Here is a 190431-nt window from a genome sequence, read left to right on the forward strand (position 1 = left end):
GTGGTGCTGGCGCTCTGGACCTTTGGCAAGGCCTGTCTCGGCTGGACCAAGGTTGGCCATGGGATTTCGATAAGCCAGATGGCAAATCTGACGCCTGGCCTGATCGTGACACTGATCTATATTTTCTGGGCGGCCAAGGGGCTTGGGTTTTACACCGCCACCCCGATCGCCTTTTTCATCCTGCTGAGCCTTTATGATCCGGCCTCGCATCGCGAGGTGAAAACATGGCTCAAGCGTCTTTTCATAACGGCCTGTTTCCTGGCCGTTATGTACGGTCTCTTCGCAAAACTTCTGAAAGTGTACACACCGCGAGAGATATTCTTCTGACCCGCAACAGCGGCAGAACTCATCATTCCAGGGAGGAACCAAACCAATGAAAAAACTGCTAGCAGGGGCCGCAATCGCCCTATTCGGTCTGACCACCACGGCATCCGCAGACGATCATGCCAACTATCCCGAGCGCCCGGTCATGATGATGGTCAGCTATGGCGCCGGTGGGGCCACCGACTTTCAGGCGCGTATCGTCACCATGACCGCAGGCAACGAGGATGCCCTTGGCATGCCGGTCGCGATCATCAACAAGCCGGGGGCCGGCGGGCGTGTCGGCTGGAACTGGCTGGCGACGCAGGCCGATGCCGATGGCTATACGCTTGGCGCCTATAACGTGCCGCATTTCATCGCTCAATCAATCAAGGGCGGGGTGCAATATTCCACCGACAGCTTTGAGCCGATTGCAAACTGGGGCGCCGATCCGGCGGTCTTTGTGGTCGGGGCCGACAGCGACTTCAACTCGATGCAGGATGTGGTCGCCTTCGCCAAGGAAAACCCCGGAAAGCTGACGTTTTCGGGGGCCGGTCTATTTGTGGGTCACCACATCGCCGCGCTTCAGCTTGAAAAGGCCGCAGACGTCAAGATGGCCTATATCCCCAACAACAAGGGCGGCGCCGGGGCGATGAAGGCCGTCATCGCAGGCGAGGTCATGGGCGGGGTCAACAACCTGTCGGATGCGTTCCGCGCCGAGCAGGCGGGCAATATCAAAATCCTTGGCGTGTTCGACCTTGAGCGCAGTGATTTCCTGCCCGATGTGGCGACACTCAAAGAGCAGGGCTATGACATCGACAATGCCTCGGTCAACTATCGCGGCATCATGGTGCCCAAGGGCACGCCCGAAGGCGTGATCGAGAAACTGGCCGCGACTATCCCTGCGATGTTCGAAAGCGACAGGGTTGCCGGCAAGATGAAAGCAGGCGGATCGCCGATGAAGGTGATGACCCGCGATGAGGTCAAGCAGATGTGGGCCGACCGTGAGGCGACCCTGAAAGAGCTGCTTGCAGGCCTCTAACATACCCGACCCTCACCCCCGGCTCTGGGGTGGGGGTCCCCCGAGTAAGGACAAAAGACCATGAATGCCCCAGACGCAATTGCCCAAGTTGATGCCATCGTTGCCCGCGCCCGCGAGGCCCAAAAGACCTATGAGGCGAACGGCTCGCAGGGCCGTTATGACCGTGCCGCACAGGCCGCCGCCTGGGCCATCATGGAGCCCGCGCGCAATCGCCATCTGGCCGAGCTTTCGGTTGAAACCACCGGCCTTGGCAATGTGGCGGACAAGGTTATCAAGAACCATCGCAAGACGCTTGGCCTGATGCGCGACATCGCGCAGGCCAAAACCTATGGCGTCATCAGCGAGGACGACGAGACAGGCATCACAACAATCGCCCGCCCGATGGGGGTGATTGGCGCCGTGGTGCCCTCGACCAACCCGGCGGCGACGCCGGCCAACAATATCATCAACGCGCTGAAATGCGGCAATGCCATCGTGCTCTCGCCCTCGCCCAAGGGCGTGCCCGCCTGCGAGGTTCTGTTGGGCTATATCCACGCCGAGTTCGACAAGATCGGCGAAGACCGCGACCTGGTCCAGATGGTGCCGGCGCCGGGATCAAAGGACAAGACGCAGCGCCTGTTGGAAATCAGCGACCTGATCGTTGTGACCGGATCGCAAAATAACGTCAAACGCGCTTATACCTCCGGCACGCCAGCGCTTGCGGTCGGGGCCGGAAATGTCACCGTGATCGTCGATGAAACATCCGATCTGCGCGCCGCCGCCGAGAAAATTACCGCCTCGAAAACCTTTGATAACGCGACCTCATGCAGTTCGGAAAATGCGATTGTCGTGGTCGATGCGGTCTTTGACGCTTTCATGGACGAGCTGGCCAAGGTGGGCGGCGCACATGTGCGCGACGAGGCGAAGATCGTGGCCCGGCTCTGGCCTGACGGCCACCTAAACCGCGCGGTGATCGCGCAGGACGTCGACAAGATGCTGGCCGCGCTTGATATGGTGGGCGAGGTGCCAGACGATACCAAATTCCTTGCGGTCGAAACCACCGGCATCGGCCCCGATCATCCGCTCTCTGGGGAAAAGCTGTCGCGGGTGGCGGCATTGTACCGCGCGCGGGATTTTGACGATGCGGTCGCGCTCACCGCGCGGATTCTGGCCCATCAGGGGGCAGGCCATTCTGTCGGGCTTCACTCGACCGATGCGGCGCGCGCGATTGCGCTTGGGGTTACCATTCCCACCTGTCGCGTGATCGTCAATCAGGCGCATTGTTTTGCCACCGGTGGGGCCTTTAACAACGGCATGCCGTTTTCGCTGTCGATGGGCTGTGGAAGCTGGGGCGGCAATTCGATTGATGACAACCTGCATTGGAAACACTTCATGCAGACCACCAAGATCATCCGCGAGATCCCAGCCCGCGAACCAAAGGTCGAGGATATTTTCGCCGCTTATTGGGACATCGCAGGACAATGAAACTGGACCGGAACACGCCGCCAGAGGGCACGGTGCGCGATTGGCTTGAATATCGCGCGGCGACGGATGACATCGCCTTTATCTTCACCGAAGACGGCACGAGCCTGCGCTGGTCCGAGCTGCGCGCCGAGGCGGCACATATTGCCTCAGAGCTGACCGTGGCGGGGCATGCCAAGGGCGAAAGCGTTGCCATTCTGCACCCCAACGGGCGTGCGGCGGTCATCGCCTTTTACGGCGCGCTTTATGGCGGTTTTCGCGCCACGATGATCAACCTTGCCGCGGGGCGCGACGCGATTGCCTATGCGCTTGACCATAGCGACGCATGCACCGCCTTTGTGCATGAAAGCGCCGCCGAGATATTCGCCGCCGCGAAGCCCGAGAGCATGACCCGCTTTGCCGCAGAGGGGGCGCCGGGCGCGGCCAGCGTGCTTCACGATATCACACCGCAGGACCACGCGCTTTTGATGTATACCTCGGGCACCACGGGGCGGCCCAAGGGGGTGGTGCATAGCCATGCGAGCCTGTTGGCGGGCGGTTGGACCACGGCGATTGCCCATGGCTTGCAACCCGAGGATCGTGGCCTGTGCGTCTTGCCGATCTATCACATCAACGGGTTGTGCGTGTCGATCATGGGGGCGCTTGTCTCGGGGGGCTCTATCGCGATGTCACCGAAGTTTTCGGCCGGTCAGTTCTGGACCGATGCCGGGGCATCCGGGGCGACATGGTTTTCGGTCGTGCCGACCATCATCAGCCACCTGTTGCACGCCCCCGGTGATCCCGATCCGATCACCAGACGGCGTTTGCGGTTCGGGCGCTCTGCTTCATCGGCGCTTGCGCCGGATGTGCAGACCGCGTTCGAGACCCGCTTTGACGTGCCGATTATCGAGACCATGGGGCTTACGGAAACGGCGGCGCAGATTCTGTCTAACCCGCTGCCGCCCATGGTGCGCAAGATCGGCTCGCCCGGTGTGGCCTATGGCAATGAGGTGGCCATTTTGGGCGCTGACCTGCGGCCTTGCCCGCCCGAGGTCGAAGGCGAAATCGCCATTCGCGGGCCCAATGTCATGCTTGAATACCTCAAGAACCCCGAGGCGACGCAAGCCGCATTTGCCGGTGACTGGCTGCGCACCGGCGATCTGGGGCGGGTCGATGGCGATGGCTATGTCTTTGTCACCGGTCGCCTCAAGGAGTTGATCATCAAGGGCGGCGAAAACATCGCCCCGCGCGAGATCGACGAGGCGCTTTATACCCATGGCGACGTGATCGAGGCGGCGGCCTTTGCACGGCCCTGCAAGAGTTACGGCGAGAGGGTCGAGGCGGCTGTGCGCCTGCGCGACGGCTCGGCGCTGTCGGGGGCCGAGTTGCGGCAAATCTGCGTTGATCGTGTCGGTAAATTCAAGGCGCCCGATGTGGTGCATATCATTGACGAATTGCCCAAGGGCCCCTCGGGCAAGATTCAGCGCATGAAGCTCGCCGAGGTTCTGGTCACGCTTGAACCCTCAGGCTAACTCCCAAGTCCTCAGCGCCAGAGCCCGGCGTATGAGGCAAACAGCCCCTGAAGCTTGGCCAGGGCGCGATTGGCGGCGCCTGCGCGTGGCGCCTCGCCGTTACTCAGGCGATCAATCACCACCTCAACCGGGCAGGGCGAAGCGGTTTGGGGATCAAAATAGCGCGGATAATCAATCAGAGTGGCATGCACCAATCCCGCAAGCGTCGGGCGCGCGCGACGCCGCGGCGGGGGCGTGCCAAGATCGCGCGTGAGGCCCCAGCCGGCATAGAACGGCGCGCCGGTGGTGGTGACGGGCACGCCGCGCAACAGCGCCTCGAACCCCAGCAGCGAAGTCATGGTCCAGACCTCCTGAACCTCGGCCAGAAGCGCGGCCGGATCGGTGCCACCCACCACCAGATCGGCCAGCGTGCCCATGCGCTCGGGGTCAATCGCGCCGGGGCGCAGGCCCGCCTCGACATCGGGGTGGGGTTTGTAGAGGATCACCGCGCCGGGGTTCTTGTCACGCACCAATTCCAGCAGCGCCAGATTGGTGTTGACCGCCCCCGCCCCAAGCCGGATCGAGGCGTCATCCTCGACCTGACCGGGCACCAGAATGCGATGGCCCGGCGGAAGATCGGGCAGCGCGCCGCCAAGGTTGTACTTGCTCAGACCCGCGCCGGTCAGCCGCCCGATCACGCCTTCGGCGCGCAAGCGCTGATCGGGGCGCAGGTCGGCGCGCAGGGCAATCAGCCGCTCAAGGCGGCTTTCGCAAGCGGGATCGTAATAAATGCCAAGGTCGTCGGCGACCAGCGAGAGCGGCGGCACCAGATCGGCCCCAAGCCCGCGCGAGCGCAGGAACCCGTCCTCGATACGCACGGCCGCCTTGGGGCCGACTTCGGGTCTGGAGGCCCAGACCATCGCCGGGCGATCCGGCAGGGCGCTGGCGGATTTGGGGAATTTCAACCGGCGATACCGCCCAAAAAACCGCTGAAGTGGCGCGCGTTTCCACAGGCGCATGCCATAGGCGGCCCAGCCCTTGTGATCCTCGCGCCAGGCGCGGGTTTCGGCCTCAAGCGTGCTGATTGCGGTGTCAAGATCGCACAGGCAGTCGCGATAGGGGTCGTACCATTTGGGATAGAGCAGCATCGCCCCGGCAAAAAGCTGCGCCCGCGTCAGGGAGCGCGCGCGCCGCTCAAGGCGGAGCGGATGGCGATCATCGCTCAGATCCCAGCCGGCATAGAAGGGCTGACCAAAGACCCTCGGCCGGTGACCTGCAAAAATCGCCTCGAAGCCGAGTTGCGAGGTGACGGTATAGACCGCGATTGCGCCCTCAAGCAGGGCCCAGGGGCTGACCGGATCGCTGAACAGGGTGATGCGGTCGGTTTCGTCGCTGGCGCTGAAATAGCCCTGGCGATGCCCGGCATCGGTTTCGGGATGGGTCTTGATCAGGATACGCGCGCCGGGATTGTCCTCTTGCGCGTAATAGAGCATCTCGCGAAACGTATTGGCGTCGGCGCCGCCAAATGTGACGCTGGCATCACCACGGGTCTGGTCGATCACCAGAACATAGCCCGGATCGGGGCAGGGGTGCCTTGGGTCAAAGGCGTTGTATTTTGACAGATGCGCCTCGGCTAGACGTGCGATGCCTGCGCGCGCGCGGTCCAGAAGCGCGGTGTCATCCAAAGGGTGCGTCTTTAGAATAATTTCAAGATCAGAGGGCTGCGCGCTGTCAAACGCCGCGCCGCGATGGTCGATCACAAGGCCAAGCGGCGGCTCGCCGTCGCGTCCGGGATGCAGCGAGCGCAAAAAGCCATCCTCGACCCGGATCAGCCCCGCGCCGCTGCGCCGGGCCATGGCCTCGCCGCGATGCGCATAGGGGCTGTGGCCCCAGACCGCGATCAGGTCATCGGCGCCGGGTTTGCCAAGCGCCAGGTCATAGCCCGCAAGCGACAGGATGCGGCGGATGCGGCGCTGGCGCAGAAACCCGGCGTTGTAATAGAAAACCCGCCGGGATGTGGTGGTCCCGGCGGGCTCAGATATGTGCGCGGTGTCAGAGCCCACTGCCGCTAAGCGTGTCGCCTGCGGTCGAGAACGAACCAACCGCACCAAGTGTGCCGGTGAGGGCTGCGATGACCTTGGCCCATTGGGCGAAGGGCGCTTCCGTCACATAGAGCGTGTCATCGTCGCGGACTGCAAAATCGCGCGCGACAAACATGCCGTTGGGCTTGGTCAGGTCGAGCACATAAATCATCCGCTGCGCGCCGATGAGATCATCGCGTGCAAGCACCTGATTGGCGATTTCCGCAGGCTCGTTGCGCAGCACGAAAACACCTGTCGGATCGGCGGCGGTGGTGGTCAGGCCGCCAACCTGTGCGATCGCCTCGATGGCGCTCAGGGTCTGGGTTTCAAAGGTCACGCGGGCCTGTGCGCCAGTTGCGCCAAGGGCGGTATAGGCGCGGGTGTCGGCCTCGACCAGAACCCGGTCGCCGCCGCGAAGCGCGATGTCGAATTGCGGATATTTGAACAGGTCCTGAAACCAGACCTTGCTGCGCTTGTCGCCCCGGATCACGGTGATCTGGGCAACTTCGGGTTCGATGGCGATACCGCCGGCCGAGGCAATCATGTTAGAGAGCGTGCGCGTGGGCCGCTCGATCGGATAGACGCCCTGCGCGCCGACCGCCCCGCTCAGCGCCACGGTTGAGCCGTTGCCGGCAAGACGGCGCACCTCGACCTGCGGGTCGGGGGTTTGTTCGTCAAGCTTGGCGGTGATAATACGGCGGATGCCCTCGGGCGAGTTGCCGGCGGCGCGGATGCGTCCCGCGTAGGGCACAAAGACAAAGCCCGAACCGTCGACCTGTACCTCTTCCAGAATGGTCTGGCTGCTGGTCTCGCTGGCCAGAAGCCCGTCATCGACGTTTTCCCAGATGGTCAGGCCAAGCGTGTCACCGGGGCTGATGGTATCTGAGCCAAGCAGGCCTGCATTCTTGAAATCATCGGTAAATCCAAGGGCTGGCTGCACGGCGGTGGCACGGGTCACGCGGTCGTTCACCGTAACGACAAAGGCGTCGCCCTGCCGTTGAACAGAGCCCGCGTAAATTTCACGTTTGTTCGGTCCGACGCGGGGCAGGACGCCACAAGACGCCACGATTGACGCAATGGCCAAAGCGGCGACGGGCTTCGCCCATCGGGAATGTTGGGATTTCACTGCTCGGTCTCCTCGACCTGTTTTTGTTCTGCCTCAGTCTTTTTTTTTCAACCTACAGGAATCGTAAGTTAAAATCCAGTGTTACTGAAACCAGAGGTCAGGGGACAATCCGCAACTGTTGCCGTGGAGCCGCGGTGCCGGATTTGAGCGCGTCGTAGGGATCTTCGGGCGCGAGCATCATATCGACCGCCTGACGCAGCAATTGACGCCTGCCCCGCGCCGAATAAAACCCGCCTGCGATCTGGCTGGTTTCAAGGAGATAGCGGCGGTAATCGGTATAGGCGCGCCGGTCCGGGCGTTCGGCGCCGGCAAAGAAATCACGCAGCGGTTTGGTGCTCACGAACTCGGGTTTGGCATAAACCGCCTGACCGAAGGTGCGCAGCGGGATGCCGCGCCACAGCACCTGTTGTGCGGCGGTGGAATTGACTGTGACGGCGCTGCGGGCTTCATCCAGAAGTTGTGCAAGCTTGCCGCCACGCACATAATGTACCCGGCCCTGCACGCCATGGGCGCGCACAAGGCGGCGCAATTCGCTGCGGATCGGCGCGCGGCCATCCTCAAGCGGGTGCGCCTTGATCACCAGATGATGATGCGGCGGCGCGCCAAGGGCAAAGCCCTCGATCACGGTTTCCAGAAAGTCGGTCATGCTTGAGAACGGCGAATGCGCCTGAAACGACGCGTCATGTTCAAGCTGCAACAGCGCAAGATGATAGGGAAAGCCGCCATGGCGAATGCGCCAGGTGGCAAGGCGGCGTTCGACCGCCAGTACCGGCATCAGCAACAGGCGCTTGATATAGAGGTGAAATTCCTCCCGCACGCTGAGCGCGCGGTGCGGGCGGAAATTGCGATAGCGCCGGTTCTTGAGCAGGACAAACCCGTGATAAAGCGCGCCATAGAAAATATGCTGGCGCATGTCGCCCCAGCTTGCTGGCGGCAGGGCGGTGTCCATATCCGAGTTTTCCAGCGCCGCGCGCATCTGTTGCACGCTCATTTCCATCAGCTTTGAGTTGCCATTGGTGCCATCGCGCTCATAAGTCACCCAATAGGGCCGCATATAGCCCTCTTCAAAGACATGCACCGTCAGACCCGCAACGCGCGCGATCTCGACGGCCTGTGCGTGAATGGGGCGGGTGTCGCCGTAAAGCACGATATCGGTGATCTTCTTGTCGCTCAGGATCCGGCGAAAGGTGTCGGGCCAGTCGTCGGCGCTGCCGGTATAGGGGATATAGGTATTGCGGTCGCGCCAGAAGGCCTGATCGCCGGCGTTGAAGCCCACGCGCCAGACCTGCGCATTGGCCCGGTGCAGCATCTGCCCGAGTCGTCGAAAAAATGGCCCGTGCGGCCCCTGAAGAAACAGGAACGCGCGGTTCTGACCGGTCAGACCTGTCATGGCCCTTGCTGTCCTTTCCAACTCACTATGCCCCTCATAGCGGAGCAATCTGGCAAAAATAAGCCCCCGGATGCGCCGCTTGCTTGCCATGGCCGTGCGCCACCGCTAGGTCGAAAGAATGAGACTAGGGGAGACAGGTTAAATGTTTACTGGCATCGTTACGGATGTGGGCCGCATCCGGCAGGTTGAACAACGCGGCGACCTGCGCGCGCGCATCGCCACCGGCTATGACACGGCCCATGTCGATATCGGGGCCTCGATTGCCTGTGACGGGGTGTGCCTGACGGTGGTGGCGCTTGGCCCCGATTGGTTTGACGTGGATATCTCGGCCGAGACGGTCTCAAAGACCAACCTTTCGGCATGGGCCGAGGGGCGGCGCGTCAACCTTGAACGTGCGCTTAAGGTCGGGGACGAACTTGGCGGTCATATCGTGTCGGGCCATGTCGATGGTCTTGCCGAGGTGGTGGGCCAGCGCGACGAGGGCGACAGCACCCGCGTGACCCTGCGCGCGCCCAAAGACCTGGCGCGGTTCATCGCCTCCAAGGGATCGGTCGCGCTCAACGGGACATCGCTGACGGTGAACGAGGTTTCGGGCTGTGAGTTCGGCATCAACTTCATCCCCCACACCAAAGAGGTGACCACATGGGGCGATGTGGCGCCCGGGGATATGGTCAACCTCGAAATCGACACGCTGGCGCGCTATGTGGCGCGGCTGGCTGAGGCGGGGTAACCGTCTAGTCGTTATCGCTTAGCCCCGCACCGACGCCGGACAGGCGGCTTTGGGCCGTGTCGGGCGCATAGGTGCGATGGGCGAACTCTGTCAGGACTTGCGCGATCTCGGGCGCGATGTCGCCACGGGTCTGATGATCAAGGGGCGCGCCGCCGGTGTTGCGGGCTGCGGTGATGCGCACTGCTGTGGTGCGGTCGCGCTCAAGCGCATCGGGCTTGCCCATGGTGACCCGCGTTTCTGTGCCAAAGGTCACCGAGACGCCCGGCCAGTCGATGCAGAACGCGGTGTCGCTGTTTTGCGCCGCCGCCGCCACATAGGGCAGCAACAAAACCGGAAAGGATGTCTCGCCAAGCTCAAGCGCCTTGCCTTCCGCGATGTCTTTGGCCTGATCGCAAATCGCCGCGCCGCTGATCAGCGGGCAAAGCACCCCGCCGCTGGCCGCCCATGTGCCGGTTTCTTCCAGCGGGCAGAGCGTTGCATAGTCCGCGCCGTCATTCTGGCGCAGCAATCCCGCCAGGGCCTCGGCCCCCGGCAAGCCCGCCGCACAGAGCCAGCGTGTGGCCTTGCCGGCCTCTTCCGCTAGGCCCCAGCTTAGCCCCGCACCGCGCGCCGCCTTGCGCGACAGCCCCTCGATTTCGTTCAGGGACCAGGTCATGCGTGGCCCTCGAGGTAAGGATAGGTCCAGTCATCGGCATTGCCCGTCGCCAGCTCATCGGGGAAAGGGGCGTGCTGAAACATGTTGATGCGCAACCACCGATCCGAGCGTGGATCGAAATGACAGGCCCCGAAGAACGACAGCTTGGCGCGCAGCATGTCGATAGGCAGAACGCTGGCGGCAATCGTGTTGTCGCGGATTTCGGCGTAGGGCAGGCGCGCGGCGATCTGGGCGCGGCGCACCACGTGGCGATGCTCGGGATGCCGGAGCAGGAAACCGGCCACCGGCCCATCGGGAAAGCCGGTCAGATCTGCGTACATCCGCGCGGCGTCGCGGCCCGGACAAAGCGGCTGCTCGTAAGGTTCAATCGGCTCTGCGTAGCGCTCGCCCAGGCGCGGTTCAAGCTTTGCTTCAGAGGTGTACCAGACCCGCGCGGTGGCGTCCCGCTCGGCCCAGTCGATCTCAAGCGCCCAGCCATAGATATCCTGCGTCAGCGCGCGCAGATCCCTGACCTGCATCGCCCCGTCTATCCGCTAGGTGGCCTCCTCGTCGGCGGCCATGCAACAGCTCAGCCGATCCACCAGATCGCCGTAGGGTTCCATCAACAGCGAGGCCAAAAGCTCCTGCCCCTCGACGCTTAACGCGGTTTCCCCCAGAGCCAGAGGCGGTTCCAGGGCAGGTTGCCGGTCAGGTCGGCGCTTTGCAGATATTCGGCAAGCCGATCCATATCGGCGCAGAGGTCTTGCAGTTTTGCAATCTGTATCGGGTGTTCGGACTGCCAGCCGGTGGCGTGCAGGCGCGCGCGGGCGGCGAAATCGCGAAAGCTCTGCGCGGCCTCGGGGCGCGCACCGGGCAGGGCGTGAATGCGCGCCAGGGCCTCTTCGCGCGCCGCGATCCAGTTGTTGAGCAAGGCCGGATGGTTCAAAAGGAAGGGCGCCATGCCAAGCCCGGTTGAATTGCCGATACCAAAGCGCCGACGCAGGTTCGGCGCCAGCGGCACGGCGGTTTCGGGCGCGCGCAGGGCGGCCAAATGCTCGACCAGATCCATCACAAAGGCGCGGGTCAGAAAGGCCGGCAGCATCTCGATCTGAAAGGGGGCCTGAAATTCATCCCTATGGGCGGTCTTTTCGCGATCTGCCGCGCCGAATTTGCCAGAGCCATAAACCGCCGTCGTGCGCATCAGATAGCCGACATCGTCAATGCGGGCCTGATCGGGCTGTTGCCCGCGCGCAAGGCAATCGACCACATAATCCCAGAGCCGGACCGAGCGGTTGGCGCGGCTTAGCGACAGTTCCTGCTCGCTGACGCGCCCGGCCTCCTGGCGGGGCACGTTTTGCGACAGACGATCAAGATCGGCGGGGGTGGGAATGCCGTCAAACAGGGTGAATGTGGCATCCCATTCGGTTGCAATTACCCGATCCGAGCGTTTCTCGGGCGGCAGGTCATTGGCAAAGGCGATCAGGGAATAGGCGCGTTCGGGCCCTTGCGCGGTATAGACGGCATGGCCAACACCGCGCGCGTCGATCTGAAAATGCGGGCGCGAGAAGGTCCAGCTCTCAGCCTTGAGACGGCGCAGCAGGATGCGCATGAACGACAAGCGCGATTGATGGAACGAGCCGAGGCGGGAAAGGCGCATGACCAGATTTGGGTCACGCGGGGGAACGGTGGTCGGGGGCGTCGCCTGCATTGTCATCCTCCGGGTAACGCCTTTGATATAGCGCGGGATTGGGGTTTGTTCAGGCGGTTTCTGGCCCGAAGTTTTCATCATAAAACCGCAGCCAGTTGTCGCCCATGATGCCTGCGACTTCGGTTTCGGAAAAGCCGATTTTGCGCAGGCCGGTCGCGATATTGCCGAAGTCGCGGTTGTCGCGGAACCACGCGGGCTGCGGCGGAAAGCCGGGGGCAGAGGCCGAGCCTTCGCCATAGTCGATTTCCTTGGTCCAGCGCCCGGCTGCGCATCCATTCGACCACGCTATCGGGTTGATCTTGGCAGAGGTCGCTGCCGATGCCGAAATGATCGACGCCATAGGTTTCCGCGGCGCGCGCGATCATCTCGCAAAAGCTGTCGACGGTACAATCGGATTTGTCCTTGAGGTGATGGGGATACATCGAAAATCCCATCATTCCGCCGTTTTGCGTCACCGCGCGGATCACATCATCGCGCTTGTTGCGCAGGGCCGGCTGCCAGCTATGCAGATTGGCATGGGTGATGGTAATCGGCCGGGTCGAGATATCGGCGGCCTCGATGGTCGAGCGGTCGGCGGAATGGCTCATGTCGACCACAAGCCCGACGCGGTTCATCTCTTTGATCACCTGACGGCCCATGCGGGTGATGCCGGGATCCTCGGCCTCGTAACACCCGGTCGCCAAGAGCGACTGGTTGTTATAGCTCAGCTGCATGAAGCGCGCGCCAAGCCGGTGCAGGACCTCGACCAGACCGATATCATCCTCGATCGGGCTCGGGTTCTGAAAGCCAAAGAAAATCGCGGTACGCCCGGTGTCCTTGGCGCGGCGCACATCGTCGCCGGTAAAGCCCTGAAAGATCAGCTCGGGAAAGCGCTCGAACCAGCGGTTCCAGGCCTCGACGTTAAGCACGGTTTCGCGAAAGTTCTCGTGATAGGCGATGGTGACATGCACCGCGTCCACGCCGCCCGCGCGCATCTCGCGGAACACCTTTTCCGACCAGTTGGCATATTGCAGCCCGTCGATCAGCACGCTCATTCCGGCACCCCTGCAGCGATATAGGCGGTCTTGACGGTGGTATAGAATTCCGCCGCCGCGCGGCCCTGTTCGCGCGGCCCATAAGAGCTGTCGCCGCGCCCGCCGAAGGGCACATGATAATCGGTGCCCGCCGTCGGCAGGTTGACGGTGACAACCCCGGTGCGCGCGTTGCGCCGGAAATGCGTGGCGCGCGCAAGGCTTTGCGTGACGATGCCAGAGGTCAGGCCGAAATTTGTGTCGTTGACGACGGCGAGCGCCTCGTCATAGCCATCGACCTTGATCACCGAGGTGAGCGGCGCGAACATTTCCTCGCGGGTAACGCGCGCACCGCCACAGGCAAGCTCGGCGCCCTCGGATTTGCCAAGATCGACATAGGCGAGGTTTTCATTGAGCTGGGTTTCACTGACCACCGGGCCAAGCTGTGTATCGGCCTCGAACGCGTGGCCAACCTTCATCGCCTCGGCCCCCGCGACAAGCTTTTCGACAAAGGCGTCGTGAATGCCCGCATGCACCACAAGGCGCGAGGAGGCGGTGCATTTCTGCCCCGTGCCGCCAAAGGCGCCGCCAAGCGCAAGGCTGACGGCGAGATCAAGATCGGCGTCCTCCATCACCGCAAGGGCGTTCTTGCTGCCCATTTCCATTTGCACCTTGGTGAGGTTCTGGATCGCGGCACTGGCGATGCCCTTGCCCACCGGCACAGAGCCTGTGAAGGAAATCGCGTTCACTTTCGGGCTTTCGACCAGACGCTGGCCGATGCTTCCGCCCGCTCCCATGACAAGGTTAAAGAGGCCCTTGGGAATATCCTGGCGCGAGATGATTTCGGTCAGCGCATAGGCAGAGGCCGGCGTCATATTCGCGGGCTTCCAGATCACAGCATTGCCATAGCAAAGCGCCGGGGCGATCTTCCAACTGGCGGTGGCGGTGGGAAAGTTCCACGGGCTGATCACGGCGACGGTGCCGATCGGCTCGCGGCGCACATCGACCTCGACGCCGGGGCGTACGGAATCGGCGTTTTCGCCAAGCTGGCGCAGGCATTCGGCGGCGTAATAGGTAAAGAACTGACCGGCGCGAAACACCTCGCCCTTGCCCTCTGCCAGCGGCTTGCCCTCTTCGCGGCTCAGCAGGCGGCCAAGTTCTTCGGCGCGGGCCATCATCTCGGTGCCGATCGACATCAACACCGCCTGCTTGCGCTCGATCCCGTAGGCGGCCCATTCGGTCTGGGCGGCGCGGGCGGCGTCAAGCGCGCGCTCAAGCTGATCGGGAGTGGCCTGCGCATAAAGCCCGATCAGATCGCTGATGTCCGACGGGTTGCGGTTTTCGATCTCTGCGTCACCGGCAACCCAGTCCCCTGCGATGTAATTGAGATATGTCTTGGCCATGGTTTGATCCCTTTGCTTGCGTCCCGCATAAAGGGACACAGATCAAACTTCAGAACAAACGAGAAATACTTGAATTTAATTCAGTAAAACTGAATTTCAGGCGCGATTGACCAGAATTTCGGCCTGCCGGATGGTACGGGCCAGCACGCGGGCGGCGGGGGTGAGCATTTTTTCGGGTTGGGTCACCATCCAGACCTCGCGCCGGGCGGTGCTGTCGATCAGCGGCAAAAACGCCAGATCGGAAAACTCCGTCAGCACGGTCAGTTCCGGCAGGACGGTCACGCCGACCCCTGCGCGCACCAGGCTCAGGATCGAGGTGGTGTTGCGCACCATCAGGTTTGAGTTGGCCAGAATGGGCGCGAAATCGGCATCGGTGATATGCTGGCAGAGGCCATTGGCGATGAAATTCGAACCCGCAAGATTGGCCCAGCCAAGGGTTTTCCAATCGCGCGCCAGCGGGTCATCGGCGCGACAGACAAGGCCAAAGGCATCGGTAAAGACAAGGTGGCGCTCTAACCCCGGCATCGGCGGCAAGCTTGCCAGACCGATATCGGCGCGCTCTGCGGCCAACTCGCGCTGAACGCTGGCGGAATCGCTATCGCTCATGTCGATGCGCACACCGGGGTGAGCCGCCATGTAGCGGTGCAGGATCGGTGGCATCACCGCCTGCGCGACCGAGGGGGTGACCGCAAGGCGCACATGGCCAAGCTCGGCGCGTGACAGCCCTTCGATGGCGGCAATGGTGCGGTCAAAATGCGCCAATTCGCGGCTGGCCTCGATCTGAACCAGCTCGCCCAGGGGCGTCAGGCGCGATTTGCGCGCGGTCTCGAACAGCGGTGCGCCGATGTGATCCTCGAATTGTTTGAGCATCATGGAAACGGCCGAAGGCGTGCGCCCAAGGGCGGTGGCGGCCTCGGCCAGGCTTCCGTGATCGGCGACGGTGCGAAAACAGCGCAGCATTTCGATCTTGATCGACAAATTCAGGCCCTCTGAAGTTTTGCCCGCATAGTTTGCGTGGTCTTGAATAAGAGGAGCGGTGCCCTGCTGTCTAGGGGCGCGCGACGCTAGCCCCGGCGCGGGCGGTCGGGCACCCGGTCTTCGATCTTTTTGAACGCAAGCGCGATGATCCCGGCGATGATCATATAGACCAGCGCCAGCAAAAGCAGCGGCTCGTAAACAATGAAGGTGTCAGAGCGCACCCGGCTTGAGACCGAATAAATCTCGATCACGGTGATCGTCGCGACAAGCGGTGTCGCCTTGAGTTGCAGGATGGTTTCCCCGCCAAGCGTCGGCAGAACGTTGCGAATGGCCTGCGGCAGCCAGATCCGGCGGAATATGGTCCGGCGCGGCATGCCAAAGGCGCGCGCGGCCTCAAGCTGGCCCTTGTTGACCGAGGCAAAGGCGCCGCGCATCACCTCGCCCTCATAGCCCGCATAGGACAGGGTGAGGGCCAGCACCGCATAGGGCCAGGCCTGTCGCAGATAGGGCCAAAGCTCAGAGCCGCGAATCCACGGGAATTGCGGAAAAAGCGAGCCAAGTCCGTAGTACAAAAGCCAGATTTGCAGCAAAAGCGGCGTGCCCCGGATCACCGTGCAGAACGCCTTTGCCGGGGCCGACAGATACCAGGGGCCGATCGCCTGTGCCAATCCGAGCGGCACGGCGAGGGCAAAGCCAAGCACGACCGTCACCACCAATATCCAGATCGTGCGCCACAGACCTTCAAGCGCAAGGGGGGCGTATTCCGGTAGCCAGTCCCAGCGAAGCGACAGGGCGCACCAGAGGATCAGCCCGGCAAAGAGCGCCATCAGAAAGATGCGATGCGGTTGCAGGAAGGCACGCCAGCCGGTCATTTCGTGCCCCCCTTGAGCGAGGGCTGGCCGCGCCGCGCCCATTTCTCGATCCGCGCGAAAAGCGCGCCGGAAAATAGGGTCACGATCAGGTAAAGCGCGCCGGCGGCCAAAAAGAAGGTGAAATAGGCGCGCGTGCTGCCGGCCGCCTGTCGGGTTTCAAGGGTCAGCTCGCTAAAGCCGACAATCGCCAAGAGGGCGGTATCCTTGGTGGCGATCAGCCACAGATTGGCCAGCCCCGGCGTGGCAAAACTCATCATCGCCGGGATCGTCACCCGCCGCAGCGTCATCAGCGGTGGCATGCCAAAGGCGCGCGCGGCTTCAAGTTGACCGGGCGGAATCGCCTGAATGGCACCGCGCAAAACCTCAGTCGAATAGGCGCCCTGCACGATGCCAAGCACCCAGATACCGGCGACGACGCCGCTGATTTCAACCCGGCCATAGCCCATGGCAAGCGCGGCCTGATTGATCAGGTCGCTGCCCACGTAATAGAGGATCAGGATCAGCACGAGTTCGGGCACGGCGCGGATCACGGTGGTGTAAATCGCCAGCAGATCACGCAGGATCGGGCCGCCGTAAAGCTTGCCATAAGCCCCGAACAGCCCGATCAAAAGGCCAAAGCCAAAGGCCCCGAGGGCGATCTGCAAAGAATTGGCCAGCCCGCGCAACAGATTGCCACCCCAGCCCGGAGGCGAGAGCGACAAAAGCTGGACGGACTGGCTTAGCCCGAGGGTGTCGAGCAGGCTTTCCAAACCGGCTTAGTAGATGCTGGCTTTGAAATAACGCGCGGTGATCGCATCATGGGTGCCGTCGGCCAGAATGGCGGCGATGCCCTTGTTCAGCGCCGCGCGCAACTCGTCGTCGCCCTTGCGCACACCGGCCCCGACACCAAGGCCAAGGATCGCGGGATCATCGGCAACGCTGCCCTTGATCTCACAGCAACCGCCCGCATCGGTCGAGACAAAATCGGCCATGGCGATGCTGTCGGCCTGAGTCGCGTCAATCCGGCCCGCGACCAGATCCTGATTGGCCTCGTCCTGGGTCTGATAGATGCGGATTTCGGCGGCATCGGCGAAATGCTCCTGGGCATAGGCCTGATGGATGGTCGAGGCCTGAACGCCAAGGATCTTGCCCGCAAGCCCCTCTGGCATGGCGGCCATATCAAGCGCCTTGTCGCCGACAATCACGGCGGGAGTGTTATAGTAAGGATCTGAAAAATCGATAGTTTTCAGGCGTTCCTCGGTGATCGACATCGACGCCATGATCGCGTCGATCTGTTGGCCGGTCAGCGACGGAATGATGCCATCCCAAGCCACCGGCGTGAGGACACAATGCAGCTCAGCCGCCTCGCAGACGGCGCTGATCACCTCGATTTCCCAGCCGACCCATGTGCCGGACGCATCGACTGAGGCAAAGGGCGGATAGGGCTCGGCGGCGATGCCGATCTTGACCTCATGATCATGGGCAAAGGCGGCGGTGGCGGCAACCGCGCCAAGGGTGGCGGCGGCGAGGATGGATTTCAAATTCATGGTCGTTCTCCCGTGTTGGTTATGGTTTTTTGGTCTTGCCCTGCGCGCGTTTCGTTAGCCGACGGTTTGCAGGAATTGTTTGAGGCGGGCCGATTTCGGCGCGCCAAAAAGCTGATCCGGGGGGCCTTGTTCTTCGATCTGGCCCTCGAAAAGATAGACCACATGATTGGCCACTTCGCGGGCGAATTTCATCTCGTGGGTGACAAGCAGCATGGTGCGCCCCTCGGCGGCCAGATCGCGGATCACGGTCAGAACCTCGCCGACCAGTTCAGGGTCAAGCGCGCTGGTGGGTTCGTCAAACAGCATCACGCTTGGGTCAACGGCCAAAGCCCGCGCAATCGCCGCGCGCTGTTGCTGGCCACCCGATAGAAAGGCGGGAAAGGTATCGGCCTTATCCGCCAGCCCGACCCGATCCAAAAGCACGCGGGCCCGCGAAATTGCCTCGGCGCGCGGGGTCTTGAGGACATAGACCGGCACCTCGATCACGTTTTCCAGAAGGGTGCGATGGGTCCAGAGATTGAAGGCCTGAAACACCATGCCAAGCCGGGTGCGAATGCGTTCAATCTGGCGGCGATTGGCGGGGCTTCCGTCGGCGCGCATGGCGATCTCTTCACCCGCCACGACAATGCGGCCCGATGTCGGGGTCTCCAGAAAGTTGATACAGCGCAGCAGGGTTGACTTGCCCGAGCCAGAGCCGCCAATGATCGCCACCACATCGCCCTTGCGCGCGCTGAGCGAGACGCCCTTGAGCACCTCAAGCGTGCCAAAGGATTTATGCAGGTCCTCGACAAGAATTGCCGTTTCCGCCGGGGCGGGGGCGTCGGTCTGTCGGGTTTGGGCTGTCACGGGGGCAACTCTCCGATTGGCGCGTTTTTTGCGCTTGTAGTAAGGCCGATGAAGGTTAATTATGCAAGCGTATAATTAACCGCGTCGCAGGATAGGGATGACCGTGCCGGGAGATCGCCGCAAATTCAGGCGCGAGGGGGCCGACCAACGCAAAGAGGCGCTGGTGCGCGCCACGCTCGAACTGATCGCCGAAGAGGGGGTGCGCGGCGCCACCGTGCGCGCCATCGCCGAGCGCGCCGAGGTCACCCAAGGCCTGATCCGGCATTATTTTTCCACCAAGGAAGATCTGGTTCTGGCGGCCTATACCCGGCACATGGGCGCGATGACCGATCAGACCTTTGCAAGTGCCGTCGGCACCACAGCCAAGGCGCGGCTTGCGGCCTTGCTCGTGGCCTCGGTGACGCCGCCGGTGGTCGATGCGGCCTCGGTCGGGCTTTGGGCGGGGTTTCTCAATCATGTGCGTCAGGATGCGCGCATGCAAGACGTTCACGCGCGCACCTATCACGGCTTTCGCGACCGGCTTGAGGCGCTGATTGCCGAGGTCTTGCGCGATGCCGGGCGGGGGGCGGATGACCGCGAGTGTCGGCGACTGGCGATTGCCTGCAATGCGGTGATCGACGGGCTCTGGCTTGAAGGCGGCGCATTGCCGCAAGCGTTTGAAGCGGGCGAGCTTGCCGAGATTGCGGTGCAATCGGTGGGCGCGATCCTTGGGTTGGATTTGACAGAGGCAGAGGCGCAGCAATGAGATTTTCTTCGATAAAAGAGCGGCTTGCAGGGCTTGGTGGGGCCAAGTGGGAGGTGCATTCGCGCGCCAAAACCTTGGCGGCAGAGGGCCGCGATATCATTCAGCTGACCATCGGCGAGCCGGATGTGGCGACGCCCGAGACCCTGAAAGAGGCGGCCTATGCGGGCATGCGGGCCGGGCGCACCGGCTATTCTGACGGGCGCGGCGAGCCGGGCCTACGCCGCGCCCTTGCTGCGCGCTATAGCGCGACGCGCGGCCGGGAATTTCACCCCGACCAGGTGATGTGTTTTCCCGGCACGCAAACCGCGCTTTACGCGGTGATGCAGATCGTCGCCGAGGCGGGCACAGAGGTGCTTGTCGGCGACCCGATGTATGCGACCTATGAGGGCGTCATTCGCGCCAGCGGGGCCGATATGGTGCCTGTGCCCCTGCGCCCTGAGAACGGCTTTCGGATGGCGGCGGCGGATATAGAGAGCCGCATAACCCCCAGAACCCGCGCGATATTGTTGACGACGCCGCATAATCCGACCGGGGCCATTTTGCGCCCCGAGGATATCGCGGCGATCGGGCGGCTGGCGATCGAGCATGACCTTTGGATCATCTCGGACGAGGTCTATGAAGAGCTGGTGTTTGATGGCGCGCGCTTTGTCTCGCCTCTATCGCAGGCCGATCTGGCAGAGCGCGTCGTCGCGGTCGCGTCGATCTCAAAATCCCACGCCGCGCCGGGCTTCAGAAGCGGCTGGTGTGTGGGGCCGCTTGAGTTTACCGCCGCGCTGCTGTCGCTGTCGGAAACCATGCTGTTCGGCAATCAGCCCTTTATCGCCGATATGACCGAGGCGGCGGTGCGAGATGGCTCTGAGGTGGCGCCGGGGATGCGGGCGCGCTTTGCGGCGCGCGCCGATCTTCTGGCGCGCCGGCTTGAGGGAGAAACCGCGCTTTATGTCCATCGTCCCGAGGCGGGGATGTTCGCAATGATCCGCACCCAGAGCACCGGTATGAACGGTTACGACTATGCGCTTGACCTGCTTGAGAAAACCGGTGTGGCGGTGATGCCCGGCACGTCTTTTGGCGAAACGCTCAAGGATTGGGTGCGCGTTGCGCTGACGGTCGAGGATGCGCCTTTCAACGAGGCGATTGACCGGATTGTCGCCCATGCAAACGCAAAACAAGCGCGGCGCGCGTGAGGCCCTGATGAACAAAGGAATGACCATGACCAACCCGAGTTTTGAATTTCGCCGCGCGATCACTCGCAAGCCTGCGCCAAGCATCGTTGACGGGCTGCGCGCCGAAGACATCGGCAGGCCCGACCTTGACCAGATGCTGCGCGATCACGCCGCCTATGTGGCCGCGCTCAAGGGCACCGGCGCCGAGGTGGTCGAGCTTCCGGCGCTTGAGGCGTTTCCCGATGCGGTGTTTGTCGAGGACACGGCGCTTTGCCTTCCGCAAGGCGCGGTCCTGATGCGCCCCGGCGCGCCAAGCCGTCAGGGCGAGGTGGCGCAGATGGCCCCGGCACTGGCGGCATTTTACGGCGACACCCTGCGCGAGATCAACGCGCCGGGATGCATCGAGGGCGGCGATATCCTTGTGACCGGGCGCGAGGTTCTGGTCGGGCTGTCGGCGCGCACCAACCCGGAGGGCGTGGCGCAACTGGCCAAAATCGTCGGTGACTGGGGTCACACCCTGCGCGTGGTCGACACGCCCGAGGGGGTTTTGCATTTCAAGACCGATTGCGGCCTGCTCGACGGCGAGACAATCTTGGCCACCGGGCGTCTGGCCGCCTCTGGCTGTTTTGACGGCTATAAGGTGTTGCTTGTACCCGAGGGTGAAGAGGCGGCGGCCAATTGCATCCGTTTCAACGGGCTGGTGATCATGGCGGCGGGGTTTGAGCGCACCGCTGAGTTGCTGACAGAGGCCGGGTTTGAGGTGGTTGAGATCAACAATTCGGAATGCGCCAAGCTTGATGGCGGCATGTCCTGCCTGTCGTTGCGGTTTTAAACCGCAATCTGGCGTAAATCCGATTGTAAGCGCCGCCCGGTTTCGCCAATGGTTTCCCCATCGTAACGGGGGGCCACAGAGGGCTATATATAAGGAGTGCCGCAAATGAGCGTACAATGGGCACCAGAGGCAGAGCGCGGCACGCCCTATTGGTGGGCGGCGCTGGATGCGCCGGAACCGGGGCAGGATTTGCCCGATAGCTGCGATCTTCTGGTGATTGGCGCGGGCTATGCCGGATTGTCGGCGGCCCTTGCGGCGCAGGAGTGCGGCGCGCGGGTGGTCGTGGTGGATGCGGGCGAGCCGGGCAAGGGCGCCTCGACACGCAATGGCGGCATGTTTGGCGCGCATCCCCGGCTTGGTTGGTCCGAGTTGGCCCGCAAATTCGGCGCCGAAGTGGCCGATGCGCTATTCGCCGAGGCCAAGCCTGCGCTTGACTGGGCCAAGGCCCTGATCGCGGACAACGGGATTGACTGCGACCTGCAACAGACCGGACGGCTTCAACTGGCCTGGACGCCGGGGCATTTCGCCAATCAACGCAGGCTGGCGCAAACCGTGACCGAAAAATCGCAGGTCGAGGCGCGCATTGTCGAGCGCGCCGATCTTGGGCAGGAGATTGCGACCGGGCAGTATTTCGGCGGGCTTCTGTTTCCCGAACATTGCGCCATTCATCCGGCCAAGTTTCATCAGGGGCTGTTGCGCGCGGTCCGTGCCCGCGACATTCCGGTGGTGAGCCATGCGCCGGTGACACGGCTTGAGCCGGTGGGCGCAGAGCATCTGGCGCATACGCCCAAAGGCAGGATTCGCGCCGCCAAGGTGGTGCTGGCGACCAATGGCTATACGACGCCCGCGTTCCGCTGGCATATGGCGCGGGTGTTTGCGCTGCCGAGTTACCTGATCGCGACCGAGGAATTGCCCGCCAACCTTATCGGTCATATCGCGCCGGGGCGGCGGATGATGGTCGAGACCCGCGCGCGCCACAGCTATTTCCGGATTTCGCCCGATGGCAAGCGGGTGCTGTTTGGCGGGCGCGCCTCGATGAAGGTGCTTGATCTCAAGGCCTCGGGCGAGCGGCTTCATGACACGATGACCGGGGTCTGGCCCGAGTTGCGCGGCACGCGCCTGTCGCATGCCTGGCTTGGGTTCACCGGCTATTCGTTTTCGCACATGCCTTATGTGGGGCATGATCGCGGCGTGCATTATGCCATGGGCTTTTCCGGCTCGGGCACGGTGATGGCGCCGTATCTTGGGGCCAAGGCCGCCTATCAGGCGATGACTGATGCGCGCGGGCAGACCGCCTATAGCGCGACACCGCTTCGGCCAAGCTGGCTCCATCCGCTGCAAAAGCCGCATTTCCTTGCGGCGGCGGACCTGTGGTATCGCCAGGTGGTCGATCGAAAAGAAAACTGGCAGGCGCGAAAGGACAATTGAAATGAGCGTTTTTGACGAAGATCTGTTTGTACAGGGGCTGGAACAGCGCAAGGCGACGCTGGGCGCCGAGTATGTGGAAAAGAACCTGGCGGCGGCGGATGAGTTTACCCGCCCCTTTCAAGAGGCGATGACGGCCTGGTGCTGGGGCTTTGGCTGGGGCGATGAGGTGATTCCCGCCAAGACCCGCTCGATGATGAACCTCGCGATGCTGGGTGCGCTTGGCAAGATGCATGAATGGGAAATCCATTGCCGGGGCGCGATCAACAACGGGGTCACCCCCGAGGAAATTCGCGCGATCATCCATGTGGTCGGGATATACTGTGGTGTACCGCAAGCACTTGAATGCTTTCGCGCAGCCAAGAAGATTCTCGCAGAACAGGCCGGGTGAGTCGCCGCTGTGGCGCGTTGGCCCTACCCCAACATTGGGGGAGCCGGGCCATCGCCATCAAGGGGCGCGGATGCGCCGCAACCGATAGTAGTAAGGGGTAAAAATTCCCCAAGCCTTTGTTTTAAAGGCCTAAGACCGGTATAGAGGGGCATCAGGGTCTGTCTTTCGCCCAGAGTGGTTCAAAGGGTGTGTGATTTAAACGTCACAGCACGGGTAACAAGCGCCACGAGGCAGGGGGTTGCGTTGACAGTTGGGGGGTGTTTGCCGCATTCCATGATCCAAGCCGCGTCCAATGACTGGTGCGGCGGATCTTAAAAACCTGCTATTGAGGAGGGTCACCCTTGAAAAAGCAACTTCTTTGCACCAGCGCAATCGCACTCGGCTGCGCCATTGCTGCACCCGCGTCCGCCCAGGAATGGGATATGGACTGGGGCGGTTTCGTTAACACCCACGTTGGTTACGCTGACGTATCCGGCACAGCCAACGTTGGCCAGGATTTCGACGGCGTCAACATCTTCGTGAACCGCGAAATCCACTTCACTCCCTCGGTTACGCTCGACAACGGCCTGACCTTTGGTGTGAACGTCCAGATGGAAGCTGACAACAGCAGCGCGCCGTCTGCGGACATCGATGAAACCTACATGACCATCAGCAGCGACACCATGGGCCGCATCATTCTCGGCAACGAGAACTCGGCTGGTTACCTGGCGATGGGTTCGGTTTACACACCTGGCGTTGGTTCGCTTGGCATCAACTCGGGTTCGATCTCGGGCTTCATGCCGCTGACCGGTTCGGCCTACACCTTCCGTTCGGCCGCTGCTTCGTCGCTGACAGAAGTTGGTAGCAACAACGACGTGGCGCGCATCACCTACTTCACACCGTCGTTCAACGGTCTGACCGTTGGTGTTTCGTATGCCCCGAACGGTACAGTTAACGCCGCTAACAACGGCGCCTTCGACCGCAATGTCACTGCTCTGACCGACATCTTCGACATCGGCGCAAGCTACAGCCAGTCGTTCAACGGTGTTGACGTTGGTCTTGCTGGTCGTTACGGCACGGGCGATGCAGCAGTTGGCGGCGATCCTGAGACTTGGGCCGTTGGCGGTACTGTTGGCTTCGCAGGTTTCACCGTTGGTGCAACCTATGCTGAAAACGATGCTGGCACTGTTGGCGTAGCAGGCGATCAAGAAGGTTGGAGCCTTGGCGCAACCTATGACATCGCAGGTCCGTGGACAGTTGGTCTTGACACCTACCAAGGCGAATTCAAAAATGTCGCCGGTACCTCCAAGGACGAATATGAAGCCTACAAACTCGGCGCATCGCGCAGCTTGGGTGCTGGCGTAAGCTGGGATGTCTATGCCATCCGTGCAGAAACCACTAACGGCACAGTCGGCGGTGTTGCAGAGCCCAAAAGCAAAGCGACCATCATTGGTACCGCAATTAACCTGAGCTTCTAATCCGGTTAATCTAAAAATAGGCGGCGGGGGGTGACTTTTCCCCCCGCCGTTTTTATTTGTCTGACTGTAGTGATTCCAAACTGACAACGGGCTGGGTGGACCATGAAGAAAAGTATCGTCTGGATGGCGTCCTACCCGAAATCGGGGAACACGTGGACACGTATTTTTCTTGCCAACTACATCGCAAATACATCCAAGCCGATCCCGATCAACAATGCGCATCGCATTGCGATCGGGGATGCGATTGCCAAGACCTATAGCATGGTGGCCGGACGGCCAATTGATACCCAGGACATCGACCTCACCCTGCAAATGCGGCCGCGCGTGTTGCGCGGAATCGTATCAAACAATGCCGATATCAACCTGGTCAAAACCCATAACGCCCGGATCGTGGCGCATGGCATACCTCTTATCCCGGATGAATTGACCCGCTCGGCAATGTACATCATGCGCAATCCGCTTGATATGGTGTTGTCTTACGCGCGACATTACGGGATTTCACAGGCGGATGCCTGTCATGCGGTCAGTCACCCCGACAATGTCAACATGCCGACCGAGTCGATGGTCGTGCAATTCATCGGGTCATGGTCGGATCACGTCCGAAGCTGGACCGGGAAATCGGCCTATCCGGTGCTTGTGCTGCGCTATGAGGATTTGCTTGCGGACCCGCATACGCATTTTGCCAAGGTGGTCGAGCATGTCGGCCTGCCGGTCGAGCCTGAGCGTTTGGACCGCGCCATCAGGTTTGCCAGTTTCAAAGAGCTGTCGGCCCAGGAAAAAACCCAAGGCTTTGTCGAAAAGTCCCAGGAAAGCGATGCCTTTTTTGCAAAGGGTACAAGCGATCAGTGGAAAACCGATCTGACGCCGCGTCTTGTCAAACAGATGAAACGCGCGCATCGCAAGGTCATGACGCAATTTGGATATCTCGAATGACAGATATGCGGCGCATTATCTGGCTGGCATCCTATCCCAAGTCCGGCAACACCTGGACGCGGATTTTCCTGGCCAATTACATCGCAAATCCGTCAGAGCCGCTCTCTTTGAGCGAAATGACGAAATACAGCACCGGTGATGCAATCCTTCGGCATTATCACACCATGGCTGGCCGGATGATCGATCCGCATAATTTCCCCCTGACGTTGTCGCTGCGCGACAAGGTTCTGCGCGGTATCATTTCCAACAAGGCCGATGCCTATCTGGTGAAGACACATAGTAGCCGCAGAGCCGTACAGGGGGTCGAACTTATTCCCCCCCAATATACCCGCTCGGCGGTCTATATCATCCGCAATCCGCTTGATATGGTGTTGTCTTCGGCGCGGCACTACGCGATCTCGGCTGAAAAAGCTGTGGAAAGCATCTCGCAGAAGGGCAAGGTCGTTCCGCCCAGTGAAAAAACGGTTCCGGTTGTTCAGGGCTCCTGGTCGGAACATGTGAAAAGCTGGACCTCGTTTGCGCCCTATCCGGTGCTTGTCCTGCGCTACGAGGATATGCTCTGCAATCCGCAAGAGAATTTTGGCAAGATCCTCACCCATCTGGGAATTCCGATCGACAAGGACAGGCTGGACCGGGCCATTCAATTTTCCAGCTTCAATCAGTTGAAAGAACAGGAAGAAAAGACCGGCTTTGTGGAAAAGGCCGAGCATGCGGAAAGCTTCTTTGCATCGGGCAAAAGCGATCAGTGGAAGACCGAGCTGTCGCCTGAACTGGTCAAGAAAGTGCGCGATTTGCATGGCGACACGATGAAACGACATGGGTATCTGGAATGAGCAATCTGCGCCGCATCATCTGGCTGGCAAGCTATCCCAAATCGGGCAACACATGGATGAGAAGCCTGCTTGCGCATTACTTCATGCCCGCAGGCCAAGCGCCCGACATCAACAATCTGCGACAGTTCACCACCGGCGACACGCGTCAGGACTTTTTTGATGCGGCGGCGGGCGGACAGTTTCGCGGTAAAAACCTTGAGGATTGGGTCAAGATGCGGGCAAAGGCGCTGCGTCTGATTGCGGGGTCGAAGCCGGATTACCATTTTGTCAAAACCCATTGCCAGACGATCCGGATGTTTGATCATGACATCATCCCCCCGGATCTAACGGCGGCGGCGATCTATATCATGCGCAACCCGTTCGATCTTGCCCCGTCCTTTGCCCGCCATCAGGGCGCGGATATCGACACCGCCATCAAGATGATGTGTTATTCCGACACGGTTATGGGCACGCCGAACGGGATTTACGACCTGTTGGGCCGCTGGGATGATCACATCAACGCCTGGAACAACGCCCCCGGTCTGCCGCATTATGTGGTGCGCTATGAGGATCTCTTACATCATCCGGCAAAAACCATGCGCAAGCTTCTGGAAAAGTTCCTGAGCGTCAAGGTTGAGGGGCCGAAACTGGCCCGTGCAATCAAGGCGACAAGCTTTGAGGCGATGAAAAAGCAGGAAGAGACCCTTGGCTTTACAGAGAAACCACAAGGCATGACCGCGTTTTTCGCCAAGGGTCAGGCCGGGGTCTGGCGCGATGATCTGACGCCGCAGCAGGTGGGCCGTATTCGCGAGGCTTTCCTGCCGACGCTGGAAAAATGGTATCCTGAGATGCTTGCGGAAACCGCGGAATTCGCCAAGGCCGGTTAAGGCCAGAGCGCGACACCAAGATTTGTCTTCTCGTGTAGAATGATTATGTACTATGCAAAAGACAAGAAACACCAACCATCGGAGGCCCGCCATGACGCGCCAGATACTGTCCCTTTTGGGTGCAACGATTGCGCTCGCCGCCTGTACGGTTGCTGACCCTACTGTGGTCACCCGATTGGGGGCAAACCCGGTTGTGTCGGGCGGCACCTATAGTAGCGGCGGTGGCGTGAGCATCGCGGTTGATGTGCGCGAAAACGACGGGAAAACAATGCTTTGCGGCGTCTGGGCGCAAAGCCGCGCGCAATCTGTTCTGACCAAGAGGGTTGAGCCGAAGCTGCTTGGGTCTGCCTCTGTATCCTTTGGCGACAGCGTTCTGGCACGTGGACTTTTGTTCATGCCCGAGGTCGACCCGGCCCCGGATTACGCAGGCCAGGAGGCGCGATGCCTGGTGACCGAGCGCGCCTGGCAGGCTGGCGACGAAAGCCGCCGGCCTCAAATCCATATTCCCGCACAGGTGGTGCATGTCGAATCCGACGAAATGGGTGGCTTCGCGGTCACCTTCCGTCAAACCGGGCCGGGGGCTGGCGAGAGCTAGCGCTATTCGGCCTCTGCCCGGCGCTGTCCGCTTCGCCGCGTCTTGATCACCTGCGCAAGGATCGACAGTGCGATTTCTTCCGGGGTCACCGCGTCAATCGCAAGCCCCGCTGGCGCGTTGATCTGTGCCAGCGTGGCAGCGTCCGCGCCCGCCTTGCGCAGGGTCTTTGCCAGAGCGGCAAATTTGCGATGGCTGGCGACAAACCCGATGTAATCCGCGCCGCAGGTCAGGGCGGCGTTCAAGCCGTCAAGATCGCCCTTGCCTTGTGTCGCGACCACCACCATGCGCCGCGCGCCCGCTGGCAGGGGCCCAAGTGCTGTGGCACTGTCATGGGTCGTGATGTCAAAACTGAACGATCCGGCCAGGGCCGCCAACGAGCGCGCCACCGGCGAGGCGCCGATTATCACCAACTCTGGCTGTGGCAATATCGGCTCGATAAAGAGATCCATCGAGCCCTTGCTGGGGCATCCGTTGCGCGCGATTTCTATGCCCTCTTCGGCCTCGATCCCGCCCAACTCTTCCTCGGGGCGCAAAGAGATAAGACGCGGTGTGCCATCGCCAAGCGCCGCCAGGGCGGCGCGTGTCATCGCCCCGCGCACACAGCCCCCGCCAACCCAGCCCTCTGCAATCGTGCCATCCGCCAGGATCAGGGCGCGCGCACCGGGTTTGGCCGAGGTCGCGCCCACCGTGCGCACCACCGTGGCGATTGCATATGCACGCCGCGCCTCGCGCAAGCGGGCAAGGGTCGTTGCAATGGCGGTATCAAGCAATTCCGGGGCCATCAGAGACGCTCCAGTTCCGGTTCGAGCGCGGCCAGATCGGCCAGCGTGCTGGCGGGCGCAAAGAGATCAAGATAGGGCAGGGCGGCGGCCATCCCGCTGGCAACAGGCGCGTAATCCGTCCAGCCTTTCAGCGGGTTAAGCCAGATGATCTTACACCCCCGCTTGCGCAGCCGCGCCAGGGCCGACGCCATTTTCTCGGGCGGATCGGTGTCATAGCCATCCGACAGGATGATCACCACGCTGCGTCCGTTCACAAAGCGGCGCGCCGGGCCGCGGGCGAACTGATCCAGCGCCGCGCCGATCTTTGACCCGCCGCCAAAGCCCTCGGCCAACAGGCTCAGCCGGTTCAGCGCGCGCATCGGATCGGTGTCGCGCAACGCCTCGCTGATGCGCACGAGACGGGTGTGAAACAGATAGGCATCGGTGCTTTCATCCGCGCGTATCAGGCCGGACAGAAAGGCCAGAAATACCCGCGCATAGATCGTCATCGACCCCGAGACATCGCAAAGCGCCACGATCTTTACGGGCCGGTCAGGCCGGGCCTTACGCGGCAGGGCAAGCGGCTCGCCCCCGGTCGACAGGCTCTGGCGAAGAAGGCGGCGAAAATGGATTTGATCGCCCTTGCGCGCGGCGCGCCGACGACGCGAACGACGGTCGCGAAAGGCTGCCGCAAGGCGGCGCGCGGTGGCCTCGGCGGCGGCGATATCCTGCGGGCCGACCAATCGGCGCATGTCCTTGCGCATCAGGTTTTCAACCCGGCTCGCGATAAGCTTGCCGGTGCCATCCCCATCGGCACTGGCGTGATCTGGGCCATCGTCGGGGCTATGTATCCGGCCGCGCGCGCCTGCGGTTTCGCCCTGTGGGTCGCGGGTGTTGGTTGAATTCACGTCGGCCTTGCTCTCGCTTGGCACGGATTTTTCGCGCACCCGGCCGTCAGCGCGCCAATAGCTGTCAAACAGCAGATCAAAGCGCGCGGCCTCCTCGGTAGTGGCGGCGCAAACCGCTTTCAGCGCAAGGCGTGCATCATCGGGGTCGCAGGCGGTGACATGGGTCAGAGCGGCAAGCGCGGTTTGGGTTTCCCCGACCCCAAGGCGCAAGCCGTTGTTGCGCAAATGCGCCATAAACCCTGCCATGCGCGCGGCGGGGCCGGGGTCGCGCGCGGAAAATCGGGTGATCCGGCTCATGCGGCCTGTCCCGCAAGGCGCGCGGCCACCTCGGGCGGGATCGCTTCGCGGTCGCCTTGGGTTTTAAGCAGCGTGCCAAGCGCCGCCTGCAACAGAACCGGATCGTGGCTTAGGTCATTCACGCCAAGCCCGGCCAGGGCGGCGGCAAAATCAAGCATCTCGGCAATGCCCGGGTTTTTCTCAAGATCCTCGCGGCGCAGGGCCTGGACAAAGCCGATGATCTGTGCGGCGAGCCGGGCCTCGATCTTGGGCGCGCGGATTTGCAGAATTGCAAGCTCTGCTGCGGGGTCCGGGTAATCTACATGTGCATAAATGCAGCGCCGCCGCAGCGCATCCGACAAATCGCGCGTGCCATTGGCGGTCAGGATCACGATTGGCCTTGTGATCGCCTTCACGGTGCCCAATTCGGGAATGGTGATCTGAAACTCTGACAGGATTTCAAGAAGATAAGCCTCGAATTCCTCATCCGCGCGGTCAATTTCATCAATGAGAAGCACCGGCGCCACCGGCTGCCGGATGGCCTGCAAAAGCGGGCGCTGCAACAGGTAGTCATCGGAAAATATCCGCGCCTCGACCGCCTTGCCGGTCTCGCCCGCCTCAGAGGCGGCACGAATGGCCAAAAGCTGGCGCGGATAGTTCCATTCATAGATCGCCTGCGCCGCATCAAGCCCCTCATAGCATTGCAGCCGGATCAGCATCGTATCACGCAGCGCGGCCAGCACGCGGGCCACCTCGGTCTTGCCAACCCCGGCGGCCCCCTCAAGCAAAAGTGGGCGACCAAGCGACAAGGCAATATGCACCGCCATCGCCAGATCATCAGCAGCGATATAGCCGTGATCCGCCATGCCCTTCTGCAAGTCCCGCCAATCGTGCATGTTTATTTCACCGTTCCCAAAATACTCCGGGGGACTCCAGGGAAATTCGTCGAATTTTCCTGGATGGGGGCAGCGCCCCCGCCCAACCTAGTCGTGCAGACCAAGATCATTGGCCGCTTTCCAGATCCGCCAGTGATCATGTGGCATGTGCAATTGGCGCAATCCGAACGGGCGTAGCGCGTCATGCACCGCATTTGAAAAGGCCGGAACCCCGCCGACATTGGGGCTTTCGCCCACCCCCTTGGCGCCAATCGGGTGATGCGGGCTCGGGGTTTCGGTGTGATCGGTGGTGTAATGCGGGGTTTCCCAGGTGGTTGGCAAAAAGAAATCCATCAGCGTGGCGGTCTTGCAGTTGCCCATGTCGTCATAGGCCATCTCCTGCGCCATCGCGATGGCATAGGCCTCGGTCAGCCCGCCATGCACCTGTCCTTCGATCACCATCGGGTTGATCCGGGTGCCGCAATCGTCAAGCGCATAGACCTGACGGATATGCGCCTCGCCGGTATCCACATCCACATCCATCACACAGATATAGGCGCCGAATGGATAGGTCATATTGGGCGGATCGTAATAGCTGACCGCCTCAAGCCCCGGCTCGACGCCCGGAATCGCCTGATGATAGGCGGCATAGGCGATCTCGGCCATGGTCTTGAACCGCTCGGGCGCGCCCTTGACGACAAAGCGGTCGACGTCGAATTCGACGTCATTGTCATGCACTTCCAAGAGGTACGCGGCAATCATCTGCGCCTTGGCGCGGATCTTGCGCCCGGCAAGCGCGGTGGCCGCCCCCGCCACCGGGGTCGAGCGGCTGCCATAGGTGCCAAGCCCATAGGGCGCGGTATCGGTGTCGCCCTCTTCAATGGTGATGCTATCGGCGGGGATGCCGATCTCGCTGGCCAGAATCTGGGCAAAGGTGGTCGCATGGCCCTGGCCCTGGCTGATCGTGCCAAGGCGCGCGATGGCGCTTCCGGTGGGGTGAATGCGGATTTCGCAGCTATCGAACATCCCCATGCCGAGGATATCACAGTTCTTGACCGGCCCCGCGCCGACGATCTCGGTGAAAAAGCTAAGCCCGATCCCCATAAGTTTGCGGGTCTCGCCGCGCTTGAACGCCGCAAGCTGTTCCGCCTGTTCGGCGCGCAGCCCGTCATACCCCACCGCCGCAAGCGCCTTGTCCCAGGCGGTGTGATAATCGCCGCTGTCATATTCCCAGCCAAGCGCCGACTGATAGGGGAACTGATCCTCGCGGATAAAGTTGATGCGCCGCAGCTCTGCGGCATCCATGCCAAGCTCGATTGCCAGAACCTCGATCATCCGTTCGATGAAATAGGCGGCCTCGGTCACGCGGAACGAACAGCGATAGGCCACCCCGCCGGGCGCCTTGTTGGTATAGACCCCGTCCACCCCGACATAGGCCACCGGAATGTCGTAAGATCCGGTGCAGATGTGGAAAAATCCCGCCGGAAACTTGGTCGGATCGGCGCAGGCATCAAAGGCGCCGTGATCGGCGGTGACCTTGGCCTCAAGCGCGGTGATCTTGCCGTCTTTGGTGGCCGAAATCCGCCCTTTCATCCAATAGTCGCGCGCGAATGCGGTCGCCATCAGGTTGTCCATCCGGTCCTCGACCCATTTCACCGGCTTGCCGGTGACAATCGAGGCGACGATCGAACAGACATAGCCCGGATAAACCCCGACCTTGTTGCCAAAGCCGCCGCCGATATCGGGGCTGACGACGCGAATGTTATGCTCTTCTATCCCTGACAAAAGCGAGGCGACGGTGCGCACCACATGCGGCGCCTGAAATGTGCCATAGAGCGTCAGCTTGCCGTTTACCTTGTCCATCGAGGCGACACAGCCGCAGGTTTCCAGCGGGCAGGGATGGGTGCGATGGTAATAGATCATTTCCTCGGCCACCACATCGGCGCTGTCGATCACCTGTTCGGTGGCGGCCTTGTCGCCCTCTTCCCAGAGGAAAATATGGTTCGGGTGGCGGCGTTCGCCATGCGCGCCGCTGGTTTCCCCCGCGATATCCTCACGCAGGGTCACATCGCTTTGCAGGGCTTTGAACGGGTCGACAAGCACCTCAAGCTCTTCATATTCGACCTCGACCAACTCGACCGCATCGGCGGCGACATAGCGGTTGCGCGCGACCACATAGGCCACTTCCTGGCCCTGAAACAGCACCTTGCCGTCGGCCAGCACCATCTGCTTGTCGCCCGCCAGCGTCGGCATCCAGTGCAGGCCAAGCGGCTCCAGATCCTTGGCGGTCAGCACGGCGACAACCCCGTCAAGCGCAAGCGCGGCACTGGCATCAATCGACACCACCCGCGCATGGGCATAGGGCGAGCGCACGAAATCGCCGTGCAGCATGTCGGGCATCTTGATGTCATCGACATAATTGCCCTTGCCTTGGGTAAATCGGGCGTCCTCGACCCGCTTGCGTGAACATCCCAGGCCCTTGAGCTTGGCAACGCGGTCGTCGCGATCCGGTGTCAGGTCGTTCATTGCGCGGCCTCCTTGGCGGTGTTGATGTCACTTGCCGCGGCAAGCACGGATTTGACGATGTTCTGATAGCCGGTACAACGACACAGGTTGCCGGCCATGCCAAAGCGCACGTCCTCTTCGGTCGGGTTCGGGTTTTCCTCAAGCAGCCTGACGGCGCGGGTGATCATGCCGGGGGTGCAAAAGCCGCATTGAAGGCCGTGATGCTCGCGAAAGGCCTCTTGCAGCGCGTGCAGGCTATCGGGGCTGCCAAGGCCCTCGATGGTGGTGATCTCGGCGCCATCGGCCTGGGTCGCGAACATCGTGCAGGATTTGACCGATTTGCCGTTCAGCGTCACCGTGCAGGCGCCGCAATGCGAGGTTTCACAGCCGACATGCGGCCCGGTGATGTTGAGCCGCTCGCGCAGCACATAGATCAGCAATTCGCGCGGCTCGGCCAGAATATCGTGGGCCTCGCCGTTCACGGTCAGGGCGATCTGGATTTTCTTGCTCATGGTCTGCGTCCTTCTCAGGCTCGGCCCCAGGCGCGGGTGATGGCGCGGGCGATGATGGTGGCGGCGACGTGACGTTTGAAGGCGACCGGGCCGCGATTGTCCTCGGTTGGGTCAATATCGGCGAGGGCGGCGGCGACGGCTGCTTTCACGGCATCCTTGCCCACGTCCGTGCCGACAAGCACCGCGCCTGCGGCGGCGGACCAGACCGGCACATCGCTGAGGTTGGTCATGGCGATCGAGGCGGCGGCGCATGTGCTGCCCTCGCGGGTCAGCATCACGGCGGCGGCGGCGGTGGCGTAATCGCCGATCTTGCGTTTCTGTTTCTCGTAGGCATAGCCGCCCCTGGGGGCCGTAAAGCTTATGGCGGTCAGGATTTCGTCATCGGCGCGGGCGGTCATATAGGCCGACTCGTAGAACTCACGCGCCATAACGCTGCGCGCACCCTCTGGCCCCTCAAGGTGAAAGCTCGCATCAAGGCATTGCATCAGGCCGGGCATGTCATTGCCGGGATCGCCATTGGCCAGATTGCCGCCGATCGTGCCCATATAGCGCACCTGCGGATCGGCGATCTGAAGCGCGGCCTCGCCGAGGATCGGCGCAACCGCCATCAGCGCGTCACTGGCAATCACCTCGTGTTGCGTGACCATTGCGCCAAGCGTGACGCGGGGGCCCTCGATGGTGATGCCGCGCAGCGCGTCGATCGCCTGAAGGTCGATCAGATGCGGCACCTCGGCCATGCGCAGCTTCATCATCGGAATAAGGCTGTGCCCGCCTGCAATGACGCGCGCGTCATCGCCATGTTCCTGCAAGAGCGCAAGTGCAGAGGATAGATCACCGGGGCGGTGATACTCGAAGGCTGCTGGTATCATGTGGCGTCTCCTCCCAAAGACGGGGCCGGTATGGCGGACCTTGGTGCGACAGTAGGGAGCGGTGCGCGATTGTCTGTTGAACTGTCCTCAGCGCCGCCATGCGTTGCACGAAATGCGATATGGATGCACGAGTTGCGAAATCCGTTTACGGATTCTTAGGGTTCAGCGTCCGCTTGCGGCACGCGTAGGGTGGGTGAAACCCACGCCCGCCCGGCCCCCGCATCCCGCAACAGCGTGGGTTTCACCCACCCTACAGATGCCGCACCGCTATATGGACTAAAGCCCAAGCGCCTCGCGTAGGGCGGGCAGGCGAGAGCGGCTGACCGGGGTGGTGATGGTTTGCGCACCAAGGCTGAAATGGCAAAATCCATTGTCCTTTCGCCGCTCGAAATGGACGATATGGGCCGGATTGATCAGATAGCTGCGATGCGATTTCACGAACGGCCCGGCGGCGAGGCGTCGTTCGGCCTCGGTGATCGACCAGACACAGAAATACCGCTCCGCCCCGGCATAAAGCAGGGTGTAATGCCCCTCGGCGCGCATAAACGCCACATCGCGGGCATCAATGAAATGGGTCTGGCCGTTCTGTTCATAGGGAATGCGCAATACGGGCAATGGCCCTGGGGCATCCCCCTGCGGTGCGGTTCCGGGCTCCGGGTCCGGCTCGGTTTTCGCCGCCGGGGTCAGAAAGGTAACACCTGACAAAAGAAACGCACCGCAGAGCATGAAGCTGCTCAGGAGGACGCCAATGGCGAGGGTTTCATTGCCAATGAGGGGACCGATCTCAAGCAGGCTGTCCACCGCGACAAATCGCGTGCCGGCGATGGCGGCGAAGTGCACGGCAAAGACCGACACCCCGAAACAGACCGTCCCGAGCAGGATATTGCGATGGCGCCGCTGGCCATAGGCCACCCAGAATGCCGCGATGTTGAGGACGCAAGAGGCCAGCACCGCAAGCCCCACCCCCGGCAGCGTATAGACCGCGCGGCAAAGTTCGAGACCAGACATGCCGATATAATGCATCGCCACCACACCAAGCCCGACAATCCCCCCGGCCAGTGTCAGGATCAGCGGCGTGCGACGATAAAAATGCAAAAGCAAAAGCGCCAGCCCGACCATCAGAATGGCCACCAGAATCGAGCCGAGCGTGATCATTGCATCATAGTAAATCGGGATCGGCAGTTGCAGCCCGAGCATCGCCACGAAATGCATCGACCAGATGCCACCGCCAAGCGCCACGGCGGCCAGGCTAACCGAGAGTTTGCGCATGGCCACGGTCTGACCGGCGATGCCCTTGGTCAGCGAAAGCCCGGTGAACCCCGCCACCATCGAGATGCTGAGCGAGGCCGCAACCAGCCAGAGGTTATGCGTATAGTCCAGAAATTCCATTCAGGGCCAATAGGTTGGTTGGATCACGTGGGCGCGGTGGCCAGCGTGGTGTTGGCGTCAAACCCAAAGCCTAGTGAGCAAAGAGAAAGCTGACAAGGGTCTTGGGCGTGACGCTAGTCGCCGCTTTCAAGCCGGTTCAGCCCGGTGACAAGATCGTCGCCCACGCCCGCCGCGTTCATATGCTGGCGCAGGCGCTGGTTATAGCCACCGGGCGTGTTGAGCGCCTCAAGCAGGTCGCCGCAGGGGCTGCTTAAAAGGTTGGTGCCGATGAGCATGCGCAAAAATGCCTCGCCCTGGTCGGGGTCAGAGACACGGGCGGCCAGCCAGTCGGCACTTTGCCCCACCATGTCTGTGACCGGCGACAGAACCGCCTGCGCGCAAAGATAGGCGCCAAGTTCGGCGGCGTCGCGCAGGGCGAAAACCTGGTTTTCGGGCGCGAACAGCGTGGTGACAAGATCGGTATCCCCCATCGCGAGGATCGGCGAGCCGCCGCGTGCAATCCCCGGAAACGGTAGCATGATCGCCGCGGCGTGGGCCGGGGCGACCAATCGCGCAAGCGCGCCCAGGGGCATGTCGGCCATGAAGGAAATGACCTGTTGATCGGTGCGAAAGGTCAGGCGCGACAGGATATCGGGCGCCGCCTCGGCCATCAGGCCGATGAAAAGCGTGTCACTCTGATCAATGACGCCCTGATTGTCGGCGATGCTGACGGTGTCGAATTCAGCGGCAAGGCGGGTGGCCTGCGCCTCGCCCCGTTTCGATACGGTGATCTGATGCCCGGCCCCAATGAGGCCGCGCACGGTGGCCGAGGCAATTGTGCCGGTGCCGATAAATCCAAGCCGCATTTCTAGAGATCCTTCATCAGGCGCAGCGCGTCATAGATTGCCGCATGGGTGTTGCGCGCGCTGACCGCATCGCCGATGCGAAACAGTTGAAACGCGCCATCGGGGTTGGTTCTGATCGCTTGCGGGGTGCCCGTGATCAGGGCGCTTTGGTCAACCTCGCCAAGGTTGCGCGACAGCGGTTTGAGGTCAAAGTAAAGCGCGTCAAGCGGCAGGGTGCCATGGTTGACCACGATCTGATCGACCTCGCGGGTATAGCTGTGGTCGGAATAATTGGTGCCGATGGTGGCCAGCAGGCGATTGCCCGCGCGCGTGACCGACAAGAGGCGGCGCGCGACGGTCATGGTCACGTCTTTATCCTGAAGGCTGCGCATATAGGGGACAAGGTTCATGCCCATCACCTCGGGAGCAAAGCTTCGGTCGGGGGTCATGATTTCAAGGCGGGCACCGGCATCGGCCAGCACCTCGGCGGCCTGCATCGCGACGTGATCGCCAGCGTCGTCGAACAGCAGCACCTCGCGCCCCGGCCTGGCATCGCCCGAGAGGATATCCCAGGCGGTTACGGTAAGATCATTGCCGCCCTGCAAGATATCCTGTTGCGCCATCCCGCCGGTCGCGACAATCACAAGGTCAGGTGAAAGCGACGTGATATCAGAGGCTTCAGCATAGGTATTGAAGTGAAACATCACGTCACGCGCGGCGCATTGCGCCATGCGCCAGTCGATGATGCCGATCATCTCGGAGCGGCGCTTGCTCTGTGCGGTCAGGCGGATCTGCCCACCCGGCTGATCGGCGGCCTCAAACACGGTGACCAGATGACCCCGCTCTGCGGCGACGCGCGCGGCCTCAAGCCCGCCGGGCCCGGCGCCAACCACAACCACGCGGCGCGGCGTTGCGGCGGGGGCGATCACATGCGGCATGCTTAGCTCGCGCCCGGTGGCGGCGTTGTGAATGCAAAGCGCCTCGCCGCCCTGATAGATCCGGTCAAGGCAATAGGTGGCGCCGACGCAGGGGCGGATATCGTCTTCGCGCCCGGCCATGATCTTGGCCACGATATGCGGATCGGTCATATGGGCGCGGGTCATCCCGACCATATCCAATTGGCCGCTGGCCACGGCATGGCGGGCGGTGGCGACATCGGGGATGCGCGCGGCGTGGAATGTCGGAAGGCCGACCTCGGCACGGATGCGGCCCGCGAAATCAAGATGCGGGGCCGACCGCATGCCCTGCACCGGGATCACATCGGTCAGGCTTGCGTCGGTATCGACCCGGCCCCGGATCACGTTGAGGAAATCGACCATGCCGCTGTCACGCAACCGCTTGCCGATCTCGACGCCGTCATTGCTTGTGATGCCGTTGGTGGCCAGATCATCGGCGGTATAGCGCAGCCCGACGATGAAATCGGGGCCGGTGCGCGCGCGGATCGCGCGCAGCACATCAAGGCTGAATGTCATCCGCGCGACCAGATCACCATTGTATTCCCCCTCAAGCGTGTTCTGGCGCGGTGACCAGAAGGCATCCATCAGGTGGCCGTAGGCCTCAAGCTCGATCCCGTCGAGACCGGCGGCCTGCATCCGTTCGGCGGCATCGGCGTAATCGGTGATGATGCGGGCGATGTCCCAATCCTCCATCACCTTGGGAAAGGCGCGATGCGCCGGTTCGCGCAGGGCCGAGGGCGCCAGTGAGGGCAACCAGTCGCCCCGGTTCCAGCCGGTACGCCAGCCAAGATGGGTGAGCTGGATCATCACCGCACAACCATGGTCGTGGCACTCATCGGTCAGCTTTTTCATCCAGGGCACGACCTCGTCGCGGTAGGCCAGGATATTGTTGAAGGCGGGCGGGCTGTCGCGGCTGACCACCGCCGACCCGGCGGTCATGCTCAGCGCCACACCACCGCGGGCGCGTTCCACGTGATAGGCACGATAGCGATCTTTCGGCAGGCCATCTTCGGGATAGGCGGGTTCATGGCTTGTGGTCATGATCCGGTTCTTCAAGGTCAGATCCTTGAGCGTATAAGGCTGGAGCAGCGGGTCCTTTGACATCGAGCGGGGCCTTTCCTTTGGTACGATCCAAGCCATGTGCCGGGCGCGGCGGGTCGCCCTGCGCCCTGCAAAGCCAACAAGAAGAGCGCGCGAAAGTAAAACAAAATCCGCAGCGATCTTTTGACGAGGACTGTGTAAGATCGCTGCTGGCATCTGGACCTTTGGGCAAAGCTGTGGGATGCAATGACAGCTGTCCGGTTTGGCGCAGAGCCGAGCCCTTGGGGGGCAGGATAAAAGCAAGGGCAGGGGAAACCGGCCCATGATCTAGGGAGACGACGATATGAATTTGAAAACACTTGCCATGGCCGGCGCGCTTGGCATGGCGGCTTGTGCCGCCCAGGCAGAGGTCAAGGTTGGCATGATCACCACGCTTTCGGGCGGCGGTGCGGGCCTTGGGATTGACGTGCGCGACGGCTTCATGCTGGCGCTGGAGCAATCGGGGCGCACCGATATCGAGGTCATCATCGAGGACGATCAGCGCAAGCCCGATATCGCGGTGCAACTGGCCGACAAGATGATCCAGTCCGACAAGGTCGATGTGATGACCGGCATCATCTGGTCCAATCTGGCGATGGCGGTGGTGCCCGGTGCCGTGGCGCAGGGCAAGTTTTACCTCTCGCCCAATGCCGGGCCTTCGGCGCTTGCGGGCAAGGGATGTCATCCGAATTACTTTAACGTCGCCTGGCAGAACGATAACCTGCACGAGGCGGCAGGGGCTTATGCTACCGATATCAACTCTACCAATACCTTCGTCCTTGCGCCCAATTATCCGGCAGGACAGGACGCGGTAACAGGGTTCAAACGCACCTTCCGGGGCAATGTGGTCGGCGAAGTCTATACCCAACTGGGGCAGACCGATTATGCCGCCGAAATCGCACGAATCCGCTCCAGTGTTGCCGATACCGTGTTTTTCTTTCTACCCGGCGGCATGGGGATTTCCTTTCTCAAGCAATACGCAGATTCCGGTGTGAAAAAGCCGCTTATCGGCCCCGCCTTCAGCTTTGATCAGGGGATTTTGCAGGCGGTTGGCGATGCCGCGCTTGGGGTCAAGAACACAAGCCAGTGGAACAAGGATATCGACAATCCGACCAACGCCGCCTTTGTTGCAAGCTTTCAGGAAAAATATGGCCGTCTGCCCTCGCTTTACGCAAGCCAAGGGTTTGACACCGCCAACCTCTTGATCAGCGCGGTCGAAAGCGCCGATGTCAACGATCCCGATGCCTTCCGCGCGGCGCTTGAAGCCGCCGATTTCAAGAGCACACGTGGGGATTTTGCCTTTGGCAACAACCACCATCCGATCCAGAACATCTATGTGCGTGAAGTGATCAAGGAAGGTGACGTCTATACCAACAAGATTGTCGGGACAGCCCTTGAAAATCATGCTGACGCCTATGCGCCAGAGTGCAGGATGTAAGACCCTTGGCCGGGCCTTTTCCCGGGCCCGGCCGATGAGCGCGCGCGCATGTCCCTGATCCTATTTATTGAACAGATTCTGAACGGGGTTCAGTTCGGCGTCATGCTGTTTTTGATGGCGGCCGGGCTGACGCTTATCTTTGGCGTCATGGGGCTAATCAATCTGGCGCATGGCTCGCTTTACATGATCGGGGCCTTTGCCGCCGCCTCGGTCGCGGGGCTGACCGGCTCGTTTGGTCTGGCGCTGATCGCCAGCCTTGCGGCGGCGGCGGCGGCCGGGGCGCTGATCGAATTGACGGTGATCCGACGGCTTTATGACCGCGATCATCTCGATCAGGTGCTGGCGACCTTTGCGCTTATCCTGATCTTTTCCGAGGGCACGCGCTGGGCGTTCGGGTCGTTTCCGCTGTTTCTTGAAATCCCGCCCTATCTCTCTGGCCCGGTGACCCTTCCGGGGGGTATTGAGTATCCGCTTTACCGTCTGGCGATCATCGGGGTTGGTTTGCTCGTGGCTGCGGGGTTGTTCGCGCTGATTGCGCGCACGCGCATCGGCATCCAGATCCGTGCCGGGGAAAGCGACCGCGAGATGATCGCGGCGCTTGGTATCAATATCTCGGCGCTTTACACCACCGTTTTTGCGCTTGGTGCGGCGCTTGCCGGGTTGGCCGGCGCGCTTATCGGGGCCATTCAATCGGTCCAGGTCGGCATGGGCGAGCCGGTGCTGATCCTGGCCTTTGTGGTTATTGTGATTGGCGGCATAGGCTCGATCAAGGGCGCTTTGGTGGGGGCGCTTCTTGTCGGGCTGACCGATACGCTGGGGCGGGTCCTGCTTCCGGCGGTGTTTTCGCAGTTCATGGCACCGCAAGCGGCCAGTTCGGTGGGCGCCTCTCTTGCGTCTATGTCGATTTACATCCTGATGGCCGGGGTGCTTGTGATGCGCCCCAGCGGCCTGTTTGGAAAGGCCTGAGATGCGCCGCGAACCCCTCCTGAACGCGACCGTCTTTCTCGGCCTGCTGGCGGTGCCGCTCTGGGCCTGGGCGGTGGACGAGCCGTTTACCATCACGCTGGCGACGCGGGTGGCTATTCTGGCGCTGGCCGGTGTCGGGCTTAACCTTGCGCTTGGGCTTGGCGGGCTGGTCAGCCTTGGGCATGCGGTGTTTTTCGGAATCGGCGGCTATGCGATGGGCATTCTGGCCAGCCACGCCCAGAGTTACAGCGCGCTGATCGAATGGCCGGTTCTGATCGAGGGCACCAAATCGATGCCGGTGATCTGGCTTGTTGCGATGGGTGCCAGCGGTCTTGCGGCGCTTGCCATCGGCGCGCTGAGCCTGCGCACATCGGGTGTTTATTTCATCATGATCACGCTCGCCTTTGGCCAGATGTTTTACTATTTCGCCATAGGCTGGCCTGCCTATGGCGGCGAGGATGGCCTGTCGATTTATGTGCGCAACGGCTTTCCGGGGCTCAACACGCTCGACCCGATCCAGTTTTTCGCGATCTGTTACGTGATCCTCGGGCTTGCGCTCTGGGTGTTTTCACGGCTCGCGTGCTCGGCCTTCGGGCTTGCGCTCGGGGCGGCGCGTCAGAACGCTGAGCGGGTGATGGCGGTGGGCATCGCGCCTTATCGGTTGCGGCTTGTGGCCTTTACCCTTTCGGGGGTGATCACCGGCCTTGCGGGTGCGCTCTTTGCCGATCTCAACCGCTTTGTCAGCCCGGTAATGTTCAGCTGGCAAACCAGCGGCGAGATCATGGTGTTTGTTATCCTTGGCGGCGTTGCGCGTCTGTTCGGTCCGGTCATCGGCGCGGTGGTTTTTATCTTTTTAGAACACATGCTTGGCGGGCTAAGTGAATATTGGCATATCTACCTTGGAGCGGTGCTTTTGGTGGTTGTCCTGTTCGCGCGCGGTGGCATCATTGGCCTGGTTGCAGGCCGTGAGCGGCGCCATGACTAGCCCGCTTCTGGACATACGCGGCCTGAGCAAGGCCTTTGGCGCGGTGCAGGCCTGCGAGGATGTGACCCTCACGCTGGAACGCGGGGAAATTCATGCGCTAATCGGCCCGAATGGTGCGGGAAAATCGACGTTTATCAAACAGGTGGCGGGCAATCTTGATCCTGACAGCGGTCGCATCTGGTTTGACGGGCGCGATGTCACGGCGCTTGATACGGTGGCGCGCGCGCGCGCCGGGCTTGGCCGCACCTTTCAGGTGTCATCGCTGGCGATGGAGATGAGTGTGTTGCAAAACGTGGTGCTTGGCGCGCTTGGCAAACGCGGCCGCGTGCTGCGGTTTTTCCGCGATGTGATGCGCGATGCCGCCTTGTTGGAGGTCGCGCGCGAGGCCCTGAACGAGGTCGGTCTTACCGGGGTCGCGGGCACGCGCGTGGCCGACCTGTCGCATGGTCAGCGCCGCCAGCTTGAGGTGGCGGTCGCCCTCACGCAATCGCCCAAGGCGTTTTTGATGGATGAACCGATGGCGGGGCTTGGCGGTGAAGGCTCGGCCCGCTTGACGCGGTTTCTCGATGGCTTGCGCCACCGCGCGCCGATCCTTCTGGTCGAGCATGACATGGACGCGGTCTTTGCCCTGGCCGACCGGATCAGCGTGCTTGTCTATGGCCGTATCATCGCCACCGGCACGCCGGATGCGATCCGGCGGGATCCACAGGTGCGCGCCGCCTATCTTGGCGATGAGGCCCTGACATGAGCCTGCTTCACCTCTCGAATGTCGCGGCCTTTTACGGCCCCTCGCAGGCGCTTTTCGACGTCAGTCTTGATCTTGAAGAGGGTGAGGTTCTGGCGCTGATGGGGCGCAACGGGATGGGCAAGACGACCACGATCAAGGTGATCTTTCGCCTGTTGAAACATCGCAGTGGCAGGGTGATGTTTGACGGGCGCGACCTTGATCCGCTGCCAAGCCACCGCGCCGCGCGTTTGGGGCTTGGGCTTGTGCCCGAGGGGCGGCGCTGTTTTGCCAATCTTACGGTGCGCGAAAACCTGATGGCCGCCGCGCGCCCCGGTCCCTGGGATATTGCGCGCGTGCATCGCTTCTTTCCCCGGCTGGGCGAGCGGACGGCGCAGAACGCCGCCTCGCTTTCGGGGGGCGAACAGCAGATGCTGGCAATCGGGCGCGCGCTGATGACCAATCCGCGGGTTCTGGTGCTCGACGAGGCGACAGAGGGGCTTGCCCCGGTGGTCCGTCAGGAAATCTGGGCCGCGATTGCGCGTCTCAAATCCGAAACCGGCCTGTCGCTGATCGTGGTCGACAAATCCCTGCGCGAACTGTCGGGCGTTGCCGACCGCGCGGTGATCCTTGAAAAGGGCCGCTCGGTCTGGAGCGGTGGATTTGCCGGGCTGACCCCCGAGGTCAGGGACCGCTATCTCGGGGTCTGAGCGGGGATATCACCCCGATCTGGCCCTGCGCTCAACGCCGGAGCATCGCGCCAATCTTTCCAAGCATCGACGGGCTTTGCCGTGCAACCTCTGATGCCCTTTGAGCCGACTGCTGCTTCAATGGCCCGGCAGCCATTGCAGACAAGATCTCCAAGGCCTTTTGCGATGGTTCAACCCAGCTTTGGTTGTGGGACTCAAGGTCCAGATCATCAAAAGGGTCAACACCTCTTAGAAATGTCTGGGCCAGTCGTGAATTGGATTCAGAGTACCTCTCGACAAGGCGCCGCCGGTCTTGCGGGCTCAGGATTTCTCTGTCGTGATCCGTCGGGGTCGCTCCGATCTCCGAAGAAAAGAAATGCCTCAGCATGCGGACAATATCGTCCGGTCCTTCACCTTCGCGGATGAGATGTTTTTTTAAATGTCGCGCCGCTTCGATCATCCCGGCAGAGGGGCTCACGTTCTGTCGTTCGACATCAAGGCTGCTTTCGGGCATTGGCACGCCCATAAGCTCCAGAAACCTTTCAACAGCATATTTGCCGGGTTGCGACGGGTTCAATGGCACCACGCTCAGGTTTTCGCTGCCCACCTGATTGGCCCAGTTCGATAACGTCCAGTGATAGTCGAGCGTTTTCTTGGATTCCCGTTTTCCAAGCAACTGCCGAAAATCACTTACCCATAGATTACCGTCTTTCACATGTTGCTTGTAATCGCTCTCAATCCAGAGATCCTGACGCTTGAGATAGGCGATGACATGAACATCATATCCTTGGTGTTCAATTTCCTCAAGAATGGGAGCAAAGCCTTTCCCGCGTCCCAATCCAAACAACATTTCACTGCTGAGCAAAACATTGCTGTTGGATCTCAAAAAATAGCGCAGATGGTCCACGGCTTTGTCGGGAGTGCTCGAAAGGGAAAGCTCTGCAAGAAAGGCAGCATTCCCTTGACCTTCGGTGTGATCATCGGGATGTTTTTCATAGACATACCCGTGTTGTGCAAGCCAGTCATCCCTGTCGCCAAGGAACTTCTGAATCGTTGTTGTTGCGCATTTAGGCATTCCAACGTGGATGGTTACAACACTCATGGCACATGTCTTTACTACGGGCTCAATGAGCCATTTTTACACAATTTCCAAATCTTTAAGCATAGCCCTTGGGTTAATGTAAACATCGTCCTTGCAACCATAGGGCGCCACAGGGCAATTGTGCCTTTTGGTTCCATGAACGCAGAATGACGGCTTTGCGGCGCTAAGGAAGAGGCATTGAACCGGGCGGCGGATCAGCCGGGTTGATCGGTCAGAAGATGTGTCTTGATCCGCTGAAAACCATAACCGATATGGACCCGCTGCACATAGCCGACGGCGGCCATGTCACCCGCCTCAAGCGCCGTGCAGAGGTCTGACAGCTCATCAAGTAGTGATTTCGCGACCTCGGCGCCGACAATGGCGCTGACCCGGTGCCAGGTGCTTGCGGCCTGATAATAGGTCTGAAGCCAGAACGAGCGCAGCACCACATTGCCGATCAGATCGGCGATAAGCTTGTTCAGGCGATCGTTGAGCATGACATAGGTGCGCGGGTCGACATTCATGCCCCAGGCCTTGACCTCTTGCAGCAGGGCCTGCGCGAGGGCGATGTGATCCTCGCTGGCCTGTTTGGGCGACAGCGTTCCGATCAGCATCGCAAGTTCAAGGCGCATCTCATAGACCTGCCTGATTTCGGCATCCGAGAGGGCAACGACAACCGTGCCGACCCCGTTGCGGGTCTCAACCAGCCCGAGGTGGCTTATGCGGCTGATGGCATCGCGCACCGGCGTGCGGCTTACGCCGAATTCCTGGGCAATCACGGCCTCCTTGAGTTGATCGCCGGGGCGATAATCCAGAAAGCAGATGCGCTCCAGAATGAGCCTCTGGATGCTTTCCACGATGGTTTCCCCATCGGGGCCCGGTGCCAGATGTTTGTCGATCAAAGACAAGGCTTGGTCCTCATTTTGGCGGGCTCGAAGGCAACCGCCCAGCCAGAGTAACCGACCGGTTGGATCAATCAACACTCAAAAGCCGCGCAGGCCCGGACCGGTCGGCGGAATGGCGACACATTGCAGGCTGCGCGAATTTATCCCTTTTAGGGTGTTTATTTTTTTCTACACTAAACTATTGCGAGAACATAAGGTACTCATGTTCGAGTGGAATGGTTGAAGGAAGGCCGCGAATGTTCAGATCTGCGCCCGCACATTCAGCCCAGCAACAGCAGCTGGATGAAGCGGCGACCCTGCGTATTCTCAATGCCTTTGCGGTTGATCTGATTGCGATTCCAAGCGTTGAAGATCTGTTCTGGTATGTGGCGCAGAATGTCGTCGGGCAGCTGCGGTTTGTCGATTGTGTGATCTATCAGGCGAATCACGACCAGACCGAGCTTACTCAGGTTGCCGCCCTTGGCGATAAAAACCCCTATGGGCGCAATATCATCAATCCGCTTAAAATCCCGTTTGGTCAGGGGATTACCGGGCAAGTCGCGCAAAGCCGCGAGGCCGTCATCGTGGATGACCTTCTGAAGGACCAGAACTATATCCCCGATACGCATCCGGCCCGCTCGGAAATCTGTGTGCCGCTGGTGTCGGGGGGGCGCGTGGTCGGCGTCATCGACAGCGAACACCCGAGCCCCGGCGCGTTTGGCGAGGCCGAATTGGAGGTTCTGACCACGGTTGCCGCGATGGCCAGTGCCAAGATCGAGCTTCTGGCCGAAGCGGAACGCTCGAAACAGCGCTACCAGGATCTGGTGAAATCGCATGCTCAGCTGAGCGAAGAGACCAACAATCGCAAGGCCCTGGAGGCCAAGTTGTTCGAGGCGCGAAAGCTTGAGGCGATCGGTCGGTTGACCGGATGGTTTGCGCATGATTTCAACAATTTGCTAACCGTGATTTCAGGCAACCTCGAACTTCTGGAAGGTGACATCACCCAACCTCTGTCACTCTCATGCCTGAACGATGCGCGGACGGCGGCGGGGCGGGGGGCAAAGCTGATCCGGGACATGCTGGCGTTTTCGCAACGTACCCGGCTGGAGCCGCAGATTTGCGACCTCAACGCGCTTGTCAACGCCACTTGCGAGCGCAGCAAGGACATCCTGACCCAGCCGGTCGAGCTGCGCCTTACGCAGGATCCGTGGATGGTGCATGTCGACCCGAAAGTGGCTGAAAACGCTCTGGTCAATCTTGTCCTGAATGCGCAGGAGGCGATGCCCGATGGTGGCAGGCTGGAAATTTCGACGGAAAATGTGCGGCACGGCTTTTCTGACAATCAAGCCCTCGCGACACGTCTTACCCCCGGACGATACGTGTGCCTAAGCGTCAGGGACGAGGGGGAGGGAATCCCCGAGGAGCGTTTGCAGCAGATTTTTGACCCGTTCTATACAAGCAGGGCCGTTGGCGCGGGCACCGGCCTGGGGCTGTCGATGGTCTTTGGCTTCATGCAGCAATCCGGGGGCGCCGTCGAGGTTCAGTCCAAAGTCGGAGTTGGGTCCACCTTCCGGCTGTATTTTCCGGCGGCCACCAGCAATGAAAACGATTTGTTAACCAAAAATCCTTAACCAAAAGTTACGTCAAACTTTTGGGGGGAGGATGATGACAAAACTACTCAAGACTCAAAACGCCAGCGTGGGAAACCTTCCGCTTATAAATGTTCAGGGCCTTAGGTCCGGCGATGCCCGCCAGATCAGAGAGGTGGCAGAGGCGATAGGGCAGGCGGCCCGTCACATGGGGTTTTTCAGGATCAGCGATCACGGAATTGACCCCGAGCTTATCGAAGCGACATACCAGTCGGCCAGACGGTTCTTTGCTCTGCCCGAGGCCACCAAACGGCGCTATTATATCGGCAAGAGTACAAATCATCGCGGCTATGTGCCGTTTACCGAAAAGGGCGATTATCCCGATGAGGTCAACCGCAGCTACGAGGCCTTCGACCTTGGGCTTGATTTGCCGGAGAATGATCCCGATTATCTTGCGGGCAACCGGGTGTTGGGCCCCAATGTCTGGCCCGAGCTTGCCGGATTCAAGAAAACGGTCGCGCGGTATTATGGCGAGGTCTCGGCGCTTGGGCGGTTGGTCTGTTCGGCGCTTGAATTGCACCTCGGGCTGCCGCGCGGGGCGATGACCGATCAGATGAGCAAGCCGATCTCGCAACTCAGGTTGCTGCATTATGTTCGCCAGAAACAGACGTCGGACCACAGTTCGGTGAATATGGGGGCGCATACCGATTATGAGTGCCTGACCCTTCTGCACACGCGCAACGAAGGGTTGCAGGTCATGACACAGGATGATCGCTGGATAGATGTGCCGGTGGATCCGGCGGTTCTGGTGGTCAATATCGGCGATATGCTGGAGGCCTGGAGCAACGGCTTGCTGCGCTCGACCCCGCATCGGGTGCTGAACCTCAGCCCCGAGCGGTTTTCGCTGCCATATTTTGTGGCCACCAATCACGATACGCTGATCAAGCCCTTCGACCAACTGGTCAGCGCAAAGCGGCGCGCCCGATACGAGCCGTTCCTGGCCGGGGCGCATCTTGAGCGTATGCTGGTGCGCGATTTTCCCTATTTGCGCCATGCCCGCAATGGCGGCATGACCGGACATCAGCCCGGCGCAGCAACGCCGACCCAGAACCCCTTCGAGACCCGACTGAACCGGAGCACAGTTTGACCGATGCCACATCTTGACGCGATCCTTGCCGTTACCCTTGCAGGGCTTGCCCTGAGTGCAACCCCCGGCCCCTCGATGCTTTATGTGCTGTCGCGCAGCGTCGGACAGAGCCGCGCCGCCGGCCTTGCCTCGGCGCTTGGTCTTGGCCTTGGGGGGGTGGTGCTTGCGGTGTCCACGGCCTTGGGGCTGGCGGCGATTTTTGCCAGGTTTGACTGGCTTGTGCTTGGCTTGCGTTATGTCGGCTCGGCCTATCTGGTGTGGTTGGGGGTGGGCATGATCCGCGATGCCCGCATCAGCGCGCGATTTTCCCTTGAGGCCCAGACCGTCAGCCAGAGGTCGTTTTCCTCGATCATCTGGCAAGGCGTCCTGGTCGAATTGCTCAACCCCAAGACCGTCTTGTTCTTTGCACTGTTTTTACCGCCGTTTGTCGATGCGGGGGCCGGGCAAGTGACGCAGAGCAGTGTTCAGCTGCAACTGCTTACCCTGGGGATTCTGGTGCCCCTTACGGCGATCCCGTCGGATATTCTTGTCGCCTTCATGGGCGGCACGATGACCCAGGCCATCAACCGCCAGCAGGTCGCGCGCGAATGCCTTGCCTGGGCTGGTGGGCTGGTTCTTATCGGCATTGCCCTGAACCTGCATTTCGAGTTTCTGTGAGGGTGGCCGGGCCGGTTTCTTGCCCCATAAAGAGCATTTTCCCGGTTCACTGAAAGGTCATTTATGATTTGCATGGCTTGACTTTGGTCAACGCTTTTGAGCGATTTCCGCCCTATCCAACAGGTCATGTCTGGATCATCCTTAATACGCTTTATTGCGGCTCTCATCCTTCTCGTCGCGCCGCTTGTGGCGCGCGCCGAGGAGCCCGCTTTGCTTGCCCGTTTCCTGTCCGAGGTAAGCGCCGATCAACTTGTGCCGCAGGCCGACGGATTTGGCGCACTGCGCGACGATCTGCCGGTGGCACCGGTGCTGAAAGGTGGCGAAACCGTCGCCTGGGCCTTTCTGACATCGGATTTTGCCGGCACGACCGGCTATTCGGGCAAACCCATCCATGTGATCGCCGCGATTGATCCGGACGCGGTGATGACCGGCGCGGTTCTGGTCAAACATTCCGAGCCGATTGTCCTGATCGGCATTCCCGAATCCAAGATGCGCGGCGTGATCGAGGGCTACGCCGGGCTTGACCTCAAGGCCGAGGCGGCCCAATCGGGCACTGCGCATGACCTTGATATCATCTCGGGCGCGACCGTGACGGTCATGGTGATCGACGACAGCCTTGTGCGCGGTGGCCTCAAGGTGGCGCGCGCGCTTGGGCTTGGCGGGCTGGCGCCGGTGGTGCAGGAAGGCCCGGCGCGAACCCTCAAGGAGGGCGCGGGCGAGACGCGCGACTGGCAGGCCCTGACCGGCGACGGTTCGGTGCGCGGGATGACGCTTGACGTTGGACAGATCAACAGCGCCTTTGACGACACCGGCGATGCGCGCGCCGCCGCGCGCCCCGAATCCGGCGCGCCCGAGGATACCTTCATCGACATGCGCGCCGCCCTTGTCAGCGTGCCTACAATCGGTCGGAGCCTGTTGGGCGAGGCCGAATACCGCAATCTGCAAAACTGGCTGGGCGAGGGCGAACACGCCATTCTGGTCGCGGGCCGGGGGCGCTATTCCTTCAAGGGTTCAGGCTATGTGCGGGGCGGGATTTTCGACCGCATCCAGCTAATTCAGGGCGACCGTTCGGTGCGCTTCTTTGATCGCGATCATCGCCGTCTGGGCGAGATCGACGCCAGCGGCGCGCCCAGTTTCAAAGAGCTTGACCTGTTCCGTATCCCCGCCGACAGCGGCTTTGATCCGGCAGAGCCGTGGCGGTTGCAACTTCTGGTGCAGCGCGCGGTGGGCGCGGTCGAGAAAACCTTTATCACCTATGATCTGGGCTATCGGCTGCCCGAGAGCTATCTTGCGCCGCTTGTCCTTGCGCCAACCGCCAATGCATCCGAGGAAGAGGCCGCCGCCAAGACCGCCCTCTGGCAGCGCATCTGGCGCGACAAGACGGTCGAGATCGGCGTGCTGGGTGCGATGCTTGTCGTGCTGACCCTCGCGTTTTTCTTTCAGCTTCAGATCACCCGCCATGCGCGCGCCTATCGCTGGTTCCGCATCGGGTTTCTGAGCATGTCGCTGGTGTTCACCGGCTGGTACGCCAATGCACAGCTTAGTGTGGTGAACCTGATGGCACTGGCCGGATCGCTGCGCAGCGGCTTTACCTGGGATGCCTTTCTGATGGACCCGCTGGTGTTCATTCAGTGGTTTGCCGTGGCTGCGGCATTGCTTTTCTGGGGCCGGGGGGCCTATTGCGGCTGGCTCTGCCCGTTTGGCGCCCTGCAAGAGCTGACCAATCGCGTCGCGCGGTTTTTCAAGGTGCCGCAATGGGAATTGCCCTGGGGCCTGCACGAACGGCTCTGGCCGCTGAAATATATGATCTTTCTGGGGCTGTTCGGGGTTTCGCTGGCCTCGATCCCGATGGCCGAAAGGCTGGCCGAGGTCGAGCCGTTCAAGACCGCGATCATCCTCAAGTTCGTGCGCGACTGGCCGTTTGTCGTCTTCGCTGTCGTCCTGCTGGTGATCGGACTTTTCGTAGAGCGGTTTTATTGCCGCTACCTCTGCCCGCTCGGGGCGGCGCTGGCGATCCCGGCACGGATGCGGATGTTTGACTGGCTCCGGCGGTATCGTGAGTGCGGCAGCCCCTGCCAGACCTGTGCCAATGAATGCCCGGTGCAGGCGATCCACCCGACAGGTGAGATCAACCCGAACGAATGTGTGAACTGCCTGCATTGTCAGGTGCTGTACCAGTCTGAAGACAAATGTCCGGTGATTATCCGGCAATTGAAACGGCGTGCGCGCGACCATGCGAGCGCCGAGGCCAATAAAGGCGCGATGACCCGCGCCCTTGGTTCGCAAGAGGAAGCAAAGGAGACCTCAAATGTCTGATTCACATGACAAGCTCAAACTGACGCGCCGTGGCATGCTGGGGGCCACGGCCACCGGCGCGCTTGCGGCCACAACCGGCGCAGGGGCGGGCCTTTTTGGCGGTGCAACCCCGGCACACGCGGCGAACAAGATCAATCTGGAACCCGGTGAACTTGATGAATATTACGGGTTCTGGTCCTCGGGTCAGTCGGGCGAGCTGCGCATCCTCGGCTTTCCCTCGATGCGAGAGCTGATGCGCGTGCCGGTGTTCAACCGCTGCTCGGCCACCGGCTGGGGCCAGACCAACGAGTCGCTCAAGATTCTGACCGAGGGCCTCATGCCCGAAACCAAAGAGTTTCTGGCCGCGCGCAACATGAAAACATATGACAACGGCGATTTGCACCACCCGCATATGTCCTTCACCGACGGCACCTATGACGGGCGCTATCTGTTCATGAACGACAAGGCCAACACCCGCGTGGCGCGCATCCGCTGTGATGTGATGAAATGCGACAAGATCATCGAGATCCCCAATGCGGGCGATATCCACGGTCTGCGGCCGCAGAAATTTCCGCGCACCGGTTATGTCTTTGCCAATGGCGAACATGAGATCCCGCTGGTCAACAACGGTGATATCCTCGACAAACCCGATGAATATGTGAACATCTTCACCGCCATCGACGGTGACACGATGGAAATCGCCTGGCAGGTGATCGTTTCGGGCAACCTTGATAACTGCGATGCGGATTATCAGGGGAAATACGCGTTTTCGACCAGCTACAACTCGGAAATGGGCGTGACCCTGGCCGAGATGACCGAAAACGAGATGGACCACTGTGTGATCTTCAACATCAAGGAAATCGAGGCCGGTGTGGCCGCAGGCGATTACCAGGAATTGAACGGCGTCAAGGTGCTTGACGGGCGCAAGGGGCAGAACAAGAAATACACCCGTTATGTGCCGATCCCCAACAGCCCGCACGGGTGCAACACCGCACCCGATCAGAAACACGTGGTGATCAACGGCAAACTGTCGCCCACAGTTTCCGTGATCGACGTCACCAAGGTGGATGCCCTGTTTGATCAGGACGCCGATCCGCGCTCGTGCATCGTGGCCGAACCGGAACTTGGTCTCGGGCCGCTGCATACCGCCTTTGACGGCAAGGGCGATGCCTTTACCACGTTGTTTTTGGACAGCCAGATTGTGCGCTGGAACATTGACAAGGCGATCGAGGCTTATGCAGGTGGGAATGTGGACCCAATTGTGTCGAAGGTCGATGTTCATTATCAGCCCGGCCACAACCATACGACCATGGGCGAAACCAAGGAAGCTGACGGCAATTGGCTGATAACGCTTAACAAGTTTTCGAAAGACCGGTTTATCAATGTTGGCCCGCTGAAGCCCGAGAATGAACAAATCATCGACATTTCGAAACCCGAAATGAAGGTCGTTCATGACGGGCCAACCTTTGCCGAACCGCATGATGTGGTTCTGGTTCGCCGTGACATCGTGAACCCCGTCAACGTCTGGAGCCGCGATGACCCGATGTGGGAAGAGGCCCGCCAACAGGCCGCCGCCGATGGTGTCGTGCTTGAGGACGGCGCCGATGAGCCAATCCGGGACGGCAACAAGGTGCGCGTCTACATGTGGTCGCAGGCGCCGATGTTCAGCCTTGAAAAGTTCACGGTCAGACAGGGCGATGAGGTGACGATCTATGTCACCAACCTTGATGATGTGGATGACGTGACCCACGGTCTGACCCTGTCAAACCACGGTGTCGCGATGGAGGTCGGCCCGCAAGCCACCGCCTCGGTCACCTTCACGGCGGATCGTCCGGGCGTTCACTGGTACTATTGCCAGTGGTTCTGTCATGCGCTGCACATGGAAATGCGCGGCCGCATGCTGGTCGAACCCCGGAACGTCTGAACCGATGCGCGCCCTCGCCTCCCTTCTGGTGCTTTGCCTTTCGCTGCCCGGCCTTGCCGTGGCGGGCGCGCGCGATGTGCCGGCCGGGGGCGGGGTCCTGGCGCAGGCCATAGAAATGGCCGGGGCGGGGGATAGCCTCCGCCTTGGCCCCGGCCAGCATCAGGGCGGGTTTGAAATAACGCGCCCCCTGACGATTGACTGCGCGACGGGCGCCGTGATTGATGCGGGCGGGCAGGGCTCGGTCCTGACACTAAGCGCGCCGGATGTGACCGTTCAGGGCTGTACCATCGTAGGCTCGGGCAGCGATCATGAGGCGCTCGATAGCGGTATTCGCCTGCTCAAGGGTGCGGACGACGCGCGCATTCTTGACAACCATCTGAGCGGCAATCTTTACGGCGTCGATATCCACGGCGCCCGCAATGCAAAGGTCGCGGGCAATGTGATCGAGGGCCGACGCGATCACCGGATGAACGCGCGCGGCAATGGTGTCTACCTCTGGGACGCGCGCGGCGCGGAAGTGGTCGGCAACGATATCCGCTGGGGGCGCGACGGCATTTTTGTCAATACCTCGCACTCCAACGCCTTTGTCGGCAACCGCTTTCGCGACCTGCGCTTTGCGGTGCATTTCATGTACGCCAATAAGGCGGAAGTGCGCGGCAATCTCTCGATCGGCAACCACCTTGGGTATGCGGTGATGTTTTCCAAGGGTCTCAAGCTTTTGAACAACGTCTCGCTGGGGGATGCGCAGCATGGTGTCATGCTGAACTACACCAATAGCTCCGAGGTGCGCGGCAACCTTGTCAAAAACGGCAGCGACCGCTGTCTGTTCGTCTATAACGCCCACAAGAACCAGATCACCGGCAACCGGTTCGAGCGGTGCAGCATCGGCGTGCATTTCACCGCCGGCTCCGAGCGCAACGCGATCAGCGGAAATGCCTTTGTCGGCAATCGCACGCAGGTGAAATATGTCGGCTCCAAATGGCTGGACTGGAGCGATGACGGCATCGGCAACTACTGGTCCGATTTCGCCGCCTATGACCTCAACGGTGACGGGCTGGCCGACACGGCCTATCGCCCCAACGACAGCATGGATCATATCCTCTGGACCCAGCCGTCGGCGCGGCTGCTTCTGGGGGCGCCGGCGGTTCAGCTTGTGAAATGGGCGCAATCGGCCTTTCCGGCGCTCTTGCCCGGCGGGGTGATCGACAAGGCCCCGCTGATGCAGCCGGTCGATATCGCGATACCAGATTGGGAGACCCGGCATGACGGATGACACGCGGGCCCTTGCGGTTTCGGCCCTGACCAAGACCTATGGTCAGGCCGAGGTTCTCTGCGGCATCGACCTTAATGTCGCCGCCGGGGAACGGGTTGCCCTGCTGGGCCACAACGGCGCGGGCAAATCCACCCTGATCAAGCTTGTCCTCGGGTTGATCCGGGCCACGGGCGGCACAATCACTGTGGCGGGTCACGCCCCCGGCAGCATGGCCGCGCGCCGCGCCACCGCCTACCTGCCCGAGCAGGTCGCGTTTCACAAATCCCTGACCGGGCGCGAACAACTCACCACCTTTGCGCGACTGGCGGGCGAGCATCCCAAAACCGTATCCCCCCTGCTTGAGCGGGTCGGTCTGGCCGAGGCCGCCGACCGGCGGATCGGCACATGGTCCAAGGGGATGCGGCAAAGGCTTGGGCTTGCGCAGGCGCTTTTGGGCCGTCGCCGCGTGGCCCTGCTGGACGAGCCGACAAGCGGGCTTGACCCGATATCGCGGCACGATCTTTACGCGGTGATCGCGGAGATGGCCGCAGGCGGCACCGCCGTTCTGATCGCCAGTCACGCCCTGACCGAGCTTGAGGCGCGCACCGACCGGATCGCGATCATGCGCAAGGGGCGGCTGGTCGCCGATGATACCTTGCCCGGGCTTAGCCAGCAGGCGGGCCTGCCCACCCGCATCCGCCTGACCGCGCGTGACGGGGCGGCGGACCGGGTTCATGCCCAATTGGGCGGCGCGCGGGTCAATGGCTGCGCGGTCGAGCTCTGCTGTACCGCCGATCAGAAAATGGCCCAGCTCGCCCGCATTTCCGGGCTTGGCGACGCGGTTCGCGATATCGAGATGGCCCCGCCCAGCCTTGAGGATATCTATCGCCACTATTGTGGGGAGGCCCGCCAATGATCCGTCGCATCCTTGCCATCGCCATGGCCGAATTCCGCATCCAGCGGCGCAATCGCTGGCTGGTCTCGGCCACCTCGCTGATGACGCTGTTTGCACTGGCCCTCACCTTTGCCGGATCGGCCCCGACGGGCACGCTCGGGGTGGATCTGCTGACCGTTTCGGTGGCCTCGATGACCACTCTGGCGGTTTACCTCGCGCCATTTCTGGCGCTGATGATCGCATTTGACGCCATCGCGGGCGAGGCCGAGCGTGGCACGCTGGGGCTGGTGCTGACCTATCCGCTTAGCCGGGGTGAGATGCTTCTGGGGAAATTCGCGGCCCATCTTTCGGTGCTGAGCATCGCCATCTCGCTGGGGCTTGCCTCGGCCGGGGTCGCGGCGGCCCTTGCCGGTGGCGCCGGACCCGAGAGCCTGCTGGCGCTTGCCCGCCTTATTGTCACGGCGATCTTGCTGGGGGCGTGTTTTCTGGCGCTTGGCTATGCCGCCTCGGCTCTTTCAAATAGCGTTGCAGGCGCGGCGGGGCTTGCCGTGGGTCTCTGGCTGGTGCTGGTGGTGCTTTACGATCTGGGGCTTTTGGGGGCGCTGGTCTTTGACAACGGTGGAGGGTTCACCAGCCATGTCTTTCCCTGGCTGCTGGCCGCCAACCCGGCGGATGCTTTCCGCCTGTGGAACGTGGCCGACTCGCAGCAGGTGGCGCTGGTCTCGGGCATGGCGGGGGCCGGGGCGGCCTTGCCCGTGTGGGCGGCGCCGCTGTCGCTGTTCCTCTGGCCTTTGCTGGCGCTCGGGCTGGCGCGCGCCGCCTTTGCGAGGGTCGAGCCATGACGCGCCCTATCCTTGTATCCTTTCTGCTTGCCACCACGCTGCTTGCGGCGTGCAAAGAGGAGAGGGCCCAGGCTCCTGATCCGATCACCATGACCTCGGACGCGCTGAGCCATTTTTGCATGATGCAGGTCGACAACCACCCCGGCCCCAAGGCGCAAATACACCTCAAGGGCCTGCCCGATCCGATCTTTTTCGCGCAGATGCGCGATGCGCTCGCCTATGTGAAAGGGCCGGAGCGGGACGCCGATATCCTTGCCTTTTACGTCAGCGACATGGGCGCGGCGCCCGATTGGGAAACGCCCGGCATCGACAACTGGATCGCCGCAGAAACCGCAGCCTTCGTGGTCGGTGCCGATGTCACCGGCGGCATGGGCGCGCCCGAAATCGTGCCGTTTTCCGACCCCGCCCTGGCACAGGATTTCGCCGCCGACAAAGGCGGCGAGGTGATGTCCCTGGAGGAGATCCCGGCGGCAACCGTGCTTGCGCCGGTCGATATCATTTTGAACGAGGAGCCCCCGTCATGACCCCAACCCGCCGTCGTTTCCTGAGTATTTCCGCCGCCGCCCTGGCCTTGCCGGGGGCGGCACTGGCAACTGCGCAAACCGCGCGCTGGACCGGGGGGGCGCTTGGGGCACCGGCCTCGGTGACGCTTGTCGGCATAAGCCCGATTGACGCCCGCCCGGTCTTTGCCCGGCTTGAGGCCGAGCTTGCGCGGCTTGAGCGCATCTTCAGCCTCTACCGCGCCGAGAGCGCCCTCGTGCGGCTTAATCAAACCGGTCGCCTAACAAACCCTCCGCCTGAATTGCTTGAGCTTCTGACGCTTGCGGGTACGATTCACAACGCCACAAACGGTGCCTTTGACCCCACGGTTCAACCGCTTTGGCAGGCGTTGGCCACGGGCGGAGATGTCACTGCTGCAAGCAATAATGTCGGCTGGGAAAGTCTGCATTTCGATGCGAAGGAGGTGCGCTTTGCCCGCCCCGGCATGGCGCTGACCCTCAATGGAATTGCACAGGGCGAGATTACCGACCGCATCGCGGCGCTGCTCGGCGATGAGGGATTTGGCGATATTCTTGTCGATCTCGGCGAAATCGTTGGGCGTGGCCAACGCCCCGATGGCACCCCCTGGCAGGCCGGGATTGCCACGCCGCAGGGCGACATTGTCCACCGCGTCACCCTGCGTGACCGCGCCCTTGCCACATCGGCCCCGAACGGCACCCGTCTGAGCGCGGTTCAGGGCCACATCCTTGGCCCGCAAGGGCAAGCGCCACGCCACAGCCTTGTGAGCCTGTCCGCGCCAAGCGCGGCTTTGGCGGATGGGCTTTCAACCGCGCTTTGCCTGCTTGAGAAACAGGCGGCACAAGCGGCAGTGCGCCGCTTTGCAGGCGCCACAATCGAAACCATTGCCTGACAATCATGTCCAACAAAACAGGAGAACGACCCATGAAAATCAACCTTATGACTGCCGCCGCGGTGGCCTTGACGCTGGCCACCCCAGCCTTTGCCGAAGGCGACGCCGAAGTCGGCGAAAAGGTGTTCAGGAAATGCAAGGCCTGCCATCAGGTGGGCGAGGACGCAAAAAACCGCGTTGGCCCGGTCCTTAACGGCATCGTCGGGCAACCGGCGGGGGCTGTGGAAGACTTCAAATATTCCAAAGTGATGCAAGAACGTGCCGCCGAGGGGCTTGTCTGGACCGATGAGGAGCTGAGCGCCTTTCTGGCCAGCCCGAAGAAATACATGAAGGGCACCAAGATGTCCTTTGCCGGGCTGCGCAAGGATGACGATATCGAGGACGTGATCGCCTATCTGGCAAGCTTCGAATAGGTCGCCGACAACCTGTCATGGCCGCCCCGCACCGTGCCGGGCGGCCATTTTCACTTGCGCCCCTCGGCCTCATCAATCAGACTGCGCACCCATTTCGTGATCCACCAGTTCACCGGCAGACCAAGCGGAACACAGGCGATCAGCGCCGTCACCGGAGAGAGAGCAGGCAGACCGATCGCCTGCCACATCAGACCCAGCAGGAACAGGTTGATCGCCACCGCCAATGCGGTGAACGGATAGAGCAGCAGGTAGAGCTTTGTCAGGTTCGGGCCGGTCTCGGTCATGCCTTGACGCGCGCCTCCGTCTGCGCCCCTGTCAGCGCCCGTGCCACCAGCGCCGCCACACCGGGCGCCGTGCCGATCGGCTCAAGCGCAACACCCTTGAACTCCGCCAGCTCAAGCGCCTCCGGGATATCGTCAAGCACATGGCCGCCCTTGGCGGCAAAGAACGGCATACAGATCGCCTTTTGGCCAAGATCAAACGCCATATCGGCGAGATAAGGCGCCTCTTCGACAAAGCCGACGCGGATGTCGGCAAAGGACATACGCCCCGTGAGGGCGCGCGCAAAGGCCTGCGTGTCGCGCGCCGAATTGCGGCTGCGTCCCGACCCGTGGGCGGCGATGAAAAGTCGGGTCTCAGAAGGCTGCCAGCCTTCGCGCGCCATGACGTCGCGCAACAGTTCTGCGGTCATGTCCGGAAGGCCGGGATCAAGGCCGAGAGGCGGCAATATATCGGCCTGCCTGTCGCGCAACCGCTTGCGAAGCTCGTCGCCGGTGAACCATCCTGCGGTCATGAACAGCGGATAGATAAGCGGATGCGGTCCCGATCCCTGCAATGCGGCCTCAAGCGCGCCGGGCTTGGCCAGGGTCGCGCTTGCAATCTGCCAGTCGGGCAGGGCGCGGCCCACCTCGGCGGCAAATGCCGCCAGTGTGGCCTCGGCCGGCTCTGGATCAGAGGGTTGTCCGTGGCTGACGATGATCGCGCTCTGTTTAATGGCTTGTTCCTTCCGAGAATGTTATCTTGTTGAAAACATTATATTTGCCAGAGGGCTTGCGCATCGGCAGGCGGGTCACCTCTTCCAGGGTTGCGGCGTCATAGACGATGACCGCGCCGTCGTTTTCCCAGACCGAGACAAGGGCATGGCTGCCGTCGCGGGTAAATTCGACATGCGCCAGCGTGGCCCCCGGCACCGGGCGCAGGGTCTTGACGATCTCAAGGCTTTGCTTGTCGATCACATGCATCACGTCCTTGTTCGGTCCAAAAAACACATCCGACCAGAAGTAGGGCGAATCCTCGTGACTTCTAAGAAAAAATCCCGGCCCGTCGGTTTTGATCGTCTGGATCACCTGCCAGGTTTCGGTGTCGATCACCGACAGCATGCCCTCTTTCAGATGCGGCGTTGCCATCACCCGGCGGCCATCCCTTTCCCAGGAAATGCCCGACCCCAGGTGCGGCATGCCGGGCAGGGGCAGTTCGGCAACCTCGCGGCCCACGTTGAGGTTCACAACCACGCCGCGCTCGGTATTGCGCGCCGCCCCGATCAGATGGCGGTAATCATCGGTGAAAAAGAAATCGTCCAACGGTTCCGTGATCTCGATCCGGCGGCGGGCAAACAGGCCCTGCGAGGATGGAAGCGCCTCGATCATGCCCTTTTCGCGGCTGTGCACGAACCCCTCGTAAACCGCTTTGGCCTCGGGGTCGGTCGCCACCTCCCAGATCTCGGGGGTGTCTTTCAGGGCCAGAATAAAGCTCTGACGTTGCGGGGCCTGATAAACCGCCGAGACCCGGCTTGGGGTGCCATCCTTGCCCACGACCGGCATGACGCGCTCAACGCCAAGGTCCTCGGTCGACAAGAGGCTCAGCGTCATCGGCAGGTAATTGGCCACCGCCAGATGCTTGCCATCGGCACTCATCGCGATGTTGCGGCTGTTTAGCCCGGCGCGCACGCGGCCCACCTGATGCAGCGACCAGATGTCGTATTTCTGCACCCAGCCATCGCGCGACATGATGAAAACATAGCGCCCATCGGGGCTGAACTTGGGGCCACCATGCACGACAAAGGGCGTCTCGAACCGGTCCAGAACCTCGAAGGTGTCGCCATCCAGCACGCTGATATGGTGATCGCCGGTTTCCACCACCAGCGTGATGTTCAGCGGATCGGCGTCAAATACCGGTGCATCCGCGGCGCGGTAATCGGGGTCAAACCAGCGGGTTTGGGCAATCTCCTCTGGCCCCCATGCGGGCACCGAAGCAAGCGGCGTTTTCACATAGGCGGCCAGGGCCGCGATCTGTTCGGGGCTCAGCGCCTTGTCAAAGGCCGGCATCTGCGTGGCGGCGCGGCCATGGGCAATCACCTCAGCCACCTTTGGCCCGCGCATTCGCCCCAAGGTCTCGGGGATCAGCGCAGGTCCGCTGCCGCCCAGCCGATCCGCCCCGTGACAGGCGGCGCATTCGCTGCGGTAGGTCTGTGCCGGGTCGGCCGCTGCCGCACCCGCGCCGAGCAACAGCGCACTAGCTAAAACGGTGAATCGGGTCATGCTTCTTGCCTTTGAACGGAGTCACAGTCAGGCGCTCGCCCGCACCGGTCACCCCGATTTCACGATCACTCAGGTAACAGGCCGGATCTTCGGCCCAGGGGTCGCCGGTCAGTTGCAGCGCACGAATGCGGGTATTGCCGCCACAGACCGATTTGAAGGCGCATTGCCCGCATCGCCCCTTGAGCGGGCGGGGCCGAAGGCGCAGTTGCGCCAGCATCGCATCCTCGCCGGTCCACAGCTCGGAAAACGGTGTGGTCTTGACGTTGCCCACGGTATAATCCGACCAATAGGTATCGGGATGCACCCGCCCAAGCGTGTCGATATTGCCCACGCCAAGCCCCGACGAATTGCCGCCCCAGGCCTCAAGGTGATCGCGCAGATGCGCCACGCGGGCCTCGTCGAAATGGCGCTCGGCCCACCGCAGCATATAGACCGCGTCGGCGTCGTTATTGCCGGTCACGATGTCCAGTGGGGCATTTTCGGCCACCCCGACCCAGGCGCGATCAATCAATTCGTCGAGCGCCCTGCGGGTATGGGCATGCACCGCATCCTCGCCCCGGTTCTTGTCGCCACGCCCGGCATAGACCAGATGACTGAGGTAGAATTTATCGACGCCCTCATCGTCGCAAAGCTGCAACAGATCGGGCAATTGCGTGGCGTTGTCGCGCGTCAGGGTAAAGCGCAGCCCCACCTTGATGCCGCGCTTCTTGCACTCGCGCACGCCGCGTAGCGCGTCGTCAAAGGCGCCGTCGACGCCGCGAAACCAGTCATTGGTGCGGCCTATCCCGTCGATGGAAATGCCGACATACTGAAACCCGATTTCGGCCACCCGGTCGGCGGCCTCGCCGTGGATCTTGGTGCCATTGGTGCTAAGGGCCAGAAACCGCACCTTCTTTTTTGCCGCCTCGGCCAGCTCAAAGAAATCGAACCGTCCCATCGGCTCGCCGCCCGACAGGATCAGCGCCGGAATGCCGAAGTCGCCCAGATCATCCAGCACGCCCATCGCCTGCTCATGGCTCAATTCACCGGGGAAATCGACATCCGCCGAAACCGTATAGCAATGGCGGCATTTCAGATTGCAGCGCCGGGTCAGGTTCCAGATCACCACCGGCTTGACCGGCCCGCTGCCGCGCCGTGTGCGCACCGGCGTGGGCGTTACCAGTTGTTGCATATATTCCGAGAGGCGAAACATCTCAGCCCTCCTTTGACCGGAGCCTGAGCCCGGTTTTCTTCAAGATACGTGTCGAATAGAGAATGTCACTGCCGCGACAGGCCGCGCCCAAAAGGGTGGCAACCTCCTGTCGCTTGGCCTCGACCTCGTCGCGGTCGCTGCCGTGGACCATTGCAAACAGGTTATAGGGCCAGTCGGGCAGGGCACGGGGGCGCTCATATGAATGGCTGACAAACTCCAGCGCGCCCACCTGCGGGCCAAGGTCCGCAATCCGCTCATCCTCAATGTCCCAGACCGACATGCCATTGGCCAGCATGCCAAGCGCATAGTGGTTGGGCGCCACGGCAATCCGGCGAATAACACCGCTCTTTTGCATCGCGCGCAGCCGGTCGCAAAGCTCGCTTTCGCCGAGCCCCAACTCTTGCGCCACCGCCGCGTAGGGTTGCGGCACAAGTGGCAGGCCGGCCTGTGTGGCGGCGATGATCTGGCGGTCTGTGGCGTCGATGCTCATGCGGCTACCCTGAATCTGATGAAAAACTCCCGCAGTTTCGGGAAACGGAGCACGCGCTGCCCCGTTTCCCGTTCAAGGGACTTGGCCACCGCCTCGATCTCTTCTTCGGTTTCCGTGGCCAGAACGAACCACATATTGAGGTGGTGACTGCGTTCATAATTATGCGCCACCTCGGGGCGGGCATTGACTTTAGTCAGGACCGCCTCGAAATCTTCCTCGGGCACGGCCATGGCACAGAGACAAAACGCGCCCCCCATTGCCTCGGCGTCAAAGAACGGGCCGAACCGGGTGATGATCCGGTCGGTCTTCATCCGCTCCAGCCGGGCCAGAAGATCGGCCTCGTCCAGGCCCAGCTCTTGCGCGACGACGTGAAACGGATCGGGCGTGATCGGAAACCCCTCTTGCAGATGATTGAGGATCAGGCGGTCGGTGGCGTCCAATGTCATGCAATTGTCCTTTCCTTCGCCACAAGGGCGCCGGTCTGTTTGAAGCAGCGGTTTGAAAACAACGCCAGATGCGGTGCGCCCTGCAACTCGGGCAAGACTGCCGCAGCCGCGGCCAGCCGCGCAAGCGCTTCTTTTCGGCTTTGGGCGTGGATCATCGAATAAAGGCGATAGGGCCAGACGCCCGCAACCGGGGTGCGTTCGTAACACAGCGTCACACCCGGTTGGGCGGCCAGCACCGGACCGGCGCGGGTGATCGTGTCGTGTGGCAGATCCCAGACCACCATCGCATTTGAGCGCCAGCCAAGCGCGCGGTGGCGCACGATCACCCCAAGGCGGGCGATGATCCGCGCCGCGCTCAGCACCCTGATCCGTGCCATCACCTCGGCTTCGTCGCGTCCCAGGGTATTTGCGATCGCTGCATAGGGTCGCGCGTTGAGCGGCAGGCCCCGCATCAGCGCCTGCACGATCTCGCGGTCGCCGGGCTGCAACACGTCGGTATCCGGCGCTTGTCTTGGGGGCGCGCGCCGGTCGTCGCCGTGCAGGCTGAACCCCAGGTCAAGGTTGAAGGGGCGCACCAAGCGCAGATCCAGCACGCGCAGCCCGCTGCGTTGCGCGATCCGGTCCAGAGCGCCGTCCACATGCGCCCGGTCGGGGCCGGTGGCAACAAACCACAGGTTCCAGTCGTTTTCGCGCAGGTAGGAATGGTTTACCCCCGGTTCCGCGCCGATGATCTCGGCGACCTCTTCGATCCGGTCCTCGGGGGCGGCCACGGCGGCGAGGGTGCTGGCCGATATGGTATTGGGCGCACAGGTGGCGCCCAGCCGGGTGACCTGACCGGCCTCGGTGCGGGCGCGCAGCCGCTCGATCACATTCGTCTCGCTGGTGCCAAGGGTCTCCGCGAGCACGCCAAAGGGCCGCTCGGTAATCGGGAAATCCCGCTGCCAGTCGTTCAGCAGTGCGCGGTCAATGGGATCACTCACACCTTCCATCGCTCAGAGCCCCATGCGGTGGGCGCGGGCGGTGAAAAAGATGCCCGAGGGGCTTTCAGTCGCGATTTCACCAAGTTGCTCAAAGGTTTCCGTGTCATAGATGATCACCTTGCCGGCATCGCGCACCGACAGCCAGACCTCGTGGCCGCGCGGCGTAAACTCCATATGCAAGACGCCGGGGCCTGGGGCGAACTGGTGGATCACCTCTTTGCTCACGCTGTCGATCACCTGGATCGTATCGTTGAGCGGATGGGCGAAATTGACCCAGACGTGGCGCCCGTCGGGGCGCGAAATCGCGAAAACCGGCTGGCCGTGGGTCGGAGTTCTGCCGGTTTCCTTCAAGGTGCGCGCATCGACCCAAAGCACCTCGTGCTGGCCCATGGCGGGCAGCACGAAATCCTGACCGGCCAAGGCCCAGCCTTCCAGATGCGGCATCTTGTAGACCGGCAGACCTTCGCGGCCCTCGGCATAACCCGGCAGGATGCTTTGCGGTTCGGGCGGGTCTTGCCAGAGGTCGAGCGCGCTTAGGTGATCCTCACCGAACAGCCCGGCAATATAGGTGCGCCCGTCGCCTGTGACCAGAGCGTCATAGGGGTTGGCGCCCATGCCTTTGACCCTGGTGATCTGCGGGGTTTCGCCCGAGAGATCGGCAATCCAGGTCTCGCCGCTGTCCCAGAGGGAAAAGACGAATTTCGTGCCCGGAATATCCACCAGGCCGACGGTCTTGCTGCCAGTCGGGATGTCGGCGACCATGGCGAGCGTATCGGCGTCAAACACCCGCACGCCGCCCGGCTCGTAATTCGAGACTGCCACGAACCGCCCGTCATCCGAGATCGCGCCGCCAATCGAATTGCCCGCCTGCATGACGCGGTTCACAACGGTTTGCGCCAGGATATCCACCTTGGTCAGCCCACCATCGCGGCCAAAGACATAGGCGAATTGTTCGTCCGGCGAATAGACCAGCGAGGCATGGCTCAGGTCGCCAAGCCCGGTGATGCGCCCGATGCTGGCGCGCTCGGACTGATCCACGACGAGAAGCGATCCGCTGGCGCGTTCCACCACCAGCCCAAGATCGCCGGTGGCTTGTGCACCGGCGGGAAGCGGGGGCGCAAAGAGCGCAAGACCCGCCAGCGTCAGGGCAAACATCCGGGCGCGGAGGCCTCCGGCGGGAGTATTTCGGGAAAGATGAAAGTCAGAGCGCGCCCTGTCTTTGGTTGTGCCAGAGGATAAAGGGGCAGGGATCATTCGGGGTCACCTCTCAGAAGATAATCGGCAATCCAGGCGGCGTCACCTTCGCTCAGCAGAGGGCGCCAGGGCGGCATCGGCGTGCCGGGGATGCCGTCAAGGATAACGGTTGTCAGGTCGTCGCGCTGATAGCTGGCAAGGGCCGCAGGGCGGATATCGGGGCCGAGCCCCCCCTTGAGCGTCATTCCGTGGCACGAGCCGCAATCCTGACGCACCAGCCGTCTGAGGGCTTCTGGATCAGGGTCGGCCAGGGCCGGGGCGGCAGCGAGCGCCAGTATTGTGGCAAGTCTATTCACCAACCATGACCTCTGGCAGAGTAACGGGCAGGGCGTCGCCCCCCTGACAGAGCGAGACCACATGCCCGATCACAAACAGCACCGGCGCGCGCATCGGGCATTGCGCCACGTCGAGCCCGATCCGGTCTAGTCGCGACACAAGCCGCGTCTCGCGCGGGGTGGTGACACTTGACACCGCCAGCACCGGCAGGGAACCCGGCAACCCTTCGCGCATCAGGTTGAGCGCGATTTCGGCAATATTGGCCACGCCCATATAGACCACCAGCGTGGTGTCCTCGCTGGCCAGGCTTTTCCAGTTGAGATCGAGCCGGGCATCGGCGGCGCGGTGGCCGGTCACATAGCGCACTCCGGTGGCCAGCCCACGGTGGGTGAGTGGCACGCCGAAGGTGGCTGCCATGCCCTGGGCCGCGGTGATGCCGGGCGCATAATCCACCTCGATCCCGCGGTCGCTCAGATAGGCGGCCTCTTCGGAGCCGCGGCCGAATATCAGCGGGTCACCGCCCTTGAGGCGGGCCACCGTCAGGCCATTGCCGGCCAACTCGACCAGCATTTCATTGATGCGATCCTGCGGAACTGTGTGGAATTTCGGGGCCTTGCCCACCGGTATCATCTGCGCGGTCGCCGGAGAAAGTTGCAGAATTTCGGGGCTGACCAGCCGGTCATACACAACCGCATCTGCCTCGCTCAGCATACGCACCGCACGCAGCGTCATCAGATCCACGGCACCGGGGCCTGCTCCGATCAGATACACCTTGCCTTTCGCTGTCATGTTGCTGGCTCCTCGGCTGGGCAATCAAATGTTTTGGAAGAAAACCGGGGGCCCGGCAAAAAGGGCCCCCGGCTTGCGCGTCAGTAGACGTCGGCGCGGGTGTTATAGACGTTGAATTTGCCCGTTGGCGTGATCAGGCGCGGGTCCTTGATCACATGCTTGAGCTCAAGCGTCTTGTCGTCGACCACCACGATGGCCGATTCCAGGTCCTTGGCATTCCAGACCGAGAACCAGATCTCATTGCCGGCCTTGTTGAACTCACCCTGCACGACGCGGGGCTGGCCTTCGGCAATCCCGGCCCATTCGACAATCGGCAGAACGGTGAATTCCGGCTCTTCCTGTCCTAGATCGGCCACCTTGAACACCGCAACCGAGCCAGAGGTTTCGGCGTCGGGGTTCAATGTCGCATCGACATAGAGATGCTCGGAGGTCGGGTGGGTTTTGACGAACAGCGATCCGCCACCAAGGCCATAAAGCTGTTGCACCATCTTCCACGCCTGTTCGGGGTGACCCTCGGGGTCGGTCCCGATCAGGGCGACAGTATCATCGCCAAGATGCGAGGTTGCCCAGACCGGCCCGTAGGTCGGGTGATTGATGTTGGCCCCGCGCCCCGGATGCGGTGTTTGGCCGTCGGTTTCGATCACGGCAACAAGTTTGCTTTCCTTGGTGTCGATCACCACGACCTTGCCACGCGCATTCGCCGCAGTCAGGAAGTAGCGCTGAGTGCTGTCAAGACCGCCGTCATGCAGGAACCGCTCGGCATTGATCTCGGTGATCTTCAGAGCTTCGATGTCGGAGTAATCCACCATCATGATCTTGCCGGTTTCTTTGACGTTGACCAGAAACTCGGGCTTGTAGTGCGAGCCCAGGATCGCCGCAACGCGCGGTTCGGGATGATAGGTCTGTTCGTCATAGGTCATGCCACGGGTGGATTTGATCCGCAGCGGTTCAAGCGTGTCACCATCCATGATCACGAATTGCGGCGGCCAATAGGCCCCGGCAATGGCGTATTTGTCCTCATAGCCCTTGAACTTGGAGGTCTCGACAGAGCGCGCCTCGGCACCGATCTTGATCTCGGCAACGGTATCGGGGTCTTCCATCCAGAGGTCGATCATATTGACCTTGGCGTCGCGGCCAATCACGAACAGGTAGCGCCCCGAGGCTGAAATACGGCTGATATGCACGGCGTAGCCGGTCTTGAGGATCTTCTTGATCTCATAGGTCGACCCATCGATCAGGGCAATTTCGCCCGAGTCGCGCAGGGTTACCGAAAACAGGTTGTCGATGTCCCAGTCGTTCATCTTCTCGGTCGGACGGTCCTCGGGGGCGACATGCACCTTCCAGGAGTCCTTCATTTCTAGCATGCCGAATTCTGGCGGCGCGGGCGGCTCAAGCAGGATGTAGCGGGCCATCATATCGACGTCTTCTTCGGAAAGATCGCCAGAAGAGCCCCAGTTGGGCATACCGGCGGGCGAGCCGAAGGTGATAAAGTCCTTCAGGTACTCAAAGCCGTTTGCGCGTGTCACATCCGGTGTCAGCGCCTTGCCGGTCGCACCCTTGCGCAGCACGCCGTGACAGCCGGCGCAGCGTTCGAAATAGATTTTTGTCGATCGTTGGAATTCTTCGTCGGTCATGACCGGATCATCGGGCTTGCGGCCGGGGATCTCGACCTGAATTTCGCCAAGCGTTGTCATCGACGGCACATACATGTCTGCCGGTTTATCGGCGTGATCTTTCGGCTTGTCCTGCGCGATCGCGCCGGAGGCCGCCAGCCCGAGGGCAATGGCGGCGCTTGATAGAAGCGTGACGCGCCATGTGGCATTCTTGGGTTTCATTTGAGTTACTCCAATTCCGCTGGTGAGGCGTTTCAAGAGTGACGTGATGGCGCAGAGGCTGCCTTGACTTTAGTCAACGCTTTGCGGGCGGCTTGGCGCGACAGTCGCTGTCATGATCCGAATTGCCCTTTTCATTGCCTTTCCTCTCTGGTTGGCCCTGGCCTCTTTGGCGCAAGCGCAGGGTGTCTTGCGTCCGGGTGCCGAGGGCGCGATCTCCGGGGCGACGCCGACCCGTGAAATGGCCGCCGGTTTTTTTGACCTCACCGGGCCGCTGGTGCTGCAACATCAGGGCGATCCGGTGCCGGGGTGGGCGGTCTCGGATACCTCCGGCGTTGTGGGCTATATCGCCTCAACCTGGGATTTGACCGGTTCGGTCGGCTATTCGGGGCGCCCATTGGATGTGCTTGTGGCGATCGACACCAAGGGGCGCATCGTCGGCGCCAGATTGATGCGCCATGCCGAGCCGATCCTGACCCTGGGTCTGTCGGATCAGGATATAGCCCGGTTCGTCGGCGGTTTTGCCGGGGTAGACCTGTCCGACCCCAAGGGGCCGGGCGCAGGCCCAGACATGCCCGATATCATTTCTCGTGCCACCGTCTCGACCGGTGTGATTCGCGATTCGATCCTGCGCACCGCGCGCACGCTGGCCATTGCGCGCGGCGTTCTGCCAGGTGGCGGCATCGACCGGACCGGGTTTCAGCCGCAGGACTGGGCGGCGCTGATGGCGCAGGGCGCGATCACCCGCCGCACCGTCACCCTGACCGAGGCCAGCCGGGCGATGGCCGGGGCCAAAGTGCCGGTGCCGACAGGCGATGCGCCGTTCATTGATCTTTACATGGCACTGCTCGATCCTCCGAGCATCGGGCGCAACATTCTGGGGCAACAGCAATTTACCCGCGCCGTGGGCGCACTTGGCCCCGGCGAGACCGCTCTTTTTGTGGCCTCTTCGGGGCTGACCTCGCATCGTGGCACCGCCTGGCGGCGCAGCGGCGTCTTTGACCGGCTGATGGTGGTGCAGGGCGAGACCCGCATCGCGCTGGTCAAATCCGGATACGTCAGGATTGACGATCTGGCCGCCCCAAATGCGCCCGACTTCAAGGAGCGCAGCATTTTCCACCTGCCGGGCGAGGGGTTCGACCCGCTCCAGCCCTTCAGCCTTGAACTGACCTCCTCGCGCCCCTCCGAGACTGGCGAGGTCAGCTTTACCACAGAGCTTGGCTATGCCTTGCCAGCCGCCTATATCATCGCCCCCCCCTCCGAGCCTGCGCCGCTCTGGCAATCGCGCTGGATTGAAAAGCGGTTTCAGGTCGCCAGCGTGATGGTGATGATGGCGCTGCTGACACTGATCCTCTTGTTGCAGGAATGGCTGGTGCGCCGCCCCCGCCTTTGGCTCGGGCTGCGGCTTGGCTATCTTGTCACCACGCTGATCTGGCTGGGTTGGGTGCTGAACGCACAGCTTTCCGTCGTGCAGGTGGTGGCCTTCGTGCAATCGCTGCTCACCGGGTTTCACTGGGAGGTGTTCCTGATCGAGCCGTTGATTTTCACCCTTTGGGCGGGCGTGGCGCTTGGTCTGCTGTTTTGGGGGCGCGGCGTGTTCTGTGGCTGGCTCTGCCCGTTCGGGGCCTTGCAGGAGCTTAGCAATCTGGCCGCGCGCCGCCTGGGCGTGCCGCAAATCACCGTGCCCCACGCGATCCACGAACGGCTCTGGATCATCAAGTACACGCTCTTTCTGGCGATCCTCGCGCTCAGCTTTTATTCGATGGACCTTGCCCTGCGTCTGGCCGAGGCCGAGCCCTTCAAGACCGCCATTTCCATGCGGATGATGCGCGCCTGGCCGTTTGTATTGTTTGTGCTGGCGCTGCTCTTCGCGGGGCTTTTCATCGAGCGGTTCTATTGTCGCTATCTCTGCCCCCTGGGCGCGGCGCTTGCGCTTCCGGCGAAACTCAAGGTCTTTGACTGGTTGCACCGGCGCCCGCAATGTGGCCGTGAATGCCGTCTTTGCGAGACCAAATGCACCGTCGGCGCGATCGACCCACTGGGGCGGATCAACGCCAATGAATGCGTGCTCTGCCTGCGCTGTCAGGTGGTGATGAACGATGCCGCAACCTGTCCGGTGCTGAAACGCCGGGCGCGCAAATAAGAGGCAAACCGATGCTTGCAGCCCTGAAACGTGTCTTTTGCGAACCTCATCGCGTCTTCTTTCTGGCAGCCGGTCTTTATGGCGTCTTTGCCCTGAGCGTGTGGGAGATCTGGCTTGGCCTTGATTTCGTCGCGGCCAACCCGCCCGCCATGCCCTTCGCCGCCGCGCCCTACCTGTGGCACGCGCATGAGATGATCTTTGGCTATGCCAGTGCCGCGCTTGGCGGTTTTTTCCTGACTGCGGTGCCCAACTGGACCGGCAGCAAGGACACCGCGAAATACTTTGTCACCGGTGCTGCCGTGATCTGGCTTGCGGGGCGTCTGGCGATCTGGATGTCGGGGATCCTTTCGCCGACTGTTGTCGCGGTGGTCGATCTGGCGTTTCTGCCACTGCTGGGGATCAAGATCGCGCTGATGCTCGTGCGCCGCCCTAAGCCGCAGAACCTCGCCTTTCTGGCCTTCCTCAGCCTTGTCTGGGCGGGCAACCTGATGGTGCATCTGGAATGGCTGGGCCTGACGGATGACACGCTTTATACCGGCCTGCGCGTCGGCCTTTTGTCGCTGTGCCTGATGATTGCCGTGCTTGGCGGGCGGGTGACGCCGGGGTTTACGCGGAATGCGATGAAGCGGGCTGGGGTGGATGAGAGCACTCTGCCGACATCGCGCAAACCCGTCGACCTTGCGGCGAGCGTGATGATCGCGCTTGTGCCGCTTGCGCTTCTCTTGCGGGTGCCCGATGCGCTGACCGGCGCATTGGCTGTCGCTGGCGGGGCCTTGCACCTGTTGCGCATCGCCTTCTGGCGTCCGTTCTGGACGCTTGGCCAACCGATCCTCTGGGCGCTGCATCTGGGCATGGCGATGCTGGGGCTTGGGCTTGTTCTCTGGGGCAGCAGCCTTTTGGGATGGGGCAGCGAGGTCGCGGGCTTGCACGTTCTGGGCATTGGCGCGGTGGGGGGCATGACCGTTGCGGTCATGAGCCGCGCCATCCTGGGCCACACCGGCCGCGCCCTGATTGCCCCGCGTGCGGTGGCCCTTTCCTATGCTCTGATTGCCGCCGCCGCCGGTCTGCGCTGGAGCGCCTCGGCGCTTTCGGGCGATCTTTATGGTCCGGCGATTCTGGCCACCGGGGCGCTCTGGATCGTCGGCTTTGGCCTGTTCACGGTCGCGCTCTGGCCTGCCTTTACCGGCCCCAGAGTGCCGCGCGATGCGTCGCCGGGCGCCTAGGCTCTGACCCTATGGGACGCCAATACCCCGGCTTCGAGAGGTTGGTTGTATAATAAGCAACGACGGGACTGCGGGACAAAGCGTCATTCTGCTGCAAGAGCATGATCCGTGGCGTCACCCACGCAACAGCTGGCAGGCAGGGCAGATTGCAGACGTTCAAACGTTTCAATCATCAAGATCGGCGTCATCCGGAGTGGTGTTCAGGTATATTCGCCCGATTTTCTTGACGAAAGGGATGCTCAGAAAGACGACGATGCCTGTGGCAATGAGCAGCCTGTCGAACAGGCTGACCGGCATCGGATCATTGTCATCTGCATACAGATAGATGGCAACAGTAATCACGACGAACCAGATGCATAACATTTGCAGTTTGCGCAGAACGTACTGCCTTGAAATTGCCGACACGTAACGCCCTCAATATACCGGTCATTGCGCGACCACTATCCACAGGTCGCCATAATTCGCAAGGCAAATAGAGGGGGTGGCGTCGTCCCTCTCGATGGGTGCTAGGGGCTAAATTTGGGCCGCTCAAGGCGCCTTTCGCCCGCTGCACCGGGCCGCATGATCCGATTGTTCCTGATCGTCGGCCCAAATCACCCAATCCCGTATCTGGCGTTGACTTTGGTCAAGGAGCGCGGGGCGAACACCCTACAAAGTGGCCCAATTCGCATCAACGCGCAAAGGAGACCGCAATGCGCGAAGTCATGACCAAGAGCATGGCCCGGAACATATTTTATGGCGGGTCACTGTTCTTCATCATCATCTTCCTGGGCCTGTCGGTTCATTCGCACTACTATATCGTCAATAAATCGACCAATGCCGAAACGCTGACCGACAGCGTTGTCTTGGGCAAACACGTCTGGGAAAAACACGCCTGCATCAATTGCCACACGATCATGGGAGAGGGGGCATATTTTGCGCCCGAACTGGCGAATGTGACAACCCGCTGGGGTGTTGCCGACGACCCCGAAGGCGCGTTCGAAATGCTGGACGGCTGGATGAAAGCCCAGCCAAGCGGTGTTGAAGGCCGTCGACAGATGCCCTTTTTCGACCTGACCGAAGAGGAAACCCGCGGCCTTGCCGATTTCCTGCGGTGGGTCGATTCGATCGACGCACAGGGCTGGCCCCCGAACGACGCGGGCTGAGAAAGGACCAATCCAATGAAATACCAAACCCAAAAAATCGCACTGGCCTATTTCAGCGTCGCTCTGGCGCTTTTCCTGATCCAGATCCTTGGCGGTGTTCTGGCAGGCGTGATCTATGTTCTGCCCAATTTCCTGTCTGAGGTTCTGCCGTTCAATATCGTGCGCATGCTGCATACCAACTCTTTGGTTGTCTGGCTGCTTCTGGGCTTTTTCGGCGCTGCCTATTTCCTTATTCCGGAAGAATCCGAACAGGAAATCTATTCGACCAAACTGGCCTATCTCCAGTTGATCATCCTTGTGGTGGGCACATTGGGCGTTGTCCTGACCTATGTGTTCAACCTGTTTGAGGGCAACTGGCTTTTGGGCAAGGAGGGGCGCGAGTTTCTCGAACAGCCCAAATGGGTCAAGATGGGCATTGTCGTCGCCGCGCTGATCTTCCTGTTCAACGTGACCATGACCGTGTTGAAGGGCCGCAAGACCGCCATCAGCACCATCCTGCTCGTCGGCCTCTGGGCCCTGGCGCTGCTGTTTCTCTTTGCCTTTTACAACCCCTCGAACCTGGCGCTCGACAAGCAATACTGGTGGTATGTCATTCACCTCTGGGTCGAAGGCGTGTGGGAGCTGATCATGGCCTCGATCCTGGCCTATCTGATGCTCAAACTTACCGGTGTTGACCGCGAAGTGGTTGAAAAATGGCTTTACGTCATTGTCGCGACCGCGCTCTTTTCCGGCATCCTTGGCACCGGCCACCACTATTACTGGATCGGCACGCCGGGCTACTGGCAGTGGATCGGCTCGATCTTCTCGACGCTTGAGATCGTCCCGTTCTTCGCGATGATGTCCTTCGCCTTCGTCATGGTCTGGAAAGGCCACCGGGATCACCCAAACAAGGCCGCTTTGCTGTGGTCACTGGGCTGTGCCACGCTGGCGTTCTTTGGCGCAGGGGTCTGGGGCTTTCTGCACACGCTGCACGGGGTCAACTACTATTCCCACGGCACGCAGATCACCGCCGCGCACGGACACCTGGCATTTTATGGCGCCTATGTCTGCCTCAATCTGGCGATCTTCAGCTATGCAATGCCGATCCTGCGCAACCGTGATCCCTATAATCAGGTGCTCAACATGGCGTCGTTCTGGCTGATGTCGGGGGGCATGGTGTTCATGACCTTCACGCTGACATTCGCAGGCACCATCCAAACCCACATGCAACGGGTAATCGGTGACTACTATATGGACGTGCAGGACCAGATCGCGGTTTTCTACTGGATGCGCCTTGGCTCTGGCGTGGTGGTTTTCCTCGGCTTGCTGCTCTTCCTCTACGCGATCTTCGTACCGCGTAAAGAGGTGATCTCGACCGATGCCACGGTCGCTGCGGAGTGAAGCCGATGGATGGATCCATGACACACCACCGGAAGGGGGCGGCCGCCGCCCCCTTCTACCTGGCCCAGGGCAATGAATGCGCTCTGTTCAAGGCCGCAAGCGAAAACAACCTGCCGGTCCTTCTCAAGGGGCCGACCGGCTGTGGCAAGACGCGCTTTGTGGCCCATATGGCCGCAGAGCTTGATCGCCCGCTTTACACGGTTGCCTGCCATGATGACCTGTCGGCGGCCGATCTTATCGGTCGCTACCTGCTCAAGGGTGGCGAAACCGTCTGGGTCGATGGCCCGCTGACCCGCGCGGTGCGTGAGGGGGCTATCTGTTATCTTGACGAGGTGGTCGAGGCGCGCAAGGACGTCACCGTGGTGTTGCACCCGTTGACCGATGACCGGCGCATTCTGCCGATCGACCGCACCGGAGAAGAGCTTGAGGCGGCGCCCGGTTTCATGCTGGTGGCCTCTTACAATCCGGGCTATCAGAACATCCTCAAAACCCTCAAACCCTCGACCCGGCAGCGTTTTGTCGCGATGGAGTTCGACTTTCCCACACCTGACCTTGAAATCAAGGTCGTCGCTCAGGAAAGTGGCCTGTCGCCGGATCGTGTTGCCCCTCTGGTGCGCCTCGCAGGCAAGCTGCGCGCGCTGAAAGGGCAGGACCTGGAAGAGGGCGTTTCAACCCGTCTTGTCATCTATGCCGCAACCCTCATCGCCCAGGGCATGCCGATTGATCGCGCCATCGAGGCCACGATGATCGAGCCGCTCACCGATGATGCGGATGTAAAACGCGGGCTCCTCGATCTGGTAACGGCTGTCTTTGGGTGAGGCATGGCCATGACCCGGATCGAAATTGAGCCATGGGAACCCGAAGAAACCATCGGGAAACTGTGGCACGCTTTTGCCAGTCGCCTCGATGCACCTCTTGTGCATCACGGAGCCGCGGTTGATCTCTCTGAGGTCAGCGGGCGGCTGGCAGTCTTTTTTCGTGGGCTGGGGGGCGCGCCATCGGTTGAAATCCGGTCGGTTTCGCCCGAGGTTAGCCAACATCGCCTGAAATTCCTGCGCCGTCTCGGCACCGAGGCCGAGCTTATCCCGCGGGCCAGCTTTGATGGCGAGGTGCTGCGCCTGCCCGAGAGCCTTGCGATCTTTCCGGACCGGGCCGCCAACGGGGCGCTTTATCTCTGGCTGGCTGCCGCTGTGGCGCATGCGCCCGCGCATGTTCTTGACGGCGATCCGCTGCGCGCGGACCTTTTGGCGATCCGCGCCGCGCAGAGTATGACACGCGCCGCATTGGAGGCCGCGCCGGGGCTGCGCGCCCTGCAAGAGGGGCTGGGGGCGGCGGCTTTGCAACGACGGCCCCGTCAGACCCTGCCGCGCGACGAACAGGCCATCGAGGCGCTTGTGCGCCACCGCTTGGGCGATCCTGCGCAGCTTGACCCGCGGGCGAAGATGTTCAGCGCCGCACTTGAAGCAGGCGATGTTTCGCAGATCACCGCGCCGCGCGGCTATCGCCCGTTTGCGCCGGTGCCGCTCTGGCCTGATCTACGCGAGCTTATGATGTCGGCCAGCAGCGAGGTTGAAAGCCGCGATACCGAAGGCCCCCCCGAAGAGGGAAGCGAGCGGACCCACCGCGCGCGCCGCCGCAACGCCGATCAGGCAGAGCGCCGCGACAGCCTGATCCTGCATAAATTCGAGGCGATCCTGAGTTGGGCCGAGTTCCTGAACCTGAACCGGCGGGTCGATGACGACGATCCTGACAGCGCCAAGAAGGCCGCTGACGATCAGGATGAAATCGGCCTTGGCCAGATCTCCAAGGCCCCGGCAACCCGGTTAAAGCTTCACCTTGACCTTGCCCCGGAAGATGTTGATCGCGAACGCCTTTCCGACAAGATCATGTATCCCGAATGGGACGTGCGCACCGGTGCGTACCTGCCCGATCATGTGCGTGTTCTGCACAGCGTGGCCCCCTCGGGCGATGGTGTGCCCGCCTTTCGCGACGATCCGCGCGCCATGCGCCGTATCACCCATGTCAAACGCCAGTTCGAGGCGCTGCGCCCCGGTCGTGTCTCGATCCCCGGCCAGCTTGACGGCGATGAGCTTGATATGGAGGCCGTGGTGCGCGCGCAGGTCGATATTCGGGCCAATGGCGCGGGCAGCGAAGGCATCTGGCGCCAGACCCGGCCACAGGCGCGCGATCTGGCGGTCTCGATCCTTCTCGACGTTTCACGCTCGACCGAAAGCGCCGTGGGGGACCGCGCAGTGATCGACATCGAGCGCGAGGCGCTGGCGGCCCTGGCCTGGGGGCTTGATGCCTGCGGCGACGATTTTGCTATCCACGCCTTTTCCTCGCTCAAGCGCGACCGGGTCTATATCCAGACCTGCAAGGGGTTCAGCGAACCGATGAACGGTGCGGTCGAAGACCGGATCGGCGCGCTTCGGCCCGGGTTTTATACCCGGCTGGGCGCGGCCGTGCGGCATTGCTCGACCGAGCTTGCAGGGCAATCCAAAAAGCGCCGTCTGCTATTGGTCATCACCGATGGCAAGCCCAACGACCTTGACCATTACGAGGGTCGCCACGGCATCGAGGATACCGCCATGGCCGTGCGCGAGGCGCGCCGTGCCGGGCAATCGGTGTTTGGCATCACCGTCGACAAACAGGCCAAAAGCTGGTTCGCGCGGATGTTCGGGCGCGGCGGGTTTCACGTGATCCCCAACCCCGAGCGCCTGACTGAGGTCCTGCCGCTGATCTATCGTGAGTTGGTCGGCGGATGAGCGAAACGAGCGTTTTGGACGAACTTCCGGGCGATCTGATGATCTGGGTTCTGATCGTCAGCGAACTTCTGGTCTTTGGCGCGGGGCTGGCGGCCTTTCTGTCGGTGCGGGCCAGTGACCCGGTCGGGTTTGGCGCCGCGCAGGACGCGCTTTACCGGACCGGGGCAGGGATCAACACGGTGGTGCTGGTGAGCAGTGGTGCGCTTGCCGCCTGGGCGCTGCGCCTGCGAGATGGCGCGCAGCGTGGCGCGGCACGTCTGGCCCTTGTGGTGGCGGCGCTTCTTGGGGTGGTATTCCTGGCTATCAAGGGGTTTGAATATGCCGGAAAGGCGGCGGATGGCATTGGCTGGGACACGCATCCGTTTTTCACCTTCTACTACCTGCTGACCGGGTTTCACGCCGCTCATGTGGTGGCCGGGGTCATTGTCCTGCTGCTTGTGGCGTGGAAGGATGCGCCGCGCAATATCGAGGCGGGGGCCGCGTTCTGGCACATGGTCGATCTGGTCTGGGTGATCCTTTTCCCTGTCCTTTATCTGCTCAGGTGATGGCATGATCCGCGACCCGCTTTTGCGTGCATGGGGCACGCTCATTGTCCTCAGCCTTGGCTCGACGCTGATCTCGCTCTGGCATTGGCCGCCGGGATTTTCTGCTGTTGCGGGGATGCTCATTCTGACCTTCGCCTGGCTCAAGGCGCGGGTGATCCTGTCCTATTATCTGGGGCTCAATGCCGCCCCGTTCTGGCGCCGGGGGTTCGGGATATCGCTCGGGATTTTCTGTCTGCTTTTGCTCGGCCTTTATCTTTTGCCGGGGCTATTTTAGGCCGCGCCGGCCTGTCAGATCGCGAATTTCTGCGCCAGGTCTTCGGGCAGGTCGAATTCCCTCAACACCTGTGCGCGCGCCTCTGGCGACATTTTTCTGGCCGTTCGGGTGACGATTGTGTCAAGCTTTTCAGCGCTTTGGGTCGGGGCAAAGGGGGCAAAATACCACTTCAGAAAGGTGAAACAGATCACATCCTCAAGCGCCTGCACCTCGGTGTCGCGCTTGATCCCGTCCTTGCGTATCATTTTCTGTGCTTTTTCAATATCCTGCGTAGAATATCCTGCGTCTTTCATGATCTCGCCCACGCGGGTCGCGTGATGTTTTGCCAATTCGGTGCGCCAGGTCAGATACCCGGCGCGACCCTCGGGAAAGTCCTTCCTTTTCAACACCCAACGCTCAATATGCTGGCCCCGTGCGGCGATTTTCAGCGGCTCGGAGGCGTCTGGGAAAAGCCGCTGCGCTTCCTCGCTCATTCGCTGCCCGTAAAGCTGGGCTGCGGGTTTGCCTTCGCTGACGTCCGGGTCATGCGCATTGGCCGCGTCAATCGCGGCAAGGGCGGTGTTCAGTTTGCTCACAGGGATTTACTCCATGAATCGGCAGGATCTTTTTCGGCGTACTCCTGCAACAGCTTGATGTCCTCGATCTTGGCATGGTGACGCGACACGCATACGCCGGCAACTTTCAACTTGGAAAACGCCCGCGACAGGCTTTCGGGTTTCATCCCCAGACGCCCGGCAATCAGCGCCTTGTCGTAAGGCAAAGTCACCTCGCAAGGTCCGGTCTGGCAATTGCACAGCCGGAGCAGAAAATCCGCAACCCGCTGCGCCCCGGTCTGGGCCTTGATCTGTTCCACCTGGGCGACAAGATCATGAAGGTGCTGAAATGTCGATGCAATGACCGCAAGGCTTAGTTCGGGATTCTGCTCAAGAATCGAGATGAAACTGCGTGCCGCTATCAACATCAGGGTACAATCGCTCACCGCCTCGGCCGACACCGGATAGGGTTGCTGACGAAAGGCCACCGCCTCACCAAAACTGTGACCACGGGTAAACACATTGACGACGGCCTCATTTCCGTTGGGGGACACGCGGTAAAGCTTGACCCAGCCATCCAGCACCACATGGATCACCTGCGCGCGCTCGCCGTGCAGAAAAACCGTTTCGCCGCGTGTGATTTCCCGAAAGGTGGCATCCGACAACAACCTGTCAGCCACCGCATTGGGCAGGCTGCGCAGCAAGAGTGAGTCTCTGGCGATGTTGTGACGTTCCGCTTTATCCATGAATCACCTTTGATGATCTGTTACCGTCATATGTATTATGGATTCTTCGGGAATGCACGGTGCAGCCAGCCGGAGCAGGCAAATTTCCAAGCTGGCGATTTGGCGCACTCGGACTCTGCCTATTTGGAGGAGGGGGTTAATCTGGTGACACGATAAGCGTGACACGCTCGCCGACAAACCAGGTGGTGCCGTACTCGACCGGGTGGCCTTGCAGGTCGATATTCACCGCCACGGATTTCAACAAAGGGTCGCCCTCGCGCAGCCGCAGATGCAGCGCCTGCGTGGCATTGGCGGTCTCGGCGGTCAGGCGGGTTTCGCGGCGGGTGTAATCCTCGACCCCGTTCAGGCGCAGGGCCTCGGTGACCGAGGGTGTTTGGCGCAGGGTATCGGCGATGCCCGGCAGCCGCGTCTTGGGAAAAACGCTTTCGAAATGCGCAATCGGCGCGCCGCCGGATATCGACAGCCCCTCAAAAACGACAACCCGCTCGCCGGGTCGCAGCCCAAGCACCCTGGCCTCGGTTTTACCGGCAAGGCGCGTCTCGATCCTCAGCATCTGCCTTTCGGGCACTCGCCCGGTTGCCGCGATGTTCTGGTGAAACCTGACCCTGCGGCCAATCGGATATTCGGTCGGCGGGGCCTCGACAAACACGCCGGCCCCCCGGCGCGGGCGCAGCATGGCGCGCTCGGTCATGTCGGCGAGGGCGCGGCGCACTGTGTGTCGGTTCACGCCAAAGCGGGCCGCAAGTGCCGCCTCGGTCGGCAGCTTGTCGCCGACCCGGTAAAGCCCCGAGGCGATCTCGCCTTCAAGCGTGGTGGTTATGGATTTCCAGATCGGGGTGCGGGGCATCATCTGTCACCATGAATCACGCTAGGGGTTTCCATTGTGTTTGGGGTAATTTGTCTAATTGTATAGGGTGGTTGGTACATCGGCAAGATATGCCGACTGGCGATCCTGCGTTTGCCACGCGAAACCGATCAGGGGCCGCATTGACCGGCTCGGGGTCGGGGCCCAAAGGCACAGAGGGTTTGCCATCGCGGTTCAATGCTTTTAAGGGTAGCGCCGCGATCAGCACAGTCCGGGCATCCCATATCAAGGCATTTTCCATGCGTATAGGCGTGATCCTCAATCATTTCGAGCCGCACCAGGTGCCGCATGCGGCGCCCTATGGCTTTGCGCTGTCGCGGGTGCGCCCGGAGTGGACGGTGGATATCCTATGCTCCACCCGGTCCGAGATGGCGTTTGCCAAAGAAATCGCCGGGCGGTTTGACGGCCAGACCGCCACTATCCGGGCCTTGAAGGTGCCGTTGATTTTCCGCTTGGCCGATCCGCTTTTGCGTCAGTTCACCTTTGCGCGCAAGGTTGCGGTGTTGCAGGCCAATATTGCGCGCCTGTCGCAATATGATGCGCTGATCATGCCGGAGATGACCTCTCTTGCGCTGCGCCGGTCGGCCAAAATGGCCGGGGTCAAGATGATCTTTACCGGCCATGGTGCGGGCGATCTTTACAGCAATCCCTTTGGCAATTTCGACAAGAGGGTGGAAACCTTTGATCTGGTGCTGTTGCAGGGCCGCCGCTTGGCGCGGGCGATGTGGGCCGAAGGGCGGCTAAAGGACACCAGCCATGCGATAATCGGCTATCCCAAGTATGAGGCCGTGCCGCAAGCGCCGCTGCGCCTGTTTGACGATGACAAGCCGGTCGTGGTCTATAATCCGACGCAAAACCCGCGCGGCTCGTCCTGGCATCGCTGGGGCGAGGCGGTTCTCGACAGGCTGGCGGCGCGCGATGATCTCAACGTGATCTTTGCGCCGCATGCCTTGTTGTTCAAACGCAGCTGGACGCGCGGCGCGCGCCTGCCCAAGCGGTTTCGCAACCACCCAAGGATCAAGGTCGATCTGGGCAGTCGCGCCTCGTCGGATATGACCTATCTGCGGGCGGCCGATCTTTATCTCGGGGATCAATCCAGTCAGGTTTACGAGTTCATCAACCGGCCAAGGCCCTGTGTCTTTCTGAACCCCGATGAGGATAATTGGAAGGGCAACCCGTCGTTCCGGTCCTGGACCTTTGGCCCGGTGGTTGAGGATGTTGCCGATCTGGATGGTGCGATTGATGCGGCCTTGAGTGAGTTTGAACGCTGGCGCCCGGCGCAACAGGCCGCATTGGACGAAGATGCCATCGGACCAGAGGCACCCTTTGCCGATGCACCCGCCTCGGAGCGCGGCGCGCGGGCGATTGCGGCCTATATGGAGCAGGGCAGCCTGTCGAAAGACTGGGCATGAGCCAGCCACATGATATCGGCACCCGCCCGCCCGAGGATGCGGTGGTCGTCATGCTCGCGTCCGACGGCGTGACCGTTCCGGGGGCGCAGGCGGTGATTGAGGCCTTCTGCGATAGCCCCAAACGCCTGTCGGTGGTGCTGGTCTCGCCCCCCGCAGAGGCAGGGGCGCTGGCCCAACGGTTCCCGCGCGCCTTTGTGCACAAGGCAAGGCCGGGCCTGACACTGGCACAGCTGCGGGCGCGGGCGATGCTGAGCATCGAGGCCGCAGCGCCCGCACACAGGCCCGCCCTGATAAAACGGGCGATCCGGCGCGGCCTTCCGGTTTTCGGGCTTGCAAGTGAGGGCTTGCAGAGTGGTAGCACCGATCACCCGCTGACGGCGCTGTCGCAATCGGCCCGTGACGGCCTGCCCGAGCACGGCGATGTGGCGATGATTGCGGATCACCTGATTTCGGCAATGGGGTTTGAGCGCGGCGATGGCCCGGTGCTTGGGGCCCTCTCTCGCGGGGCGCAAAGGCTGATGCGTGGCCGCGCACGCACCTTGTTTTCCCCGCTGGTCCGCCGGATCGCAAGCCGCGATGCGCTTTGCGCGCAATTGAACCAGCCGCAGGTGATCATGTGTCTTGGTAATGGTCCGACCTCAGCCGACCCCCGGCTTGAAACGCTCGCGCATGACGCGCTGTTCCGGGTCAATCATCAGTGGATGCAAGACGGTTACATGACCCGCGCCGATGTGCTTTTTGCCGGGGTCAAACGCTCCATGCGCGCGGCGGGGCCAACGCTGGTCGGGGTGGCGTCGCGGCGCAAGGAAGAGGCCTTGCTTGGCGCGCGCCTGCTTACCCCCTGGCGCGGACGGTTGTCCTATGTCGTGGTCGAGGACATTGCCGATCTGGGTAGCTCTTTGCAGGGTCACCCGCGCCCGACCACCGGTGCGGTGATGCTGGCCGCTGCCATTGCGCTTGCACCGCGCCGGTTGATCGTGGCGGGCATGGATATGTTCGCCGACAAGGCCGGGGCCTATCCGGGGCGCACAACCGCAGTGAACGCCTATACCGCCGCCCATGACCGGCAAACCGATGAGGGGTTTATCCGCGCCCATCTGGCGCGTTATGAGGGTGAAATCATGACTCTCAGCCCTGCCTTTTCAGAGCTTGCGCATAGTGTCGCAGACAGCCGGTTTACGCTTGTGGACCCACCGCAGGCTTGACTCTGTACGCAACGTCGAAGATGTGAAGATCGACCCCGCATCCGACGAGGTAACGAAAGGTCATTCAAGATGAAGAACCCGTACAAAACCCATTGGTATCACCGCCAGATGGCCTATTGGCTGGATAAGGATCCGGGTCGCGATTCCGGTGACATGCAGGAGATGGAGGTAATCCGCCTTGATCCCCAGCCCGGTACGACGCCGTCGGACAAGCCAGCGGTACGGATTTTTCTCGGCACCGAGCCGGGGCAGTATCGTGCCACGCGGATTTTCGTCTGGTCGGTGATGCAGGTGCGTGACCCAGGCCGCGCCTATGAAATTCATCTGATGTCGAATGTGGCGGGCATTGCGCGCGTGGGCTGGAAAACCGGCTTTACCAATTACCGCTATGCAATCCCGCATTGGGCGGGCAACACCGGCCGCGCGATCTATAACGATGTTGACCAGATTTATCTACAAGACCCGGCGGGTCTGTTTGACATGGATATGCAGGGCAAGGGCGTGCTGGCGATTTCCGTCAAGGAAAACTCGGTCATGCTGATTGATTGCGAAAAGATGGCCAAACTCTGGACGCTTGAGGATGTGGCCGCAGGCAAGAAGCACGATCATTTCAAGGGCGCAATGAACGAGGCCGGCCTGTTTGGCGAAATGCCCGGCACCTGGAATTCGCGCGATGGCGAACATCCGGTCGAGCAAACCAACTGCCTGCATTACACCACCCTGCATTCGCAACCCTGGAAACCCTTTCCCGGTTATCTTCGCTATCGCGAGGGGCCGCTTTATGGCCTTTGGCACGACCTTGAGAAATCCGCCGATGAGGCCGGATATCTGATGTTCACAAAAGAGCATCCCAGCGGCGAATTCGCCCGCTTGAGCGCGCAATATCGCAAGATGAACGACACGCCGGAGGTTGGCGTCCGGGTCGAGGACCATGTCGCGGCGCTGGCCAAACTGGCCAAGGCGACCGGGGCCACAGACATCCTTGGGCTCGTGGCAGGTGAGGGCACCGACATTGCGCCCATTCCCGGTGCGCGCATCCACTGGCATGATCCCTTGCGCTCGTCGATTGCCGACATCGGCGAGACCACCTATGACGGGGTGATCGCGGCCGGTATGCTTGAACGCTTGTCGCCCTCCGATGTGCCTTGGGTCCTTGAAGACATGTTCGCCCGCGCCAGCGGCTTTGTGATGGTGGTCGCAGCCTGCGACCCGGCGAGTACAAGCCTTCCGGATGGGCGCGATGTGAACCGAACCCAGCAACCGCCCTATTGGTGGCATGTGCAGATGTCGCTGGCCTCGCGCCGTTACCCTGATGTACGCTGGTCCCTGATTTGCGAGGAAAACCGCAAGGGACAGCGCAAGCAGCGGGTGTTCACCGCGGCTTCGGCCTCGCCGCTGGACTAGACGTACCGCCGTAATGATGCATCCGGGGCCTTTGTGAGCAACAAAGACATTCACCGCCGTTTCCTGCACAATGCCGGCTTGATTGTTGGCAGCAGGGTGGTTTTTGGCCTGCTCAATCTTGGCACCAACGTGATCATCCTGCGGGCCTATGGTGCTGCCGATCTTGGTATGGTGATGCTTTTGATCGCCTATGTCCGGGTGTTCGCCGAGGTGGCGAAATTTGAATCCTGGCAGGCGGTTCTGCGCTTTGGGGTGATTGCGCAGGAACGCGGCGAGGAAAACAACCTGCGCCGGTTGATAGGCCTCGCCCTCAGCATTGATGTCATCACCATGTTTCTGGCCATTGTCGCCGCGGTCCTGCTGATCCCGCAGGCGGCGGACTGGTTTGGCTGGAATGCGCAGGTCACCGAGTTTGCGCCGTGGTTCATGATCCTGATCATTTTCCTGACCAATGCCACCCCGAACGGGGTGATGCGGCTATTTGAACGGGTCGAGATATTGGCGCTGCAACACGGGCTGAACGCGGTCATCCGGCTGGTGGCTGTGCTGATTGCAATGATGCTGGGCGGGACGGTCGTGCATCTTGCGATGGCCTGGTTTGCGGGGTTCGTGATCAGCGGCGCGATGACCATGGCGGTTTGCGCCTATGAGCTTATCAAGCGCGACCTGCGGCCAAAGTTTTCGCTAAATCTGCGCAAGACCGGCGCGCTATTTCCCGGTATCTGGCATTTTCTGGTGATGTCGAACCTGATCGGCATCGGGCCGCTTGCGGTGAACCATCTGACGACGCTGTTTGTCGGGGCGCAGCTTGGGGCGGCTCAGGCGGCAGTGCTTCAGCTTGCCCGCCAGCTTTCCACAGGTATTTCCGGCCCGACGCGGCTTTTGGGTCCGCTACTTTTGCCGGATTTCTCGCGCCTGTCAGGGCGCGGGGACTGGGCCGGGTTGCGCACTCTGGTGGTGCAGCAGATCAAGGTCGCGGCGATCTTCGTCGTCGTTGGCGGTGGCATCCTGTTTGCGGTGCTGCCGATTGTTGTGGAACTGGCATTTGGCGCGGACCTGCTTGCGCATATCTGGTTGTTCCGCCTGCTGATTATGGCGGCTCTGATCAACATTCTGGGCTTTGCGCTACATCATGCGATGTTTTCGGCCAACAAGGGCGGCACCGCCCTGTTGATTCAGATCGCGGCAATGACGGTCTATACCATCATCATGCTTGGCGGGCTTTGGGTGATCGGGCTCAATGCCGTGGGTTTTGGGATGATCGGCTTTGCGCTTACTTCACGTGGGCTGAGCGTCTGGATCGGGCGCGGTCTGTTGAAAAAGCGGATTAAACGTTCAAAGCTCAGGGAAGATGCGCCTTGATCTGGCCATCGGCCAAACCGGCTTGGCTTTGATTTGCAACAGGCTGGCCTTGCCAGCCAATCGTTGTTAGGACGAGCGGCATCAGGCAGATCGGAAAGGCTCTTCCCTGACATGGATATAGATTTCAAGGCAATCTTGGCGCGTTATGCCTCACGCTGGCGGTCGACACGCCATATCGAGGCGCACCTGCGCTTTCCCGGCATGGATTTCCACGAGGCGCTGATCCGGGTGACCTACAAGCGCATTTTCGGGGCATGGCCCGATCTTGAAAACCCGCGCACCATCAGTGAGAAAATGTGCTGGCTCAAGATTAACGACCGGCGGCCGATAAATGCCGTCGTCACCGACAAGTACAGGCTGCGCGGCTATGCAGAGCAGCATGGGCTTGGCCATCTCATGAACGGGTTGCACGCAGTCTGGGACAGCGCCGCTGATGTAGATTTTCGCGCGCTGCCCGATGCCTATGCTCTCAAGGTCACTAACGGCAGCGCCTGGAACGTGATCAAGGCCCCCGGTCAGGTGATCGACGAGGCGGCCGTGCGCAAGCGGCTTGATCTCTGGATGAACACGAACATGGCCGATAACAAGGGCGAGTGGTACTATGCCGCCTCACCAGCGCGGATCATCGCAGAGCATTATCTGGACAATGGCGGCGGCGATATCCCGGATTACAAGCTGTTCGTGTTCAACGGCGACGTGCGCATCATCCAATATTGCGAGGGCCGCTATATCAATTTCCGCAGCATTTTTATGGATGCTGACTGGCAACCGATGCCTTGTACCTATGCCAATTTTACCCCTTATGGGCCCCCCCCTCCAAGGCCTGCGGAACTCGACGAGATGATCGAGCTTGCACAAACCCTGTCGCAGGGGTTTTCGCTGGTGCGGGTGGATTTCTACATCCATGAGGGTCGGCTTTTGTTGGGTGAATTGACGCTCAATCCGGTTGGCGGTTACACCCATTTCACCCCCGATGAGTGGAACCATAAGATCGGTGATTGGCTGGAGCTGCCGGACAAGGCGACACTCGTTTAGCGGAACGCCCCGGCGCGATAGAGCCGCCAGGCAAGTTTTGGTGCGTGCAGGACCGGGTGGCGGCGCTCAGATTCGCTGACCTCCAGCTTCACGCCGGAATGGCTGGCCACCTTTTCAAGAATGTAATCCAGCCCCGCATCGAATGTCGTCGCGGCCTTGAGTACGCGCAGCGCGCCAAGCGGTTTGCCGATCACCCGGCGCAGCGCCCATTTCCCCGCGCAGGCCATGCGGCGCAGCCCCCCGGCATCCGGCAGGTCCGGTGCGCCGTCCTTGTCCTGCGGCAACAGGATCGCCGACAGGCGAGCATAGCGCTCGGGGAAGCGCGCAACGATCTCTATCGCGCGCGGGGCGGGGTTTTCGGGGCGCAACTCGGTGCGATAGCTTTCGCATAAGCCGCGCACCCAGACGTCACCGGGCTGTTGCTGGCCGCACAAAAGCGGGGTGACCTGCGCCGCAAAATGCCGGCAGGCATGCGCCAGCGTGTCAATCAGCCGAGCGCGCAGGCCCGGATCATCGGTGACAACGGTGGCGGGCTGGGTGAACCGCGCCCAGAGCATCGATTCCAGCGACCCGCCACTGGCCCGGCGCAGAAACGCGGCCTCGGACACCACCGCGTATTTGCTGCGCAGGCGGTTGCCGTTGGCATCGGTGATCTCCAGGAAATGCACGCTTGGAGGCAACAGCCAGGCCGCAAGACTGGCAAGCCCTCGGCCATGAACCGCGCGGTAGCTGTCCACGATCACGTAGAAATCCAGCATCTTCTCCGCCGCTTCCCCCTCGCGCAGGGCTGATCCGTAAAAGATCAGCGCGCGCACCGCCGCGCCGTGGCGGGCACGGATGGCCTCGGCCATGGTCTGTGCAGGAGTCGAAAGCGGGGCCTGATCGGCCTCGATCACCTGGCGCAATTGCGCCATCACCTGCGTCGCGTTCATCGCAGGAACACCAGCGGTTCGGTCGTGGTAATATGCAGCTTGCCGTCCTCGGCACAGGCCACCGGTTCGCCGTCGATCACAATCGGGTCGTCGTGGACAAGGTCAAACCGGTCACTGCGATAGCTGGTCATGCCGTGGGCGGCAAGACGCGGGCCGGACAGGTGCAGCAATATCTTTGTAATCGCCCGGCGAAACCCTTTGATCGGCCAGGCGGCATGGGTGAGGGCGATTGGCCCCGAACCTGTGCCCCAAAACGGGTTCAGCCCAAGGCTCAGCCGGGGCAGGGAGCTTACCAACCCAAGGGCATGCGGCCCGTCAAGTTCTACGCCCGCGCCGCGCACTGTAAGATGCGAGGCCCGCAGTACCGGGGCGCCATCAGTGTCGCGATACCTGCCCGGTGCCATCACGAAGCGCACAATCGCCAGGATGACAGTGCGCAAACCGCGCTGCTCATCGTCGTGAAACTCGCGCTGCGCAAAAAGCATCGCACGCGCCAGCGATCCGGTGGACAGGACAAACCCGATCGCAGGGCTGGGCAGGGCGGCGCTTTCGATGCGTAGCGCCCGGTGGGTTTCGCGTGTCGGTTCGTCTACTTCGTTGGCAAGGGCGGCAATGCGGCGGGTGATCTCGCCTGCGGTCCTGCCGCGAAAGCCAAAGCTGCGCGCCGCCAGATTGGTGCTGCCGCCGGGCAGGATCGCGAATTCGGGCGGCGAGGCAAAACCGGCCTCGGGGGCAAGACAGGCCGAGAGCACCGCCAAAAGCGTGCCATCGCCGCCCTCGATAAATATCTTTTCCACGCCGTCGCGCGCCATTTGATGCACAAACCCGTTGAGGTTCGCAAAATCATCCAGCCGCAAAAAGCTGGCATGCGGCAGCTCAAGCGCGACGGCCTCAAGCATGGCGCCGCGCTTTTCAACGGCATGGCTGCCGTGGTTGACGATTAGGCCGATGCGATGTGTCATGCCGATGCCGTTCGATGATAAGAAAGCCACAGACCTATCAGCATCAGCGTGCCGACCGGCACCACCACTGCGATGATCGCACTCAGGCTACCATTCTCTGACAGGGTCTTGAACACCCCATCCGTCACCATGAAGACAAATCCCGCCGCAATGCCGATGGCGAGCGAAAACTCGCCACCGTCGCGCCGCCCGAGGTGCTGCATGATCGGCACGGTCATCATCAAGAACCCGATGGCAATGAACGGCAGCGACAGCCGATTGAGGAACCACACGAAATAGGCATCCGACGGCAGGCTGCCCGAGCCGGTCATCTGAGACAGGCGGTAAAGGTCGGCGAGCGCCAGATTGCGAGGCTCTGACATCAACAGCCGCAGGGTGTGCGGCGTCTGTTCGCTCTGCCAAATTGCGGGCGGCGCGACCGTGTTGCCGTCATAGCGGATCTGGCGCACATCGCTCAATGCCCAGCCCCCGGATACCGCCATGGCGGAGCCGGCCCTTGAGATCGCGCTGACCTTGCCGTTTTCGCCGCGCTCGAACAGTGTCACATCGCTCAGGCTGCGATCGGTGTTGAGCCCGCCGATCTCGATCAGCAGGCGCCCATCGGCCAGCCAGAGCGATTTCGGGGCTTGACCGTTATCATGGACCGCCTCGGGCCCGAGCCAATCCTCAAGTGCGCGGGTGGTCATGGGGGTGATCTGGTCAACCAGAAGCGCCGAGGCGATCGTGGCGATCAGGACCGCCGGAATCAAGGCGCGCACCTGACCGAAAACAGAGATGCCCGCGCCGACGATCGCCACAAGCTCGTTGCGCCGGATCAGGCTCATATAGGTCAGCAAAAGCGCCATCAGAAGCGCAAAGATCATGATCCGGTCAAACAGGATCGGCATCCGCAGCGCCATATAGCGAAACTGATCCGACAGGCCTGCATTCTCGGGCAGCAGATCGGCATTGCTCAGCGCATCAAGCACGCCAAGCAGCGCCACCAGCCCAAAGACTGTGAGCACAAACCGTTGCAGAAACATCACGGCAAGATAGCGGTTAAGGTGGCTCATTCAGAGGTCTATGTCGTTGTTTCAGGGCGTGTCGGTTGGTTTCCGGTTTTGGGTTTCACCCGCCATAAAGCGGGAAAGGCGGATCGTCCACTGGCGGTGCGCCTGAAGGTGTAAATTGCCAGCCCGGCCACCAGTGCCACAACCGGCCATGTGCCGGCCCAGGGCGGCACCGCCCCGCGTTGGGCGAGCGACAGGCCAAATTCCAGGAGTTTCTGAACCACCAGCAACAGCAAAATCCCGACCGCCAGCCCGCCCGAGCGGGCAACCCGCCCAAGTTGCAGCCCAAGCACGATGCTGATCAGCGGCAGCGCGATCAAAAGCGCCGCGCGGCTAAGCCGGTCATGCATGTCTGCCTGGGCGGCGGCGGGGTTGATGGTCTTGTCGCTGGCCAGATAGGATTTGCTCAGCAGTTCCTTGAGGGTCAGCTCGCGCTGATCATCGCCGCGGTCGCGGTAGCCCTCGATTGGTGTCGGCATCTTCCACGTCACCTTGGCGGTATAAAGCCGGTTGCCCTGCGATGTGGTGATCTCTGCGGGCAGGTCGCCGATCATCGCATCCTGAAGATTGATGGTCCAGGTGCTGTCCTCGTCTTCGCTCAGAACGCCGGTATGGCCGGTGATGAACTTGTAATTGCCGTCCTTGCTGGTGTCGATAATAAAGGTTTCGCCCAGTTTTCGACCGGCAAAATTGACCTTCGAGGTCCAGACGACCTTATCGTCGAACTGAACGAATTTGCGCTCCTTGAAGGCGGTCACGATCGAGCTTTGCTTCAGCTCATGCACAATCTGGCGGTAGTTGTAGCGCGACACCGGCTGTAAAAAACCCGAAATCAGGATCGAGACAAGCGCCAGCACCACCGCCAGCCCCAGATAGGGCCGCAGGATACGGCGCAGCGACACGCCGGTGGACATCAGCGCGACAATCTCGCCCGAGCGGCTTAGCCGTTCGATGGTGATGATGGTTGCGATCAACAGCGCCCCCGGCAGCGCCATGCCAAGATAATGCGGCAACAGATTGGCGATCATCCGGGCCGCCGATTGCAACGCGTCATCCGACCCGGCAATCAGATCGGTGATGCGGATCAGCCGTTCCAGCATCAGGATCGCCAGCGCCACGGCAATCAAGCCGACCAACAGGCCAATGTTGTTGCGCAACAGGTAACGGTCTAACTTGAAAAACATCGCTGGCGTTCTCTCCGGGCCGTCGGGGGTGTTACATGCCTTGCAATGACTTGTGATCGCCCCATTCCTTGTAGTCTGTTACTAGAAAACCTTTATAACCGCCAGCGGCTGACTGTAACCAGGTCGTGACACAAAGGAGAGTGCCAATGTTCATCAAACGCACCCTGTACACGCTCGGCATGGCTGGCGCGCTTGCGCTGTCGGTCTCTGGCTTGCCCACGCAGGCCGCAACGCTGGATATCCGCCCGCATGAGGCGGCGGCGGTTTGCGGTGCGCGCGCGCCTCAGGTCAAGGTGATTGTCGAGAACGTCACGTCGCAAGGCATTCTCACGGTCGAGCTTTACCGCCCCAGCAAGCGCGATTTCCTGAAAAAGGCGTCGCGGGTGCATCGTATCCGGGTGCCCGCCAAAAGTGGCTCTCAGACGGTGTGTTTCGACATCAAGGCCGCTGGCGCCTATGCGGTGGCCGCCTATCAGGATCTGGATGCCGACAGGGATCTGGATCAGAAATGGAACATGATGCCCGCAGAACCCTTTGCGCTGTCGAGCAATAAGAAGCTGGCGTTTGCGATGCCGGTGTTCGATGATGCGGCCTTTCAGGTGCCCAGTGAAGGCGCCGCCATAAGGATTAGACTGCAACGATGACCCAAAGTACGCCCCCCTTGTCCGCAACCTCTGATATAACGGTGAGCGAGGCCACCTCGCGTGCGGATAGGGCGGCCTTTGTCGACCTGCCATACCGCGCCTATCGCGATGTTGCCCATTGGCGCGCGCCGCTGCGGTTCGAACGCAAGGCACAGCTAGAGGCAAAGCATAATCCGGGCCTCGCGAAGATTGATCATGCGCTTATGCTGGCGCGCCGCGACGGTCAGGTTGTCGGGCGCATCGCCGCGATTCTCAACAAGGGCCACCTAGAGCTTTATGAGGACGCCACCGGGCATTTCGGTTTTTTCGACACGCTCACCCCCGACGCCGATATCGCCGGGGCGCTGATGGCGGCTGCCGAAGACTGGGTGCGCGCGCGGGGCATGAGCCGCATTGCCGGGCCGTTCAGCTTTTCGATCAACGAGGAATCCGGCCTGCTTGTCGATGGTTTTGACACGCCACCGATGATGATGATGCCGCACGGCCGACCTGATTACGCCCCGACGCTTGAGGGGCTGGGCTTTGCCAAGGCGATGGATCTTTATGCTTTCCTGCATGAGTTTGACGAGACCTATCATATCCCGCCCACCGTCAAGCGCTGGAAAGACGCGTTTGACCGCGATCCGGCACTGAGCATCCGACCGCTCGACATGAAGAATTTCAAATCCGATATCCGACTGGTGATGGAAATATTCAACGATGCCTGGTTGCAAAACTGGGGGTTTGTCCCGTTCAGCGCCGATCAGATCACTGTGATGGCGCAGGAACTCAAACCGCTGCTGCGTTCCGAGTCTCTCTGGATTGCCATGATAAATGGCGAACCGGCGGGGTTCACCTTTCTGTTCCCCGATCTCAACGAAATCGTCGATGGGCTTGACGGGAAAATCCTGCCGTTTGGCTGGGCGCAACTGCTCTATCGGCTCAAACTGCGCGGGCCGACACGGGCGCGCCTGCCGCTGGCGGGATTACGGCGCAAGTTTCACAAGACCCGCCGTGGCATGGTCGCCATGGCAGGATGCTTCGAGGCCGCCTTTGCCGCGCAACATGCGCAGGGCGTGCGCCAGGTCGAGGCGTCGTGGATTCTTGAGACCAACAAGGATCTGCTCAATCTTGTCGATCTCTACGAGATGAAGCGTTACAAAACCTACCGCGTTTACGAGAAGACGCTATGACCGGCAATCCATCCCAACCCGTTCAGGTGCTTGTTCTGGCAGGCGCGCGCGCCGCCGGCGATCCGCTCTGCGAGGCCGAAGGCGTGGCCAGCAAGGCGGTGATCGACATCGTCGGTCAGCCGATGCTGTCGCGGGTGTTGCGCGCCCTTGGCGCCAGCCGCGCCAATGCCCCTCCTTGGGTTCTCGGGCTTGAGGGTGACGCGCTTGCGACCGCCGCCGATGGCATCGCGTGCCAGCCGCTGGCGTCCCAAGGGCGTGGCCCGGCCTCCAGTCTTATCCGCGCTCTGGAGGGGCCGGTTTCGACACCGCTTCTGGTGACAACCTGCGATCATGCCCTGCTGACGCCCGAGATGGTCGACAGCTTTCTGGCGAAATCCATGGCCAGCGATGCCGACCTCTGCGTCGGCTTTGCCGAGCGCGCCGTGATCGAGGCCGACTATCCGGAAACCAGACGCACCTATCTGCGCCTTGGCGGGGCCGAGCTGTCGGGTTGTAACCTGTTTTATCTGGCCAGCCCCGAGGCCCTCAAGGTGATCCGCTTTTGGCAAAGCGCCGAACAGGACCGCAAGAAACCCTGGCGCATCGCCTGGCGCTTCGGCCCGCTCACGGCGCTGCGCATTGTTTTGTCGCGCAGAGGTCCGGATGCGGTCTTTGCCTTGCTGTCGCGCCAGCTTGGCGCGCGGGTCAGCCCCGTCACGCTTGAATTCGCCGAGGCCGCGATTGACGTCGATAAACCCGGCGATCTTGTGCTTGTGCGCGAGATTCTCGCCGCGCGCGAAGCCTGAGGGTGTTACGTGGGCCAATTTTTTTGCAGGGCCACGCGCACCCGCGCCGTCGCATCCGGGGCCTCGGGTGCATGGCCAAGATCGGGCACCGCAGGCCAGCCGGGATCGGCGAATGTGATGCCCTCAAACGCAACCTCTTTGTCATAGCGTGGCAGAACGTGAAAATGCACATGCGGATCGACCATCATCAGCATCAGGTAGTTGATCTTCTGATTGCCAAAGCGCGCCACGGCGGCCTCGATATCGCGGGTGATCTGTGCCAGTTCGCCATGCGCGCGACCGTCCAGATCACCAAAGGCCTGCGTCGGCCCATGTGCCAGCAGGATCATCGCCCCCAGCGTCGCCTGCTGTGGCCGCGCCTGTACACTCCACCATTGATAATCCCGGATCAGCGTGTCCTCACCGCCGAAACGGGAAAAAGTGGCGTTTCGTTCTGGCATTTCGGCGCTTTCCATGGTTATTCCCCTTGTCGTCCGTGACTGGTTCAGGGCGACACCAGGGCCAGCCCGCAAAACGATGATAAATGGAATTACCCGATGACAAAAGACACAAGCCTGCGCCTGATTGGCGAAATGCCAGCCCGGCTTTGGGGGCTTGAGTTGCATGAATGGCAGCGCCGCGCCTGGAAAAAGGCCGGGGCAGTGTCGGTCGATGACCCCTCGGCGCGGCTTTTGGTGGGGGTCGAATGGGTTCTGTCGCCGGCCTTGCAGCGCGCGCTTTTGGCGACGCCGGGGGCGGCCCTTGTTGTGCCTGACAAAGCAGGCGGTGCGCCGCGTCTGGCCGCGCTGCACCTGCCAGAGGGCAGCTTGCCTGCGGATTTCGAGGCACAGATCGGTCAGGAAAACCCTGATCTGGCAGCGCTTCAGGCGGCGGGTTTTACGACCGGCGATGCCGATGAGTTCGCCGGCGCCTATGACGAGGCGCTGCGCAAACGCGAGGCCCCCTATGCCCTGTCGATGCGCACGCAGACCCCGCGCAGCGTGGAAAAGCGGCTGTTCAAAGGCTCTTACAAGGGCGTCACCGATCTGGTGACAAAATACGCCTGGCCCTGGCCCGCCTTTCACGCCACCCGCGCCGCCGCGACCCTGCATATTTCGCCCAACACGGTGACCACTGTCAGCCTTGTTATGGTCTTTGCCGCGCTCTGGTTCTTCTGGGAAGGGCACTGGGCGCTTGGCATCATTTCGGCCTGGATCATGACCTTTCTGGATACGGTCGATGGCAAGCTGGCGCGCACCACGATGAGCTATTCCAAATGGGGCGATCTTTACGATCACCTGATTGATCTTATCCATCCGCCGTTCTGGTACTGGGCGATGTGGGTCGGGTTGTACCCGGTGACCAGTGGGCCGGGGGCGTTCCTGCTGGATGCCTCGCTGGCGGTTCTGGTGATCGGTTATGTGCTTAACCGGGTGCAGGAGGGGGCCTTTATCGGTCTCTTCGGCTTTCACATCCATGTCTGGAAGCGGATCGATTCAATCGCGCGCGAAATCACCGCGCGGCGCAATCCCAACATGCTGATCTTCATGCTGTTTGTCATGCTTGGCGCACCGGGCTGGGGCTTTGTCGCCATGGGCGTCTGGACGCTGTTCTGGCTGATCTTTCATCAGGTCCGCCTGTTTCAGGCGTGGCGCCTTCCGGTCAAGCCGACCTCGTGGATGGCAGGCTGATCCGGCATGGCGGGCACGGCACTCTTTGATCTTGATCGCACGATCACCCGCGCGCCGACCTGGACGTGGTTTTTGATCCATGTGAACGGTCGCCGACCCCGGTTTGTTGGTCAGTTCGCGCTGATCGCCCTGCGCATGATCGCCTACAAACTGCGCCTTGTGCCGCGCACTTCGATCAAGGCGGCCGGGGTGCGCAGCCTCGCCGGGCACAGCCGCGCCGAGTTACAGGCCAAGGCCGATATCTTCGTGGCCGATATTCTGGCCAATGGCCTGCGCCCCGGTGCCGAGGCCGCGATCAAGGCGCATAAGGCGCGCGGTGACCGGCTGGTGCTGGTTTCGGCTGCCGTCGATGTGGTGGCCGAACCGCTGGCGCGCGCACTTGGTTTTGACGATGTGATCTGCACCCGCCTGACATGGCCCGCCAGGGCGCATGGCCCGGTGCTTGACGGCGAGAATTGCTATGGCGCGGAAAAACTGCGCCGCATCGCCGATCTTCGGGCCGAGCGCCCCTTCAGCCCCCCGACCTATGCCTATAGTGATCACGTCTCTGACCTTGAACTTCTGCGCGAAGCGGATCACGGTATCGCGGTAAACCCTTCTAAACGCCTGCGGCACGCCGCATCGGAACACGGCCTTGAAATTGTCGATTTCGAAGCCTCTCCCTCATATTCTGACAGACTGGAGCCCCCCCAATGAAAGCCATCATCCTAAGCGCCGGTCGCGGTTCGCGCCTTTTGCCGCTGACGGAAACCCGCCCCAAATGCCTTTTGGAAATCGGCGATACCACTATCCTTGGCCGTCAACTCGATACGCTTGAGGCCGGCGGGGTGAGCGAGGTCGTGGTGGTCACCGGTTTCATGGCCGCTCTGGTCGAAGAAGAGGTTGCCAAACGCAGTGGCCCGATGAAGGTCACCACCTTCTATAATCCATTCTACCAGATCGCCGACAACCTCGCGAGTTGCTGGATGGTGCGCGACTTTATGGATAGTGACTTTCTGCTGATCAACGGCGACACCCTGTTCGAGGAAGGGTTGCTGAACGCTGTGATCTCCAGCCCGCATGTTCTGCCGGTTCAGGTGACGATTGATCGCAAGGGCTCTTACGATTCAGACGATATGAAAGTGCAGCTTGACGGCACCCGGCTGGCCGCGATCGGCAAGTCGCTCTCTGCGGAAAAGACCGATGCTGAATCCATGGGGCTTTTGCGCTTTACCGGCGAGGGACCGGCCATTTACCGCGCCAAACTTGAACAGATGATGCGCACGCCCGAAGGGGTGTCGAACTGGTTCCTCAAGGCGATTGACGCGATTGCCAATACCACCGGTCAGGTCGGCACGTTTTCAATCGAAGGCCGCCGCTGGAACGAGGTGGACACCGTCGAGGATTACAACGGCATCGACGCGCATTTCCGCCAAAGTTAACCGCGCCGATATGCAATGCGAGGGTCTGCAACTCTCGGTGAGGTGCAAGAGGTTGTGGTTTCCAAGGCTGAGGCGATGCTGATATACCTCTCCAAAAGTTGGGGGAATTGAGAATGGCATCTACATCGGCTCGGGCGCGCGGCGCGGCATGTCTTTTGGGCGCGGCCCTTGTTGGCCTGGTGTTTTCCGCCCCCCCGATGCAGGCACAAGACCAGGCGGTCGCAATCGAGCCGGCAACCGGGCAACCCGCCGCCGGGTTGGCCGCGCCGCGCGGGACCAACCTGTCGTTTGGCGGGTTCAAGGTGTCGGCGGATATGCCAATTCAGGTGGTCTCGGACGAATTGCAGATGGATCAGAACGTCAACACCGCGATGTTTGCCGGTAACGTCGATGTCGAGCAGGGCGATCTGAAACTCAACTCTGCCACTGTTTTTGTCGAATACGGCATGATCGAGGGCTCGTCCAAGCCCAATCAGATCATCCGTCTGACCGCCAGTGGCGGCGTGACGATCACAAGCCCGACCGAGACAGCCGAAGCCGCCGATGCGGTCTATACGATCGCCACGCGCGAAATCGTGATGACCGGCGATGTGCTTGTCACGCAGGGGCTGAATACCGTCGCTGGCGAGCGGATGGTGGTGTATCTTGATGATGGAACGGCCGAGATGCAGGGCAGGGTGCGCACCTTTATCGACAAAAGCAGATCCAAAGACCCGGAGCCGGTTCAGTCCGACAGCGACCCGGCGGGGGAGGCCGGTCAATGACGGCAGACGACCTCGGCGCTACACCGGGATCGGACGGGCTGCGGATTATCAACCTGCGCAAGAGTTACAAGCGCCGGATGGTGATCCGCGATGTCAGTCTTGAATTGCACCGCGGCGAGGTCGTGGCGCTTCTCGGCCCGAACGGTTGTGGCAAGACAACCTGCTTTTACATGATCGCCGGGCTGCTTGCGCCCGACGGCGGGCAGGTGACCATCGACGGAACCGATATTATCGGGCTGCCGATGGATAAACGGGCAAAGCTTGGGCTTGTCTATCTGCCTCAGGATGTGTCGATCTTTCGCGGGCTGAGTGTCGAGGACAATATCCTGACCATCCTCGAAATCATTCAGCCCGATGCAAGATTGCGGCGCGAAAAGCTTGAAGAGTTACTGTCAGATTTGTCTATTGACCATCTGCGCCATGCGCCCGCGCTGTCCTTGTCGGGCGGCGAGCGGCGCCGGGTCGAGATTGCGCGCTGTCTGGCCGCCAATCCAAAATACCTGTTGCTCGATGAACCCTTTGCCGGGGTCGACCCGATTGCCGTCGGCGAAATTCGCACCATCGTGGCCGACCTGAAAAACCGTGGCATCGGCGTGCTGATCACCGACCACAATGTGCGCGAAACCCTGGAAATCGTCGATCGCGCCTATATCCTGCACGATGGCGGCGTTTTGATGAGCGGAACCCCGGATGAAGTGGTGCGCGACGAGAACGTGCGCCGTGTCTATCTTGGCGAGGATTTTCAGATGGCCTGACGGCCTCTGCCGGGTTAACCCCGCCTGCCGCAGCGCAGCACGTTGAAGTTTTCACGCCAAGCTGTATTGTCGGTCCGGCCTAAAGGATTTACCAGACCCCAAAGAAGCCTGCCGCATGATCCTGCGGCGCTATGGTTCAGTTCAAAGGAAGCCCCCGATGACAAGCGTCAACGACCCCCAGCCCGCCAAGCCCAAGACGCTCAACCGGCCGGTCCGTAGATTCGTGAAGCGCCGTGGTAAAAAGCTGATGCGGTGGGCGGCCAAGTTTCAGAGCAAGCAAAGTATCGTTCCCGATACGCCGTTTATCGACAACAGCCATTTCCCGTTTCTGACCGAGTTTGAGGACAAGTGGGAAACGATGCGCGATGAGGTTCAGGAAATCCTGAAAAATCGCGAGGATATTCCGGGCTTTGAAGAGGTCTCGCCCGATCAATACCGGCTTGCCAAGGCCCGTCAGTGGAAAACCTTTGTGCTTTATGGCTTTGGTCAGCAATTGCCCAAGAATTGCAGCAAGGCCCCGGTCACAACCGAGGTTCTCAGCCGCGTGCCGCATGTGCAGACCGCCTGGTTTTCGATTCTGGCGCCGGGCTATCACATCCCGGCCCATACCGGCGTGACTAAGGGAATTGTGCGCGCCCATCTTGGCCTGATCATCCCCAAGGACCGCGAAAAATGCCGGATTCGGGTGCAGGATCAGATCATGGCATGGGAGACCGGCAAGGTCTTTGCCTTTGATGACACCTATGAGCACGAGGTCTGGAACGACACCGACGAAGAGCGGGTGATCTTGCTGTTTGATTTCGACCGGCCGATGCGGTGGCGGGGACGGATGCTCAATAACCTCATGCTTTGGTTGATGAAATTCACGGCGTTTTATCAGGAGCCCAAGAAAAACCTCGCCGATTTCGAGGACCGCTTCGAGGCCGCCGCACGCCGGGCAGATGCCAATCTGGAAAAGCTGAGCGACTGAGGCCCGGCCTTTTCGCTCGGAAAATGAGCGGCATAGCTGCGGGTGCAGGCCAAACAGAGGGGGGGCTGGCGCGCGCAGGGCGAAATGAGCGGGATTTCGCCGAAGCGCTCACAAAGCCTGTGAACAGCTGCCGCAGCAAAAGGTCAGAAAGCTGCGTCCTGTTGGGGGGATCGTGTTCGCCTGATAACATGTCACCCAAGGCATGCCTTACCTTTGATATGCTCGGCAAGTTGATGATTTAAAAGATTAATTTTTGGTTTCTTTTGCTTGTGCGGCGGCTTTGGCCGGGCCAGGGGCGCTTTGTGCGCAATTTGGCCCAAAGCTTTAACCTGCCGGGGCTTTCTGGCTGAAAAAGCAGGCTTTTATGGCAAAACTGTAATACCAATGTGATGTGCGTTGAGGCGCCTTTTCGTGGCATTGCAACATACCAAGATCGTCGACGGCGAATCTGTCGTGTGATGACGCCCATTGAGCAGAACCAGAGGTGACTGATGTTGACCCCCAGCGTAACTGAAAGCGGTGTGCCGCGTCGTAGCGGAAATTTTTCATCGCTTACCGATGCCCTTGATTATGCGGCGACCGGCAATACCGGGCTGAATTTCTATGCGGCGGATGCCTCGCTCATTGCGGCGGTGTCCTACTCGGAGTTGCGCGATCAGGCGATGACGCTTGCAGGTCGGCTTGCGGCGGTTTTCCCGCGCTTGTCGCGGATCGGCCTTATCGCCGAGACCTCACAGGATTTCATGGTTGCCTTCATGGCCTGCCAATATGCCGGGCTTGTGCCTGCTCCGCTGTCGCTTCCGGCGGCGTTCGGTGGGCGTGATGCCTATCAGGGACAGGTCGCGCGCACCGCGGAAACCGCCGATCTGGCGGTTGTCATGGCGCCCGAGGATCTGGTGGAACTGCTGACAGGTGCGCTTGCGCCGCTTGATATCCCGGTCATCGCGCTCTCAGGTGCCGATCTTGCCGGGGGCAGTGTCACGCCGGTTCCGCATGGCGCCGGTGATCCGGCCTATATCCAGTTTTCTTCGGGCAGCACCAGCGCGCCCAAGGGCATCTATGCCACTCAGGCCAGCGTTTCGGCAAACTGTCACGCGATCATCAACGAAGCGTTGATGATGGATGAAACCGATCGCTGCGTGTCCTGGCTGCCGCTTTATCATGACATGGGCCTTGTCGGCTTTTTCATGGTGCCGCTCTATTCCCAGACCACTGTCGATTACATTTCGCCGACATCTTTCGCACGGCGCCCGACAACCTGGCTGAAGCTGATCAGCGAAAACCGTGGCACCATCGTCTATAGCCCGAGCTTTGGCTATGACCTTTGTGCGCGTCGTTACCGCGGTGAGCCGCTTGATCTTAGCTCGCTGCGGGTTGCCGGCATTGGCGGCGACATGGTGCGCGATGACGCGATGATGGCCTTCAGCAATGCGTTTGAGGCCAGCGGATTCAAGCAAACCGCGCTGGTGCCCAGCTATGGGCTTGCCGAAACCACCCTTGGCGTGGCGTTTGCGCCGCTTGGCGTCGGCCTGCGTCGTGACAAGGTCGATACCGGGCGCATGCAGACATCCGGCCGGGCCGTGCCCGCGTCGGACCTGTCAAAGCCTGGCCAGGTTCGCACCTTTGTCGCCTGCGGCAAGCCGATGGCCTCGCTTGATCTGCGCATTGTCGATGAGACCGGCAAGAACCTTGAAGACCGCAAGATCGGTCAGATCATCCTGCGCGGCCCGAGTGTCGCGGCCGGGTATTTCCGCGCCGAAGAAGATGCGCTTACGCCGCTGACGGACGCGGATGGCTGGTTGGAAACCGGCGACCTCGGCTATTGGCTTGATGGCGAAGTGGTGATCACCGGGCGCTCCAAGGATCTGATCCTGTGGAACGGGCGCAACATCTGGCCGCAGGACATCGAATGGGTCGCCCAACAGACCGGCGGCAAGAACATTTCGGGCGCAGGCGCGTTTGAAATCAACGAAACCGATGGCGGCACCCGCATCGTTCTTCTGGCGGAATGCTGGTCGCGCGACGAGGCCGTGCGCGAGCAGCTCTTGCACGACATCTTGGCGGCCACCCGCAAAACCACCGGCGCGCCGGTCTCGGTTGAGCTGGTTGGTGTGCGCTCGTTGCCGATGACCAGCTCGGGCAAGCTTAGCCGGGCAGGCGCACGCGCGCGTTATCTTGCCGGCGGCTATAATACTGCCCCGGTAGAAGATTCGCTTGCTGCTACCGCTCCGGTTCGCGGTGCCTGATCAAACCGGCACGGCGGGCCAGGTATCACAGATCAAAATTGCGCTGACGGGGGCCACCGGTTTTGTCGGGCGCACCCTTCTGGCAAAGCTTGACGCCGCGCAGGTGGCTGTCACGGCGCTTGCGCGCGCGCAACCCGGTCGCGAATTGACCGATGGCGCCAACCTGCGCTGGATCACCGGCGAGATGGATCAGCCCGACAGGCTGGCGGATTTTCTGGCCGGGGCCGATGTAGTGATCCATTGTGCCGGGGCCACCAAGGCGCTTGACGCCCGCGCGTTTCACGCGGTCAACGCCACCGCCACCGAGACCCTTGTGCGCGCCGCGGCGCAGGCCGGTGTCGGTCATTTCATCCTGATGTCGTCACTGGCGGCCTCGCGCCCCAGGGTTTCGGATTACGCCGCCTCCAAGGCCGCCGGCGAAGAGCTTGCGCTTGCCGAGGCTGGCGATATGACCCTGACCACGGTGCGTGCGCCCGCAGTGATCGGCCCCGGCGATCAGGCCACGGCGCCGCTTTTCTCGCTCATCGCCCGTGGCTGGATGCCGGTTTTAGGCGGAAAAGCGCGCAGCGCGCGATTTTCCGTGATCGACGTTCAGGACCTCGCCACCCTGCTGATTGATCTCGCAAGGCCCGGTGCCACGCCCGTCAAGGGCAGGACGTTCGCCCCCTATGGTCATCACAGCCTTGGCTGGTCGGATATGGCCGCCAGCGGCGCACGGGTAACTGGCCGAAAGGTGCGCGAAATTCCCCTGCCGATGCCACTTGCAACACTGGTCGGCCATGGCGCCGATCTGGCCGCGCGGGTGACCGGGACGGCACAGGTTTTTTCCTCGGGCAAGGTTCGTGAAATGCGCGCCGGTGACTGGATCGGGGATACCCCCCTTGAAACAATTACGCCGCTTGATGTTACAATGCGCCGTTGCCTTAATCCGTTTCTGAGGCTAGGGAATGCGACAAACCAAGTCGTAGCAGACAACGACCGGAGTCCAGAATGAACCAGAAGACCGAAACCATGTTCGACCAGATTTGCGGCATCCTGCGCGCCCATACCAAGGTCGATACCAAGATCGAGCCCGAAACCCTGATCGGGGCCGATCTTGCAATTGATTCCGTCGAGATGTTCGATCTCGTGATGGAGATCGAAGAGCAATACGATATCAGTTTCCCGCTCGAAGAAGCCTCCGAGATTGATACCGTCCAATCCCTGGTAACAGCGATCGAGCGCATTACAAATGTTTGACACCGAAGCCAACAAAAACACCGTATTCGCCAAGTTCGAGAAGCTGTCCGAACGGGTCGATAAACTGCGCTCTGCCGGGCGCACGCCGTTTGGCATGCGGTTTGACGAAATGCTGTCGCAGACCCGTGCCCGTGTCGGCAACACCGAGGTTCTGCTGGCCGGCACCAACAACTATCTTGGCCTGACCTATAACCCCGACGTGATGGCCGCCGCCAAGACGGCGATTGATACCCATGGCACCGCCACCACCGGCAGCCGTCTGGCCAATGGTACCTATAGCGATCACCTTGATCTTGAATCCGACCTCAAGGATTATTTCGGCGTGGCCTCGGCCATTGTCTGCACCACCGGCTATCAGGCCAATCTGGCCGCCCTCAGCACTCTTGCCGGGCGAGGCGATCACCTGTTGATCGACGCCGACAGCCATGCCTGCATCTATGATGCCTGCCGCCTCAGCGATGCCGAAACCATCCGGTTCCGGCACAACAGCCCCGAGGATCTGAACAAACGCCTGTCGCGCCTGCCCGCCGAGGGCGCCCGTCTTGTGGTGATCGAGGGGCTTTATTCGATGCTGGGTGATGTCGCCCCGGTCGCCGAATTTGTCGAGGTCGCCCATTCGCACGGCGCGATGATCTTTGTCGATGAGGCGCATTCCATCGGCTGCTACGGCGAAAACGGTCGCGGTGTGTCGCAGGCACAGGGCGTGCTGGACAAGGTCGATTTCATTTCCGGCACGTTTTCCAAAAGCTTCGCCTCGATCGGCGGCTTTTGCGTGTCGCGCCACGAAGCACTTGAACTGATCCGTCTGGTCAGCCGCCCCTATCTTTTCACCGCTTCGGGCTCGCCCGCCAATATGGCCGCCGCGCGGGCCTCGCTCAAGATAATCGCGAGCGATACCACCCTTGGCAAATCGCTCTGGGATCGGGTGCATCAGCTCTACAACGGGCTGAGTGACGCGGGCTTTACCATCTCGTCGCCTCCGGGCCCGATCATGGCCATTTCGCGCCCCGACGAACATGTCGCCGTGGCCGAATGGAATCACCTGATGGACCAGGGGGTCTATGTCAATCTGGCGGTGCCCCCGGCCACGCCGCAGGCCAAGTCCCTGCTGCGCCTCAGCGTTTCGGCGGCCCATACCGAGGCGGAAATCGATCAGCTTATCGCGGCGTTCCGCAGCCTGCCCAAGACCGCCTGATAAACACCGGTCGGGCTTTCCCTTCCTTACGACAGCCCCCGGTCTCGGGTCTATTTCCCGCGACGTTTCCTCAAAACACGTGCCCCTCGCGGCAACTCTGATCAGATCCGGCCACCCATCGGGGGCCGGATCATCAAACTGTTGCATCACCGGGATTGGCAGGCCGGATGATTTGGGTTATGATTTGTCTAGTTGTATACATCCTTGAAAGATGTCTAGATGACCATGACGAGCGATCAGGACGCGGCGCGCAAAGCCTGGCTTGGCCTGTTGGCAAAGTCGCCTGCGGCGGATGTCGCACGGCTTTGGGCGGCGTTACAGATTGATCCCAGCTATAGCGTTTTGCGGGCGCCTGAAATTGGCGGTGTCATGCTGCGGGGCCGGGCCGGGGCCGTTGGGGCGGCCTTCAACCTCGGCGAGATGACCGTGACCCGCGCTTCGGTCAAGCTTGCCGATGGGGTGGTCGGGCACGGCTATGTGCAGGGCCGGGGTAAATCCCACGCTCTGACCGCCGCGCTTGTCGATGCTTTGATGCAGACCGGCGCCGCAGGGGCCGTCGATGCGGGTCTGTTGGCGCCGCTTCGGGCGGCGATGGCCGCGCGCAAGGCGGATCGGGCCGCGAAGGCGGCGGCGACCAAGGTTGATTTCTTCACGATGGTACGAGGTGAGGATTGATGCAGGCGCATATCCTTGAGGGCGGCTTTGCCGATCAGCCAATCGAGGCATCCCACGCGTTTCGCGCAGTGATGACGGCGATGGCGCGACCCGGTGAAATTCTTGCCGTAAACGGCGCGCAGCCGCCTGCGCCGCTGTCCCCTGCGGCGGGGGCTGTTGTGCTGACGCTTTGCGATCCTGAAACGCCGATCTTTCTGGCGGCAAGCCACGACACGCCACAGCTGCGTGAGTGGATCGGCTTTCACACCGGCGCGCCGTTTGTGGCGGCGCAGGATGCGATGTTTGCCTTGGGCACCTGGGGCGCCCTTCCTCTGGCGACATTCCCGCGCGGCACGGCGCAATTTCCGGATCGCTCTGCCACGGTGATCGTCGAATGCGACGCGCTTTCCAACAGCGGCGCAACCCTGCGCGGGCCGGGGATCAAGCGGGAAACACAGCTTTCCTTGCCCGAGGTTGCGGCGTTTCAGGACAATGCGGCACGCTTCCCGCTGGGGCTTGATTTCATTTTCACCAGCGGGGCGCATCTTGCGGCCCTGTCAAGAACCACAAAGGTGTTCTGATGTATGTGGCCGTCAAGGGGGGCGAGCGCGCCATCGACAACGCCCATGCCTGGCTTGCCGAAGAGCGGCGCGGCGACCGAGCCGTGCTGGAGCTGAGTGTTGCGCAAATCCGCGAGCAGATGACATTGGCGGTCAATCGCGTCATGGCCGAAGGCTCGCTTTATGACCCTGACCTTGCGGCCTTGGCGATCAAGCAGGCGCGCGGCGATCTGATCGAGGCGATCTTTCTGATCCGGGCCTATCGCACCACGCTGCCGCGGTTCGGCGCCTCAAACCCGATTGAAACCGGGGATATGCTCTGCGAGCGTCGCGTTTCGGCGACCTTCAAGGATGCGCCGGGCGGGCAGGTTCTGGGGCCGACCTTTGATTACACGCATCGTTTGCTGGATTTCAAGCTGGCGGCTGACGGTGAAGCAGGTGACGTGCCCAAGGGGACACCGACCCACGATCCCACGCCGCACATCATGTCGTTTCTGGACCGGGAGGGCCTGATTCAGGATGAGCGGGCCGGCGAGAATACGCCCCCCGACCTGACGCGCACGCCGCTTGAATTGCCCGCAGACCGGGCCTTGCGGCTGCAATCTCTGGCGCGCGGCGATGAGGGATTTATCCTTGGCCTGGCCTATTCCACCCAACGTGGGTACGCGCGCAATCATGCCTTTGTGGCCGAGTTGCGGATCGGGGCGGTGGCGGTTGAAATGGAGATTCCCGAGCTTGGGTTTGCCATCGAGATTGGCGAAATCACCCTCACGGAATGTGAGACGGTGAACCAGTTTCAGGGCTCGAAAACCGCGCCGCCGCAGTTCACACGCGGCTATGGTCTTGTGTTCGGCATGTCCGAGCGCAAGGCAATTTCCATGGCCCTGGTGGATCGGGCGCTGCGCTGGAAAGAGCTTGGCGAGGATAACCTCGGCGCGCCTGCGCAGGACGAGGAATTCGTTTTATATCATAGCGATAACATTCAGGCGACGGGGTTTTTAGAGCATATCAAGCTGCCGCATTATGTCGATTTCCAATCCGAGCTTGAGCTGATCCGCAAGCTGCGCCGCGAGGCGAAAGAAAACATCCCTCGCGAGGCGGCAGAATGAGCGACTATAATTTTGCCTATCTGGACGAGCAGACCAAGCGGATGATCCGCCGTGCAATCCTCAAGGGGCTGGCGATCCCCGGCCATCAGGTGCCCTTTGCCAGCCGCGAAATGCCGATGCCCTATGGCTGGGGCACCGGCGGGGTACAGGTGAGCGCCGCCATTCTGACGCCGGAGGATACCTTGAAGGTGATTGATCAGGGGGCCGATGATACCACCAACGCCGTCTCGATCCGCCGCTTTTTCCAGAAAACCGCAGGTGTCGCCGTAACCGAGGCCACGGCGCAAGCCAGCGTGATCCAGACCCGGCACCGTATCCCCGAAGCGGACCTGCGCGCCGATCAGATCCTTGTCTATCAGGTGCCGATCCCCGAGCCGCTGCGCTTTCTGGAACCTTCGGAGGTGGAAACCCGCAAGATGCACGCGCTTGAGGATTATGGCCTCATGCATGTCAAGCTTTACGAGGACATCAGCCAGCACGGCGATATCGCCACCGCCTATGCCTATCCGGTCAAGGTCGAGGGGCGCTATGTAATGGATCCCTCGCCGATCCCGAAATTCGACAACCCCAAGCTTGAGATGGCCGGAATTCAGCTTTTCGGCGCCGGGCGTGAACAGCGGATCTATGCGATTCCGCCCTACACGCGGGTGGTGAGCCTTGATTTTGACGACTATCCGTTTCAGCCCACCAAAGCCGATCACGCCTGTGATCTGTGCGGTGCGCAGAACAGCTATCTTGACGAGTTGATCGTCGATGACGACGGCGGGCGCGTGTTCATGTGTTCGGATACCGATTATTGCAGCACCCGGCGCAAACAGGGCCATGTCGGCGCGCAGGGCTTGCCCTATGCGGAGGGTGCGACGTGACACCGCTTTTAGAGGTTGAAAACATTTCCAAATCCTATGGCGCACGGGTTGGTTGCACGGATGTGTCGTTTGATCTTTATCCCGGCGAGGTGATGGGGATTGTCGGCGAAAGCGGCTCTGGCAAATCCACCTTGCTCAATTGTCTGGCCGGGCATCTGTGCCCCGACCTCGGCGCGGTGCGGTTTGACACCCGTGCCGATGGATTGCGCGACACCCTCACCATGAGCGAGCCCGAGCGCCGGATGCTGGGGCGCACCGATTGGGCCTTTGTGCATCAAAACCCGCGTGACGGCCTGCGGATGAACGTGAGTGCGGGGGGCAATGTGGGCGAGCGGCTGATGGCGGTGAACGCGCGGCATTACGGCGATATCCGCGCCTCGGCGATGGACTGGCTTGGCCGGGTCGAGATCGCCCACGACCGGATCGACGACCGTCCGACCGGCTTTTCCGGCGGCATGCAACAGCGCCTTCAGATCGCGCGCAATCTGGTGATGGGTCCACGGCTCGTGTTCATGGATGAGCCGACCGGCGGCCTTGATGTGTCAGTGCAGGCGCGTCTGCTGGATCTGTTGCGCGGGCTGGTGCGCGACATGAACCTGAGCGCGATCATCGTCACCCACGACCTTGCCGTCGTGCGCCTTCTGGCGGATCGCCTTATGGTGATGAAAGACGGGAATGTGATCGAAACAGGCCTGACCGATCAGGTGCTGGACGATCCGCAACATGCCTATACCCAGCTTCTTGTGTCTTCTGTCTTGCAGGTGTGACGCCATGATCCATGTTGAAAACGTCTCGAAATCCTTCACCCTTCACAATCAGGCGGCAGCCGAAATCCCGGTCATGGCGGGGGCCTCTCTCTGTGTTGCGCCCGGCGAATGCGTGGCGCTGACCGGGGCCTCTGGGGCGGGGAAATCCACCCTGATGCGGATGATCTATGGCAACTATCTGACCGCCTCTGGCCGGATCATGGTGGGCGAGGTGGATGTGGCCAGGGCCGCCCCGCGCGAGATCATTGCGCTGCGTCGCTATACGCTTGGGTATGTCAGCCAGTTTTTGCGCGTTGTGCCGCGTGTCTCGACGCGCGATGTGGTGGCAGAGCCGCTTTTGGCGACGGGTGCGACGCGCGCCGAGGCGCTTGCGCAGGCTGAAACGCTTCTGGCGCGGCTGAATATTCCCGAGCGGCTCTGGCCGCTGAGCCCGACGACGTTTTCGGGCGGCGAACAGCAGCGGGTGAACATCGCGCGCGGCTTTGCCTATCCCTATCCGGCGCTGTTGCTGGATGAGCCGACGGCGAGCCTTGACCCGGATAATCGCGCGACGGTGCTTGCGATGATCGGCGAGGCCAAGGATCGCGGTGCGGCCATCATCGGGATTTTCCATGACCGGATGGCGCGCGACGAGGTCTGTGATCGCACATTGGACGTCAGCCAATTCACACCGGGCCGGGCCACATGAGCGGCCGTTTCATCGCCATTGTCGGCCCTTCGGGCGTTGGCAAGGACAGCGTGATGCAGGCCCTGGCCGCGCGTGATCCGCGTCTTGGTCTGGCCCGGCGCGTCATCACCCGCCCCGGTGATGCGGGCGGTGAGGAGTTTGACGGCGTGACCGAGGCGGCGTTCGAGGCGCAAGAGACCGCCGGAGTCTTCGCGCTTAGCTGGCGCGCGCACGGGCTTTGCTACGCAATCCCTGCCACGGTCGATGCGGTGCTGGCCGCAGGGCGCGATGTCATGGGAAACCTGTCGCGCAGTGTTCTGATCGCGGCGCAGGCGCGGTTTGCCCGGATAGAGGTCATCGCGCTCAGCGCAGACCATGCCACGCTTGCTGCGCGGCTTGTTCGGCGCGGGCGTGAAACCGATGCAGAGATTACCCGCAGGCTTGAACGCGCGACCTTCACGCTTCCACAAGGGGTCAAGGCCCATGTGGTTGAAAACAATGGCGTGCTTGACGATTGCGTCGCGGCCATTCTGACGCATCTTTATCCGGGGGCGATGGCCTGCAACACGGGGACCGACAAATGACCGATGACACCATCCTTGCCAATGCGCGCCTTGTTCTGAACGACGAGGTGATCCTTGGATCGCTCTGCATCAAGGATGGGGTGATCAGCGATATTGCCAGTGGCGGAGCGGTTTCGCCGGGTGCGCGCGATATGCAGGGCGATTTTGTGGCACCCGGTCTGGTCGAATTGCACACCGACAACCTTGAGCGGCATCTGGCACCGCGCCCCAAGGTCGACTGGCCGCATCGCGCCGCCATTCTGGCGCATGATCGCGAATTGGCGGGCACCGGCATCACAACCGTGTTCGATGCGATCCGGGTCGGGTCTATCGTGTCGGGGGCCAGCAAACGCTATGGTCGATATGCCCGAAAGATGGCCGACGAAATCCTTGAAATGCGGGACGGGGGCCGGCTCAGGGTCAGCCACCATATTCACCTGCGTGCCGAGATTTGTTCCGAAACGCTGGTCGATGAATTTACCGAGTTTTCGGCTGATGACCGGATCGGCATTGTCTCGATGATGGATCACACACCCGGACAGCGGCAGTTTTCAGACCTGGCAAAGTTTGAAACCTATGTCCGGGGCAAGCATGCGTTTGGCGAACAGGAGTTCCGCGAATACGTGGATTTTCTCTATGATCTTCAGGGTCGGGTGGGCCCCAGCCATGAGGCCGCGATCGTAAAGGCCGCCAAACGGCTTGGGGCGACCCTGGCCAGCCACGATGATACAACCGCCGATCAGGTCGCGACCAGCAAGGCCTATGGCGTCACACTGGCCGAATTTCCGACCACGCGTGCCGCGGCGGAGGCCTGTCACGCGCATGGCATTGCCACGATCATGGGCGCGCCGAACCTTATTCGTGGCGCGTCGCATTCCGGCAACGTCGCGGCGCGCGATCTGGCGCGGCTGGATCGGCTGGATATCCTGTCGTCGGACTATGTGCCATCGGCATTGCTGATGGCGGCGGTTCAGCTGGGCGATCTTTGGGGCGACCTGCCGCGCGGCATGGCGACCGTCACCGCGCGCCCCGCCCGGGCCGTCGGTCTGAGCGACCGGGGATCGCTGCGCCTCGGACAAAGGGCCGATCTCATCCGGTTCGCGGTGCTGGATGGCACACCGGTCTTGCAGGAAACATGGGGGGCCGGGAAACGGGTGTTCTGAAAACCTGTCGGCCCTTAATCCCAGAATTCCGCCCGCAGTTTGCGTTTGTAAAGCTTTCCGGTGGCCGAGCGCGGCACCTCCTGGCGTAACTCAAGGCTGCGTGGGCATTTCATGGCCGAGAGTGTTTCGCGGCAATGGGCCAGCAGGGTTTCGCGCAGGGCATCCGTCGGCGGGTGAATGGATGTTCCGGGCGCAGCCCTTCGGCGCCCATCAGTTGCAACACTTGCGGCAGGTGGGTTTGCGCAGCGGTCACGGCGACGATCTTGGCCTCGGCGGCGGCAAGCTGGGCGTCCTCGGCGTTTGTCACCAGAGCGACGGCCTTGGCTGTGACGGCGGTTGACGCGTCAGGGGCGGCCACGGCATCGGCCAGATGCGCCTGCCAGCTTGGGATCGCATTGAGCGGTTTGCCAAAGCTGTGACGGGTCGCGCCATAGCTCTGCACGGTTTCGATCGCGGCCGACATCATGCCGTTGCACATGGCCGCAACATAGGTGCGCGCGGCGTTGATCTCGGTCAGGATCGCCTTGAAGGCAGTGCCGGGTGCGATCAGCTTTGCCTGCGTCGGCAGGGCGACATCGTTGAACGTGAACCCGCCGGGGGCCGCGTATTGGGCATAGACAATCGACAGCCCCGTGTGGCGCCCGTTGATGATCCAGGTTTTCTCGCCATTCAGACGCCAGCCATCGCCGTCTTGCCGCGCCGTGGTGGTGGCGGCGGCAAAATCGCTGCCGGTGCCGGGTTCGGTGAGCGCCGTGCAGGCCGAGACCTGACCCGAGAGCAGCGCCGGAAGGTATCGGTCGCGCAGGTCGCGGGGCGCGATCTGGCACAGGCGCAGGGCGATGCCGATGGCGCCGACCAGACCTTCGTTCTGGCGGGTTGCCACAAGCGTCTGCCCGATGCGCGAGCGCACGATCAGCGCGGCAAGCCCGGTCATCAGCGTGGCAATGATCAACACCATATAACAATAGGTCTCGCGGTCGCGAAAGTTGAACAGCCCATCCTTGCTTCCGGGTTTGGGGATGCCGGTGATGCCGGCCTCGCCTTGAGCCAGGTCATGAAAATTCATCAGCACGATGAAGATCACCATGTTGAACGCCAGCGTCACAATCGTGAAATAGTGCCCCTTGACCCGCAGGCTCCGATAGCCTGGCCGGTCTTGGTCTTCGACAAACAGCGTCATGGCGACGAACAGCATCGCGGCGGCGAGGATCACGTAAAGCCGCAGTTCGGGAATGCTCACCCCGCCGATATTGAACACCCGGTTCAGGTTGGTCGGGATGACCACCTGTTCATGGTCAAAGAATTCAAGGTTAAGGCCTTCTATCATCATTGTCAGGCCTAGCGCTACGATGAAGGCGTTGATGTGGCTGGCATCGCGCACCGGTCGATAGGCCAACAGCTCAATCAGCGCCCCAGAAAGACCTTGCAATACCAAACGTCAGCGGAGAAATTTCAAGCCTGTGTTGCAGCGACCCGTTGAAACCGCACCGCAGAGCAGACATCCAGGCCGACCGAAACCCGCCACCTCAGCGGATGACAATCTCATCGCTGCGCAGCAGGCCGAGAACATCGCGTGCCTGTTGATCGAGAAGATCAAGGTCAAGGTAGGTGTCAGAGAGCCGATGCGTCAGGTTTTCCATCCGCGCCACTTGCGTGTTGAGCTGATCAAGCTGAGCCTGCAACAACGTGCTTTGCGCCTCGATTTCGGCGCGGCGGAACAGGCCGTAATCGCCTTGCACGGCGGCAAAGGTGAAATATGCGCCCAAAAAGAACGCCACCGTAAAAAAGATAAGCATGCCCCAGGGCCTGTTACGGGTGGTCATGATGCGTGGTCTGCCTCTTCATCCGCCTCTGACGGGCGCTCGGGTCACCATGCCACAGGGCGCGCGCTTTGTGAATCCCCTTTCGCAGGATTTGCCGGCGCTTTACGGTACGCCTTAAAGGAGAGCCTGAATGCAAGATACACCACCGCCTGCGGCCACACTCTGGCATGACGCGCTCAATCAGCCCGCGCTGCGCGGTGACCTTGACCTATGGGCCAGCGATCCGGCCCTCAGGGCCCATGCCACGGCGGCGGGGGCGGATGCGGGGCATCTGGCCTCTTACGGCGCGCGGATCGGCACCGCCGAGATGCGCCGCCTCGGCGACGAGGCCAACCGCCATGCGCCGGAGCCGGTGTTGTTTGACACCGGTGGTCGCCGCCTTGACGAGGTGCGCTTTCATCCCGCCTATCATCAGCTGATGCAGGTCGGCATCGGCGCGGGCTATGCCGCCATCGCCTATGAGGGTGGGCAGGGCGGGCATGCCACGCATGCCGCGATGGTCTATCTTACCTCTCAGGTCGAGGCGGGTGTGTGCTGTCCGATGACCATGACCTATGCCGCGGTGCCCGCGCTCAAGGCCGATAAGGCGCTGTTTGCCCGATGGGTGCCCAAGCTGATCGCGCGCACCTATGACGGGATGCCAAGACCGCTGGCGCGCAAGGCCGGGGCGACGCTTGGCATGGCGATGACCGAAAAACAGGGTGGCTCTGATCTGCGCCACACCAACACCACCGCCACGCCCGAGGGCGATCTTTACCGGCTTGAAGGCCATAAGTGGTTCTGCTCGGCGCCAATGTCGGACGGGTTTCTGACGCTGGCGCAGGCGTCCGGCGGGCTGACCTGCTTTCTGGTGCCGCGCTGGTTGGAGGACGGGCGCAACGCGATCCACCTGCAACGGCTCAAGGACAAGATGGGCAATCGTGCCAATGCCTCTGCGGAAATCGAGTACCACGGCGCCTATGCGCATCGGCTTGGCGATGAGGGCGCAGGCGTCAGCACGATTATCGAAATGGTCCATCACACCCGGCTTGATACCGCTCTGGCCCCGGCGGGATTGATGCGCGCCGCGCTCGATCAGGCCCATCACTGGGTACGCCAACGCTCGGTCGCGGACGCCATGCTGATTGATCAGCCGCTGATGCGGCAGGTTCTGGCCGATCTCTGCCTCGATTGGGAAGGGGCGCTTGCGCTTGGGATGCATGTGGCGCGCGCCTTTGACGGTACAACGCCGGGTGATCGCGCCTTTGCGCGCCTCGGGGTGGCGCTGGCGAAATTCATCAACAACAAGCTCTGCCCCGGCGTGATTTCCGAGGCGATGGAATGCCTTGGCGGCATGGGCTATGTCGAGGAGACCGGCATGCCGCGGCTCTACCGCGAGGCGCCGCTGAATTCGATCTGGGAAGGCTCGGGCAATGTCATCTGTCTTGATATCCTGCGCACCCTGCGCCGTGAACCGCTGGCAGGTGAGAGCCTGAGCGCGGAGCTTGGCGCGGCGACAGGCCATGACCGGGGCTTTGATGCGGCCCTCAAGGCGCATATGCAGCAGTTTCCGAAATTGCCCGATCTGGCGCAGGCGCGGTGGTACTGCGAAAGCCTTGCCACGTTGCTGACCGCCTCGGTTCTGATCCGCACTGCGCCCAATGAGATATCGGGCGCCTATATTGCCGCGCGCCTTGCCGGGCCGCGCGGGCGGGTTGCCGGGGCGATGGGACAGATTGACTGCGCGGCTGTTCTGGCGCGTCTTGGCACTGGCGGAAGATAAATTCACAAAATTAGATGTGTTTGATTTGGATCAACGCCTGTCGTCTGGCGTGTATCTTAGGGTGGGGCGGTAAACAGTCATTCAAGGTTCATCTTTACCTACACCCGAAAGGATCACTCCAATGCGCAAAACCCTTGCTGCCGCCACCCTTGGCCTTGCCGCCCTGACCAACACCCCGGCCATGGCCGAAGAGGTTCCCCGGCTGGTGACCATTGTAACCAGCCCCGACGCCCAGACCCAGTTGATGAGCATGGTGCTGACCATGCAATCCATGCAGCAGGGGGCAGAGGCCTATATGCTGCTCTGTGGTCCGGCGGGCGATCTGGCGCTCAAGGACGCGCCCGCACCCGCCACCGCGCCGCAAAAACCCAAGGGCATGAGCCCGCAGGGCCTGATGCAGAAAATCATGGCGGCTGGCGGAACCGTCGAGGTCTGTGCAATTTACTTGCCAAACAAGGGGATAGAGGCCTCTGCCTTGCTTGATGGGGTCGGCTCGGCTAAACCACCTGCAGTGGCCGCGCGTTTGCTGGCCGACGAAACGCGGATCATGTCCTTTTAGGGCAGGATTCGCAGGGCCGTCTTGCACCCTCGCCCGATTTGAACGGTGTTCTGGTTTCCAAGTGCCGGGCCGGGAGTGCGAGGCGGCCCGCCTTGGCGGGGCCGAAGAGCGCGCGAATCAGGCCTCGGCTTTTTTCTCCCAGCGGCCCGATTCTTCTGACCAGTATTGCGCCGAACAGCCCGCGCCGGTGAGCGCCTTCCACTGGCCACGCGCCACAGTCAGCGCCGCGTCGTCATTGCCGTCAAACAGGACGCAGACCCGCTCCAGCGCCTGCACCTCTTCGGGCGCCACCTCGGCGCCGTCGATGCACATGACACAGACCGCACCATTGGCTCGCTCTGCTGCGGTGCTGAGCAGGATCGGCTGATCCGCCTCATGCGGCGCCCCGGCAAGACCGTGCGGCAAAAACCCGTCTTCGGCCCCGAGCCAGAGCTTTTCATCAAGCCATTCCATCCGCGCCCGGTCACGCCCGCGCACCAGAACCCGCCAACCCGCGCCCTGTGCCTTGCCCAGAAGCATGGGCAAGGTCACCTCAAGCGGGGCGCGGGTCAGGTGGTAGAAATAGGCGGCCCCCATCAGTCTTGCTCAAGCATATCCGCGATCATCCGGTTGAGCGCCATCACCCCCCAGCCGGTCGCGCCCTTGGGGGCATAGGCGGTTTCGGCCTTCACACTGGCCACACCGGCGATATCAAGGTGAATCCAGGGCATGTCGTCCTTGACGAAGCGCTTGATGAATTGCGCCGCCGTGATCGAGCCCGCTTCGCGCCCGCCGACGTTTTTGACATCGGCGATCTGGCTCTTGAGCTTGTCGTCATAGGCCTGGCCCATCGGCATCCGCCAGGCGCCTTCGCCCTCGGCCTCGGCGGCCTTGAGGAAGGCCTTGCAGAGATCGTCATCGTTGGAAAACACGCCGGCGTTTTCATTGCCAAGCCCGACGATGATCGCCCCGGTCAGGGTGGCAAGGTCGATCACGCCGCGCGGTTTGTATTTTTCCTGCGCGTACCAGATCACATCGGCCAGCACCAAACGCCCCTCGGCATCGGTGTTGATCACCTCGATGGTGTCGCCCTTCATCGACGTCACCACATCGCCGGGGCGGGTGGCGCGATCCGATGGCATGTTCTCGACCAACCCGACAAGACCGACCACATTGGCGGCCGCCTTGCGCAGGGCCAGCGCGCGCATCGTGCCCGCCACAACGCCGGCGCCGCCCATATCCATGGTCATGTCTTCCATGCCCGCAGCGGGTTTGAGGCTGATACCGCCGGTGTCAAACACCACGCCCTTGCCGACAAGCGCCAGCGGCGCTTCGCCCTTGGGCCCGCCATTCCATTCCATTACGGCAATCTTCGAGGGCGTCGCACTTCCAAGACCAACGCAGAGCAGGGCACCCATGCCCAGCTTTTCCATTTCGGCCTCATCCAGAATGGTGATCTTGAGGCCAAGCTCCTTGAGCGCCTCAATCCGTTTGGCAAATTCGGTGGTGGTCAGGTGGTTGGCCGGATCAGACACCAGATCGCGGGTAAAGAACACGCCCTCGGCCACCGCAAGCACCGTCGCGGCCTCGGCCTTGACCTCGTCCGGCTTGCTGACCATCAGGGTTACGCCGCCGTTTGGCTTGGCGTCGGCGGTCTTGTGGGTCACAAATTCATAGGCCCTGAGCACTACGCCAAGCACCAGATCCACCGGACGACGCAGAGAGCCGCCAAGCACCAGAACCGCCTTGCCGCCCTTGGCCCGGCCAAGCGCGGCCCCGGCGCGGCGGGTCTCGGTGATGCTGGCATTGCGCGGCAGGCAGACCACGTCAAGCGCCTCGGCGGCAAGCCCGGCGGGCCAGGCAAGGGTGATGACATCGCCGGGCTTTTTCTTTTCAAAGGCGCCCTTGTCCACCATCCGCGCCAGCACGCCCTTGGTCAGCCGGTTGACCCGCCGCGCGGCGGCATCAAGCTTGCCATCGGGGGTGACAAAGACCGCAACGCGGCCCTCGGCGGTGGCAATGGCATCAAGATTGGTCTCTTCAAAAGCAACGGAAACAGGCGTAGTCATCATCAGGCTCCTTCATGTCGGTTTCCCAAGACCTAGCCTGCCTTTGCGGCGATGACCAGTTAGCAGTTTTCCCCCGCACTCAATTCCGATAAGTTGTCGGACAAGTCGGCTGTACTCGGGGGGTGATTTGACCAGATTCGACAGATACATGCTGTCGCAATTCATGGTGTTGTTCGGTTTCTTTGCGCTTGTTCTGGTGTCCATCTTCTGGATCAACAAGGCCGTGCGCATGTTTGACCGGCTGATCGCGGATGGCCAGCCCGCCTGGGTTTTTCTGGAATTCACGGCACTGACTCTGCCGGGTGTGATCGGCGTTGTCCTGCCGATTGCGGCTTTTGCGGCCACGGTTCATGTGGTCAATCGCATGACTACCGAAAGCGAGCTCACAGTGATGCAGGCCACGGGGTATTCGCCGCTGCGCCTGTTGCGCCCGGCGATCATGTTCGGTCTGATCATCACGGTACTGATGTCATTGCTGTCGCATTTTCTCATTCCGACAAGCCTGACCCAGCTGCGCCTGCGCCAGCATGAAGTGTCGCGCAATATTTCCGCGAAACTGCTGAGCGAGGGCGAATTTCTGCATCCTGCGCCGGGTGTCACCCTTTATATTCGTGACGTCACCCCCCTGGGCGAGCTCAAGGATGTGTTTCTGTCTGATCGCCGCCGTCCGGAAAGCCCGATCACCTATACCTCGGCCAAGGCTTACCTTGTGCAGGAAGGCGGCGGTGTCAGGTTGGTGATGGTGGCCGGGCTTGCCCAGATCCTGCGCCAGCCGGGCAGCCGCCTTTTTACCACGCATTTCGATGATTTTTCATATGATATCAGCGCATTGATAAGCAGTTCCGCGCTCAATCTGAACCGGGTTTCCTATCTCACCACGCCCGAGCTTTTGATGCATCCGCATCAGGTGGTGGAACGTACCGACACCACCTATGGCATCGTGATGTCCGAGCTGCATGGCCGCTTTACCCGCGCGCTGCTTGGGCTGATTGCCGCGATGATGGGGTTTTCGGCTTTGCTTGTCGGCGGCTTTAGCCGGTTCGGCGTCTGGCGCCAGATCCTGCTGGCCTTTGCGCTTTTGGTGATTGTGAAGGTCGTCGAGGGCATGGTCGTGGGGCCGGTTCTTGCCAATGGCGCGCTCTGGCCGATCCTCTATCTGCCAACCCTTTTGGGCGCGCTGGTGTCGCTGGCGCTTATCTTTATCGCCTCGCGACCGGGGGTGTTCCGACGACTCTTTGCGCATTGGTCGCGTGCGGGGGCGCCGGCATGATCCTGCACTATTATATCGCGCGCCGCTTTTTCTGGAGCGTTTTGGGCGTGGCGGTCGTGCTGGCTGTCCTGATGGCGTTGATTGATCTGGTGGACGAGCTGAATGATTACCCGCACCTGCCGTTTGTCAGGGTGCTCGGGGTGGTCGCGCTCAGGATGCCCGAGGCAAATTACGAAATTTTGCCGTTGGTGATGGTTCTGGCCTCGGCCGCGCTTTTCCTGCGGATGTCGCGCAGTTCGGAACTGGTTGTGCTGCGCGCCTCGGGGCGTTCGGCGATGCGCGGGCTTGTGGCGCCGGCCGTGGTGGCGCTTTGCATCGGCCTTTTGGGGCTGGCAATTGGCAATCCGATCGTCGCGGCCACGGCAAAGCGCTATCACGATCTGGTCAACACCCTGGATGGTCGCGGCTCTGCTATCTTGGCCATCGCCAGTGAGGGGCTTTGGCTGCGTCAGGGCGGGGAAACCGGCCAGACGGTGATTTTTGCCGCGCGCGCCAGCTCTGATCTGGCCATTCTCTATGAACCGAATTTCGTGGATTTCGCCCCCGACGGCCAGCCGTTGCGCCGCATCAGCGCCGCGACCGCGCATCTTGGAAACGGGGACTGGGCGTTGAGCGACGTCAAGATCTGGGATCTCTCGAAAGGCGTCAACTCCGAGGCCACCGCAAAACAGCTTGCCAGCCTGTCGTTCCCTTCAGAGCTGACCCGCGACCGGATCATCGACAGCTTTGGCAAGCCGGTCTATGTCCCGATCTGGGAGTTGCCCAGGTTTATCGCCCAGCTAGAACAGGCCGGGTTTTCGGCGCGGCGTTATGCGATCTGGTTTCAGACCCAATTGGCCAGCCCGCTGTTTCTGGTGGCATTGGTGCTGAGTTCAGCGGCCTTCACCATGGGCCATGCACGTGGCCGCAATACCGGCTTGTCGGTGCTGGCGGCAGTGCTTATGGGATTTGGATTGCACTATGTTCGCAATTTTGCACTGATTCTCGGTGAAAACGGCCAGATCCCGATCCTTCTGGCCGCCTGGGCGCCGCCTGTGGCCGCGCTTTTGCTGGCGACCGGCATTTTGTTGCATCTGGAGGACGGATGACCCTGATTTCGCGACTTTTCATCTTGATCGGCCTGGTTGCGGCGCTCGGCGTGACGGCGGTTTCGGCACAAGAAGCAGAGCCTTTGCCCGCAGTTCTGGTTGCGGATGATGTGCGCGTGACCGCCGATGATCAACTGATCGCAACCGGTAATGTCGAGGCGCTCTATCAGGGCCGCCGCCTGACGGCGCGCGAGATCACCTATGACCGCGCGACCGACAGCTTGCTGATCACCGGGCCGCTGACCCTGACCGAGGCGGGCAATACGGTTGTTCTTGGTGATAGTGCCGAGCTTGACCGCGACATGCAAAACGGTCTGTTGTTCGGGGCGCGGATCGTAATGGAGGATCAGCTTCAGCTGGCGGCCCATGAAATGCGCCGGGTCGATGGCCGCGTGACGCAGCTTTACAAGGCTGCCGTAACCTCTTGCCGGGTCTGCGAAACCGGGCGCCCGCCGCTCTGGCAAATCCGCGCAGAGCGGATGGTGCATGATGCCGATGAACGCCAGCTTTATTTTCACAATGCCCAGTTTAGGGTGCTGGATTTTCCGGTCTTTTACCTGCCACGCCTGCGCCTTCCCGACCCGACGGTCGAGCGCGCCTCGGGGTTTCTGACGCCTTCCATTGAAAATTCGTCGCTGTTGGGGACGGGGGTCAGCGTGCCCTATTTCGTTGTGCTGGGCGATCACCGCGATTTGACGGTGGCGCCGTTCTGGGCGACCGATTCACGCCGTCTTGACCTGCGGTATCGTCAGGCGTTCCGGCGCGGCACGATCGAGTTCAACGGGGCGGTGGCGGATGACGATTTCAACCCGCGCAAGACCCGCGGCTATCTTTTTGGCGAAGGCCGGTTCGACCTTGAAAAGGATTTTGTGCTGCGTTTCAATATCGAGGTGGTCAGCGATGATACATTTCTGCTCGATCACGGCTTTTCCGACAAGGACCGGCTTCAAAGCGATATCTCTCTCGAACGCGCGCGGCGAGACGAATATATGCGCGTCGCACTCACGCATTTCCGTTCGCTGCGGGTCGATGAAAAAAAGGCGACCCTGCCGTCGATTGTTGGCAATGGCGATTATGAGCGGCGCTTCTTTCCCCGTCGCCTGGGCGGCGAGTTGCGGTTTTCGGCCGAGGCGCAAAGCTCTTACCGGTCGTCTGACCTTACCACGGACGGGGCTGACTTTGATCGGTTTTCCGATGGGCGCGATGTCACGCGCCTGACCACAGCACTTGACTGGCGGCGCAACTGGGTGCTGGCGTCGGGTGTGCTTGCATCTGTTCAGACCGGTTTGGCCGTGGATCACTTTCAGATCGCTCAGGCGGGGACGACCAGCGTGTCGGATGCGACCGAGCTGACTCCGACGGTTGCGGTGCAATTGCGTTGGCCGCTGATAAACGCAAGCCGGAATGGCGTGACCCATGTGGTTGAACCGGTCGCACAACTGGCGTGGTCGGGCGGCTCGAACCCCGATATTCCGCTTGAGGAAAGCACCGCCGTCGACTTTGACGAGGGCAATCTCTTCAATGTGTCGCGCTTTACCGCCCCCGACCGGCGCGAGCGCGGCTTTAGCGCTGCGTATGGCGCAAGCTGGACCCGGATTGCCCCGAGCGGCTGGCAGGGCTCTCTTGCCCTGGGGCAGGTGGTGCGTGACGAACGGCTGCGTGAAGCGGATGGGATCACGCCATCCTTTACCAAATCCTCTGGCCTGCGCGATCGTACCTCTGATCTATTGATTGCCGCACAGTTTCGGAACGACAATGGCTTGACCGTGACCGGGCGCAGCCTGTTTGACAGCGTCTTTGATGTCCCAAAGGCCGAGGCACGCGCAAGTTGGCGTAATGACAAGACCAACATCGGCGCCACCTATATCTGGCTGGCCAGCGATCCGGGCGAAGACCGCAATGAGGCCGTGTCGGAATGGTCAATTGACGGAAGCTACCGCTTTGCCCGCCATTGGACCGGCAGCGCCGACTGGCGCTATGATGTGGCCGCTGATCGCAGCGTGCGCGCAGGCGTTGGCGTGACGTATTCCAATGAATGCGTGGATGTGACGCTTTCGGCCTCGCGCCGCTTTACCTCATCGACTATCCTTGAACCCGACACCAGTTTCAGCTTTACCGTGGGGCTACGGGGCTTTTCGGCCGCGACGCGCGATCAAAGCTTTACTCGGACATGCAGGAAATAAGCAGTATGATATCGAAATTCCGCCAAACCCTTGCCGCCCTGGCCATTCCCGCTCTTGTTGCTGTGACGGGTGGGCTTGGTTTGGCGCCCGCACAAGCGCAAAACCTGTTTGAGCCGGTGATCCGTGTCAATGATCAGGCGATCACGCGCTATGAGCTGCAACAGCGCGCGCGCATGATGACATTGTTTCGGGCGCCGGGCGATCCGGCAAAACTGGCGCGTGAGCAATTGATCGAGGAACGTATCAAACTAGATGCGGCGCGGGCCAATGGCGTGGTCATTGATGATGAGGCAATCAATGCCGGCATGGCCGAGTTCGCAGGCCGCGCCAATATGGAGGCTGAACAGTTCGTGAGTGAACTGACGCGGGCAGGGGTGTCTGAACCCTCGTTTCGCGCCTTTGTTCGGGCCGGGATCACCTGGCGCGAGCTGACGCGGGCCCGCTTTGCCAGCCGGGTCTCGGTCAGCGAGGAAGATATTGAGCGCGCCACGCTTGCCCTGACCGGTGGCTCAAGTGTGCGGGTCCTGCTGTCTGAGATCATTCTACCGGTGGCCGATCCGGGGCAGGCGGAAAGCGTACAGGCGCTTGCCGGGCGCATTGCCCAGTCAGAGGGCGAGGCCGCATTTGCCGCTCAGGCGCGTCAGCATTCTGCCTCCGCCTCTGCCGGACGCGGCGGGCGTATGGATTGGGTCGAGCTTTCCGGTTTGCCGGGGGGGCTTCGGCAGGTGATCCTTGGGTTGGCGCCGGGCGATGTGTCGGATCCTTTGCCGATCGAGGGGGCCGTGGCCTTGTTCCTGTTGCGCGATATCGAGGAAACATCCGTTGCCACGCCGGAATATTCCGCCATCGAGTACGCCGCCTATTACATTCCCGGCGGGCGCAGCGAACAGGCATTGGCGCAAGCCGCCCGCGTGCGGGCAGAGGTTGATGTCTGCGATGATCTTTACGGAGTGGCCCAGGGCCAGCCGCCCGAGGTTCTTGAACGCGGCAGCCGCGCACCTGACGAAATCCCCTCTGATATCGCCGTGCAACTGGCCCAGCTTGATCCCGGCGAGGTCTCGACCAGCCTGACGCGGGCCAATGGTCAGACGTTGGTGTTTCTGATGCTCTGCGGGCGCTCGCCGAAACTTGACGGGGAACAGCCTTCGGTCGATGATCTGAGCAACTTCATCCGCAACCGCCGGATTGAATCCTTCGCCAACAGCTATCTGGAACAACTGCGCGCCGAGGCGCGGATCGTCGAGAAATGAGCCTTGCTGTCGCCCTGAGCTGTGGCGAACCTGCCGGTATCGGCCCCGAAATCGCGGCCAAAGCTTGGGGCCTTCTTGGAGCGGATCTGCCGTTTTTCCTGATCGGTGATCCTGCCCATCTGCCGCATGACACGCCGGTGATCGAGATCAGCGACCCGTCCGAGACCAACCTGGCGGCGGCGCGCGGCCTTCCGGTGCTGCGCCATGCGTTTGACGGGCCCCTGACCCCCGGCACGCCCAATCCGGCCCATGCGCGGGGCGTGATCGAGGTGATCGCGCGCGGTGTCGATCTTGCGCAAACCGGGCAGGCGCTTGCGCTTTGCACGGCACCCATTCACAAACAGGCGCTTCAGGACGGGGCGGGCTTTGCCTATCCTGGTCATACCGAATATCTCGCCGCTCTTGCGGGGGGCGCAAAGGTCGTGATGATGCTCGCCAGCGAGGCGCTTCGGGTGGTGCCGACGACCATTCATATCCCTCTGTCGGAGGTGCCCGGCGCCCTGACACCCGCGCTGTTGGAGGACACGATCCGCATTACCCACGCCGCGCTTATCCGCGATTTCGCGGTGGCGCACCCGCGCCTTGCCATTGCCGGGCTTAATCCGCATGCGGGCGAAGGCGGCAAGATGGGCCTAGAGGAAATCACCGTGATCACCCCCGTTCTGGACCGCCTGCGCGCCGAAGGGTACGATCTGCGCGGGCCGATGTCGGCGGATACGATGTTTCACGCGGCGGCGCGCGCGGGCTATGACGCGGCGATTGCGATGTATCACGATCAGGCGCTAATCCCGATCAAGACGTTGGATTTTGATCGCGGCGTCAATGTCACGCTTGGCCTGCCGTTCGTGCGCACCTCGCCCGATCATGGCACTGCGCTTGATATCGCAGGGCAGGGCACCGCCAACCCCACCTCCTTGATCGAGGCCCTCAAGATGGCCCATGGCATGGGGGCCGCGCGCCGGGCATGAGCACGATTGACAGCCTTCCGCCCCTGTCTCAGGTTATTGCCACGCATGGCCTCTCGGCGCGCAAATCTTTGGGACAGAACTTTATCCTCGATTTGAACCTGACCGCGCGGATCGCGCGGCTGGCGGGCGATCTTAGCGAATGCGATGTGCTTGAAATCGGCCCCGGCCCCGGCGGGTTGACCCGTGGGCTTTTGGCGGAGGGCGCGCGCCGGGTTCTGGCGATTGAAAAAGACGCCCGCTGTATGCCCGCGTTGCAGGACATTTCTGATGCGATGCCGGGGCGGTTGCAGGTGATCAATGCCGACGCGCTTGATCTTGACCCGCTGCAATACCTGACGCCGCCAATCCGGGTGGTGGCCAATCTGCCCTATAATGTCGGCACAGAGCTTTTGATTCGCTGGCTGACGCCAAAGGACTGGCCGCCATTCTGGCAAAGCCTGACCCTGATGTTTCAGCGCGAAGTGGCCGAGCGAATTGTCGCCACACCGGGCAGCAAGGCCTATGGCCGTCTTGCGCTTTTGGCGCAATGGCGCGCGCGCCCGCGCATCGTGCTTGGCCTGCCGCCCGAGGCCTTTACCCCGCCGCCCAAGGTGTCGAGCGCGGTGGTACATGTCGAGGCCTTGCCCGAGCCGCGCTATCCGGCCGATCCCAAGATCCTTGAATGGGTCGTGGCGCGCGCCTTTAATCAACGCCGCAAGATGCTGCGCGCCGCTTTGAAGGGCAGTGCGCCTGACCTTGAGGATCGCCTGATCGCGGCAGGGATCAAGCCCACTGATCGCGCCGAAACCGTTGGTCTTGAGCAATTTTGTGCGTTGGCGCGGCGCATGCCGGGTGGGTCCGAGGCGGGTTAACGCGTGAGAACAAGCGTGCCGCCGGTGATCTCGATGCTTGAATAAAGCTGAAGATAGCTCATGCCCAAAAGCGATTGCTCCATATCGCCCTCATTGACCACGGCGCGCACGTCACTGTGGCGCACCCCGCCAACCGCGACACTCTCAAGGCGCACCGGCGCCGTGCGCACCATGCCATTGGCGGTATAGGCGCGCCCCAGATAGGCAAGCTTGCTTGTATCAATCCCGACCTTTTCGGCGTCGGCATGGCTAAGAACCACCTGCGAGGCGCCGGTATCGACGACAAAGCGCACCGCCTTGCCGTTGATATCGGCGGTCAGGTAATAATGCCCATCGGGCGCGCGCGGCAGCTCGATCCGTCCATCCGACGCAGTGGTCTGCATCGGGCGAACGGTCTGGCGGATGTCATCCCAAAGCCCGACAACGGCAATCGCACCCAGAAAGATCAACCCCCAGATCAGCGCCTGTTGCACCAGCTTGCCAAGCGAGGCGCGGTTTTGCGCCACGAACCAGAACAGCACCGCCGCCGCGAGGATCACCAGATAGGTCAGCCGTGCGTAATCGAAATTTTCCATCAGCCTGATATAGGTCGCATCCTGCGGATTTGTAAGATCAACCGGCCAACCCAAAGCCGCGCAACCCGTCGAGCACGAATTGCACCGCGAGAGCCGCCAGCAGCATCCCCAAAAGCCGGGTCACCACATTGGTGCCGACCCGACCAAGCGCGCGCTCCAACAGGCCCGACATCAGGAACATCAAAAACACCAGAAGGACCACCGACAGCATCACCCCGATGACCCAGGCCAGCCCCTCGATCCCCGGCTTTTGCCCGGCCAGAAGGATCACGGTGGCAATCGAGCCGGGCCCGGCAATCAGCGGAATGGCGATCGGAAAAATCGAGGGGTCATGGCTGTCATCTTCTTCGGCCTCTTCGGCCTGATCCGCGCGCCGTTTGGTGCGTTTTTCAAACAGCATCTCAAGCGCGGTGAGAAAGAGCAAAATCCCCCCCGCGATCCGAAAGGCGGGCATGGAAATGCCAATGAACCCAAGCACAGCCTCGCCAAAGGCGGCAAACATCACCAGCAGCAGCGCCGAGGTGACACAGGCCCGCACCGCAATCGCACGCCGCTTTTGCGCGCTCATGCCCTGGGTCAGCGCCACGAACAGCGGCGTCATGCCAATCGGGTCGATGATCACGAAAAGCGTGACAAAGGCGGTGATCAGAAAAGCGGTGTCCATCGTATGACCTTAGCGTGGTTTGATGCGGGACGCACCCTGCGGATTTCCTGCCTAGCCTTCGGCCACTTCGAGGCGTTCAAGCGATTCCATCCAGAGAGTTTCGGCAAGGGTTAGGGCCTGTTCAATTTCGGCAAATTTCTTTTGCCATTCTTTCAGCCCGTGAATGTCGTCGTAAATCGCCGGGTCGGCCAACTTCTCTGCAACGCGAGTTTTCATTTCTGAAAGTTTTTCAATGCGTTGCTCGCACTTCTTCGCGTCTTTCTTTAACGCAAGAATGGCATCGCGCGACGGCTTTTTAACCTTGGCGGGCTTGGTGTTTTCTGCCGTCTTGGCGGCTTTGGCGGGCTTGTCACTGCTGAGCAACATCGCACGATAGCTTTGCAAATCACCATCGTAGGGCGCGACATCGCCGTCCTTCACAAGCCAGAGCCGATCCGCCACAAGGCTCAGCAGGTGCATGTCGTGGCTCACCAGAATGACCGCGCCGGAATAGGTGGTCAGAGCCTCGACCAGGGCCTCGCGTGATTCGATGTCAAGGTGGTTGGTCGGCTCATCGAGGATAAGCATATGCGGCGCATCAAGCGTCGCCAGCATCAACGACAGTCGCGCCTTTTGCCCGCCCGACAGGCGCCCGACAAGGGTTTCGGCCTGTTCGGCACCAATGCCAAACCCGCCGAGGCGCGCGCGAAGCCGCGCCGGGGTTTCGGTGGGGCGCATGCGGCGGATGTGATCAATCGGGGTTTCATCAATGTGCAACTCGTCCACCTGATGCTGGGCGAAAAAGCCAACGCGCAGTTTCGAGGCCTTGGTGATCCGCCCTTGCATAAGATCAAGTCTGCCCGATAAGAGCTTGGAAAGAGTTGATTTTCCCTCACCGTTTCGGCCCAGAAGGGCGATCCGGTCGTCTTGGTCGATCCGCAGGTCAAGGCGCGACAAGACCGGCTTGCCATCATAGCCGACAACGCCGTTCTCAACCCGGATGATGGGGGGCGAGAGTTCCTCGGGTTCGGGGAAAGTGAAGCGCTTGAGGGCGGCCTCTTGCGGTGTCGTGATCGGCTTGAGCTTGGCGATCATCTTGAGGCGCGATTGCGCCTGCACGGCCTTGCTGGCCTTGGCGCGGAACCGATCGACAAAGCTTTGCAGATGGGCGCGCCTTGCATCCTGTTTACGGGCTTCGGATTCGGCCGCCGCAAGGCGTGCGGCGCGGGTTTCGGCGAAGGTTTCGTAGCCGCCTTGATAGAGCGTCAGCTTTTTGTCTTCGAGATGCAGGATCGAGCCGACGGCGCGATTCAACAATTCGCGATCATGGCTTACGATCAACACCGTATGAGGATAGCGGCCCAGATAACTTTCGAGCCAGAGTGCACCTTCAAGGTCTAGATAGTTGGTCGGCTCATCAAGCAGCAACAGGTCAGGTTGCGCAAACAACACCCCGGCAAGCGCCACGCGCATCCGCCAGCCGCCGGAAAAGGCAGAGCAGGGCATGCGTTGTTCGGCATCGGTGAAACCAAGCCCCTTGAGGATGCTGGAGGCGCGCCCCTCGGCCGACCAGGCGTCGATATCGGCAAGCCGGGTCTGAATGTCGGAAATCCGCCCGGCCGCGGTGGCGGTCTGGGATTCCGCAAGCAATTCAGCACGTTCCGTGTCAGCCGCCAGAACGGTATCAATCAGCGAGACCTCGTTTCCCGGCACCTCCTGGGCGACGCCGCCGATGCGCGCGCGCGACGGCAGGCTGATCTCGCCGCTCTCAAGCGCAAGCTCGCCCCGGATCAGACGAAACAGCGTGGTCTTGCCGGTGCCATTGCGCCCGACTATGCCCACCTTGTGGCCATCGGGAATGGTGACCGACGTGTGATCAATCAGCACGCGTCCGGCGACGGAATATGAAATATCGTTTATACGCAACATGGCCCCCGCATGCCGCATGCGCGCGCCCGCGTCAATCGCGGCTTTTCAAGACGTGGTCCGCGTGGTATCGGGGCCGCGATCAAAAGCGGTCGGGCAAGGGGCCTGATCGATGATTTTAACTGAAAAGAGGCTGAAATGGCTGTTGAACGCACGCTGAGCATCATCAAACCCGACGCAACCAAACGCAACCTGACCGGCAAGATCAATGCCAAGTTCGAAGATGCCGGCCTGCGCATCGTCGCACAAAAGCGCATCCAGCTGACCCCGGCACAGGCCGGCGTTTTCTACGAAGTCCACAAAGAGCGCCCGTTTTACGGCGAATTGTGCGATTTCATGGCATCTGGCCCGGTTGTGGTTCAGGTTCTGCAAGGCGAAGGCGCAATTGCCAAAAACCGCGAAGTGATGGGCGCCACCAACCCCGCCGACGCAGCCCCCGGCACCGTGCGCGCCGATTTTGCCGAGTCGGTTGGCGAAAATTCGGTTCACGGCTCTGATGCCGCCGAGACCGCAGCCAAGGAAATCGCGTATTTCTTCTCGGGCCTCGAACTGGTCGGTTAAAACCTAAAGCAAGACTTTAAGTTTATGCCGCATCCTATTCATAGGGTGCGGTTTTTTCGTGTGTGTGCTTTGCCTAAATGCTGGCAAAATCGTCAAAAACCTGCGCCGGTTTGGGCGCTGTATCCTTCGGGGAAGAGGGCTTGGGATCGGGCGGTTTTGCCTCGCTTTTGGGTGGTTTTGCCTGTGCCATGGGTCTGCTCCTCGGCTTGCTTTTTTTGATTGGCAAGGTCCGGGCGCGCCGGGCCTGCGCTTGATGTACCCGGTAGGAAAGCATGATTTCGCGGCTCTGATGCGGCGGAAATGTGGCGACAATTGGGCGGCCCTGTCCTGCGCGCGCGCTTTGGGGCCGCGCGCGCAGGATCTCTGGCATCGCCTCAGGCGACCATTTTCTCGACCACGCCGCCAAAGGACGAGGGCGTCGGCACGATTGTCACGCCCGCCTGCGACAGGATTTCGACCTTTTCCTGGGCTGATTCGCCAAAGGCCGACACGATTGCGCCCGCATGCCCCATGCGCCGCCCCTTGGGGGCCGAAAGGCCGGCCACATAGGCCGCGACCGGCTTGGTCATGTGATCGCGGATATAGGCGGCGGCTTCGGCCTCTTGCGGGCCGCCGATTTCGCCGACCATGACCACGGCGTCGGTGTCGGGGTCGTTTTCAAACAGCTCAAGCACGTCGCGAAAGCTTGACCCGTTGATCGGATCGCCGCCAATCCCGACCGAGGTCGAGACCCCGATGCCGCGTTCTTTCATCTGGCTGGCGGCCTCATAGCCAAGCGTGCCCGAGCGTCCGACAATGCCAATGCGCCCCGGCAGATAGATCGAGGGCGGCATCAGCCCGGCAAAGGCCTCACCGGGGGTAATGATCCCGGCACAGTTGGGACCGATCAGGCGCATGCGCTTTTCCGCCTTGTAGCGGCGCATATAGCGCTTCACCTGGATCATGTCTTGCGCGGGGATGCCATCGGCGATGCAAATACAGGTTGTGATCCCCGCATCGGCCGCCTCCATGATGGAATCGGCGGCAAAAGGCGGTGGGACGAAACAGATTACAAGATCTGCGCCGGTTTCGGCCACGGCGCCCTTGATCGTGTTGAAAACGGCCAAGCCGTTATGCTTGGTTCCGCCCTTGCCGGGGGTCACGCCACCCACCACATTGGTGCCATGGACGATCATGTCCTGGGTGTGAAAGCTGCCGATGCGCCCGGTCAGGCCGGTCACCAAGACGCGGGTCGATTTATCAATGAGAATGGACATCAAGCAGCCCCTTGTTGTGCAGGTTTCGTTTCTTTCCAAGCGTTTACCACCAGGTTTGCGGCATCGACGAGGGTTTCGGCAGTGATGATTGGAAGGCCGCTTTCCTTGATGATCCTGCGGCCCTCATCGACATTCGTGCCCGACAGGCGCACCACCAGCGGCATGCTCAGGTCCAGTTCGCGGTAAGCGCGAATGACGCCCTCGGCGATCCAGTCGCAGCGGTTGATACCGGCAAATATGTTGACGAGAATCGCCTCGACGTTGCGGTCATTCAGCACCGCCTTGAACGACATCAAGACCCGCTCGGGCGAGGCGCCACCGCCCACGTCAAGAAAGTTCGCAGGCTCGCCACCGGCCATCTTGATCATGTCGAGTGTCGCCATCGCAAGGCCCGCGCCATTGACGATACAGCCGATTTCACCGTCGAGCCCGATATAGGCAAGCCCGCGATCCTCGGCGTAGGTTTCGCGCGGATCCTCCTGGCTTTTGTCGCGCAGTTCGGAAATTTCGGGCCGCCGGTAAAGCGCGTTGTCATCAAACGACATCTTGGCATCAAGCGCCATGATCTCGCCGCTCTGGGTCACCACAAGCGGGTTGATCTCGACCATATTGGCGTCAAGCTCGGCCATGGCGCGATAACAGCCGGTGATCGTCTTGACCGCCTGCGGGATGAGCGCCGGGTCAAGCCCGAGCGAAAAGGCGATCTCGCGGGCCTGAAAGGCCTGCATGCCGACGGCGGGATCAACCACGGAGCGGATGATCGACTCGGGTTCATTGGCCGAAATATCCTCGATCTCCATGCCGCCCTGCGCCGAGGCGACCACGACGACGCGCTCTTCCTTGCGGTCCAGAACAAAGCCGAGATAAATCTCCTGGGCAATGCTGGTGGCCTCTTCGACATAAAGGCGGCTGACCAGCTTGCCTTGCGGGCCGGTCTGATGGGTGACAAGCATGCGCCCAAGCATCCATTGCGCGGCCTCGCTGATCTCTCTTTCATCGGCGCAGATCCGCACGCCGCCCGCCTTGCCGCGTGCGCCGGAATGAATCTGGGCCTTGACCACCCATCTATCCCCCGACAACTCACTGGCGCGGTAAACCGCCTGTTCGGGGCTATAGGCAATGCCGCCGCGCGGCACGTTGACGCCGAACCGTTTGAGCAGATCCTTGGCCTGATATTCGTGAATGTCCATGTTCTGTCCTCCCTATCCCTGCGCGACGATGGCATCGGCCACCGTAAGCACGTTGCGGGCCATGCGTTCGCTGGCGGCGTCGATCATCTTGCCATCAAGGCTCGCGGCGCCACGGCCCTCGGCGGCCGCTTTCTTGAGCTCTTGGATGATGCGCTGCGCGCGGGTGACCTCGGCCTCGGGGGGCGAGAACACCTCATTGGCAAGGGCGATCTGGCTGGGGTGAATTGCCCATTTGCCCTCGATCCCCAAAGCGGCGGCGCGTTTTGCCGACAGGGTATAGCCGTCGGGATCGTTGAAATCGCCGAACGGGCCATCGATGGCGCGCAGGCCAAAGGCGCGACAGGCCACGGTCATCCGGCTCAGAGCAAAATGCCACTGATCGCCAGGATAATCGGGGTTGAGCCCGCCAATCACCACAGTGCGCGCCCGGTTCGAGGCGGCGTAATCGGCGACGCCAAAGTGCAGCGCCTCGAGGCGGCCCGGCGTGGCGGCAATCGCCTCGACATTGGCCATGCCAAGCGCGGTTTCAATCAGCGCCTCAAGCCCGATCTTGTGGGTAAACCCCATGGCTGTCTCGATCTGACTGACCGTGGTTTCGACCGCGTAAAGATCGCCCGGCACGCCGACCTTGGGCACAAGGATCGTGTCAAGATGCTGGCCGGCCTGTTCCAGGATCTCGACCACGTCGCGATACATATAATGCGTATCAAGGCCGTTGATGCGGATCGACATGGTTTTGCCCTTGGCCTTCCAGTCGATATCGTTGAGCGCCTGAATGATGTTCGAGCGCGCCTGAACCTTGTCGGGCGGGGCGACCGCATCTTCGAGGTCGAGAAAGATGTAATCGACGTCCGACTCGGCGGCCTTTTCGATCATCGTCGGGTTCGAGCCGGGCACGGCCAGTTCAGAGCGTTGCAGTCGTTGCTTTTTCAGCGGGTGCAGGGTGTAGCTCATTTTATCTGTCCTTTTCGGCGCTTACGCTGCGCGGGCCTTGGCGATTGAGTGTTGAACCGGTGGGGTGGTGGCGCGGAAATGCTCCTGTGCGGCGGCAACCCCGGCGCCGGGTTCGATCGCGACGCCGACATCGACAAGCGCCATTTCCGCCGCCGACAGCGCCCCGCAGAGCATCACCGGGTTGAGCGAGCCAAGATGCCCGATCCGAAACGCGCGACCGGCCAGTTGCGCAAGGCCTGAACCAAGCGAGGTCTGGTATTTGTGGTAGGCGGTTTCGATCACATGGCGCGCATCCACGCCCTCGGGGGTATAGATCGCCGACACGGTATCGGAGTGCCATTCAGACCCCTGCGCCACAAGGCGACAGCCCTGCCATTGCTCGACCGCGCGACGCACGCCGGCGGCAAGGCGATTGTGGCGATCCCAGACGCTTTCCATACCCGCCTCAAGCAGCATGTCGACCGACACCCGAAGCCCGCGCAAAAGCTGGGTCGCGGGGGTATAGGGGAAATAGCCGGTATCGTTGAGCTTGATCATGTCCGAAAAGCTGAAGTAACAGCGCGCCATGCTGGCATCTTCATGCGCGGCAAGCGCCTTGTCACTGACTGCCAGAATGCCAAGCCCTGCGGGCAGCATGAAGCCCTTCTGCGAGCCGGCGACCGCAAGATCGACGCCCCATTTTTCCATCTCAAACTCGATCGACGCGATCGAACTTACGCCATCGACAAACAACAGGGCAGGGTGGCCGGTGGCATCAAGGGCCGCGCGAATGCCCGCGATATCCGAGGTCACGCCGGTCGCGGTTTCATTCTGGGTGGCAAAGACCGCCTTGATCTTGTGGTCCTTGTCGGCGGCAAGGCGCGCGGCATAGTCCTCAAGCGGCACGCCCTTGCCCCACTCGACCTCGCAAAGGTCCACCTCAAGCCCAAGCCGCTCGGCCATATCGACCCAAAGCATCGAAAACTGGCCAAAGCGCGACATAAGAACCCGGTCGCCGGTGTTCAGCGTGTTGGTGATCGCTGCCTCCCAGGCGCCGGTGCCCGAGGTCGGATAGATGAATACCCGCCCGCCGGCCTGACGGAACACCTGTTTGAGATCGCTCAAGAGCGGGGTCACGAAATCCGCGAAATCCGGCGCGCGCATATCCTCCATCGGGATGTTCATGGCGCGCCGGATGACGTCGGGCACATTGGTGGGGCCGGGGATGAAAAGATGCGGGTTGCCGTTCATGGGGTGTCCTCCTCTGATTGCACCCAGTATCGCCCCGGATGGCGCCACCGGGGTATCCCCACGCGCATGGAAAAGCGCGACCCTTAGAGGGGCAGGTGCCCCTTGCGGGTAGGGCGCCCTACCCGCAGGTGACGCCCCCGGCATGCGGTTGCATGCCGATTTTTTGTTTGATTTCATCGGGTTCCGATGCCTTTCTGTCGCAATCCAGATGTCAGACCCTTACCGGAACGTGCTTAAAACCCTCATGAGTGACACCGATCAAACACCCCCTGACGTGATCGTCGCCGACCGACAATTGATTGTCTGTCAGGGGCTTGGCTCGCTTGTGGCGCAGATCCCCGAGGTGCGCCTTGGCCCCTTTGCCACCGATATGGCGAGCCTGCGCAAGGCCCTGTCAGAGCGTCCCGGTCCGGTGATCGTGGTGCTTGGGGTGCGCCTTGCCGATGCCGATCTCGCGCGCGCGCTTGACATGCTGCGGCGCGATTACGCGCGGGCGATGGTGGTGGTGGTGGCCGAAGAAAGCGAGTTCGCCTTTATCCGCAGTGCGATCAAGGCGGGGGCGCATGGAATTTGCATGATGGATCAGATCCTGACCAGCCTGCCGCGCATTCTGGGCCATCTGATCGAGGGGCACAGCATCCTGCCGATCGAGGTTCTCAAGCGGCTGAGCGGCGAGCAGACCGATGTGCTGACCCGGCGAGAGCATGAAATTCTCGGGCTTCTGGTGGATGGGCTGACGAATTTTCAGATTTCCGCCCGGCTTGGCCTGTCGGAAAACACCATCAAATATTACCTCAAGGCGATCTATCAAAAGCTTGACGTCAATTCGCGTGGCGGGGCGATTGCGAAATATGTGGCGGGCACCTACTAGGCGGCTGATCCGTTACTCCACGCTGACAAGGTGCCATCTCAGGGCGTCGTTGGGCACCGGATCAAAATGGGTGACGCGGTTCGAGAGCACGACAAGCTGGGTCACATGAAACGGGATCAAGGAGCCCGAGGTTTCGCGCAGTTTCTCTTGCGCGGCCACGTAAAGCGCGCGGCGTTTGCCAAAATCAAGCTCGGCGCGGGCCCTGGCCAGAAGCGCGTCAAACTCGGCGTTGTGGTAATGGCTTTCGTTCCATTTGGCGGTGGAATGAAACGCCTCGTTGAGCGCCTGATCGGCGGGGCGATCGCCCCAGCTTGTGGTGAAGGCGTCCTTTTTCATCCAGACATTCGACCAATAGCCATCAGCCGCGGCATTCACCAGCGTGACGCGAATACCGGCGGCGGCGGCCTGGTGCTGAAACGTGACCCCGATCAGCGGCCAGGATTGATCGAGCGAGGAAACATAGACCTTGATGTCGATCCCGTCGGGATAGCCTGCCTCGGCCAAGAGGGCGCGGGCGCGATCAATGTCGCGCGGACAGGTCATATCGGCGCGGTATTGATCATTGGGGGCCACCGGCGTGTCGCAGGACACCACCCCGCCACCATCAAGTGCCAGTTTGAGGATTTCGTCGCGATCCACGCTCAGCCGCATCGCGCGGCGCACCCGCACATCGTCAAACGGCGCCACATCGGTGCGAAATATCAATCCCATCCAGTTGCCTGTCGGGATTTCAAGCAATTGATAGCGAAGGGATTGATCAAGCGCGCGGCGCAGGATCGGCACGATGCCGCGCTCCATGTCAAGCTGTCCGCTCAGAAACGCCTGAAGGCGGGCCTGTGCATCGGGGACGCCGATCACTTCGATCCGGGCAAGCGCGGGCGGGCCTTCCCAATAATCCTCATTGGCGGTGAGAACGGTGATGCCGTCTGGGTCAAACTTTTCAACCCGAAACGGCCCGGTGCCAACGCCGGTTTGCCCCACGGTTTTGCCTGAGCCTTCGGGAATGATGCGCAGGCGTGGGTCCATCAGTTGCAGCGGCAGGTCGGCAAAGGTCGAGGCCAGCGTCATCCGTACGGTCAGCGGATCAAGCGCCTCGACGGTTTTGATCATCTTGACGGCGGCGCGCGCAGGGCTGCCGTAATCGGGGTCGATCACGCGCCTGAGGGAATAGACCACATCACCGGCATCAAATGCGCTGCCGTCGTGAAAGCGCACATTGTCGCGCAAATGAAAGGTCCAGATCGTGCCGGTCGCATCCGGTTCCCACCGCATCGCCAGATCGGGCGCGGGTTTGCCGCCGCGTCCGGGGCGCACAAGGCGGCTCTGGATCTTCTCGATGATCTGAAGCACCCGACCCTTGGAGGCCGGATCAAGGCTTGAGTGCGCGCCAAACCCCACATTATGGGCATGGCGAAACGTGCCGGTCGATTCGGCTCTGGCAACAGAGGCGCCCGCCATGAGCAGGCCAGATACCAAAGCGGCAAGCACGAGGGGGCGCATCTCCGTCTCCCTTTTTGGATCGGTTATATATTTGTGACAAGCTGAGCGCGGAAAATCAAATCCTTAAAGGCGACCTGCAATCACGAAGAAAGGAAATCACATGGCTGACTTCCAGGCCAGGGCTGCGCTTGGCGCGATCTGTGATGGATTGTCGGACCTGTGCCGAGATGAAAAAGGTGGCCGCCCCGAGGCGACCACCAGACTGATTGAAAACGGACAATTAAATCCTGATACCTTTTAAGCTACTACACACTTGTTGTGGCGTGCCTCTTACTGTCAAATGAGAGCCCAAGGCATTGCCGTAACGTCAATAAACGTGGCTTTTGTGGCGTAAATGCGGACGCTGAAAGGTCAGGTTTTGACATATGGCCGATGGCGACGGGTCTGGATTGCATTGCTGTGATCAAAGGTCGCGCAAGAGTTGATTTCGGGGCCAAACCCGCTCTGGCGGATAAGACAGGAAGAGGACGAGCAATGGAAATGACATTGGGAATGCGGCCGCAGATGCGGGCGCTGTTGGACCGGGTTGCGGCGATGGTGCGTGACGAAATCATGCCGCTTGAGGCCGAGTATCACGCCGAGATCGGCAAAGGCGATCGCTGGGAATACACCCCGCGACAGGCCGAAATCCTTGAGGGCCTCAAGGCGCGGGCCAAGGCCGAGGGGCTGTGGAATTTCTGGCTCACGGATAGTGCGCGCGGCTTTGGGCTCAGCACGGTGGAATACGCGTTTTTCGCCGAGGAAATGGGCAAGACCCCGATGGGGGCCGAGGTGTTCAACTGTAATGCGCCCGATACCGGCAATATGGAGGTCTTCGAGCGCTATGGCAGCGAGGCGATGAAAACCCGCTGGCTTGCGCCGCTGCTTGAGGGCGAGATTCGAAGTGCCTACCTCATGACAGAGCCGGGCGTGGCAAGTTCGGATGCGACCAATATCGCGATGTCCTGCGTGCGCGATGGTGATGACTATGTGCTGAACGGCGAGAAATGGTGGGCCACGGGGGCGGGCGATCCGCGCTGCAAGGTCTATATCGTCATGGTCAAGACCGGCGGCGATGACATACCCAAGCATCAGCGCCATTCGATGATCGTGGTCTCGGGCGATACGCCGGGGATCGAAAAGCTGCGCCCGATGGAGGTTTACGGCCATGACGATGCCCCGCATGGCCATATGCATTTTCGCTTTACCGATGTGCGGGTGCCGGCCGAAAACATGTTGCTGGGCGAAGGGCGCGGCTTTGAGATCGCGCAGGGGCGGCTTGGGCCGGGACGGATTCACCATTGCATGCGCGCGATTGGTCAGGCCGAAGCCGCGCTTGAAATGATGTGCCGCCGGTCCCTGGCGCGCGAGGCTTTTGGCAAGAAGATCGCGCAGCTCGGGGCGAATTACGACATCATCGCCGAATGCCGGATGGAGATCGAACAGGCGCGCTTGCTCTGCCTCAAGGCGGCCTGGATGATGGATCAGGGCGATCCGCGCGCGGCTGCGCCCTGGATCAGCCAGATCAAGGTGGTGGCGCCGCGTGTCGCCCTCAGGGTGATCGACGAGGCGGTGCAGCTTTTTGGCGCGCAGGGCATTTCGCAGGACGTGCCGCTTGGCGCGATGTGGACCCATGTGCGCACGCTGCGTCTGGCGGATGGCCCGGATGCGGTGCATCGCCGACAGGTGGCACGGGTCGAATTGCGCAAATACACCCAGGAAAAGCTGTAATCTCTGCGGACCGGGGGCGCTTGTCGGGCGGTCCCGCCCGCCGCGCGAGCGGTGCCGGGCTTTGGGCCCTACGTCAATTCACCGATCACATTTGGGAGACGCGCAGCCTGCCGTGCAAGGGTGAGGTCGAGGCGGCCTAAAGCTGGCAGGCCACCGAGGGGCGACCTAAGGTTTTGCGCCGCCCTCGGTGGGGGCGCAAAACAGATCATAGACCACTTCCAGAATTTTACGGGGGCGGTCGTCTGCGAGGCTATAGAAAATCGCCTTGCCGTCCCGCCGGGTCGTGACCAGCCCCTCAAGGCGAAGCCGCGACAGTTGTTGCGACACCGCCGCCTGACGCGCAGAGAGCAGGGTTTCCAACTCAGTCACCGATTTTTCGCCCGACACCAGATGGCACAGAATCAGCAATCTGCCCTCATGGCTGATCGCCTTGAGAAAATTCGCGGCCGAGGTCGCGTTTTCGAGCATGCGGTCCATCTCGGCCGGATCATGCGTGTCATCAAGGACGGGCAGGGGCATTTTAGGACTTTCGTAATAATATTGCTGCAATGTTTAGAGTGTTTCGTGCGGTTCTGCAAAACTTGGCGGGCGAACGCGCGAAAATGTGATGATGTGTGGCGCGCAAACCGCCAGGTGGGGCAATCGCCTGCTACAAAATCATGCGATACCCTTGCAGGCCCGTGGGCGCAACACTAAGACTCCCTTAGGAACTGGCCGATAGAGATCGGGTAAATTGACAAGGTCCGATCGCAGTTGATCGGACAAAAGAGCAGGCGGGCGACGATGAAAGACCCAATGGAAACCTACATGAATACCCTCGTGCCGATGGTGGTTGAACAGACCAGCCGGGGCGAGCGGGCCTATGACATTTTTTCACGTCTTCTGAAGGAGCGGATCATCTTTTTGTCCGGTCCGGTGCATGACGGCATGTCGAGCCTGATCGTGGCGCAGCTTCTGCATCTTGAGGCGGAAAACCCGAGCAAGGAAATCAGCATGTATATCAACAGCCCCGGTGGTGTGGTCACCAGCGGCCTGTCGATTTATGACACGATGCAGTATATCCGCCCCAAGATCAGCACACTTGTTGTCGGTCAGGCGGCCAGCATGGGCAGTCTCTTGCTGACGGCAGGCGAGCCGGGGATGCGGTTTTCGCTGCCCAATAGCCGGATCATGGTGCACCAGCCTTCGGGCGGCTATCAGGGCCAGGCGACGGATATCATGATCCACGCCGAAGAGACGCTGAAGCTCAAGAAGCGGCTGAACGAGATCTATGTGAAGCATACCGGAAAGACCCTGAAAAAGGTCGAAGAGGCGCTTGAGCGCGATAACTTCATGTCGCCCGAAGATGCCAAGGCCTGGGGTCTTATCGACGAGATTGTCGAGAATCGCGCCAGAGGCGATGACGAGGCGAAGTAATGCATAAACCCGCCCCCGTGGTGGGGCGGGCGTTTTTGCGATTGTGGTGCTTTTCCGCCTGACTTAAGCTGGCGGGCGAAACACACGAACACCCGGTCAGAAATGGCCAAAAGACAGACGGCGGCGCAGCGCCCGAAAGGTACGTTATGGCGAATAATTCAGGCGGCGACAGCAAAAACACCCTCTATTGCAGCTTTTGCGGCAAGAGCCAGCACGAGGTGCGCAAGCTCATTGCCGGTCCGACGGTATTCATCTGTGATGAATGTGTCGAATTGTGCATGGATATCATCCGCGAGGAAACCAAGAGCGCGGGTTTGAAATCAAGCGAGGGCGTGCCTGCACCGCGCGACATTTCCAAGGTGCTGGACGATTACGTGATCGGGCAGGCCACCGCCAAGCGCGTGCTGTCGGTTGCGGTTCACAACCACTACAAGCGCCTGAACAATTCCGGCAAGAGCGATATCGAACTGTCGAAATCCAACATCCTGCTGATTGGACCGACGGGTTGTGGTAAAACGCTTTTGGCACAGACACTTGCGCGCATTCTTGATGTGCCCTTTACAATGGCCGACGCCACCACGCTTACCGAGGCGGGCTATGTGGGCGAGGATGTGGAAAACATCATTCTCAAGCTGTTGCAGTCGAGCGAATACAATGTCGAGCGCGCACAGCGCGGCATCGTCTATATTGACGAAGTCGACAAGATTACCCGCAAATCCGAGAATCCCTCGATCACCCGCGATGTGTCGGGCGAAGGGGTTCAGCAGGCGCTTTTGAAGCTGATGGAAGGCACCGTTGCTGCGGTGCCGCCGCAAGGCGGGCGCAAGCATCCCCAACAGGAATTCCTGCAAGTGGATACCACCAACATCCTGTTCATCTGTGGCGGGGCTTTTGCGGGGCTTGACAAGATCATTGCACAGCGCGGCAAAGGGTCTGCGATGGGCTTTGGCGCGGATGTGCGCGACAATGACGAGCGCGGCGTCGGCGAGATTTTCACCGATCTGGAACCGGAAGATCTTTTGAAATTCGGTCTGATCCCGGAATTTGTCGGTCGTTTGCCGGTGATTGCAACGCTTGAGGATCTTGATGAGGACGCGCTTGTCACCATTCTGACCCAGCCAAAAAACGCGCTGGTCAAACAGTATCAGCGGCTTTTCGAGTTGGAAGATGCCAAGCTTTCCTTTACCGATGATGCGCTGAGCGCCATCGCCAAGCGGGCAATTCTGCGCAAAACCGGCGCGCGCGGCCTGCGCTCGATCCTCGAAGATATCCTGCTTGATACGATGTTCGAATTGCCCAGCATGGAAAATGTCGAAGAGGTGGTGGTGAACGAAGAGGCCGTCAATTCAGATGCGGCGCCTTTGATTATCTATGCCGAGACCAAAGGTAAAAAAGAAGGTGCGAGCGCGGGGTAATCCCGACGCGCCCACCCGGACAAACCAAGGCCTGTGGTAAACCGCAGGCCTTTTTGCTGGGCGCGGTAAGAATTGTCGGCGAAAATTCCGGGCGCTCGGTCAGCATCGGCGTCTATCACCGAAGACGGCAATGCAGCACTGGACCTTTGCCGTCAAATCCGCCATATCAGGAACAGCATTTGTCGGAGGTTTGGATGGGCATTTTGACGACGCTGTTGCGTACGGTCACATGGTGGAACGGGCAGACGCTCAACACGCAGCTTTACACATGGCGCAAGGGCGTCAAGGTGGGCGAGGATGCGCAGGGCAATGTCTTTTACCGCACCCGTGATGGCAAACGCCGTTGGGTGATTTTCAATGGCGAGTCCGAGGCCACGCGGGTTGATCCCGATTGGCATGGCTGGCTTCACCATACCTATAAAGAGCCGCCGACCGAAAAGCCCTTGCCGCATAAAGCCTGGGAAAAGCCGCATGAGGAAAACCTCACCGGCACGCCGCTTGCCTATGCGCCTGCCGGGTCTATCCGCCGCGTGGCCCCGGTTGAACGGCGCGACTACGAGGCCTGGTCCCCGGAATAAGGTTGGGTAAATGTCTGAGAATAAAACCGAAATACTCGTCGGCGGTGTCGTTCTGGCCGTCGCTCTTGGGTTTCTCGCCTATGCGGGCAAGACCACCGGCATGACCCGCACCGGCAGCGAATACCAGCTAAGCGCCAGTTTCCGCAGCGCCGATGGCGTGAGCGTGGGCACCGATGTGCGCCTTGCCGGTGTCAAGGTTGGCCGCGTGACCAGCGTTGATCTTGATCCTGCCACCTATCGCGCCAAGGCCGCCTTTACCGTGCTGGATGGCATAAATGTGCCCGATGACAGCGCGGTTTCGATTTCTTCGGAAGGTCTGCTTGGGGGCAATTTCGTCGAAATTCTACCCGGTGGCTCGCCGTTTTATTTTGCGGCAGGTGATGAAATTGAGTTCACCCAAGGCTCGGTCAGCCTTGTGTCGCTTTTGATGAAATTCGTGTCCGGCTCTGACAGTGAGGCCGAGAAATGAAAATCGGCTGGCTCGGGCTGATGCTGTCGCTTTGTGCCGGGCCGGGAAACGCCCAAGAGGTCGCCTCGACCGGGGCGGGCGCTATCCTGCGCGGGCTCGACAAGATCAACGGACAGGCCAGTGACCTTGACATGGTTAATGGGGACGTGGCCGAATTTGGCCGCCTGACCGTCGAGTTGGCGCAATGCCGCTATCCCGAGGGCAACCCGGCGGGCGATGCCTATGCCTTTTTGACGATTCGCGAGACCGCCAGCGGCCGCGAGCTGTTTTCCGGCTGGATGCTTGCCTCGTCGCCCGCGCTTAACCCGCTCGAGCATCCGCGCTATGACATCTGGGTGTTGCGCTGCAAGATCTGACGCGGGTCAGTTTCGAGCGGGACATCGGTGATTTTCACATCGCGTTCAAGGGCCTTTTGCAACAGCGCATGATAGGTTTTGCGCGGGATTTCCCGTGCGCCCAATCGTGCCAGATGCGGGGTGATGAACTGTGTGTCAAACAGGGTAAATCCACAGCGGCGAAGATGGTCGGTCAAATGCGCAAGGGCCAGTTTTGAGGTGTCCGTGCGACGCGAAAACATGCTCTCGCCAAAGAACGCGCCGCCCAGGGTGACGCCGTAAACCCCGCCCGTCAGCTCATCCTCCTGCCAGATTTCAAGCGAATGGGCCTTTCCCAGATGATGCAGCGCCATATAGGCGCGGTGAATAGGGGCGTTGATCCAGGTGTCGGGCCGGTCGGCGCAGGCCCGCAATACACCCTCAAAGTCATGGTCAAGCGTGGCGCGATACCCGCCGCGTCGCATGACCCGCGCCAATGAGCGTGAAATGTGAAACCCGTCTAGCGGCAACACCCCACGATGATGTGGGTCGACCCAGAACACCTCCGGGTCATCGCGATGTTCGGACATCGGGAAAACGCCGGTCGCATAGGCCCTCAGCAGGATCGCGGGGGACAAGGCAAAGTCGCTCATGGGGGGACCTCGGGCGTGTTTGGGCAGAGGTTAATCATTCGGTATCTTTTGGCATGTAGAAACGGGAAAGGCGATACAAGGATGAGGCGCATCAATGACATTCATGGAAAATGGTGTGGCGGGGTTTATGGGCGACGGGCCAATGATGATGGCCAATCGTACGCAGGCGCGGCACGCTCTTCTGGTTGATGCGTTCCGTCATGCAATCGCTGATTCAACGGTCATGCTTGTCGGGGCGGAATCTCCCGAGCTTTGTTCTGGACTGACATACCGTCAAGGCAATCCTCATCGTCGATGAACGACATCTTCGGCCTGGTTGTCTCAACCCTCCATGCACAAGAGGCTTGGCAGGATAATACCCCTTTACCCTCGCGCCAAGCGAGCCCACCGGGATTAAAACCACATTCGAGTATGGTGCCTCTGCGCAAATATGTGTGGGTGGTCACAACACTTTTTCGCGTCTCGCAGTCTCCGCAATTTGCGCTGAAACTCTCGTTTGCCTTGTTCACGAACATCCCCTTCTTTCCAGTTTTGGAAGGCTAGAGAAAATGTCTCGCGAGTAACGCCATATCTACAGCAGGCTTTTACACCGTCGCTAACATGTTGGCATTGATGAATCTAAAATCGTTGACAGGTGCGCCACACGAACCAATACTGACATTGGTTCCGTACCAATTTGCATTTGGTTCAACCACGCCGATGAGTTTATCGCAGGAATAGGCCGATCATGTCCCTGGACGACTGTCAGAAATCCGAGAATGCCTCGAAGGTGCTCGCTCAGGTGCGCCAACTCATTGAGGCCGGTGGGCTGGATGCCGAGGGTAAGCTGCCCACAGAGCGCGAACTTGCAGCAAAGCTGAATGTCGGGCGCCGGGCGTTGCGCCGGGCGCTGGATGCGCTGGAGGCCGAAGGGCTTATCTGGCGACGGCAGGGCAAAGGCACATTTGTGGGCCAGCCGCCGGATCCGGCTGGTCAACTGGCCGCACAGATCAGTGGCGAGGTGGACCCGCTCAGCGTAATGGAGGCGCGTCTCTGCGTTGAACCGGAACTGGCGGCGCTCTGCGCCGAACGCGCGACACCGCAGGACGTCGCGCGTATGCGGCGGTTGATGGAGCATACCTTGAATGCGCGCGATGCCGAGGCTGCGGAGCTATGGGATGGCTCCTTGCATCGCTTGATCGCCCGCGTGGCGGGCAATCCGATCCTCTTGACCGCATTCGCGCTGGTCGACGAAGTGCGCAGCAACCAGCAATGGCAGGATGAGCGCGATCGCGCGCGATCACCGGATCTACAGGCACATTATGGCAGGCAACATACGGCCATTGTCGATGCGATTGCCGCGCGCGATGCCAAGGCAGCGCGCCGGGCGATGCGCCAGCACCTGAGGCATCTCGCGGGTGCCTTGAAAAAGTTGCGGCGGGAGGGCGCGCTATGACCGCGCCGCTCCTTGATGTCCAGGGCCTCGGGATCAGCGTGCAAGGCGCGCGGGCCAACCTTGTGGACGATATGAGCTTTACCCTGCACGCTGGTCAAACCCTATGTATCGTCGGCGAAAGCGGCTGCGGCAAGAGCCTTACCGCACTGGCGCTGATGGGGCTTCTGGCGTCTCCGCCGCTCGCCGTCACTGGCGGTCGGGCGCTCTTTGCGGGGCAGGATCTGCTGGCGATGCCACGCGCCGAGCTGCGCGATATTCGCGGCGACCGCATGGCGATGATCTTTCAGGAGCCGATGTCATCGCTGAACCCGGCCATGAAGATCGGCGAGCAGATTGCCGAGTCGGTGCGCCGCCACAAACATGTGGGATATGAGCCCGCCCGTGCCCGCGCGCTCGAAATGCTGGAACGCGTCCGCATTCCGGCAGCAGCCCAACGACTCGATGAATATCCGTATCAGCTCTCGGGGGGAATGCGACAGCGGGTGATGATCGCCATGGCGCTGGCCAATGATCCGGCTCTGCTGATCGCGGATGAGCCGACAACCGCGCTTGATGTCACCATTCAGGCGCAGATTCTTGACCTGATGCGCACCTTGCAGGCCGAGACCGGCGCGGCGATGATTATGATCACGCATGATCTGGGCGTGGTCGCCGAAATGGCGGATCAGGTGGCGGTGATGTATGCCGGGCGGATCGTTGAATCCGGCCCGACCGAGGCAATTTTCGACGATCCGCAACACCCCTACACAATCGGGTTGATGTCCTCGATGCCGTCGCTTGGCGCGCACCGTGAGCGGCTGGTCACAATTCCGGGCGTGGTGCCGCAGGCCAACGACATGCCCTCGGGCTGCCGGTTTGCCGGGCGCTGTCCGTTTCGCACGTCGGCCTGCGACACCCCGCCGCCGCTGGAGGATTTCGGCGGCGGGCACCGGGTGGCCTGCGTCAACGCCCCGCTTGAAGCATCACGGCAGGAGACCGGAACATGACGGAACCAAAGCCGATCCTGCGCACCCATGGCCTGCGGCGCGAGTTCGTCACCGCCAAACCGCTTTTCGGGGCGGCGCAGGTGGTGCGGGCGGTCGATGGCGTGGATCTGGAGATCGCGGAAGGCGAGACCTTTGCCATCGTGGGCGAATCCGGCTGTGGCAAATCCACACTCGCACGCCTGCTGGTGCGGCTGATTGCGCCCACCGGGGGCGAGGTCTGGTATGGCGGGACCAATATCGCCGATCTCGACGAAGGTGCCATGCGCGCGTTGCGGCGTGAGCTGCAATTCATCTTTCAGGATCCGTTTTCCTCGCTCAATCCGCGTATGAGCGTCGGTGCGCTGATTGAGGAACCGCTTGGCGCGCATGGCATCGGCACCAGCCAGGAGCGCAAGGCGCGGGTGGCCGAATTGTTGACACGGGTCGGGTTGCGGCCCGATCACGCCGACCGCTACCCGCATGAGTTTTCAGGCGGACAACGGCAGCGCATCGGCATCGCCCGCGCGCTCGCCTCGGGGCCCAAAGTCGTGATCGGTGATGAGCCGGTATCGGCGCTGGATGTCTCGATACAGGCTCAGGTGGTGAATATCCTTGAGGATCTGAAGGAAGAATTTGGCCTGACTCTGGTCATCATCGCGCATGATCTGGCCGTCATTCGCCACATGGCGGACCGCGTGGCGGTGATGTATCTGGGCGAGATCGTGGAAACAGGGACGGCGGATGCGCTCTTTGCCCGTCCGCGCCACCCCTATACCGAGGCCCTGCTGGCCGCGATCCCGATCGCCCGCACCGGCGCACGGCGCGCGAGTGCACATATCGAAGGGGATTTGCCCAACCCGATCGCGCCCCCCTCGGGCTGCCGGTTTCATACCCGATGCCGCTATGCCACCGAGATCTGCCGCACCGACCATCCCAGGCTGACCGGGTCCGGGGCGGGCCAGGTGGCTTGCCACCATTCGGACACGCTCGCGCTTACCGGGTTGGCGGATGCGGATACCGACCGGCCCGCCGCCGCGAAAGCACGCTTTGCACTCTATCGTGACGCGCAGGCACGCAAAGCCAAGGAAACGACCGAACCATAAACCAACAGAGGAGTTGCAACATGAGTATCAAAAAGACCCTGGGGGTTGCCCTCGCACTTGGGATCGGGGCCACATCCCTGCATGCGCAGGATCTGCGTATCGGATTGCAGGAAGATCCCGATGTTCTGGACCCCGACCAAAGCCGGACATTCGTGGGGCGTATCGTCTATGCCTCGCTCTGCGACAAGCTCGTGGATATCACGCCAAATCTGGAGATCGTGCCGCAACTGGCCACGGGCTGGAATTGGTCCGACGACGGGCTGGAACTAACCATGACACTGCGCGATGGTGTGACCTTCCATGATGGCACGCCCTTCAACGCCGAGGCGGTGGTGGCCAATATCGACCGCAGCCAGAACATGCCTGAAAGTCGCCGGAAATCCGAGGTGAAGTCGATCACGGCGACCGAGGCGGTGGATGATCTGACGGTCAAGTTCACCCTTGGCGCACCCGATGCCACCCTGATCGCGCAGTTCGCCGACCGCGCGGGCATGATGGTCTCGCCCACCGCCGCGACTGCGGCCGGTGTGGATTTTGGCCTCAATCCGGTGTGTTCAGGCCCCTTCGCATTCAAGGAGCGTATCCAACAGGATCGCATCGTGTTGGAGAAGTTCAACGCGTATTGGAACGCCGATGCGATCAACTTTGACTCGGTCGTGTTCCAGCCGATCCCCGACACCACGGTGCGTCTGGCCAACCTGCGCGCAGGCGATCTTGACATGCTGGAGCGATTGGCAGCGACGGATGTCACATCGGCCAAGGCGGATGCCAGCCTGCAATTGGAACAGGCGACCTCGCTGGGATATCAGGGCATCACGATCAACGTGGGCAATGGCGAGCGGGCAGCCAATCCGTTGGGCGAGAACGCGGCGCTGCGCCGGGCGCTCTCACTGGCGGTGGATCGCGAGGTAATCAATCAGGTGGTGTTCGAGGGGGCTTTCGCCGCCGGCAACCAGCCTTTCCCGCCAACCTCGCCCTGGTATAACGATGCCTACCCCGTGCCCGCCCGCGATGTAGAGGCCGCCAAGGCCTTGCTGGCCGAGGCCGGCTATCCGGATGGCGTCGCCATCGAGGTGCAGGTCGCCAACAATCCGGTACAGACGCAGGTCATGCAGGTGGTGCAAGCAATGGCCGCCGAGGCCGGGATCAAGATCGATCTGGCAGCCACGGAATTCGCCACCCTGCTGGCGGATCAGTCCGCAGGGGTCTACACGGCGAGCCAGATCGGCTGGTCAGGCCGGGTCGATCCCGATGGCAACATTCACCAGTTCATGACCACGAGCGGCGGGATCAACGATTCCAAATACTCGAACCCCGAGGTCGATCGCCTGCTGGACGCCGCGCGCAGCGCCAACGACACGACCGAGCGCAAAAGCAATTATGATGCGGCTATTGCGATCCTGCAACAGGATGTGCCGATCGTGTACCTTTATCACCCGGTATGGATCTGGGCGCTGTCTGACAGAATGCAGGGCTTTACCCCTTATCCAGATGGCATGATCCGGCTCGAAAACGTGTCGCTGTCGGAATGATCCACCCGGCCCGGCGGCATCGCGTCGCCGGGCGCTGTCCTGAACCGGAGACCTTGATATGTTGACCTTTCTGGCGCGTCGTATTCTGATTGCGATCCCGACGATTGTTCTGATCTCGATTTTCGTGTTCGGGATGCAGAAACTGCTGCCCGGCGATCCGGTTCTTGTCATGGCGGGCGAAGAGCGCAACCCCGAAGTGATCGAGTTCCTGCGCGAGAAATACCGCCTGAACGATCCGATCCCGGTGCAATACGCAACCTGGGTCGGCAATGCCGTGCAGGGCGACCTGGGGATTTCGCTGCGCACGCAACAGCCGGTCCTGGATCTCATCGCAGAGAAATTGCCGGTGACCATCCAGCTTGCCGTCATGGCGTTGATCATCGCATTGACGATCGGCATTCCCGCAGGTGTTTTGTCAGCCTACAAGAAAGGCACATGGGTGGATTGGCTGGCGAACATTGTCGCCCTGTCCGGCCTGTCGATCCCGAATTTCTGGCTGGGGATCATGTTGATCCTGCTGGTGTCGGTTAATCTCGGCTGGCTTCCGGCCTCCGGCTATCGCCCGCTCGCCGATGATTTCTGGCTCTCGCTCAAGACCATGTTGATGCCCGCCTTCGTGCTGGGCACCGCGCTCGCGGCGACGCTGATGCGACACACCCGCTCCGCGATGCTTGGCGTCTTGCAGTCGGATTACGTGCGCACCGCGCGGGCCAAGGGGATGTCCGAAAACAAGGTGCTGGTGAAACACGCCCTGCGCAATGCGTTGGTGCCGATTGTCACCGTCACGACCCTGCTCTTCGGAGAGTTGCTCGCCGGGGCGGTGCTGACCGAGCAGATTTTCACGATTCCCGGCTTCGGCAAACTGATCGTCGATGCGGTATTCAACCGCGATTACGCGGTTGTGCAGGGGATCGTGCTGTGCACCGGGGTGGCCTTCATCGCGATGAACATTCTGGCCGACGCCGCCTATCGCATATTGAACCCAAGGATGAACGAATGACTGCGATCCCCGAGTCCATGGCCCGCCCGCGCAGCCGGTTCTGGCGCAAACTGCGCGCCAATCCGTCGGCGATACTTGGCGGGCTTCTGGTGGCGTTCTTTGTGCTTGTGGCACTGGCCGCGCCTCTGCTGCCGGTGCCTGGCCCCGCAGAAACCGACTGGCTTGCGGTCCGCAAGCCCCCCTCGGCGGCGCATCTTTTCGGGACCGACGAAATCGGCCGGGATGTGTTGAGCCGGATGATCTGGGGGGCGCAGGCCTCCTTGCTGGCGGGGGTGGTCTCGGTGCTGATCGCGGTGGTATTGGGCGTGCCTCTGGGGGTCATTTCAGGCTATCGACGCGGCTGGACCGATGCTGCGATCTCGCGCTTCACCGAGGCCCTTCTGGCCGCGCCGTTCCTTATTCTGGCAATCGCGCTTGCGGCGTTTCTCGGCCCGTCGTTGCGCAATGCGATGATCGCGATCGGCCTTGCGGCCATGCCCGTCTTCATTCGCATTGCCCGCGCGCAGACCATGAGCGTGATGACAGAGGATTACGTCGAATCCGCCCGTGCCATCGGCCTGCGGCATCTGCCTCTCATCACCCGCTACATCCTGCCCAATATCTTCCCGCCGATCTTGGTGCAGGCGACGCTGACAATTGCCACGGCAATCATTGCCGAGGCATCGCTGTCCTTTCTCGGCCTCGGGCAGCAACCGCCCGCGCCAAGCTGGGGCTCGATGCTCAATACCGCCAAGAATTTCCTCGAACAGGCGCCCTGGATGGCGATGTGGCCGGGTATCGGCATCTTCCTGGTGGTGCTCGGCTTCAATCTTCTGGGGGACGGGCTGCGCGATGCGCTCGATCCGCGAGACATATAAACACACAAGCACAAAGGCTGTCCCAATGACATTTACGACCCGCCCCGAAATCACCGGCACGTTTGGCGTCGCCACCTCGACCCATTGGATTGCCTCGGCCGTCGGGATGAGCATTCTGGAGAAGGGGGGCAACGCCTTTGATGCCGCCGTGGCCATGGGGTTCACCCTGCATGTGGTGGAGCCGCATCTCAACGGGCCACTGGGTGACATGCCCGCGCTGATCCGTCCCGCCGGGGCCGATCAACCCACCATGATCTGCGGGCAGGGCACGGCACCGGCTGCGGCGACCATCGAGCATTACAAATCCGAAGGGCTGGAGATGATCCCCGGTTCCGGTCTGCTTGCCACCGTCATTCCCGGCGCGTTCGGGGCCTGGATGTTGATGTTGCGCGATCACGGCAGCATGCGGCTCCGCGATGTGCTGGAGCCTGCGATTCACTATGCGCGCGAGGGCCACCCGATGCTGGCGCGCGTGGCGGCGACCATCGCGGATCTTGGGGCATACTTTCAGGAGGAATGGCCAAGCTCATTCGCCACATGGCTGCCGGGGGGCGTGGCGCCGAAGGCGGGCGAGCTTTTTTGCAATCCCGATCTCGCCGACACCTGGGACCGTCTGCTTGCGGAGGCCGAGGCGAAGGACAGCCGGGAAAGCCAGATCGACGCCGCCCGCGATGCGTTTTACAGCGGCTTCATCGCTGAGCGGATCGACAGCTATCTGCGCGACGCCTGTGTGATGGATGCCGCCGGGGGCCGCCGAAAAGGGGTGCTGACCGGTGAAGACATGGCGGGCTGGCGGGCCAGTTATGAGGCGCCCCTGTCGTTCGAATATCACGGCTGGAACGTGTGGAAGGGGGGCGCCTGGACACAGGGCCCGACACTGCTGCAATCGCTCATGACGCTGTCCGGGCTCGACATCGCCGCGATGGATCTTAACGGTGCGGAATTCGTGCACACGGTCACCGAGGCAATGAAGCTAGGGTTTGCCGACCGCGAGGCCTATTACGGCGACCCCGACCATACCGAAATACCGATGGAGACCCTGCTTTCAGAGCGCTATGCCAGCACCCGGCGCGCGCTCATTTCCGGCACCGCCTCGCGCGAGCAGCGCCCCGGTATCGTGCCGGGATACGAGAGCTGGGTCGAGGCGGCAATCGCGCGCGGCAACATGGATGTGGTCGCCGGGCCTGGCGTTGGCGCGGGGGAGCCCACGATGGCGCATCTGACGGAAAAGCGCGGCGACACGGTGCATATTGACGTGATCGACCGGTGGGGCAACAGCGTGGCGGCCACACCGTCGGGTGGCTGGCTGCAATCCTCGCCGGTCATCCCCGGCCTCGGCATGCCGCTCAATTCGCGCGCCCAGATGTTCTGGCTCCGGGAGGGGCTGGCGACGTCGCTTGCACCGGGGCGCCGCCCACGCACCACGCTATCGCCGTCGATGGCGCAGGCCCCGGATGGCACCGAACTGGCCTTTGGCACGCCGGGCGGCGATCAACAGGATCAATGGCAGCTTATCTATTTCCTGCGCCTGGTGCATGGTGGCCTGAACCTTCAGGAGGGCATCGACGCACCGCTGTTCAACACCGCGCATTTCCAATCGTCGTTCTATCCGCGCGGCACCCAGCCGGGGCATCTGATGGTCGAGCCGAACTTTGGCGAAAGCGTTATCGCCGATCTGCGCGCGCGCGGCCATGACGTCGAAGTGGCCGAGCCCTGGACCGTGGGGCGGCTGACCGCTGCATCGCGTGACCCGCGCGGGATATTGCGCGCCGCCGCCACCCCCCGGCTGATGCAGGCCTACGCGGCGGGACGCTGACGGAGACACCACCATGACCTATTCCATCGTTGCCAAGGACCCGGAAACCGGCGATTTTGCCGTTGCGGTCGCCAGCCGTTTCTTCGCCGTCGGCATGCTGGTGCCGCATCTGCGCGGCGGAGCATGCGCCGTGGCCACCCAGGCCTTTATAAGCCCGCTCTGGGGGATCGAGGCGGCGGACCGGCTGGCATTGGGCGAGGATCCTGGCGTGGTGATCGCCGATCTGGTCGCGCGCGACGGCGGGCAGGCGATCCGGCAAATCCACATGATAGACGCCGAGGGGCGCATCGGGCAGCATACCGGCGCGGATTGCGTGGACTGGAGCGGCCATGTCTCATCCCCCGGCGTATCGGTCGCAGGCAACATGTTGGCGGCTGGTGCGGTGATCCAAGCGACGCTTGCGGCCTATCAGGCGCATATGCATTTGCCGCTGGCCGAGCGGCTTATGACCGCAATGGAGGCCGGTGCCGCGGCCGGCGGAGACAAGCGCGGCACACAATCCGCCGCGCTGGTGATCAATAAGGGTGAGGCATATCCTTGGCTCGACCTGCGCGCCGATGACCACCCCGATCCGCTGGCCGAACTGCGCAGGCTTTACGACGTGGCGCATGAACGGTTTGTTTATGTGGCCGCAGCGATGCCCACGCGTGACAATTTCTCGGGCGTGACAGAGCGCGGTGGCATCGACACTGCCATTCGGGCGGCGGATACGGCGCGCAAGGCCGCAGGTGTGTCAAGCCGCTCCTTTGCCACCGACCTGGAAGTGTGACACATGGTCGGTAATGAAACGTCAGCACGGCACTCAGGATATCGACCATCTGCCTGTCGCCGCCCGGCTGGCGTTCAGGTTTGCGCCAGACACGGCGGATCGGCACCGGCAGATCCCATTCCTTGAACGGCGCCCCGTTGCGCTGGGCACCGGGTTTGCGAGACAGGACGGGAATATGATGCCGGGGATCGAATACGGTTTTGCCGCATCCGAAGGCCCAAGTATGGCTGCCGACAATCCGGCCATCCTGCCAATATTCCAGCCGGTCGGCATACGCCCTGATCAGGTCGTGTTTCGAGTTGGAGCCAATCCGTGCAACACGGCCACTTGAAGCTGGTTTAGTGTAACGCCGTTCGATCAACGCGCCGGAAGAAGATATATCCCGGCTTTGCGAGCATAGAGGCGAATGCCACATTGCGCGCCCGGACCACGACCGCTTCAATGATCTGACGACAGGAGCGATGCGGGGCTGGCAAAGGCGGGTTGCGTCGGGCGGTGTTCAGATTTCCCGCTATAGCTATTGGTTTTGCCGGATGCTTTACGCGAAAACCCGGTGCCCACTTTTTCGCACCATGCCCTATGACGCGCGGTTCACGCGCAGGCCTTCGATTTCTTCGGCCATGTCCTCGGCCAACTGGGCGAAGTCCGCAGGTGCCATGCCTTGATGCAAGGCCAGGCGCAGCGCGGTGATATTGGCCTGAAAACGGCGAGCCAGGCGGTCAGGGTCACTTCCGTCCGGCAATTCGCCGATATCGCGGGCGGCGGTGAAAGCGGCGGCAAACTCGCTCTGCATCGCGCTCATATACTCTTGCGACGCGGCGGCGATGCATGGGTCGGTGGCGCGCGTATCCACCAGGGTTTTCGTCAGCATGCAGGCCCGGCGCGCCATGTCATCGGGCCGCATCCGCGCATAGGACCGGAAGTGATCGGCGAGGGCGGCCAGTGGTGACGTCGCGCGCGCCATGTGGTTGCGAAACCCCGCGCGGGACGCAGCAAAATAACGCTCCAGTGTCAGAAGATAGAGGGTTTCCTTGTTGGTAAAGGCCGCGTAGATGCTGCCGGGTTTCATGCTTAACCTTGCTTCAAGATCCTTGAGCGAGGTTGCATGATAGCCTTTCTCCCAAAACAGCGCCATTGCCGCGTCAAGAGCGGTCTCACGATCATATGGCGCAGCGCGGGTCATCGTCAGGCCCGTTCCCTGGTCAGTTGGTTCAGGATATTCGTGTAGTTTTCCACGCCCTGTGCGCCGGTGACAAGGTGTTTGCGATCAAAGATCATCGTCGGCACGCCCTGAATGCCCTGCTTGATCCAGAAGGTCTCTAGCTGACGCACATCATCTGCAAAGCGCTGATCTTGCAGGACGGCCAATGCCTCGGCCCGCTCTAGCCCGGTTTCGCCCGCAATATCTGCCAACACGTCGTCGTCCGACAGGTTGCGCCGATCGGTGAAATGGGCGCTGAACAGTGCCATCTTGAGGTCATGCTTGCGGCCTTGCATTTCGGCCCAATGCAGCAGTTGATGCGCATTGAATGTGTTGTGCATCCGAAAGCCTTCTGCCCATCGGAACTCGACCCCGAGATCGGCCCCAAAAGCCGTCATGCGGGCGCGGCTTTCGAGGGATTGCGCGCGGGTCGAGCCGTATTTCTCGGCCATATGTTCAAATCCGTCCTGACCTTCTGGCGGCATCTGCGGGTTAAGCTCAAACGGGTGCCAGTGGATTTCATGCGCGGTGCCTGTGCTCTCTAGCGCAAGGGCCAATTGACGATAGCCGATGATGCACCAGGGGCACATCACGTCGGACAGGATGTCGATGCGAAGCGGGGATGTCATATGAGGCCCTTTGCGTCACGTGCGGCGGCCCGGATTCGAGACCCGGACCGCCTGTTGGTTTACGCCGCCTCGTCGGCCTTTTGCCAGGCGAACTTCTGGAACACCTGATCCACCGGCGTTCCGGCAAAGTGGTTGGTGAAGTTTGACATCACCTTTTGCGCCACGCCAAGGATCACTTCGAGGATGTTGCGCTCTTCAAAACCCGCATCGAGGAAGGCCTGCACTTCGGCGTCGCTCAGATTGGCGTTGGTGCGGACAACCTGCAACGTGAAGGTACGCAGCGCTTCCAGTTTGGCGGTCGGCAGCGGGGTCTCATTGCGCAGCGCCTCGGTGATGGCGTCATCGACCTGCATCATCTTGGCGATGCCTGTATGCGCCGGCACACAATAGTGGCAGGAATTTTCCACGTTCACGGCCTGCCAGACGACAGTTTTTTCCTCGTCGGTGAGCGAGGTGGCCAGGAATTGCTGATGGGCAAAGTTATAGGCGGCCAAAAGGCCTGGGGCCTCGGCCATGGTGCCATGCAGGCCGGGGATACGACCGAAGGTCTTGAGCGAGTTTTCCAGCAACGGCTTGGCGGCGTCGGGTGCGGTTTCGAGGGTGTGGATCGGGAAGTTGGTCATTGGTGTTTCCTTTGGCTGGCGGTGTTCGAATTGGTCAAAAGCTGGCGGGTGTGCCACGCTTCGGTGCGAAAGCGGTGCCATGTCTCGGCGCCTTTGCCGCGTTTCGATGCCCCCCAAGTAGTCTAATTTGAGTGATTGCTCAACCTTCAATTTGAGCAATCACTCAATTGTGAGGATGTGACGCGGTCTGGGTCTTGTCCCGTGCCGAGCTGCGGGCGCCTGCGAAAACAAGGCGGCGAAAGGCAGCAGGTAAACCCTGCCTTAAAAAAGACCAGGCGTTTGGGCCGTGGCCAAAGGGGGCAGGCGCGTCGGTTGTTTTCAGGGTGAGGGACGGTTGCCCGCGCGTCATCGTGACCGGCGGGCAGTGCCGGGTTTCAGGTGGGATAGCGATTCTGCGGAACAGCAATGCGCGGCCTTGCAAGCGTATTGCCCCGCCCGTGCCGGAACGCGACAAGGCAAAGGGTTGCGATCGCGATCTCGATCCCGAGTGCGCCGATCACGCTTGCCGAGGGCATGCCGTCTATCGCAAGGCTGATGAGGCGCCCGATGGGGAAGGCCACATAGACCGTCAGCACGGCAACCAGTGCAACCCGGGCGCAGGCTGCGCGCGCGCTGCCTGCCAGCATGATCGCACCAAGGGTTGCGAGGCCCGCGCCGGGGGCGCGCAACTCGCTCAGTAAGCTTGGATCGCGATCGAGGGCGATGCCGTAGTCGGCATAGAACGCATGCGGCGCGACCAGGATGAAACCACCAATCGACAACGCCGTGACACCGGCGATGCCAAGCGCGAATTTTTGAAAAATAGAGAGGGTCATCTCGACCTCCTTTATGTTGTGGGGCTGGTTGGTGGGGTCAGGCGGCTTCGCGCCATGCACCGGCTCTGGCGGCATCGCGCGCAAACTGCGCAAAGTCGCGTGGGGGCCGCCCAAGTGCGCGTTGGATGCCATCGCCCAGCCACGCGTTGCGCCCGTCCAGCGCCTCTTGGCAGACATGGGTGAAGACATCGGCGATGAAGGCTCCGCCGATTTCGGTCATGGCCGAGTGGAAGTCGGCGAGCGTGATCGGCACGTAGTGCACCTTATGGCCACTGGCGGCGGCAAGCGTGGCGGCGGCCTCGGAAAAGTGCAGAAGGCGCGGGCCGGTGATCTCGTAAAGCTCGCCGGAATGGCGCCCCATCTCCGTCAGCGCGGCCACTGCCACATCGGCGATGTCGTCAACGTCCACGATGGGTTCGCGGACATCGCCCGCAGGCAGCGCGATTGCGCCGCCAAGGAGTGGGTCGCGCAGATAGCCTTCGCTGAAATTCTGCGCGAACCAGGCGCAGCGGAGGAGGGTGTAATCGACACCCGAGGCGGCGACGATATCCTCGCACCGCCTGGCATGGGTTTCGCCCCGTCCAGACAGCAGCACGAGACGACGGATACCCTTTTGCAGGGCCAGTGCCGACAAGGCCTCGATCTTTTCGGCCGCACCGGGAAAGGCGAGATCGGGGAAATACGAGACATAGGCCGTCGATACGCCGTCAAGCGCGGATGCCCAGGTGGTCTCGTCGTTCCAGTCGAAGGGGATGGTGGCGTTTCGGGCACCGGGCCGAACGCTATAGTCTTGCGCAGCGAGGCTTTGGGAAATGCGCTGTCCGGTCTTGCCGTTGGCGCCGATGACGAGGATGGGTTGGGTGTGCATCACGGTCTCCTTCTGGTTGGTGTGATGCACACAAACTGCCGCAGGCGGGCGCCGGGCGTCTTGACGACGTCGGACAGGGGCTTGACCGATCCTGCCAATCGGCGGATCAGCGGCCCGGGCGCGCGTGGCGAAAGGCGGCAGGGGTCTGATCGACCCATCGCTTGAATGCGCGGGTAAAGGCGCTCTGTTCGGAATAGCCGGTCAAAAAGGCAATCTCGGCAATGGAATGATCGCTTTGCACCAGCAACCCTTCGGCCAGCTGGCGCCGCGCCTGCTCCAGAATGCTCTGGAACGACATCCCGTCGCTGGCAAGCCTGCGATGCAGCGTCCGTTCGCTCATCCCCATCTCGCGGGCCATGTCGGCCGCGCGTGGCGGCCCCTCGCTGAGCCGATCAGACATGCGCCGCAAAAGGGTCTGGATGAAGGATGTCTGGCTGGAGGCCACCGCAAGTTCCGCGTCGAGATGCGGTCTGAGGAATTGCGCGATCGCCGGATCGCCCAGACGGTTGTCGCGCGCCAGCGTCTCGGCTGACATCAGCAGACCGTCGAGATCTGAGCCAAAGATCACCGGACAACCGAAGAAGGCTTCGTGGGCGGCTGTATCGGTGGGCGCGGCGTGACGGCAATGCACCTCCAGTGGCGCCACCGGGGCGGGCGAAACCTCGCGCATGATCGACAGGGCACTGGCCAGCGTCGCCTCGTTCGACAGGCGCATCCCCAGCGTGCGCGGCCCGTCGCGCTGCAAAAGGAAATACGCCCCTGCGTCGTGGTTGCGTACCTCGTATCCCGCCACTGAGGTCAGCAACCGCGCATAACGCGCCGCGCGCTCCAGCGACCCGCGCAGCGTCGGGGCGGTTTTCCAGGCCAGACCGAAGGCGCCGTAATCGTCGCAGCGCATCGACGCCCCGACTCGCAGCGGAAAATCCGTGGCATCGCCCAAAGCGCCCACGATGCGTTCAAGCAGCGCGTAATAATCGGCGTCGGGGATCATGGTCTTGACGTCGGTTTCGTTTGTGGTCAGCCCGAGATCGCGCAAAACGGCCGTCTGGTCCAGATCGCCGCTTGCTGCCGCGATGACCTTTCGCACGAAGAGTGTTGTTATGTTCCCCATCCGATGACGCACCCTTTCCCCAGTAAGAGCAGCTTAGTCGATTTTGATCGTTACTGCACATCGGCGCTGTGCGCGCGGTGTAATCCGAGGGTCATCAATAGGTCTGGGGCGTTGCGGCAGACCCAGCCAGCAGCCCGCCGTCTATGATCAGTTCGGCGCCCGTCATATAGGCGGCCTCGTCCGACGCCAGCAGGACGGCAATCGCCGCGACCTCATCAGGCTGGCCGAAACGGCGTTGCGGGGTGTCGGCGACAAAGGCCGCCATGCGCGCCGCGCGGTCCGGCCCGTCGCCCAGCATCGGCTCCCACATCGGGGTCAGGATCGCGGCAGGGTGGATCGAGTTACAGCGGATGTTCAGCCCCTGTTCGGCACAATAGAGCGCGACGGACTTGGTATGGTTGCGCACCGCCGCCTTGGACGCGGCATAGGCCGCCGCCGCGGGAATGCCCACCAGCCCCGAGCGCGACGAGATATTGATGATCGAGCCTGCGCGTTTCGCGCGCATGGCCTGAATGGCATAGCGGCAGCCCAGGAATGTGCCGTCAAGATTGACCGCGTGAACCGCGCGCCAATCCTCCAGCGTTGCGTGTTCGGGGTCGTGCGGGCGCATCGTCTCTTCGAAGCCGGTGACACCTGCGTTGTTGACCAGAACGTCACAGGCGGGCCAGGTCTTGGTCAGTGTCGCCCAGTCTGCCTCGACTGCCACATCGAGACGAAGTGATTGCCCGCCGACCTCGCGGGCGACATTGGCCGCGCCGTCCGCGTCCTTGTCGGTCACGACGACCCCTGCGCCTTCCTGCGCGAAGGCCCGCGCAATGGCGGCCCCGATCCCCCGCGCGGCACCGGTGACGATACAGGTCTTGTCTTTCAGTCTTGGCATGAGCGGTTCTCCTTGCCCTTAAATGCCGGGGGCGGTCCTTCAGACCACGACGAGATTGCCGCGCTTGTGCCCGGTTTCCATGTGCTGGTGCGCCGCAATCAGATTGTCCAGCGGATAGACCCGGTCTAGCACAGGTGTGAGCGTTTCTGCCTCTGTCATCTCGATCAGCCGGGTCAGCAGGCCGCGCAAAAGCTCGGGCCTCTCAAGTCCGGCTGCCGAGAAACGGGCCTTGCGCTGGCCGACAAGCGTCGTGCGCAGCATCGCCCCCAACAGTCGCAGCGACAGGACCGGGCAGACGTAGCGACCGCCCTTGGCAAGGCTTTTGCGGGCCTGGCCGAAAGACGCAATCCCCAGCGTGTCATAAATCACATCGTAGTGCCTGCTCGGCAGCAGCGCGTTCTCTCTGGCATAGTCGATCACGCGGGCGGCCCCGAGCGAGGCGACGAGACCTGTGTTGTGCGCGCTGCATGTGGCTGTGACATCAGCCCCCATCGCGGCGGCGATCTGTACGGCGGCACTGCCCAGGCTGCCCGATCCGCCAAGGATCAGCACCCGCTCGCCCGGCTTGAGGTAGGCGACGTTTTCGAGGAAATGCAGCGATGTCAGAGGCCCATCGCACATCACGGCCGCGTTTTCATGGGACAGATGCGCAGGCTTGGGCATAAGCACGCCGGATTCGTCGAGACAGATGTGGCTGGCATTGGCGCCAAACCTCAATCCGGCCTCACCGAATACGGCGTCCCCGATGGCAAAGCGCCTGACGTCCGCGCCCCTTGCGATGACTTCGCCCGACAATCCGGTGCCTGCCAGGTCGTTGCGCGGACGTGACAGGCCAAGAAACAGACGGGCAAAACGCGGCAGGCCCGCGCGCATCATCCCGTCGGCGCGGGTGACGGCCGAGGCGCGGATCCGGATCAGGATCTCGGTCGGGCCGGGGGTTGGCATCGGGCGCTGAACAGGGACGAGCCGGTCAGGCGCGCCATAGCGGCGGATGCTCCAGGCGGTGAGGCGGGTGGTCATGGCGTGTCTCCATCGGAAGTATACTTGGAATGGATCTGTCCTAGTGGATCGAAATTCATCCGCATATTGACAGATATGATCCGGTGAGGTTCAAAATCGTTCCACCATGATGGATTGGAAATCGCTCCCCGCCTTTCTGGCTGTTGCCCGTGCCGGCTCGCTGCGCGCGGCCGCCGAGCAATCGGACGGCACCCACGCCACGATCCGCCGCCAGATCGAGGCGCTGGAGGCGGGACTTGGCGTGCAACTCTTTCGTCGTGGCGCGGATGGTCTGCACCTGACGGTGGCGGGCCGGGCGCTGCTGCCCCAGGCGCTAGAGGCCGAGGCGGCACTGTTAAAGGGGTTCAACGCCGTGCAGGGGCTGGACCGCGAGGCGGCAGGGCGCATTCGCCTGTCTGCCGATCCGATGACCGCGCATTTCCTGCTCGCACCGGTCCTGGCCGAGTTTACCGTGCTTTATCCCGAGATCGAGATCGACCTGCACCTGTCCTACGGGATATCCTCGATCGCGCGGCTCGAAACCGACGTGTCAATCCGCCATGTGCGCGAGGTTGAGGATGATGCGGTGGGGCGCAAGCTCTTTCCGCTGGCGATCGGAACCTATGCTGCCGAGGCCTATCTCGACCGGCTGTTGCCCGAGGCGGGGCCCGAAGGGCAGGGGCTGACCTGGATTGGTTATGGCGCTGTGCCGGAACTGCTGGAGCATATCCAACGTTCGCCCTTTCCCAAGGCTCGCATCCGACACAGCATTCCTGACCCGGCGATGCACCTGCATCTGGCGCGGGCAGGGGCGGGGATGACCGTTCTGGCGGCCTGGGTGCAGGCGCGCTTCCCCGAGTTGCAGCGCGTGCCGGGCACGGCGTTTGACACCAGCCGGTCAACCTGGGTCTTGTTGCATGGCGATTTGAAGCGGGTGCGGCGCGTCCGGCTGTTTGTCGATTATCTCTGCACGGCGCTCAGCGAACGGCGGGCGGAGTTCATCGGGCGGTGAGGCGCGAATGCTGGCGAGAGTGGACCCGGCACAGAGCGACAGATGTTGCCACTAGCGATGCGCAGCTCCGCCCGGTTCAGGCCGAACCGGGGCCGGGGCGTTGGCGGGCTCATCAATCGGGCCGGTGACGGCTGTGCTCAGCGCGTCGAGTCCGCCGGTTGCCAGATTTGCGATCGCCGCCTCGATGTCGGCGATGCGCTCAGCCCGCAGGACCGGTGTGGCGTAGGCACGAAATTTTCGGCGAACCTGCTCCATCGGCACCGGGTTTTCCGGATCTCCGGTGGCCTCTGTCGGAGGGGATGTCAGCCGACGACCGTCTTTCAGCACCAAGGTGGCATGCGCGATGCGCCTGGCGGGGAAGGCGGCATTGTAGTCGTCGGACTCGGTTATCACCATGCTGTCGGACAACCGTAAAACCTCGCGGTCTGAGAGATTATGCAACGCGATGTCGTCGGGGCCGACATGGCCGCGAACCATTGCCACGGCAGTGGGGAAAGACGTTGAGTACTGTGCTTGCTCGGTGGTTTTTGGCCGCCGTGTGGCAAGACGCAGGGAGTGGTGGAAGGTGGTGATTTCAATGTGATCGACATCCGTGGACGCGATGCCATGGGCATCGCGCAGGCCCAATGTGGCCAACAGCGGCGGCTGTGCCCAGCGACAGACCGGGAAGGGTTTGTAGTATTGCTCAAGGATGCGCCAATTGCTGCCAAGGTCGGACCACAGATCGGCGACTTCCGGGGCCTCGACGGTGACAGCGGGCGCGCCGGTAAAGCCGGCTGCGGCAAGGTATGCCGCCGAAACGCCTGTCATTGCGCCCCAGCCGGAGCCATCCTTGACCATTGTCGGGGCATCAATGCAGCGCATCATCTGGCTGCGTGGCCCGTGGTATTCCGCAATGCCGATGGCCTCTCGGGTGCGTACAGCGTCCAGCCCCAGAACCCGCGCGCCAAGGGCGGCACAGGCAACCGCAATCCACGCCCCTGACGTATGGTAATCGGGCACGGTTCGATGCAGTGCTATACCTGCCCGGGTTCCGATCTCGTACCCGATGACGAGGGCGGTCAGAAAGTCATCGCCCGCAGTGCTGTTTTCGGCCTGACTGAGCGCAAGAAGTGCCGGAAACACACCACAGCCGACATGCCCCTTGGTCAGCTTGTGGCCATCATGGCCATCCAGCGCGTCGATGGTCATGCCACCCGCCAGCGCCGCCCCCGCAGCGCTTACGACCCTGCCGTCGAACAGCATCCGCGCCGCGCCCGACCCGGCCCCGAATTGTCGCGCCGCGTGGTTGCGGATTATGTGGGACAGGTCCGTGCGCACCCCACCTGCTGCCACGCCGATCAGGTCGAGCAACCAGCGACGGGCAAAGTCACGGACAGACGCGGGCAGGTCGTCATACCGCAGACCATGAACGAATTCATTGAAGGCATGGGCCATGGGTCAGCTCCATAGAAGGGTCAGACAATCATATTCCGGTAAAGACAGGTTTGCGCGTGGTTTTCGGTCTGGCAGCACGCCCCTGACAGGCTGCGGCCAGTTCCGGCACAGAGTCAAGCCGCCTGTTCAATTCATCGCGCAGCAACCGCCTGACCATAAACCCGGTGCGGTTCAATCCGGGCCTGCACCTCAGTATCGGTCGTTGCGTATTGCCGCTCTGGCTGCATGCGTCGTCATGTTGTTTGCGTGGCGTATCTGTCCAGACTGCTTTCTTGCCGTCCAAAGAAGAGACCGCGCCATCAAGCTCGGGGATCAAGCCCCTAGCTTAGCAAGATACCGATCACCACCATCATCAGCCCGATCACCGACAGGAAAAGCGCCGCCGTGTTGACCGGCACCACCTTTTGCACCGCCTGGCGCAACGCGTCATCGCTCAGCCCCGCCTTGCGCGCCTTCCAGACCGTCATGATGCACCAGATCAGCCCCACCATGCCCGCCAGTGAAACCGCGGCCCCAAGCCAGATCAGAATTTCCATCGCCTGCTCCTTTATGGCGCGACCGTGATGTGCAGCGCCTAGTCGAAGTTGCGCGATTGCGCAAGTCGGACAGGCATGCAGAAGCATCTTGCAGAGACGTGCGCGCAGCTATAGTCAGAAGGCCCAATTGACCGGAGACAGCCCATGAACGACATGAATTCCGACTCGACCTATCGCGTGACCGCAGACGAGTTGCGCCAGTTCATCGAGCGCTTCGAGCGGCTGGATGCCGAGAAAAAGGATATCGCAGAGCAGCAAAAAGAAGTGATGGCCGAGGCGAAATCACGCGGCTATGATACCAAGGTGCTGCGCAAGGTGATCTCGTTGCGCAAACGCGACAAGGACGATATCGCCGAAGAAGAAGCGGTCCTTGAGATGTATAAAGAAGCACTTGGAATGGCGTGATGTCTTGGAGGTCGCGGTTTAGGGCGTGATCATCTGCACGCCCTGAATCCGCTCGATTTCATAGACGTCTTCATCATACATTTCTGTCAGCTCATCAATAAGTTCGGCTGTCCAGCCGGGCACATCAAGCTCTTCCTCGATCGCGTCCTCATCGGCAAATTTGTCGAGGAATGCCGTAATCACCCGGCGCTTTTGCACCTCGGTCATGCCGGGGTGGCGTTCCATATAGGCCTTGAAACGCTGTTGGCCAGGGCGGGTCATGATCTCCATCAAGAGGCTGAATTCGCCGGTAAATTCGACCGTGGGGTCGATGCCGGCCACTTCGCGCACCACCTGAGACCAGATCAGCGGCGTATCCTCATTGCACCAGATCGTGACGGGAATGTCAGGGTGGCTGTTGCGAATACGCGCCACCATCTCGGACCATCGCATATGGGTCGGATCAGATCCGCGCAACAGCTTTTCCATCACCTTGTGCGGCGTGTTGTCAAGCAGCGCCGGCAGGAATGTGGCCGGGTTGCGGATGGCAAAGAAAAGCTCGATGTCATCATCGGGAAACATCTGGCGAAAAAGGCCAAGCCGCGCTTCCGCCGCTCCGTAGAATTGCCCGCCCCCCACGGCCATCTTGGGGGTGCCGAAAAACCCGGCATTGGACAGAACAAGCCGGTCAACCGCACCTTCATGGCTAATGGCGTCAACCAGAACGTCACGCGCGTCGGCGCTTAGCCCGCTATCCTGCGCCTGATGCAGGGTGTCGCGCACCAGGCGGCGATATTTCCCTGGATCAGGCACGTTGGTGCCGAATTCGGCCAGAATCTCACGATTATCCGACAGGCAATTTACCAGCCTGTCATCATCCGTACTGTGGGCGCCCGCGTGAATTACGACCTGCATTGGTATCCCGGTTCATGTAAAAGTCGCGCTCATATATACGGGCTTTTCGCCAGAGTTAAACCGCAATCACCCATAGCCTTGGCGCGGCATTTGCACAAAGCGTAAGAGAGCAGCGGAATTTGGCTTGAAGTGGCCCACGTTAATGCGTAATGAGGCGCCCGAGCCCCTATAGCTCAGCTGGTAGAGCAACTGATTTGTAATCAGTAGGTCCGCGGTTCGAGTCCGTGTGGGGGCACCATTTAAACTCTTGAAAATGAACGAAATAAAGCGCACCGAAGGATCGCTGCGCTCCCATTTTTGCAACATTTTTGCAACACAGCGTCATTTCGAACTTCTAGAACGGTATGGAGCTGTCTCCATCGAGTCGCGCGCCTAGGCTGAGATTTTCTTCACGTGTCAGCACTTCCAGATTCCAGGGGACGTGAAGGCCGCAAGCTGCAACGTCGTCGGAGGCACTACTCTTTCCGCAGAGCGGCGAGGAGTGATGCAGGTCGTGCGGTATTTGGGACCAGAACTCTCTCTCAACGGCCTTTTCATGCAGGCGCAGGATTTGACGTTCTTGGGTTTTGGTAAGCCAAGGTGGGATTGCGTTGAGCTTCGCTGCTCGCCGCATTCCTTGTTTATGACGAAGCAGTGCCCGGTTCTTTGCTCTATATCGCGCCTTGCGCTCCATAGAGGTGAGCGTTGCCTGCCACTCCTTCATTCGTACTAGTTGCGCGGTTTCGATGCCTTGCTGAGACTGCAAGTGCTCCGCTAAATCAGAAGCGTCAATCGACGCAAAAAATGCTTCAATCATTTTCGATTGCTCCGAGCTGTAGGTGTCAGCAGTCACGTGGAAAACCGACACCAGTTAAGGTGTGTTTCCTTTTGGGCAACCAGCTATGTGCGGATTGGGACGCGATCTCGGAACAGGTAACGCGCAGCAAGGCGAAACGCTTACCAGAACGCCTCTGAAAAGTCAAGCTAAACAACTGCGCTGTCGTTACAACTAGTTGAGGTTTTCCAACTCTTGTGTGCATATTGATGGTGAGGCACGAAATACAGTGCGGAAGCACAGACACCCTAGCGGATTGCAATAAGATCAACGCGTAGAGGTGCTCAGAAAGATAGGGTTCAGACGTGAGGTCAGTCGAGTTGTTCGCGGGCGCAGGAGGCCTTGGGTTGGGTGTAGGCAATGCTGGCTTTACCCACGAGGCAGTCGTGGAAATCGACCGCTGGGCTTGCGATACGCTGGCCGAGAACACTGACTGGCCACTGCACGGCTGGGACAAGGGCGACGTGCGCCAGTTCGACTACACTCCGCTCAAAGGCAAAGTGAATCTCGTGACGGGAGGTCCTCCGTGCCAGCCCTTCTCCATGGGTGGCAGGCACCGTGCCTTTCTTGATCCGCGCGACATGTTTCCAGAGGCCGCCCGCGCCGTGCGCGAGCTACGCCCCGAGGCGTTCATCTTCGAAAACGTAAAAGGCCTAAGACGTCAGGCATTTACTAACTATCTCGAATACATCCGCTTGCGCCTTCGTCACCCCGATTTGATCCCGCAGGAGGGCGAGGAATGGCTTGAGCACCTGAAACGCCTTGAGGATTACGAAACCAGCGGCGCAAGCGGTGGGCTGCTTTACAACGTCGTCATCCGCCTCTTAAACGCCGCCGACTACGGCGTGCCGCAAAAGCGAGAGCGGGTCTTCATCGTCGGCGTGCGCGACGATCTCGCTACTGCTTTCCACTTCCCCGATAAGACACACTCACAGGATGCGCTACTCTGGTCCAAATGGCGTAGTGGAGAATACTGGGAGCGGCATAAGGTCAAACCAGTCGAAAACGAGCGCGAGAAAAAGCGGGCGGCGAAGCTGAAAGTAAAGCCAAGTGAATTGCCATGGGTGACTGTCCGCGATGCGCTCCACGACATTCCTGACCCTGAGTTTCATCCCAAAGCAGCGGAGAGGGTCGCAGACCATCGCTTTATTCCCGGTGCACGGTCATATCCCGGACATACAGGTAGTCCACTCGACGAGCCTGCCAAAACCTTAAAAGCAGGTGTGCATGGTGTTCCTGGCGGCGAAAACATGATGCGTCGCCCAGATGATACGATTCGATATTTCTCAGAACGCGAAAGCGCTAGGCTGCAAACTTTTCCCGATGAATTCCGATTTCACGGTTCTTGGGGAGAGACGATGCGCCAATTGGGGAATGCGGTACCCGTGAGACTCGCTGAGGTTGTTGCTAAAGCCGTTCGTGACCAGATAGACTGGTCAAATGAAAAAAGTAATTCCCTACAATCCTCTGGACAAGCAGCATCTGGCCGAAAGCGCGGCAAACGCGTTACTCAAACAAGAGCCTCAGTCACTTCCACCTGAACCGTTTGAAGGCGCAGGTATTTATGCGATTTATTATACTGGTGATTTTGAGGCATATCGACCACTTGCGCAAATCAATCGGGACAGGTTGGAGGCCCCAATTTACGTTGGAAAGGCTGAACCGAAAGGTGGACGACGTGGTGGTGACTTAGACGCACCCTCAGGTCCTGCACTATCTGACCGATTGCGGAAACATGCTCGATCTGTAGAGCAAGCTGATAACTTGAACGTTGTTGATTTTCGGTGTCGGTATTTGGTTTTAGACGATGTGTGGGTCAGAATGGCCGAACGAATGCTCATTTCGTGGTATCGTCCTGTTTGGAACGTAGTTGTAGATGGTTTCGGGAACAATGATCCCGGAGGTCGTCGTGCTACCCAGTATCGGTCTCCATGGGATGTTCTGCATTCGGGACGTCCTTGGGTCGAAAAATTGGCTCAAGGAAAGACGAGTGCCGACGATGTGAGGGCCAAGATCGCAGAGCACTTCCAAAACTTGAAATAGATTTCCACTAGCGTTGCTTTCTTTGAGCATCAAGAATGAGGTGTGGAGCGACCGGGAGGTAGGCCGCTCCGCACTTTTTTACGACGGGTTGCATGTCATCCCGTTGCGTCGCGCATTCGAAATACAATCAGATTTGTTGACATAGCCTTCAGAGGCTGCGCCGACGATCCGGCCGTTTGATGCAGTACGACGCCACCGCCAATCAGCAGCATTGTCTTTGTAGATTTCCCAAGTGTCGCCGTTGGCGGTGCATGTGTCAGCCATGATGGCCTCCTATTTTTGCTTCAAAAATGTATAGCAAGTGCTACACTTGAGTTAAGTACTACAATCGCTATACTCGAGTCAAGTGGTGGAAGCACGAAGGCTCAAATGTCCGAAAGATTTGGCGAAAAGCTCCGGCAGGTTAGAACCAACCGGAAAAAAACACTCGAGGAGTTGGCAACTGCAATCGGCAGTTCCAAGGCCTATGTCTGGCAATTGGAAAACAAGAAGAACGCGAAACCGTCTGCCGAACTTCTTTTGAAGATCGCCAACTACCTAGGCGAGTCACCGGATTTCTTTTTGGATGACTCGGTAAGTGAGCGTTCCGAAAATCAGGTTGAGGATGCTTTTTTCCGCAAATTTCGCACTCTGTCTGACGAGGATAAGCGGTATATCGACAGGATAGTTACGGGACTTGATGGAAAAGAAGACTGACCCCAAAAAAGAAGCCATACGCCTTACAAAGCTGTGGCAGCAGTATGGTCCAAACACCTACCCGCTCGATCTCGACGAATTGGTAAGCGGTGCCATCCTAACCAGCGATTTTTCTGATAATTTAATCATTGATCGTCAGCGCTTCGATAGTTTTGAGGGGTCACTGGTGCGAACGAACGGGACGCGCAAGTGGACTATGCTTCTAAACTCGCAGGTGCGAAATGGGCGGAGGCGGAGGTTCACGTTCGCACATGAACTCGGCCACTTCATGTGCCATAGAGAATTGCGGAACAAATTCGAAGATAGCGAAGAATCATTGAACGACTTCCGTGACGAGATTGAAAACGAGGCAAACACTTTCGCTTCTTGGTTGCTGATGCCTGCGAATTTGATCAGAAATGAATTTGGCTCGATACAATGGGACACCGAGGCGCTGCGGGAAATAGGCAACCGGTTTGAATGTTCACTGCAAGCAAGCGCGCTGCGGTACGTCCGCCTTAGCCCCAAGCCAATAGCCTTTGTCGTTTCTCGCGACGGGATGATTTTGTGGGCAGTCAAGAGCGAAACAGCCCCGTATATGGCGAGTTATTGCTTTGGAGATGAGTTGCCAGAAGGTTCACACGCGGTCAGTTGCCATCAAAACGGTGAGGTAGGGACTGAACGGCAAGCCGTTGGTCCGGTATGGAACGACCTCCGACACGCGTTCGAGAGTCAGTACTTCGATCAATCGGGACAAGGCTACCAGTACACTTGCATCGAGTTTCAATAAGGCGCGTTCAGGCTGGCAGGCGCAGTGTTGAACAAATTACCGAGAAGCCCATTAGCGCGCGATTTTTTCGGGGCGTTTGCCCGTGTTTCATCGAACTCGTCGGGCAATGGCAGTAGCAACGTTGATCAGTTCGGCGAGACCGGCACTTTCAATACATCCCAACCAGTTTGCTGACGCGGATGCTTTGCGGTGTGAGGTATTGCGATGCAAAGGCAGCGACGATCAATGCAATGCCAGTATCACCGTGACCGGAGGCATTGCGCGATTGCGTGATGATCTGGTTGCCCGCCGCTGTCGTCTGCGTGGTGAACGAGGCTAGGTCTTCTTCGATCTCGGAGCGCAAAGGCAGATCGTGCGCAAACTTGAGGTCGTCTGACGCGAACAGGACGGCAAGGTTTTCGATCATCAAGGTTTTGCTCGCGTTGACGTATCGCCCCGACCGACGCCACTCTTGCCCGCCCGTCATTTGCACCGCCGTGTGATCCACCGACTGCTCAAACATCATGTCCGACACCACACGCCCGATGGACGTGCCGTCGATGATCAGTTCTGATTTGCCGCCAAAGGGTGGAGCGTTGCGCAGGCGGATCAGGTAATCGACCACATCGACATATGACACCCCGCGAAACTTGTCGGCAAAGACGACCGTGCGCTCGCGCGGGCCGAGTTTGACGCGTGTTCCATCATGGACGGGCAACTGCTGATCCTTGATCACCACCGCAGACGAGAAGTCGTTTGCCTGCCCCAAATCAGCACCGACGAAGTATCTGACAAATCCGGTCACTCTCTCAATTGCAGGGTCATGTCCTGTCTCGTTGATCACGCGACCGTCAGGCATGTAGTTGAGGTTCAAAACCGAGGACATATTGCATTCTCCATACTGGTGGCGTTCTCAATGGCGGACAGATCAAAGTAAGACAGCCCGTCTGATAGAAATTCGCACATGACCTCCTGACGGAAGCGCGTTGCCGACAATTGGGACCGCAGACGTTCGACGCGGGACGCAAGTCGCGGGATGGACGTGCCGGGAACTTTGATCCGATGCACGTTGTCCTTGGGTTCAAGGAACAGCGATGCGAACAGGTTGTTCTTTCCGGCGGGTGTCGAGGCGTAGAACGTTTGCCCGTTGTCACGCAGCATAGGCAAGATCGACACGACGACATCCTCGCCGCCGTTCGCCCCCGGCAAATACGCCATCTCGTCCACGAGCAGCAGGTCGGCGGTATAACCCCGAATGGTCGCCCCCGATGCAGGCACAGCGATGAAGCGCCCACCATTCGAGCATTCAATTTCGGTCTGTGTCGCACGTTCAACGACCAGATCAGTCGCGCGCAGGTATGCTTGAACCTTGCGGGTGATCTCGCGCGTCTGACGTTCCGCAGGAGCAACGCAGATGATCGTACCGCCGCGCTTCAACTCACGCACACCACGCGTCGCGAGGACGCAGGACTTGCCCGCCTGACGGCACACGAGCAGCGCAACCGTTTGCGCGTCAGACGTGATCGCCTCAACTTGCCAAGGGTCAACATGCGTGGCGGCCGGCACCTCCTGTCGCAGGAAGTGCAGCATTTCCGCTCCGGGATCGAGGTCGCGCTCGATCAGTGAGCAAAAGTCGTAGAGACCATCAAACGGCATCGCGACGCTCCGCAAGGCGCATCAAGTGGCATTGGGTGCAATCGCCATGCTGATTGCGCGGCGAGATGTGTCCGCGTTTACACGCGTTGCCTGTGAAGAACAGTTTGCCGCCTTCCGCGACCATGATGCGCTTCGCATGGGGCAGTCTCGCCCAGTCAGAGTTGCCTGCCTTTGTCGCGGCAGAGACGCGCTGTGCGTGGGCGTCCCAACCTTCGAACTCGCGATGGGTCATAGGATCGAGTCCTCCTTCGTGACGCTCAAGACGTGGTGACGCATCCGACGCAGGAGCGGTTCGCGCGCTTCCGGCACCTCGTCGCAAACCTCATTCAGGATATTGCGCAGCGTGACCCATTCCTTGCTTTCGGCCAGTGACACGTTGACGGTCAGGTTCGTCGCGAGTTTGCCCTGCATCGTTGCAATGTCCCGCAATACCTTTCGCAGGCCTTCCATTGCAGCCAATGCAAAGGAGTCGTCTTCGGTTTGCTCTGCCTTGGTAATCAGGCGTTCGACCCGCTTCGCCAACGACTCGTAGGTCATGGCAATGTCCATGCGATCTTGATTTATCACCTCAGTGTCCGCTTCGATGGCAGCGATACGGTTTTCGGCCATGATCTCGCGGCGCATTTCTTCGGTGATCTTGTCGTCCCGATACCGTTGCACCGTCGTATAATCGACGCCAAGGCGGCGAGCGATCTCAGCCATGGAGCGCCGTTCAAGCACGATGTCCTTGATGATCTCATTCTTGTCTGGGCGCATGTCGATGATTGCTTTGCGCCCAGAGTTTTTGTTCCCGCCTTGGGCCATAATCAGGTTTCTCCTTGAACTGCGGTTTCACCAGAGGCGGTGCAGGTCATATCGTCGCCATACCAACGGACGCGGCCACGCAGTGCCGCCCATTCAGAAGCAAGGACGTCCACCAGATGATCATAAATGCGATTTGCGAATTGTTCCCCGACGCCAGACCGGATCAGGTCGTCGCGCAACTCACCAAAGCTGGCACCGCCAAGGTGCAGTTTCATCACCTGCGCAAGCGCAGCGATTGACGCGTCACTGGGGCTGTTGGCTGGGTCGATCTTGAATAGGTCGTCCCAAACCAATGTACCGTCGCGGCGAGTGTAAATCTCGGTGGGCGCGTCGATGCCGTAAACCACACGGCACGCCCATTCGAGACAGGCGCGATTTTCAGGATTCAGCATTGGCCGCACGCTCCATCAGTTCGAACTTGGTGCGGGCATGTGCTGGCAGATCATCTGGCGAGTGGAAGGTTTTGATCGTGTAGCCCTCTTTCTCCGCTTGCATCCGGCGGTTCACGATGCCGTTGCCCGTTTGCATGTCCGCACGGACATACCGGACGCGTTCGTGGGTGTCGTCGAAAGTGAACGTCTTGGACAGGGTGGCAGTTGGGCGGCTGGTGTTGCGGGTTGTCACGTCACCGTCGCCGCTGATCACGGTCAAGGTCGCGCCCGCTTTCTCAGCCGCTTCCTTCGCTGCGCGATACTTGGCTGGATCACGAGCTTCCTCGCGGGTCAAACTGTGCGGCGGTCGCACGCCCTTGGGATACCAGTTGCCATTGGCATCTTGTTCAAGGCCTGCCGCGTGCATTTTGCGTTCTTGAGCCTCGTCGTTCACGATGTCTACAATGGTTTTCTTAGGCGGCAGTTGGGCCTCCAACTTGCGCTGCATGTCCTTCTTTTCATCCAGCACACGACTGTTGAAAGAATGCAGGTCATCAAGGCGCTTTGCTTGATCCGTGACGGTGGTGGTGAGGGTTTGCACCTGCTGCATCAAGGCTTGCAGGGCGGCGGTTGTATCATCTGGCATGATCTACTCCTATAGGTCCAACTGAGCGCGATCTTATCGGGACACCGCGCTCAATCTGGATTGGACAGATAGGAGCGTTGCGCCGCTTTGCTCATGAGTTGAATTTATTCGGCAGCAAGGAGATGTCCGACCGAAGAAACAGGTCTTTTAGGGCTGTTGCGTGGGAAATTAAGGTCTTGCCAACGACACCGCAGACGTTCAACGGCTGCTTCGTGCTGTGCGCGGGCGGCAGGTTTGGGGTCAGTGGACGGGTGTGGAAAATCGTCGCCCTCCATCATCGCACGCAAGCGCGCGGCAAGCACATTGCCGTCCCATCCGATCAGGGAGCAGAGGTCGTTTCGATGCCTCGCCAGTGTGCCAGAGCGGTCGGTCAGGAAGGCGATTGCCTGATCTTGGTCCGATTGCGTGGTGAACGACGCGTTGCTCTCTTGGCGAACGGTGACAAAAAGGTCGCGGTAGGCCTGCATGATGATCGCGGTCACGAGGGTCGCTTCGGGCGTCTGTGGCGTGTCTGTCGTGATCATGCCCAAGGGCAACCGGGATAGGTCGTGTCGGGCGGGACGTGACGCACATGGGCAGCGTAGACGATCTGTTCGGCGGCCAACTTCTGCCACTTCTCAGGTTCACGAAACCAGACGACGTAGACGACGCGCGGGGTCAGGTCGTCGCCCAGTTTGAACACGCCGCGCGTGGGCAGATCAGCATCAGCAAGCGAACGCTGGGTCAGTGGGAGGGGTCGCCATTCCGTCATTGGCGCAACTGGTTTGCCACGGGCATGATCCAGCGCCACGGAATGTCGATCTGACCGAGGCGGTTCGTGATGCGCACGCCTGTGTCAGTTGGGTAGGCCATGTAGGCAGGCGAGTTGTCGATGGGATGCGCCGTTTGATCATTGACCAGTGTTTCGAGTTGATCGCCAAGATCAGTGGCGTCCTCGACCTTGAGGTTTGCCGTGCTGTTCAAAACCGTGACCGTGATGGTCGCCGTTGACCCGTCAGTTGATGCTGAGAACGTCATAAATGCCCTTTCTGTGATGATGCGCGCCCAAAGGCCAAGCCCATCTAACCTGCCTTGGGCGCGCGTTTCGTCACAGCGGTTCGACAAGTGATGCATATCACCCAGCCGTGGGACGGATGTGGGAGGAATTAGGTGGAAATTGAGCAAATTGAGGTGCCAAGGGGGTGCAATTCTAGAAACTCGCAACTAAATCTAGGGTTGAGGTTTTGAGTAGTTTTATGAGGTCGTTTTGAAAGCAAATATAAAGAAAATTTCTGGAAATTGGGCGGACGGTTACGCTTTGGACAAGCATATGCTTAGTAGTGAGTTTCTAGGCCACAATGAGTACGGTCACCCGCAATTCAATAATGTTCGAACCGAAGCGGGTGAGGCGGTTTACCAACTAAAATATAAGCAAGATTGGGAGCAAGTTGCGCAGTTAGCGTCAGGTGTAATTGAACACATTGTTCCAAAGTTTGGAAAAATTGGCCTAGTCGTGCCCGTACCAGCCTCGAAGCAACGAGCGCGCCAGCCCGTATATGAAGTCGCCAAGGCCGTTGCGAAACACCTTAAAGTCGAGTCGTTTGAGGGTATAGTGAACAAATTGCCAACTGACGAGCCAACGGTTTCGCTAAAAGACCTTTCTACAAAAGACGAAAAAGTCGCTGCATTGGAAGGGCGGTTTGAGCTTAAGGATGCCATCACCAATGAAGGTTGCTGGAATGCTTTGGTCATTGATGATCTTTACGACAGCGGCGCATCGCTGGAAGCCGTTTGCGCGATGCTTGGTTCTTATCGTAAGATAGGCAAAATTTACGTCGCCACCCTTACTTGGAAGTAGTTCATGCCCACCGTTTTCATTGCAGGTTCGATCAAAATTAGGAAGTTGCACCCACTGTTCGTCGAGCGCATCTCCAACATCGTGTCGGAAAGCTTGGCGGTCATTGTAGGCGACGCCAGTGGAGCGGACACATCTGTTCAAAATGAGCTTCTTCGCCAAAATGCACAGGATGTAACCGTCTACTGTACGAGTGATGAACCGCGCAATAATGTGGGGGATTGGAGGGTTAAACGAATTCAATCGTCGGCTGAGCCGGGCACAAGGGCGTTTTTCACAGCCAAGGATTTGCAAATGGCGAAAGACGCTGACTATGGCTTAATGCTGTGGGACGCCGCTAGTACTGGTACACTTAGCAACGTTTTCGAATTGCTCAAGGCTCGAAAGAAGTGCGTTGTCTATGTGAATAAAAATCAGAATTTCATCAATGTTAAGGAGCCGAATGACATCCTGAACTTGGTCGCTGTGATGTCCGAAGGGGCTAAATCACAGGCAGAGAAGAAAATCGGTTTGCGTTCAAAAGTATTTCAAATCACCAATGAGCAACTAGGAATGCCTCTATAGGGAAATTGGTGTTTTCCACCAATGCTCTAGTGACCTTTCCGCTCAGTTATTCGCCTATGTTGCAAAGCGCGTTGCAAAAACCGACTAACCGCTTGATGTCCAAGATCAGAACTACTGATTAGTTATCACAAGGGCTGGTGTTTTCACTTTAGTTGCGACCAAGTCGCATCAAGTGGGCGGAGATTTCTAGGCGAGATCGGCAGCCCCCAAGCAACGCGCGACCGAAGGTGTGTCAGCCTGTGTCACCCAAGAATGAACCGACACGCCAGAAACGCTTTGTTTTCAACGTCGTGTGTCAGTGTGTCAGTTGTGACAGTAAAATAATAGTAGCAGTAAAAAGCATCGCCGCGCGCTCAAGCGCTGGCAACAGACGCATTTCACAGATCTACAATTTACCCCCGTCACAGGCGACACAACTGACACAAATCGTCTAACCGCTTAACATACAAACAGAAAAGGCGTGTCACCCCCTGACACGCCTTTCCCACCACTGACACGCTCTAACTCAGAAAGGTGGATCGCCGTTCAACTTATCGGTCTGCGCGACCTCCCACGCACGCCAACCGTTCTGGCTCCCGACGCCAAACTCCGCTGGGTCAACACCGCCGAAGTCGATTTCTTCGTCGCCATCACCATAGTTTTGCATTGTGATCCGCGACACTGCGTCCCGAAACTCATCGAGCGTGCCAAGGCAATGCCCGCGCTGCCGCGTTTCCATCATTGGGGTTGCTGACGCATCGCCGTTCATGTCCGTGTAAGTGTGAACCCGTTCGCAGAACATCGCCTTTCTTGATTTCTTTGCATTAGGGATCAAGTCGATAAATTTATTGGCGATCTCCTCCGGCGACATGTTGCGCCCGCCCACTTGATGCACCTGCTGGGTCAAGGTCTTGTTCGATATGACGCACGCTGCTTTGAGATCGTGTGGGCATACACCGCGCTCTGCGATTTCATGCAGTACAGCGATCACGGGATCAGACGCCACCTTGTCGCGTGCCTTCGCCTCTGTGCCATAACCGTAGGTCAATGCCTGCCGGTCAACGGGATAGTCGAGCAGGTAGCGCAGGACGATGCTTGGGCCGTCGACTGACTGCATGAAGGCATAGTAAGGTTCCCAGAAAGTATAAGCCGCTTTCTGCCCGTCTGTCGTCGTCATATCGAATGGTTGTGCGACCTCGACCACTGTCCAACGTCTATCGTCAAAGTCGATATGCACGGCTTGAGTTTCGTTGGTCGAAGCGATCAGGCGGTGGACATTCTTTGCCTGTACCGTCGCCTTGAACTTCTCCTCATACGTCCATGATGGCGACGAGATGAAGGATTTGAGTTTTGCCGCCGTCGCTTGCGAACCGTGGAAAATTGACTCTTCGGCTGCAATGAAGGTCGCACCGAAGATCGAACGGTTGAAGCGCGAAAATAGACGTTCTGACTCCTGCACTTTTTGGACGTACCGCTCACCAAAGATCGGCGTCAGGACGCGCTCTTGCAGAAACGATTTGCCGCCGCCTTGACGCCCGCGCAATGCGATTGCTGTTGGCGGTGACGGATCGGTTGGGCGTTGCACGGCGTCGGCAAGCCACATGGTCACCCAATGTGTGAGGCCTTCGTCGCCGGAGCAAAGCACATCGCGGATGTATGACTGGAACACCGACGCGTCACCATCTTTCGGCGCGACGGCAAAACCACGCCAGACGTTGTATGCAGGCCCATCATAGTCGACAGGTTCGGCCACCACTCCTTTGAAACGCGCGTGATCAGGGTCGCGCAACCATAGTTGCGCAGTCGGCATTAGTGACTTGCCCATCCGCACAACTTGGTCGGATGTTTCATCGAAGAGCATCTGCTTAGTGAACGTGGTGAACTCGGCTGCGTCTTTGTCGATATACTCAACGGTGCCGCTGATCGTGATTTTCGACCATCGACGATTGAACTTTTCCACCTGACGATAGTGCAGCGGCGTGGGTGTGCCTTTCTCACGTCGCTTTGCGCTTTTTAGCAAGTTGACGATCTCGTTTTCAGGCAGCGGGCCTTCTTCGAAAACACCGTGGAAGTTAGCGTCGCCATTAAGACGCCCAACTTCCGCGTCCATCTCAGTGTCGGGCCAACCGCGCGCTTGCATGGACATGGCGACGCGCATCAGCAGGTCATTCCGACCAGCAGGATTGTCAGGCACTTTGTAACCGATGTCAGACGTGTCGAGCGTTGGTGTGGCGTTGACAATATCGGCAATCATTTCGGCAGATAGGCGACAGTGTTGGTCAATATGTTCGAGCAATTCAAGAACACTGATCTCGTCAAAGGCCCCTTTGATGCCTTCATCGTCCATCAACCAAGCGAGTTCGCAACTCTTACCATTGATCGGCAGCCATACGGCTGTCGGCTCAGTGTCAGGCGTCACGACTGTCTGCGTTTCTTTCGGAAACACCTCCACGTCTCGACCCTTGGCAAAGCAAGATTTTGGTAGACGCTTGCGCAAGGCGACAAGGTATTGGTGCATTTGCTTTGCTGGGATTGGTTCATCGACGAAGACCACCACACGCAAACCTCGTGACTTAGTACGGAAGGCAACACAGCGCGTGTGCAAGCGTTCACGCAAGGCGAGAACGTTGTCTTCGGGCATGTCATACCAGTCTAGGTCGAGAACACCCCACACGCACGTGCTGTCCGCGCGCACTGGCGCAACACCTACCGGCTGTCCGCCTGCAATGTGTCTGTCGATTAGTTCGAGTGTCAGTGGTCCTGCCACCGTCTGCGGCTTGCCGTTGACTTTGCCTTTGTCGTCAGCGGCCATGTTGCCGCGCATTTGAATGTGCCGTTTGTCATAGCCTTCGAAAAGACGAAGCATGAGTTCGGCGGGTTCGTTTAGTTTATTGTCCATACCAATTCAGGTTGGACCCGCTTCAATGGTTCATGGTCGAACGGCAACCGTCTATAAACAAGTTATAGCGCATGTCGCTTTCTTTCAGTGTAGTCCAATCGTGAACCAGTGGGGCAGGCCTTTAAACCTGCCCCACTTCTTTTTGTTTCGCCCATGCCATCACAGCTTCGAGATCGTAGCGAACCGTGCGCTCGCTCCAATAGATCGCTGGTGGCGAGTCGCCCGCGCGCTTCCATTCATAGAATTGGCGTTCTGAGATTTGCAGGAAGTCGCAAACCTGACGAGGGGTCATAAGTTTGGGGAAGGTGAGCCGGAATTCCAACTCTTCGATGCGCTGCTCAAGAGCGCGTACTGCTTCATGGGACATGATAACGGAGTCCTTTCGTCGTGTCCTAATCCAGACAGACGACCCTCCGTTGATATGCGCTGGTGCGGGTCTTCACTTGATCCGCTCTCCAACGCGGCGCAATCAAGCATCACTGTTGCCCCCATGTGGGCGTGGCATTTACTACCACGGGACGTTTCCGCCAGCAGTGAAAACGTAGTGCGATTAAGTTAATCCTTCAATAACGAAACAAGGTTCTACCTTAATTCGTTGCAGGATCACTTTTTCGATTTCGGCAGGCGCGCGGTGATTGCCCATACGCTTCATGTACTTCATCAACATGTCGTTGCCTTTGCCGCCGGACACATCGCCGCGCAGGTAGTGGATCACGTAGTCGGGCAAGAATGCCTCAGCACCAGCCTGCATGAAATGGCGTCTAGTATCGTGCTGGCTCAGGATTGGAACGCGCTCGCCGTGGACGGTCGCATTCAATACGCCGAGTTGGTCGATATGTCCCGTCTTTGAATGTGCCGGGAACACGAAGTCAAAATCGCCCGCCCGGATCGCAGTCAACGCGCTGACCACCGTATCGCAGATGGGCAGGGTACGGGCGAGTTTGTTTTTCATTTTCAGCAGGTGGATCGTCTGCATTTGTAAGTCGACCTGATCCCAACGAAGCGAGCGAACGTTGCCTGCACGTATGCCCGTGAACAGCATCACAACCCACGCAGTCCGGCGTAAGGCGTTGTCCATGCCCATGATCGCTTTCCACATAGGCGACCAGTCGTCTTCGTCTAAGTCGTGGGCATTACACGCCAGCGTCCATTTTGTTTCGGTTTCGCCGGAACTAGGCGCGCGCACCTTCTTGCCTGAAACTGGGTTCGGGACATTTGCGTAGTTGAAGGCGGAACCCAGTGCCGTTCGTATATGGCGCGCAGTTGCCTTCATGTCCTCCTTTGCGAGGGCATTCACCACATCTTGCACACTGGCTGAGGTCACATCGGCAACGTGCATCTTGAGAATCTCCGGCGCGTGGCGTTCCAGCTTGGAGGTCATGTCTGCGCGATGTTTGTCAGACATTGACCCCATTGCCTGCGACGTATCGCAGTGCTTCTCCCAGCCATCGCGCACTGTTGTGATGTTCGGGCATGTGCGTGCCTGCTGACTTTTAGTGTCGCCTTGTTTACTCGCCTGCGTGGCGTCCATTTCGGGGAAAGCGCCAATTTTGATCGACTTCACTTTGCCGCCAACACGCTTCTTTAGATACCACGTCGAACGCCTTTTTCCGACGTTCAAGTAGAGGCCGGGAAAGCGGTCGCCATCATGACGATACATGCCCGTGGGCGCTTTCATGAGTTTTGCGTTCTTCGTGAAGTCGATTGCGTCGGTCATCCATCTATCCCCGTTTTTGCAACGTTTTTTGCAACAGACATGTTCACTAAGACGCATTCCGGCGCAGTGTCAACTGACTGATAAATGTTGCAAAATTAGGATAACCTATTGTTTTAAATATGAACTGCACCAACATGCACCAACTGTATAAATTTCAGTGGTTGTTTTGTAATCAGTAGGTCCGCGGTTCGAGTCCGTGTGGAGCACCATTTAAACTTAGCAAGATCAACGTCTTGACCGCCACTCCGAAGAGCAGCCTGTATCGTTTTTGTTGGCTCGCCAACAACTCTTTATCAATCAGGCGACGTCTTCGTCGAATGCGAGGATTTCCTGGCGACCATCCCGACATGAATTTGGCCAGCTTTTTCCTTGCTCGTACCGGACCCCGGTCGGAAAACCTATTTTTCGGTGTTTGCCGAGAGCGGCTGTCGCTGCTTTGATCTTTTAGAGCGCACGCGCATCCATCATAGCACTGTCGCCATCTGTAACTCGCTTCACCAGTTCACTGACTTTTGCTGCGATAGGCAGATGCTGCAGACGCGCCAAACACGGCGCCGTCGACGTGACCAGAGAGGGCAGACTCCTGACCGTTCACGCAGATATTGACGCGCAAGTCTGGCGTGCTGGTGGTGGCGGCAGGCTTGCCGTTGGCGTCAAAGGCGTTGATGGTAGGGATATTGCTGTGGTTGCCCGCGCCGGAAGCAATATTTGAGGCCGTCTCTTACGCAAAGCAATTCACCTTAGCGACATGTCCGAAATCCTGCGACCATTACTGTGATCTACAGCAGCATCGGTCCAATCAGCACGAAAACGATTCCTGCGCTCCCGATGCCAAGCCCCAGTGGAAAGCCTTTTCTGTCAGAAATTGCCTTCCAGCGGGTTGGTTTTCCCTGCGTCAGGCGTCTGGCCGTGTAGATTGCGGCGACGGAGACGAAGATGCTGAGCGAAAGGATCACCCCAAACAGCGGTAGAGCGCTGACGGGGATTAGCAGGGCCAGGACAGTTAGCAATTTAACGTCGCCACCACCCATCAGCCGCCCCGCGAACAGAAGCAAGCAGACCAGAAACGTCGTTGCCGAAGCGACCAGACGCCATAGCAGGTCGATCCAACCTGTGGAAAAGGGGAGGCTAACCACGGCGACGATCACGAAAAGCGCCACGAGCCAATTGGGGATGCGCATGAAACGCATATCATACAGGATTACGGCCATAAAAAGCGGCACAGTCAACCAGTTAATTGAAATCGTGTGAAGGGCGCTCATTGCGAAAAGCCCTTGCCCTCGTTGATCAGCGTGATCAGCTTTACCTGCCCGTGGGCGCCTGTCTTGAAGTAGACATTCCTTAGATGGGTACGGATTGTAGCGACCGTAACGTTTAACGCATCAGCAATTTCCTTGGCGCTATCGCCGGCCGCCAGGTGATGGCAGACGCGTTGTTCCGCACGGCTGAGCCCGACCGGGTTCCGGGGCCCGAGGATGTCGTGGTCTTGTACAAGGGAGGGGGAACTGCGGTCCTGTGCAAAACTGTGGATCTGGCGCGCGATCAGGCCGACTGTACGGATTTCCCACGCATTGGCCATTGCGGTCGAAATCAGAATACAGGGAAGGTCGGCGTTGGTATTGGGCGGACTGTGGAAAGTCGTCTCAAGCACATCGGTCCGGCCTTCCTTGACCTCCAGGATGATCAGGGTTTTGTCCACGATCTTGGGCTGCGCGGCCCATTCGCGCTGTGCCGGCGATTGCTCAAAGGTCGGATCCTGGCACAGCTTGCTCAACCGAAAGGTTGCGCCTGGCTGGATAGCCTCTTTGTGGTGTTCTTTGACGTAAAGCAGCATATTGCCGGTGTTGCTTCCGGGTCTTGGTGCATCCATCGCCCGGGACACCGCCGCAATTGTCTGCAAGCAGTCGTTTTCAAAGCGGTAAAGAGCGATGCCATATGCCTCGACCTGTCGGATCATCATCGCGAGGACATCGGTCATCGAGAAGTGGCCGAAAAGCGCTGCGTTCCAATTGTTGATAAGGTCGAGATCACGCGCAACGCGAAGGTGCAGGTCGGTCGCGCCTTCGAAAGGAACGAGCTGACTGCGATCCTTTGGCATTCGATGAGGCATCTGGACGTGTCCCCGAAAACGTTTCTTGTTCTCTACGCTGCTATTCCCATCCACAATCAGGCCTCGGACCATGATGTCAACGTTGCAGGGTCATTCGCCAATCCTGCGGGAAAAGACGTTGACCGAATTGTGGCATCTAAGACTCATATTTGACGAATTCATCGCATGATCGCCCAGAAAAGGCCCCGCTCACTCATCGCCCTGAATGATGCGGCTGGCTTACATATTGGTTAATATTTCCTTACGCCGGCTAAAAACTCACAAGCTGGAACGTCATCAAATCAACCGGCCATATGTGCCGCAAGTCAGGATAATACCTATGAAAATTCAGATCAAAAACCTCTTCAAGCGTCTCAAGAGCTGTGAGCAGGGCGCAACCCTCGTGGAATACGGCATCGCGCTGGCGGTGGCCGCTGCGGTTGGCGTCGGTGGGTTCACCGCGCTGGGCGGCAAGGTCAGTACCAACGTGACGGCAGCATCCGCCGCGTTTGATGCACCCACCACCAATTAATACCCGTTCGCGGAGCGGTCCTTCGGGCCGCCCCGTCATAAACAGGGAAGTGCAAGACATCGCCCAATGTGTCCCCGGGGCGCGTTGGGTTTTCCTTTGTGTCGGCAAATAAGGTAAATCGAAATGTTTCCCCGTCAGACCATCACGAGATTGCGTGACGACGAAAGCGGCAGCATTCTGTTGCTCGGCGCAGTTACGCTTGTTCTTATGCTGGGCATGGTGGGCTTTATCTTTGATTTTGGCCGCAAGGCCAGCACCCACGCCGAATTGCAGAATTTCGCGGATTCAGTCAGTCTTGCCGCAGCGGCAGAGTTAGACGGGCGGGCAGACGCGATCACGCGTGCCCGACATGCCGCCGATACCCTCATTGCCGATCACCAGACATTCGCCCAAGGCGCGCGTCTTCTGGGCGCGTCTGATATTGTCGAAATCACCTTTTACAAGCCGGACGAGTTGGGTGGATTTTCTGGTGATGCCAGCCATATGACCGAAAATGCCCACAGCGCGCGATTTGTATCTGTGCGGCTTGCCGAGCGGTCGGTACTGGCCGGCCTGTCGGGTGCCTTTCGCCGCTACACTGGCGATACCAGCGGCAATGATGACGTCGGCGCCTATGCCGCTGCCGGTTTTTCACTGGAAGCGTGCAATGTGGCCCCGGTCGCCGTCTGTCTTCCCACGCTTGATTTCGACGCCAGCACAAGTGTTGGCCAGACCCTGGAATTAGACGCCAATATCACGGTCGGCTTGCTTCAGCCCGGTCAAATCCGGGTGGTCGATACGCTGACCGACTCGCTTGACGGGTTGAGCGTCTGTGCGAATCTGTTGGGGGGTGCCCTGGATGCCTGCCTTCTGGCGGCGCGCCAGCCAGAGACCGCCTGCACCGGCCAAGGTGGCTTGAAAATCTCGGCCAATCTGGACGGCTCCAACCTTCTGAATGCGCTCAATACCCGGTTTGGTCAGTTCAGCGGCATTGCCGGCGGCCTGCTTGGCAACCCGGATTTCTCTGGCGCACCGAGCGTCTTGCAGGGTGTGACCGATACTGTCGGGCTCTGTCAGCCGCTGGGCGCCGATGCAGGCGATCCCGATTTGCCGGTCGACGATTGCATCAGCGACGGTGGCTGTGGCGTGCAGGGTGATGGCAATTGGCAGGCCGGACGGCTGGCCTATATCGATGCGCATTACGGCGGCACCGATCCGCATCCCGAGGCCAATACCCGGTTTGAGTTTTACAAGGCTGAGCTGAATGCATCCGGCAACGTGCAGGTGCCGGATTCGCTTCTGTCTGGCCTCGGCGGTCTTCTTGGCGGATTGACCAATGGCCTGCTCGGCGGTGACAGTGGGCCTATTCCCAACTATTGCATGCCGCAGCAGAACACCGACCCCAACCGCCGCCTGATGGTGGTGGCTGGAATCGACTGCCTGTCGGCGAATGTCGATGCGAGCGTTTCGACAGCACCGGTGCAACAGTTTTTCGAAGTATTCAACCTGGGGCCGGGACAAAACGGCAAGTTGCAGGTTGAGATCACAGCCTGCCTGGGGGGCGATTGTGGCAAGGGCAATCTCGACACTGAGGTCGTCGAAGTCGTGAGGCTGGTGGAGTGAGGCAACCTGTCCTGACATTCTGGGAAGAAGAGAGCGGCGCCGCAATCGTCGAGTTCGCAATCATCCTGCCGATGTTCCTGGTTTTCCTCGGCCTTGCGGTCGAGGGAACGCGGATGTTCTGGGCGTTTCAGAGCACAGTGGCGGGTGTGCAGGATGCGACACGCTATCTGTCGCGCGCAATGCCCGCGGATTCGTGCAGCTCCGGGCGCAGCACCGCCGATTGGAACACCAAGCTGGGCGAGATCATCCGCACCGATCAATCTGGCGACAGCCCGTATCCCCAATCAGTGTCGATCACCGATGTCCAATCTGATCTGACCTGCACGACCGGGGCCTACCGTGGCGGGCTGGTGGGCGTGGCGAGTGTGACTGCGACCCTCCAGATGACCTTTCCGCTGGCCGGGATGATCGAGCTTGCGGGCGGCAGCTTTGCCTCGATCACAACCAGCGTGACCGACAGCGCGCGGGTGCTGAGCCGATGAGCCGCACCTTGCGCTTATTCCTCCGCCGCTTTGCCTTGAACGAAAGTGGGGCCTTTCTGGTCGAATTCGCCGTGGTGGTGCCGATCATGCTTTTCCTGCTCTTCGGGCTGATTGATTTTGCGCGGCTGGGGCTGGCCAATGTCATGGCTGACAAGGCCACCGCAAAGGCCGTGCGCATGGCTGTTGTGCGCCCGGTGGTTTGTCCGGGCGTCCCGAGGGTGGTCAATCGCGGTCTGCTGGGGCAGCTTTCGCTTGATCAGCGCAACGGCACCTCTTGCACCGCCCGCACAGGGCTGTGCGAAGACAGCGGCACGATCAGTTGCACCGGATCGCTGTCAAACGCCACGGCGGCGGACATCTGGGCGCAGGTCAGGCCGATGATGCCGACTGGGGCAGGGCCGGAAAACCTTCGCTTCTCGTATGGTTTTGATGCCTCCCTCAACCGGGTCGGCACGGCCTATGCGCCCGTTGTTACCGTCGATATCGTCGACCTGACCTTTGATTTCATTTCCCCGCTGGGGGCGCTGGCCGACTTTGCCGCCGGCTCCTCCGGTTCCACGCTGGGGCAAAGTTATACCTTTGCCTCGATGAGCGCCTCGTTGCCCTCGGAAGACCTTAGATAGGATCGAGACCATGAGCATTGCACAGAATGACATTGAACAGCACGTGGCACAGGCGGTCATGGTGACCCCCGGGCTACCGCAGGTTCTGATCATAGCGCGGTCACAGTCGGTGCTGGATACCCTAAGCCAGGAAATGGCGTCGGATACCAACGTACAGGGCAACACGCTCTGTGCCAGCTTTGTTGATGTGGTCGCCTGTGGCGGGGCAAACTGGGATCTGGTGAATTTTGTCGTTTTCGAGATCAGCGACGACATCTTAGCCGATCTGAACGCCGTGCGCAGGTTGTACGCGGAGCATGCCGACAGGCTGCATTGTGTGGCTGTCAGCACGACACCGATGACCGAGGCGGCCAAGGCAAGCTATCTCACCGCCGGCGTGGCCGAGGTGCTGGTTATGGGCGCTGCCAGGGACGGGGCGGAAAATGCGCCGACTCCCGCCCCGGCCGCTGAGGAAATTGCCACATCCGTCGCCGACGGGCTGGCCGACGCGGGCGGCGATGTGACGGTCGTCTTGCGTGCGCGTGGCGGTGCAGGGGCCACGACCGTCGCAGTCAATCTTGCAATGGATATGGCCGCGCACGCCAAACCGGGCGAGATCGCCCTGATCGATCTGGATTTGCAGAACGGCAGCATTGGTCTAGCGCTCGATCTGGCCGACAGCGCCGAGGCGACTGCTCTGATCCGGGCCGGTACGCCCCCGACGGCAGGCTTTCTTGATCACGCGATGGTCCGGCACAGCAGCGGTGTTGACGTGCTGACCGCGCCGGATGTCTTCGTCCCGCTCACCGCGATGACGTCTGACATGATAAGCGGCCTCATACAGGCGTTGAAGATGCGCTACGCTCATATCATCGTCGATCTGCCGCAAGCGGTTCTGGACTGGACCAGCCCGGTGTTGGCTGAAGCCGCACGCGTTCTGATCGTCAGCGACATGTCGGTGCCCTCTATCAAGCGGACGCGCCGTTTGACCGACCTCATCAGCGAAGAGCATATGACCCTGCCGATCCGTACCGTGGTCAACTTTGAGAAACGCCCGATGATGCCGTCGCAGGTGCATAAGGAAGCCGCGCATCTGATCGGACGGCCGTTGGACCACTGGCTTCCCAATGAGCCACGCGCGGCCCGTCGTGCAGTGGATATGGGCGTGCCGATGCGCTTGTCCGCCAAACGATCCGGCGCGACGAAGGCGATATCGGCGCTCAGAAAATCGCTGTTTTCCAAAAACTAAAAAGGGCTGCTTCAGATGTTCAAATCGTTCAATGAAACCTGTTCCACGGCGCCCAGCACTCAGGCGCCCCAGCCCCGGCAACCGATTGCCAAATCCGGGCTTCCGGCACCGGACGGCGGCGGCCAAAAAATCCCGGCCCGCGTCGAGGATCATGCCCGAGTTGATCCCAATAGCCTGCTGAAAAGCGAGTTGCACAACTTGCTCCTGGAACAGCTGAACCTTGCCGTTATCGACAAGGTTTCTAAAAGCGACTTGCGGCGCGAGATCGCTGCGCTGACGGCACAGCATCTACAGGACAACGGAAAGATGATGCCCTCGGCCGCCTTTCAGCAATTGATTGACGAGCTGCTGGACGAGGTGCAGGGTCTTGGCCCGCTCGAGCCCCTGCTGGCGGATCCGTCCGTGTCCGACATTTTGGTAAACGGTCCGTTTGATGTGTTCGTGGAACGCGCCGGTTTGTTGGAGCGCGCGTCTGTGCGGTTCCGCGACGAACGGCACCTGCTGCGGATTATCGACAAAATCGTTTCAAGCGTCGGTCGCCGGATTGATGAAAGTCAACCATGGGTCGATGCCCGTTTGGAAGATGGCAGCCGGGTCAACGCCATTATTCGCCCCTGCGCCGTCGATGGGGCCACTCTGTCCATTCGCAAGTTTTCGCGTAGGCCTCTGAATATGGAGAGCCTCTTGAAGAATGGCCTGCTAAGCGAACCGGCGGCGCGGTTTCTCGAAGCTGCGGTCAAGGCGAGGATGAATATCCTGATTTCGGGCGGTACCGGATCGGGCAAGACGACGATGCTGAATGCGCTGTCCTCGTTCATCGACCCACGTCACCGGATCGTGACGATCGAGGATGCGGCTGAACTGCAATTGCAGCAGGACCATGTGGTGCGGCTGGAAACACGTCCGGCCAATGCCGAAGGGCAGGGCAGGATCTCGCAGCGCGATCTCGTGATCAACGCGCTCAGGATGCGCCCGGACCGGATCATGGTGGGCGAAGTGCGCGGCAGTGAGGCCTTTGACATGTTGCAGGCCATGAACACCGGGCATGACGGGTCGATGACCACGATTCACGCCAACACTGCGCGCGACGCAGTTGGCCGCCTGGAGCAGATGGTGATGATGATCGGCGGCGATTTTCCGGTTCAGGCGATCCGGTCGCAAATCGCAGCGGGTGTGCAACTTGTGCTGCAACTCAACCGGATGGTCGACGGACACCGCCAGGTGACGAGCATCACCGAAATCGCGGGCCTCGAAGGCGACACCATCATGATGCAGGACATCTTCAGCTTCAAGAGAATGGGTCTGGACGCCGAGGGCAATGTGAAAGGCAAGATGATGGCCAGTGGGATCCGTCCCCGCTGTTTCGAGACGATCGTTGCTTCGGGCGTGTCGTTGCCCGCCGATTCCTTCAACCCGTATGGTGAGGTCGCGTGATGCTTGAAAACACCGGCAATCTGGTGTTGGCCGTCGGGGGGCTGGGCTTTGCCCTGCTGTTCGTCTTGGCGCTGGCGCTGATCTTTTCCCCCGAAAACCGGCAGGAGCAGCGCACCGTTGACCGGATGAAGGGCGCGCAAGACAGAGCTCGCAACGAGGCGATCACAGCGGCCATTCTCAAGCAGCGCCAATCGAACGTGGGCCACCACTGGCCGGTGATCGGCAACCTGCGTCTGTTGGTGCGCCATGCCGATATGGAAGGAAAAGAAACCGCCATTTTGCTGAGCATGATATTTCTGGGCCTTCTGGCAACATTGTCGTTGATGCTTCTGATCAATCTGGTTCTCGCCGTGGCCCTTGGTGCATTGATCGGCTTGTTCGGCACCATCGCCTATCTCAAGCACAAGCATCAAAAACGCATCACGGCGCTGACCCGGCAACTACCGGACGCGCTTGAACTGATGATGCGTGGCTTGCGGGTGGGTCATCCGGTCGGGGCGACTGTGGACAATGTGGGCCGCACCATGTCCGATCCGATCGGTCGTGAATTCCGTATCCTGTCCGAGCAGATCCGCCACGGCGATTACCTTACGGATGCATTTGCCGACCTGGCAAACCGGGTCGGGCAGGAAGATGTCGAATACCTGTCCGTTGCGATCAGCATCCAGCACGGGTCGGGCGGCAATCTGGCGGACGTTCTGGGCACATTGTCGAAAGTGGTACGGGAACGTATCGTGATGCGCCGCCGCGTCCGTGCCATTTCCTCCGAGGGGCGCCTGTCGGCCTACCTTCTGTCTGCGTTGCCGGTGCTGATCTTTTTCAGCATCACGATCAGCTCGCCCGGGTATTATACCGACGTCAGTGATGCCCCGGTATTCATACCCATTGCCGTCACCATTGTCCTGCTTGTCGTCGGGAATTTTTTCGCCCTGCGTTGGCTTGTCACGTTCAAGATTTGAGGCCGTTTCATGTTTCTGAATGAACATTACGATGCCGTAATGGCGATGATGGGCCGGTCCGGCTTTCTGGTTCTGCTCGCAGGATTTGCGACATCATTTCTGGTCTTCGGCGTTTTTGGTCTTTTTGCGACGCGCGACCGCAGCGTTGTGCGCCTGCGTGCGTTGTCGGCCGCGATGACGTCTCGTGGCCCTGCGTTGACCCGCGGGCAGGAGGCCGAGGCCCCCCGCGGCTGGAAGAAAGCGCTGATCCCGGAAGACCCGTCGATACGTGCGCAAATCCGGTTTCAACTCGCGAAGGTCGGATTTGACCGGCCTGATTCCGTCGAGCTCTTCTTTGTCATCCGGCTGGTTCTGGCGCTGTTCGTCCCGGTCACCGTAGTCGGGCTGATCGGCCTGTCGCAAGCGGGGCTGTTGCCCCGAGCGCTGGCCGATGCACTTGACACCACGTCCTGCGTGCATCTGATGCAGGTCGCCGCCATCGGCGCGGCAGTCGGCTTTTATGGTCCGGGCTATTGGTTGAACAAGCGCATCCGTGACCGCAGAATGAACATCACACTGGCGTTTCCCAATGCCATGGACCTGATCCAGGTTTCTGTAGAGGCCGGCATGTCATTTGACGCGGCGGTGGCCCGTGTCGGCCACGAGTTGGGTCGCGTGGCGCCGGAACTGGCCTATGAGTTGCTGTTGTTGCAGATGGAAACGCAGGCAGGACGGGACCGGGAAACCGCGCTGTTCGACATGGCTGAGCGGATGGGAATCGACGAGGCAAAATCCTTCGCTCTGGTCGTCGTGCAATCAATGCAGTTTGGCACCAGCCTGACGGCAGCGCTGCGCACCTATGCCGTCGAGATGCGCCAGATGCGTGAACTGGCGGCCCAGGAGAAAGCGAACAAGCTACCGGTGCAGATGTCGGCGGTGATGTCGATACTCATGCTGCCTGCACTGTTCCTGATCACGTTGACGCCAATCATCATCCGTTATCTCGAGGTCGGCTGAGTAAGTCTTGCTGAGGAGTGTCATGGGCGCAAGCAGACGTCGTTGTTGAGAGTGTCCGATCTTCCGTGTAACTGGGAACTGGTCCATGCTTTCTGAGAGGAGCAAGGACGATGACCCCTAAAGGGTTCGCAGCCTCAAGCGTCGAACATTCAGAACCAAGTACGAAGACGTCCGGCACTGCAATAATGCACCGACACACACGTGCCCCGATCCTTCTGCGCGCCACCCAGTAGCGACCACTCTTATTTCTTACCACAGCGATTCAGCCCTCGATTTCCTGCACAAGGCGTCGGATCTTGGATCGATGGGAAGAACGCGCCCATGACCCCCATTGCAGGAGGCCGTTCATGGGGCAGCCATCGCAGTCAACAAGTCACCGTAGCCGCAGAATTTATACTCATACTGCAAGCCTAATCGGTCTGCGATTTCCTGTGCCTTGAATTCGAGCGCCTCGTCCTTCACCTGAGGCATGAACAGGAGCTTCGTGTAGTTGCCAAAAACAAACTCGGCCATGTCAGGACGCCGATCCAAAGCCAAAGCTTGCCAGACAAATTTATCAAAGTGGCGGCAAAAATAATCCGTCAAATAGAATGTTGTGATCTCGTCGTCTGAGCGTTCGGCAAATGCGTCGTTTCCCATGAAGAATGAAAAACAGTGTGGCCCCGCTATTCGTTCAATTCCGCCTTCTTCCTCAAGCACCTTGTCCAGGAGGCCACCTGTCCCGCAGTCGCCGTAGAGAACATATATTTTCTCGTAATCACCTTGCGCAGCCCTTATCTTTTTGCGGACGGCTTCGGGGATCAACTGGGGATCATGGTGAAGTCGGGCGGGCAGGCAAGTGACATCCAGGTGTTGCCACTTGTTCATCTCGATCAGATCGATGATCTCACGTGCAAGCGCACCGCACGCGATCATCAACGTGCTCCCCATTCCTTTTTTGAACCGGTAGTGATCTTGCGTATCATTCATGGCATTCAGACTATCTCAATCAGGGCTGCGATACATCGAGTAATCGCCATAAATCGTGCATCCGCGACATCACTGGGTTGGGGCACGGAGCGAGCCAGGAGGTAAAGGTTCTTGCGTCGGCCCGCTGGCCAGATCGCCGAAGAACGCCAACCTCCTGGTGGTGTGCAGGTCCTTGTGGTCTTTCCAGCAGGCGACGTTCAATCTATGGAGCGTCAGGTGCACGATGCGGTGTGAAGGGCTTCTCGGGGTCGGTCTGGTGGACCGATCCAGCCCTGAACGGGCGGAGCCCGGGCTGGACCATCGTTTCAGGATAGGCCGCCGTGATCGCGCCGATCCGCGCGATGCGCAGCAAACCGCCGACGAAGGCCTTTCAACGCAATATCTACCGTAACCGCATAGATCACATGCGCCACGAGGGAGAGCCAGCTATAGGCGATAAAGCCAAGAAAGATCGGCCGCCCGGCAAGCGGTGCCAGAATGGCCTGAGCGACCAACCACAGCAACACGCCCCATGCGATGCTCGCCCCTATTCCGCCATGCCATCCAAGCAGGTTACGCAAGGCAACAAAGCTCAGAGGCATGACGGCCACGCCTAAAATCAGATGAAGGCTCACCGCCAACGGCGTTCCAAGGGATACCCCCAAAAGGGTCTGACCAAGCGCCTCAAGAAGCAAATGCGGTCGCATCGGCATGCCGACGATCGACGGGGCGATGAACCACGCGAGAAGTTCAAGCACGACCTCTCCGATCACCCCTGCATAGAGGATGAGCAAAAGGGTGTCGGTGTGCCGGGGCGGGCTTGAGGCGGATGATACCGCCATGGTGTCATCGGTTTGCATTTGGTCTTCCTGTGTTCAAAAGGTAAGTGATCGGGTTGTGGTGGCGCTACTGCGCGGAGACGGCTCTCTCAAGGGCCTGTAACGGCTCGGCTCCATGGCCGTGCCCGCCGACGATATTGGCGACATCAAGGTTCAGAAAGCGGATCGCGGCAAGTAATTCACCAGCCCAAAGCGGGTGTTGGGTATCGCGCCCCGGTGAGAACAGGTCACTGTTGAACAGTAAGCGCTCGGAAGGCAGATACACGACAAGCATGTCGTTGGCGTGGGAGTTTGGCACCGCGTATAATGCCACGTCTCGCCCTGATCCGGCCAGCGTTGCATGTTCTGTCACAGCCGTGATTTCGACGGTGATACCTAGCGTTCTTTTCACAACATCGTCAAAGAGGTCTCTGGTGCCGGCGGGTACGACCAAGTCAGCGCCCGCAGATATATAGGGCTGAAGACCGCCAACATGGTCATTATGATGATGGGTCAGGATAAGCTGCTTAACCGGCTTGTCGGGCCACCGCTCTTTGAGGGCGCGCAAGACGGCCCTTGAACGGCGATCATAAAGCGGCGCATCGACGACGATCAATCGGTCAGAGCCTTCAATCACGAGATTATGGTGACTGCTCCCGGTGATCTGAAAAACGCCATTGCCGACCCCAAGAAACCCGACATCTGAAGATTGATCCTCATCCGCCGGGGCCGCCATGTCCGCCCGGCGCAGAAACCAATGTGACATGTCCCAACCCCAGTCATACAGGCCGCCCGTATCATCGGGCGCACCCTGTCCTTCGGGAATGGAAAACCGGCCCGCAAGGTTGGTTTGCGAGTAGCTGACATCTTCCCGGATCTCGCGGCGCACCAATGCGCCATCGACATGCTTGGCCATCCGGAACGGCGTTGTGATCCCTGCGACGGCCCGCCAATCATCATAGCTCGCGGTAACTTTCACCTGACCGAGAAGCGGATCCGTTTCCGTCACGGTAATCCGGCGGGGTAGCATCGTTGCGTGATCCAGATCGACAATCCAGACGGTGCCCGCATCGGGCAATTTCAGAGCCAGCCGATATTGATCCGCGCCGGTTGATCCGGGCCCGTCCGAAACCGCCTCGGCGTGGGCCACAAGGAATTGCGGGTTAAGCAACCAGATATCCTTTTGCGTGGCTCCGATACGCGCAGGCGCCAGTACCCCACCCGCACTGGGGCGAAAGCCGTCTCTGCCGTTCCGGTATCCTTTCGCACCGTCAAAGATTTCGACAAAATCCCAATGTCCGGAAAAGGGAAATGCTGTTCGCAAGTCAACCTCACGGTGAAATTCGCCCGTTGCGGGCTGCCAGGTGACTCGGGTCGTATCATCGGATGTATGGATGGGTGTTTCGCTCACGACATTCTCGAAGGGCTCAAAATTTGAACCACTCCCTTGGATTTCCACGGCCTTGACCGCTGTAAGCGCAGGAAGGCCGCCCAGAGCCTGTAAGGTCTGATCGTGAACAGACCGGCCTTCTGCACTTGCACTGGATAAGGAGAAAAACAGCGCCACCACCAGACAAAGCCCGATCGAAAATGCGTGCGGCACGTGGTCGATGACAGATCGAATGCAGCGTCCGGTCTCTGACCGTAGACCCACTTTGACGCCCATAGAGCGAGCAAAAAACCTCCTTACCCCCATCACCTTACCTCCGCTTTACAGAAAATATTTCGAAGGCGGGCGAGACCACATTCAGAGCAAAGAGTCATGTAACAACACATCACGATGATTTTAGCGCGCTCAAGGCATTATACCGACCTGCACTGATCAAAACTCAAGAGTCCATTGACGGTGCCCGATGGACATGACGCGTTCGGGCGTGCTGATCAGCTTGTTCCAGGCATCACAGCAAGACAAGATGCGGGAAATGGAGGTGCTATTTGACGAAACAGAAATCGCTTTCGGGAATTTGACGGACGAGGAAAAGAGGTCACTGAAGTGGTCTTGCTACGGTTCAGTTCCGGTCTGTGAACGGCGGAGCAATACTCGGCCACGGTAGCGGCGGCATTGTGTTGTCGCGGGCGGCGTAAAAGTCGGCCACTTTTGCCCTTTCGATTTTTGGGAGGGCTTGGGGATATTCACCGTGGATTTGTATTTGAAGGTCCGTCACGCTCACTTTGAAGAAGGTTTGAGTGGGCGTCAGATTGCTCGGGATTTTGGGGTCAGCCGGGACAGTGTCGCGAAGATGTTGGCCTATTCCGAGCCGCCCGGATATCGCAGGACCGCACCGATCAGGCGACCGAAGCTAGATCCTTACACCGGCCAGATAGATCAGTGGCTGGCCGAGGATAATACCCGCCCGCGCAAGCAGCGGCATACAGCCAAGCGGATATTTGAACGGTTGCGCGATGAATGCTGGTATGATGGCGGATACACGATTGTAAAAGACTATGTGCGTGCCAAGAAGCGCGGCAGCAAGGAGATGTTTGTCCCGCTATCCCACCCACCCGGCCATGGCCAGGCGGATTTTGGCGAAGCGTTGGTTGTCATCGGTGGGATTGAACAGAAGGCGTACTTCTTTGCCTTTGACCTGCCACACAGCGATGCCTGCTATGTCCGCGCTTGAGCTATGCTTGAATATGGGTGATGCGCATCATCAGGCGGCGCGGTTTTCGGTGTCGTCGGTCACTTCGACACCGTCGTTGAATTTGCTTCCTTCGATGACTTTTGGCAACTGGTTTCTGCCCTTGAGCCGCAGCCATTTCTTTGATGCGGCCTGAATGAGGGTGAAAACCATCAGCTTTGCGGTTTTTTGTGACAGCGCGCCTTTGGTGCGCACCGTTCGGTGCC

191 protein-coding genes, 1 tRNA gene and 6 pseudogenes (1 of these 198 only partly in view) are annotated in these 190431 nt (G+C 60.7%); 109 read left to right on the forward strand and 89 right to left on the reverse strand.

Annotated elements, in window-relative coordinates:
• The 4 genes in view from BMZ91_RS03280 to BMZ91_RS03295 are tightly spaced (at most 60 nt apart) and all read left to right on the forward strand, a layout consistent with a single transcriptional unit that may run on beyond the window.
• On the forward strand, window positions 1-327 hold the 3' portion of the coding sequence (locus tag BMZ91_RS03280) for a tripartite tricarboxylate transporter TctB family protein (RefSeq protein WP_092834272.1). The gene continues 141 nt to the left of window position 1, outside the view; the window shows 327 of its 468 coding nt (coding positions 142-468); the start codon falls outside the window, past its left edge; the stop codon is at window positions 325-327.
• Window positions 328-373: 46 nt separating this feature from the next.
• Window positions 374-1342 carry a Bug family tripartite tricarboxylate transporter substrate binding protein gene (locus BMZ91_RS03285; RefSeq protein WP_092834274.1) on the forward strand — a complete coding sequence of 323 codons (969 nt, stop codon included), beginning with the start codon at window positions 374-376 and terminating at the stop codon, window positions 1340-1342.
• A 60-nt stretch (window positions 1343-1402) separates the two neighbouring features.
• The gene (gene sauS / locus BMZ91_RS03290) at window positions 1403-2806 is read left to right on the forward strand and encodes an acylating sulfoacetaldehyde dehydrogenase (RefSeq protein ID WP_092834276.1); all 1404 of its coding nucleotides are present in this window, start codon (window positions 1403-1405) and stop codon (window positions 2804-2806) included.
• A complete protein-coding gene (locus BMZ91_RS03295) occupies window positions 2803-4314 on the forward strand; it encodes a class I adenylate-forming enzyme family protein (protein WP_092834278.1) in 1512 nt (503 codons plus the stop codon). Before sauS ends, BMZ91_RS03295 begins: the two co-directional genes overlap by 4 nt.
• Before the next feature lie 11 nt (window positions 4315-4325).
• On the opposite strand, the gene BMZ91_RS03300 is transcribed toward BMZ91_RS03295, so the two are convergent.
• The 3 genes from BMZ91_RS03300 to BMZ91_RS03310 all read right to left on the reverse strand — a co-directional run bounded on the left by BMZ91_RS03300 (window position 4326) and on the right by BMZ91_RS03310 (window position 8890).
• Window positions 4326-6356: a capsular polysaccharide biosynthesis protein gene (locus BMZ91_RS03300; RefSeq protein WP_245736191.1), complete on the reverse strand. Its 2031-nt coding sequence runs from the start codon at window positions 6354-6356 to the stop codon at window positions 4326-4328.
• Window positions 6346-7500: a polysaccharide biosynthesis/export family protein gene (locus BMZ91_RS03305; RefSeq protein WP_177193772.1), complete on the reverse strand. Its 1155-nt coding sequence runs from the start codon at window positions 7498-7500 to the stop codon at window positions 6346-6348. The genes BMZ91_RS03300 and BMZ91_RS03305 overlap by 11 nt, the downstream gene beginning before the upstream one ends.
• 97 nt (window positions 7501-7597) lie before the next feature.
• Complete coding sequence (locus BMZ91_RS03310; RefSeq protein WP_092835099.1) at window positions 7598-8890, reverse strand: capsule biosynthesis protein; 1293 nt, start codon at window positions 8888-8890, stop codon at window positions 7598-7600.
• A gap of 142 nt (window positions 8891-9032) precedes the next feature.
• Here BMZ91_RS03310 and BMZ91_RS03315 point away from each other — a divergent pair, with 142 nt between their 5' ends.
• Window positions 9033-9620 (forward strand): riboflavin synthase, encoded by a 588-nt coding sequence (locus BMZ91_RS03315; protein WP_092834280.1) that lies wholly within the window; start codon window positions 9033-9035, stop codon window positions 9618-9620.
• 4 nt (window positions 9621-9624) lie between these two features.
• Here the strand turns inward: BMZ91_RS03315 and BMZ91_RS03320 are convergent, their stop codons facing one another.
• The 9 genes and pseudogenes from BMZ91_RS03320 to BMZ91_RS03360 all read right to left on the reverse strand — a co-directional run bounded on the left by BMZ91_RS03320 (window position 9625) and on the right by BMZ91_RS03360 (window position 18597).
• Window positions 9625-10275, reverse strand: a complete 651-nt coding sequence (locus BMZ91_RS03320; RefSeq protein ID WP_092834282.1) for a DUF3726 domain-containing protein — start codon at window positions 10273-10275, stop codon at window positions 9625-9627.
• A pseudogene (locus BMZ91_RS03325) lies at window positions 10272-11962 on the reverse strand (hypothetical protein). The gene BMZ91_RS03320 and the pseudogene BMZ91_RS03325 overlap by 4 nt, the downstream one beginning before the upstream one ends.
• Before the next feature lie 49 nt (window positions 11963-12011).
• Window positions 12012-12996: pseudogene (locus BMZ91_RS03330) on the reverse strand (membrane dipeptidase).
• The gene (locus tag BMZ91_RS03335) at window positions 12993-14375 is read right to left on the reverse strand and encodes an aldehyde dehydrogenase family protein (RefSeq protein WP_092835101.1); all 1383 of its coding nucleotides are present in this window, start codon (window positions 14373-14375) and stop codon (window positions 12993-12995) included. Before BMZ91_RS03335 ends, BMZ91_RS03330 begins: the two are co-directional and overlap by 4 nt.
• A 96-nt stretch (window positions 14376-14471) precedes the next feature.
• Window positions 14472-15353 carry a LysR family transcriptional regulator gene (locus BMZ91_RS03340; protein ID WP_092834284.1) on the reverse strand — a complete coding sequence of 294 codons (882 nt, stop codon included), beginning with the start codon at window positions 15351-15353 and terminating at the stop codon, window positions 14472-14474.
• A gap of 86 nt (window positions 15354-15439) precedes the next feature.
• Window positions 15440-16225 carry an ABC transporter permease gene (locus BMZ91_RS03345; protein ID WP_092835103.1) on the reverse strand — a complete coding sequence of 262 codons (786 nt, stop codon included), beginning with the start codon at window positions 16223-16225 and terminating at the stop codon, window positions 15440-15442.
• Window positions 16222-16974, reverse strand: coding sequence for an ABC transporter permease (locus BMZ91_RS03350; RefSeq protein ID WP_092834286.1), 753 nt, complete (start codon window positions 16972-16974; stop codon window positions 16222-16224). Before BMZ91_RS03350 ends, BMZ91_RS03345 begins: the two co-directional genes overlap by 4 nt.
• 6 nt (window positions 16975-16980) lie before the next feature.
• Window positions 16981-17751 (reverse strand): transporter substrate-binding domain-containing protein, encoded by a 771-nt coding sequence (locus BMZ91_RS03355; protein ID WP_092834288.1) that lies wholly within the window; start codon window positions 17749-17751, stop codon window positions 16981-16983.
• Window positions 17752-17805: 54 nt separating this feature from the next.
• Window positions 17806-18597, reverse strand: coding sequence for an ABC transporter ATP-binding protein (locus BMZ91_RS03360; RefSeq protein ID WP_092834290.1), 792 nt, complete (start codon window positions 18595-18597; stop codon window positions 17806-17808).
• A gap of 97 nt (window positions 18598-18694) precedes the next feature.
• Here BMZ91_RS03360 and BMZ91_RS03365 point away from each other — a divergent pair, with 97 nt between their 5' ends.
• The 10 genes from BMZ91_RS03365 (at window position 18695) to BMZ91_RS03410 (ending at window position 27837) form a co-directional block, all read left to right on the forward strand.
• Window positions 18695-19342, forward strand: a complete 648-nt coding sequence (locus tag BMZ91_RS03365) for a TetR/AcrR family transcriptional regulator (RefSeq protein ID WP_092834292.1) — start codon at window positions 18695-18697, stop codon at window positions 19340-19342.
• On the forward strand, window positions 19339-20526 hold the full coding sequence (locus BMZ91_RS03370; RefSeq protein ID WP_092834294.1) for a pyridoxal phosphate-dependent aminotransferase: 1188 nt from the start codon (window positions 19339-19341) through the stop codon (window positions 20524-20526). The genes BMZ91_RS03365 and BMZ91_RS03370 overlap by 4 nt, the downstream gene beginning before the upstream one ends.
• A gap of 25 nt (window positions 20527-20551) precedes the next feature.
• Window positions 20552-21337, forward strand: a complete 786-nt coding sequence (locus BMZ91_RS03375) for a dimethylarginine dimethylaminohydrolase family protein (protein WP_092835105.1) — start codon at window positions 20552-20554, stop codon at window positions 21335-21337.
• 105 nt (window positions 21338-21442) lie between these two features.
• The gene (locus BMZ91_RS03380) at window positions 21443-22765 is read left to right on the forward strand and encodes an NAD(P)/FAD-dependent oxidoreductase (RefSeq protein ID WP_092834296.1); all 1323 of its coding nucleotides are present in this window, start codon (window positions 21443-21445) and stop codon (window positions 22763-22765) included.
• A 1-nt stretch (window position 22766) separates the two neighbouring features.
• On the forward strand, window positions 22767-23153 hold the full coding sequence (locus BMZ91_RS03385; protein ID WP_092834299.1) for a carboxymuconolactone decarboxylase family protein: 387 nt from the start codon (window positions 22767-22769) through the stop codon (window positions 23151-23153).
• Window positions 23154-23494: 341 nt separating this feature from the next.
• Complete coding sequence (locus BMZ91_RS03390) at window positions 23495-24610, forward strand: porin (RefSeq protein ID WP_092834301.1); 1116 nt, start codon at window positions 23495-23497, stop codon at window positions 24608-24610.
• Between the two features lie 102 nt (window positions 24611-24712).
• Window positions 24713-25543, forward strand: a complete 831-nt coding sequence (locus BMZ91_RS03395; RefSeq protein ID WP_092834303.1) for a sulfotransferase domain-containing protein — start codon at window positions 24713-24715, stop codon at window positions 25541-25543.
• Window positions 25540-26376, forward strand: a complete 837-nt coding sequence (locus BMZ91_RS03400; RefSeq protein WP_245736192.1) for a sulfotransferase domain-containing protein — start codon at window positions 25540-25542, stop codon at window positions 26374-26376. Before BMZ91_RS03395 ends, BMZ91_RS03400 begins: the two co-directional genes overlap by 4 nt.
• Window positions 26373-27242, forward strand: a complete 870-nt coding sequence (locus BMZ91_RS03405; protein WP_092834305.1) for a sulfotransferase domain-containing protein — start codon at window positions 26373-26375, stop codon at window positions 27240-27242. Before BMZ91_RS03400 ends, BMZ91_RS03405 begins: the two co-directional genes overlap by 4 nt.
• 91 nt (window positions 27243-27333) lie before the next feature.
• Window positions 27334-27837 (forward strand): hypothetical protein, encoded by a 504-nt coding sequence (locus tag BMZ91_RS03410; protein ID WP_092835109.1) that lies wholly within the window; start codon window positions 27334-27336, stop codon window positions 27835-27837.
• 2 nt (window positions 27838-27839) lie between these two features.
• Here the strand turns inward: BMZ91_RS03410 and BMZ91_RS03415 are convergent, their stop codons facing one another.
• From BMZ91_RS03415 to BMZ91_RS03455, 9 genes are all read right to left on the reverse strand, one after another.
• Entirely contained in the window at window positions 27840-28619 is a 780-nt protein-coding gene (locus BMZ91_RS03415) for an XdhC family protein (RefSeq protein WP_092834307.1), read from the reverse strand.
• On the reverse strand, window positions 28619-29803 hold the full coding sequence (locus BMZ91_RS03420; RefSeq protein WP_092834309.1) for a vWA domain-containing protein: 1185 nt from the start codon (window positions 29801-29803) through the stop codon (window positions 28619-28621). Before BMZ91_RS03420 ends, BMZ91_RS03415 begins: the two co-directional genes overlap by 1 nt.
• Window positions 29800-30678: an AAA family ATPase gene (locus tag BMZ91_RS03425; RefSeq protein ID WP_092834311.1), complete on the reverse strand. Its 879-nt coding sequence runs from the start codon at window positions 30676-30678 to the stop codon at window positions 29800-29802. The genes BMZ91_RS03420 and BMZ91_RS03425 overlap by 4 nt, the downstream gene beginning before the upstream one ends.
• A gap of 87 nt (window positions 30679-30765) precedes the next feature.
• The gene (locus tag BMZ91_RS03430) at window positions 30766-33183 is read right to left on the reverse strand and encodes an aerobic carbon-monoxide dehydrogenase large subunit (protein WP_092834313.1); all 2418 of its coding nucleotides are present in this window, start codon (window positions 33181-33183) and stop codon (window positions 30766-30768) included.
• Window positions 33180-33674, reverse strand: coding sequence for a (2Fe-2S)-binding protein (locus BMZ91_RS03435; RefSeq protein WP_092834315.1), 495 nt, complete (start codon window positions 33672-33674; stop codon window positions 33180-33182). The genes BMZ91_RS03430 and BMZ91_RS03435 overlap by 4 nt, the downstream gene beginning before the upstream one ends.
• Before the next feature lie 14 nt (window positions 33675-33688).
• The gene (locus BMZ91_RS03440) at window positions 33689-34543 is read right to left on the reverse strand and encodes an FAD binding domain-containing protein (RefSeq protein ID WP_092834317.1); all 855 of its coding nucleotides are present in this window, start codon (window positions 34541-34543) and stop codon (window positions 33689-33691) included.
• Between the two features lie 276 nt (window positions 34544-34819).
• On the reverse strand, window positions 34820-35932 hold the full coding sequence (locus BMZ91_RS03445) for an MHYT domain-containing protein (RefSeq protein ID WP_092834319.1): 1113 nt from the start codon (window positions 35930-35932) through the stop codon (window positions 34820-34822).
• Window positions 35933-36045: 113 nt separating this feature from the next.
• Window positions 36046-36777 carry an NAD(P)-binding domain-containing protein gene (locus BMZ91_RS03450; RefSeq protein WP_092834321.1) on the reverse strand — a complete coding sequence of 244 codons (732 nt, stop codon included), beginning with the start codon at window positions 36775-36777 and terminating at the stop codon, window positions 36046-36048.
• A gap of 2 nt (window positions 36778-36779) precedes the next feature.
• On the reverse strand, window positions 36780-38816 hold the full coding sequence (locus tag BMZ91_RS03455; protein ID WP_092834323.1) for an oxidoreductase: 2037 nt from the start codon (window positions 38814-38816) through the stop codon (window positions 36780-36782).
• Window positions 38817-39096: 280 nt separating this feature from the next.
• Between BMZ91_RS03455 and BMZ91_RS03460 the strand changes: the two genes are divergently transcribed.
• Genes BMZ91_RS03460 through BMZ91_RS03480 form a run of 5 tightly spaced genes read left to right on the forward strand, consistent with a single transcriptional unit; the run spans window position 39097 to window position 43615 of the window.
• Window positions 39097-40230, forward strand: a complete 1134-nt coding sequence (locus BMZ91_RS03460) for an ABC transporter substrate-binding protein (RefSeq protein ID WP_092834325.1) — start codon at window positions 39097-39099, stop codon at window positions 40228-40230.
• A gap of 48 nt (window positions 40231-40278) precedes the next feature.
• Complete coding sequence (locus BMZ91_RS03465; protein WP_092834327.1) at window positions 40279-41196, forward strand: branched-chain amino acid ABC transporter permease; 918 nt, start codon at window positions 40279-40281, stop codon at window positions 41194-41196.
• A gap of 1 nt (window position 41197) precedes the next feature.
• Window positions 41198-42181, forward strand: coding sequence for a branched-chain amino acid ABC transporter permease (locus tag BMZ91_RS03470; RefSeq protein WP_092834329.1), 984 nt, complete (start codon window positions 41198-41200; stop codon window positions 42179-42181).
• On the forward strand, window positions 42174-42929 hold the full coding sequence (locus BMZ91_RS03475; protein ID WP_092834331.1) for an ABC transporter ATP-binding protein: 756 nt from the start codon (window positions 42174-42176) through the stop codon (window positions 42927-42929). Before BMZ91_RS03470 ends, BMZ91_RS03475 begins: the two co-directional genes overlap by 8 nt.
• Window positions 42926-43615, forward strand: coding sequence for an ABC transporter ATP-binding protein (locus tag BMZ91_RS03480; protein WP_092834333.1), 690 nt, complete (start codon window positions 42926-42928; stop codon window positions 43613-43615). The genes BMZ91_RS03475 and BMZ91_RS03480 overlap by 4 nt, the downstream gene beginning before the upstream one ends.
• A 31-nt stretch (window positions 43616-43646) precedes the next feature.
• Here BMZ91_RS03480 and BMZ91_RS03485 read toward each other — a convergent pair whose 3' ends face one another.
• Together BMZ91_RS03485 and BMZ91_RS03490 are read right to left on the reverse strand one after the other, a co-directional pair.
• Window positions 43647-44696 (reverse strand): hypothetical protein, encoded by a 1050-nt coding sequence (locus BMZ91_RS03485; protein WP_143076291.1) that lies wholly within the window; start codon window positions 44694-44696, stop codon window positions 43647-43649.
• Window positions 44697-44890: 194 nt separating this feature from the next.
• Window positions 44891-45583 carry a GntR family transcriptional regulator gene (locus tag BMZ91_RS03490; RefSeq protein ID WP_092834337.1) on the reverse strand — a complete coding sequence of 231 codons (693 nt, stop codon included), beginning with the start codon at window positions 45581-45583 and terminating at the stop codon, window positions 44891-44893.
• A gap of 233 nt (window positions 45584-45816) precedes the next feature.
• Here BMZ91_RS03490 and BMZ91_RS03495 point away from each other — a divergent pair, with 233 nt between their 5' ends.
• The 11 genes from BMZ91_RS03495 to BMZ91_RS03545 all read left to right on the forward strand — a co-directional run bounded on the left by BMZ91_RS03495 (window position 45817) and on the right by BMZ91_RS03545 (window position 57984).
• Window positions 45817-47190, forward strand: a complete 1374-nt coding sequence (locus tag BMZ91_RS03495; protein ID WP_177193773.1) for an ATP-binding protein — start codon at window positions 45817-45819, stop codon at window positions 47188-47190.
• Between the two features lie 34 nt (window positions 47191-47224).
• Window positions 47225-48295, forward strand: coding sequence for an isopenicillin N synthase family dioxygenase (locus tag BMZ91_RS03500; RefSeq protein WP_092835111.1), 1071 nt, complete (start codon window positions 47225-47227; stop codon window positions 48293-48295).
• A gap of 3 nt (window positions 48296-48298) precedes the next feature.
• Window positions 48299-48952, forward strand: a complete 654-nt coding sequence (locus BMZ91_RS03505; protein WP_092834341.1) for a LysE family translocator — start codon at window positions 48299-48301, stop codon at window positions 48950-48952.
• 126 nt (window positions 48953-49078) lie between these two features.
• A complete protein-coding gene (locus tag BMZ91_RS03510; protein ID WP_092834344.1) occupies window positions 49079-51268 on the forward strand; it encodes a NosR/NirI family protein in 2190 nt (729 codons plus the stop codon).
• Window positions 51261-53171: a TAT-dependent nitrous-oxide reductase gene (nosZ, locus tag BMZ91_RS03515; RefSeq protein ID WP_092834346.1), complete on the forward strand. Its 1911-nt coding sequence runs from the start codon at window positions 51261-51263 to the stop codon at window positions 53169-53171. The genes BMZ91_RS03510 and nosZ overlap by 8 nt, the downstream gene beginning before the upstream one ends.
• Window positions 53172-53175: 4 nt before the next feature.
• A complete protein-coding gene (locus BMZ91_RS03520; protein ID WP_092834348.1) occupies window positions 53176-54444 on the forward strand; it encodes a nitrous oxide reductase family maturation protein NosD in 1269 nt (422 codons plus the stop codon).
• Window positions 54434-55339: an ABC transporter ATP-binding protein gene (locus tag BMZ91_RS03525; protein ID WP_092834350.1), complete on the forward strand. Its 906-nt coding sequence runs from the start codon at window positions 54434-54436 to the stop codon at window positions 55337-55339. Before BMZ91_RS03520 ends, BMZ91_RS03525 begins: the two co-directional genes overlap by 11 nt.
• Window positions 55339-56160, forward strand: coding sequence for an ABC transporter permease (locus tag BMZ91_RS03530; protein WP_425441539.1), 822 nt, complete (start codon window positions 55339-55341; stop codon window positions 56158-56160). The genes BMZ91_RS03525 and BMZ91_RS03530 overlap by 1 nt, the downstream gene beginning before the upstream one ends.
• Complete coding sequence (locus BMZ91_RS03535) at window positions 56157-56684, forward strand: nitrous oxide reductase accessory protein NosL (protein WP_092834355.1); 528 nt, start codon at window positions 56157-56159, stop codon at window positions 56682-56684. Before BMZ91_RS03530 ends, BMZ91_RS03535 begins: the two co-directional genes overlap by 4 nt.
• The gene (locus BMZ91_RS03540) at window positions 56681-57571 is read left to right on the forward strand and encodes an FAD:protein FMN transferase (RefSeq protein ID WP_092834357.1); all 891 of its coding nucleotides are present in this window, start codon (window positions 56681-56683) and stop codon (window positions 57569-57571) included. Before BMZ91_RS03535 ends, BMZ91_RS03540 begins: the two co-directional genes overlap by 4 nt.
• Window positions 57572-57603: 32 nt before the next feature.
• A complete protein-coding gene (locus tag BMZ91_RS03545) occupies window positions 57604-57984 on the forward strand; it encodes a c-type cytochrome (RefSeq protein WP_092834359.1) in 381 nt (126 codons plus the stop codon).
• Between the two features lie 50 nt (window positions 57985-58034).
• On the opposite strand, the gene BMZ91_RS03550 is transcribed toward BMZ91_RS03545, so the two are convergent.
• From BMZ91_RS03550 to BMZ91_RS03600, 11 genes are all read right to left on the reverse strand, one after another.
• Window positions 58035-58268 carry a hypothetical protein gene (locus BMZ91_RS03550; protein ID WP_092834361.1) on the reverse strand — a complete coding sequence of 78 codons (234 nt, stop codon included), beginning with the start codon at window positions 58266-58268 and terminating at the stop codon, window positions 58035-58037.
• A complete protein-coding gene (locus tag BMZ91_RS03555) occupies window positions 58265-58891 on the reverse strand; it encodes a CbiX/SirB N-terminal domain-containing protein (protein ID WP_092834363.1) in 627 nt (208 codons plus the stop codon). The genes BMZ91_RS03550 and BMZ91_RS03555 overlap by 4 nt, the downstream gene beginning before the upstream one ends.
• 82 nt (window positions 58892-58973) lie before the next feature.
• Entirely contained in the window at window positions 58974-60521 is a 1548-nt protein-coding gene (locus BMZ91_RS03560) for a nitrite reductase (protein ID WP_092834365.1), read from the reverse strand.
• A complete protein-coding gene (gene nirJ, locus BMZ91_RS03565; protein WP_092834367.1) occupies window positions 60496-61713 on the reverse strand; it encodes a heme d1 biosynthesis radical SAM protein NirJ in 1218 nt (405 codons plus the stop codon). Before nirJ ends, BMZ91_RS03560 begins: the two co-directional genes overlap by 26 nt.
• 1 nt (window position 61714) lies before the next feature.
• Window positions 61715-62203, reverse strand: a complete 489-nt coding sequence (gene ahbB, locus BMZ91_RS03570) for a siroheme decarboxylase subunit beta (RefSeq protein WP_092834369.1) — start codon at window positions 62201-62203, stop codon at window positions 61715-61717.
• Window positions 62200-62649 carry an Lrp/AsnC family transcriptional regulator gene (locus tag BMZ91_RS03575; RefSeq protein WP_092834371.1) on the reverse strand — a complete coding sequence of 150 codons (450 nt, stop codon included), beginning with the start codon at window positions 62647-62649 and terminating at the stop codon, window positions 62200-62202. The genes ahbB (BMZ91_RS03570) and BMZ91_RS03575 overlap by 4 nt, the downstream gene beginning before the upstream one ends.
• Complete coding sequence (gene ahbB / locus BMZ91_RS03580) at window positions 62646-63638, reverse strand: siroheme decarboxylase subunit beta (protein ID WP_092834373.1); 993 nt, start codon at window positions 63636-63638, stop codon at window positions 62646-62648. The genes BMZ91_RS03575 and ahbB (BMZ91_RS03580) overlap by 4 nt, the downstream gene beginning before the upstream one ends.
• Window positions 63639-63641: 3 nt before the next feature.
• Window positions 63642-64784 carry a cytochrome D1 domain-containing protein gene (locus BMZ91_RS03585; RefSeq protein ID WP_092834375.1) on the reverse strand — a complete coding sequence of 381 codons (1143 nt, stop codon included), beginning with the start codon at window positions 64782-64784 and terminating at the stop codon, window positions 63642-63644.
• 95 nt (window positions 64785-64879) lie between these two features.
• Complete coding sequence (locus tag BMZ91_RS03590) at window positions 64880-65179, reverse strand: c-type cytochrome (RefSeq protein ID WP_245736193.1); 300 nt, start codon at window positions 65177-65179, stop codon at window positions 64880-64882.
• Window positions 65172-65948 carry a uroporphyrinogen-III C-methyltransferase gene (gene cobA, locus BMZ91_RS03595; protein ID WP_092834379.1) on the reverse strand — a complete coding sequence of 259 codons (777 nt, stop codon included), beginning with the start codon at window positions 65946-65948 and terminating at the stop codon, window positions 65172-65174. The genes BMZ91_RS03590 and cobA overlap by 8 nt, the downstream gene beginning before the upstream one ends.
• 80 nt (window positions 65949-66028) lie before the next feature.
• A complete protein-coding gene (locus BMZ91_RS03600) occupies window positions 66029-67783 on the reverse strand; it encodes a nitrite reductase (protein ID WP_092834381.1) in 1755 nt (584 codons plus the stop codon).
• 112 nt (window positions 67784-67895) lie between these two features.
• On the opposite strand from BMZ91_RS03600, the gene BMZ91_RS03605 reads away from it, so the two are divergent.
• A complete protein-coding gene (locus BMZ91_RS03605; RefSeq protein WP_092834383.1) occupies window positions 67896-69923 on the forward strand; it encodes a NosR/NirI family protein in 2028 nt (675 codons plus the stop codon).
• Window positions 69924-69934: 11 nt separating this feature from the next.
• Window positions 69935-71146, forward strand: coding sequence for an NnrS family protein (locus tag BMZ91_RS03610; protein ID WP_092834385.1), 1212 nt, complete (start codon window positions 69935-69937; stop codon window positions 71144-71146).
• Window positions 71147-71311: 165 nt separating this feature from the next.
• On the opposite strand, the gene BMZ91_RS03615 is transcribed toward BMZ91_RS03610, so the two are convergent.
• A complete protein-coding gene (locus BMZ91_RS03615) occupies window positions 71312-71551 on the reverse strand; it encodes a hypothetical protein (protein WP_245736194.1) in 240 nt (79 codons plus the stop codon).
• A 287-nt stretch (window positions 71552-71838) separates the two neighbouring features.
• Here BMZ91_RS03615 and BMZ91_RS03620 point away from each other — a divergent pair, with 287 nt between their 5' ends.
• The 6 genes from BMZ91_RS03620 to BMZ91_RS03645 are packed head-to-tail and all read left to right on the forward strand — an operon-like array spanning window position 71839 to window position 77255.
• Complete coding sequence (locus tag BMZ91_RS03620; protein ID WP_092834389.1) at window positions 71839-72291, forward strand: c-type cytochrome; 453 nt, start codon at window positions 71839-71841, stop codon at window positions 72289-72291.
• Between the two features lie 15 nt (window positions 72292-72306).
• Entirely contained in the window at window positions 72307-73671 is a 1365-nt protein-coding gene (locus tag BMZ91_RS03625; RefSeq protein WP_092834391.1) for a cbb3-type cytochrome c oxidase subunit I, read from the forward strand.
• A 5-nt stretch (window positions 73672-73676) separates the two neighbouring features.
• On the forward strand, window positions 73677-74489 hold the full coding sequence (locus BMZ91_RS03630; RefSeq protein WP_092834393.1) for a CbbQ/NirQ/NorQ/GpvN family protein: 813 nt from the start codon (window positions 73677-73679) through the stop codon (window positions 74487-74489).
• 9 nt (window positions 74490-74498) lie between these two features.
• Window positions 74499-76436, forward strand: a complete 1938-nt coding sequence (locus BMZ91_RS03635; RefSeq protein WP_092835113.1) for a nitric oxide reductase activation protein NorD — start codon at window positions 74499-74501, stop codon at window positions 76434-76436.
• Window positions 76433-76981, forward strand: a complete 549-nt coding sequence (locus tag BMZ91_RS03640) for a cytochrome c oxidase subunit 3 (RefSeq protein ID WP_092834395.1) — start codon at window positions 76433-76435, stop codon at window positions 76979-76981. The genes BMZ91_RS03635 and BMZ91_RS03640 overlap by 4 nt, the downstream gene beginning before the upstream one ends.
• Window positions 76982-76985: 4 nt before the next feature.
• A complete protein-coding gene (locus BMZ91_RS03645; RefSeq protein ID WP_092834397.1) occupies window positions 76986-77255 on the forward strand; it encodes a cytochrome C oxidase subunit IV family protein in 270 nt (89 codons plus the stop codon).
• Window positions 77256-77296: 41 nt separating this feature from the next.
• On the opposite strand, the pseudogene BMZ91_RS03650 reads toward BMZ91_RS03645, so the two are convergent.
• The 3 genes and pseudogenes from BMZ91_RS03650 to phnF form a co-directional block, all read right to left on the reverse strand.
• Window positions 77297-77830 (reverse strand): annotated as a pseudogene (locus BMZ91_RS03650) (DUF4202 domain-containing protein); the annotation flags it as partial.
• Window positions 77827-78534 carry a Crp/Fnr family transcriptional regulator gene (locus BMZ91_RS03655; protein ID WP_092834401.1) on the reverse strand — a complete coding sequence of 236 codons (708 nt, stop codon included), beginning with the start codon at window positions 78532-78534 and terminating at the stop codon, window positions 77827-77829. The pseudogene BMZ91_RS03650 and the gene BMZ91_RS03655, both read right to left, overlap by 4 nt.
• Before the next feature lie 136 nt (window positions 78535-78670).
• Complete coding sequence (gene phnF, locus BMZ91_RS03660) at window positions 78671-79381, reverse strand: phosphonate metabolism transcriptional regulator PhnF (RefSeq protein WP_092835115.1); 711 nt, start codon at window positions 79379-79381, stop codon at window positions 78671-78673.
• A gap of 257 nt (window positions 79382-79638) precedes the next feature.
• On the opposite strand from phnF, the gene BMZ91_RS03665 reads away from it, so the two are divergent.
• The 5 genes from BMZ91_RS03665 to BMZ91_RS03685 all read left to right on the forward strand — a co-directional run bounded on the left by BMZ91_RS03665 (window position 79639) and on the right by BMZ91_RS03685 (window position 85817).
• Window positions 79639-80811: a CDP-glycerol glycerophosphotransferase family protein gene (locus tag BMZ91_RS03665; protein ID WP_177193774.1), complete on the forward strand. Its 1173-nt coding sequence runs from the start codon at window positions 79639-79641 to the stop codon at window positions 80809-80811.
• The gene (locus tag BMZ91_RS03670) at window positions 80808-82016 is read left to right on the forward strand and encodes a hypothetical protein (protein ID WP_092834405.1); all 1209 of its coding nucleotides are present in this window, start codon (window positions 80808-80810) and stop codon (window positions 82014-82016) included. The genes BMZ91_RS03665 and BMZ91_RS03670 overlap by 4 nt, the downstream gene beginning before the upstream one ends.
• Window positions 82017-82085: 69 nt before the next feature.
• Window positions 82086-83420: a hypothetical protein gene (locus BMZ91_RS03675; RefSeq protein WP_143076293.1), complete on the forward strand. Its 1335-nt coding sequence runs from the start codon at window positions 82086-82088 to the stop codon at window positions 83418-83420.
• Between the two features lie 33 nt (window positions 83421-83453).
• The gene (locus BMZ91_RS03680; protein ID WP_092834409.1) at window positions 83454-84782 is read left to right on the forward strand and encodes a lipopolysaccharide biosynthesis protein; all 1329 of its coding nucleotides are present in this window, start codon (window positions 83454-83456) and stop codon (window positions 84780-84782) included.
• Between the two features lie 111 nt (window positions 84783-84893).
• The gene (locus BMZ91_RS03685) at window positions 84894-85817 is read left to right on the forward strand and encodes an ATP-grasp fold amidoligase family protein (RefSeq protein ID WP_092834411.1); all 924 of its coding nucleotides are present in this window, start codon (window positions 84894-84896) and stop codon (window positions 85815-85817) included.
• Here BMZ91_RS03685 and BMZ91_RS03690 read toward each other — a convergent pair.
• From BMZ91_RS03690 to BMZ91_RS03705, 4 genes are read right to left on the reverse strand one after another with little or no spacing between them, the layout of a single operon-like run.
• Window positions 85814-86749: a hypothetical protein gene (locus BMZ91_RS03690; protein ID WP_092834413.1), complete on the reverse strand. Its 936-nt coding sequence runs from the start codon at window positions 86747-86749 to the stop codon at window positions 85814-85816. The genes BMZ91_RS03685 and BMZ91_RS03690 overlap by 4 nt on opposite strands.
• Window positions 86746-87711: a diacylglycerol kinase family protein gene (locus tag BMZ91_RS03695; protein WP_092834415.1), complete on the reverse strand. Its 966-nt coding sequence runs from the start codon at window positions 87709-87711 to the stop codon at window positions 86746-86748. Before BMZ91_RS03695 ends, BMZ91_RS03690 begins: the two co-directional genes overlap by 4 nt.
• Entirely contained in the window at window positions 87708-88763 is a 1056-nt protein-coding gene (locus BMZ91_RS03700; protein ID WP_092834417.1) for an LptF/LptG family permease, read from the reverse strand. Before BMZ91_RS03700 ends, BMZ91_RS03695 begins: the two co-directional genes overlap by 4 nt.
• Window positions 88764-88771: 8 nt before the next feature.
• Complete coding sequence (locus BMZ91_RS03705; RefSeq protein WP_092834419.1) at window positions 88772-89944, reverse strand: LptF/LptG family permease; 1173 nt, start codon at window positions 89942-89944, stop codon at window positions 88772-88774.
• 146 nt (window positions 89945-90090) lie between these two features.
• Here BMZ91_RS03705 and BMZ91_RS03710 point away from each other — a divergent pair, with 146 nt between their 5' ends.
• The 3 genes from BMZ91_RS03710 to BMZ91_RS03720 are packed head-to-tail and all read left to right on the forward strand — an operon-like array spanning window position 90091 to window position 92545.
• Window positions 90091-90588, forward strand: a complete 498-nt coding sequence (locus tag BMZ91_RS03710) for a DUF2141 domain-containing protein (protein WP_218145638.1) — start codon at window positions 90091-90093, stop codon at window positions 90586-90588.
• Window positions 90585-91760, forward strand: coding sequence for a GNAT family N-acetyltransferase (locus tag BMZ91_RS03715; RefSeq protein ID WP_092834421.1), 1176 nt, complete (start codon window positions 90585-90587; stop codon window positions 91758-91760). The genes BMZ91_RS03710 and BMZ91_RS03715 overlap by 4 nt, the downstream gene beginning before the upstream one ends.
• Window positions 91757-92545, forward strand: a complete 789-nt coding sequence (locus BMZ91_RS03720; protein WP_092834423.1) for a nucleotidyltransferase family protein — start codon at window positions 91757-91759, stop codon at window positions 92543-92545. The genes BMZ91_RS03715 and BMZ91_RS03720 overlap by 4 nt, the downstream gene beginning before the upstream one ends.
• Window positions 92546-92550: 5 nt before the next feature.
• On the opposite strand, the gene BMZ91_RS03725 is transcribed toward BMZ91_RS03720, so the two are convergent.
• Window positions 92551-93000, reverse strand: a complete 450-nt coding sequence (locus BMZ91_RS03725; protein WP_177193775.1) for an HIT family protein — start codon at window positions 92998-93000, stop codon at window positions 92551-92553.
• Window positions 93001-93081: 81 nt separating this feature from the next.
• Between BMZ91_RS03725 and BMZ91_RS03730 the strand changes: the two genes are divergently transcribed.
• The 18 genes from BMZ91_RS03730 to BMZ91_RS03815 all read left to right on the forward strand — a co-directional run bounded on the left by BMZ91_RS03730 (window position 93082) and on the right by BMZ91_RS03815 (window position 109154).
• The gene (locus BMZ91_RS03730) at window positions 93082-94215 is read left to right on the forward strand and encodes a CDP-alcohol phosphatidyltransferase family protein (protein WP_092834425.1); all 1134 of its coding nucleotides are present in this window, start codon (window positions 93082-93084) and stop codon (window positions 94213-94215) included.
• Window positions 94216-94221: 6 nt separating this feature from the next.
• Window positions 94222-94911, forward strand: coding sequence for an HAD family hydrolase (locus tag BMZ91_RS03735; RefSeq protein WP_092834427.1), 690 nt, complete (start codon window positions 94222-94224; stop codon window positions 94909-94911).
• A complete protein-coding gene (locus BMZ91_RS03740; protein ID WP_092834429.1) occupies window positions 94908-95636 on the forward strand; it encodes a phosphocholine cytidylyltransferase family protein in 729 nt (242 codons plus the stop codon). Before BMZ91_RS03735 ends, BMZ91_RS03740 begins: the two co-directional genes overlap by 4 nt.
• A 113-nt stretch (window positions 95637-95749) precedes the next feature.
• Complete coding sequence (locus BMZ91_RS03745; RefSeq protein ID WP_245736196.1) at window positions 95750-96400, forward strand: LptA/OstA family protein; 651 nt, start codon at window positions 95750-95752, stop codon at window positions 96398-96400.
• Window positions 96397-97155 carry an LPS export ABC transporter ATP-binding protein gene (lptB, locus tag BMZ91_RS03750; RefSeq protein WP_092834431.1) on the forward strand — a complete coding sequence of 253 codons (759 nt, stop codon included), beginning with the start codon at window positions 96397-96399 and terminating at the stop codon, window positions 97153-97155. The genes BMZ91_RS03745 and lptB overlap by 4 nt, the downstream gene beginning before the upstream one ends.
• Before the next feature lie 157 nt (window positions 97156-97312).
• The gene (locus tag BMZ91_RS03755) at window positions 97313-98125 is read left to right on the forward strand and encodes an aspartyl/asparaginyl beta-hydroxylase domain-containing protein (RefSeq protein ID WP_177193776.1); all 813 of its coding nucleotides are present in this window, start codon (window positions 97313-97315) and stop codon (window positions 98123-98125) included.
• A gap of 491 nt (window positions 98126-98616) precedes the next feature.
• Complete coding sequence (locus tag BMZ91_RS03760) at window positions 98617-100371, forward strand: fatty acyl-AMP ligase (RefSeq protein ID WP_092834435.1); 1755 nt, start codon at window positions 98617-98619, stop codon at window positions 100369-100371.
• Window positions 100340-101365, forward strand: a complete 1026-nt coding sequence (locus BMZ91_RS03765; RefSeq protein WP_177193777.1) for an NAD-dependent epimerase/dehydratase family protein — start codon at window positions 100340-100342, stop codon at window positions 101363-101365. Before BMZ91_RS03760 ends, BMZ91_RS03765 begins: the two co-directional genes overlap by 32 nt.
• A complete protein-coding gene (locus BMZ91_RS03770) occupies window positions 101362-101610 on the forward strand; it encodes an acyl carrier protein (RefSeq protein WP_218145639.1) in 249 nt (82 codons plus the stop codon). Before BMZ91_RS03765 ends, BMZ91_RS03770 begins: the two co-directional genes overlap by 4 nt.
• Window positions 101603-102805: a serine palmitoyltransferase gene (spt, locus tag BMZ91_RS03775; protein ID WP_092834439.1), complete on the forward strand. Its 1203-nt coding sequence runs from the start codon at window positions 101603-101605 to the stop codon at window positions 102803-102805. The genes BMZ91_RS03770 and spt overlap by 8 nt, the downstream gene beginning before the upstream one ends.
• A 219-nt stretch (window positions 102806-103024) precedes the next feature.
• On the forward strand, window positions 103025-103480 hold the full coding sequence (gene phnG / locus BMZ91_RS03780; RefSeq protein ID WP_092834441.1) for a phosphonate C-P lyase system protein PhnG: 456 nt from the start codon (window positions 103025-103027) through the stop codon (window positions 103478-103480).
• Window positions 103480-104040 carry a phosphonate C-P lyase system protein PhnH gene (phnH, locus tag BMZ91_RS03785; RefSeq protein WP_092834443.1) on the forward strand — a complete coding sequence of 187 codons (561 nt, stop codon included), beginning with the start codon at window positions 103480-103482 and terminating at the stop codon, window positions 104038-104040. The genes phnG and phnH overlap by 1 nt, the downstream gene beginning before the upstream one ends.
• Window positions 104040-105128: a carbon-phosphorus lyase complex subunit gene (locus tag BMZ91_RS03790; RefSeq protein WP_092834445.1), complete on the forward strand. Its 1089-nt coding sequence runs from the start codon at window positions 104040-104042 to the stop codon at window positions 105126-105128. Before phnH ends, BMZ91_RS03790 begins: the two co-directional genes overlap by 1 nt.
• Window positions 105125-105994 carry an alpha-D-ribose 1-methylphosphonate 5-phosphate C-P-lyase PhnJ gene (locus BMZ91_RS03795; protein WP_092834447.1) on the forward strand — a complete coding sequence of 290 codons (870 nt, stop codon included), beginning with the start codon at window positions 105125-105127 and terminating at the stop codon, window positions 105992-105994. The genes BMZ91_RS03790 and BMZ91_RS03795 overlap by 4 nt, the downstream gene beginning before the upstream one ends.
• Window positions 105991-106761: a phosphonate C-P lyase system protein PhnK gene (gene phnK / locus BMZ91_RS03800; RefSeq protein WP_092834449.1), complete on the forward strand. Its 771-nt coding sequence runs from the start codon at window positions 105991-105993 to the stop codon at window positions 106759-106761. Before BMZ91_RS03795 ends, phnK begins: the two co-directional genes overlap by 4 nt.
• A gap of 4 nt (window positions 106762-106765) precedes the next feature.
• Window positions 106766-107449, forward strand: a complete 684-nt coding sequence (phnL, locus tag BMZ91_RS03805; protein ID WP_092834451.1) for a phosphonate C-P lyase system protein PhnL — start codon at window positions 106766-106768, stop codon at window positions 107447-107449.
• On the forward strand, window positions 107446-108012 hold the full coding sequence (gene phnN, locus BMZ91_RS03810; RefSeq protein WP_092834453.1) for a phosphonate metabolism protein/1,5-bisphosphokinase (PRPP-forming) PhnN: 567 nt from the start codon (window positions 107446-107448) through the stop codon (window positions 108010-108012). The genes phnL and phnN overlap by 4 nt, the downstream gene beginning before the upstream one ends.
• Window positions 108009-109154 carry an alpha-D-ribose 1-methylphosphonate 5-triphosphate diphosphatase gene (locus BMZ91_RS03815; RefSeq protein ID WP_092834455.1) on the forward strand — a complete coding sequence of 382 codons (1146 nt, stop codon included), beginning with the start codon at window positions 108009-108011 and terminating at the stop codon, window positions 109152-109154. The genes phnN and BMZ91_RS03815 overlap by 4 nt, the downstream gene beginning before the upstream one ends.
• Before the next feature lie 109 nt (window positions 109155-109263).
• On the opposite strand, the gene BMZ91_RS03820 is transcribed toward BMZ91_RS03815, so the two are convergent.
• On the reverse strand, window positions 109264-110583 hold the full coding sequence (locus BMZ91_RS03820) for an acyl-CoA dehydrogenase family protein (protein WP_245736197.1): 1320 nt from the start codon (window positions 110581-110583) through the stop codon (window positions 109264-109266).
• Window positions 110584-110680: 97 nt separating this feature from the next.
• Window positions 110681-110977 carry an FtsB family cell division protein gene (locus BMZ91_RS03825; RefSeq protein ID WP_092834460.1) on the reverse strand — a complete coding sequence of 99 codons (297 nt, stop codon included), beginning with the start codon at window positions 110975-110977 and terminating at the stop codon, window positions 110681-110683.
• Between the two features lie 130 nt (window positions 110978-111107).
• Here BMZ91_RS03825 and BMZ91_RS03830 point away from each other — a divergent pair, with 130 nt between their 5' ends.
• Window positions 111108-112739, forward strand: coding sequence for an acyl-CoA dehydrogenase family protein (locus BMZ91_RS03830; RefSeq protein WP_092834928.1), 1632 nt, complete (start codon window positions 111108-111110; stop codon window positions 112737-112739).
• 121 nt (window positions 112740-112860) lie between these two features.
• Window positions 112861-113298, forward strand: a complete 438-nt coding sequence (locus BMZ91_RS03835; RefSeq protein ID WP_092834930.1) for a DsrE family protein — start codon at window positions 112861-112863, stop codon at window positions 113296-113298.
• A 117-nt stretch (window positions 113299-113415) separates the two neighbouring features.
• On the opposite strand, the gene BMZ91_RS03840 is transcribed toward BMZ91_RS03835, so the two are convergent.
• Together BMZ91_RS03840 and BMZ91_RS03845 are read right to left on the reverse strand one after the other, a co-directional pair.
• A complete protein-coding gene (locus tag BMZ91_RS03840) occupies window positions 113416-113874 on the reverse strand; it encodes a DNA polymerase III subunit chi (protein WP_092834932.1) in 459 nt (152 codons plus the stop codon).
• Window positions 113874-115346, reverse strand: coding sequence for a leucyl aminopeptidase (locus BMZ91_RS03845; RefSeq protein WP_092835125.1), 1473 nt, complete (start codon window positions 115344-115346; stop codon window positions 113874-113876). Before BMZ91_RS03845 ends, BMZ91_RS03840 begins: the two co-directional genes overlap by 1 nt.
• Window positions 115347-115473: 127 nt before the next feature.
• Here BMZ91_RS03845 and lptF point away from each other — a divergent pair, with 127 nt between their 5' ends.
• The 6 genes from lptF to rsmA are packed head-to-tail and all read left to right on the forward strand — an operon-like array spanning window position 115474 to window position 122956.
• Window positions 115474-116616 carry an LPS export ABC transporter permease LptF gene (lptF, locus tag BMZ91_RS03850; RefSeq protein ID WP_425441537.1) on the forward strand — a complete coding sequence of 381 codons (1143 nt, stop codon included), beginning with the start codon at window positions 115474-115476 and terminating at the stop codon, window positions 116614-116616.
• A complete protein-coding gene (gene lptG, locus BMZ91_RS03855) occupies window positions 116613-117704 on the forward strand; it encodes an LPS export ABC transporter permease LptG (RefSeq protein WP_092834936.1) in 1092 nt (363 codons plus the stop codon). The genes lptF and lptG overlap by 4 nt, the downstream gene beginning before the upstream one ends.
• Complete coding sequence (locus tag BMZ91_RS03860) at window positions 117701-119887, forward strand: LPS-assembly protein LptD (RefSeq protein ID WP_092834938.1); 2187 nt, start codon at window positions 117701-117703, stop codon at window positions 119885-119887. The genes lptG and BMZ91_RS03860 overlap by 4 nt, the downstream gene beginning before the upstream one ends.
• 5 nt (window positions 119888-119892) lie before the next feature.
• Entirely contained in the window at window positions 119893-121137 is a 1245-nt protein-coding gene (locus tag BMZ91_RS03865) for a peptidylprolyl isomerase (protein WP_245736198.1), read from the forward strand.
• The gene (gene pdxA, locus BMZ91_RS03870) at window positions 121134-122105 is read left to right on the forward strand and encodes a 4-hydroxythreonine-4-phosphate dehydrogenase PdxA (RefSeq protein WP_092834942.1); all 972 of its coding nucleotides are present in this window, start codon (window positions 121134-121136) and stop codon (window positions 122103-122105) included. Before BMZ91_RS03865 ends, pdxA begins: the two co-directional genes overlap by 4 nt.
• Window positions 122102-122956 (forward strand): 16S rRNA (adenine(1518)-N(6)/adenine(1519)-N(6))-dimethyltransferase RsmA, encoded by an 855-nt coding sequence (gene rsmA, locus BMZ91_RS03875; RefSeq protein ID WP_092834944.1) that lies wholly within the window; start codon window positions 122102-122104, stop codon window positions 122954-122956. Before pdxA ends, rsmA begins: the two co-directional genes overlap by 4 nt.
• On the opposite strand, the gene BMZ91_RS03880 is transcribed toward rsmA, so the two are convergent.
• Genes BMZ91_RS03880 through BMZ91_RS03890 form a run of 3 tightly spaced genes read right to left on the reverse strand, consistent with a single transcriptional unit; the run spans window position 122953 to window position 126103 of the window.
• Window positions 122953-123531, reverse strand: a complete 579-nt coding sequence (locus BMZ91_RS03880) for a retropepsin-like aspartic protease family protein (RefSeq protein WP_092835127.1) — start codon at window positions 123529-123531, stop codon at window positions 122953-122955. The two genes, rsmA and BMZ91_RS03880, sit on opposite strands and share 4 nt — an antisense overlap.
• Window positions 123532-123568: 37 nt before the next feature.
• On the reverse strand, window positions 123569-124195 hold the full coding sequence (locus BMZ91_RS03885; protein WP_092834946.1) for a MarC family protein: 627 nt from the start codon (window positions 124193-124195) through the stop codon (window positions 123569-123571).
• A gap of 51 nt (window positions 124196-124246) precedes the next feature.
• Entirely contained in the window at window positions 124247-126103 is a 1857-nt protein-coding gene (locus BMZ91_RS03890; RefSeq protein ID WP_092834948.1) for an ABC-F family ATP-binding cassette domain-containing protein, read from the reverse strand.
• A 135-nt stretch (window positions 126104-126238) separates the two neighbouring features.
• Here BMZ91_RS03890 and ndk point away from each other — a divergent pair, with 135 nt between their 5' ends.
• The gene (gene ndk / locus BMZ91_RS03895) at window positions 126239-126661 is read left to right on the forward strand and encodes a nucleoside-diphosphate kinase (RefSeq protein ID WP_092834950.1); all 423 of its coding nucleotides are present in this window, start codon (window positions 126239-126241) and stop codon (window positions 126659-126661) included.
• Between the two features lie 374 nt (window positions 126662-127035).
• Here the strand turns inward: ndk and sucD are convergent, their stop codons facing one another.
• Genes sucD through BMZ91_RS03920 form a run of 4 tightly spaced genes read right to left on the reverse strand, consistent with a single transcriptional unit; the run spans window position 127036 to window position 131291 of the window.
• Window positions 127036-127917 carry a succinate--CoA ligase subunit alpha gene (sucD, locus tag BMZ91_RS03905; RefSeq protein ID WP_092834954.1) on the reverse strand — a complete coding sequence of 294 codons (882 nt, stop codon included), beginning with the start codon at window positions 127915-127917 and terminating at the stop codon, window positions 127036-127038.
• Entirely contained in the window at window positions 127917-129107 is a 1191-nt protein-coding gene (locus BMZ91_RS03910; RefSeq protein ID WP_092834956.1) for a malate--CoA ligase subunit beta, read from the reverse strand. Before BMZ91_RS03910 ends, sucD begins: the two co-directional genes overlap by 1 nt.
• A 12-nt stretch (window positions 129108-129119) precedes the next feature.
• Window positions 129120-130061: an HpcH/HpaI aldolase/citrate lyase family protein gene (locus BMZ91_RS03915; protein ID WP_092834958.1), complete on the reverse strand. Its 942-nt coding sequence runs from the start codon at window positions 130059-130061 to the stop codon at window positions 129120-129122.
• Window positions 130062-130082: 21 nt separating this feature from the next.
• Window positions 130083-131291 carry a pyridoxal-phosphate-dependent aminotransferase family protein gene (locus tag BMZ91_RS03920; RefSeq protein WP_092834960.1) on the reverse strand — a complete coding sequence of 403 codons (1209 nt, stop codon included), beginning with the start codon at window positions 131289-131291 and terminating at the stop codon, window positions 130083-130085.
• 244 nt (window positions 131292-131535) lie between these two features.
• Here BMZ91_RS03920 and BMZ91_RS03925 point away from each other — a divergent pair, with 244 nt between their 5' ends.
• Entirely contained in the window at window positions 131536-132162 is a 627-nt protein-coding gene (locus BMZ91_RS03925; RefSeq protein WP_092835129.1) for a helix-turn-helix transcriptional regulator, read from the forward strand.
• Window positions 132163-132174: 12 nt separating this feature from the next.
• On the opposite strand, the gene BMZ91_RS03930 is transcribed toward BMZ91_RS03925, so the two are convergent.
• Window positions 132175-133662 (reverse strand): ABC transporter substrate-binding protein, encoded by a 1488-nt coding sequence (locus BMZ91_RS03930; protein WP_092834962.1) that lies wholly within the window; start codon window positions 133660-133662, stop codon window positions 132175-132177.
• 100 nt (window positions 133663-133762) lie between these two features.
• Here BMZ91_RS03930 and BMZ91_RS21360 point away from each other — a divergent pair, with 100 nt between their 5' ends.
• Both BMZ91_RS21360 and BMZ91_RS03935 read left to right on the forward strand, forming a co-directional pair.
• Window positions 133763-133903, forward strand: a complete 141-nt coding sequence (locus tag BMZ91_RS21360; RefSeq protein ID WP_177193778.1) for a hypothetical protein — start codon at window positions 133763-133765, stop codon at window positions 133901-133903.
• 233 nt (window positions 133904-134136) lie between these two features.
• Window positions 134137-135372, forward strand: a complete 1236-nt coding sequence (locus tag BMZ91_RS03935; protein ID WP_092834964.1) for an acyl-CoA dehydrogenase family protein — start codon at window positions 134137-134139, stop codon at window positions 135370-135372.
• Window positions 135373-135537: 165 nt separating this feature from the next.
• Here the strand turns inward: BMZ91_RS03935 and BMZ91_RS03940 are convergent, their stop codons facing one another.
• Window positions 135538-135891 carry an ArsR/SmtB family transcription factor gene (locus BMZ91_RS03940; protein ID WP_092834966.1) on the reverse strand — a complete coding sequence of 118 codons (354 nt, stop codon included), beginning with the start codon at window positions 135889-135891 and terminating at the stop codon, window positions 135538-135540.
• A 264-nt stretch (window positions 135892-136155) separates the two neighbouring features.
• Here BMZ91_RS03940 and BMZ91_RS03945 point away from each other — a divergent pair, with 264 nt between their 5' ends.
• The 5 genes from BMZ91_RS03945 to BMZ91_RS03965 all read left to right on the forward strand — a co-directional run bounded on the left by BMZ91_RS03945 (window position 136156) and on the right by BMZ91_RS03965 (window position 139606).
• On the forward strand, window positions 136156-136788 hold the full coding sequence (locus tag BMZ91_RS03945) for an ATP-dependent Clp protease proteolytic subunit (RefSeq protein WP_092834968.1): 633 nt from the start codon (window positions 136156-136158) through the stop codon (window positions 136786-136788).
• Between the two features lie 146 nt (window positions 136789-136934).
• A complete protein-coding gene (clpX, locus tag BMZ91_RS03950) occupies window positions 136935-138203 on the forward strand; it encodes an ATP-dependent Clp protease ATP-binding subunit ClpX (RefSeq protein WP_092834970.1) in 1269 nt (422 codons plus the stop codon).
• Window positions 138204-138397: 194 nt separating this feature from the next.
• Window positions 138398-138781: an NADH:ubiquinone oxidoreductase subunit NDUFA12 gene (locus BMZ91_RS03955; protein ID WP_092834972.1), complete on the forward strand. Its 384-nt coding sequence runs from the start codon at window positions 138398-138400 to the stop codon at window positions 138779-138781.
• Between the two features lie 10 nt (window positions 138782-138791).
• Window positions 138792-139250, forward strand: coding sequence for an outer membrane lipid asymmetry maintenance protein MlaD (gene mlaD, locus BMZ91_RS03960; RefSeq protein ID WP_092834974.1), 459 nt, complete (start codon window positions 138792-138794; stop codon window positions 139248-139250).
• The gene (locus BMZ91_RS03965) at window positions 139247-139606 is read left to right on the forward strand and encodes a DUF2155 domain-containing protein (protein ID WP_092834976.1); all 360 of its coding nucleotides are present in this window, start codon (window positions 139247-139249) and stop codon (window positions 139604-139606) included. The genes mlaD and BMZ91_RS03965 overlap by 4 nt, the downstream gene beginning before the upstream one ends.
• Here BMZ91_RS03965 and aat read toward each other — a convergent pair.
• Window positions 139573-140217 (reverse strand): leucyl/phenylalanyl-tRNA--protein transferase, encoded by a 645-nt coding sequence (gene aat / locus BMZ91_RS03970; protein ID WP_092834978.1) that lies wholly within the window; start codon window positions 140215-140217, stop codon window positions 139573-139575. The genes BMZ91_RS03965 and aat overlap by 34 nt on opposite strands.
• Window positions 140218-140311: 94 nt before the next feature.
• On the opposite strand from aat, the gene BMZ91_RS21045 reads away from it, so the two are divergent.
• The 9 genes from BMZ91_RS21045 to BMZ91_RS04010 all read left to right on the forward strand — a co-directional run bounded on the left by BMZ91_RS21045 (window position 140312) and on the right by BMZ91_RS04010 (window position 149694).
• A complete protein-coding gene (locus tag BMZ91_RS21045) occupies window positions 140312-140515 on the forward strand; it encodes a hypothetical protein (RefSeq protein WP_245736199.1) in 204 nt (67 codons plus the stop codon).
• Between the two features lie 429 nt (window positions 140516-140944).
• Window positions 140945-141652, forward strand: a complete 708-nt coding sequence (locus BMZ91_RS03975) for a FadR/GntR family transcriptional regulator (protein WP_092834980.1) — start codon at window positions 140945-140947, stop codon at window positions 141650-141652.
• A complete protein-coding gene (locus BMZ91_RS03980; protein WP_092834982.1) occupies window positions 141649-142638 on the forward strand; it encodes an ABC transporter ATP-binding protein in 990 nt (329 codons plus the stop codon). The genes BMZ91_RS03975 and BMZ91_RS03980 overlap by 4 nt, the downstream gene beginning before the upstream one ends.
• Window positions 142635-143720, forward strand: coding sequence for an ABC transporter ATP-binding protein (locus tag BMZ91_RS03985; protein WP_092834984.1), 1086 nt, complete (start codon window positions 142635-142637; stop codon window positions 143718-143720). The genes BMZ91_RS03980 and BMZ91_RS03985 overlap by 4 nt, the downstream gene beginning before the upstream one ends.
• Window positions 143721-143740: 20 nt before the next feature.
• A complete protein-coding gene (locus tag BMZ91_RS03990) occupies window positions 143741-145252 on the forward strand; it encodes an ABC transporter substrate-binding protein (RefSeq protein WP_092834986.1) in 1512 nt (503 codons plus the stop codon).
• 58 nt (window positions 145253-145310) lie between these two features.
• Window positions 145311-146252: an ABC transporter permease gene (locus BMZ91_RS03995; protein ID WP_092834988.1), complete on the forward strand. Its 942-nt coding sequence runs from the start codon at window positions 145311-145313 to the stop codon at window positions 146250-146252.
• A complete protein-coding gene (locus BMZ91_RS04000) occupies window positions 146249-147109 on the forward strand; it encodes an ABC transporter permease (RefSeq protein ID WP_092834990.1) in 861 nt (286 codons plus the stop codon). The genes BMZ91_RS03995 and BMZ91_RS04000 overlap by 4 nt, the downstream gene beginning before the upstream one ends.
• Window positions 147110-147134: 25 nt before the next feature.
• Window positions 147135-148925, forward strand: a complete 1791-nt coding sequence (locus BMZ91_RS04005) for a gamma-glutamyltransferase family protein (RefSeq protein ID WP_092834992.1) — start codon at window positions 147135-147137, stop codon at window positions 148923-148925.
• A gap of 13 nt (window positions 148926-148938) precedes the next feature.
• Window positions 148939-149694: a DUF1028 domain-containing protein gene (locus BMZ91_RS04010; RefSeq protein WP_092834994.1), complete on the forward strand. Its 756-nt coding sequence runs from the start codon at window positions 148939-148941 to the stop codon at window positions 149692-149694.
• A gap of 25 nt (window positions 149695-149719) precedes the next feature.
• Here the strand turns inward: BMZ91_RS04010 and BMZ91_RS21735 are convergent.
• The 9 genes and pseudogenes from BMZ91_RS21735 to BMZ91_RS04055 all read right to left on the reverse strand — a co-directional run.
• Window positions 149720-149977, reverse strand: a pseudogene (locus BMZ91_RS21735) (IS21 family transposase); the annotation flags it as partial.
• 294 nt (window positions 149978-150271) lie between these two features.
• A complete protein-coding gene (locus BMZ91_RS04020; RefSeq protein ID WP_092834996.1) occupies window positions 150272-150877 on the reverse strand; it encodes a TetR/AcrR family transcriptional regulator in 606 nt (201 codons plus the stop codon).
• A gap of 2 nt (window positions 150878-150879) precedes the next feature.
• Window positions 150880-151524, reverse strand: a complete 645-nt coding sequence (locus tag BMZ91_RS04025) for a DsbA family oxidoreductase (RefSeq protein ID WP_092834998.1) — start codon at window positions 151522-151524, stop codon at window positions 150880-150882.
• A 59-nt stretch (window positions 151525-151583) separates the two neighbouring features.
• Window positions 151584-152147, reverse strand: a complete 564-nt coding sequence (locus BMZ91_RS04030; RefSeq protein ID WP_092835000.1) for a carboxymuconolactone decarboxylase family protein — start codon at window positions 152145-152147, stop codon at window positions 151584-151586.
• A 374-nt stretch (window positions 152148-152521) separates the two neighbouring features.
• Window positions 152522-152962, reverse strand: coding sequence for a DUF4345 domain-containing protein (locus tag BMZ91_RS04035; protein ID WP_092835131.1), 441 nt, complete (start codon window positions 152960-152962; stop codon window positions 152522-152524).
• Between the two features lie 37 nt (window positions 152963-152999).
• Window positions 153000-153830: an NAD(P)H-binding protein gene (locus BMZ91_RS04040; RefSeq protein WP_092835133.1), complete on the reverse strand. Its 831-nt coding sequence runs from the start codon at window positions 153828-153830 to the stop codon at window positions 153000-153002.
• Window positions 153831-153936: 106 nt separating this feature from the next.
• Complete coding sequence (locus tag BMZ91_RS04045) at window positions 153937-154941, reverse strand: AraC family transcriptional regulator (RefSeq protein ID WP_092835002.1); 1005 nt, start codon at window positions 154939-154941, stop codon at window positions 153937-153939.
• A gap of 94 nt (window positions 154942-155035) precedes the next feature.
• Window positions 155036-155821, reverse strand: coding sequence for an SDR family oxidoreductase (locus BMZ91_RS04050; protein WP_092835004.1), 786 nt, complete (start codon window positions 155819-155821; stop codon window positions 155036-155038).
• 39 nt (window positions 155822-155860) lie between these two features.
• Window positions 155861-156841 (reverse strand): NAD(P)-dependent alcohol dehydrogenase, encoded by a 981-nt coding sequence (locus tag BMZ91_RS04055; protein ID WP_092835006.1) that lies wholly within the window; start codon window positions 156839-156841, stop codon window positions 155861-155863.
• Between the two features lie 106 nt (window positions 156842-156947).
• Between BMZ91_RS04055 and BMZ91_RS04060 the strand changes: the two genes are divergently transcribed.
• On the forward strand, window positions 156948-157832 hold the full coding sequence (locus BMZ91_RS04060) for a LysR family transcriptional regulator (RefSeq protein ID WP_092835008.1): 885 nt from the start codon (window positions 156948-156950) through the stop codon (window positions 157830-157832).
• Between the two features lie 51 nt (window positions 157833-157883).
• On the opposite strand, the gene BMZ91_RS04065 is transcribed toward BMZ91_RS04060, so the two are convergent.
• Complete coding sequence (locus BMZ91_RS04065) at window positions 157884-159269, reverse strand: MmgE/PrpD family protein (RefSeq protein ID WP_092835010.1); 1386 nt, start codon at window positions 159267-159269, stop codon at window positions 157884-157886.
• Window positions 159270-159589: 320 nt separating this feature from the next.
• Complete coding sequence (locus tag BMZ91_RS04070) at window positions 159590-159805, reverse strand: hypothetical protein (RefSeq protein WP_092835012.1); 216 nt, start codon at window positions 159803-159805, stop codon at window positions 159590-159592.
• Between the two features lie 144 nt (window positions 159806-159949).
• On the opposite strand from BMZ91_RS04070, the gene BMZ91_RS04075 reads away from it, so the two are divergent.
• Complete coding sequence (locus BMZ91_RS04075; RefSeq protein WP_092835014.1) at window positions 159950-160210, forward strand: DUF2312 domain-containing protein; 261 nt, start codon at window positions 159950-159952, stop codon at window positions 160208-160210.
• An 18-nt stretch (window positions 160211-160228) separates the two neighbouring features.
• Here the strand turns inward: BMZ91_RS04075 and BMZ91_RS04080 are convergent, their stop codons facing one another.
• On the reverse strand, window positions 160229-161104 hold the full coding sequence (locus BMZ91_RS04080; RefSeq protein ID WP_092835016.1) for a hypothetical protein: 876 nt from the start codon (window positions 161102-161104) through the stop codon (window positions 160229-160231).
• 162 nt (window positions 161105-161266) lie between these two features.
• Between BMZ91_RS04080 and BMZ91_RS04085 the strand changes: the two genes are divergently transcribed.
• Window positions 161267-161342 (forward strand) — tRNA-Thr (locus BMZ91_RS04085).
• Window positions 161343-161438: 96 nt separating this feature from the next.
• Here the strand turns inward: BMZ91_RS04085 and BMZ91_RS04090 are convergent.
• Complete coding sequence (locus BMZ91_RS04090; protein ID WP_143076294.1) at window positions 161439-161900, reverse strand: hypothetical protein; 462 nt, start codon at window positions 161898-161900, stop codon at window positions 161439-161441.
• Between the two features lie 323 nt (window positions 161901-162223).
• On the opposite strand from BMZ91_RS04090, the gene BMZ91_RS04095 reads away from it, so the two are divergent.
• Together BMZ91_RS04095 and BMZ91_RS22050 are read left to right on the forward strand one after the other, a co-directional pair.
• On the forward strand, window positions 162224-163459 hold the full coding sequence (locus BMZ91_RS04095) for a DNA cytosine methyltransferase (protein ID WP_092835020.1): 1236 nt from the start codon (window positions 162224-162226) through the stop codon (window positions 163457-163459).
• On the forward strand, window positions 163359-163961 hold the full coding sequence (locus tag BMZ91_RS22050) for an Eco29kI family restriction endonuclease (protein ID WP_092835022.1): 603 nt from the start codon (window positions 163359-163361) through the stop codon (window positions 163959-163961). Before BMZ91_RS04095 ends, BMZ91_RS22050 begins: the two co-directional genes overlap by 101 nt.
• A gap of 78 nt (window positions 163962-164039) precedes the next feature.
• Here the strand turns inward: BMZ91_RS22050 and BMZ91_RS04105 are convergent, their stop codons facing one another.
• Entirely contained in the window at window positions 164040-164225 is a 186-nt protein-coding gene (locus tag BMZ91_RS04105) for a YegP family protein (RefSeq protein WP_092835024.1), read from the reverse strand.
• Between the two features lie 105 nt (window positions 164226-164330).
• On the opposite strand from BMZ91_RS04105, the gene BMZ91_RS04110 reads away from it, so the two are divergent.
• Both BMZ91_RS04110 and BMZ91_RS04115 read left to right on the forward strand, forming a co-directional pair.
• Entirely contained in the window at window positions 164331-164657 is a 327-nt protein-coding gene (locus tag BMZ91_RS04110) for a helix-turn-helix domain-containing protein (protein ID WP_092835026.1), read from the forward strand.
• The gene (locus BMZ91_RS04115; protein WP_092835028.1) at window positions 164641-165426 is read left to right on the forward strand and encodes an ImmA/IrrE family metallo-endopeptidase; all 786 of its coding nucleotides are present in this window, start codon (window positions 164641-164643) and stop codon (window positions 165424-165426) included. The genes BMZ91_RS04110 and BMZ91_RS04115 overlap by 17 nt, the downstream gene beginning before the upstream one ends.
• Before the next feature lie 148 nt (window positions 165427-165574).
• Here BMZ91_RS04115 and BMZ91_RS04120 read toward each other — a convergent pair whose 3' ends face one another.
• The 9 genes from BMZ91_RS04120 to BMZ91_RS04160 form a co-directional block, all read right to left on the reverse strand.
• Entirely contained in the window at window positions 165575-166291 is a 717-nt protein-coding gene (locus BMZ91_RS04120) for a hypothetical protein (protein ID WP_092835030.1), read from the reverse strand.
• Entirely contained in the window at window positions 166276-167061 is a 786-nt protein-coding gene (locus BMZ91_RS04125) for a terminase large subunit domain-containing protein (RefSeq protein WP_092835032.1), read from the reverse strand. Before BMZ91_RS04125 ends, BMZ91_RS04120 begins: the two co-directional genes overlap by 16 nt.
• Window positions 167051-167293 (reverse strand): hypothetical protein, encoded by a 243-nt coding sequence (locus BMZ91_RS04130; RefSeq protein ID WP_092835034.1) that lies wholly within the window; start codon window positions 167291-167293, stop codon window positions 167051-167053. Before BMZ91_RS04130 ends, BMZ91_RS04125 begins: the two co-directional genes overlap by 11 nt.
• Complete coding sequence (locus BMZ91_RS04135; protein ID WP_092835036.1) at window positions 167290-167865, reverse strand: hypothetical protein; 576 nt, start codon at window positions 167863-167865, stop codon at window positions 167290-167292. Before BMZ91_RS04135 ends, BMZ91_RS04130 begins: the two co-directional genes overlap by 4 nt.
• Window positions 167866-167867: 2 nt before the next feature.
• Window positions 167868-168257: a hypothetical protein gene (locus tag BMZ91_RS04140; protein ID WP_092835038.1), complete on the reverse strand. Its 390-nt coding sequence runs from the start codon at window positions 168255-168257 to the stop codon at window positions 167868-167870.
• A complete protein-coding gene (locus BMZ91_RS04145) occupies window positions 168244-168882 on the reverse strand; it encodes a hypothetical protein (RefSeq protein WP_092835040.1) in 639 nt (212 codons plus the stop codon). The genes BMZ91_RS04140 and BMZ91_RS04145 overlap by 14 nt, the downstream gene beginning before the upstream one ends.
• Window positions 168883-168986: 104 nt before the next feature.
• Entirely contained in the window at window positions 168987-169364 is a 378-nt protein-coding gene (locus tag BMZ91_RS04150; RefSeq protein WP_143076295.1) for a hypothetical protein, read from the reverse strand.
• A gap of 38 nt (window positions 169365-169402) precedes the next feature.
• Entirely contained in the window at window positions 169403-169633 is a 231-nt protein-coding gene (locus BMZ91_RS04155; RefSeq protein ID WP_092835044.1) for a hypothetical protein, read from the reverse strand.
• Entirely contained in the window at window positions 169630-169899 is a 270-nt protein-coding gene (locus BMZ91_RS04160) for a hypothetical protein (RefSeq protein WP_143076296.1), read from the reverse strand. Before BMZ91_RS04160 ends, BMZ91_RS04155 begins: the two co-directional genes overlap by 4 nt.
• Window positions 169900-170128: 229 nt before the next feature.
• Between BMZ91_RS04160 and BMZ91_RS04165 the strand changes: the two genes are divergently transcribed.
• Together BMZ91_RS04165 and BMZ91_RS04170 are read left to right on the forward strand one after the other, a co-directional pair.
• Window positions 170129-170719, forward strand: a complete 591-nt coding sequence (locus BMZ91_RS04165) for a ComF family protein (RefSeq protein WP_092835048.1) — start codon at window positions 170129-170131, stop codon at window positions 170717-170719.
• A gap of 3 nt (window positions 170720-170722) precedes the next feature.
• Window positions 170723-171280 (forward strand): hypothetical protein, encoded by a 558-nt coding sequence (locus BMZ91_RS04170; RefSeq protein ID WP_092835050.1) that lies wholly within the window; start codon window positions 170723-170725, stop codon window positions 171278-171280.
• Between the two features lie 505 nt (window positions 171281-171785).
• Here the strand turns inward: BMZ91_RS04170 and BMZ91_RS04175 are convergent.
• From BMZ91_RS04175 to BMZ91_RS04195, 5 genes are all read right to left on the reverse strand, one after another.
• On the reverse strand, window positions 171786-174158 hold the full coding sequence (locus BMZ91_RS04175) for a DUF5906 domain-containing protein (protein ID WP_092835052.1): 2373 nt from the start codon (window positions 174156-174158) through the stop codon (window positions 171786-171788).
• A 121-nt stretch (window positions 174159-174279) separates the two neighbouring features.
• A complete protein-coding gene (locus BMZ91_RS04180; RefSeq protein WP_092835054.1) occupies window positions 174280-174525 on the reverse strand; it encodes a helix-turn-helix transcriptional regulator in 246 nt (81 codons plus the stop codon).
• A 183-nt stretch (window positions 174526-174708) separates the two neighbouring features.
• Window positions 174709-175875, reverse strand: a complete 1167-nt coding sequence (locus BMZ91_RS04185) for a tyrosine-type recombinase/integrase (RefSeq protein WP_177193780.1) — start codon at window positions 175873-175875, stop codon at window positions 174709-174711.
• A gap of 779 nt (window positions 175876-176654) precedes the next feature.
• On the reverse strand, window positions 176655-177137 hold the full coding sequence (locus BMZ91_RS04190; protein WP_092835057.1) for an A24 family peptidase: 483 nt from the start codon (window positions 177135-177137) through the stop codon (window positions 176655-176657).
• Complete coding sequence (locus BMZ91_RS04195; protein ID WP_177193781.1) at window positions 177134-177973, reverse strand: helix-turn-helix transcriptional regulator; 840 nt, start codon at window positions 177971-177973, stop codon at window positions 177134-177136. The genes BMZ91_RS04190 and BMZ91_RS04195 overlap by 4 nt, the downstream gene beginning before the upstream one ends.
• A gap of 331 nt (window positions 177974-178304) precedes the next feature.
• Between BMZ91_RS04195 and BMZ91_RS04200 the strand changes: the two genes are divergently transcribed.
• The 8 genes from BMZ91_RS04200 to BMZ91_RS04235 all read left to right on the forward strand — a co-directional run bounded on the left by BMZ91_RS04200 (window position 178305) and on the right by BMZ91_RS04235 (window position 185820).
• Window positions 178305-178496 (forward strand): Flp family type IVb pilin, encoded by a 192-nt coding sequence (locus tag BMZ91_RS04200; protein WP_092835061.1) that lies wholly within the window; start codon window positions 178305-178307, stop codon window positions 178494-178496.
• A gap of 123 nt (window positions 178497-178619) precedes the next feature.
• The gene (locus BMZ91_RS04205; RefSeq protein ID WP_092835063.1) at window positions 178620-180098 is read left to right on the forward strand and encodes a pilus assembly protein TadG-related protein; all 1479 of its coding nucleotides are present in this window, start codon (window positions 178620-178622) and stop codon (window positions 180096-180098) included.
• Window positions 180095-180580, forward strand: coding sequence for a TadE/TadG family type IV pilus assembly protein (locus BMZ91_RS04210; RefSeq protein ID WP_092835065.1), 486 nt, complete (start codon window positions 180095-180097; stop codon window positions 180578-180580). The genes BMZ91_RS04205 and BMZ91_RS04210 overlap by 4 nt, the downstream gene beginning before the upstream one ends.
• Before the next feature lie 8 nt (window positions 180581-180588).
• Window positions 180589-181203 (forward strand): TadE/TadG family type IV pilus assembly protein, encoded by a 615-nt coding sequence (locus BMZ91_RS04215; protein ID WP_177193782.1) that lies wholly within the window; start codon window positions 180589-180591, stop codon window positions 181201-181203.
• Window positions 181204-181213: 10 nt separating this feature from the next.
• On the forward strand, window positions 181214-182431 hold the full coding sequence (locus tag BMZ91_RS04220; RefSeq protein WP_092835069.1) for a CpaE/TadZ family protein: 1218 nt from the start codon (window positions 181214-181216) through the stop codon (window positions 182429-182431).
• 15 nt (window positions 182432-182446) lie between these two features.
• Window positions 182447-183865 carry a TadA family conjugal transfer-associated ATPase gene (locus BMZ91_RS04225; protein ID WP_092835071.1) on the forward strand — a complete coding sequence of 473 codons (1419 nt, stop codon included), beginning with the start codon at window positions 182447-182449 and terminating at the stop codon, window positions 183863-183865.
• Window positions 183865-184824, forward strand: coding sequence for a type II secretion system F family protein (locus BMZ91_RS04230; protein WP_092835073.1), 960 nt, complete (start codon window positions 183865-183867; stop codon window positions 184822-184824). The genes BMZ91_RS04225 and BMZ91_RS04230 overlap by 1 nt, the downstream gene beginning before the upstream one ends.
• Window positions 184825-184833: 9 nt before the next feature.
• Window positions 184834-185820 (forward strand): type II secretion system F family protein, encoded by a 987-nt coding sequence (locus BMZ91_RS04235; protein WP_092835075.1) that lies wholly within the window; start codon window positions 184834-184836, stop codon window positions 185818-185820.
• Window positions 185821-186165: 345 nt separating this feature from the next.
• Here the strand turns inward: BMZ91_RS04235 and BMZ91_RS04240 are convergent, their stop codons facing one another.
• The 3 genes from BMZ91_RS04240 to BMZ91_RS04250 all read right to left on the reverse strand — a co-directional run bounded on the left by BMZ91_RS04240 (window position 186166) and on the right by BMZ91_RS04250 (window position 188757).
• On the reverse strand, window positions 186166-186789 hold the full coding sequence (locus BMZ91_RS04240) for a DUF1638 domain-containing protein (protein WP_092835077.1): 624 nt from the start codon (window positions 186787-186789) through the stop codon (window positions 186166-186168).
• Window positions 186790-187094: 305 nt separating this feature from the next.
• Window positions 187095-187628 (reverse strand): hypothetical protein, encoded by a 534-nt coding sequence (locus BMZ91_RS04245; RefSeq protein WP_092835079.1) that lies wholly within the window; start codon window positions 187626-187628, stop codon window positions 187095-187097.
• Window positions 187629-187674: 46 nt separating this feature from the next.
• Window positions 187675-188757 (reverse strand): MBL fold metallo-hydrolase, encoded by a 1083-nt coding sequence (locus tag BMZ91_RS04250; protein WP_177193783.1) that lies wholly within the window; start codon window positions 188755-188757, stop codon window positions 187675-187677.
• A 967-nt stretch (window positions 188758-189724) separates the two neighbouring features.
• Between BMZ91_RS04250 and BMZ91_RS04260 the strand changes: the two are divergent.
• Window positions 189725-190204: pseudogene (locus BMZ91_RS04260) on the forward strand (IS21 family transposase); the annotation flags it as partial.
• 33 nt (window positions 190205-190237) lie between these two features.
• Here the strand turns inward: BMZ91_RS04260 and BMZ91_RS04265 are convergent.
• Window positions 190238-190431, reverse strand: a pseudogene (locus BMZ91_RS04265) (IS256 family transposase); the annotation flags it as partial.

It is taken from the genome of Roseovarius lutimaris (assembly GCF_900115165.1).
Classification (GTDB): Bacteria; Pseudomonadota; Alphaproteobacteria; order Rhodobacterales; family Rhodobacteraceae; genus Roseovarius; species Roseovarius lutimaris.

What these genes read in the sequence shown, in the direction of transcription:
- BMZ91_RS03285 (WP_092834274.1), top strand. Translation starts at nt 374, where the DNA reads ATGAAAAAACTGCTAGCAGGGGCCGCAATCGCCCTATTCGGTCTGACC.
- sauS (WP_092834276.1), top strand. Translation starts at nt 1,403, where the DNA reads ATGAATGCCCCAGACGCAATTGCCCAAGTTGATGCCATCGTTGCCCGC.
- BMZ91_RS03295 (WP_092834278.1), top strand. Translation starts at nt 2,803, where the DNA reads ATGAAACTGGACCGGAACACGCCGCCAGAGGGCACGGTGCGCGATTGG.
- BMZ91_RS03310 (WP_092835099.1), bottom strand. Translation starts at nt 8,890, where the DNA reads ATGACAGGTCTGACCGGTCAGAACCGCGCGTTCCTGTTTCTTCAGGGG.
- BMZ91_RS03315 (WP_092834280.1), top strand. Translation starts at nt 9,033, where the DNA reads ATGTTTACTGGCATCGTTACGGATGTGGGCCGCATCCGGCAGGTTGAA.
- BMZ91_RS03320 (WP_092834282.1), bottom strand. Translation starts at nt 10,275, where the DNA reads ATGACCTGGTCCCTGAACGAAATCGAGGGGCTGTCGCGCAAGGCGGCG.
- BMZ91_RS03335 (WP_092835101.1), bottom strand. Translation starts at nt 14,375, where the DNA reads ATGGCCAAGACATATCTCAATTACATCGCAGGGGACTGGGTTGCCGGT.
- BMZ91_RS03345 (WP_092835103.1), bottom strand. Translation starts at nt 16,225, where the DNA reads ATGACCGGCTGGCGTGCCTTCCTGCAACCGCATCGCATCTTTCTGATG.
- BMZ91_RS03355 (WP_092834288.1), bottom strand. Translation starts at nt 17,751, where the DNA reads ATGAATTTGAAATCCATCCTCGCCGCCGCCACCCTTGGCGCGGTTGCC.
- BMZ91_RS03365 (WP_092834292.1), top strand. Translation starts at nt 18,695, where the DNA reads ATGACCGTGCCGGGAGATCGCCGCAAATTCAGGCGCGAGGGGGCCGAC.
- BMZ91_RS03370 (WP_092834294.1), top strand. Translation starts at nt 19,339, where the DNA reads ATGAGATTTTCTTCGATAAAAGAGCGGCTTGCAGGGCTTGGTGGGGCC.
- BMZ91_RS03375 (WP_092835105.1), top strand. Translation starts at nt 20,552, where the DNA reads ATGACCAACCCGAGTTTTGAATTTCGCCGCGCGATCACTCGCAAGCCT.
- BMZ91_RS03380 (WP_092834296.1), top strand. Translation starts at nt 21,443, where the DNA reads ATGAGCGTACAATGGGCACCAGAGGCAGAGCGCGGCACGCCCTATTGG.
- BMZ91_RS03385 (WP_092834299.1), top strand. Translation starts at nt 22,767, where the DNA reads ATGAGCGTTTTTGACGAAGATCTGTTTGTACAGGGGCTGGAACAGCGC.
- BMZ91_RS03395 (WP_092834303.1), top strand. Translation starts at nt 24,713, where the DNA reads ATGAAGAAAAGTATCGTCTGGATGGCGTCCTACCCGAAATCGGGGAAC.
- BMZ91_RS03400 (WP_245736192.1), top strand. Translation starts at nt 25,540, where the DNA reads ATGACAGATATGCGGCGCATTATCTGGCTGGCATCCTATCCCAAGTCC.
- BMZ91_RS03405 (WP_092834305.1), top strand. Translation starts at nt 26,373, where the DNA reads ATGAGCAATCTGCGCCGCATCATCTGGCTGGCAAGCTATCCCAAATCG.
- BMZ91_RS03410 (WP_092835109.1), top strand. Translation starts at nt 27,334, where the DNA reads ATGACGCGCCAGATACTGTCCCTTTTGGGTGCAACGATTGCGCTCGCC.
- BMZ91_RS03415 (WP_092834307.1), bottom strand. Translation starts at nt 28,619, where the DNA reads ATGGCCCCGGAATTGCTTGATACCGCCATTGCAACGACCCTTGCCCGC.
- BMZ91_RS03420 (WP_092834309.1), bottom strand. Translation starts at nt 29,803, where the DNA reads ATGAGCCGGATCACCCGATTTTCCGCGCGCGACCCCGGCCCCGCCGCG.
- BMZ91_RS03425 (WP_092834311.1), bottom strand. Translation starts at nt 30,678, where the DNA reads ATGCACGATTGGCGGGACTTGCAGAAGGGCATGGCGGATCACGGCTAT.
- BMZ91_RS03430 (WP_092834313.1), bottom strand. Translation starts at nt 33,183, where the DNA reads ATGAACGACCTGACACCGGATCGCGACGACCGCGTTGCCAAGCTCAAG.
- BMZ91_RS03435 (WP_092834315.1), bottom strand. Translation starts at nt 33,674, where the DNA reads ATGAGCAAGAAAATCCAGATCGCCCTGACCGTGAACGGCGAGGCCCAC.
- BMZ91_RS03440 (WP_092834317.1), bottom strand. Translation starts at nt 34,543, where the DNA reads ATGATACCAGCAGCCTTCGAGTATCACCGCCCCGGTGATCTATCCTCT.
- BMZ91_RS03445 (WP_092834319.1), bottom strand. Translation starts at nt 35,932, where the DNA reads ATGGAATTTCTGGACTATACGCATAACCTCTGGCTGGTTGCGGCCTCG.
- BMZ91_RS03450 (WP_092834321.1), bottom strand. Translation starts at nt 36,777, where the DNA reads ATGCGGCTTGGATTTATCGGCACCGGCACAATTGCCTCGGCCACCGTG.
- BMZ91_RS03455 (WP_092834323.1), bottom strand. Translation starts at nt 38,816, where the DNA reads ATGTCAAAGGACCCGCTGCTCCAGCCTTATACGCTCAAGGATCTGACC.
- BMZ91_RS03460 (WP_092834325.1), top strand. Translation starts at nt 39,097, where the DNA reads ATGAATTTGAAAACACTTGCCATGGCCGGCGCGCTTGGCATGGCGGCT.
- BMZ91_RS03465 (WP_092834327.1), top strand. Translation starts at nt 40,279, where the DNA reads ATGTCCCTGATCCTATTTATTGAACAGATTCTGAACGGGGTTCAGTTC.
- BMZ91_RS03470 (WP_092834329.1), top strand. Translation starts at nt 41,198, where the DNA reads ATGCGCCGCGAACCCCTCCTGAACGCGACCGTCTTTCTCGGCCTGCTG.
- BMZ91_RS03475 (WP_092834331.1), top strand. Translation starts at nt 42,174, where the DNA reads ATGACTAGCCCGCTTCTGGACATACGCGGCCTGAGCAAGGCCTTTGGC.
- BMZ91_RS03480 (WP_092834333.1), top strand. Translation starts at nt 42,926, where the DNA reads ATGAGCCTGCTTCACCTCTCGAATGTCGCGGCCTTTTACGGCCCCTCG.
- BMZ91_RS03485 (WP_143076291.1), bottom strand. Translation starts at nt 44,696, where the DNA reads ATGAGTGTTGTAACCATCCACGTTGGAATGCCTAAATGCGCAACAACA.
- BMZ91_RS03495 (WP_177193773.1), top strand. Translation starts at nt 45,817, where the DNA reads ATGTTCAGATCTGCGCCCGCACATTCAGCCCAGCAACAGCAGCTGGAT.
- BMZ91_RS03500 (WP_092835111.1), top strand. Translation starts at nt 47,225, where the DNA reads ATGACAAAACTACTCAAGACTCAAAACGCCAGCGTGGGAAACCTTCCG.
- BMZ91_RS03505 (WP_092834341.1), top strand. Translation starts at nt 48,299, where the DNA reads ATGCCACATCTTGACGCGATCCTTGCCGTTACCCTTGCAGGGCTTGCC.
- BMZ91_RS03510 (WP_092834344.1), top strand. Translation starts at nt 49,079, where the DNA reads ATGTCTGGATCATCCTTAATACGCTTTATTGCGGCTCTCATCCTTCTC.
- nosZ (WP_092834346.1), top strand. Translation starts at nt 51,261, where the DNA reads ATGTCTGATTCACATGACAAGCTCAAACTGACGCGCCGTGGCATGCTG.
- BMZ91_RS03520 (WP_092834348.1), top strand. Translation starts at nt 53,176, where the DNA reads ATGCGCGCCCTCGCCTCCCTTCTGGTGCTTTGCCTTTCGCTGCCCGGC.
- BMZ91_RS03525 (WP_092834350.1), top strand. Translation starts at nt 54,434, where the DNA reads ATGACGGATGACACGCGGGCCCTTGCGGTTTCGGCCCTGACCAAGACC.
- BMZ91_RS03535 (WP_092834355.1), top strand. Translation starts at nt 56,157, where the DNA reads ATGACGCGCCCTATCCTTGTATCCTTTCTGCTTGCCACCACGCTGCTT.
- BMZ91_RS03540 (WP_092834357.1), top strand. Translation starts at nt 56,681, where the DNA reads ATGACCCCAACCCGCCGTCGTTTCCTGAGTATTTCCGCCGCCGCCCTG.
- BMZ91_RS03545 (WP_092834359.1), top strand. Translation starts at nt 57,604, where the DNA reads ATGAAAATCAACCTTATGACTGCCGCCGCGGTGGCCTTGACGCTGGCC.
- BMZ91_RS03550 (WP_092834361.1), bottom strand. Translation starts at nt 58,268, where the DNA reads ATGACCGAGACCGGCCCGAACCTGACAAAGCTCTACCTGCTGCTCTAT.
- BMZ91_RS03560 (WP_092834365.1), bottom strand. Translation starts at nt 60,521, where the DNA reads ATGACCCGATTCACCGTTTTAGCTAGTGCGCTGTTGCTCGGCGCGGGT.
- nirJ (WP_092834367.1), bottom strand. Translation starts at nt 61,713, where the DNA reads ATGTTTCGCCTCTCGGAATATATGCAACAACTGGTAACGCCCACGCCG.
- ahbB (WP_092834369.1), bottom strand. Translation starts at nt 62,203, where the DNA reads ATGAGCATCGACGCCACAGACCGCCAGATCATCGCCGCCACACAGGCC.
- BMZ91_RS03575 (WP_092834371.1), bottom strand. Translation starts at nt 62,649, where the DNA reads ATGACATTGGACGCCACCGACCGCCTGATCCTCAATCATCTGCAAGAG.
- ahbB (WP_092834373.1), bottom strand. Translation starts at nt 63,638, where the DNA reads ATGGAAGGTGTGAGTGATCCCATTGACCGCGCACTGCTGAACGACTGG.
- BMZ91_RS03585 (WP_092834375.1), bottom strand. Translation starts at nt 64,784, where the DNA reads ATGTTTGCCCTGACGCTGGCGGGTCTTGCGCTCTTTGCGCCCCCGCTT.
- cobA (WP_092834379.1), bottom strand. Translation starts at nt 65,948, where the DNA reads ATGACAGCGAAAGGCAAGGTGTATCTGATCGGAGCAGGCCCCGGTGCC.
- BMZ91_RS03600 (WP_092834381.1), bottom strand. Translation starts at nt 67,783, where the DNA reads ATGAAACCCAAGAATGCCACATGGCGCGTCACGCTTCTATCAAGCGCC.
- BMZ91_RS03605 (WP_092834383.1), top strand. Translation starts at nt 67,896, where the DNA reads ATGATCCGAATTGCCCTTTTCATTGCCTTTCCTCTCTGGTTGGCCCTG.
- BMZ91_RS03610 (WP_092834385.1), top strand. Translation starts at nt 69,935, where the DNA reads ATGCTTGCAGCCCTGAAACGTGTCTTTTGCGAACCTCATCGCGTCTTC.
- BMZ91_RS03620 (WP_092834389.1), top strand. Translation starts at nt 71,839, where the DNA reads ATGCGCGAAGTCATGACCAAGAGCATGGCCCGGAACATATTTTATGGC.
- BMZ91_RS03625 (WP_092834391.1), top strand. Translation starts at nt 72,307, where the DNA reads ATGAAATACCAAACCCAAAAAATCGCACTGGCCTATTTCAGCGTCGCT.
- BMZ91_RS03630 (WP_092834393.1), top strand. Translation starts at nt 73,677, where the DNA reads ATGGATGGATCCATGACACACCACCGGAAGGGGGCGGCCGCCGCCCCC.
- BMZ91_RS03635 (WP_092835113.1), top strand. Translation starts at nt 74,499, where the DNA reads ATGACCCGGATCGAAATTGAGCCATGGGAACCCGAAGAAACCATCGGG.
- BMZ91_RS03640 (WP_092834395.1), top strand. Translation starts at nt 76,433, where the DNA reads ATGAGCGAAACGAGCGTTTTGGACGAACTTCCGGGCGATCTGATGATC.
- BMZ91_RS03645 (WP_092834397.1), top strand. Translation starts at nt 76,986, where the DNA reads ATGATCCGCGACCCGCTTTTGCGTGCATGGGGCACGCTCATTGTCCTC.
- BMZ91_RS03655 (WP_092834401.1), bottom strand. Translation starts at nt 78,534, where the DNA reads ATGGATAAAGCGGAACGTCACAACATCGCCAGAGACTCACTCTTGCTG.
- phnF (WP_092835115.1), bottom strand. Translation starts at nt 79,381, where the DNA reads ATGCCCCGCACCCCGATCTGGAAATCCATAACCACCACGCTTGAAGGC.
- BMZ91_RS03665 (WP_177193774.1), top strand. Translation starts at nt 79,639, where the DNA reads ATGCGTATAGGCGTGATCCTCAATCATTTCGAGCCGCACCAGGTGCCG.
- BMZ91_RS03670 (WP_092834405.1), top strand. Translation starts at nt 80,808, where the DNA reads ATGAGCCAGCCACATGATATCGGCACCCGCCCGCCCGAGGATGCGGTG.
- BMZ91_RS03675 (WP_143076293.1), top strand. Translation starts at nt 82,086, where the DNA reads ATGAAGAACCCGTACAAAACCCATTGGTATCACCGCCAGATGGCCTAT.
- BMZ91_RS03685 (WP_092834411.1), top strand. Translation starts at nt 84,894, where the DNA reads ATGGATATAGATTTCAAGGCAATCTTGGCGCGTTATGCCTCACGCTGG.
- BMZ91_RS03690 (WP_092834413.1), bottom strand. Translation starts at nt 86,749, where the DNA reads ATGAACGCGACGCAGGTGATGGCGCAATTGCGCCAGGTGATCGAGGCC.
- BMZ91_RS03695 (WP_092834415.1), bottom strand. Translation starts at nt 87,711, where the DNA reads ATGACACATCGCATCGGCCTAATCGTCAACCACGGCAGCCATGCCGTT.
- BMZ91_RS03700 (WP_092834417.1), bottom strand. Translation starts at nt 88,763, where the DNA reads ATGAGCCACCTTAACCGCTATCTTGCCGTGATGTTTCTGCAACGGTTT.
- BMZ91_RS03705 (WP_092834419.1), bottom strand. Translation starts at nt 89,944, where the DNA reads ATGTTTTTCAAGTTAGACCGTTACCTGTTGCGCAACAACATTGGCCTG.
- BMZ91_RS03710 (WP_218145638.1), top strand. Translation starts at nt 90,091, where the DNA reads ATGTTCATCAAACGCACCCTGTACACGCTCGGCATGGCTGGCGCGCTT.
- BMZ91_RS03715 (WP_092834421.1), top strand. Translation starts at nt 90,585, where the DNA reads ATGACCCAAAGTACGCCCCCCTTGTCCGCAACCTCTGATATAACGGTG.
- BMZ91_RS03720 (WP_092834423.1), top strand. Translation starts at nt 91,757, where the DNA reads ATGACCGGCAATCCATCCCAACCCGTTCAGGTGCTTGTTCTGGCAGGC.
- BMZ91_RS03725 (WP_177193775.1), bottom strand. Translation starts at nt 93,000, where the DNA reads ATGGAAAGCGCCGAAATGCCAGAACGAAACGCCACTTTTTCCCGTTTC.
- BMZ91_RS03730 (WP_092834425.1), top strand. Translation starts at nt 93,082, where the DNA reads ATGACAAAAGACACAAGCCTGCGCCTGATTGGCGAAATGCCAGCCCGG.
- BMZ91_RS03735 (WP_092834427.1), top strand. Translation starts at nt 94,222, where the DNA reads ATGGCGGGCACGGCACTCTTTGATCTTGATCGCACGATCACCCGCGCG.
- BMZ91_RS03740 (WP_092834429.1), top strand. Translation starts at nt 94,908, where the DNA reads ATGAAAGCCATCATCCTAAGCGCCGGTCGCGGTTCGCGCCTTTTGCCG.
- BMZ91_RS03745 (WP_245736196.1), top strand. Translation starts at nt 95,750, where the DNA reads ATGGCATCTACATCGGCTCGGGCGCGCGGCGCGGCATGTCTTTTGGGC.
- lptB (WP_092834431.1), top strand. Translation starts at nt 96,397, where the DNA reads ATGACGGCAGACGACCTCGGCGCTACACCGGGATCGGACGGGCTGCGG.
- BMZ91_RS03755 (WP_177193776.1), top strand. Translation starts at nt 97,313, where the DNA reads ATGACAAGCGTCAACGACCCCCAGCCCGCCAAGCCCAAGACGCTCAAC.
- BMZ91_RS03760 (WP_092834435.1), top strand. Translation starts at nt 98,617, where the DNA reads ATGTTGACCCCCAGCGTAACTGAAAGCGGTGTGCCGCGTCGTAGCGGA.
- BMZ91_RS03770 (WP_218145639.1), top strand. Translation starts at nt 101,362, where the DNA reads ATGAACCAGAAGACCGAAACCATGTTCGACCAGATTTGCGGCATCCTG.
- spt (WP_092834439.1), top strand. Translation starts at nt 101,603, where the DNA reads ATGTTTGACACCGAAGCCAACAAAAACACCGTATTCGCCAAGTTCGAG.
- phnG (WP_092834441.1), top strand. Translation starts at nt 103,025, where the DNA reads ATGACCATGACGAGCGATCAGGACGCGGCGCGCAAAGCCTGGCTTGGC.
- phnH (WP_092834443.1), top strand. Translation starts at nt 103,480, where the DNA reads ATGCAGGCGCATATCCTTGAGGGCGGCTTTGCCGATCAGCCAATCGAG.
- BMZ91_RS03790 (WP_092834445.1), top strand. Translation starts at nt 104,040, where the DNA reads ATGTATGTGGCCGTCAAGGGGGGCGAGCGCGCCATCGACAACGCCCAT.
- BMZ91_RS03795 (WP_092834447.1), top strand. Translation starts at nt 105,125, where the DNA reads ATGAGCGACTATAATTTTGCCTATCTGGACGAGCAGACCAAGCGGATG.
- phnL (WP_092834451.1), top strand. Translation starts at nt 106,766, where the DNA reads ATGATCCATGTTGAAAACGTCTCGAAATCCTTCACCCTTCACAATCAG.
- phnN (WP_092834453.1), top strand. Translation starts at nt 107,446, where the DNA reads ATGAGCGGCCGTTTCATCGCCATTGTCGGCCCTTCGGGCGTTGGCAAG.
- BMZ91_RS03815 (WP_092834455.1), top strand. Translation starts at nt 108,009, where the DNA reads ATGACCGATGACACCATCCTTGCCAATGCGCGCCTTGTTCTGAACGAC.
- BMZ91_RS03825 (WP_092834460.1), bottom strand. Translation starts at nt 110,977, where the DNA reads ATGACCACCCGTAACAGGCCCTGGGGCATGCTTATCTTTTTTACGGTG.
- BMZ91_RS03830 (WP_092834928.1), top strand. Translation starts at nt 111,108, where the DNA reads ATGCAAGATACACCACCGCCTGCGGCCACACTCTGGCATGACGCGCTC.
- BMZ91_RS03835 (WP_092834930.1), top strand. Translation starts at nt 112,861, where the DNA reads ATGCGCAAAACCCTTGCTGCCGCCACCCTTGGCCTTGCCGCCCTGACC.
- BMZ91_RS03840 (WP_092834932.1), bottom strand. Translation starts at nt 113,874, where the DNA reads ATGGGGGCCGCCTATTTCTACCACCTGACCCGCGCCCCGCTTGAGGTG.
- BMZ91_RS03845 (WP_092835125.1), bottom strand. Translation starts at nt 115,346, where the DNA reads ATGACTACGCCTGTTTCCGTTGCTTTTGAAGAGACCAATCTTGATGCC.
- lptG (WP_092834936.1), top strand. Translation starts at nt 116,613, where the DNA reads ATGATCCTGCACTATTATATCGCGCGCCGCTTTTTCTGGAGCGTTTTG.
- BMZ91_RS03860 (WP_092834938.1), top strand. Translation starts at nt 117,701, where the DNA reads ATGACCCTGATTTCGCGACTTTTCATCTTGATCGGCCTGGTTGCGGCG.
- BMZ91_RS03865 (WP_245736198.1), top strand. Translation starts at nt 119,893, where the DNA reads ATGATATCGAAATTCCGCCAAACCCTTGCCGCCCTGGCCATTCCCGCT.
- pdxA (WP_092834942.1), top strand. Translation starts at nt 121,134, where the DNA reads ATGAGCCTTGCTGTCGCCCTGAGCTGTGGCGAACCTGCCGGTATCGGC.
- rsmA (WP_092834944.1), top strand. Translation starts at nt 122,102, where the DNA reads ATGAGCACGATTGACAGCCTTCCGCCCCTGTCTCAGGTTATTGCCACG.
- BMZ91_RS03880 (WP_092835127.1), bottom strand. Translation starts at nt 123,531, where the DNA reads ATGGAAAATTTCGATTACGCACGGCTGACCTATCTGGTGATCCTCGCG.
- BMZ91_RS03885 (WP_092834946.1), bottom strand. Translation starts at nt 124,195, where the DNA reads ATGGACACCGCTTTTCTGATCACCGCCTTTGTCACGCTTTTCGTGATC.
- BMZ91_RS03890 (WP_092834948.1), bottom strand. Translation starts at nt 126,103, where the DNA reads ATGTTGCGTATAAACGATATTTCATATTCCGTCGCCGGACGCGTGCTG.
- ndk (WP_092834950.1), top strand. Translation starts at nt 126,239, where the DNA reads ATGGCTGTTGAACGCACGCTGAGCATCATCAAACCCGACGCAACCAAA.
- sucD (WP_092834954.1), bottom strand. Translation starts at nt 127,917, where the DNA reads ATGTCCATTCTCATTGATAAATCGACCCGCGTCTTGGTGACCGGCCTG.
- BMZ91_RS03910 (WP_092834956.1), bottom strand. Translation starts at nt 129,107, where the DNA reads ATGGACATTCACGAATATCAGGCCAAGGATCTGCTCAAACGGTTCGGC.
- BMZ91_RS03915 (WP_092834958.1), bottom strand. Translation starts at nt 130,061, where the DNA reads ATGAGCTACACCCTGCACCCGCTGAAAAAGCAACGACTGCAACGCTCT.
- BMZ91_RS03920 (WP_092834960.1), bottom strand. Translation starts at nt 131,291, where the DNA reads ATGAACGGCAACCCGCATCTTTTCATCCCCGGCCCCACCAATGTGCCC.
- BMZ91_RS03925 (WP_092835129.1), top strand. Translation starts at nt 131,536, where the DNA reads ATGAGTGACACCGATCAAACACCCCCTGACGTGATCGTCGCCGACCGA.
- BMZ91_RS03930 (WP_092834962.1), bottom strand. Translation starts at nt 133,662, where the DNA reads ATGCGCCCCCTCGTGCTTGCCGCTTTGGTATCTGGCCTGCTCATGGCG.
- BMZ91_RS21360 (WP_177193778.1), top strand. Translation starts at nt 133,763, where the DNA reads ATGGCTGACTTCCAGGCCAGGGCTGCGCTTGGCGCGATCTGTGATGGA.
- BMZ91_RS03935 (WP_092834964.1), top strand. Translation starts at nt 134,137, where the DNA reads ATGGAAATGACATTGGGAATGCGGCCGCAGATGCGGGCGCTGTTGGAC.
- BMZ91_RS03940 (WP_092834966.1), bottom strand. Translation starts at nt 135,891, where the DNA reads ATGCCCCTGCCCGTCCTTGATGACACGCATGATCCGGCCGAGATGGAC.
- BMZ91_RS03945 (WP_092834968.1), top strand. Translation starts at nt 136,156, where the DNA reads ATGAAAGACCCAATGGAAACCTACATGAATACCCTCGTGCCGATGGTG.
- clpX (WP_092834970.1), top strand. Translation starts at nt 136,935, where the DNA reads ATGGCGAATAATTCAGGCGGCGACAGCAAAAACACCCTCTATTGCAGC.
- BMZ91_RS03955 (WP_092834972.1), top strand. Translation starts at nt 138,398, where the DNA reads ATGGGCATTTTGACGACGCTGTTGCGTACGGTCACATGGTGGAACGGG.
- mlaD (WP_092834974.1), top strand. Translation starts at nt 138,792, where the DNA reads ATGTCTGAGAATAAAACCGAAATACTCGTCGGCGGTGTCGTTCTGGCC.
- BMZ91_RS03965 (WP_092834976.1), top strand. Translation starts at nt 139,247, where the DNA reads ATGAAAATCGGCTGGCTCGGGCTGATGCTGTCGCTTTGTGCCGGGCCG.
- aat (WP_092834978.1), bottom strand. Translation starts at nt 140,217, where the DNA reads ATGAGCGACTTTGCCTTGTCCCCCGCGATCCTGCTGAGGGCCTATGCG.
- BMZ91_RS21045 (WP_245736199.1), top strand. Translation starts at nt 140,312, where the DNA reads ATGACATTCATGGAAAATGGTGTGGCGGGGTTTATGGGCGACGGGCCA.
- BMZ91_RS03975 (WP_092834980.1), top strand. Translation starts at nt 140,945, where the DNA reads ATGTCCCTGGACGACTGTCAGAAATCCGAGAATGCCTCGAAGGTGCTC.
- BMZ91_RS03980 (WP_092834982.1), top strand. Translation starts at nt 141,649, where the DNA reads ATGACCGCGCCGCTCCTTGATGTCCAGGGCCTCGGGATCAGCGTGCAA.
- BMZ91_RS03985 (WP_092834984.1), top strand. Translation starts at nt 142,635, where the DNA reads ATGACGGAACCAAAGCCGATCCTGCGCACCCATGGCCTGCGGCGCGAG.
- BMZ91_RS03990 (WP_092834986.1), top strand. Translation starts at nt 143,741, where the DNA reads ATGAGTATCAAAAAGACCCTGGGGGTTGCCCTCGCACTTGGGATCGGG.
- BMZ91_RS03995 (WP_092834988.1), top strand. Translation starts at nt 145,311, where the DNA reads ATGTTGACCTTTCTGGCGCGTCGTATTCTGATTGCGATCCCGACGATT.
- BMZ91_RS04000 (WP_092834990.1), top strand. Translation starts at nt 146,249, where the DNA reads ATGACTGCGATCCCCGAGTCCATGGCCCGCCCGCGCAGCCGGTTCTGG.
- BMZ91_RS04005 (WP_092834992.1), top strand. Translation starts at nt 147,135, where the DNA reads ATGACATTTACGACCCGCCCCGAAATCACCGGCACGTTTGGCGTCGCC.
- BMZ91_RS04010 (WP_092834994.1), top strand. Translation starts at nt 148,939, where the DNA reads ATGACCTATTCCATCGTTGCCAAGGACCCGGAAACCGGCGATTTTGCC.
- BMZ91_RS04020 (WP_092834996.1), bottom strand. Translation starts at nt 150,877, where the DNA reads ATGACCCGCGCTGCGCCATATGATCGTGAGACCGCTCTTGACGCGGCA.
- BMZ91_RS04025 (WP_092834998.1), bottom strand. Translation starts at nt 151,524, where the DNA reads ATGACATCCCCGCTTCGCATCGACATCCTGTCCGACGTGATGTGCCCC.
- BMZ91_RS04030 (WP_092835000.1), bottom strand. Translation starts at nt 152,147, where the DNA reads ATGACCAACTTCCCGATCCACACCCTCGAAACCGCACCCGACGCCGCC.
- BMZ91_RS04035 (WP_092835131.1), bottom strand. Translation starts at nt 152,962, where the DNA reads ATGACCCTCTCTATTTTTCAAAAATTCGCGCTTGGCATCGCCGGTGTC.
- BMZ91_RS04040 (WP_092835133.1), bottom strand. Translation starts at nt 153,830, where the DNA reads ATGCACACCCAACCCATCCTCGTCATCGGCGCCAACGGCAAGACCGGA.
- BMZ91_RS04045 (WP_092835002.1), bottom strand. Translation starts at nt 154,941, where the DNA reads ATGGGGAACATAACAACACTCTTCGTGCGAAAGGTCATCGCGGCAGCA.
- BMZ91_RS04050 (WP_092835004.1), bottom strand. Translation starts at nt 155,821, where the DNA reads ATGCCAAGACTGAAAGACAAGACCTGTATCGTCACCGGTGCCGCGCGG.
- BMZ91_RS04055 (WP_092835006.1), bottom strand. Translation starts at nt 156,841, where the DNA reads ATGACCACCCGCCTCACCGCCTGGAGCATCCGCCGCTATGGCGCGCCT.
- BMZ91_RS04060 (WP_092835008.1), top strand. Translation starts at nt 156,948, where the DNA reads ATGATGGATTGGAAATCGCTCCCCGCCTTTCTGGCTGTTGCCCGTGCC.
- BMZ91_RS04065 (WP_092835010.1), bottom strand. Translation starts at nt 159,269, where the DNA reads ATGGCCCATGCCTTCAATGAATTCGTTCATGGTCTGCGGTATGACGAC.
- BMZ91_RS04070 (WP_092835012.1), bottom strand. Translation starts at nt 159,805, where the DNA reads ATGGAAATTCTGATCTGGCTTGGGGCCGCGGTTTCACTGGCGGGCATG.
- BMZ91_RS04075 (WP_092835014.1), top strand. Translation starts at nt 159,950, where the DNA reads ATGAACGACATGAATTCCGACTCGACCTATCGCGTGACCGCAGACGAG.
- BMZ91_RS04080 (WP_092835016.1), bottom strand. Translation starts at nt 161,104, where the DNA reads ATGCAGGTCGTAATTCACGCGGGCGCCCACAGTACGGATGATGACAGG.
- BMZ91_RS04090 (WP_143076294.1), bottom strand. Translation starts at nt 161,900, where the DNA reads ATGATTGAAGCATTTTTTGCGTCGATTGACGCTTCTGATTTAGCGGAG.
- BMZ91_RS22050 (WP_092835022.1), top strand. Translation starts at nt 163,359, where the DNA reads ATGAAAAAAGTAATTCCCTACAATCCTCTGGACAAGCAGCATCTGGCC.
- BMZ91_RS04105 (WP_092835024.1), bottom strand. Translation starts at nt 164,225, where the DNA reads ATGGCTGACACATGCACCGCCAACGGCGACACTTGGGAAATCTACAAA.
- BMZ91_RS04110 (WP_092835026.1), top strand. Translation starts at nt 164,331, where the DNA reads ATGTCCGAAAGATTTGGCGAAAAGCTCCGGCAGGTTAGAACCAACCGG.
- BMZ91_RS04115 (WP_092835028.1), top strand. Translation starts at nt 164,641, where the DNA reads ATGGAAAAGAAGACTGACCCCAAAAAAGAAGCCATACGCCTTACAAAG.
- BMZ91_RS04120 (WP_092835030.1), bottom strand. Translation starts at nt 166,291, where the DNA reads ATGTCCTCGGTTTTGAACCTCAACTACATGCCTGACGGTCGCGTGATC.
- BMZ91_RS04125 (WP_092835032.1), bottom strand. Translation starts at nt 167,061, where the DNA reads ATGCCGTTTGATGGTCTCTACGACTTTTGCTCACTGATCGAGCGCGAC.
- BMZ91_RS04130 (WP_092835034.1), bottom strand. Translation starts at nt 167,293, where the DNA reads ATGACCCATCGCGAGTTCGAAGGTTGGGACGCCCACGCACAGCGCGTC.
- BMZ91_RS04135 (WP_092835036.1), bottom strand. Translation starts at nt 167,865, where the DNA reads ATGGCCCAAGGCGGGAACAAAAACTCTGGGCGCAAAGCAATCATCGAC.
- BMZ91_RS04140 (WP_092835038.1), bottom strand. Translation starts at nt 168,257, where the DNA reads ATGCTGAATCCTGAAAATCGCGCCTGTCTCGAATGGGCGTGCCGTGTG.
- BMZ91_RS04145 (WP_092835040.1), bottom strand. Translation starts at nt 168,882, where the DNA reads ATGCCAGATGATACAACCGCCGCCCTGCAAGCCTTGATGCAGCAGGTG.
- BMZ91_RS04155 (WP_092835044.1), bottom strand. Translation starts at nt 169,633, where the DNA reads ATGACGGAATGGCGACCCCTCCCACTGACCCAGCGTTCGCTTGCTGAT.
- BMZ91_RS04160 (WP_143076296.1), bottom strand. Translation starts at nt 169,899, where the DNA reads ATGACGTTCTCAGCATCAACTGACGGGTCAACGGCGACCATCACGGTC.
- BMZ91_RS04170 (WP_092835050.1), top strand. Translation starts at nt 170,723, where the DNA reads ATGCCCACCGTTTTCATTGCAGGTTCGATCAAAATTAGGAAGTTGCAC.
- BMZ91_RS04175 (WP_092835052.1), bottom strand. Translation starts at nt 174,158, where the DNA reads ATGGACAATAAACTAAACGAACCCGCCGAACTCATGCTTCGTCTTTTC.
- BMZ91_RS04180 (WP_092835054.1), bottom strand. Translation starts at nt 174,525, where the DNA reads ATGTCCCATGAAGCAGTACGCGCTCTTGAGCAGCGCATCGAAGAGTTG.
- BMZ91_RS04185 (WP_177193780.1), bottom strand. Translation starts at nt 175,875, where the DNA reads ATGACCGACGCAATCGACTTCACGAAGAACGCAAAACTCATGAAAGCG.
- BMZ91_RS04190 (WP_092835057.1), bottom strand. Translation starts at nt 177,137, where the DNA reads ATGAGCGCCCTTCACACGATTTCAATTAACTGGTTGACTGTGCCGCTT.
- BMZ91_RS04195 (WP_177193781.1), bottom strand. Translation starts at nt 177,973, where the DNA reads ATGCCAAAGGATCGCAGTCAGCTCGTTCCTTTCGAAGGCGCGACCGAC.
- BMZ91_RS04200 (WP_092835061.1), top strand. Translation starts at nt 178,305, where the DNA reads ATGAAAATTCAGATCAAAAACCTCTTCAAGCGTCTCAAGAGCTGTGAG.
- BMZ91_RS04205 (WP_092835063.1), top strand. Translation starts at nt 178,620, where the DNA reads ATGTTTCCCCGTCAGACCATCACGAGATTGCGTGACGACGAAAGCGGC.
- BMZ91_RS04220 (WP_092835069.1), top strand. Translation starts at nt 181,214, where the DNA reads ATGAGCATTGCACAGAATGACATTGAACAGCACGTGGCACAGGCGGTC.
- BMZ91_RS04225 (WP_092835071.1), top strand. Translation starts at nt 182,447, where the DNA reads ATGTTCAAATCGTTCAATGAAACCTGTTCCACGGCGCCCAGCACTCAG.
- BMZ91_RS04230 (WP_092835073.1), top strand. Translation starts at nt 183,865, where the DNA reads ATGCTTGAAAACACCGGCAATCTGGTGTTGGCCGTCGGGGGGCTGGGC.
- BMZ91_RS04235 (WP_092835075.1), top strand. Translation starts at nt 184,834, where the DNA reads ATGTTTCTGAATGAACATTACGATGCCGTAATGGCGATGATGGGCCGG.
- BMZ91_RS04240 (WP_092835077.1), bottom strand. Translation starts at nt 186,789, where the DNA reads ATGAATGATACGCAAGATCACTACCGGTTCAAAAAAGGAATGGGGAGC.
- BMZ91_RS04245 (WP_092835079.1), bottom strand. Translation starts at nt 187,628, where the DNA reads ATGCAAACCGATGACACCATGGCGGTATCATCCGCCTCAAGCCCGCCC.